We start from the raw sequence: 169,440 nt of genomic DNA on the forward strand, positions 1-169,440 counted from the left end.
CCGCCTGCCTGCGCGTCTGCTGGAGCGACCTGTCCGCCGAGCCGTGGCCTGGCGTGCCCGCCTCCGTCGCGGACGTGCTGGCCTGCTACCGCGCGCTGACCGGGCGCGGGGACGACATGACGCGGAGCTGGGCCGTGGGCGCGCTGCGCCGCCTGGCCGACACCGGATGGATCATCAGGTCGGGTGACGCCGTACGGCTCGGCCCCCGGTGCGCGACCTGGCCGCCGGAGGCGCACTCGGTGCTGCGCGAACTGGTCCGCCGGATGCCCGGACCGGCCGCGGACGGCCCGATGGTGCTTCCCCTGGACGGCTCCGCTCCGGCGGAAACGCCGATCCCGCCGGAGGAGCCGATCGCCGCCCCTTCCTCCGAGCCCACGCCCTCGGGAGCGCCACTCTCAGGAGCGGCGGACTCTGACCCCACGGAGGCTCGGTCAGGACCCGAGAAACCGGGATCTGCGGACTCGCGCCCCACTGAGCCGGGGGCGGCGGACTCGGGCCCCACGGCGGAGGGCCCCACGGACCTGAGATCGGCGGGCTCGGGATCGGAGCCCGCGGTCCCGGAGCGGCGGCCGGGCGGCGCCGGGCGCGACGAGACCGGCTCCGACCTCGACGGGTTGTTGTCCCCCTACGACGAACGCCGCCGGGCCGAGCTGGTCGCGGCCTTCATGGCCGTCGAGCACGCGGCCGAGCCCGTCCACGAGGCGAGGTTCGCCGCCCTGCGCGATCCCGCGCTGCGCCGTACGCTCGCGGAGATGCTGGCGCGGCGCGGCCGGACCCTCATCCAGCGCCGCGACACGTGGACCTCGGGATACGACGACGAGGTCGCGGCCCGCACCGCCCGGGCTCCCGGCGGGAGCGGAGGCGCGCGGACAGGACTGTCGGAGGGCGAGCGGGCGGTTCTCACGCTGGTGCTGGTCCACTCGGTCGCCATCCCCCGGGCCGACGGGCTGCTGTCGGAGGACACGTGGCTCTCGCCGTACCCCGTGGCGGTGGAGGAGCTGCGCCGCCGGACGCTGCTGCCGATCGGCGAGCTGGAGTCGGCCCTGCGGACGCTGCGCCAGGCGGGCCTGCTGACCCAGGTGAAGGCCGTCTCGGAGGAGGCGCCCGGCGGGTACGTGCCCGGCCCCCAGTTCCACCGGCTCACCGCGGCGGCCCGCCGCCGCCTTCAGGAGGAGCTGATCCTGGCCGCCGGGCCGCAGACGCCGCTCGCCACCGCGATCAGGGCGCGGCGGGCATGACCGGAAACGCGGGTGTGATCGGCAACGCGGGTGTGACCGGGAACGCCGTGGGCGTGGCAGGGGAAGACGAGCGAGGAAAGGAAGCAGCGGCTTGACGCAGACCGAGAACGTCGTCGGAGACCGGGTGCTGGTCGCCGTGCAGGCGATCAACATCTCCAGGTTGTCGACCCATCCGGTGCCGACAGTGCCCGGGACGCTGATCGTGGTCGCGGGCGCGGGTCCGAAGGACTCCAACGGCGCGGGCAAGTCGTCGTTCATCGCGGCGGTCACCGCGTTGCTCGGCGACGAGCAGTGGCGGTTCGCGTCCGGGGCGAAGGCCGTCTCCGAGCTGCTGTTCAACGCCGAGCTGGCCGCGCACGGCGACCAGCAGTGGGCCAGCGCCGACCACGGCTACATCGTGGGCGTGTTCGACGTGCCGTCGGCCGGGCTGCCGATCACGGTGTGGCTGCGCGTCAACCGCGAGGCGCCGTACCTGGAGATCAGGTGGACGGACGGGGTGCGCCTGGCGGCGGGCGCGTCGGAGGCCGAGCGCGTCACCCGGTCCGACGAGGTGTGGGCCCAGCTCCCGCGCGGGGCCGGGCGGCGCGACGTCGTCGCCCGCGACCTCACCCGGGTCCTGTACGGCGACCGCGTCCGGTGCGTGTCGTTCCTGTCCACGTCGGTGCGCAGCAAGGTCGCGACGAACCTGCTGTCCCAGCCGCTCAACGAGATCTCCCCTGAGCGGATCTTCGAGGCGATCGCGGCGCTCACCGGGCTGGACGCCGAGCTGGACCAGGAGCGCGAGGCCCGGCGGGACGAGCACGCCAAGCGGGTCAGGGCGGCCGAGGCGGCCGACCGGCTGCGCGAGTTCGAGGCCGAGTCGGAGCGGCTGATCGCCGCCTTCGACCGGCGCGACCGGGCGCGCGTCGAACTCGCGGGCGCGCTGCACTGCTGGCGGGGGCGGCTGGCCCGGCGGCTGGTGGACGCCGCCGCGCGGGACGAGCTGCTGGAGACCGAGCTGGCCACCTGCCAGGAGGCGGGCGAGTCGGCGGCGGACGCGATCGCCGCGCTGCGCGAGGAGATCGCCACGCTGAAGGACGACTCGCTCGACCGCGCGCTCGCCGCCGCCCGCCGCGAGCTGGCCGGGACCCAGGCGCGGGCGGCCAAGCTCGAGGCCGACCGGGCGGTGGCCCAGAGCACCGCCGACAGGCTCAGGGCGCAGATGCCCGCGCTGGAGGATCTGCGGCGGCAGGCCGATGGGCGGGACGTGGCCGCCGCCGAGCGGGAGACCGCCGAGGCGCGCGGCCGGGTGGACGAGGCGCTCAAGGCACTGGGCGTGGCCGACCGGGAGGCCGAGACCGCGCAGGCGGCCCTCGACGACGTGGAGAACGGTCCCGCCGCCGCCCAGCTCGCGGCCCTGGCCGCGCGGGGCGTCGCCGCCACCGGCCTGCTCGACGCGATCGACGTCGCCGAGCAGGCGCGGGACGCGTCCACCGCCGGGAGTTCAGCAGGAGGCGCGGCGGGGGGCGCGGTGAGCCCGGCCGCCGATCCGGCCACGGGGCCGGGGGTGGGGGTGGCCGCGGCGCCCGCGTACGGCCCGGCCGCGGCGCCCGCGTACGTCCCGCTCGCCGCCGGGGGCTGGCCGCACGAGCACGCGGTGATCGTGGACGGCGGCGACCTGGCCGCGGCGGCGGAGGCGCTGGCCGGTCTGCCCGGGTCCGTGCTGGTCGCCTCCACGGGGGTCACGGTCGTCGGCGCGTTCGAGAGCGCGGTGACGGGGCGGGAGGCCCGGGTCAAGGCCGCCGAGCAGCGGCTGAACCGGGCCCGCGACGCGCAGGAGCGGGCCGCGGCGGCGGTGCGGCGGGCGGAGGCCGAGATGGCGGAGGCGGCCCGCCGCGCGGAGGGAGCCCGGGCGGCGGTCCGCCTGGAGGAGGTGCGCACCCGGCTGGAGGCCCAGCGGGAGCTGCTGGCCACGCTGCATGCGGCGGCGTCCGAGCTGGCCCCGGCGCTCGACGCGTCCGAGGAGAGCGTGAGCGCGCTCGACTTCCGGGCGCGCACCCGGGACATGGAGATCGAGCGGCTGGAGGGCCGCCGGGCGCGCTTCGAGGCGGACCGCGACCGGGCCCGGGAGCAGGCCGCCCGGACGGCGGCCGAGCGTCTGGCGCTCGACCTCGACGGGCTGGCCGCCGAGTGGGGCGGCTCGGTCGAGGAGGCCCGCAAGTGGCTCTCCGAGGAGGAGCCGCTGTCCGCCGACGAGTGGTGGCGCGGGGCCGAGCGGCATCTCGACGCCGCCCTGCGCGGCGGTTTCGGCGACGCCGCCGAGACCGGCGACGAGATGCCGGAGGAGCTCGCGTTCCTCGTCAACGAGCGGCGCGGCGGGCGGGCCGCCGACGAGTTGGCGACGTTCCCGGCGGTGTGCGCGGCGCTCGGCGCGTACCTGCGCGGCCAGGAGGAGTACGAACGCCACCGCCGCCAGCAGATCGAGACCCAGCTCTCCTCGCGCCGCCGTGACCTGGAGACGGCGACCCGGGGGGCCGAGGACGCGGCGCAGTCCACGGCCGTGCACCGGGCGGCCCTCACCGAGGCGATCAGGACCCGCCTGGCCCGGGTGGCCGACGAGTTCGAGAAGCTCGACGTGGGTTACGGCGGCTACGGCGCGACGCTGGACTTCCCGGTGCCGGCCGCGCCCGCCGACCCCGAGCAGCGCTGGTCGTGGCGGGTCGTGCCGAAGTGGCGGCGGGGCGACGGCCAGGGGTTCGTGCCGTACAACCGGCGGGCCAACACGGCGCTGATGGACGAGAAGGCGGTCAAGCTCGTCTGCGCCGCCGCGATCGCCTCCTCCGGAGGCGGCCACCTGACGCTGGTGCTGGACGAGCTCGGCCGCAACCTCGGCAAGGAGCACCGCAGGGAGGCGGTCGCGCTGTTCCGCAGGATCGGCGAGACGCACGGCATCACGGTCATCGGCGCCCTGCAGGACGACATGGAGCCCTACGCCATCGACGCCTGCGGGCAGTACGTGAAGCTGCGCCGCTCGTCGGACGCCATGCCGTACAACGAGCCGCCGGTGATCGTGGGGCACGACCGGCACGCCGAGCGGGTGCGGATGCTCGCGGACTGGGTCGCCCGTCCGCGAGCGGCGGCGGCGCCGAACCCCGAGGGCGCCGCCGCGCCGTAGCCCGTGAGGGCCGTCAGGACATCTCCGCGAAGTCGGTCTCGGTGGTGCCGATCGTCTGCGCCACCGAGGGCCGCGCCGCCCTGAGGTAGCCGTACCACGCCAGCGCCGCGGCGAACGTGACGAGGAACGCGCAGATCACGAAGTTCAGCGGCCAGGCCGGCCAGGGCACGACGTTGACGTAGAAGACGTACGCCATGCCGACGACCGAGACGACCACGCAGGGCCAGATCAGCGGCACCCGGACGCCCATGCGGCGCAGGAAGATCGGCGCGGCGAGCGCGACGACGGCGTAGGCCACCATGTAGCCGAACGTGCCGTACGTGTCGACGAACACGACGATCTCCATGCCGTCCACCTTGAGGGCGAAGAGCAGCGCGGTGAGCAGCACCGCGACCGGCGCGATCGCGAGGATGGCGCGGTGCGGGGTCTGCTGGGTCCGGTGCGTACGGCCGAGCGCGGCGGGCAGCACGCCCTCCTTGCCCATCACGAAGGCGATGCGGCCGAGCACGTTGATCGGCGCGACCACGACGGCGAAGAACGACGCCGTGATGCCGAGGCTGAGCACCGGGCGGAACCAGCCGGGCATGCCGACGGCCACCGCCAGCTCGTCCAGCGGGTTGCCGCTCGCGCCGAGGTCGCCGAGCGCGCGGTAGCCGGTGACCTGGGTGTAGGAGGCGAAGATGTAGAGCAGGCCGACGCCGGCGGCGCTCCACATGATGGCCCTCGGGATGGCCTTGAACGGGTTGCGCGCCTCGCGGCCGAGCGCGTCGGAGCTGGAGAAGCCGACGAAGCCGAGGATGGCCAGCACCATGCCGACCGCGATGCCGTGCGGGGTGGCGCCGCTGAGCGAGAACTGGTCGGCGTCGAAGACGGGGCCGCCGCCGGCGACCAGCACGATCACCAGCATGATGGTGATGATCGCGATGGAGAGGACCTCCAGGATCAGCGAGATCCTCGCCGACATGCGGATGCCCCACACGGTGAACAGGATGGCGAGCCCGCCGATCACCACCGCGAGCAGGACGTTCCACGCCGTGTTGTCGATCGTCAGCCCGATCCCGGACAGGAAGGCGTTGAAGTGGTAGACGGCGCCGGCCAGGGAGCCGGACGCGATGCCGAAGCAGCCGATGATCAGCGTGACTCCGGTGACGTACGCGCCGAGGGGGCCGAGCCCCTGGGCCGCGTAGTTGTAGAGGGAGCCGGCCGACGCGCGGCGCTTGGCGAACTGGGAGATGCAGTAGCCGACGGCGAGGATCACGACCGTGGCCAGGGCGAACGACAACCACGTGGCGTTCCCCGAGCTGGCGAAGATCCCGGCCACCGAGAAGGCGATGACGGCGCTGGGGGCGATGTTGGCGATGGCCTGGGCGACGACCTCGCCGCCCGACATCGCCCCTCGCCGCAACCCGTGCTCGGCCGGCGAGGTGGGGACGCTGGTCTGGGTCATTGGGGAGTTCCTTACGGGATCAGGAGGGTGCGCAACGCCTCGCCGCTGGCGAGGGCGTCCAGGGCGGGGCCGGCCTCGTCCAGGGAGGTGCGGCGGCTGACGAGCTGGTCGAGCTGGAGGTGGCCGTCCATGTAGCGGTCGACCAGCGCGGGGATGTCGATGGCGGGGCGCACGCTGCCGTAGTTGGAGCCGAGGATCCGCTGGTCCGCCTCGGCGAGCACGAGGGGGTCGAACCGGGCGAGGGTGCCCTTGGGCGGCAGCCCGACCGCGACGGCCGCGCCGCCCAGGCCGAGCATCCGCACCGCCGACTCGAGCGTGGCCTGGTGGCCGACCGCGTCGAAGGCGTAGTCCACGCCGTCGGGCAGCAGGTCGCGCAGCGCCTCGGACACGTCGATGCCGGCGCCGGAGATCTGGTCGGTCGCGCCGAGCGTGGCGGCGAGCGCGGTCTTCTCCGCGCGGGTGTCGATCGCGATGATCCGCTCGGCTCCGGCGAGCTTGGCGCCCTGGACGACGGAGAGCCCGACGCCGCCGCAGCCGATGACCGCGACCGTGCTGCCGGGCAGGACGGCGGCGGTGTTCGTCACCGCGCCGACTCCGGTGGCGACGGCGCAGCCGACCAGCGCCACGGTGTCGAGCGGCGCGTCCTCGCGGATCTTGACCGCGCCCGACGCCGGGACCACGGCCTCCTCGGCGAACGACGACACGCCGAGGTAGTGGTAGAGCCGCTCGCCGCCCCGGCTGAGCCGGCTGGTGCCGTCCTGGAGCACGCCGCCGGGGGCGACGACGGTGGCGGCGACCTGGCAGCGGGCCTCGTGCCCGCTGCGGCAGTAGCGGCACTGGCCGCAGGGGGCAACCCAGGAGAGGACGACGTGGTCGCCCTCGGCGAGGCTGGTCACGCCGGGGCCGAGCGCGGTCACGACGCCGGAGCCCTCGTGGCCCATGACGAGCGGCAGCGGCACGTCCCACTCCCCGCGGCGTACGTGCAGGTCCGATCCGCAGACCCCGGCCGCGGCGATCTTGACGCGGACCTCGCCGGGGCCGGGCGCGGCCAACTCGACCTGCTCGATCGTGACGGGCCTGTCGGGTGCTTCGAATACCGCGGCGCGCATACCGCCCCTTCCCCTCGTCCGGGAACAGCGCAGCCGTCACCCGGTGTTACTGGAACGGGGTCCAGGGTAGGTTTGTCGGTTTTCTTCCCGCATGTAGCCAAATGTCCATTGAGCTGCGCCAAGGACGCCGATCCGATATGTCCCCCCGCGCCCGGCCTCGTGCCACGGTGACCCGACGTCGATCCGCGTACGGCCCGGTGGCCCGTCCCCGCCGTACGTTCGCGCCGCCGACGGCCCCCGGACGGCCGCTCGGACCGCGGGGAGAGGTGCGTCAGAAGAGAGGGAGTGCGTCCGTGCTGGAGACAGTGGGCGATGTCGCGCAACGGTTCCGGTTGCGCGTGCCGACCGGCTCGACCGGCCTGGACCGCCCCATCCGGTGGACGCACATCTCGGAGCTGGCCGACCCGACCCCGTGGCTGCGCGGCGGTGAGATGCTCCTCACCCTCGGACTCCAGCTCGACCGGCCGGCCCCGCCCGAGGCGCTCACGGCGTACGCCGCGCGGCTGGCCGAGGCGGGGGTCGCCGCCCTCGGCTTCGGCGTCGGCGTCCGGCACACCTCCGTGCCCGAGGCCCTGGTGTCCGCGGCGGTCGCGCACGACCTGGCGGTGCTGGAGATCCCCGGCGGCGTCGCCTTCCAGGACATCACCTACCAGCTCAACGGCGACCTGCTGCGCACCGGCGCCGCCGAGTCGCGGCTGATCGCCGAGGGCGTCTCCAGCATGACCAAGGTCGCGCGCAGCGCCGGGCCGGAGGGCATCGTCGCCACCCTCGCCACCCGGATCGACAGCTGGGCGGTGCTCATGGACCGGCGCGGGAAGACGCACGCCGCGGTCGGCGCGGCCCGGGTGCACCTCGACGACGCCCGCGCCGCCGCGCTCGGCCAGCGGTCCCGCATCCGCCACCCCGGTCTGACCGTGTACGGCGTCGGCGACCCGGTGCGCCCGCGCGCCCACCTGGTCGTCGCCCCGCGCCCCGACCGGATCACCCTCACCAGGGAGCTGGCCCAGCACGCCGCCCTGCTGATCGACCTGGCGCTCAACCCGCTGAGCGGTGGCGACACCTGGGCCCTGGCCCGGGCCGACGCCGTGGACGCCCTGATGTCCGGCGACGCCGCGCTCGTGTCGCGCGTCTCGGCCCGGTGGAACCTCCTCGCCGGGAACGTCGCCGTCGCGCTGCTGCGCTCCCGGTCGAGGGCCGTACCGCTGGAGGACACCGTGCTGGAGTGGTGCGCGGAACTGGATCTCCCGCCGCTGGTCAGCTCCGAGTCGTCCCTGATCGCGGTCATCCTGCCCGAGGACGAGCTGGGCCGGTGGAGCGCCCGGGTGTGCGACGCCGTCGAGCGCGAGGGCGTCCCGGCCCGCTGCGGCGTGGGAACCGCCCAGCCGCCGTCCGCGTCCCTGCTCAGCCGGCGGCAGGCGGAGCAGGCGCTGGAGGTGGCGGTCGCCGACGCCCGGCCGGTCGTCGAGTTCGCCGGGCTGCCCACCCAGCGGCTGGTGCTCCAGCATCTCGACCCGGCGGCCCGCGCCGCGCTCACCTCGCCGCTGCTGCCGCTCCTGGAGAACGACTCCACCCGGATTCTGCTCCGGTCGTTGCGGGTGTTCCTCAGCGAGAACAACAACTGGGAGGCGGCGTCCTCCCAGCTCGGCATCCACCGGCACACCCTCCGCCAGCGGATGGGGCGCGTCGAGGAGCTGACCGGCCTGTCGGTCGGCGTCACCGAGGACCGGGTCATCGCCTGGCTGGCCCTGCAGGCCCTCCAGGCCGACGCCGCCCCCTGACCCCGGCCCGGCCACCACCGCGCACCGGGTCCCCGGGGGCAGGCCGGAGCGCCTGACGAATGCCACCCGCCGCGCGCCCTCCGCCCCTTGGAGATCCGGGAGCGGGGCGGGCGGGGTCAGACCATGGCGAGGGTGGAGCCGCCGCGGCCCTTGCGCACCCGGATCTGGGCGGGGACGCGGGTGCGCAGCTCGGCCACGTGGCTGACGATGCCGACCGCCCGGCCGCCTTCGCGCAGGCCGTCCAGGATGTCCAGGACGTCGTCGAGCGTGTCCTCGTCGAGCGTGCCGAACCCCTCGTCCACGAACAGGGTGCCGATCTCGGGGCCGCCCGCCTCCTGCGTCACGACGTCGGCGAGGCCGAGGGCCAGCGCCAGCGACGTGATGAAGCTCTCGCCGCCGGACAGGGTCGCCGGGTCGCGGTCCACGCCGGTCCAGCCGTCGAGCACCCGCAGCCCCAGGCCGCCGCCGGACCTGCCCCGGTCGCCCGCCGCCTGCTTCAGGTTGTGCTGCAGCAGGTAGCGGCCGCCGGACATCCGGTCGAGCCGGTCGTTCGCCGCCGCCACGACCTGGCGCAGCCGCTCCCCCAGCACGTACGCCGACAGCCGGATGTGCAGGGGGTTGTCGGACGAGGTGCCCCCCGCGAGCTCGGCGAGCTTGCGGGCGAGGCGGTGCCGCTCGGCGGCCGGGCCGTAGCGCCCGTGGGCGTCCTCCAGCTCCGCGGCGAGCCCGGTGAGCTGCTCCAGCCTGCTCCCGGCGTGGTCGCGGGCCGACGTCCGGCCGGCGGCCTCCCGCTCGGCCCGCTCGTGCTCCTCCTCCAGCGCCGCGAGGTCCGGCTCGGGCTCGGCCGCCGCGGCGACCAGTTCGGGGTCGGCGAGCAGCGCCTCCACGGCGGCCTGCTCGTCCGCGAAGCGCCGGAGCCGCTCGGCCATCTCCTCGCGCTCGGCCGGGCCGCGCGCGGCGGCGCGCGCGTCGTCGAGGGTGGCGAACCCGGCCTCGGCGGCCGCGGACGACGCCTCCGCGCGGGCCGCCTCCCGCTCCCGCTCGGCCGTCGCGGACGCGCCCACCGCCTCGGCGGCGTCGTGGAGCAGCGCGGCCTCCGCGGCGAGCCGCTCCAGCCTGGCCTCCAACGACGGGTCGCCGCCGCGCGCCTCGTCGAGCAGCGCGGCCAGCCGGGCCACCTGTTCGGCGAGCTGGCCGCGCCGGGTCCGGGTCTCGGCGGCCTCCAGGTCGAGGGACCGGGAACGCTCCCCGGCCTCGGCGAGCTCGGCCGCCAGCCGCTCGGTCTCCTCCTGGATCGCGGTCCCGCCGGCCGCCGCTTCGCTCGCCTCCAGCAGCGCCCGTTCCGCCTCCGCGAGGACCGCCGCCACCGCCTCCTCGCCCGGCTCCTCGTCACAGGCGTCCGCCCCCGCCGCACGGAGGAATGCCGGATCGGCCGGTCCGCCGGCCACGGGCGCCGCGCCGGAAAGCCGGGTCCGGGTCTCGGCGACCTCGGCCCGGACCTTCTCGTACGCGAGACGGACCTCGGTCGCCCGGGCGACGGCGCCGGCCGCCGCGGCGAGCGCCAGCGCCTCCGCCGCCACGCTGTCGCGCCTGGCCCGGACGCTGCCGTCCGCTCCCCTGGCCTCCGAGACGCGGGCGGCGAGGCGGTCGCGCTCGGCCAGCAGCTCCGCCTCGCCTCTGCGGTGCCCGGCCAGCTCGCGCGCCGCCTCGTCGGCCCGCTCGCGCAGCGCCTCCGACTCCGCGGCGAGCCGTTCGGTCTCGTCGGCGGCGTCCCGCTCCCCCGCCGCGGTGTCCCGGGCGCCGGCCAGTTCGGCGTCGGCGGCGATGACCCGGGCCCGCGCCTCCTCCACGGACAGGCCGTGCGCCTGCCGGGCGACCTCGTCCAGCAGGGACGTCAGCGCGGCGACCCGGCTCTCGGCCGCCTCACGGACCTGCCGCGCGGAGTCGAAGGCGTCCTGCGCCGCCTGCTCGTCGTCGGCGGTCGGGGCGGACGCGGACGGCGCGGCGGGCGCCGGATGCTCGGCGGAGCCGCACACGGCGCACGGCTCTCCGGGAACGAGGGACCGGGCCAGCTCGGCGGCCATGCCCTCGATCCGGGCGGTCCGCACGGTGTGGAGGCGGTCGCGCGCCTCCTGGGACAGGTCCACCGCCGCCCGCCGCTCCCCCTCGGCCGCCTCCAGCTCGGCGGCCAGCGTGTCCCGCTGGGACGCGGCGTCGCACAGGTCGCGGGCCGCGCCCACGGCGGACTCCAGCGCCGGGATCCGCGCGACGGCGGCGCGGGCCAGGGCCAGCCGCCCGTCCGCCTCGGCGAGCGCGGACGGCAGCGACGCGAGGTCCGCGAGCGCGGCGGCCTCCCGTTCCGCGGCCTCCTCGATGTCGGCGCGTACCTTCGACAGCCGGGTCGCGACGCCCGCCAGCCGTTCCTCCTCTCCGGCCAGCAGTTCCAGCCTGGCCAGCTCGTCCCGCCGGGCCCGCTCCAGCGTGGCCAGCTCGTCGCGCAGGGCGCGCTCCGCCTCCGCCGCGTCGCCCGCGCCGTCCCGCGGCGTGAGCCGTACCGGCCGGAGCTCGGGGGTGTCGGGCAACGCCGCGAGGGCGTCGGTCCTGGCCCGCGCGGCGTCGGCCAGCTCGGCCTCGAGGGCGTCACGGCGGCGCACCGCGGCCAGATCGCGCTCGGCCGCGTCCCGCGCGGCCCGCAGGCCGGTGAGGCGGGCGGCGGCCAGGCGCGCCTCCGCCAGCCGCTCCTCGGCGAGGGCAAGCTCCCCGGGCAGTACGGCGAGCCGCTCCCGGAGCCCGTCCCGCAGCCCCGCCAGCTCGGCCAGCCGGGCGTCCGCCCGGACGAGCTGCGCCCGCGACTCCCTCAGCCGGGTCTCCTCGGGGAGGAGCTGCTCCAGGCGGGCCGCCTCGTCGCGGCGCTCGCGCTCCCGCTCGCGCAGCCCGGCCACGTCCGGCCATGTGCCGTCGGACGGGAGGCCCGGGGGAACGTCGGCGGGCGTGGCGGGACCCGCGCCGGCACCGGGGACGGTGAACGGCAGCGCCCTCGCCACGGCGTCCGCGGCGAGCCGCCGCGCCTTGGTCGCGGCCTCCACCCGCTGGCTCGCCTGGCGGATCAGCGGCAGCACCCGGTCCGCCCGGGCCGCCTCGTCGAGCATCGTCTCCAGGTCGGCCCGCTCGTCGGCGGCCAGCGCCAGCTCCTCGCGGCGGGCGAGCGCGGAGGCGTGCCGCCTGCGGCGCTCGGCCAGCGCCCGGCCGTCGTCCAGGCGGCCCCGGGCGGAGGCCAGCGCGGCGGCGGCCAGCGCCTGCCCCTGCCTCTCCCGCTCGACCGCGCCGGTGGCGGCCGCGAGCACGGCGGTCGACCAGCCGAGCGGGTCCTCCTCCGGCTCGGGAGGCGTCTGCGCCGGGAGGAGCGCGGCCACGGCGCTCGGGTCTTCCCCGGGGGCGGGAGGCGTCTCCGTCAGGAGAGGTCCGGCCGCGCCGCGCATCCGGTTGACGACGGAGTCGACCTCCTGCCGGAGCTCCTGCTGCTCGCGCCCGGTGCGGGTGCGGTGCTCGGCGAGCCACTTCTCGACCTCGGTGTACACCTTGACCGAGAACAGCCGTTCCAGGAGCTTGCGCCGGTCGTCCCCGTCCGCGCGCAGGAAACGGGCGAAGTCCCCCTGGGGGAGCATCGCGACCTGCCAGAACTGGTCGGCGTTCATCCCGAGGAGCTCGCCGACCAGGTGACCCGCCTCGTCGCTGCGGGTGCTGCGGGGCGTCCAGGCGCCGGACACCCCGTCCAGCTCCTCGACCAGCGCCTTGGCCTTCTCCTCCACGAAACCGGAGCCGCGGAGCTTGGGCCGCATCCAGGCGGGCGACCGCGTGATCCGGAACCGCCGGTTCCTGATCGTCGCCTCCAGCGTCACGGCGGGGCCGCGCCCGGCCGGGGCGTGGTCGCAGCGCAGGCTGCGGGCGCTGTCGCGCTGCCCGGGGACCCTGCCGTACAGGGCGTAGCAGACGGCGTCGAGCAGCGTGGTCTTCCCGGCACCGGTCGGCCCGTGGACGAGGAACAGACCGGCCTCGCCCAGCGCGTCGAAGTCGACCTCCTCCTCACCGGGGAAGGAGCCGAAGGCGATCAGCCTCAGCCGGTGCAGCCTCACGAGACCTCCCTGATCCGGCAGTCCTCCACGGCCCGCTCCAGCAGCCGTCTCTCCTCGTCGTCGGCGGGCTCTCCGCGTACGTCGCGGACGAAGTCGAGCGCCACCTCGATCTCGGCGCGCCCGGCGATCGGACGCGGAGCGGCCGCCGCCCCGGTCGCGCCGTCCGGCTCGAAGGCCAGGGCGAGCGTGTGAGGGAAGCGCACGCGCAGCCGCTCCATGGCCTCCTTGGGCCGCACCGGGTCGGTCAGGGTGACCTGCAGCCAGTGGTCCTCGCGGTCGGCGTACTTTGCGGAGGTGAGCAGGTCGTCGATGCGGCCGCGCAGGCGGGCGAGCCGCCGCGGCACCGGCGCGGGCACGAACTCGGCGCGGACCCCGCCCGCCTCCAGGTCGACCAGCCAGCACCCCTTGACGTGATCGGCCTCGGAGAACGAGTACGCCAGCGGCGACCCCGAGTAGCGCACCGTCTCGCTCATGGTCTGCCGCCCGTGCAGGTGGCCGAGCGCGACGTAGTCCACGCCCTCGAAGGCGCTCAGCGGCACGTGCGCGACACCGCCCACGGTGATGTCGCGCTCGCTGTCGCTGGCCTCCCCCCCGGTGACGAAGGCGTGGGCCAGCACGAGGGACGGCCCGCCGCGCGTCGCGGCGTCGGCCCTGATCGCGGCCATCGCGTGGCCGATCGCCGCGCCGTGGCTGCGCTCCGGCAGCTCCCACGGCCCCCTGACCAGCTCGGGCTCCAGGTACGGGATGCCGTAGAAGGCGGCGCCGCCGACCTGCACCGGCTCCCAGGCGCGGGCCGGATCGGTGCGCAGGTGCACCCGCTCCATCAGGTCGGCGCCGAACCCGAGGCGCACGGCCGAGTCGTGGTTGCCGCTGATCACCACCGTGTGGGCGCCGAGCGCGGCGAGGCGGCGCAGCGAGTCGTCGAAGAGCGCGACGGCGTCCACCGGCGGCAGGGCCCGGTCGTAGACGTCGCCCGAGACGGCCACCACGTCCACCCGCTCGGCCCGTACGGTCTCCACGAGATGGTCGACGAACGCCTCCTGGGCGGCCAGCAGGCTCTCCCTGTGGAAGGATCGGCCCAGGTGCCAGTCGGAGGTGTGCAGGACCCGCATGTCGCACGAAGCTAACAGATCCCCAAAGGCACCGTTGGTTGAGTTAGATACTGTTGCGCCGCGTTAGGCCCCCGCGCTCATCTCAGTAGATCTCCATCGGCCGTTCAGGGCGGCCGGAGGCCGTACCAGGTCCTGCTGTTTCCGCGGTTCCCCGTACGGCGGCCGGTACGGATCCTCCCCTTCCGCGAAGGTCGCGACGACGGAGCGCCACCGGTGCCCGCGCGCCGCCCCGGGAGAGCGTTCCCCTCAGGGAGATCAGCAGGAGGAATCCTGGACCGAGCCCGGCGGCTCGGCCACGATGAGGGGCATGACGGAGAAGGGATCGGCGCAGCCGCGGCCGGAGGGCGGACGAGCGCGCTTTCGCCGGGACTGGGCGGCGGCGGTGAGCGCTCTGGCGGGTGCGTTGGCCGCCGTGATCGCGCTGGTCGCCTATCTGTCGCCGCCGGAGTCGCGTCGGGAAGAAGGGGCCGGCCCGAAAGTCGCCACGCCGACCGTGCAGTCGCCGTCGCCGGATCCGGACACCTCGACTCCTCCTCCCCCTCCCCCGTCACCGTCTCCGGATCCAGAAACGGAGACGGATGAGGACCCGGCTGGGGATCCGAACCCGAGCCCGTCGCCCGAGCCCATCAGGCACGATTCGCCGTCCCCGAGCCCCGAGCGAGTCTCAGATGCCTTCCCGCCGCAGTCGTCGGTCCCGCCCGGCGGCTGCGTCGAGGCGACGACGGCGCTGAACGCATACATCCAGAACGCCGGGACCACCCGCGGCGGCCAGGCGGCCGCGGCTCAGCAGACCTACCTCGACCTGATGGGCGCGCGCCTCCACGCGGAAGGAGTGGTGGGTATGACGATCAGCCGACTGGCCGCCGAATTCCAGGAACTGGGCTTCCGGCTGAGCGGTATGACGGGCGGCGATCCCAACCAGGTGATCGCGGACATCAGAACGGACGTGGCAACGTTCAACAGACTGTGCCAACCCGGCTGATCTGACGGCACGTCGCGGCCCCGCCCGCCGTACGTGCCCGCCCATCACGGCGGATGGGCGGGCCGCGGTGGTCAGACCTGCTTGAGGAACCCGGCGTCGACGACGAAGTCCGCGCCGGTCGTGGCGGCCGAACGGGGCGAGGCGAGCAGGGCGACCACGTCGGCGACCTCCTGGGGTTCGACCAGGCGCCCGGTCGTCAGGCTCATCATCTCGGGCGCCACCCGCTCGATGACGCTGTCGCGGTCGGTTCCGGCCTGGGCGGCGATGATGTCGGCCGCGCCGCCGCTCTCCGTCCACCACGCCGTGCGCACCGGGCCCGGGGAGACGGTGTTCACCCGGATGCCCTGCGGGCCGAACTCCTCGGAAAGGGCCTTGGTCAGGTTGTTGAGGCCCGCCTTGGCGGCGTTGTAGTCGACGTTCATGGGCGCGGGCAGGCGGGCGCTCCCGGAGGAGACGTTGACGATCGAGCCGCCGCCACGGGCGAGCATCGGCGTGACGGCCGCCCGTACGGCACGCACGACCGAGAACAGGTTGAACTCGAACATCATCCGCCAGTCCTCGTCCGTGGGGGCCAGGAACGAGAAACGCGGCAGGGCGACGCCGGGCGGCGGGCCGCCCGCGTTGTTCACCAGGATGTCGAGCCCTCCGAACTCGGCGACGGCCCTGTCCACGATCCGCGCGGGCGCCTCGGGGTCCATCAGGTCGGCCGGAACGTGGACCAGGTCGCCGCCGAGGGCCTCCAGCTCGGGGCTGACCTTGCGCGAGGCGGCGACGACACGCGCCCCCTCGCTCAGGAGGGTGCGGGTGACGGCCAGGCCGATGCCCTTGGAGGCGCCGGTGACGACGGCGACCCGGCCGGAAAGCTGGAGATCCATATCGTATTCCCCTCATCGTGGGCTCCGTCCGCGGACAGCGGATGGAGCGGACGGGAGAAACGCTACGAATGATCGCGCGACCAGGGATGGCACCATTCGGACCAGCAGTTCCGGCGGAAATCGGACCGGGCGTTCCCGGGGTCCACGACCGGATGACGGGCGGGGTCAGGAGAAGCGCTCGATCGTCACGGGGATCAGCCGTTCACGGCGCATGGCCGTCCTGAGCTCGCGGAGCAGGGGCCCGAGGGCGCCGCTCGGCGGATCCCCGAGGCAGGCGGTCAGGTCGACGCACGAGGCCGCCCCCGGGCCGATCCGGCGCAGCTCCCACGTGAACACGTCGCCGGCCACCTGTGAGCGGGCCGTGCCGAGCACGCGGGCGCGCGGGTCGGCGGCGTCGGCGGTGAGCTCGATCCCCCAGACCCGTGCGAGGGGCGCGAGCCGTTCCGGGCGCGGCTCGCCGGCGAAGAGGATCCGGTAGAGGCGCTTCTCGTGGAACCCCTCGGGGATCTCCGGAGGGGTGAGCAGCAGCGGAGGCGAGCCGGGCAGGGACGCGGTGTCGCGGAAGCGGGTCCGCAGCGTCGTCTCGCCGGGCAGCTCGCCCGCCCCCAGACCTCGGTGCGCCGCGTCCGCGTCCTCCCGCGCGACCGGGACGACACGGGCGCGGAGCCCCGGGTCCGCCCGCATCGCACGGCCGAACTCCGCCGAGCTCCACCACTCGCGGTCGGCCGCGGTCCACACCGCTCCGGCCAGGCCGACCGCCGTGTGATCGTCCGCGAGCAGGAACTCCTCGACGCGGATCCCGTCCGGCCGGGCCGACGGGTCGCCGTCCCACGCCTCCGGATAGATCAGGTAGTAGTCGAGGTCGGCGCGGGCGGCGACCGGCGTCGCCTCCCCTGCCCGGCGCGGTTCAGCGGCCAATGGTCGTGTCTCCCTCATGTCCTCGCACGTCCTCGCGCCCCGGCCCCGCCGGCTGGAGGCGCGTCCCCGCCCCTCCGTCTCGTACGGCCCGGCACAGGGTCGAGGATCCCACGCGCAAAACCCGCCTCTCAGGCAACATCCGTAAATGATGGGATGACTTAGCCTGGCGATCAGCGGGCAAAGGTAAAAAGCAGGGCGCGACTGCGTACGGATTCCGTCAGTCGGGGAGCGGTGTGATGAACATCGGCCGGGGAACGCTTGCCGCGACCGTCACCGTGGTGGCGGTCGCACTCGCGATGGTCGGTTACGTGCTTTCACCTCCGTCGTTCGACCCGGCGCCGCTGCCCGTTTCCGAGGAGTTCCACTCGCTGCCGGCCCAGCCGGCCGCCGAGTTCCGTCCCATGGCCGCCGAGAGCGCGTTCAGCACCGAGCGGGTCACGGTCCAGGCGCGGGGAGAGAAGCTGACCGCCACGATCCGCGCCCCCCTCTCCCCCGGGCGGCATCCGGCGATGGTGTTCGTGCAGGGCTCCGGCTCGGGCACCGGCAGCGAGTTCACCTCGCAGGCGAGGTGGCTGGCCGAGCGGGGCGTCGTGACCGTCGCGTACGACAAGCGCACGGTGGGGTACTCCTTCCGCGACCGCGACTTCGGGCTGCTGGCCGACGACGCGCTCCGGATGATCGACCTGCTGCTGGCCAGGCCCGACGTCGACCCGGAGCGCACCGGGCTGTGGGGGGTCAGCGAGGGCGGCTGGGTGGTGCCCATCGCCGCGGCGCGCAGCACGGGCGTGCGGTACGTCGTCCTGGTGTCCTCGCCGAACGTCTCCCCGCTCCGGCAGGTCGCCTGGGCGCTGAACGAGCAGTTGCTGCGGCTGCACGCGCCGGCGGGCGCGCGTGACCTGCTGACGCGCGCCATGGGCGGCGTCGGCTTCGACTTCCTGCGCCACGACGGCGTCCCGGCGCTGTCGCGGATCACCCAGCCGGTCCTCGCGCTGTACGGCACGATGGACCCCTCGATCCCGTTCGTCGAGAGCACCAGGACGCTGACCTCGGCGCTCGCCGCGGCCGGCAACGGCGACTACACGATCAGGTTCCTCGCCGGGGCCGACCACGCGATGCGGATCAACGGCGGGCGGTTCGTGACCGACTACCTGCCGACCCTGGCGAACTGGATCAAGGGCCTGCCGGGGACGGCCCGGCAGACGCCGCCGATCGCGGGCGCGACGCCGGTCCAGCGGTTCGAGGCCAGCGACGTGCCCGCGGCTCCCTGGTACGGCGGCACGACGTTCCTGTGGCTCACGATCTGCCTGGCCGCCGTCGGCTACGTCACCGCTCCCGTCACCGAGATGGTCGTCCGGCTGCGCGGCCGGGACCTGAGGCTGGCCGCGAACGCGCGCGCGTGGTCCGGGATCCGGCGCAGGATCAGGCGGATGGCCTGGACGGGGCTCGGCCTGCTGGCCGCGGCCCTCGCGTTCATCACGCTGATCGTGCTGTTCTCGGTGAACCAGGCCGGAGCCTGGCCCGCCGTGCAGTCCGGATGGCTGGTCGTACGGCTGCTGGCGGTGCTGATGCTCGCGCAGGAGGTCGCCACGATCGCCGCCGTGATCGGCTCCCTGCGCGACGGGTGGGAGCCCACCCGCTGGCAGTCGTTCACGCTGGCCTGCGTGCTCGGAGGCACCGGGCTGCTGCTGCTCACCGCCGCCTACTTCGGGCTGTTCGCCTTCCCCTGGTGACCGTTCCCCGGGTGAGCACTCTCCCGGAGGCCGTTGCCCGGGCGACCGTGCGCCTCGTGACCGTGCTCGGGAGGGCTCGGGGGCGCTCCCGGGGCGGCGTAGGCGAGCCAGCGGTCGATCTCGGCGAGCACCCGCTCGCGCACCGGCGCGGCCGACAGCAGCAGGTCGTGCATCCCGCCGGGGACCCGCACGCACGTCACGTGCGGACCGATCCTGGTGGACCAGCGGGCGATCTGTCCGGGGTCGAGGACGACGTCGGCCGAGTGCGCCTCCGGGACGAAGTCCCGCACCCGCAGCCCGCGGTCGGAGCACAGCACCAGCACGGGCACGTCGACGCCGAGTCCGGCGTGCAGCCGCCGGTGGGCCCGGCGGATCGCCGCCAGCCACACCGCGTGCACGGGGAAGCCGCCCAGCGGCTTCCACCCCAGGTCGTACTCCCACTCCCCGCTGTGGTCGCGGTGCAGGCTCGTGCCGTACGCGGTGGCGGCGCCGAGGGGCAGCACGGCCGTCGCGGGGAGCCGGGCGAGGAGGCCGCCGAGCGCGTCCGCGGCTCCCCTGGCCAGGGCGGGCACGTTCAGGTCGAGGAACGGGCTGTTGAGGACGAGGGCGTCCGCCAGCCCGCGGCCGCGCACGCGGTCCGCCCACAGCGCGGCGATCAGGCCGCCGGTCGAGTGGGCGCTGATCACCAGCTCGTCGTGGTCGGCCCGGACGATCCGGACCGCCTCGTCGATCTCCGGGAAGTGCTCCGTGACGCTGCCGACCAGGCCCCTCGTCTGGTGCGCCAGTAGGGACCGGCCGTACTTGCGCAGGTCGAGCGCGTAGAAGCTGATCCCCTGCCTGACGTAGTGGTCGGCCACGTGGGTCTGGAAGAAATAGTCGGTGAAGCCGTGGATGTAGAGGACGGCGCGGCGGGCGCCGGCCACGAGGCGCCGTACGAGCGTGGCGACGACCTCGCCCTCGGCGTCGTGGCCCATGGGCAGCACGAGGGCCTCGTAGTCCTCGCCGAGGATGTCGGGGCCGGCGTTCACCGGGCCCCCAGCGGGCGGGGCGACCGCGGCGGAACGGCGGCTCTCTCACACCGCAACCTTCGGTAACGGCCCAGGTCAGCGACGGCGGGATGGGCATTGACCCGGTCAAATGCCCGTATCGACTCGCCACGGCGCGCGGGGGCTCCCGGGTGGCGGTGGGCTCGGGGGGCCACTGTGATCACGGCCGCATTCCTGGCCGCGCGGTTCTCGATCTCCTCGAAAGCCATGAGCCGAACTTTATTCAGTTCTGTGCGGATACGTTCCTTGGGGTGAGCACGTGCCCTTCGCCCGTCCGATATTTGACCGGTTCCGTGACCGTGAGCCGGAGCAGGCGCGAGAGCCCGTCGGCGCGGCGGCGCTGATCGGCTGGACAGCGCTGTCCGTCGTGCTGCCGGGGGCCGCGCACATACGCTCCGGGTGGAAGCGCACCGGCTACGCACTGCTCGGCGCGTACGCCGTGCTCCTGGCCGTCATGGGCGCGGTCGCGGTGAACGCGGACGCGCACCTGGCCGGCCGGGCGCTCAACTGGCTCGGTCTGATCACCGTCGTCACGGCGGCCGCCGGCGTCGCCTGGTTCGCCCTGGTGATCCACTCGTTCGTGGTGCTGCGGCCGCAGGGCCTGCCGAGGACCGCGCAGGTGCTCACCGGGCTCGTCGCGGGGACGCTGTCCGTCGCCGTCGCGCTTCCGTTCGCGCTGGCCGCCCAGTTCGTCGCCGAGTCGGAGCGGACCATCGACAAGGTGTTCGCGGCGCCCGCGGGCCCCCTGGCCCCCGTGGTGCCCGGCGGGCGGCTCGCCGCGAGCGACCCGTGGGGGGGCCGGGACCGCGTCAACGTGCTGCTGCTCGGAGGCGACTGGGGCAACGACAGGACCGGCATGCGCACCGACAGCCTGAACGTCGCGAGCGTGGACGTCCGCACCGGCAACACCGTGCTGCTCGGCCTGCCGAGGAACCTGGAGCACGTGCCGTTCCCGCCGGGCAGCCCCATGGCCCGCCGCTTCCCGACCGGGTTCACGCTCCCCGAGTACCGGCCCGGCTGGCGCGACGACCTGCTGTTCGGCGTCTGGCAGTACGCCGAGGACCATCCCGAGATCTTCGGCGGGCGCCGCCACATGGGCGCCGAGACGCTGAAGGAGACGGTCGGCTACATCCTCGGCATCCGGATCGACTGGTACACCCTCGTCAACATCTGGGGCTTCGCCAAGATCATCGACGCTCTCGGCGGGCTCGTCCTGACCGTGGACAACGACATCGTGTACGGCAAGTACAACGAGGGCCTGATCCCCGCGGGCACCCGCAGACTGAGCGGGGCCGACGCGCTGTGGTTCGCCCGGTCGCGGACCAACAGCGACGACTTCACCCGGATGCGCCGCCAGCGGTGCGTGTTCAGCGCGCTGCTCGACCAGGCCGACCCGGCGACCGTGCTCTCCCGGTTCACCCGGATCGCCACGGAGGCCCGGAAGATGTTCCACACGGACATCCCGCGGTCGATGCTGGAGGACCTCGTGCCGCTGGCGGTGAAGGCCAAGAACGCCCGGGTGACCAGCGTGCAGTTCATGCCTCCGCTGATCAGCACGAGCGCCCCCGACTGGGAGCAGATCCGGTTCCTCACCGCCAAGGCGATCCAGAACTCGTCCGCGCCCAGGCGCCGGGGGCCCAAGCACGCGCCGGTCACACCGGGTGCGCCGAGCCCGATCGGCGAGGGGTGCAGCGCCGTCTGACCGCCCTGCCCCGGTCCCGTCCCTGGAGCGGGGAACGCGAGCGACCTGGCACGCCTCAGACGGAGGCGGCTTTGAGGAGGGTTTCGGCGGCGGTGCGGGCGTGAAGGACGGAGCGGCCGGCGCGGTGGGCGCTGACCAGGCCCGCGTCGCGTAGGGGCCGCTCCCTTCCCCACCAGACCGTGCGGAGGGAACGCACGAGCCCGTCAGGCCCGGAAGGCGTCCTTGGCCAGGCGGCGGACCTTCTCCTCGTCGATCTTGTGTCCGAGGCCCGGCTGGGTGAGGGGAACGGCGACGACCCCGCCGGACGCGCCGACCGGCGGGGTGACGATCTGGGCGCTGCGCGGCGGCTCCGCGACATCGCTCGGCAGCGTGCAGCCGGGCAGGCTCGCCACCGCCACCGTGGCCGCCCGGGCCAGCCCCACTCCGAGCCCGCCCGCGCAGGTGACGTCCCAGCCGGCCGCCACGGCGGTGTCGTGCGCGAGCCGTACGGAGGACAGGGAGCCGAACCGCGCCGGGCGCAGCAGCAGGCCGCGTCCCGCCCGCGCGGCCACCGCCTCGTCCAGTTCCTCGACGGAACGCGCCTCGACGACGACGGCCGCCGCGACCCGCTCCTGCAGGTCGGCGCTCGCCGCCAGGTCGGTGAACGGCCGCTCGATCGCCACCAGCCCGTACGCGTCGAGCGCCTGGAGCTGGGAGATCTCGGTGTACGCGCCGCGCCCGTCCACGGCGATCGCAAGGCCGGGGTAGGCGGCGCGGACCGCGCGCAGCGGCTCGACGTCCCACCCGGGGTGCACGTCCATGGTCACGTGGGCGTATCCGGCGCAGACGTGCCGGTTCACCCGGGCCACCATGCCCTCCAGCGAGCGCTCCGCGCCCAGCCGCACGGTCGCCATCAGGGAGGTGCGGCTGCCGCCGAGGGCGTGGGCCAGCGGGACGCCCTTCATGCGGGCCCACAGGTCCCAGCAGGCCATATCGGCGGCCGAGCCTCCGGGGATGCGCCCCAGTTCTGAGGGGTGCTCCCAGTCGACGCCGATCAGGGCGGCGGGGAGGGACTCCTCCAGGGAGGCCCACAGTTTCTCCTGCCCGTCCTCCCGCTCGTCTCGCCGCTCACCGGGCCGCGCGGCGGGGGGCCGGACGGCCTCACCCCAGCCGACCATCCCGCCGTAGTCGGTGATCCTCACCAGGATGCTCTCTGGCCGCCTCCCGTAGGGCAGGGTCAGCCTGAAGAGTTCGAGCTCCCGGACACGCGGCAAGTGACATCCCCCTCCGTTAGGTTTCCATGGTGCCCGGTGCGCGGGAGTGCTCAAAACGTCCGGAGGAGAGCGCGGCGGCGCCGGCCATGAAAGCGAGCAGGCCGAAGCAGACCAGATAGCTGGCCGCCGACCGGTGCGCGGCGGTGGAGATCGCGCCGGTGACCGCGACGGCGACCACGGAGTAGATCGATTCGCCGATGGAGAGCGACGCGCTGTTGGCACCCTTCTCCGCGGGCGGCGACAGCTCCAGGATCAGCACGGACAGGGTCGGATACACCAGCCCGATGCCGAACCCGCCCACACACCAGGCGAGGAACCCGACGATCACCGGCACGTCCGGGAACACCGTCAGCGCCGTCAGCAGGATCGCCGCCGCGATCAGGGAGGTTCCCGTACGCAGGATCACGCGCCGGTCGTGCCGCCCGCGCCCCTGGATCCACGATCCGGTCGACCAGAAGACCGCGCCGCCGGTGAGCGCGAGACCGGCCTGCGTGGGGCTCAGGCCGCGATCGGTGGTGAGCAGGAGCGGCACGAACACCTCGGCCGCGAAGAACGCGCCCGCCGCCAGGCCCCGCAGCGCCACGACGGCCGGGACGCCGCGGGCCGCGCGCAGGGTCCCCTTAGGCAGCAGCCGGGGCAGGGCGACCGCGAGGACGGCCAGCCCGGCGACCAGGAGCGGCACGATCCCGGCCCCGCTGCCGTACTGCATGAGCGCCGCTCCGGTCGCCACGACCACACCCCAGACCAGCTTCTTCGCGAACCCCGGGGACGCGCTCCCGTCGGCCGCTCCGGGGTCCCCCGGCCCGGCGTCGGCCGCTTCCGCTCCCGGCCGGGGGCGGTCCGCGAGCCCCCGCCACAGGAAGACGGCCGCGGGGGCGGCGAGCAGCGGCACCCCGAGGAACACCCAGCGCCAGCCCACGTGCTCGACGACCAGGCCGGTGATGGCCGGGCCGACCAGCGAGGGCACCACCCAGGCCGCCGAGAGCAGGGAGAACACCTTGGGATGCAGCTCCGGCGGATAGACCCGGTCGATCAGCACGTACAACGCGACCGAGAACATGCCGCCGCCGAGCCCCTGCAGGAACCGCCCGGCGATGAAGACGTCCATGCTCTGGGCGGTGCCGGCGACCAGCAGGCCGCCGCCGAAGCCGGCCAGACCGGTCCACAGCGGCGCCAGCGGGCCGCGCGTGTCGCTCCACCTGCCGCCCACCAGGGTCGCGATCACACTGGCGACCAGGCTCGCGTTGAAGGCCAGGCCGTACAGCGACATGCCGTCGAGCCGCTCGGCGACGACGGGCATCGCGGTGGCGACCGCGAGGTACTCGAACGCGATCAGCATGATGATGGCCACCATGCCGATGCCCAGAGCACGATGACGCTGCGAGAACACCGGCGGTGCCGTGATTACCGAATCCACGGCTGGGACGTTACAGACGGCCGTCTTCTGTCCGAAATCGGTCATTGGTCCTAGGCCATATTCCGCTCGATATTGCGTTCCACCCATTGGGAGATGTCGCGGCGCTCGATGGCGGCCGCCATCATGCCGGGGAACGCGTCCGGCGTGCAGGCGAACGCGGGCACCCCCAGCGCCGCGAGCGCCGCCGCGTTGTCGCGGTCGTAGGACGGCGCGCCCTCGTCCGACAGGGCCAGCAGGACGATCACCTGCACGCCGGCGGCCGTCATCGCGGCCACCCGGCGCAGCATCTCCTGGCGGACGCCTCCCTCGTAGAGGTCGCTGATCAGAATGAAGATCGAGTCCGTGGGCCGGGTGATCAGCCCCTGTCCGTAGGCGATCGCCCGGTTGATGTCGGTGCCGCCGCCGAGCTGGGTGCCGAACAGCAGCTCCACCGGGTCGTGCAGCCGGTCCGTCAGGTCGACCACCGCGGTGTCGAACACGACGAGGCTGGTCCGCAGCGACCGCATCGACGCGAGGACCGCGCCGAAGACGCTGGAGTAGACGACCGACGCCGCCATCGACCCGCTCTGGTCGATGCACAGGACCACCTCGCGCTGGACCGCCCGCTGCCTGCGCGCGTACCCCACGAGCCGGGACGGCACGACCGTGTTCCGCTCGGGCAGGTAGTTCTTCAGGTTCGCCCGGATGGTGCGGTCCCAGTCGATGTCGGCCACCCGCCGGGGCCGGTGCGTGCGCGCCGACCGGTCCAGCGCGCCGGTGACCGCCGCCCTGGTCCGCTGCGCGAGCTTGGCCTCCAGCTCGGCGACGACCTTGCGGACCACCGCGCGGGCCGACTCGCGCGCCTTCTCCGGCATGACCCGGCTCAGCGAGAGCAGCGTGCCGACCAGGTGGACGTCGGGCTCGACCGCCTCCAGCATCTCCGGTTCGAGCAGGAGGCGGCTGAGGTCGAGCCGCTCGATCGCGTCCTTCTGCATCACCTGCACGACGGTGGACGGGAAGTAGGCGCGGATGTCCCCCAGCCAGCGGGCCACCCTGGGCGCGGACCCGCCGAGGCCCGCGCCCCGCTCGCCGCGCCCCGCTCCCCCGTCGTACAGCGCGGCCAGTGCCACGTCCATGCCGGCGTCGGCCCCGCCGAGCGCGCAGCCCGTGCCGTCGGCGTCACCTCCGCCGAGGACCAGCCGCCAGCGGCGCGACCGCTCCTCCATCACGCCCTCCCCGGAGCTCCAGGCACGGTCACCGCGCCCTCCCGACGCCTCCACCCCGATCACCACGCCCTCCCGAGGATTTCCAGCACGGTCCGGACCGCGGACGCGGCCTGCTCGTCGTCGGGGGCCGCGCCGTCGCCCGCTCCCCCATGGCCCGCACCCGCGACGCCGTCCGCGGCCGGCGTGCCGGACCTGACCCGCTCGCCGATCGCGCGGCGCTCGGGAGCGGCGAAGGCGCCGAACGTGCGCCGCAGGAGCGGGAGCACGTCCACGAACGCCTCCGGTGACAGCCCGGTCAGCCATCCGTCCACGGCCGCCAGCAGCCGGGGATCGTGGACGAGCAGCAGCCCCCCTCCTGAGAGGAAGCCCTCGATCCACGCGGCGGCGCGCGCCGGCGGATGGCCGGGGGACATCGCCCGGGCCATGCGGACCTGGACGTCGTCCGCCATCCGCCCGTCGAACAGGATCCGCACCAGGCGGCCTTCGATCAGGCCGGGCAGGTCGCTCCGGTTCGCGAGGCCGCGCAGGGTCGAGAGCCAGCGGTCGCCCGGCGCCTCCTGCCCCGCATCCCCCGGCCCGGCGTGGTCGTTCTCGTACGATCCGGGGTGCAGCAGGGCGACCGCGGAATGGACCGCGTCGATCTGGGCGACGAGGTGCCGCGCGGGTTCGTCGTCCAGCCCGGTGACGGCGATCGGCAGCCCGGCGCAGACGCGGGTCAGCAGCGAGTCCACGATCGCGGCCAGTCCCGTGGAGGGCGTGCCGCGGACGTCGCCGTACCGCTGCGCGCGCACCAGCGCGGGAAGCGCCGCCATCAGATGCCCGACGTCACTGTCCAGGGCCGCCCGGTCGCCGATCGCCCGCAGCACGTACGGCAGGGCCTCCGGCAGGTCGGCGAGCAGGCATCGCTCGACCAGGGCGGTCAGGTCGGCGAGCGGCGCCTCCGGGTCGGCGGCCAGCTCGCACACCCGCGTGGTGGCCGCCGCCTCGACGGTGATCCCCCAGACCGCCGCCTCGATCAGGCCGACGTCGAACTCCGGCCGCCACTCCAGGGTCCAGGACTCCTTGAACGTGCCCTTGCCCCTGCTCTCCCGGGGAGTGCCCCACGGGACGCCGATGAGCCCGAGCCGGTGCAGCAGCCTGCTCCGGTCGAGGTCGAGCGTCTTGCGGAGGTCGAGGTCGTGGTCCCTGCCGAGCGCCTCGGGCTTGAGCCTGACCCGCCGCTGCTCCTCCCGCAGGTTCCGCTGCAACGGGACCATCGGGGTCGAGTCGGGCACCCGGCCGAGCCGCTCTCCGAGGACCATCCGGCGCCGCACCAGCTCGGCGGGCAGCTCGTCCCCCTCGCACAGGACGGCCCTGACCGCCTCGCTCACCTCGTTCAGGCCGGCGAGCGGCCGGTCCCGCAGCGTCGCCAGGCCGTGCGCGAGCCTCACGGCCTCGATGACGTGCGCGGACGAGACGTGCAGGTCCTCCTGGCGGAGCACCTCGGCCGCCCGCGCGAGCCACCGCTCCACCGGGCGGTCGGTTGCGGTGAACAGGTGGTGGTACCAGCCCGGGGAGGTGACGCCCGCGCCGTAGCCGCTCCAGGCGGCCAGCCGGCCGTGCGTCCACGGAACCCAGGTCGTCTCGACCCGGACCTTGGGCAGGCCCCTGAGCAGCCGGTCGTCGTCGGCCACCCGGGACGACGCCGTGAGCGCGGGGACGTGCCAGGCGCCGCACACGACCGCGATCTCACGGAAGCCGTCCTTGACCGCCTGCCGGAGCGACCGGCGCATGTACGCCTCGCGGCGCGCCTCGTGCGGGTCGGGCGTGTGCCCCTCGCGGACGGCCGCCATGGCCTCCGCGATCGCTTCGAACACCGCCCCGGGCCCGGCCTCGCCATCCGTGCCGCCCTCGCCCGAACGGTCCGGCCCGTGCACCCCGGGCCCGGCCTCGCCATCCGTGCCGCCCTCGCCCGAACGGTCCGGCCCGTGCGCCCCGGCCCCGGCCGTGCCGCCCTCGCCCGGATGTCCCGTCTCCCGCCCGGGGCCGGCCGGGTCCCCGCTCCGGCGGGCGCCGCGCCGCTCGTCCGGGTGGCCTGACGGGTGATCCGCCGGGTGGTCGAGCCGGTGCTCGACGGCGTCCTCCCACCATCGCTCCGGATCGTCGTACCCGGCCGCCTCGGCCAGCGCGGCGATCGGGTCGACGCGGACGGCCTCCTCGCCCTGGGACGCCTCGCCCTCGGGCGCCGCGCCCGCGCCGATCGCGAGCGAGTGCGCGGCGGGCAGGTCGCAGAACCGCACCTCGGCGCCGGCCTCCACCGCGTAGCGGATCGCCTGCCACTCAGGCGAGAACACCGCGAACGGCCAGAACGCGGCCTTCGCCGGGTCACCCGGCACGTACGCGAGCAGCGCGACGGGCGGCTCCATGCCGGGGTCGGCGGCGAGCGGCAGCAGCGCGTCCGCCTCCGGCGGCCCCTCGATGAGCACGATGTCCGGCTTCAACCGCTCCAGGGCGGAACGCACGGCGCGGGCGGACCCCGGACCGTGGTGCCGGACGCCCAGAATCGTGGTCGTCACCGCGTCACCCGCTCAGCCCGCATCGCGGCAGGCACGGTAGAAGTCACGCCAGTCCTCGCGCTCGCGTACGACGGCCTCCAGGTACTCCCGCCAGACGACCCGGTCGGACACGGGGTCCTGCACGACGGCCCCGACGATCCCCGCCGCCACGTCGGAGGGCCGCAGCACGCCGTCGCCGAAGTGGGCCGCGAGGGCGAGGCCGCTGGTCACGACGGAGATGGCCTCCGCGGTGCTGAGCGTGCCGCTCGGCGACTTGACCTTGGTCCGGCCGTCGGCGGTCACTCCCGAGCGCAGCTCGCGGAACACCGTGACGACCCGGCGGATCTCCTCCAGCCCGGCCGGCGTCTCGGGCAGCTCCAGGGAGCGGCCCAGTTGGGCGACGCGGCGGGAGACGATGTCCACCTCCTCCTCGGCACTCGCGGGCACGGGCAGCACGACGGTGTTGAACCGCCTGCGCAGGGCGCTGGACAGCTCGTTCACCCCGCGGTCCCGGTCGTTGGCGGTCGCGATCAGGTTGAACCCCCTGGCCGCCTGGACCTCCTCGTTCAGCTCGGGGATCGGGAGCGTCTTCTCCGACAGGACGGTGATCAGCGCGTCCTGGACGTCGGACGGCATGCGGGTCAGCTCCTCCACGCGGGCCAGCCGTCCCTCGGCCATCGCCCGCATGACCGGGCTCGGGGTCAGCGCCTGTCTGGACGGGCCCTCCGACAGCAGCCGCGCGTAGTTCCACCCGTAGCGGACGGCCTCCTCGGCGGTGCCCGCCGTGCCCTGCACGAGCAGGGTCGAGTCGCCGCAGATCGCGGCGGCCAGGTGCTCGGAGAGCCAGGTCTTGGCCGTCCCAGGGACGCCGAGCAGCAGCAGCGCCCGGTCGGTGGCCAGGGTGGCGACGGCGACCTCGACGATCCTTCTCGGGCCGATGTACTTGGGCGTGATCACGCCTCCGGGATGGTCGGGGTCGCCGAGCAGGTACGTCGTCACCGCCCACGGCGAGAGCCGCCAGCCGGGCGGCCGCGGCCGGTCGTCCTCCTTGGCCAGGATCGCCAGTTCGTCGGCGTACTGGTCTTCCGCGTGCGGGCGCAGAACCGTCACTTGTCCTCCTCGCCTAGCGGGCCGCCGGTCCCGTCGGGGGCGGCGCCGTGTCCGTCGTCTGTCCGTCTCTTCTCGGGTGTCTCGCCGGACGTCTCGCCTCGCCCGCCGGCGGGCCCGTCCCCGCGCCCGGCGGGGCCGTCCGGGGAAAGCACTCCGGGGCCGCCCGGGGAAAGCCCCGCGAAGCCGCTCGGGGAAGGCCCGGCGGAGCCGTCCGGGGAAGGCGCGGCGGTCCCGTCCGCCGACAGCTCCCTCGCCATGTCGTGGCGGAAGCGGAGCGTGGCGGACACCTCGTGGACCTCGGGGAGGCCGAGGCGCGCCACCTGGTCGTACGCCGAGGCGTCGAACCGCTCCCCGGCGAGCCGCGCCAGTTCACCGGCGTTCCACGGTTGTGCCGTCGCGACGCTCGCGATCTTCTCCAGCACGGCCTTGGCCAGCGGCACGCCCCAGGGCCGGGGTATGCCGCCCAACATCATGATCATCTGGCCGTCCACCGGATGCCTGCGGACGAAGTCCGCCGCCTTCTGCGACTGCTCCGCCGGAGGCAGGATCGCGAGCAGGTCGGTCAGCGGCTCCACCTCGACCAGCGCCCGCGCCCAGATCCCGTCGCGCTGGAGGATCGCCGCGCGGGTCCAGCCCATGCGGACCTCCCGCGCCCAGTCGCCGACCTCCATGGTCGTGATCTCCTCCGGGGTGAGCCCGAGGTGCCCGGTCCAGAAGGACAGCGGCGTGTGCGCGACGACCTGCTGCAGCCACCAGCCGCGTTGCCCGGTCCCGGCGGGCGGCCGGGCCCGGACCCCGTCGCGTTCCATACGGCTGTCGCACGCCTTCGGCGGCTCGGCGCGCAGCCGGTCGCCGTCCCGCGTGAGCAGCCGTGCCGCGCGCTCGGCCATCCGCGTCCCGAGTCGCGACTCCGGAAGGCGGGTGAGCAGGTCGGCGGCGGCCTGCCGCACCTCGCGGCGGCGGTCGTCGAGCGCGGCCTCCAGGAACGGCTCGTCGGCCATGGTCAGCCCCTCGGCGAGGATCCGCGTGAACGCCGCGCGGTCTTCGGGGGTCTCCCTGTCCCACCCTGCCGCGAGCAGCTCCCTGGCCGCCTCCGGGTCGGAGGCGCGCAGCGCGGCGAGGTGGTCCCGGCGGTCACCGCTGGTGCCGAACTCCCACACGCCGTCGGATCCGGCGGCCCCGCCGGTCGGCTCGTCCCGGAGGTAGGACCAGGCGGGGTTGAGCCGGGCGAGCCACCGCCCGCGCGCCCCGGTGAGCACGCCCAGGTGAGCCCGGATCGACTGGTCCCTGGCCCCCAGGTCGAGGAGCCTTGGGACGAGGCGCGCCGGAACCCGCGCGCCCCCGGCGGCCGCGATCTCCAGCCACTCCGGCAGCAGGCGTCCCTGTTCCCCGGCGAGGATCCGGTCCAGCCGGTCGGCCGCGGCGCGGCCCACCAGGGGCCGGGGCTCCGGCGAGGCGGGGGGCAGCGACCGGCCCCTATGCGGTCGCTGTCCCGCCCGCGCCCGGATCACCTGTACGGCCGCCTGCTCCAGGAGATCGACCGGAGGCGCGACCGGTGCCTCTCCCGGCCCGTCAGGCAGCGATCCGCCCGGTACGGGCCTCCTGTCCGTGCCGACCAGCGCCGCGGACACGAGGTCCTCCCACGCCGCCGTCTCGGGGATCGGGCGCCCGGAACCCCGGCCGGGAGCCTCGCGGGCCTGATCCACCGGCCCACGCGTCAGGTCGCCCGGGGCGGCGGAGCCGCCGTCGTGACGTGTCGCGGTCACAGCAGCACCACCTGGCCTTCCTCATCCCATGTCGTCAACGGCCGCAGCCCCCGGGGCGTCCACTCGCAGGCGACGGTGACCGGGTGGCCGCCCGACACCGCGAGCAGCCGCCACGGTGTGCCGGCCGACGGATCGAGCCGCATCCCGCTCACCTCGGCGCCCCCATGCCGACCGGCCGCCGGGCCGGAAGGCTCCGCGCCGAGGGCGGCCGCCGCCGCGCCCTGAGCCGAGACCGCCGCGTCCCCGGCCGAGACCACCCCGTCCCGAGCCGCCGCGGGGTCGGCGAGGAGCCAGCCGCCGCCGTCCGCCGGCACCACTCCGGTCAGGACGACCGGCCACGACTCCGTCCAGGGGTCCTCGGCCAGCACGCCGGCCAGGAGGCCGGACGCCTCGGCCGCGCTCACCCCGAGCGGCGGCCCCGAGGGGGCCGATCCGTGCCGCCGGACCACCAGCGCCCGCAGCGGCGCAGCCCCCGGATAGAACGCGAGGTCGGCGTCGACCGCGGTCCCGCTGACCAGGGAGGCGTCGAGCGCCTGCCCCACCGGCGCGAACGACAGCACGAGCGCCGCCCTGCCGGTCTCCCGGCCGCGCAGCCAGACGCGGCGGGCGATCAGCCGGTCCTGCTCCTCGTCCCGGCTGCCGATCACGTCCCACCGGTCCCGTACGGCGGGCGACGCGAGCACGTCCTCCCTCGCCGCGGGGAACCCGATCCGGGCGCGGACCGCCTCGCGGAGAGCGGGCGGCAGCCCGGCCGCGCGGCGGTGCGCGACGGCGAGCAGGTGGACCAGCGCGTACTCCCCGAGGAGACGGCCCGGCCAGTCGTCGTCGCGCAGCACGTCGGGCAGCCGGGTGAACGTCCCCGCCACCCCGGGCGCCTGCGCGTCGACCATGCGCTTGGCGAGGGAGTCCCACTCGCCGGGGCCGGTGCGCCGGGCGTCGGCGACGCCCTGCGCGATCTGGTCGGCCAGCCATCTCTCCAGCTCGGACAGCCCCGCCGTGACCCGCTGCTCCCGCTGCAGGGCGCGCCGGTCGGGCGTGCCCCCGGTGCGCGGCCCCGGGGTCGGGGAAGCCCCGGCCTCTCCCGTATCCCCCTGGGCGGCCTCGGCGGCCGCCCTCTCCTGTGCGGCGGCGAGCCGGGACGCCTGCTTCCCCACGCGTTCCCTGCGCTGGTCCATCCACTCGGCGGCCCAGTCGGCGGGCTCGTCCGCGGCCGGCACCCCGTCGGCCGACCAGAGCAGGAGCAGGCCCAGGGAGTGCTTGCAGGGGAACTTCCTGCTCGGGCAACTGCACCGGTACGCCGGCTCGGACAGGTCGACGCAGGCGCGGTACGGCTTGGACCCGCTTCCTTTGCACTCACCCCACAACACCTCGGGCGTCACCCCGAGGACGGACCACTTCGCGGGCGAGCTCACGCCCGCGGCGGCCTTCTGCGACGCCGCGTCGGGTGCCAGTGCCAACACCTGATCGCGACTCCAGCGTTCGATCACGCGCCGCACAGTAGCCAGCCCCGCCGACAAAACCGGGAGGCCGCGTCCCGCCGCCCCGAAACCGCAGGTCAGACCGGCTGTCTGTACGGCGGGGCCGCCCGCGCGACAGGCCCCGGCCGGCACGGAGCGTCGCCGGCCCGGGGGCCGATTCCGCCCGGCGTGGCATACTCACGCCGTGACTCCGCGAACCGCGCGAACCGCGCTCATCGGGCGCTCGGGCGAGCTCGGCCGACTGCTGGGCGTGCTCGACGCGTCCGAGGGCGGGCTGGCCGGGGTCGCGCTGGTGGGCGGCGACGCGGGGATCGGCAAGACGCGTCTCGTCAACGAGGTCAGGGACCTGGCCGAGGAGCGCGGGTTCACCGTGCTCACCGGGCAGTGCGCGGAGCTCGGCGACACCCTGCCGTACCTGCCGCTCGTGGACGCGCTGCGCGGGCTGGCGGACCCGGACGTGTCCGGCGGCGACGCGCTCGCCGCCTGGCCCGCGCTGCGGCGGCTGCTTCCCGGCGCCGACCCCGACGCGGCGGGGGCGATGACGGGCGCGCTCGCCCAGCAGCAGCTCTTCGGCTCGGTGCTCGGCCTCCTGGCGTGCCTCGCCGAGCGCCGCCCGGTGCTGGTGGTGGTCGAGGACCTGCACTGGGCCGACCGCTCGACCCGCGACCTGCTGGTCTTCCTCACCCGGATGCTGCAGCGCGAGCGGGTCGCCCTGATCGGCACCTACCGGACCGACGACCTGCACCGCAGGCACCCCCTGCGCCCGGTCCTCGCCGAGCTGCAGCGCCTGCCGCTGGTCGGCACGGTCGAGCTGCCCCCGCTCGGGGACGACGACCTGGCCCGCCATCTCGCCGGCGTCGACGCGGCCTCCCCCCAGCCGGGAGGCGTGACGGACGACGTGATCGGCCGGGTCGTCGAGAGGGCCGGCGGCAACCCCTTCTTCGCCGAGGAGCTGCTCACCGCCGCCGCGACCCGCGGCGGCGTGCCGGGCGGCCTGTCCGACCTGCTGCTCTCGCGGGTGGAGGCGCTGTCCGACCAGGCGCGCCACGTCCTGCGGGTGGCGGCGGTGGCGGGCCACAGCGTCGACCACGACATGCTCGCGGACGCCGCCGGGCTCGGGGAGGTCGCGCTCGACGACGCGCTGCGCGAGATCGTCTCGCGCGGGCTGCTGACCGCGGGCCGGTACGGCTACGCGTTCAGGCACGCGCTGCTCCAGGAGGCCGTGTACGACGACCTGCTCCCCGGCGAGCGGACCCGGCTGCACGGCGCCTTCGCCCGGATGCTCGCCGCGCGCGGCGCGCCGGCCGCCGAGCTGGCCCACCACTATCAGGCGGGGCACGACCTGCCCGGCGCGCTGCGCGCCTCGGTCGAGGCGGGCCGGATCGCGGCGGGTCTCGGTGCGCCCGCCGAGGCGCACCGGCACTTCGACCGGGTGCTGGAGCTCTGGGAGCACGTGCCCGACGCCGAGCGGGTCACCGGCACGACCGCCGTCCGCGTCACCTTCTCCAGCGCCGCTGCGGCCGCGGACGCCGGGGAGTACCGCCGGGCCATCGCCCGGATCCGGCGGCTGCTCCCGACGCTCGACGACCCGCTGCTGGTCTCCGAGGCCAACGAGCGGCTCGCCTACTATCTGAGCGACTCCGATCTCGGGGCCGGCATGGTGGAGGCGGCCCGCGCGGCCGTGGACGCGCTGCCTCCGGACGAGCCGACCCCCTTGCTCGCCCGCGCGCTCGCGACGTACGCCCGGACCATGTTCGCCGCGTCCGGCGCCACCGTGCGCGAGCTGGCGACGCGGGCGCTCGACGTCTCCCGGACGGTCGGGGCGCGCGACGCCGAGGTCAGCGCGCTGATCTCGCTGGCGATCGTGGAGGAGGCGACGGGCACGATCGAGCGGGTGGTGGAACTGCTCGACCTGGCCGCCGCGACGGGGTCGGACGACCTGTCGATCCACCTGCGCGCCACCTTCCACACGGCCCGGGTGCACTACGAGCACGGCGAGCTCGAGGCCGCCGCGCGGCTGGCGGGCGCGGGCATCGAGCTGGCCGCCCGCAGCGGCCTAACCTGGAGCACGTACGGCACGGACCTGCGTTTCCTCAGCTTCCTCATCCAGTACGCGGCGGGCGACTGGGACGCGGCCGAGCGGATCGCGGCGGGGTTCGGCGTGCGCGTCGGCACGCTCGCCGCGGCGCACCTGTCCTCGTTCGCGCTCTTCGTCGAGGTCGGGCGGGGCGACGACGCGGCCGACGAGCGGCTGTCGTGGCTGCGGCCGTTCTGGCGGCCGGACGAGCGCGGCGGCGCGGGCGATCCGCTGGTGGTCTACATGGCGGGCGGGCTCGCCGCCGAGCAGGCGCTCTGGCGCGGCGATCCGGAGACGGCGCTGCGCCACGTGACGGCGGTGACGGACACGCTCGACGCCTTCGACCCGGGGCTGCTCCGGATCTGCGCGACCGGCCTGTGGGCGCTGGCGGAGGGCGCTGCGCCGGGCGACGCGCGCGAGCGCGCCGACGACATGATCGAGCGGGCGCGGTGGGCCGCCGCGAACGGCCCGTACGGCCCGCGCGCGGAGCTGGGTCCGGAGGGCGTCGCCTGGCTGATGCGGGCCGAGGCCGAGTGGCACCGGGTCCGGGGGACGGCGGAGCCGGAGGCGTGGCGGAGGGCCGCGGACGCCTTCGGGTTCGGCTTCGTGTACGAGGAGGCGCGGTCCCGTTGGCGGCTCGCCGAGTCCCTGCTCGCGGTGGGCGAGCGCGAGGCCGCGCGGGCCGAGTGGACCCGGGCCGTCGAGACGGCCGACCGGCTCGGCGCCGCTCCGCTGCGGGCGGCGCTGGAGGCGCTGGGCGCGCGCGCCCGGTTCACCGAGCCGTCGCGGCCGGCCGCCGCCCCCGAGAACGGCGGTCTCGACGCGTTGACGGTCCGCGAGCGCGAGGTGCTCGGGCACGTGGCGGCGGGCCTGCCCAACCGCGAGATCGGCAGGCTGCTGTACATCTCGCAGAAGACCGTGAGCGTGCACGTCTCCAACATCCTGGCCAAGCTCGGCGTGGCCAGCCGTACGCAGGCGGCGGCGATCGCGCACCGGCACGGCGTGTCCGCCGACGGCTGATCCGCCGCGCCGCCGTCCGCGACTTCACCGCGTCGCGCCCGCTTGTAAGAATGCGACGGTAGCCCGAAAGAGGAGGTCAACGGTGACCCACCAGATCACTTCCGTCATCGGTGGAGAGAACGAGCCCACAGGCTCCCCCTACACGTCCACGAACCCGGCGCGGCCCTCCGAGGTCGTCGCCACCGTCCCGCTCTCCGACGCGGCGACGTTCGCCCGGGCCTGCCGTACGGCGGCCGCCGCACAGAAGGAATGGGCCCGCGTGCCGGCCCCGGTGCGCGGGCGGGTGATCGCCTCGGTCGGCCGACTGGTCGAGGCGAACACCGAGGCCCTGGCCCGGCTGGTGACCGAGGAGATCGGCAAGCCGTACGCCGAGGCGCTGGGCGAGGTCCGCGAGATCGTGGACACCTGCGACTTCTTCCTCGGCGAGGGGCGCCGCCTGTACGGCCAGACGGTGCCGTCGGAGATGCCGGACAAGAACCTGTTCACCTTCCGGGTCCCGGTGGGCGTGGCGGCGGTGATCACCGCCGGCAACTTCCCGGTGGCCGTCCCCTCGTGGTACCTCGTGCCCGCCCTGCTGTGCGGGAACGCCGTGGTGTGGAAGCCCGCCGAGTACGCCGCGGCGTCCGCGCACGCGCTGTACCGGCTGTTCGCCGCCGCCGGCCTGCCGGACGGCGTGCTGAACGTGGTGTTCGCGGACGGGGAGCAGACCTACGAGGGGCTGGACCTCGCGCTGTCCGAGGGCACGGTGCAGAAGGTCGGCTTCACCGGGTCGAGCGCGGTCGGGCGCAGCGTCGGCGAGCTGTGCGGGCGGCACCTGCAGTCGCCCTGCCTGGAGCTCGGCGGCAAGAACCCGATGGTCGTCATGCCGGACGCCGATCTCGACCTCGCGGTGGAGGGCGCGCTGTTCTCCGGCTTCGGCACGGCCGGGCAGCGCTGCACGTCCCTCGGCACGGTCATCGTGCACCGCGACGTCCACGACGCGTTCGTCCGCGCGTACGTCCAGGCCGTGCAGGCGGCGAAGATCGGCGACCCGAACGGCGACGTGCTCTACGGCCCGCTGCTCGACGGGAAGTTCGCCGAGCGGTACGAGGAGTACCTGACCTGGATCGAGCCGCACCACACGGTGCTGCCCGGGCCGACGGGGCGCATGGAGGGCGAGGGCCTCTACTACCACCCGGTGATCGTGGACGGCCTCCGCCCGGACGATCGGCTCTTCCTGGAGGAGACCTTCGGCCCGATCGTCGGAGTGACCGCGTTCGACACGCTCGACGAGGCGATCGAGCTGGCCAACCGGCCCGGCTACGGGTTGTCGTCGTCGATCTACACCACCGACCCGAAGGCCGCGTTCCGGTTCCGCGCGGGCGTCTCGGCCGGGATGGTCAGCGTCAACAACTCGACCTCCGGCGCGGAGGCGCACCTGCCGTTCGGGGGGAACGGCAAGTCGGGCAACGGCAGCCGGCAGAGCGGCGTCTGGGTCCTCGACCAGTTCACCCGTTGGCAGGCGATGAACTGGGACTACTCCGGCCGCCTGCAGAAGGCGCAGATGGACGTCGCCGACATCACGCCCGACCTGGGCTTCCGCCTCTGACAGTGCGCGGCCCCGGGCTCCGATCCGGAGTCCCGGGGCCGGAGAAGGGCGGCGGGGTCAGGGCGTGCCGTCGGGGCCGCGGCGGCCGTCGTACCCGAGCAGCCGCATCGCGACCTCGGGATCCATGGCCGCGGCGAGGAGCTGGGCGCGCTCGGCCGCCCGGTCCCTGGCCTCCTCCGCGCGCCTGCGGCCCGCCTGCTGGGCGCGCACCACCGCGGCGGCGGCCACGATCAGGCCGACCACGCCGAGGAGCGCGAGGAGCAGGATCAGGGCGGTTCCCGGCGGGACGCCGTCGGCGGCCTCCTCCGTCGCCCCGGGGACGCCGCCCTGGAGGAAGGCCACGCCGAGCAGGGAGATCACGACGAGCGCGATGACGCCGCCGATGAGGGCCCAGAGCAGGCCGGGCGTCCCGCCGCGCCGGGGTGCGCGCCCCTGCGCGGCGCCCGCGCCCGGCTGGAGGAGGGCGGGGCCGTTGCGGTACGCCGCCACGTCGCCGTACCCGTAACCGTCGCCGTACGGGTGACCGTTGCCGTTGCCCTTGATGTTGCCGTTCGCCGCCGGCAGCGAGACCGGGACCACGGCCGGCACGTCCGGCGCCGCCCCCGGAGGCTCGTACGGATGTCCCGCCCACGGGGGTGCGAAGCTCGGCGACCCGGACGGCCCGGGCACGCCCGAGGTGCCGGAGGGGTCCGGCTCCATCGGGCGGGGAGCCGCGACGACGGCCGACGGCTCCAGTTCGAGCACCCGCCCCGGCGACGGCAGGTCGATGTGGACGGCGCTGTGGCCCCGGTGGGCCTCCGCGGCGGCCACGTGGTAGGCCTCGATCTCCTCGAGGAACGCGTCGGACGCGTAGACGGTGCCGTCCACGAGGGGCCCGCGGGTCCGCTCGATGACCGCGACCACGTCGTCGCCGTTCAGCGTCTTGTGGTGCTCCAGGGCGTGCGCGACGCTCAGCACCTCACGCCGGTTCTCCTCCAGCAGCGCGGCGGTCCGCTCCAGGAGCCGGCTGAGGTTGAACTCGATCCGCTCCGGCAGCATGTCGGGCGCGAGGTCGTTCCCTCCCGGCCCCGGGGTGCCGGTGAAGCCGATGCCGCCGCCCCGGCCCCGCGGCCCCTGCGCGCGGCCCTCGCGGATGCCGAGGTCCTGCAGCGCGGGCAGCGACGCCACGCCGACGCCCATGCCCCAGTGCGCCTCCATCATCCCGGTCAGCAGCGTGGCCGACTGGAGGTCGCCGGAGACGCCGGAGGAGTTGTCCTCGCCGAAGAACATCCGCTCGCCCGCGAGCGACGCGAGGGACACCATGATGTCCGCCTCGTACTCGGACTTCCAGCGGGTGAACTGATCCTCCGGCTTGATGCTGGAGACCATGCCGAGGTAGTCGGCGCCCTTCTCGATCGTCGCGAGGTCGATCTCCAGGTGGTGCCGGGTCCGGTAGGCGACGACGGCGTGGCACGCCTCGTGCACGGCCACCGCGTGCCGTTCCCGTTCGATGTACTCGACGTCCTCCGGCGGGCCGAGCTGCTTGAGCCGCTTGGCCCGCATCACGTCGGCCCAGGTGATGACGTCCCTGCCGTCCCTGATCGCGGTGATCAGCGACTCGTTGACCAGGTCCTTGATCGTAGCCCCGGTCGCGTACGGCGTGATCGTGGCCAGCTTGTCGATCTGCTCGTCGGTCAGCTCGTGCCGGACCTTGCCGAAGTAGCCCTGGTAGGTGCGGATCCGGCCGTCCTTGGACGGGTAGCCGACCTTGTAGATGCGGTCGATGCGTCCGGGGCGCAGCAGCGCCTCGTCCAGCGCCTCCGGCAGGTTGGTCGCCATCATGATCAGGATGCGGTACTTCGGCGGCGGCTTGGGCCGCATCCCGAGGAGCCGCCGCACGTACCGGTTGACGAACCCGCGCGGCTTCTTCAGGCCGGAGATCTCGGTGAGCAGGGCCTGCAACGTGCCCATGCCGCCACCGCCGCCGCCCATGCCCGCGCCGTACACGAGGCGGCTGACGAACGCGCCGGTCCTGGAGACGGGCGCCGTGCCGTCCTCGCGTCCCCGCCCGAGCGCGCCGCGGCCGAGCAGCCACCGGGTCTCCTGGTCGAGGTAGGCGAAGCCGTTGCATCCGGCGTGCTCGAACGGCGCGGGGGCGGCCCGGCCCCACCCGCCGCCGGGGCCGCCCTGCGCGAGCGCGCCGCGGTTGCCGAGGGAGTCGGCCTCGTCGAAGAAGACGATGACGCCGCCGTAGCGGAGCGCGAGCTTGCGCAGCTTGCGGAACAGCGACTTGACCTTCAGCACGCCGACGCCGAAGAACATGTTGATGAACGCGCCGGGGTCCACGAAGACGTACGGCTTGCCGGTCGAGCCGGCGACGGCCTCGGCCATGAGGGTCTTGCCGGTGCCGGGAGGGCCCCACAGCAGGATGCCGCTCGGCACGTAGCCGCCCCTGGCCTCGATCTCGTCGGGCCGTTCGAGGAAGACGATGTTCTCCTTGACCCGCTCGACCACGTGGTCCTGGCCCCACACGTCGGAGAACCGCGTCTTGATGTCGTCGGGGAAGTAGACGTCGACGCCGCCGCGCGACAGGAACCAGAAGATCGCGGCGAACTGGCCGACGGCGAGCAGCATGTAGAGCAGGACCTGCAGGACCGTCGGGAGATATCCGATCGCCTGGGCGGGGGCCTGGATCAGCGCCTCGACGGGCGAGACGTCCCCCAGTTTGCCCAGCACGACGGCGACGACCGCGATCCAGATCGCCCATTTCAGGGCGCGGGCCAGCCGGTAGCGGGTCCAGTCGCCGAAGCGGCGCCTGGTCCACCGGTTCCACCCGCCGAACACCTTCGCCGTCCAGAACCGGTGGTACGCCGCGGACCGCTCGCTGATCAGGAAGTGGAGCTGCCTGACCAGTTCGAGCCCGGCCAGCCACAGGATCCAGGCGGACTCGCGGGCGGTGACGGCGATCGCCTCCGGGATCGTGATGATCCCGCGGAAGGCGCCCACGGTGTTCAGTACGAGGAACCCGAACAGGAACGCCAGCAGCAGCAGGAACTTCACCCGGTCCCACAGCGGGAGCCGTTTCCTGGTCAGCGGGTCGCGGTCGACGGGGCCGGATCCGGGTTCGCGCAGCCCCTCGGGCCGGTGTGCCGTGTTCATCTGAGGGGCTCCTTCACGAGGTGGCGCGCTTGACTTTGAACGACCGCGCGACCAGGTCGATCTCCGCGGCCCGCTGCCGGTAGCAGGCGGCCGTGCAGCGGATCAGCAGCGTGGACACGTGGGCGCCGTCGGCGGACAGGTAGGCCGTCTCGTCGAACGTCTGGACCGGACCGCCGAGCAGCCGGTAGTTGAAGACCGTCCGTATCCCGCGCACGCCGTCCTGTACCGGAAGCACCTGGTCGCTGAGCACCTCGAAGCCCTTGAACGGCGAGGCCGCCGACGATTCGAGCTGCCGCCGCGTCTCCTCGTTCACCGCGACGGGGAGCCCGGACGAGTTGCGCAGCGTGTTGAGGGACACCTCGTCGCGCTGGGCCGGGGTGAGGGTCTGGACCTTCGCCATCACGAACGGCCGGTCCTCGGCGACGGAGCCGGGGACCAGGAGGTGGTCGGCGGACGGGGTGGCGTGGGCGTCGAACCCGACCGTCCAGGTGAGCTGTTTCTGCGTGCGCGCGCTCGCCGACTCCGGGTCGCCGAAGACCTTGCCGTCGAGCGAGCCCTGGTCGACCTTGTGCCACGCCGCCGGCACCTTGAAGTAGGTCGCCCCGGCCTCGTCTCGCACGTACGTGAATCCGCCGCCCCCGCAGCCCGACAGTCCCGCGACGAGTGCGGAGGCTGTCGTCAACGCCACCGTTCCGGACCAAGCCCGCGATCTCTCCACCAGGGCCCCAACCTCCGCTTTGCGGGTGTACGAGGTAGTAGTGCCCGTTTTCCGATAGTCCATCTCGCGATCGGGCGCACCCGTCCGCGAAAAATTGCCCAAATCTTTCCCTTAATGTGGCTTCGCCTGTTATCGGCAGCCATGACGGAAAGGCGTGACTCGATCATGTAATGCCCGATGACTGATCGCGTGAGATAGTGCTGTCCATCGGAGAGCCCGGCGAAAGACGACCTATCGCCAGCGCCCGAAGTGGCCAAGGATAGGAGGGTCGGGGGTGCCGCCCGCCGGACTCGCCGCAGACGCACAGCCGACGGACTTGGAGCACTTCGATGAGCGACAGCGTGGACGACCTTGACCGTTGGGCTCGCGGACTGGAGATCATGAAGCGCGTGAACGGGTGGGACCAGCCCGGCGACGGGACGGGCGACTTCTTCGGCCTGACGGTGGAGCACCTGTTCGCCGAGATCTGGGCCCGTGACGTGCTGTCGGTCAGGGACCGGCGGCTGCTGCTGATCGGGCTGCTCGTCGGCGAGGGCCTCGACGACGCCCTGCGTGTCCAGCTCGACACCGCGCTGCGCACCGGGGAGCTGACCCCGGAGGAGCTGCGCGAGGTCGTCGTCTTCCTGACCCACTACGCCGGGTGGCCGCGCGGCACCCGGCTCAACAAGCAGGTCGAGGAGCTGATCGCCCGGGTGACCGGCGACTGACCTCCCGGCCGGCCCGGACGCCCGAGCCGCCCGGGCCGCTCAACCGGCCCGGACGGCTTGTGCGGCGCTCCGGGACGGTTCGCCCGCGTCTCCGTTTCCATTTCGAAAACCACCGGATACGACGGTTTCCGCATTTATGCGGCCCGCCGAATGCTTTTCTCCCGGCGACACACCCCGGCGGCACCTCCTTGACTGAAAAGCAGAGGAGCGATCCAATGCGGGCAGGCGTGCGCGAACAGGCACGATCACCGATCCGAGGAGGGCCCGAAATGGATATCAGCTATCACGAAACCCAGGATCGCCTGACAAGTCGCATACGCGCGCACAAGCTGTTCGGAAACTTCGACATCACCGACTGGATCGACGATTTCCTCGGCCGCCGCCCGCGCGTGAACATCCTCGACCTCGGGTGCGGCGACGGGAACCACATCGACCTCTACCTGCGGCACGCGGGCAAGACCGGCACCGTCACCGGTGCCGACCGCGACGCCGCGCTGATCGCCCGCGCCCGGGACCGCTATTCGGACGCGGAGAACCTGAGCCTGCACGTCGGCTCGATGGACGAGGAGCTGCCCTTCGAGGACGGCTCGTTCGACCTGTGCATGGTGACTTTCGCCGTCTACAACGCGAAGAACGCCGAATTCACGCTCCGCGAGATGCACCGCGTGCTCGGCGAGAACGGCGAACTCGTCATGATCGGACCCACCGCGAACAATGTCGCGGAACTCTACGAATTCAACGAGAAGGTGACTGGCCGGAAGGCGGACGACAAGACGCTGCGCCGTTCGGAGAGGATCGTCAACGAATTCCTGCCGCTCGCGCTGGGAATCTTCGGCGGCGTCCAGGCGGAAGTGATCAACTCCGTGCTGACCTTCCCGAACCGGGACGAGTTCCTCCGCTACTTCTGCTCGACCCTCCTCTACGAGGAGATCGCCGAGCGCGAGGGCCTCTCGCTCGACGACCTGAAGGCGTACTGCCCGCCGAGCGGAACGATGCCGGTGTCCAAGGAGATGGTCGCGGTGGTGGCCACGAAGTCGGCCTGAGCGGCCCGGTACGGATCACGAAGGGGGAACCAGCATGATGGACTGGACCGGCCAGCGGCTCCTGGTGGTCGCTCCGCATCCCGACGACGAACTCCTGGGCTGCGGCGGCCTCATCAACATGGTGAAGCGGTCCGGAGGGCAGGTGTACGTGCTCTTCGTCACCGTCGGCGACACGAGGGACTTCTCGCAGGCGGGACACTCCACCGGCTCGGAGCGCGAGCGCGAGATCGAGGAGGTCGTCAAGCACTTCGGCCTGGACGGCCACCACATCGCGCTGCGCGGCAGCGAGTACCACCTGCGGCTGGACCACCTGCCGCGGCAGCGTCTGATCGACGTCATCGAACGCGACGGCCCGCTCTCGCTCGCCGAGGTCCGCCCGTCCGTGGTGCTGCTGCCGGAGATCACCAGCTACAACCAGGACCACAAGGCCGTCGCGCACGCGGGGATCACCGCGCTGCGGCCGGGCCCGCTGAACGAGCGCCACCAGCCGCGCGTGGTCCTCATGTACGAGGAGGTGGCCGACGGCTGGAGCGGCGAGAGCGTCTCGCCGCGGAACTTCTTCGTCGGCATCGAGCCGGACGACCTCGACCAGAAGATGGAGGGGCTCCGCCTCTACGCGAGCCAGTGGCGGACGCACCCCCACACACGTTCGGAGGAGGCGCTCCGCGGCCTGGCCGCGGTGCGCGGCGTCCAGTCCGGGCAGCCGCTCGCCGAGGCCTTCAACTGCCTCAGGTTCACCGCCTGAGGACGATCACGCGTACGCGGCGGCCCCGGCCGGCCCGCGCTCTCATCGGGAGCGACGGGTGGCCGGGGCCGCCGCCGTGTCTCCCTGGGGCTAGTCTGCCGTCATGCCCACCGCTCTCATCACCGGCGCGACCGCCGGCATCGGCGCGGCGTTCGCCCGCCGCCTCGCCGCAGACGGCTTCTCCCTCGTGCTCGTCGCCCGCGACGGGGCCCGCCTGTCCGCCACCGCCGCCGAGTTGCGCAAGCGGTACGGCGTGGCCGCCGAGGTGCTGCCCGCCGACCTCTCCCTCGACGAGGGCGTGCGCCGGGTCGAGGAGCGGCTGGAGCGCGGCGTCGACCTGCTGGTGAACAACGCCGGCTTCGGGCACCCGGGCGCGTTCCTCGAGGTCCCGGTGGAGGACGAGGTGACCATGCTGCGCGTCCACTGCGAGGCGGTGCTGCGCCTCACCCTCGCCGCGCTGCCGGGGATGCGCTCACGCGGCCGGGGCGCGGTGATCAACGTGGCGTCGGTGGCGGCCTTCTTCACCCGGGGCACCTACAGCGCGTCCAAGGCGTGGGTGGTCAACTTCAGCGAGTCCGTCGCCGCCGAGATCGGCGACCCGAACGTACGCGTCATGGCGCTCTGCCCCGGGTTCGTCCGTACCGAGTTCCACCGGCGGGCGTCGATGGACACCTCCGGCATCCCGGGCTTCCTGTGGTTGTCGGCCGACCGCGTGGCCGCCGAGGCGATGCGCGACCTCGCCCGGGGGCGGCGGGTCAGCGTCCCCTCGGCGCGCTACAAGGCGATCGTGTCGGTGGGCAGGTTCGTCCCGCGCAACCTGGTCGGGCAGGTGTCGGCCCGCCTCGGGCGCCGCTGACCGGTCCGGTCAGCGCAGCCGGGCCGGGATCCGGTAGACGGCGTAGTCGCCGGCGCGGAACCGCAGGTTCGCGGCGTCCCCGACGGGCGGCGTGCGGCGCTCCTCGACGACGAGCCACCGCACGCCGAAGCGGTCGCGCAGATACTGGAAGGCCGCCGCGGACGGCCGCCGGAAGGCCGCGTCGTTCAGCCGGAGCCGCTCGGCGTCCCAGAACGGGAGCGGCGGCACCGGCTCGCCCGGCCGCCGGAGGTCGATGTTCGCCGTCGTGTACGCCCACCCCTCGACCAGCGCGCGCCGTTCGGACAGCGCGGTCACCCAGAAGTGGCGGCTGTCGCACGGGTCCTCCCGGCCCCAGACACAGTGCGCGTTCGTGGCGACCAGGTCGTCCGGACGCGAATGGGCGCGCAGCCACCGCCCGGCGGCGAGCGCGCCGCGCGGCACCTTCTCCCGGTCGGGGTGGACCGCGCGTCCCGCCGCCGGGTCGGTCCCTCCGGTCCCTCCGCCCGCGCCGAGCGCGAGCACGCGGATCGGGTACGCCGCGAGCAACCCGAGGATGATCACGGCCGCCGCCCGGCGCCACGGCCGTTCCCTCCTCCTCATCACGACGAGGAACCCGTACACCGAGAGGATCGCCAGGTACGGACAGACCGTCTGCAGGAAGTGGCCCTCGTTCAGGTAGGTGCCGCCGAGCGGGGACACCGGGCCGGCGCCCGCCTGGCGGACGCCGCCGTACAGGACGAGCTGCGCGAAGGCCGTGCACGCGGCGGTCATGCCGAGCGCGGCGAGCGCGGCCCAGGGCGGGCGGCGGTCGCGGACCGCGCGCACCGCCGCGGTGAGGGCGAGCCCGGCCAGCAGCAGCGGCAGGTGGGTCGCCTCGGTCCCCATGACGGCGGCCAGCAGGACCGCCGGCAGGATCCACGCGCCCAGGCCGCCGCGTCCCTTCAGGAGGTCGGCGAGCACGAGTACGGCGGCCGCCGCCGACAACGCCCCGAACATCTGCGAGGGGTCGCCCCACCCGCTCGGCCCCGGGCCGTCCCACGGCAGCGGCCCGTCCGCGCCGCCGTACAGGCCGGGCATGGACACGAGCAGCGTCCCGGCGACGGCGAGCGCCGCCGCGACCCGCGAGCCGGTGACGCGGTGGCCGATCGCCCCGACGAGCACGGCGAACCCGGCCGACATCGGCAGCACGGCCAGGCGGTAGACCAGCACCATCGGCTCGACGCCGGTGACCCAGCTCGCCGACGCGAGGTGGGCGTACACGAACCAGGGGTGGAGCAGCGGCTCTCCGGCGACCATCGGCGCCTGCGGCGGCATGTGGTGCCGCAGCTCGCCGACCAGGGCCAGGTGGTACGGCATGTCGGAGAGGGACGCCCCGGCCCGGGGCCAGGTCAGCGCGTTGGCGGCGAAGAGGCTCGCCGCGCTCCACACCGCGAGGCACACGACGACGAGCGCCAGGAACCACGACCACCAGCGCGGCGCGGCGGCTCCCCCGGACGGCGGCCGCCTCCAGTGGCGGCGCAGCCGGGGGACGGCCAGGAAGGCGACGTAGACGGCGGCCGGCCACGCGAGGACGAGCAGCGGCTCTCCGAGCGCGCGGGCGGCGACGTAGACGGGCACCTCGACCGCGTATCCCAGCGCGACGCCGAGGGCGAGCTCCTCCCCCGGCGTGCGGCCGGACGCGCCGCCGCCTTTCCCCGCGCCCTTCCGCGCCCCGCGCACGGCCCCGCGCAGGCCCCGGAGCAGCAGGACGCCGGGCAGGGCGAGGCCGAGCGCGAGATAGAGCCCGAAGGCGGCGAGGTCGCGCGGCGACACGCCGTTGAGCAGCAGCACCGCGGCCGTGAACACGAGAGCGAGCGCGCCGGGCGCGCAGCGAGCCAGGCGGGATCTCCGATGCCGTCCGGCGTGCCTTCCCCCGCCTAAGGACACCCGCGCCGCGATGGTCCTGACCATGCGGAGAGTCTGGCGGCGGGGCCGCGGCCCCGCCGCCGTCTTTGCCAGCACTTCACCCTGGCGCCCGGCCCCGGCCGGGCACCGGGGTCACAACCGCTCGACGTTGAAGCCCCGGCAGCGATTGCGGGTGTCGAAGATGAACGGGGCGGCCCGCTGGACCAGCTCGTAGTCGAAGCAGTCGTGGTCGGTGAGCACGACGACCGCATCCGCCCGGGCCAGCTCGTGGTAGGACGCCTCGGCGATCTCGATGCCCTCGGGCAGCAGCGCGAGGTCGACGTGCGGGTCGGCGGCCCGGACCTCCGCGCCGAGCTTGACCAGCGCCCGGGCCACCTCGATCGCCGGGGACTCGCGGCAGTCGCCCGCGTTCTTCTTGTACGCGAGGCCGAGCAGCAGCACGCGGCTGCCCCTCACCGGCTTGAACCGCTGGTTGAGCGCGAGCGTCAACCGGTGGACGACGTGCTCAGGCATGTGGTCGTTGACGTCGTTGGCCAGCTCGACGAACCGGAAGTTGTGCCCCAGGCTGCGCTTGACCTTCCAGGACAGGTACGACGGGTCGATCGGGAGGCAGTGCCCGCCGACGCCGGGACCCGGAGTGAAGCGCATGTAGCCGAACGGCTTCGTCGAAGCCGCGTCGATGGCCTCCCACACGTCGATGCCGAGTTGCCGGGCGAAGATCGACAGCTCGTTCACCAGCGCGATGTTGACGTGCCGGAACGTGTTCTCCAGGAGCTTGCACAGCTCGGCCACCTGGAGCGACGACACCGGGACGACCTGCTCGACGAGCGCGCCGTAGAACGCCGCGATCCGGGCGAGCGACGCGTCGTCGACTCCCGAGACGACCTTCGGCGTGTTCTCCAGCCGCCAGCGGGCGTTGCCCGGGTCGATGCGCTCCGGGCTGTAGCCGAGGAAGAAGTCCTCCGGCGCGCGCAGCCCGGACCCCTCCTCCAGGATCGGACGCAGGTACTCCTCCGTCGTCCCCGGATAGGTGGTGGACTCCAGCACCACGGTGGAGCCGCGCCGTACGAGCGGGGCGACGCACCGCCCGGCCGAGGCGATGTGGCGCAGGTCGGGCGCGCCCTCGCTCAGCGGCGTCGGCACCGTGATCACGCAGATGTCGAATCCCTCGGCCTGCGTGTAGTCGGCGGCGGCGCGGTACCGGCCGGAGCGGTGGGCCGCGGCCAGCACCTCGTCACCGATGTCCTCGACGTAGCTCTGCGCCGCGTTGAGCCGTTTGACCCGCCATTCGTCCAGGTCGACGCCCACGACGTCGAACCCGGCCTCGACCGCCCGCATCGCGAGCGGCAGGCCGACGTATCCCTGGCCGACCACGACCAGCTTCTCTCCCACTTCTCAGGACCCCCGTCATTTCCAGACCAGATGGCCTGACTCTAGAAGTCGGGAGATCCCGGACCGCCGAAGGCGGATTCGGCGTGTCGCATTCCAAGTCCGGCATCCCGGCGACCCGTCGTCGTAATGTCACGCCACTGACGGACCGCGATCGGATTTCGAACAACGGGACCGCTTCGCGAAAGAAGAAAAATCTTCGCCTCCACCGTCTCGGCCCTTCTCGTCAGCACCGGATCGTCGCCGCATTTCGCCGACGCCCGCCCCGGAGTCGAGATGCCACGGCGCGACGTAAATTCCCGGCAACGCGCCCGACGCTCTTCGGCAAAAGCCACGGTGTACGCGGGACCGTTGATCGGTTTCGCCGTAAATTCAAACGGTTACCTGGTCGCTGCACCCATAGGTTCCTGTCGCCCCCTTCAGGCGAGGCAGCCGATGTGTCCCACAGGTGACGCCCGACGGCCGATGTCGCCGGTCGGCGCCCGCCCGCAGCGAGGGGGGCCACGGAATCGCCGTGCTCTCGCCGAACACAAATCACGCCGAACAATACGAAAGCGCGAAACGAATGAAGCGAGTTGCGATAGTGCAATCGAATTATATCCCCTGGAAGGGATATTTCGATCTCATCGCCCATGTCGACGAGTTCATCCTGCTCGACGACGTGCAATACACCAACAGAGATTGGCGTAATCGCAACCGCATAAAGACGGTCACGGGCCCCATGTGGCTGTCGATTCCCATCAGGCACGGAAGCCGGAGCCAGCTGATCAACGAGGCGACCGCCACCGACCAGTCCTGGCGCGTCAAGCACTGGCGAGCGCTTACACACGCCTACCGGAGGGCCCCCTACTTCGACGAGTACGCCATGGTCCTGGAAAAGATGTACCGTGAGTGCCCGGGAAACAGGCTGTCCGAAATCAACAGACACTTCCTCGAAGGGCTCTGTTCAATTCTCGGCGTCCAGGCCAACCTGCGTCAATCCACCAACTACGGCGCGACCGGCTCCAAAAGCGAGCGTCTCATCGACCTGTGCCGGAAGTCGGGAGCGACCGGATACGTCACCGGCCCGGCCGCCCGGGCCTACCTCGACGAAGCCCTCTTCCAGAATGCGGGAATCGAGGTTCAATGGTTCGATTACTCGGGCTATCGCGAGTATCCGCAACTCCACCCGCCCTTCGACCATCACGTGAGCGTCCTCGATCTCATCTTCAGCACGGGGCCGGACGCCAAGGGATACCTGAAGATCGCCACCGCCCCGGGGCCTCATGAGGCGCCGTCACTCCAGCCCGCGCTACCGCAGGCGCCCACCTGACCCGGATCTTCCGTTATCTCGATACCGGCAGCCGTAGATCGAGGTCAGTACTCCGGCCGTAGTTCTTGATCGCCTCTCGTGAACGGCCTGGCGGCGGTGATGGCCGATCCGGGCGGGCGCCGGGTGGTGGGACACGCCCCACCACCCGGCGCCCGCAGGTCGACCTCGTTCCGGTGAGCCACCGTGAAGAGGGTGGCGACTGATCAGCGATCGCCCGATCCGTCACCCGCGTACACACCGACGCCGGCAGCGGAGGCCGCGACGGCGACCGAACCGGCCTGCTCGGCGCGCTCCCGCACGACGTAGGTCGGCCGTCCCATCCCGCTGCTGTGGATGCGGCCGACGTACTCCCCCAGAACGCCGACGGCGATGAGCTGGGCGGCGGAGAAGAGCGCCACCATCGAGGCGATGGTGGTGAATCCCGCCACCGTGGTCTCCCCTGTGGCGAAACGCCATAGAACGGACGCGCCCAGCAGAAGCCCGAAGGTCCCGACGAGGAACCCCAGATAGCTCGCCACTCTTAGCGGTGCGGTGCTGTAGCCGAGCAACAAGCTGACCGCGTGCCGGATCAGCAGGCTCGGGGTGTAGTTGGACCGCCCGTGACGACGCCGATCCATGTGCACGTGGACGAAGCCGACGCGAGTCGTCGTCCACGACAAGGCCACGTCCACGGAGAAGTGCGGCCCGGACAGTTCCTCGAACCCCTCACGCAAGCGGGTCCGGAAGACGCGGAACGCGCTGATCACCCGGGCGCTGCGCACGCCCAGCATTCCGGAGATGCAGGTCTTCAGCGCCCGCGAACCGAGGTTGCGGATCACCCCGTGCTCCTCCTCGTGCGCGACGCCGTACACCAGGTCGAGGCGGTCCCCTTCGAGCGTGGCCAGCATCAGCGGAATCTGCTCCGGCGGGTGTTGCAGGTCGTCATCCATGGTGACGATCACGTCGAAGCGCGCCTCCCTGATGCCGGCCATCAGCGCATTGTGCTGCCCGTAATTGCGGGACAGATGGATCGCACGGACGGCGGCGATCTCGCGGGCCAGGCCGGAGGCCACGTCCCACGTGTCATCGGGGCTTCCATCGACGACGAGGACGACCTCGTACGGTACGGAGAGATCCCGCAGAACCGGAACGAGCCTCGCCAGCAGCGATGGCAGGGTTCCCGCCGATCGGTAACACGGGATGACCACCGACACGGACATAAATCCCCCGGTTGTTTCGCATTGGCCGACTACGATCCACTCGCACGCGAAGCCGCGGACGCCTCACCTCCGCCTGACTTCGGCGAGCCCCCATCACACGCGCCCGGCGGTCACTCCGGGATCAGCTCCAGAAAGAGGCGGATCACGGTGCCGTCGAGCGTGCGGAGCCGCACGCAGTTGTCCCGGTTGAAGCACCGGCCCCGGACGATGTCCACCATGCGTCCGACCGTCATGATCTGGTCCGGGTCAAGGTACGCGAGTTCCTCGAACTCTTCGGTCGTGTGTGCGGTGGCCTTGTCGTGATCCTGTTCTTCCGGTGTGAGCGCGTTCGCGCACAGCAAGGGCCACGAGCGCCGGAACAGTTCGACGGCGGCGTCCTCTACTTTTCGATAGAGCGAACCGCCTGTGTCGTGCGGCTGGACGGGGACCTCCTCCTGCGCGAGCACCGGACCCGTGTCGACTCCCTGGTCGACCATGTGCAACGTCGCACCGGCCGGCGTGCCGTCGATGATCGACCAGATCGCCGTCCGCCGCCCCCGGTTGTACGGCAGCAGGGAGGGATGGAGGTTGACGATCCCGCGCGGAAACGCGTTGATGAGCTCTGATCTGAATATGTGCCCGAAATACAGGGATATCCCCAGCTCCGCGCCGAGCCCTGCGATGCGGCGCACCGTCTCCCCGTTCTTGAGCATGTCCCCGGTGAGGATCAGGCCCGCCCGCTCCAGGTCGGGGAACAGGCTCCTGATCTCGTCTGCCCGGCGCTGCTGCCCGGGGGCGTTGAGGACGACCGCGGCGACCTCCGCGTCAGGCCTGCCCTGCAGCCACGTCGCGATGTCGAGACCGGTGCGGTCATTACAGAATAGGACGATCCGCATTCTTTGCTCCCTGGGAATCGGGTTCGTGATCGTGCGGGCGCTCAACGCTCCGCGTCGTCGGCGCACGACGCCCGGCGGCCCGCCGTGACAGGGCCCCCGGGCGTGCGCGTGAATTTCGAGCGGTTCCACCTCTGGGCGTCCGCATGACGGACGACCACAACCGCCCTGATGATCAGGAGGTCGTCGCCCTGAGCCCGCGCCACCAGTCCTCGTGGTCGCGGTACCACCGCACGACCTCGTCGAGTCCCTTGTCGAAGTCGACCAGCGGCGTGTACCCGATCGAGCGGATCTTGGAGGAGTCGACGGAGTAGCGCAGATCGTGACCGAGCCGGTCCGGGACGCGCTCGACCATCTCCCAGCCGGCACCGAGGGCGTCGAGCAGCCGTTCCGTCAACTCCAGGTTCGTCAGCTCGACCCCGCCGCCGATGTTGTAGATCTCGCCGCCGGAGCCCTTGTCGAGCACGAGCTGGATGCCCCGGCAGTGGTCGTCGACATGCAGCCATTCACGCACGTTGCGGCCGTCGCCGTACAGCGGGACAGGTCTGCCGTCGATCAGGTTGGTGACGAACAGCGGGATGACCTTCTCCGGGTACTGGTAGGGGCCGTAGTTGTTCGAGCACCTGGTGACGCGCACGTCCAGCCCGTGCGTCCGGTGGTACGCGCGGCAGAGCAGGTCGGCGCCCGCCTTGGCGGCGGAGTAGGGCGAGTTGGGCAGCAGCGGCTCGGCCTCCGTCCACGACCCGTCGTCGATCGACCCGTACACCTCGTCGGTCGAGACCTGGACGACCGTGCGCACGTCGTGCTCGAGCGCCGCCTGCAGCAGCCGCTGCGTGCCCTGCACGTTGGTGACCACGAAGTCGCCCGCGCCGGCGATGGAGCGGTCCACGTGCGTCTCGGCGGCGAAGTTGACCATGACGTCGTGGCCGGGCACGAGCTCGTCGAGCAGGGCGGCGTCGGTGATGTCGCCGCGGACGAAGGTGAGCCGGGTGTTCCCGTCAACCGGCCGCAGGTTGGCCAGGTTGCCCGCGTACGTGAGCTTGTCGAGCACCGTCACGTGCGCGTCCTCGTAGCCGGCGTACGCGCCGGACAGCAGGCACCGCACGTAGTGGGAGCCGATGAAACCGGCCCCGCCGGAAACCAGGATCCTCATGCGCGCACCTGAACCTTGCTGTGGTCTCCCACCATGAGCTGGTAGGAGTTCGGCACTCCGGCCGCCTTCGTGACCTCGACGTTACGGCCGATGAGGGAGTAGCTCAGCCCGCTGACGCCCCTGATGGCCGATTCGCCCAGGACGATGCTGTACTCCACCTCGGCCTCCTCCAGCGCGCAGCCCTCCCCGATGGACGTGTACGGGCCGATGTACGAGCGATCGATCTTGGTGTTGGCGCCGATGACCGCGGGCCCCCTGATGACGGAGTTCTCCACGACCGCTCCCGGGCCGATGACGACCCGGCCGGTGATCTCCGAGAGCGCGTCCACCGTCCCCCGGCAGTCGCGCTCGATCGCCTCGAGCACGATGCGGTTGCACTCCAGCATGTCCTGGAGCCTTCCGGTGTCCTTCCAGTAGCCGGTGACCAGGTGCGACTGGACCCGGCGGCCGCTGTCGATGAGCCACGTGATCGCGTCGGTGATCTCCAGCTCGCCCCGCGCGGACGGCCTGATCGCGCGCACGGCCTCGTGGATGGCGGGCGAGAACGTGTAGACCCCGACGATCGCGAGATCGCTGCGCGGGTTCTCCGGCTTCTCCTCGAGCGCGACGATCTCCCCGTCCGGCCCGAGCTCCGCGACGCCGTAGAACTGCGGCTCGGCGACCGGGGTGAGCAGGATGCGCGCGTCGCAGTCGGCCGCCCGGAAGGCGTCGACCAGGCCGGAGATGCCGTCGACCAGGAAGTTGTCCCCGAGGTACATCACGAAGGGGTCGTCACCGAGGAAGTCCCGGGCGATCAGGACGCAGTGCGCCAGGCCGAGCGGGGCCTCCTGCTCGATGTAGGTGACGTCGAGCCCGAACGACGACCCGTCGCCGACGGCATCGCGGATCTCGTGGGCCGTGTCACCGACGATGATGCCGACGCTGGTGATCCCCGCCTCGCGGATCGCCTCGAGCCCGTAGAAGAGCACCGGCTTGTTCGCGACGGGAACCAGTTGTTTCGCCGACGTGTGGGTCAGCGGGCGCAATCTGGTCCCCTTGCCGCCCGCCAGAACGAGTGCCTTCACCGCTCTTCGAGTCCTTCCATGCTTTGGATCCCTCTTTGAAGAACGCATGGCCGCAGCGACCATCTGACCGGTCGAAATTACTGGGGACTCGAATCGAGAACGTCGCGCCGAAGGCCGCATTTGCCGAACGGTGTTGCACATGTTGCCAGGGCTAGACGTTGCGGGCGCCGTCCCGCTCCCGGAAGGTCCAGGCCCGGTGTATCGCATAACTCAGCGGCGGGCTGAGCAGGATTATCAGGCCCTGCGCCACCATGATGGGAATCCCGGCGAACTCCACCAGAATGGGCAGACCGATGACGGACAGGCCGAGGAAGCTCAGCCCGACGGCATAGAAGCGCAGGTAACCGGGCAGCCATCCCACACCGGAGGACTTGAAGACCACCAGCCTGTACGCCGGATAGACGATCAGCGTGGTGATGAGGTGGCCGACCACGACGAGGAAAAGATAGGGCACCGAATTCTTGGCGACCAGCAATCCTAGGCCAAGGAGAACGTAATACACCCCGGCCGTCATGGCACCGGCCAGCAGATATGTGATGCGCTGGCCGAGGAGAGCCGGCATCGCGATCCGCCGCGCATCTGGGTTTTCCCGGGCACTCCGGCTTTTGAGTTCGAGCATATTTAGGTCACTCCGGATCTGCCGTGGACGCCGATCAGAGGGAGTGTAATCGGCGGCGCGAGAGAATCGGAGGATCGATGTCGGTGTCGGTGGTAATTCCGTGTTACGGATCAGCGCGGACCCTTCCGCGGCTGCTGGCCAGGCTCATGCCCGTGCTGCGCGGCGTCTCCCCCTGTCACGAGGTGATCCTCGTCGTCGATGGGAGCCCGGACGACACCTGGGCCGTCGCCTCCGATCTGGCCCGCCGGGTCGAGGGGGTGCGCGCCCTCCACCTCTCCCGCAACTACGGCCAGCACAACGCCCTGGTCGCGGGCATCAGGGAGGCCAGGTTCGACGTCGTCGTGACGATGGACGACGACCTCCAGCACCCGCCCGAGCAGATCCCCCTCCTGCTGGCCGCGCTGGAGGGCGAGCGTCTCGACCTGGTCTACGGCGTCCCGCACGAGGAGGAGCACGGTTTCCTGCGCAGTCTCGCCTCCCGTTCGGTGAAGGCGGGGATGGCGGCCGCGCTCGGCGTCCGCGCCGCACGGTCGATCAGCGCGTTCCGCGCCTTCCGCACCCGGATGCGCGAAGGCTTCGACGGCCTGACGGGGCCGCACGCCTGTGTCGACGTGGCGCTCTCGTGGGCCACGACCCGCGTCGGCACCGTCCCGGTGCACATGAGCGAGCGCAGCGACGGCCGGTCCAACTACACCCCCCGCCTGCTCGTACGGCACGCCGTCACCATGCTGATCGGCTACAGCGCGGCTCCCCTGAGGGCGGCCAGCTATCTGGGATTCCTCGCGGGCATCGTCGGCCTGCTGCTCGGCGCGGCCGTGCTGTGGAGGTTCGTCATGGGTGACACCACGGTGGCGGGGTTCACGACGATCGCCTCGATGGTCGCGCTCTTCTCGGCGGCGCAGCTCGTATCCATCGGAGTGCTCGGCGAGTATGTCGGCCGCATCCACGGCGGGGGGATGGGCCGCCCGAGCTACGTCGTTCGCGAACGGGCCGAGACGACGGACGACGGCACCGCCGGGCGGGTGTCGGATGGCATCGACTCCCCAATCGGAGCCGGCTCCGGATCGGGTGGCCGGTGAGAAAGGCGCGGCGCGGTCGTACTTAGACGGGAAGGCGGTCGGGCGCCGGCGCGGCTTCGGCCCGCCGGGCCCCGCCCTGGAGGACGCGCCGGCTCAGCACGAACGTGAGCGGGACGGTGACGCACATCGTCATCGGCATCGCCACCCGGCTGTCGACCCCCCAGTGGACCAGCACCGTCAGGAGCGCCAGACCGGTGAGGTACTGGACCAGGTAGACCCCCGGGAAGCGCACCGCGGAACGGAGCGACGCCCTCGTCTGGAACACGAAGGCCGCGTTGAGGACGTAGGAGAGGGCGATGCCGCACACGAAGACCACCGAATAGGCGACCGGCGGCGGCGCCCACCGGCAGAGGACCACGAACAGCCCGTACGTCACGCCGGTGTTCGCGGCCCCGGCCACGAGGAACCGGGCGAACGGCGCCCCCCTCACGCGGGCGCCGGCTGCCCGGACACGATCCGCCGGAACTCGTCGTACGAACGGATGTAGTCGTCCGGGTCGTAGTAGTCGGAGGCGAACACGAGGAGCACGGCGTCGGGCGAGTAGCGGTACTGCGTGCCCCAGATCATGGCCGGCATGTAGACGCCGCGGCTGGGGCGGTCCAGGGTGACCTCGCGGCGGTTGCGGCCGTCGTCGAGCAGGACGCCGCAGGAGCCGCGCACGCAGATGAGGAACTGCTCGCAGCGCCGGTGGGCGTGCTCGCCCCGCACCTCCATGCTCGGAACGTTGAAGACCAGGAAGTACCGCTTGGGCACGAAGGGCAGCTCGCGTTCGAACTCCCCGACGGAGAGCTCGCCGCGCAGGTCCTTCGTGACACGTAGCTCGTGCAGGCCGGCCGCCCCGACTCCGAGCCCGACCGTCCCGGCGGCCCGGGCGTCGCCGCCCGGGCGGGAGCCGCCCAGCCGCTCCCCGCCCGTGACGTAGCCCTTGATGCGCGCCGGGTTGCCGACCACGATCGCGTTGGGCGGCACCGAACGCGTCACGACCGCGCCGGCCCCCACCATGGCGCCGGTGCCGATCTCCACCCCCGGCAGGATCGTGCTGTTCGCGCCGATGGAGGCGCCGGAGCGGACCACCGTCCGGGCGAACCGTTCCGGGTAGACCCTGCTGCGCGGGAAGGGGTCGTTCGTGAACGTCGCGTTCGGCCCGATGAAGACGTCGTCCTCGATCGTGATCCCGTCCCAGATCTGGACTCCGCACTTGACGGTCACGCGGTCGCCCAGCACGACGTCGTTCTCGACGAAGACGCCGTCGCAGATGTTGCAGTCGGCCCCGATCCGCGCTCCCGGCAGCACGTGCGCGAACGCCCACACGCGGCTGCCCGCTCCGACGTGCGCGCTCTCACAGAGGGCCTGCGGGTGGACGAAGGTCTCTTTCATGCGCGCCTGCCGCTGGAGAGAAGGTCGGACCTGGATTTCGGAGCGCCGTCGAAGGTGCGGACGGTGCGCACCAGGGCCAGCGGCCGCTTCTTGGTGTTCTCGTAGCTCCGCCACGCGTACGAACCGATGAAACCGAGCCCCAGGGTGTTCAGCGCCCCGAAGAAGGTGATGACCAGGATCGTGGTCGTGTAGCCCGCCGCCGCGATCTGACCGGTCAGCCGCATGACGAAGACGAAGACGGCCAGGCAGCCGGCCACGGCGACGCCCAGCGCCCCCAGGATCGTGAGGATGCGGATCGGCAGGTCCGTGAAGGCGAAGACGCTGTCCAGCAGATAGTCGACCTTCTTGCGGATCGTCCAGGCGCTTCGGCCGTACTCTCGCGCGCGCCGCTGGTACGGCACCTCGCAGCGCCGGAAGCCGAGCCAGTAGACGAGGCCGACGAGGGAGCTGTTCGCCTCCTCCAGCCGCAGGAGCTCGTCCCTGATCCGCCGGTTGCACCCGAAGACGTCCACCCCGCCGGACGGGATGTCGCGCACGACGAAACGCCGGTAGAAGCGCCAGAAGAGGTTGGCCGACAACCGCGAGATCCCCGGATCGTCCCGGCTCTCCCGCACGCCGACCGCGATGTCGGCGTCGCCGAACACGAGCCGGTCGAGGAACCTCAGCAGCAGGTCGGGCGGCTCCTGGAGGTCCGCGGCGATCGTGGCGAAGTAGTCGCCCTGAGCCGCGCGAAGGCCGGTGCGGACGGCCGCGAACGAGCCGAAGTTGCGCGCGTGCAGCAGCAGTTGCGACCGGAACGGCGCCCGCGGCAACGCCGCCTCGAGCAGCTCGTAGCTGTCGTCGGGACTCGCGTCGACGACGAAGACGAACTCCGTCGGCATGCCGTGGCGTTCCGCGACGATCGCGCTGACGGCGCTGAACTCCGCGATGAGCTGCGGCACGAACTCCGCGTTCCGGTAGACGGGGACGATCACCGACAACACGGCGTCACCAGGCGTTGACGTGGGAGATCACTCTCGTGACCTCCTCATCCGACAGTTCGGGATAGCACGGCAGGGTCGTGATCGAGGCCGCCAGCTCGTCGGTCACCGGGAGCGCGGCGACCGGGCCTCCGGCACCGGTCAGCACGGGCTGGCGGTGGTCCGGGACCGGATAGTGCACGTCCGTCGTGATCCCCGCCTCGGCGAGCCGGGCGCGGAGCGCCTCCCTGCCGTCGCACGTGACGACGTAGAGATGGGCGACGTACTCCTCGCCGTGGACGGCCGGGCGATCCACGCGGGGATGGCGGATCTCCCGCGTGTACCGCGTCGCGATGTCGCGGCGACGCCGGTTCCAGCCGTCGAGGAAGGGCAGCTTGGCCCGCAGGACCGCGGCCTGCATCTCGTCGAGGCGGCTGTTGCGCCCTCCCCCCTCGCCGGTGCGGTATCTCGACTCCCATCCGTACTGCCGCAGGCGCCTGACCCGGAGGGCGACGTCCGCGCTGCCGGTCACCACGGCGCCGCCGTCGCCGAGCGCGCCCAGGTTCTTGGTCGGATAGAAGCTGAAGCTCGCCGCGGCCCCGAAGGAGCCGGCGGCCCGGCCGCCCCGGCGGGCGCCGTGCGCCTGCGCGCAGTCCTCGAACACGGGAACGCCGGCCTGGTCGGCGATCGCCAGCACCGCGTCCATGTCGTGCAGGAGCCCGAAGAGGTGGGTGACCACGACCGCGTCGGGCGCGGCCTGCTCGACGACCTGCTTGAGGTGGGCGAGATCCATCAGCTTCGTGTCGCGGTCCACGTCGACGAAGACCGGCTCGGCGCCGAGCGCCGCCAGGGCGGTCGTCGTGTAGAAGCCGGCGTTCGCGACCGTGGCCACGCGGCTTCCCCGGCCGACGCCGAGGGCGCGCAGCCCGAGCTCGATGGCGTCCGTGCCGTTGGCGACGCCGACGCAGTGGCCCACGCCGCAGTAATCGGCGAACTCCCGCTCGAAGGCCTCAACCTCCTGGCCCAGGACGTACCAGCCACTGCTCAGGACGCGCTCGACCGAAGTGCGCACGGCCGTTTCCGTCGAGATCGCATGCCGGCGGAGGTCGTTGACCGCGATCCGATCAGCCACGTCGGCTCTCCCTTTCTTCACGGCCGGCCCGCGCCAGGTGAACGCCGGTCGACACGCTGCTCTCCCACGTTCGATGGGCGGCCCGCCCGACCTCGCCGAGCTTCTCCGATGCCGCAGTGAAGCACGGCGTTCGAGGTGGCAACGGGTGCGCCGTCGCCTCTTATCGAGTCATTACGAAACCCTTGCGCCGGGATCGGCACCGGGCCACCGGGCGGCTCCGGTCGTCCGTCCCCCTCATCAGGCCCGCTCCGGCACCTGGTAAACGGCGTAGTCCCCCGAGTGGAACCGGGGAACGGCGAATTCACCGATCTTCGACGCCGCCTTCGTCAACCTTTCGTTCACGAAGAGCCAGCGCACTCCGTAGCGTTCGCGCAGGAGCCGCATCGACGCCGCCGAGGGTGCGGAGAAGACCGTGTCGTTCGCCTTCAGCATCGAGCGGTCCCAGAACGGGAGGTTCACCGCCTGCTCCCCGGGTCGCCAGCGGTCCTGACTGGAGGACGCGAACGCCCACCCCTCCACCAGCACCCGCCGTTCCGACAGCGCGGACACCTCGAAGTGGCGGCTGTCGCACGGGCCCTCCTGGCCGACGCAATGCTCGTTCGTGGCGACCAGATCGTCGGGATCCGAGTGCGCGCGCAGCCAGCGTCCGGCGTCCATGGCTCCCCGCGGGACGGTCCACGGCCGGGTGGCCGGCTCCGATCCGGTGGAGCCGATCGCGCCGAGCAGGTGCGGGGAGGCGAGGACGTACGCGTGGCCGTCGGCGAGCAGGCCGACGGTCGAGAGCACGACGATCGCGACGGCCGCCGCGCGCAGACGCCCCCACACCGCGATCAGTGCGGCGGTCGCCGCCACCGCGACGACCAGCAGCGCGACGTAGGGGCGGATCAGCAGGTCGGCCGGACGCCCCGGGGCGAGTGGCACCCGCACTCCGCAGACGACGGGGATCACATAGGCGACGGCCAGCCCGGCACAGAACGCGACGAGCACCGTACGGCGGGACAGACCCGCACGCCGCACCACAGCGATGATTCCGTAGACCGCCATGATGGCCAGATAGGGATAGGCGCCGTAAAGGAAGAAGAACTGGCTGCGGCCGGGATGCCCGAGTAGGAGCGCCGTGCCGATGCCCACCGCGCCGATGCTCATCATGAGGGTCACCGGGGCCCGCAGGAGCGACCGCGGGCGGGTCAGCAGTCCGAGCACCCCGAACCAGGAGAGAAGCAAGGCCGGCACCCACACCATGGTCAGGGCGAGCAGCAGAGCCGGCGACGGCGCCGCGGAACCGTCCGATCCGGTGAGCTCCGCCCAGGTTGCCCGAACGAAATAGAACGGAGCGACGACCACGGCCTGCCGGGCATGGCCGAACAGGACAAATTGCGCATAGAGGAAGCAGCCTGCGGAGATCGCCAGCGCCGTGAACGTGGTCCGGAACAGCCGGCGCCGTCTCACGATCTCCACCAGGGCGATCCCCAGCAGGCCGACGATGAGCATCGGCAGATAGGTCGCCTTGGCACCCATCACTCCGAGAAGCAGGACACCCAGCAGGAGCACCTCGCGGACGGCGGCGTTCCCTCGATGACGGTAGACGTCGATCAGCACGAGAACGGCGGCGGCGAACAGGAGGGCGCCGAAGGTCTGGGTCGGACTCGTCCAGCCGAGATCGGGGAAGCCTCCTCGGCTGAACGACGAGTTGTTGCCGAGGTACAGGGTGGGGATCGCGGTGAGAATCGCCCCGGCGACGGCGAGCGAAGCGCCGGCCCACAGGCCGATCACGCGCCTGGCCGTCATCCCGATCAGCACGACGAGGGCCGCGAGCATGGGCAGCATCGCCAGGCGAGTCAGCAACACCAGCGGTTCCAGCCCGGTGACCCAGCTCGTCGCGGCGAGGTCCGCGTAAACGAACCAGTGATAGAGCAGTGGCTCGCCGGCGACCATCGGGACGGTGGGCGGCATGTGGTGCTTCAGCTCGCCGGTCAGGGCCAGATGGTAGAAGACGTCGGGCTCGGCGTTCCCGAGCGCCGGCCAGGTCAGCGCGGTCTCCCTGAGGTAGGAGACGGCTCCCCAGATCACCAGATAGACGAAGGCGAGCGCGAGCGCCCAGGAGTACCAGACAGGCGCCTTGTCGCGGCTCCGCCCGCTCCTCCAATGGCGGCGCAGCCGGGGGGCCGCGAGGAAGAGTACGTAGGTGAGGATCGGCCAGATCACCACGAGCCGTGGCATCCCCACGGCCCGTGCGCCTATGTAGGCGAACGTCTCGATCGCGTAGCCCAGGGATACGCCGAGGGCGACCTCCTCCCCGAGTGTGCGGGCGCCGCTGTACACGGCTCGGAGCACCAGCACACCCGGCAACGCGATCAAGAAGCCGACATACGCCGCGAAGACGGCGACATCCTTGACACCGACTCCGAAGCGGAACACGACCCCCAGGACCAGAGCGGTCGTGAAGACCGCCGGCAACCACCTCGCCGCCTGCCGCACGTGGGCGGGCAGCCGGCTCGCGTGGCCCTCTCCCCCGGCCGCCTTCGGTGCGGGACTCAGGAGGGACGAAGCATTACCCATGTGCGGGAGCCTGGCGACACCATGCGCCGGCGGCTTCTTCGAACACTCGTGGAAGGCAGGGTCCTTGCCGGTCCTTTGATGACGGCTGACGACCGGCCCGTGGTCGGGGAGTCAGGATGCCCGAAAGCCGGCCGGTGGCAACTCCTCACACAAGGAGCCGGTCCCGGATCAGGTGAACCGTCAGCACTGTCTGCACCGGCTCGAAGCCGTACCTCGCCCACGCCCGCTGCACCCGTGTGTTGTGTCCCTGCGTGGAGATGACCACCTCGGCCGCCCCGCGTGACGCCGCGCGGTCCTCGACCACCCGCAGCAGGTGCGCGTAGATACTCCGGCCCCGGGCCTGGGGCACCACGCCGGCGAGCAGGATCTCGGTGCGCGCGGCGTCCTCCTCCAGCGTGGCGAGCGCCAGCACACCGGCCTGGTCCGACACCGTGACGCACGCCCCCTGCGCCGCGGACCTCAGCGCCCACTCCTCGTAGCCGTCGAGCGCGGCGCCCGCCTCGAACAGCGGGTTCGCGAGGTAGTGGTTGCCGTACGCGGCGAAGATGTCGCGCACCAGCCGCCGCACTTCGGCGGCGGCGGGCGTTCCCCCAGGCCACATCCCGGGCGCGGGATCGGGCGCCCTCCCCTTCCCCACACGCAACCGCCAGTACGCGAGCGAGTCGGCGGGGATGGCGGTGCGGCCCAGCGTGGTGAGCCCGGCGAACCAGCCGACGTACTCGGCCGGGTAGCGCAGGACGATGATGTCGGCGTCCGAGGCCAGGATCGCCGCGCGCACGTCGGAGAGCTCGGCGGCCGACTCGGCGGAGACGGTGAGGCGCTCGACGGAGCGGCCGAACCTGGCGGAGTCGAGCGGCGACGCCGCGGCGCGCACGGCCTCCGCCTCCATCACCTCGTGCCAGCCCATCAGGTCACCGTGAAGGAGCGTATGGTGCCGATCACGCGGGTCACGTCGTCCTCGTCCAGGTCGGCGTACAGCGGCAGCCGTACCAGGCGATCGGCCACCTCCTCGGTGACCGGGCATCCGCCGGCCGCCGCGCGCCCGCACCGGACGCCCGCCGGGGCGGAGTGCAGCGCCTGGTAATGGAAGGTCGCCTGCACGCCGTGCTCGGCGAGGTGGGCGATGAGCGCCTGCCGGTTATCGAGGTCCGGGAGGAGCAGGTAGTAGAGGTGCGCCGGGTGCTCGCAGCCGTCGGGGACGATCGGGCGGCGGACCCCGTTCTCCTCCGCCCAGCCGGCCAGTTCCTCGTCGTACCTGGCCCAGACGGCGTGCCGCAACGACTGGATCCTGTCGAAGGACTCGAACTGCGCGGTGAGCATCGCGGCGAGGATGTCGGAGGGCAGGTAGCTGGAGCCGATGTCGATCCAGCGGTACTTGTCCACCTGTCCGCGGAAGAACCTGCTCCTGTCGGTGCCCTTCTCCCTGATGATCTCCGCCCGTGCGGTGAGTTCCGGGTCGTTCAGCAGCAGGGCCCCGCCTTCGCCGCACTGCACGTTCTTCGTCGAGTGGAAGCTCTGCGCCGCCAACGCGCCGAAGGAGCCGAGTGGCCGGCCGCGGTAGAAGCCGCCCAGGCCGTGGGCGTTGTCCTCGATCAAGGCGAGGCCGTACCGCTCACACAGTTTGCCGATCGTCTCCATCTCGCAGGCGACCCCCGCGTAGTGGACCACGACCACCGCCCGCGTGCGATCCGTGATCGCGGCCTCGATGAGCTGTTCGTCGATGTTCAGGGTGTCCGGCCGGCAGTCGACGAACACCGGCACCGTGCCCCGGAGGGCGAACGCGTTGGCGGTCGACACGAAGGTGAAGGACGGCATGATCACCTCGTCGCCCGGCCGCAGGTCCAGCAGAAGCGCCGACATCTCCAACGCGTGTGTGCAGGACGTGGTCAGCAACGCGCCGCGGGACTTCGTGATCTCTGTCAACAGCCGGGTGGCCCGCGCTGTGAATGGTCCGTCACCGGACGTGGATCCGCGACGTACCGCCTCGGCGAGGTACTCCAGCTCGTTCCGAGAGACGTGCGGTCGGTTGAAGGGAACTGTGTCGGCTGTTGTCACGAGTGCAGTGAACAACGAGCGGCCACGCCGCCTCCTGCCGCGCCGCAGCCGCTTGGCGAGCCATTGCGAAAGCCTTACGCAGCGCGCGGCATTTCGTAAATCGCGCAGCCGGGAGATCGGAATCGCAGCGTCGCGAACGCGCCGATCCGTGGGCTCGCGTCTCGCTCGTCCACGAACAACCAGCGCACGCCGTACCGGTCGCGCAGCCGTTCCACCGCCTTCCGGGACGGCGAGGTGAAGGCCAGATCGTTCGCGCGCAGCCGCTCCCGGTCCCAGAACGGCAGATACTCCGGAGAGTCGCCCGGCCGCCACTGGCTCATGTTCCTGCCGGTGAAGGCCCATCCTTCGACCAGTACGCGCCGTTCGCTCAAAGCGGCGACCCAGAAATGGCGTTCATCGCACGCGACCTGCCCATCGGGCCTGCAGTGAGCGTTCGTGGCGACGAGGTCGCCCGGGTCCGAGTGGGAACGCAGCCATCGGCCGGCCGCCATGAGGCCGGGGGCCGTCAGGGTGCTCTGGATGGCCTGGGACTCCTGGAACTCGGTGGTCGCGACCGCCTCGTGCATCCCGGACCCGGCCACGCGGGGCAGCACCGACAGGACGTGACCCTGCACGTCCGCCTGCAGGGCGAGCGCCGTGGAAGCGACGGACACGAGCGCCCACGCGCGGTACCCGCCCCACGTACGGAGGAGGAATGTCCCCGCCAACACGGAAACGGCCACGAGCACCAGGTAGGGCCGGTACAGGACACTGTCGGGCTGCCCCTGGCCCAGCGGAATCCTGACGCCGCAGATGAAGGGGAGCAGGTACGCGACGGCGATTCCTGCCGCTGCCGCACAGATCGCCGCCCTGCGTGGAACACGCGCCCGCCGCACCAGTACGAGAAGCCCGTACACCGACAGGATCACCAGGTAAGGGTAGGCGCCGTACATGAAGAAGAGCTGGCTGCGACCGGGGTGGCCGAGCATGAGTGCCGTGCCGAGCCCGATCACGCCGATGCCGAGCATGAGGAGCACGCTGTGGCGCGTGAGTGACCGCGTCCGGCTCAGCAGGCCGAGGGTTCCGGACCACATGACCACCAAGCTCAGCAGGAACACCGACGTGACACCGACCAGAGCGCCCGTGGAAGGCTCGACCGCCGCGCCCAGGTCCCTCCATGCCTGCCAGCAGGTACGCATGAAGAACAGCGGCACGACCATGATGGCGGACCGGGCCCCGCCGAACAGCACGAACTGCGCGTACAGGAGGCAGGCGACGGTCATCCCCAGGGCGCCGAGCACGGGCCGGCTCAATCTCCGATGTCTGACGGCCTCGACCAGGGTGATCGCCACGAGCCCCGCGCCGAGCATGGGCAGGTACGTGGCCTTGGCGCCCATCACCGCCAGCAGGAAGATCGCCAGCAGGACCCAGACGGTGCCGGTGTGCCTGCGTTCCAGAAGATCGATCAGAATGAGCACGACCGGGGCGAACAGGAGCGCCCCGAAAGTCTGCGTGGGGCTCGTCCACGCGAGATCCGGCACTCCTCCCCAGCTGAACGGCCCGTTCTGGCCGACGAAGAAGCCCGGAATCGCGACCGTGATCGTCCCTGCCGTGGCGAGCAGCGCCGCGGTCCAGGAGCGCGTGACACGTCGCGCGGTCATTCCGATCAGCACGACGAACGCGAGCAGCATGGGCAGCACACCGATACGGTTCACCAGAACCAGCGGCTCCACGCCGGTGATCCAGCTCGACGCCGCGAAATGCGCGTAGACGAACCAGTGGTACGAGAGGGGCTCGCCCGCGACCATCGGCGTCATCGGCGGCATCTGATGCTTCAGCTCGCCGGTCAGAGCCAGATGGAACGGCACGTCCGGCGGGGCGGCGGCGAGCGCCGGCCAGTCGAGCGGGGTCACCGCGAAATAGGAAGCGGCCCCCCATCCGAGCAGATACGCGACGAGCGGCACGAGTGACCACGAGTACCAGAGAGGGGTCGTTCCTGTGTGCCGTCCGCCCCTCCAGTGCCGTCGCAGGCGGGGAACGGCGATGAAGACCGCGTAGGTGGCGGCCGGCCAGGCCAGCACCAGCAGGGGCAGGCCGATCGCGCGGGCGGCGATGTAGGTGAAGATCTCGATGGCGTAGCCCAGGGCCAGCCCAAGAGCGATCTCTTCGACGCGCGTACGGCGGCCCTTGTACAGGGCCCGGACCAGTAGCACACCGGGAACGGCGACGCAGAGGAGCACGTATGCGCTGAAGACGACCAGGTCGCGAGGGGACACACCGTAGTAGAGGAGCACCGCGACGCTGAGCCCGGACGTCGCGATCGCGGGCAGCCACCGGGATGTCAGGAAGGCGGCCGCCCTCCGGCGCCGGCCGGCGGGCCGTCCGCCGTCCGCGGACCCGCCCGCGTCCGCGATCCGTTCGGACGTGTGCGAGTCCGACGTGGAACCGTGAACCGGTGAGATCGTGTCCATGACCGCAAGACTGGCGACACCCGTGCCGGGAAGCGGCTCCGACCCAGCGTGACCACCGTTTCATTGCCAGGCCTTTGTTGTCGTCAAAGCCGTTTTCGCGGGCGAGGAACCGTTCACGGGTCCCCGGCGCCGCGCTCTTGTCGCCCGGATGCGCTTTCGATTCTTTGCGGGGACTTGAAATACGCGGCGGGCATGCGTGCGCCGCCGTTCGGACTCCCCCCGATTAAAGTGGCCGGACGTCCCGGAACGTCCCCGCCACAACATCATTCGGGTGATTCTTTGTGGAGTACATAGTTGTCGCGGCGTCCGCGGCGATACTCATCTTCCTCGTTCAGTCCTGCCTGGACGGACCTGTGGCACGACGGGCGTTGTGGGTGCTGCTCCTGGCCTTCGCCGCGCGACTGGTCATCCATGTCATGGTCATACGGAGCGTGCTCCCCTACGGGGGCGACAACTACACGTACGGGCAAAGGGCACTGGAGATCGTCGCGTACTGGAAACGCGAGGGATTCCAGTTCGTCACCTCCGACCAGATCCCCGACCTCTATTCCGTGGCCGTGCCGTGCAACGTCTTCGCACTCGTCATGTACATCTGCGGCGGTCCGGCGCTCCTGGCGTGCACGTCGGTGATCGCGCTCATGGCGTGCGCCCTGTGTATCTTCATGTACCGGTTCGCCCGGCTGATCGGCGCCGACGAGCGTTCCTCCTTCCGCCTTCTCGTCCTGGTCGCGTTCCTGCCCGCGTTCCTGCTGCACACGTCGGACACGTTCAAGGACGGTTTCAACGTGTTCCTGGTCGTGTCGTGCCTGGGGCTGGCCGTGTCGAACGTACAGAGATTCGACATCCGGAAAGTGCTGTTGCTCGCACCGTTGTTGTGGGCCCTGTGGAACGTACGCCCCTACATGGTGTTCATGTGCGCGCTGCCGCTCGTTCTCGGTTTCGTGGGGGCCAGGCGCGCCCTCCCCTTCTGCACCCTCGCCCTTCTCGCGGGGATGCTGGCATCCTTCGCGTTCTTCTCGGGAGCGGCCCCGAACGCGGCGGTCGAGACGATGCAGCAGCAGCTGGAACTCGGCCAGTCGGAGACGGTCCGCCTCGCGAACGCGGACACGGGATCGGGCGTCGTGTTCGACGACGGCGGAAACCCGTGGAGCGCTTTTCTGCCGAAACTTCTCTACACCGTGTTCTCCCCCTTTCCCTGGATGGGGGGGAGCGTGGTGCTGCAGCTCGCGAAAATCGAAACCCTGATCTGGTACTACCTGATTTTCTGCGCGGTGCGAGGAGCACGACAGTTGTGGAACCAGGACCGAAGAGTCCTGATGGTCCTGCTTCTTTTCATCGTGCCCTGCACGATCGTGTACGCGACGAGCATGTCCAACATCGGTCTCATCTTCCGGCAGCGGATGCCGATCGTCATGACGGTGAGCCTGCTGGCGGCGATCGCCTGGACATGGCGCCGGCAGCGCCCCGGGCGGATGGCCTCCGACCAGCTCCCGCCGCCCGCCACCCGACCGGCACGGCGTCGCGTCACCGCCGGATAGGGCTCCGCTTGACGGCGCGGCAGGGCGTGAGACCTCGTCACCGCGCCGCAGCGGGCCCGGCACCGACCCGGGCGATTCCCTTAGAGCCTGTCAAAGGACTGGCAAGAAAACGATCGAGTGGCTGCGCCTGAGGCCGTTCGGAGCGATCGGATCACCAGGCTTGCGCTCATGGAACCGACCTCGCCCGTTCGCCGTCCCGCGTTCGCGGCGCCTCTCTGATCCGGCCTCCGCACAGCGCCCGCCGCACTCGGCCCGGGACCGCTCTCGAACCGGCCCCGGGTCACGCCGTCGAGGTCCCGCCTCCGCCGGCCCCGCCGGATCCACCTCCCCGCCGGTCGCGGGGACAACCCGCGCGGCCATACGCGGCCGCGCCGGCCCCGTGGATCCGACTTCGCCAGGCCGGTGTTCCGGCCCGGCGACCGGTCGGTCCGCGGCCGCGGGACCCTCGCGGTCCTGATCGTCCCTGACACGCATCACAGGAAGTCGCCATGAGAATTCTGCACATCGGATATCGACTGCCGCCGGAGCCCGGAGGCATGGAGCTCCATGTTGAACGACTCATCCGGGCGCAGGCGCTCCGCGGGCACGAGGTGATCGTGGCGCACCGGCGCGGCGAGCTTCCGCGGGGCGTGGAACCGATGCCGGTGGCGCGCACCAGAGCCGGCCGGGCGGTGTCCTTGAAGTCCGACGAGATCGCCTTCGCGATGGAGTGCGCCGCGGCGCTCCCCCGCGTTCCCGCGCCCGACGTCATCCACCTGCACGGCGATCACCGGGAGGCGCTCGCGCTCGGTTCCGCCGCCCGGCGCCTCGGCATCCCGCTGATGCTCCACATTCACGGCGCGCTCACCATGCGCCACCGCCCGATCATGCCGTGGGCGTTCCGCCATGTCGGCGGCTTCATCGTGGCGGGAACCCGCCCCAAAGCGGATCTGCAGGCCGTCGGCGTCCCGGACCACCTCATCCGCATGACGTCGGCCGGTCTGGACGTCGGCCGGCTCACCGGATTCCGTGACAGCGGCCGGGTCGAGCGAGGATTGATCGTCAGCGTGGGCTCGCTGGTGAAGGTGAAGAACCACGAGCTGACCATCGAGGCGTTCCACCGGGTGCGAGCCGTACGTCCGGACGTCCGCCTCGTCATCGCGGGAGAGGGGCCGGAACGCGACCACCTGCGGCGACTCGCCGCCACCGGCCCGGGGATCGAGTTCACCGGTCACATCTCCCCCGACCGCGTCTATTCGCTGGTGAACCGAGCCGAGGTCCTCGTGCACGCGTCCCAGCGGCTGCGCGGCATCGGCGAGGGGATCCCGAACGCCGCGCTGGAGGCGCTGGCTCTCGGCACCGCCGTCCTCGTCTCGTCGGAGGCCACGCTCGACCCAGTGGTCCCCCGGGACGCCTATCGGACGTTCCGGTCGGGGGACGTGGCCGACCTGGTCGTCCGGCTCCACGCTCTCCTGGACGACGACGAGGAGCGCCGGCGGCTGGGCGAGCGCGGCGTCCGCGCCGCCGAGGATCTCGACTGGCCGCTGGTCGCCGCACGGATCGAGCGCTGGTACGAGATGGTCACCACGCGCCGGGTGCCTGTCCTGGCGGCGCGATGACCGGCCCCGTGACAGGCCGCAGCCGTCTGATCTTGTCCGTCCGGGCGTGAAGGGATTTCGGGCATGTCCGTCACCACTCGCAGTCGATCCGCGCGCCGCGTCCGGCTCCCGGGTGGGCGGCAACTGCTGACCTTCACGTCGCTGAGCTCGGCCGGGCTCGGCGAGGCCGTGCTCCCCACGCTCAGCCTGATCGCGCTGGTCCGGATGACCGGCGCGCAGATCTCCGGTCAGGTCATCTTCGCCCAGTCCGTGGCCGGGCTCTGGTTCCTCGTGTCCAACCCGGGTCTCGAGGACGCGACGCAGCGGTTCGTCCCGCTGGAGCAGCAGCGCAGCGGCAGGGGGTCGGCGCTCTTCCTCCTGTTGCTGCGCTGGAGCACCGGAATCGGCCTCGCCGCGACGGCGGTCGCCCTCGTGGCGGTCCTGGCCGCCCGGCTGCTCGGCCTCGTCTCCGGCGGTCTCGCGCTCATGCTCGCTCTCGCCGTCGTCGGACGGGGCGCCATCGTCCCGTACGCGACGGCGGGCGCGGGGTTCGCGCTCGCGAACCGGCTGCGGACGTTCGGCATGCTGCGGGTGCTGGCCGCGTTCCTGTCCTTCGGCCTGTCGCTCGTGGGGCTGTGGGCCGGCGGTCCCCTGCTCTACCTCGCCGGGCAGGCGGTGGGCGGGCTGGCCATGGCCGCCGTCATCTGCCTGACCGCGTCGCGGGCGACGGTGTCCGCGCTCGGGCCGGCGACGGGGCACGCACGGCTGCCGGCCGGGCTGATCCCGTTCACCTTCAAGACATCGGTGGGGACCACCGTCGCCGGGATCTCCGACACGGGCATCCTCACCATCGCGGGCCTCCTCGGCGGGCCGTCGCTCGTGACCGTCCTGAAGATCGCGCTGGCCCCCGGCCGCTTCTACGCCAACCTGACCATCCCGGTCACGACGATGCTGTACCCCCGAATAACCCAGGCCGTCGCGCAGGGGGCCGGGCCGGCGTTCATCAAGCGAATGGTCCGGCGTACCTCTCTGCTGCTCTCGGTGAGCGGGGCGGTGACGGCCCTGGTCGCGTTCCCACTGATCGGCACCGTCATCGCCATGGCGTACGGAGCGGAGTACGCGGACACGGGCGCGGTGGCGATGCTGCTGCTCGGCGCCGCGTGCGTCAAAAGCGTCGCCTGCTGGTCCAACACTCTCGCCCTCGGGGTGGGGAAGCCGGGCTGGCGGCTCTCCTATCTCACCGCCGAGGCGGCCCTTCTCGTCGCCGCCCTCCTCGTGGCGCACTGGTCGGCGTCCGGCACCGCGGCGACCGCGCTCCATTTCGCGTCGGGGACGCTGGTTCTCGCCGCCCTCGGCAGCGGCTTCTGGCTCGCCATGCTGGGCCCCGTCACCGCCCCCCGCCCGGAGGCGCCCGCCCCGGTGGACCGGCCGGCTCGCCCCCTCGAGAGAGTGTGACGGAGTGTCCTCCTGCCGGAATGGATCTCGCCCTGAGCGAGGTCTCCATCGAGCGCCATCGCGGCATATACGTCGTGCGCGGCGTGAAGTAGCCGTTCGGCCGGGGCGGCACAATCTTTCGCAAGGAAGAAACCAACAGAACGTGTCCGCTCCCGCCGATTCGGCATAAGAAACTACCGTACCCCCCATGGAAACGCGCCCACTCGCGAACGCTCCAAAAACATCGTCCGAAGAATTCATGGGAACCGCAGGGTCGAATACGAATTCGGCCTGCCGCCCACATACCACCCGATTTCCGCGACGCGTTCTGATGTCGCGGTGGCTGCCTCCGGCTTTTCTCGGCTCGTTGACCGCGGCCGCGCTGTCTTTTTACGGCGTTTCCATCTCGGATATCGCCGTCTTCGTCACCTACATCGCCCTGGGCCTGACACTTCCCGGCGTACTCGTGATCCGGTCCTTCTACGGCGGCGCCCGTTCCCTGGCCGAAGAGATCGCTTTGGGATCGGCACTCGGTTACACACTCGAGGTGCTGACGTACATCCCCGCACGCGCCGCCGGGATGCCGCTGCTCGTCCTGGCGTGGCCGGCCGGCACGTACGCGCTCTTCCTCGCCGTCCCCCGGCTGCGCCGGCACTGGAGAGGACCGGCCCGCGAGGGCGCCCCCCTGTGGTGGTCGTGGTCGATCGCCCTGACGATCGCCTATCTGGTCGCCTGGAGCGCGGCGGCCTTCTACAGGACGAACGCCCTGACCTGGCCGGCGCTCGGGCTGGCCAATGTCGACGCGTCGTTTCATCTCTCGTTGATCGGCGAGCTGAAACACCACATGCCTCCGATGAGTCCGGGGGTCGCCGGAGAACCGCTTCTCTATCACTGGTTCGTCCACGCGGAAATGGCCGCGACGAGCTGGGTCACCGGGATCGAGCCGGTCGTCCTGCTGCTCCGCCTCTCCATGCTGCCCATGCTGGCCGTGCTCGTCGTCCTCGTGGGCATGATCGCCATGCGCGTCATGAATACACGGGTCGGTGCGCTCCTGGCGGTCGTGGCCGCGATATTCATGGCGGCTCCCAACCTCTATCTCGGCAGTAACGGAATATTCACGTGGGGCGGCATTCAGGACGCGGCGTGGAACAGCCCGAGTCAGACGTTCGGCGCCGCCTTGTTCGCACCGGTCGTCCTTCTGCTGATCGATAGGCTGGAAGGCAGGTCACGCCGCCGCGAATGGCTGCTGCTCGCCGTGTTCCTCGCCGCGCTGACGGGCGCCAAGGCGACCTACCTTCCGCTGCTGGCCGCCGGGCTGGCCGCGGTCGCCGCGGTGGAGGCGGTCAAGAGCCGCAGGTGGCCGCGCCCCTCGCTCCTCGCACTGGGGATGACGGCGGCGTGCCTTCTCTACGCGCAGATCGTGCTGTTCCACGCCGCCCGCCAGGGGGTGAGTATCTCCCCTTTCGCCATCACCGCGCAGGTGTGGAGGGATCTCACCGGACGCGCTGAGGCTCCCGCTCTGACCGCGACGGTCGGCCTCGCTCTCCTGTACGTGATGAGCTGGATCATCACCTGGTCCGGGGTTCTGGGGCTGCTCAGCCGGCCACGCCTTCTGGTCCGCCCCGCCGTCGTCCTCATGATCGGCATCGGGGCCGCCGGGCTCGGCGCGGCACTCCTGCTCCGAAGCCTCCACCTCAACCAGCTCTATTTCCTGCGGTCCGCCTACCCGTACATGGGGATCGCCGCGGTATACGGACTCGTCGTTCTCGTACGCGCTTCGCGCGTGTCGCTCGTCAAGGTGGCCGCCGCGACCGCCGCCGGCCTCGCCGCCGCCTACCTGATCCCCGTCGTCTGCGGGGTCGAGATCCCGCAGCGTCCCGGCCAATCGCCCACGCTCCTGTATCTGCCGTACATCGTGCTGCTGCTCCTCGTGACCGGGACGGCGATCGCCCTGATCGCGCGGCGAGGCGGCCGTGGCTTCGCGCTCACGCTGTCGATGATCGCGGCGATAGGACTGCCCGCGGAGGCGCACGCGCGCGCCCTCTCGATGGCCCGCGCCGCCACCGGAGCCGGGCCGGTGGAAGCCGTCGCGGCACCGACGGAGGCCGCCGTACCGCAGGGCCTTCTCGCCGCCGCGCGGTGGCTGCGCGACCATTCACAACCCGACGACCTCGTCGCGACGAACGGGCACTGCCGTTGGGGGTTCGCGGACCGCTGCGACGGCCGTCACTCCTGGGTGAGCGCCCTCACCGAACGACGCGTGCTGGTCGAAGGGTGGACCTACACCGAGAAGAACTGGGACCGGCTGCGCCCGGGACAACAACCGGAGAGCACCGACTTCTGGGACACCGCGCGGATCGGATCGAACGACCGGGCCTTTCTCAGCCCGTCGCAGGCGTCCATCCGGCGTCTGCGGGCGCGTTACGGCGTCCGCTGGCTCGTCGCGGACGAACGGAACGCCGATCGGGAACATGGGATCGCGAACTACGCGACCTTGCGGTTCCGCTCCGGCGATTTCGCGGTCTACGAGGTCCCGGACGACCCGCGCGACTCCGTACGACGCATGTGAGACACGTATGACACGAATGAGGGGCACCGCCGTCGCGGTGCCCCTCACGCGTTCGCTGTCAGCCCCTCACGAGCCGATCGTGTCTCCCGCACCGGCCGCGGCGAGGCGGTTGCCCTGGGCGGCGCGCGCCCGGTGCCAGAGCTCGAACTGCACCAGCGACCACAGGATGGCACTGTGATCGGCTCCGGCCATGTGCCGCTGCAGCAGATCGTGTACGGCATGCGGCCGGAACAGCCCCCGGCCGCGCGCGGTGCCGTCGGTCAGCACCTCCCAGGCGAGTTCCCGCAACTCGCCGCGCAGCCAGGCCGCGAGCGGGACACCGAACCCCTGCTTGGGGTAACGCAGCAGCTCCGGCGGCAACCACGGCTCGACCGCGCGCCTCAGCAGCACCTTCGTCTGGCGGTTGCGGACCTTGAGTGAGGCGGGCAGACCCGCGGCCCATTCCATCAGGTGGTGGTCCAGGAACGGGGACCTGCCCTCCAGCGAGTGGGCCATCGTGGTGGTGTCGACCTTGACCAGCAGATCTCCCGGGAGATACGTCAGGACGTCGACGTCGAGAGCGCGGCCGAGATCCGTCCCGGCCCGCGAGGCCAGGAAGAGATCCTCGACCAGGGCGCCGCTGTCGACCTCGGACAGCAGGACGCGCAGCTCGTCGCTGTAGATGCCCCACTTCTGGTCCTCGGTGCAGCAGCACATCAGCCCCGCGTACCGGCGTGACGGCGGCTCGGCGGCGAACTTCAGGAGACGACCGAGGCGGCGTCTGAACGTGCCGTAATCGCTCCGCTCCACAATCGCTGCGCCGACCCTCGAGCCCACCGCCGCAAATGAGCGTGGCAGGGCGGGGATCCGGCGGGCCATGTTCATCAGGGCGTAGCGCTGGTAACCGCCGAAGGACTCGTCTCCGCCGTCGCCGTTGAGCGCGACCGTCACGTGCCTGCGGCTCATCTGCGCGACGTAGAAACTCGGGATCGCCGAGGAGTCGGCGAACGGCTCGTCGAACTGCGCGGCCAGGATCGGCAGCACGTCGAGCTTGCCCTGCGTGACGACCAGCTCGTGGTGATCGGTGCCGTACCGGTCCGCCACCATCCGCGCCTTGTGGCGCTCGTCGTACCTGTCCTCCTCGAAGCCGATGCAGAACGTCTTGATCGGCTCGCGGCTCTGCATCGCCATGGCGGCGACGACCGCGGACGAGTCGATGCCTCCCGACAGGAAGGCGCCGACCGGGCGCTCGCTCACCATGCGGATCCTGGTGGCCTCCAGCAGCAGCTCGCGCAGCCGCTCCTCCGCCTCGCGCTCGTCGGCCACCTCGCGGGTGGCCGGGTCGAGCGTCCAGTAGCGGCTCAGCGTGACGCGGCCCCGCTCCCAGACGAGCACGTGGCCGGGCGGGAGCTTGTGCGCTCCCTGGTAGATCGACCACGGCGCCGGAACGTACTGATAGGAGAGGTAATGGTGAAGGGCGACCGGGTCGGTCTCGCGGCACATGCCGGGGTCCTGCTCCAGCGACTTGAGCTCGGAGCCGAACCAGATCGTGTCGCCGTCCGACCGCCAGTACAGCGGCTTCTTGCCGACGCGGTCCCGCGCGAGCACGAGCCGTCCCCGGGCCCGGTCCCAGATCGCGAAGGCGAACATCCCCCGCAGGCGGTGGACCATGTCGGCGCCGTGCTCCTCGTAGAGGTGCACGAGGCATTCGGAGTCGCCGGTCGAGCGGAGTGTGTGCCCGCGGCGGGCCAGATCCTGCCGCAGCTCGGCGAAGTTGTACAGCTCGCCGTTGAACACGGCGACGACCTGCCCGTCCTCACTGTGGACGGGCTGGTCACCGGTCATCACGTCGATGATCGCCAGGCGGCGCATCCCCAGCGCCACCCGGTCGTCGTTGTAGAAGCCCGCGCCGTCGGGGCCCCGGTGCGCGATCACATCGCACATCCGGCGGACCAGCTCCGGGTCGGGCGCCGTCGTCGACGCGATCCCCGCGATTCCGCACATCAGGCTTTCACGCTCCTGGCCAGGTCCTGGTAAAGCTCTTCGAACCACTCCGCGGTGCCGGCCATGTCGACGCTGTCCGCGCTGGCCAGGGCTCCGGCCCGCAGCTCACGGTGCGTCCGCGGCTCCATCGCCCGGAGCAGGGCTCTCGCGAGCGCTCCAGGCGAGCCGGGCTCGGTCAGGATCCCGTTCCGGCCCGACGTGATCAGGTCGGGCAGCCCGCCGACCTCCGTGGAGACGACGGGCACCCCCGCCGCAAGCGCCTCCATCACCACGACGGGCAGGCCCTCGTAGTGCGAGCTGAGAACCAGCAGGTCGGCCGCCGCGACCAGCCTTCTGGCGTCGGGAACCGGGCCGAGGACGCGCACGTGCCCGCCGAGGCCCCGCTCCCCCACTTCGCGGCTGACGTCATCCAGCAGCGGTCCGTCGCCGGCGAGCAGGAAGACGGCGTCCGGACGGGTCCGCGTCACCTCTTCGGCCGCCTGGAGCAGCATGGGGTGGTTCTTCTGCGGGCGGAAGTTGGCCACGCAGACGCACAGGAAGGCGTTCTCGTCCACGCCGAACTCGCGCCGCACGGCGCTCGCCCGCGCGGCCCACCGCGACTGCTCCCGTATGTCGACGCCGTGCATGCGGGTCAGCACATGACGGGCCCCCACGACGGCGCGCGACCGCGCCACCTGCGGTGACACGGCCACGGTGCGGTCGTCAAGCCCTCGGGTGAGCCGGTCGAGGTACATCGTTTTGGGCCACCACTCACAGTGGACGGTCGAGACGAGCGCGGGCCGCCCCTTGGCGAACCTGAGGAACGGGCGGAGCACGATGGCGGGCGCCGGAGAATGCACGTTCAGCACATGCGGCGCGATCCGGCGGACCGTGGTGACAAGCCTGGCGTAGACCAGCGAACGCGGGCAGCCGCTCAAATCGACAACTGTTATTCCGGCCGCGCGCAAACGCTCGATGAGCTCGTCGGTCGACGCCCGCAGGCAGACCACGGTGTAGCTCACGCCGCGGCTCGGACGCCGTTTCAGGGCCGCGAGGAGCCGCTCGACGAGGAGCACCTCCGCGCCCCCGACGTTCAGCGTTTTCACGACTTCGCACACCCGCAGATCGCTCATCGCGCGCCCGCCCGGCGCGTCACATCGTCGTGACCGCAGCGGGAATTTGAATGACAGCCCATGTGACTTCACCTACCGATTCTTTGTCCGCGCCGTCCGGAATCGCGGTCCGCGGTGCGGGAGACCTGTCGCGTCGACGTGTCGTGCGCGTCGGAGGACGTGGAAAGCAAAATCGCCGCGAGGGCCAGGGACAAGCGAAACACGCCCCCTTGACCTCTCCTTTCCGCCGAACTCGGGCGGCCCATCCATACGCCGGCCGTCGCGGTTCGTACGCGTACGACGTGCGGCGTTGCCCGGGTCGGCCCGCCGGTCGGGGACGCTCATCATGTTCGGGTAGCGAATTCGGAAACTCTTCGCCGCCACAGTGAGCGCACCGTTGGGAAGCCTCGCGGCCAAGTTAGCTTCTCCGGCGTGAAGCAGGCTTGTCAGCAAGGAGTCCGATGAAGACGGGCAGCCGGATTCGTGTCATGGAAATCATCGCCCGGATGAATGTCGGCGGCCCTGCCACGCAGGTTTTGGGGCTGTCGGAGGGCTTGAACCCGGAGGAATTCGACCACCGTCTTTACACCGGCTACGTCGAGGGCGACGAGGGCGACCACCTACGCCTGCGCGACACGTCCGTTCGGGTGCACCGGGTGCGCGGCCTGGGCCGGTCGATCAATCCCGGCGACGACATCCGCGCCCTCTTCCGGCTGGTCAGCGCCATGCGACGGTTCCGTCCGCATATCGTGCACACGCGTACGGCCAAGGCCGGCGCCCTGGGCCGTACGGCGGCGCGCCTGTCGGGCGTGGGGGCGGCGCGGGTGCACGTCTTCCACGGCCACCTGCTGCACGGGTACTTCTCCCCCCTCAAGCTGGGCCTCTACGTGCGGACGGAGAAGGCGCTCGCCGCGATGACGGACCGGCTGGTGACCGTCGGCACGCAGGTGCGCGACGAACTGCTCGCGGCCGGGATCGGCCGCCCGGAGCAGTACGCCGTCATCCCGCCCGGCGTACGGCTGGGGCCGGTGCCGAGCCGGGAGAAGGCCCGCGCGGAGCTGGGGCTCCCTCAGGACGCGCCGGTCGTCGCCTACGTCGGCCGGCTCACCCGGATCAAGCGGCCCGACCGGTTCCTCGACGTGGCGGGCGCGGTGCTCGCCCGCGTTCCCGGCTGCCGGTTCGTCATGTGCGGCGACGGCGACCTGCGCGAGGAGGTGGAGCACGGCATCGCCCCCGTTCATGACTCCTTCCGCCTGCTGGGCTGGTGGAAGGACGTCGAGACCGTCTACGCGGCGGCCGACGTCGTGCTGCTGACCTCCGACAACGAGGGCACGCCGCTCACGCTCGTGGAGGCGGGCATGGCCGGGACCCCGGTCGTCGCCACCCGCGTCGGCAGCGTCGCGGAGGTCGTGCGTGACGGCCACACCGGGCTGCTGGCCGCCCCCGACGCCGCCGAGCTCGCCGGACATGTCGTGCGGCTGCTGTCCGATCCGGACGCCGCCGCCCGGATGGGCGCGACGGCCCGCGACTGGACGACGGGCGCCTTCGGCGTCGAACGCCTCGTCGCCGACACGGAGGCCCTGTACCGATCACTTCGCGGCGCCTCCCGGCACCGCCTTACACCGGAGGGAACCACCACATGAGGATCCTTGTGACGGGCGGCGCCGGATTCATCGGCGCCAACCTGTGCCGCGCGCTCATCAACCGGCCCGAGGTCGAGAGCGTCACGGTGCTCGACGATCTCAGCACCGGAGACCGGCGGAACGTCGAGGACATCGGGGTGGAGCTGGTGACCGGCAGCATCCTGGACCGGGGGCTGCTGGCGGAACTCGTCCCGTCCGTGACCACGGTCGTGCACCTCGCCGCGCTGCCGTCGGTGCCGAGGTCGCTGCTGGATCCGCTGGCCTCGCACACGGTCAACGCGACGGGCACGCTCCACGTCCTGGAGGCGTGCCGGGCCACCCGGCCGCACGTGATCCTCGCGTCCTCGTCGTCCGTCTACGGGAACAGCTCCGAGCCGTACAAGCACGAGAACCTGGCCACCCGGCCGATCAGCCCGTACGGCGCCAGCAAGCTCGCCACGGAGGCCTACGCCCTGGCGTTCGCGGAGAGCTTCGGCCTGCGGGTGCTGCCCTTCCGCTTCTTCAACGTGTACGGCCCCATGCAGCCGGCCGGGCACGCCTACGCGGCGGTCATCCCCGCGTTCGTGTCCGCCGCGCTCGCCGGCGAGCCGCTGCCCGTCCACGGCGACGGCACGCAGGCGCGCGACTTCACCTACGCCGGCACGGTGGCGCAGGTGCTCACCGACGCGATCGTCCGCCGGGTGGGCAGCGACACCCCGGTCAACCTCGCGTACGGGACCCGGATCTCGCTGCTGTCCCTGAAGGACGCCATCGCCGCGGTGCTCGGCCACCCGGTCGAGGCGACGTTCCTGCCGCCGCGCGTCGGCGACATCCACGAGTCGCAGGCGTCGCCCCGGCTGCTCCTCGACCTGTTCCCCGACGTACGGCCGGTGCCGCTGGAGGAGGGGCTGCGCCTGACCGTGGAGTGGTTCGAGAAGACCGCCGGCGGGCGCGCCTGATTCCGGCGCGTCTCCGATCCGTTCACCCTCTCATCGCATATGTCCCAGGAGAATTCAGTGACCACATCACCAAGTAGCACGTACCTGATTACTGGAGGGAGCGGTTTCGTCGGCTCTCATCTGAGCGACGCGCTTCTCGCACGCGGTGACTCGGTCGTGGTTCTCGACAACCTGTCGACGGGCCGGCTCGAAAACCTCACCCCGCACCCGAACCTGCGTTTCGTCCAGGGATCGGTGCTCGACGACCTGGTGGTCGACGAACTCGTCCACCAGTGCGACGTGGTCGTCCATCTCGCGGCCGCCGTCGGGGTCAAACTGATCGTCGAGCAGCCGCTGCGCTCGCTCACCACGAACATCCGCGGCTCGGAGATCGTGATCGAGGCGGCCCACCGCTATCGCCGCAAGATCCTCGTGACCAGCACGAGCGAGATCTACGGCAAGAACTCCGGCGGAGCGCTCACCGAGTCCTCCGACCGGATCCTCGGCAGCCCGACGGTGGCCCGCTGGGCGTACAGCACGGCGAAGGCCGTGGACGAGATCCTGGCCAACGCCTACCACAAGGAGCGCGGCCTGCCGGCGATCATCGTCCGCCTGTTCAACACGGTGGGGCCCCGGCAGAGCCCCGCGTACGGGATGGTCATCCCGCGCCTCGTCAGGCAGGCCGTCAGCGGCGCTCCCCTCACCGTGCACGGCGACGGCACGCAGACCCGGTGCTTCGCGCACGTCGAGGACGTCGTCCGCGCGCTCCTGCTGCTCCTGGACGACGACGCCGCCGTGGGCCAGACCTTCAACATCGGTGCCAGCGAAGAGATCAGCATCCTGGAACTGGCCAAACTGATCAACGAGATCGCGGGCAGCACGTCCCAGGTGGACCTCATCCCCTATGCCGAGGCGTACGAGCAGGGGTTCGAGGACATGACGCGGCGGGTGCCGGACACGACGAAACTCCGGGAGCTCACCGGCTGGGCTCCCATGCGGACGCTCGACGACATCCTGCGGGAGACGATCGACGAGGCCCGCGCCGAGGCATCCCAGCGGTGAACGGCGTCACCGTCGCGGGCACGGGGACGGTCGCGTTCCTGCTGGCCACCGGTGGCACCCACGTGCTGGGGCGCCTGGCGCTGCGCTGGGGCATCACCGACCGGCCGGGAGGTTACAAGACGCATGTCCGGCCCGTGCCCTACCTCGGCGGCATCGCGATCATGCTGGGCACGGTCGTGCCGGCGCTCGGGCTGCTCGGTTTCTCCGATCCGCGCACGACCGCCATCGCGATCGGCGGGATCGCCATCGCCCTGCTCGGCCTCGTCGACGACATCTCGCCGCTGCCCAAGAGGACGCGGCTGGCGGTCGAATCCCTGACGGCGACCGGGGTCGTGCTCAGCGGGGTCGAAGCGTCGATCACCAGGACCTGGCTCGACGTGCCGATCACCGTCGTGTGGATCGTCGTCATCACCAACTCCTTCAACCTGCTCGACAACATGGACGGCGCTCTCGGCGCCATCACGCTGGCGGGCGCCACGCCCCTCGCTGTGACGGCGTTCGCTCGCGGCGAGTACGGGGCGGGGCTGCTCCTGGTCACCCTGGCGGCCTCCGGCTTCGGCTTCCTCCCGCACAACTGGGCGCCGGCGAAGGTGTTCATGGGGGACGCGGGGTCGCTGTTCATCGGATTCACCACCGCCTGCCTGGCGGCCCTGCTGGTCACCGGCGAGGGAACGGGCACGGTGATGGCCGGAGTGCTGCTTCCGACCTTCGTCGCCACGGTCGACACCGGCGTGGTGACGCTGTCACGCAGGAGGGCGGGCCGGCCGGTGTTCCAGGGAGGGGCGGACCACGTGTCCCACCGGCTGCGCCGGCTCGGCTTCGGCGCCAGGCTGACGGCGCTGCTGCTCGCCGCGGTCGCCGGGGCGAGCGGGACGCTGGGCCTGGCCAGCGCGTTGCACTGGATCTCGCCGGTCGTCGCGGTGATCGCCGCCATCGTCTCGGCGCTCGTCCTCATCACCCTGCCACAGCGGGTGCCCATCTATTCGCGGCCCCAGCCACCTCCCAAAGTCACATATGAAAGGCGACCTTAGACCGTGGAACTCCTCCATTACCTACGCCTCATCCGCAAGGGCTGGCCGCTCGTCGTGCTGTCCTTGGTCCTCGGGAGCGTCAGCGCGGCGGTGGTCACGGCGAAAACGCCGCCCACGTACATGGCATCCATCACCATGATGGCGTCCGGCACCGTGAAGGAGTCGGACATGTCCAACGCGTTCCAGTCAGGGGCGCTGTCCGCCCAGCGCATCACGTCCTATGCGAGCCTGTTGACGAGCCGGCGCATGATCAGCAAGATCACCACGCCGGCCGACGTCGACCGCCTCCAGTCGGCGATCTCGACAGAGGTCATCCCGGGGACCGTGTTCCTTCGCGCCACCGTGACCGACAGCGACCCCGCGCGCGCCGCGCACGTCGCCAACGCCCTCGGCGACGGCTTCCCCCGGCTGGTCGACCAGATCGAACGGCCCACCCCGCGAAGCCGGCCCGCCGTCAAGGTCACGGTGGTCGACCGGGCGACCGTCCCTTCGGCCCCGGTCAGCCCCAACCCGCTGGTCAACCAGGCGGTCGCCTTGCTGCTCGCGCTGCTCCTGGCACTGGGTGTGCTCGTCCTGCGGGACCGGCTGGACACGACGATCAAGACCATCGAGGCGCTGCAGGAGACGTCGCAGACCTCGATCCTCGGGATCATCGGCTACGAGCGGGACGCCGGGCGGCATCCCCTCATCCTCCGGGAGACGGGCCAGTCCTCCAGGGCGGAGGCGTTCCGCTCCCTGCGGACGAACCTGCAGTTCATCGGGGTCGATCGGCCGCCGAAATCCCTCCTCGTCACCAGCTCCCTGCCGGGCGAGGGCAAGTCCTCGACGTCCGTCAACCTCGCGATCGCGCTGGCACAGGCCGGTTGGCGGGTGGTCCTGGTGGACGCCGACCTCCGGCGGCCGCGGGTCCCGAGCTATCTCGGCATCGAGGGCGGTGTCGGGCTCACCGACGTGCTGATCGACAAGAGAGGGCTGGACGACGTCATCCAGACCTGGGGCGACCCGGGCATCTCCGTCCTGCCCTGCGGCAGGATCCCGCCCAACCCCAGCGAGCTGCTCGGCTCGCAGGGCATGCTCACGGTGCTCACCCAGCTCACCCAGCAGTACAACATGGTGGTCATCGACGCGCCGCCGCTGCTGCCCGTGACCGACGCCGCGGCGCTCGCGGCCGTCTGCGACGCCACGCTGCTCGTCGCGCGGTACGGCAGGACCCGGCGCGAGAACGTGGTCCGCGCCGGAGAGCTGCTGGCGTCGGTCAACGCCCGGCTGGTCGGCGCGGTGCTGAACTTCGCCCCGGCGAAGAGCGGGCAGTTCTACGGATACGGATACGGCGGATACTCCTCGGACGTCGTCAAGACACCGGTGAACGCGTGAGGAGCGTGAGCGGGACGGACAACGCGTCGGCGATCGTCCGTCCCGCCACACGGTAGGCGCGCCGGGAGCGACCGAAGGGGTCGGCGATATCGGGCTGGTCCACGCGGACCAGCCCGCGGCGCGCTCCGGCCTCGGCCACGAGCCGGCGGGCCCGCTGTACGGGATCCTCGTGACCGATGATCGCCTCGGCCGGCACGCCGCGGGACAGCACGCCGAACTCGGCGATGGTGAAGGACCGGGTGACGGCGGGAGGATGCAGGGCCGCCACCTCGGACCGATGCCCGGCGGTGGCCGCGAGCACGAGATCGGAGCCGGCGACCAGTTCCTCCGTCAGCGGGCGGGCGGCGAACCCGCCGGGATCGCCGCCGAGCCGGACCAGCGCCCGCCGCGCGCGCTCGGGCATCTCCATACCCGGCGTGGCGCGGGTGCCCGCGCTGGTCACCCGGATCGGCGAGTCCGCTCCGAGGACCGCCCGGGCCAGCCGCTCCGCCATCGCCGAGCGGCAGATGTTGCCCGTGCACACGAAAAGGACGTGGAAGCCCTCGTCGGCTTCCACGTCAAGCTGTGACGACATCGATGGCACCGCCTCCCCCATCTGGAACCGCGGCGCCCGGCCGCGCGGCTCGTCGAGCGCTCCCGGCCGTCATCGTGCCCTGTCCCGGCACGGGATCCTGCGCAGGAACGAAGGGCACTCCTGGGGCGGAGCCGCCGGACGCCACCAGCTCTCCCCGTCGTCGCGGCCGCCCGTGACCGGCTCGTCGTGCTTCTTCGCGGCCTTCCGCCGCGGTGCCTCTCCGGCGATCCCGGCGGCTCGCGGGCCGGTGTCCTCCCCCGCCGTCCCGGCGGCTATCCGGCCGTAGCGCCCGCTCTCCGCGGGAAACCGGGTGAACGCGTCAGGAGCGCCCTTGACGCTCCGCTCGTACGAACCGAGCAGCGCGTGGCCGCCCGCGAGCGTGCCCGCGGACAGGACCAGGCAGGTGACGCCGCAGCCGATGATCGCCCGGCACATGCTGCGCCTCCTGAGCAGCGCCCTCCCCGCGGGATCGGTGATTTCGCCGGACTCGCGCGTACCCTCCATGAACGCGACGGTAGATCGTCGCCGCCGGGCGGCTCTCCGTGGCACGCCGGGTTTTACCCTTTCCGGCATCGCCGCCCGTCACGGCGACGGCGCCGGGCACCCCTGGTCGTTCTCCGTGATCCGGGTGCGCTGGGGCTGGACGAGCGGCTGCGCGGGAGCCTCCGGAGGCGCGGCGGAGACGGGTTCCACCAGCCTGAACTCCAGCGTCCGCGCCTGCCGGGGGGCGAACTCCAGCAAGGTGGAGTACACCGGATGGGATCGTTCCGCCTCGACGATGACGCCGCTCTTCCGGCCGTCCAACCGCACCCCGTTCAGCCTCGCGCCCGGGCTCGCGTACAGCGACACCCAGAGCAGGTTGGAGCCCGGGGCGTGACGCTGCTGCGGCGAGTCGAGCCGGGCGGTGACGTAATCAGGCAACGCCCCGCGCGGCACGTCGTTGTCCAGCCGGACGCGCACCGTCGTGGCGCGGGTCCCGTCGGCCCGGCACGCGCCCAGGTCGTACGTGACGGAGCGCCGGAGGTAGTAGTCGAGCTTGCTTCCGGCCGAGTTGTTGACCACCAGCCCGGCGAAGGGACCCGACCGGCCGGGAAGCACGCCGCCCAGCGGCGTGGCGGCCAGCCGCCGCTCCACGGCGGCGTCGCGGCTCCAGACCTGGATCCTCCGCTCGTCCACGAGCCGGGACAGGACCGGCAGGAGCCGCATGGGGTCGGCGAGCGCCTTGCCGATCTGCTCGCTGACGGCGCCGGCGACCGTGATGAGGAACTTCTTGCGGTCCCCCCGGTCCGGGTAGCGCTCGTAGGCCGTCCGCTCGGTGAGATCGACGACGTTGCCGGCCGTCACCGTCTCGCCGTCCGGCAGGGTGACGGGCCCGATCAGCTCCAGGAGGTAGGAGAGGCCGACCGGGTCGGTGGCGACGGCGCCGTCCAGCCGGTGGCCGAACCGCCGTTCCCAGAGCCGGGTCCAGGTGGCGGCGGCGTACGGGAAGTGCGGTGAGAGGTTGGAGACGGACAACATCGAGGTCGCGTTCGGTCCGTACCGCGCGCGGTACGCGGCCCCGTGCCCGATGACCGGCTTGGGGCTCTCCAGACCGTTCTCCGCGGACAGCCGCGTGACGCCGACCTTGCCTTTGTCAGCGCTCAGGATGCCGTACGCGCCGATCAGGCCGCCCGTCGCGCGCGACTCGGCGTTGGTCTGGAAGGCGAGGAAATAGCGGCGGGGGCCGTCGCGGCCCAGCATCGGCGGCAGCAGCGCGGCGGCGTCCGCCGCCGGGCGGAGCCGGTCGCGCAGCCGGTCGGCCTCCTCCAGCACCGTCTCCCTGGCCTGGTCCAGCAGGCCCACTCCGGTGTCGGCGGGCGTGGCGGCGAGGCGGTCCCGCGCCCACGCGACCCGGGCGACGCCGTCGTCCAGCATCGGGGACGCGGCGGCGAGCCGGTCGAGAACCTGCCGCGTGTCGTGCACCGACAGGGATTTCGCCGCCATGAACGGCGCGGCCTCCTGATAGACCCCGCCGACCACGTCGCTGATCTCGGCGACGGCCTCGGCCAGCCCGCCGAAGGTGGTCGCCGCGTCGCCGACGAAAGGGGCGTGTGCGATGAGCCACCAGTCGAGGCCGCTGGTCAGCTTCCGGGCCTCGGCCGCGTGCCGCCGCGCGTCCGCCAGCGGTCCGGCCATCTGCCGGGGGTCGTCGGCACCGCGCACCAGCAGCAACGCGTTCTTCGCGGCCTCCAGGTGATCCCGTGCGCTCAGCCCCAGATACGCCGACCAGCCGCCGGCCAACACGAGGCCGGCGGCTGGAAGGGTCAGGCCGAAGACGGCGATCCGGCGACGGTTAACGACCCGCATGGGTGGATCGACGGCGCCTCGCGGTGAGGACGAGCCCCGCCGCGGCGGCAGCCAGCAGTCCCCCGCCCACGGTGGCCAGCGCCGCCATGGGGGCACCGGTCATCGGCAGTTCGCCCTTGGCCTGGCAACCGCCGCAGCCCCCGCAGCTGGGGCTGCAGTTGCCACTGCTCGACCAGCTGCCGTTCCGGTTGTGCTGCCGGTTGCGCTGGTGCTGCCGACCCTGCTGCCGGTGGCTTTGCGCCTGCTCCTGACGGATGGTCTGGTGCACGTTCGCGTGCAGGTTGGGCAGCGGCGGGTACGGCTGCCCGAGCACGACACCGTTCGGCACCGGAAGGGCGGCTTCGGCACTCGCCACCCCCATGGGTCCGAGCGACAGCGCCCCGGCCGCCATCATCGACAATAGGATAGGTATTGCATTTTTTCGCGCCATTCAGGACTCCCTGACGATAAGAGGTCACGCGATGGGCGATTTCCCCCGGAATACCGGGACAGGTTCGCCACGTAAGCTTTATATGCGCCCGCCGGAGAAGCACTCCGGCGGGCGCGTGGTTCTTACCCAGCGATCACCGAGCGTTCTCGAATTGTTGACGATCATCTCCTCGCGGTGGCACGGATCCGGCCGGCGCGTGGAGAACCCGCCCTGCGCCCTTTACCGGCGGATCTCCTCGTCCACTTTCGTCGGTATTTATAGCGAGAGATCGGTTATCGCATGGCCCGCCGCGCTGTGCGGCGGTTTCGCCGGGATCCATGCGGCGAAATGTCGGGGAAGCGACCTGCCGCCGACGAGGCGGCGTCGCTAAAGAATCAGCCAACGCCCTCGCCGGAGCCGCGTCCCGGCGCTCCCGCCCGGCGATACTCGACGCGTGCGTGATCAGTGGAAGCCGACAGCGCCGTGAGGGCCGCCATCCGACTCGTCTGCGAGCTCGGCGTCACCGCCGGGGTCGTCCTGCTGATGTTCTGCGCGTACCTGCTCTGGGGCACCGGCTCCTACACAGAGGAGCACCAGCGCGTCCTGCAGTGGCAGTTCGAGCAGGAGATTCATCCGAACAAGGGAACAAGGAGCCTCGCCCGGACCGACATCGGTCCGATCAAACTCGGCGGCGCCGTCGCGCTGCTGCGCATTCCCCGCCTCGGCTCCGATTACAAGTTCGCCGTCGTCGAGGGTGTGGACGCCGAGGCGCTTCGTGAAGGCCCCGGCCACTATCCCGGCACGGCAATGCCCGGCGAAATCGGAAATTTCGTGGTTTCTGGTCACCGGACGACATATTTGGCGCCGTTCAACGGCATCGGGGAGTTGCGCCAGGGCGACACCATCGTGGTGGACACCCGCGAGGCCCGGTACACCTACCGGGTCATCGGCAAGGAGGTGGTGCTCCCCACCCGGCTGGACGTCATCGAGCCGGTGCCGGGGCATCCCGCCGAACGGCCCACACGGGCGCTGATCACTCTCACGACGTGCAATCCGAAATATTCCGCAGCCGAGCGGCTGATCGTCCACGGCGTGCTCGCCGACCGCGAGGACCGCCGAGCGTGACGTCCGCCGGCCGCCGGCCCCATGGCGCCTGTGCCCCTGTCCGCCCGCCGCGCCGGGCCTGATCACCCGCCCCTCAGCGAACGAAGGAGCCAGACATGTACGGATTCCTCTGGCGGCGGCTGCCCGGCGGCATCGTGGTCCGGCTGGTCGTCACCCTGCTGCTCGCCGGCCTCGCCGCCGGCCTGCTCTGGTACGTCGTGTTCCCCTGGCTGGCTCCCCGGGTGCCGATCGACCAGCCCTGGTGAGCCGGCCGGCTCCACCGGGCCGGCCCCTTCGAGTCGACAGCTTCCAGTCGACAGCTTTGAGTCGACAGCTTTGAGTCGACAGCGTCCCGGAACGCCGAGGGGCCCTCGCCGCGGGAGGGGGAAGGCGGCGAGGGCCCCGGGGAAGGCGAGCCGTACGGCTCAGCGGCCGACGTTGGCCTCGTGTCCGATGGACAGGCCGGAGTCGACGTCGAAGAAGTGCAGGTTGTGGGTGTCGACGACCAGCTCGACGTTCTGGCCGGGACGGACGTGGCTGCGGGCGTTGACGCGGGCGGTCCACAGCGACTTGTCGCCGGACAGCGGCAGGGTCGTCTCCTCCTCGTCCCCGTCGTTCTGCGCGGCCACGGTGTCCTTGTGCTCGACCGGCGGGGCGTCGATCGTGAACAGGACGTTGATCTCCGAGCCCAGCTCCTCGGTCACGTTGGCGCGGACCGGGATGCGGACCCAGCCGGCCGCGTTGCCGTTCGCGGCGACCGCGTCCTCGAAGTCGGACGGGCGGATGCCCAGGATGATCTTCTTGCCGATGTAGCGGTCGAGGCCGGGCTTCTCGGCGAAGGTGGAGTCCGGCACCGGCAGCCGGTAGCCGGCGAACGCGACGGCCGCGCCGCTGCCGTCCCTGACCAGCTCGGCGTAGGTGAAGTTCATCGACGGGGAGCCCATGAAGCCGGCGACGAACAGGTTGACCGGGTTGTCGAACAGGTTCTGCGGGGTGTCGACCTGCTGGAGCAGGCCGTCGCGCAGGACGCAGACCCGGTCGCCGAGGGTCATGGCCTCGACCTGGTCGTGGGTGACGTAGACGGTGGTGACGCCGAGGCGCTCGTGGAGCTGGTTCAGCGAGGCGCGCATCGAGACGCGGAGCTTGGCGTCCAGGTTGGACAGCGGCTCGTCCATGAGGAACGCCTGCGGCTCTCGGACGATGGCGCGGCCCATGGCGACACGCTGGCGCTGACCGCCGGAGAGCGCGGCCGGCTTGCGCTTGAGGTACTGCTCCAGGCCCAGCATCTTGGCGGCCTCGTTGACCCGCTTGGCGATCTCGGCCTTGGGCATCTTGCGGAGCTTGAGGCCGAAGGCGAGGTTCTCCTCGACCGTCATGTGGGGGTAGAGCGCGTAGTTCTGGAAGACCATGGCGATGTCGCGGTCCTTGGGCGGCAGGTGGTTGACCACCCGGTCGCCGATGACGATCTCGCCGCCGCTGATGTCCTCCAGGCCCGCGATCATGCGCAGGGCGGTGGACTTGCCGCAGCCGGACGGGCCGACCAGCACCATGAACTCGCCGTCCCTGATCTCCAGGTTGAGGCCGTTCACTGCCTTGACGCCGCCCGCGTAGATCTTGTCGACGCCGTTCAGAACGATAGAAGCCATCTCAGTCCTTCGTCGCTTCCTGACGGTTCCGCCCCGTCCTGCAGTCTGGGTCCCCCCGATGCGGGCTGGGCTTCCTCTCCCGAAGATGACCACGGGAGGTGGATACGTTTTCAAGAATCACAGCGGACAGATCGGGACCTGTCAACCTAATCCGCTCGTCATACGGGGCTCGTTACCGTTCCGAGACTGGCGATGATGATGGAAATATGGTGGAATCGTTTCCATGAACGGTTCGGGGCAGCGCCGTACGACGATCAAGGACGTGGCGGAGTCGGCCGGCGTGGGCGTCGCGACGGTGTCGCGGGTGTTGTCGGGCGGGTCGGCGAGCGCCGAGACGCGGGAGCGGGTGCTGGCGGCGGCGGCGCGGCTCGACTACCACCCGAGCGCGCTCGGCCGGAACCTGCGCCGGCGGCGCACCGGCGGCGTCGGCCTGCTCGTCCCCGACATCACCGACAACTTCTACGCCCGGCTCGCCGACGGCGTGCTGGCCTGCGCCCGCTCGTACGGGGAGCCGGTCACGGTCGGCGTGACCGGCGACGACCCCGAGCGGGAGAGCGAGCTGATCGGCACGCTCATCGAGCAGAGCATGGACCGCGTCATCGCGGTGCCGTCCGGGGACGGCGACGCGTGGGACCCCGTGTTGCGGGCCGGCGTGAACGTCGTCTTCGCGACCCGGCGGGCCGAGCCCGACGTGCCGGACGTGCCGGCGGTGCTCGCCGACGACCGCGAAGGCGCCCGCACCGCCGTGGAGTACCTGACCGGCCTCGGCCACCGGAAGATCGCGTTCCTGGCGCGGCGCGGCCAGTCGCGGCGGGTGGCGGCCTTCACCGCCGCCCTCGCGGCGCTCGGCGTGCCCGTGGAGGACGAGCTGGTCGTCCACGCGCGGGCGAGCCGCGACTCGGCCTACGCCGCCGCCGCGGGCCTGCTGCAGCGCCGCCCCGACGTCACCGCCGTGCTGACCGGCGGCAACATCCTGGGCGAGGCGGCGGTGCTGGCGGCCAGGGAGCTGGACGTGCGGGTGCCCCGCGACGTCTCGCTGATCATGTTCGACGACGTGCCCTGGGCCGAGCTGTGCTCTCCCCCGCTCACGGTGATCGCACAGCCGGCCCAGGACATCGGGTACCGCGCGGCCGAGCTGGTCCTGCGGCAGGGGCGCAGGCCGCGCGAGGTCGTGTTGCCGTCCGAGCTGGTCGTCCGGGCGAGCTGCGGGCCCAGGAGGCCGCGCCGCTGAGGCCGCCGGCTCCCGTCAGGCGGTGGCGACCTTCTCGATCGCCTCGACGACCTCGGGCGCCTCGGGCTCGGTACGCGGCCGGAACCGCGCGACCACCTCGCCCGCGCCGTCCACCAGGAACTTCTCGAAGTTCCACTGGATGTCGCCCGCGGCGCCCTCCGCGTCCGCGGTCTCGGTCAGCGACGCGTACAGCGGGTGCCTGCCGTCGCCGTTGACGTCGGTCTTCTCCAGGAGGGGGAAGTCCACGCCGTACGTGGTGGAGCAGAACTCCTGGATCTCCTCCGCCGAGCCGGGCTCCTGGCCCATGAACTGGTTGCACGGCACGCCCACCACCGTGAAGCCGCGGCCGCCGTAGGTCTCCTGGAGGCGGACGAGGCCGGCGTACTGCGGGGTCAGCCCGCATTTCGACGCGACGTTGACGACGAGGGCCGCCCGTCCGCCGAGGAGGCCACCAAGGGTGGTCGGCGCCCCGTCCAGGGTCCGCACCGGGATCTCGAGAATGCTCATGACGCCGACTTTACCCAGAACACCGTTCGGGGAGGCGCGACGGGAGCGGGTAAAAGTTCCGCCGCCGCGCGGTCTCGCCACGGTCGAGAGGGCGGCGGACGCGCTGGTCAGAGCGGGTGCGCGCGGCAAACCCCAAGCCACGGTCAATATCCGGGAACCGCCGTCCCCTCCCCCGGCGCCGGTCGGCCAGCGGGTCCTCTCGGGAGCTCCAGAAGTTCACGGGCGGGCGGCAAACAACTTCCTGCAGCGTGTCGCAGTTCACCGGATCGGGGCGGGGTGGCGTACTTCAATCCGGCTACAGAACCCGTCGCGGCGCCTGCCCGGGAGTGCACGTTGGATCCGGTGAGGCCGAGCGGACGGCCATGCCCACGCCATGGGTGATGGACCGCCTGGCGGGCGCATCCGTGCGCCCCGTTCCGCACGCGACCCGACGACAAGGACCGAATTGGACAGCAACAGAGTCAGCAACAGAGTTCTGATACGCAACACGGCGGCCGCGATGATCGCGGTCTCGGTGGTCGGAGGCGTGGGAAGCGGCACCGCCGCCAACGCGGAGCAGACCGGGCAGACCGCCGCCGCCACGACTCAGGCCCTCGCGGAGACGTCCGCGGAGGCGACGACCGCGGGGAAAACCGCGGCGGGGAGCGCGGCGGCGCCCGCGGTGGCGGGATCCGCCGAAAAGGCCGCGCTCCAGGGTGACGCCGCCTCCGAGAGCGGCATAACGAGAGTTCACACCGCCGTCTGGACGACCAGCGCCAAGGCCGCCAAGCCCAAGGCGAGCACCGCGGCGCCGGCGATCCTCAACAAGGCGTACGCCTTCCGGCTCGTGGCCCGCCGATCATGGCCGGGCACCCAGTTCCAGTGCCTGGACAGCCTGTGGACGAGGGAGAGCGGCTGGAACCATCGGGCGGAGAACCCGTATTCCGGCGCCTACGGGATCCCACAGGCGTTGCCCGGCAACAAGATGAGCGGGACCGGCGTCGACTGGCGCTTCAACCCGTTGACCCAGATCAGATGGGGGCTGAAATACATCAGGTCCCGATACGGCTCGCCGTGCGGGGCATGGGGCCATTTCCGGTCCCACAACTGGTACTGAGGGCTTCCACCCGCGATGTCGTCCTGTGACGCGTCATGAAGCGTCGCAAGGGCATGGTGGAACCTCCGCGACCGGATTTCATATATCAGGAGTGACCAGGGGAAGGGACCACTCCTCGGGAGGCGCCCGGGACCGCGGCTCGGGCGCCTCCCCTTGCCTTTCGGCCTTCCGCGCGACGTCTTGTCACAACGTTTTCCGTCGCCCTCATCCCGCGCGGCGGATACTCCCCTGGCGTTGCGGACGGCGCATCACGGAGGGCGTCCTCCCTCGGCCTCCTCCCTCGGCGCCCTCCCACGGCGTCCCCCTCGGCCTCCTCCCTCGGCCTCCTCTCTCGGCCTCCTCTCTCGGCGTCCTCCCGTGACGTTCTCCCACGGTGTCCTCTCTCGGCGTCCTCCGGCGACATCCTCCGGTGATGTTCTCCGGCGGCGCCTGTGGTGCGGCCTTCGATCCTCCGCCCGGCAGTCACGGACTTCCGCCGTCTCCGCCCGCCCGTTCTCCTTCCCTCTCTCGTTAATGAAGCCGAACGGAATTCACCCCGCCCCGCGCCGGGCCGTTCCTTTCCGATCACACTCTTGCCGTGATCGCGCCATTCTCATGGTCACGAAAGGCGACCAGACGCCGACCTGGCATCCCAAATGCGGAAATGTCGGGAGATTTCATATTCCCCATGACATTGATTGCTCTGGTCGCACCCCTGGCGATCAGGGGTTCCGCGGAGGTAATGTCGAGGTCAACCGCAACCCGCCACAATTCTCCCGAAGTCCGCGGGCGGCGCATAGAAAGATCTTATCTGCCGATCAGCGGCGGCCGACAACGGCGAATGCCGCCTTTTCATATCTCTGCAGCCATCGGCATCCGGTCACGCGACCGGAACGGCAAGAATGAAGAGTTGAGTCGTATGTCCGCATCAAATCGCGACGCCCCTCTCCCAGCGGCCGACGCGGCGGAGCCCGCGAACCGCACACCCCGGAGGACACGCGTCCGGAACGCCGTCCCGCGCCTCCTGCCTCGCGCCGTCCGCGACGCCCTCCACGCCCGCCGGCGCCCCCTGATCGCGGGCGCGATCGCCGTGGTCCTCGCGCTGGGGGTCATCGTCGTCATGCCCGGCACCGCCACCGCCGTCCAGGCGCCGGTGACCCTCGGCTCCGCGTCGTCCTACGCCGTCCTCGGCACCACCCTCGTCCGGAACGTCAACCAGACCAGCCTCATGGGAGACCTCGGGGTCAGCCCCGGTGGATCGATCTCCGGATTCCCCCCGGGCACCGTCACCGGCACCATCCACACCAACGACACGAGCTCCGCGAACGCGAGGTCGGACGCCACGACCGCCTACAACGACATCGCCGGGCGGAGCGGGGCCACGAACGTGAACGCGGAGCTGGGCGGCACGACCCAGACCCCGGGGCTCTACACCACGTCGAGCGGCAACTTCACGATCACGGGCACCCTGACGCTCGACGCGCAGAGCGACCCGGACGCGGTCTTCATCTTCCGGGGAAGCACACTGGCCGCCGCGAACACCAGCAACATCAACCTGGTCGGCGGAGCCCAGGCGAACAACGTGTTCTGGGAGTTCACCGGCAACACGAACTTCGGGCAATACTGCACGTTCCGCGGCAACGTCCTCACGCAGGGCACCGCCGCGCTCGCCTTCGGCGCGGCGATCTCCGGCCGGATCCTCGCCCTGAGCGCGGACGTCCAGATCCAGGGCACGAACAACGACCTGCCGCCCACTCTCGTCGCCGTCCCGAACGACCCGCCGACCACCACGACGCTCAGCGTCTCGCAGAACCCCTCGGCGCAGGGGCAGCCGGTGACGTTCACCGCGACCGTCAGCGCGGTCAGCGGCTCCGTCGTTCCCGCCGGCCAGGTGGCCTTCAAGGACGGCACGACCGTGCTCGCGATCGTCTTCGACCAGAGCGTCGGGTCGGTCACCTACACGACGTCGTCACTCTCCGCGGGACAACACTCGATCACGGCCGTCTATCTGGGCGGGAACACACCCGACAACGAGGCGATCATCCACTTCGCCCCCAGCAAGTCGGCGCCGATCACGCAGGTGGTGACCGCGTCCCTCTGGGACAGCGTGGCGACCCCTGCCGTGGCGTCGTCCAGCGATCCGCAGGCAGTGGTGCTCGGGGTGAAGTTCAAGGCGACCACAGCCGGAACGGTCACCGGCATGCGCTTCTACAAGGGAGCGAGCAACACCGGCACCCACACCGCGAGCCTGTGGACCGGCAACGGCCAGCAACTCGCCACCGCCACCTTCACCGGCGAGACCGCGACCGGCTGGCAGCAGGTGAACTTCCCCGCCCCCGTCCCCATCACCCCGGGCACCGTCTACGTCGCCTCGTACCACACGACATCCGGAGGCTACGCGGTGACCCGCTCCTACTTCACGTCCGCGCGCAACAATGATCCGCTGGTCGCGCTGGCCGACGGCGACCAGGGCGGGAACGGCGTCTACACCTACAGCGCCACCAACACGTTCCCCACGAACACCTTCCAGTCCACCAACTACTGGGTGGACGTGGTCTTCGTCTCGTCGGCCGGCTTGTGGAGCAACTCCACACCGCCGGCGGTCACAACGCAGAACGATCCGCAGGCTGTGGTGCTGGGCGTGAAGTTCAAGGCCGTCGCCGCCGGCGCCATCAGGGGCATCCGGTTCTACAAAGGGCCGCTCGACACCGGCACCCACACCGCGACTCTGTGGACCATCAACGGCCAGCAACTCGCCACCGCGACCTTCACCAACGAGACCGCGACCGGCTGGCAACAGGTGAACTTCCCCGCCCCCGTCCCCATCACCGCGAACACCCCTTATGTCGCCTCGTACCTCACGACATCGGGAAACTACTCGGTAACGCGCCGCTACTTCACCTCCCAATACAGCAACAGGTCGCTGATCGCCTTCCGGGACGGCGACCAGGACGGGAACGGCGTCTACACCTACAGCGCCACCAACACGTTCCCCACGAACACCTTCCAGTCCAGCAATTACTGGGTCGACGTGGTGTTCGACATCACCTAGCGCTCCGGTTCCACGCGGGGAGCCGTGAGATCCGCTACGACGACGTGACCGGCTCCCACGGCTCCCCGGCCCACGTCACCCCGACCGGTCCTCCGCGATCCGATCAACCGGAAGAACGGCTTTCCGGAGAAGACCCATCCCCCAATGCGGGAAACCCTCCGAGCTTCTCGCGTAAACCATACGTCCGCCGCCGGCCCGGTTCGTTTCCATTCGCCTCTCAGCCGCGGCGGGCAGTGCGAATGGGAATGCGAATGCCAGAATCTGCGAAAAAGACGTCATCCGACCGGCGACTGCTCCGGGCGTTCCTGATCGCCTTCGGTCTCGGCCTGATCGTGGCCATCACCCTGCTGGACTCGTCCTCCTCCTCCGCGGAGCGGGCGGCGCGGGGCGGGCCTGTTCCCCCTACGAGTACGGCGGCCGGCGCCGGCACCGAGCTGCCCGCGGCATGGAGTCGCGACGAGGCGCGCAAGACCGGCTTCGCGACGGCCCTGCGCCGGGAGGCGGCCCGAGGCCCGGCATCCAAGAGCGGCGGCGCCCGCACCCGCGCGCTCCAGGCGGCCTGCCCGCCGACCTCGGTCATCTGCATCGAGAACAGTCTGCCCGGCACCCCGCCGAGCCAGTGGGACATCCCCGGTGCGGGCAGCAGCAACATCCAGGGGTTCGCGACGCAGATGAGCGTCGACCACGGGCAGACGATCCAGTTCAAGGTCAACACGAACGCGACCGCCTATCGCGTCGACATCTACCGTGTCGGCTACTACGGGGGCGACGGTGCGCGGCAGATCACGACCATCAGCCCCTCGGCGGCCCTGCCCCAGACCCAGCCGGCCTGCGTCAGCGACACGTCGACCGGGTTGTACGACTGCGGGAACTGGGCCGTTTCGGCATCGTGGGCGGTGCCCTCCACCGCGGTCTCAGGCGTCTATCTCGCCAACCTGGTCAGGACCGACGGCACGACCGGCGCGAGCCAGATCATCTTCGTGGTGCGGGACGACGAGCGCGGATCGGACATCCTGCTGCAGACCTCCGACGCCACCTGGCAGGCGTACAACACCTGGGGCGGCGGGAGCCTCTACATGGCGCCCACCTCCGCCGGGCGCGCCTTCAAAGTCAGCTACAACCGGCCGGTCACCACGCGGGGCAGCAGTTGCTGCAACGGTTCGGTGGAGAGCTACTTCTTCGACTCCGAGTACCCCATGATCCGATGGATCGAGGCCAACGGCTACGACGTCAGCTACACCACCGACGTGGACACCGCCAGCCGTCCCGCCCTGCTGCTCAACCACAAGATGTACATGTCCAGCGGCCATGACGAGTACTGGTCCAACGAGATGCGCAACAACGTCGTGGCCGCCCAGAACCAGCGGGTCAACCTCGCCTTCTTCTCCGGGAACGAGATGTTCTGGAAGACCAGGTGGGAGAGCAGCATCGACGGGTCGGCCACGCCGTTCCGCACGCTCGTCTGCTACAAGGAGACGCTGGCCAACGCCAAGATCGACCCGAGCCCCCAGTGGACCGGCACCTGGCGCGACCCCCGTTTCTCGCCGCCCTCGGACGGCGGACGGCCGGAGAACGCGGTGACCGGCACGTGGTTCCGGGTGAACGGCGTGTCGAACGACTCGATGACCGTCCCGGCGGAGTTCGGCAACATGCGGCTGTGGCGCAACACGTCCATCGCGACGTTGCAGCCGGGCCAGACCGCTGTCTTCCCCGCCGGCACGCTCGGCTACGAGTGGGACGTGACGCCCGACAACGGCGTGGAACCGCCGGGACCGGTCAGATATTCACGGTCGTCCGTCTCCGTGCCGGGCAGGTACCTGATCAACTTCGGCAGCGCGTACGGCCCCGGCACCGCGACCCACTCTCTGACCCTGTACAAAGCCTCGAACGGCGCGCTGACCTTCGGTGCGGGCACCACCCAGTGGGCGTGGGGTCTCGACGCCGTGCACGACAGGGCCGGGTCGCCCACCAACATCAACATGCAACAGGCCACGGTCAACCTGCTCGCCGACATGGGAGCCCAGCCGGCCAGCCTCCAGCCCGGACTCGTCCCTGCCACCGCGTCGACGGACACGAGCCCCCCGACGTCCACCATCACCAGCCCGGCGAGCGGCATCACGGTGGACACCCTGACGACCACCGTCATCCAGGGAACCGCCTCCGACACCGGTGGCGGTGTGGTGGCGGGCGTCGAGGTGTCGGTCGACGGCGGCTCCACGTGGCATCCGGCGACGGGCCGCACGAACTGGCAGTACCGCTGGGAGCCCACGGCCGCCAGCCCCGTGACGATCAGCGTCCGAGCCGTCGACGACATCGGCAACCTCCAGCCCACTCCGACGACGGTGAACGTCACGGTGGTCCCGTCGTGCAACGCCTGCACGATCTTCTCGCCCACCGACGTGCCGGCGGAAACGGTCAACGATCCCATCTCGCTGGAACTCGGGGTGAGGTTCCAGGCGAGCCAGGCGGGCGTCATCAGGGGCATCAGGTTCTACAAGGACGCGCTCAACACGGGAACGCACACCGGCAATCTCTGGAGTTCGAGCGGCCAGCTCCTGGCGAGCGCGACGTTCACCAGCGAGACGTCGAGCGGGTGGCAGCAGGTGACCTTCTCCACGCCTGTCCCCATCACCGCCGGCATGACATATGTCGCCTCGTATTTCGCTCCGTCGGGACACTATTCGGTGACACGTCCGTACTTCACCACTCCGCACACGAACGGGCCGCTCACGGCCCTGGCGAACGGCGCGGGGGGCGGCAACGGCGTCTACAGCTATGGCGCGACAAGCTCGTTCCCCACCAACACCTATAATTCGAGTAATTACTGGGTGGACGTGCTGTTCGTCCCGATGAGCAGCCTGTGGGACGACTCGTATATCCCCGCGGTCCCATCGAGCTCGGACCCCCAGGCCGTCACACTCGGTGTCAAGTTCCAGGCGGTGACGACCGGCATGGTCACCGGTGTCCGCTTCTACAAGGGCGCCCAGAACACGGGAACCCACATCGGAAGCCTGTGGACCAGCAGCGGGCAGTTGCTCGCCAGTGCGACGTTCACCAACGAAACATCGTCGGGGTGGCAGCAGGTGACGTTCTCGAGCCCGGTCTCGATCGTCGCCAACACCACTTATGTCGTGACGTACTTCACGCCGTCGGGACACTACTCGACGACCAACTCCTATTTCACCGACGACTACGCCAACGGACCGCTTGTCAGTCCACAAGACGGCACCCAGGGGAGCAACGGCGTCTACATATACGGTTCGTCGAACACGTTCCCCACCAACACCTACCAGGCCACCAATTACTGGGTCGACGTGGTGTTCTCCCCCTCGGCCAGCCTCTGGGACGACGCGGCGGTCCCGGCGGTCGTGACCCAACCCGACCCGGCGCCCGTGGCACTCGGCGTCAAATTCTCGTCGCTCGCCGGCGGCAGCATCCGGGGCATCCGGTTCTACAAGGGACCGCAGAACACAGGGACCCACACCGTGAGCCTCTGGACGAGCGGCGGCCAGTTGCTCGCCAGCACGACATCGATCGGGGAGACCGCCTCCGGCTGGCAGAAGGTGTTCTTCGACTCACCGGTCCCCATCACCGCCAACACCACGTATGTCGCCTCCTACCACACGACATCCGGCAACTACTCCGTGACGCGCCCGTACTTCGGCACGCAATACACCAACGAACCCCTGATCGGGCTCGCGAGCGGCGTGCAAAGCGGCAACGGCGTGTACAGCTACAGCGCCACGAACACCTTCCCGGTCAACACCTATCAATCCAGCAACTACTGGGTCGACGTCATCTTCGACGTCTACTGAGGTCTGCCGAGGTCTCGACACGGACGGCGCCGCCCCTGCCACGTCGACCGGCGCACCGGCGACGGCTCCGCCCGACGGGCGGAACCGTCGCCGACCGGCGGGCCGGTGAGCGCCGTCGAGTTCGCCGAGAGGCGGCGCTCGCCGGCGTTCCGGGTGATGTCACGCCTGCTCGCGGCCGGTCAGGCCGCGCTCGCCGAGCCGTACGGCCATGGCCTGTACGAGCAGCTCCAGCCCGAACTCGAACTCCGCCTCGTGGTCGCAGGCGGTGAGCTCCGGAGCGCCCGCGCACAGTTCCGGGAACAGGGCGGGGTCGGCCTCGGCCACGGGAACGTCCGGCCGTACGGGCGCGAACGTGGGCGTCACCCCGACCTCGCGGAGCAGTGAGCCGACGATGTAGGCGATGAACATCCGGAGCATCCGCACCGCCTCCCCGCCTTGGAAACCGGCCGCGCGCAGGGTGGCCAGCGCCCTCTCGGCGGGGATCATCCCGGCCGGGGAGCGGAGCTGGCGGCTGACCACGACCATCGTGCAGCGCGGGTAGTGGTGGGCGATCTGGCGGAACGCCCTGGCCTGGATCCGGACCCGCTCGGTCCAGTGGGCGGACGGGTCGTCGGTGAACTCGATCTCCGAGAGCACGGCCTCGGCCACGCCGTCGAGCAGGGCGGACTTGTTCGGCACGTGGTTGTAGAGCGACATGACCCCGACGCCGAGCTCGGCCGCGATCCGGCGCATCGAGATCGCGTCGGCTCCCTCGCGCTCGATGAGATCCACGGCGGCGGCGACGATTCTCGCCCGGCTCAGAGCCCGGTTCAGGGTCGACATGTAGCGATTCTCCCCCCACCCCATTGACGACGTACAGCGTACGTGACACGGTGGCGGTACGTACGGTGTACGTAGACGGGAGGTCAACGTGTCGACCCACGAGCTTTACACCATCCCCACCGAACTCTCCACATGGGATGTGGAGATGGCCGGTTCGGCCCGCTTCACCTGGGAGTACGACGACGGCCGGGATCGGATGCTCGCCCTTTACCAGAAGGGCAAGGACAAGCAGTGGGACTCGGTCAAGCGTATCGACTGGGACCTCGAGGTCGACCCGTACAACGTGCTCGGCATGCCCGACAACACGATCGCGATCTATGGGACTCCCCTGTGGGAGCGGATGGACGAGAAGCAGCGCCAGGACGTGCGGCTGCACGGCGCGGCCTGGCAGTTCTCCCAGTTCCTGCACGGCGAGCAGGGCGCGATGATCTGCTCGGCCCGCATCGTCGAGTCGGTGCCCGATCTGGACTCGAAGTTCTACGCCGCGACGCAGACGATGGACGAGGCCCGGCACGCCGAGACCTACGCCCGGTTCCTGAAGGAGAAGGTCGGGCTGGCCTACCCGATCAACCAGCACCTCAAGGCCCTGCTGGACAGCACGCTGAGCGACTCCCGGTGGGACATGCCGTACCTCGGCATGCAGGTGCTGATCGAGGGCCTGGCGCTGGCGGCGTTCGGCGTCATGCGCGACCTCACCACCAAGCCGCTGCCCAAGCAGATCCTCGCGTACGTGATGCAGGACGAGGCCCGGCACGTCGCGTTCGGCCGGATGGCGCTGCGCGACTACTACAAGAACCTGTCGGAGGCCGAGCGGCGTGAGCGCGAGGACTTCGTGATCGAGGGCTGCTACCTGATGCGCGACCGGCTGCGCGGGCGCGAGACGTGGGAGGCCCTCGACCTGTCCAAGCAGGACGTCGAAGAGGCGATGCGCTGCGTCGACGAGTCCGAGTACCTGCGGCTGTTCCGCTCGCTGCTGTTCAGCCGGATCGTGCCGTGCGTGAAGGACATCGGCCTGTGGAGCCCGCGCCTCCAGCAGGCGTACGCCGACATGGGCGTCCTCGACATGGCGGGGCAGAACCTCGAAGCGTTGATGAAGCAGGACGAGGAGATCGCCGACAAGCTCGACGCGGAGCGGTTCGCCAAGGAGGAGGCCGAGCGCCACGAGGAGGTCGCCGCGACCATCGCCATGGCCGCGGACTGACCTCCGCGCCGCCTCCCGTCCCTGTTCGCTCCCGGTCCCCGTCTCCCGTTCGCTCCCCGGCCCGCGGCTCGCGGGCCGGCTCAGACGGAGGCCACGAAGACCACGGCGCCCGCCACGACCGCCAGGACTCCGCACCAGGCGATCAGCGCGTCGGTCATGAAGTTCAGCGGCAGATCGAGATGGAGCGCGCGCTGGAGGCGCTGGAAGCGGACGCCGATGCGGGCGAGGAGCGCCGCGCCGCAGAGCGCGCCGAAGCCGAAGGCCGCCAGCGGGACGCCGCCCATGCCGTGCCGTGCGGTGACGCCCGTGGCGACGAGGGCGAGCGTACACAGGGACGCGCCGGTGCGGACCCAGGCCAGCCGGGTGCGCTCGTTCTGGAGTCCCGAGTCCCAGATGGCGTCGCTCGGGTTCGGCTCGGCCTCGGGAGTCCCCTTCTCGCGAGGTGTCATGCCAAAAGGATCAGGACGAGGGCGATGACCGCCACCCCGGCCACGCCGTACCCGAAGAGGGGCGCGAGGGCGGGCGGTGGGAGGGGGTCCTGACGGCGCAGGGCGCGCTGGACGTGCCGCCATCGGGGATAGGCCATGACAGCGGTGACGGCGGACAAGACCACGAGCACGACGGCGAGGAGCGTTTTGATCCAGTCGACGAAGATGTTCGCGGGGACCGCCGCCATCGCGATGCCTCCCGCGCTCATCGCGAGCGAGGTGCTGAGCCAGGTGAGGAACGTCCGTTCGTTGGCCAGCGTGAAACGGGGGTCCGGTTCGTGCCCATCCATGAGACATATATTAGTTTGCCCTATTTCCCATTAGTTATGATGGAATGCCGGAAACAGGAAAGCCTGACCCAGGGAACACCGGCATCCGTCCCGGGGACCAGGCACACCTTTTCCAGGTACTCGGATCAGGATTAATGGGAAATCTCCCGGAGAGTGGAGATTCTTCGGCAGGCCCGAAGAGGCCGGGGTGGCGGCCGCGCCGCACTCGCTGTGCGGAGGGTTCCGGACGGTTCATGCCGGTGAGTCCGGGAAGCCATGAGGTCGGTCGCGGAGCCCGGCCGCGAGACCGGAGCGCCGCCGGGCGCGCCCCGGGCTCCGGGGCCCGGCAGGCCGTCGGGCGGTCCGGAGAGAGCTCGGGGAGAGTTCCGGGAGAGCTCCGGGAGAGCTCCGGAGAGAGCGAGGAACATATGTCGACATGTGAGCATCTGCGAAGCGCGGGCAGCCCGGCGCCGGTGACGCCTGACGGCTGCGCCGAGTGCCTCGCCACCGGGGCGCACTGGGTCCATCTGCGCAAGTGCCTGGACTGCGGGCACGTGGGATGTTGCGACTCCTCCCCCGGACGGCACGCCACGGCGCATTACCGGGACACCGGGCACCCGGTGATCGTCTCGTTCCAGCCCGGCGAGAACTGGCGCTGGTGCTACCTCGACAATCTGATGGACACGTCGGCGAGCTGACGGACGTACCGGGGAATGACCGGCACGATCCGGTGCCGGTCATCGCGTCCGGCGGGCCCGGGAGGTCGTGATCAGTCGCGGACGAGGGTGGCCTCTTCGAAGTCGAGCTCCTGCATCATCCTCCGCAGCACCTCGTCGTCGATCCGGCGCTCGTCGCGGAGGCGGATGATCACCTCCCGCTCCGTGTCGATCATCTCCCGTCGGAGGCGGCGGTAGAGCGACGCGGGCGTCTCCTCCCCCTCCGGCCCGGTGCCGCCGCCCAGCCGCTCCCAGGCGTGCATCGCCCTGCGCTCGGTCCGGGCCCGCAGGACTTCGACGACCTCCTCGTGGACGTCGAGCACCCCCTCGGCGATCATCTCGTCCAGCCTGGCCAGCGCCGCGTCGGCGGCCGCCTGTTGCGCGGCGGCCTCGTGCAGGTCGTCCTGGTAGCGCTCACGCTCGTTGGACACGCCCAGCTTCCTGATCAGCCAGGGGAACGAAAGCCCCTGCACGACCAGCGTGCCGATCACGATGACGAAGGTCACGAACAGCAGCAGGTTGCGTTCCGGGAAGTCCTGCGGCAGCGCGAACGCGGCGGCGAGCGAGACCACGCCGCGCATCCCCGCCCAGCTCAGGATCGCCACGTGCCGCCACGTCGGCGGCACGGGCTCGCGCCTTCTGACCCGCTTGGACAGGATGCGCGGCAGGTACGTCGTGGGGATCATCCAGACCACCCGCGCCACCACCGCCACCAGCAGCAGGATCAGCGCGTACGTCAGGATCCGGGCGGTGCTCTCACCGGCCAGCCCGCGCACGATCGGCCGGAGCTGGAGGCCGATGAGGATGAAGACGATCGACTCCAGGATGAAGTCGGCCACCTGCCAGACCGCGTTGGACAGGAGCCGGGTGCCGTACGACGAGTGGCTCATCCGGTAGCCGAGATAGAGCCCCACGATCACCACCGCGATCACCCCGGAGGCGTGCACGGACTCCCCCGCCACGTAGGCGCCGTACGGCAGCAGCAGGGACATGGCGTTGGTGACGAGCGCGTCGGTGATCCTGCGCAGGACCATCCCGGCGGCGTACGCGATGGCGAGGCCGATGGCCACGCCCACTCCGGCGGAGTAGAGGAACTCCCCGCCCGCTTCGAGGAGCCCGACGCCGGTCCCGACCACCGCGCCGACCGCGACCCGGAAGGCGGTCAGAGCGGTCGCGTCGTTGAACAGGCTCTCGCCGATGAGGATGGTGAGCGGTCTGCGCGGAAGGCCGAGCCTGCGGGCGATGGCGACCGCCGCGACGGCGTCCGGCGGCGCCACGATGGCCCCGAGCGCGAGCGCGGCCGCGAGCGGAAGCTGCGGGATCATCAGGTGCGCTACCACGCCGATCACGACCGTCGTGAACAGCACCAGGCCCACGGAAAGCAGGCTGACCGCCCGTGCCGTGTCGCGCAGCCGTAGATAGGAGCTGTCGAGCGCCGCCGAGTACAGCAGGGGCGGCAGGAAGATCAGCAGGACGATCTCGGGGTCGAGCCGGTATTCGGGCACGCCCGGCACATACGACAGGACCAGTCCGACGATCACCAGCAGCAAGGGCGCCGACAGGTCCCGCCTTCGGGCGATGGCGGCGACCACGAGCGCGCCGGCGGCCAGCAGGACCAGTCCGGCCACCGTCGAGATGTCCATCAACCGTCGAGCGTACCCTCGCGGCCGTCACGGGAGCCGGACGGTCCCCTCACTCACCAGTCGCGCTCGTCCCGCTGCTCGGGGCGCACCCGCTCACCGGTGCTGTAGATCGAGTCCTGGATGTACGGGCGGGTCAGCGACGGGTCGGTCTGGCGCGGGTCGTTCTGCCGCCCGCCCGGGGCGCCGAGGCCCAGCGGGTCGTTCGGGTCCACTCCCCCGTGCGGAGCCTGCTGGCCCGGCTGGGCCTGGTGCGGCTGCTGCTCTCCCCGTCCCTGCTGCCCCTGGGGCGGGTAGGGCTCGGGATCGAACCGGTAGGCCGGACGGCCCGGCACCGGCGAGGGGAACTGGTACACCGGCTCCCCCGGGTCGTACGAGCCTTGGGAGGGGTCCCCGGGGCGGGACGGCGCGTCGTAGTCCCGCGCCCCCTGCTCGTACTGGTCCCTGCCGTACTTGCCGGTCTCGTACTGGTCCCGGTCGTACTGGCCCGTCTCGTACTGGCCGTACGCGGGCGGGGTCGGGTCGTAGGGCAGGGAGTCGCCGACGATCAGGTTCTCTCGAGGAACGCTGTCGGCGGGGGCGGCGGCACGCCGATCCCTGCCGGGGTTGCCCCTCGCGACGAGGACGTCGTTCGGGCCGAGCGCCGCGGGAGCGGGCTCCTGCTGGTACGGCGCCCGCTGACCGTAATCGGGGTCCTGCTGACCGTAGTCCGGCCCCGGGCGGCCGTAGTCCTGGTCGTGCTGGCCGTAGTCCGGACCCGGACGCCCGTAGTCCTGATCCTGCTGCCCGTAGTCGGCACCCGGACCGGGGCGGCCGTACTCGGGATCGTGCTGGCCGTAGTCGGCGGCGGGGCGGCCGTACTCCGGCTCCGGCCGGCCGTAGTCGCTCCCCTGGCGTCCGTAGTCGGGGCCGCCCTGGGAGTACCCGCCGTCCTGCTGACCGTAGCCGCTCTCGGGGTAGCCGGCGTCGGGCTGGTCGTAGCCCGCGTCCGGGCGGCCGTAACCGCCGCCATCGGGTCCGTAACCGCCGTCGGGTCCGTAGCGCCCGTCAGGCTGCCCGTAAGCCCCGTCAGGCTGCCCGTAAGCCCCGTCGGGCTGGCCGTAGCCGGCGTCCGGCCCCGGCTGCCCGTACGCGGCGGCCTGGGACTCCTGCTGGTACGGCCCGGCGCCCTGGCCGGGCGCGCCGTACCCTCCCTGCCCCGGCTGGGGTGGGTATCCCTGGCCGGGCGTCTCGCCGAGCTGCGGGCGGGTGTACTGGCCCGTTCCCGGGTATTCGCCCGTGTCGATCTGGCTCAACGGGCCGGTTCCCGGCTCCTCGGCGTACTGGCCGCCCGCTTCCGTGAAACCGTCATCGAGGGTGTCGATGAGGCGCCCGACATCGTCCATGGGCATGCGGAAACTGGCGGTGCACATCTCGCCCCGCCAGAGGCTCAGGACCAGCGTTCCCTCATGCCAGGTGACCCGGAGCACGCGGTCCTGACCACGTGCGTCGAAGAACACCTCACCGAACGATGGCAGTGGGACAACTTCCGACATGGCAGACATAGTGCCTTTACCTGCCCTTATCCGTCCACTCGACCACGGGAATCCCTACAGTAACGCCTGTTCCGGTGCCGCCTCGGAGCCGCCGCCCCCCGACGGGTAGATCACTTTTGACCATGAAGAGTTCGCCCGTCAGTGTGCCACGCGCCCCGCCCGGCCGGACCGGGAACGCCGGGATGTGGTGGCGCCGTCACGGAGCATGGCGGGATCGCCGCGCATGTCACGAACCTCCGAGAGACCACCGCGGGACGACCGCGAGACCACCGAGAGACCGCCCCGAACCGGCCGGCGAACCGGCCCACGCTCCCGCAGGAGACGGACCTGGGAACGGCGCCGGAGGCAGCACGGGAGGAAGCGCGGGAGGAAGCGCGGGAAGCCGTGCCGACGTCCCGCCTGGAGCCCCGGCTGTGGGGCCGCCGGGCAGGACGTCGGGCCGCGGATGTCGGCGGCAGCGGGTAGCGTTCTCCCGTGCCATCCAGTGATTCCAAGATCGCGCTGCCCCCTGTCGACAAGCTGCTCACCGTGGCGGTGACCGGCCTCGGAGGCGCCGAGCGGCCTGGTCAGGTCACGATGGCGCGTGCCGTACAGGAGTCGGTGGAGAGCGAGCGGCACCTGGCCGTCCAGGCGGGCACCGGCACCGGAAAGTCGCTCGCCTACCTCGTCCCCGCCATAAGGCACGCGATGGAGACCGGCGAGGCGATCGTCGTGTCGACCGCCACGATCGCGTTGCAGCGCCAGCTCGTCGACCGCGACCTGCCCCGGCTGGCGGAGGCGCTGGAACCGCACCTGCCGCACAAGCCCGAGTTCGCGATCCTCAAGGGGCGGCGCAACTACCTCTGCCGCCACAAGACCGCCGCGGGCATGCCCGACGACGAGGACGACCAGCTCTTCGACCCGCGCGAGGTGAGCGCCACCGGACGGATGGTCCAGCGGATCCAGGAGTGGGCGAACGAGACCGAGACCGGTGACCGGGACGAGCTGGTCCCCGGCGTCAGCGACCTCGCCTGGCGGCAGTTCTCCGTCAACGCCAAGGAGTGCCTGGGCGCGCAGCGGTGCCCGAGCGGCGCCGAGTGCTTCGCCGAGCTGGCCAGGCAGCGAGCCGGCGAGGCGGACGTCGTGGTCACCAACCACGCGCTGCTGGCGATCGACGCCATGGAGGACTTCCCCGTCCTGCCCGAGCACGACGTGGTGGTGGTCGACGAGGCGCACGAGCTGGTCGACCGGGTGACCTCCGTGGTCACCGACGAGCTGTCCGACGCCACCGTCGCGCTCGCGGTCCGCCGGGCGAGCAGGCTGCTCGACCAGGGCCTGGCCGACCGCCTCAAGGAGGCCGGCGAGGATCTCGGCGCCCTGCTCGCGGCGGCGCCGCCCGGGCGGGTCGACGAGCTCCCCCAGTCCCTCGGGCTCACCCTCGCGCTCGTCAGAGACGCCGCGTTCGCGTGCATCACCGCCCTCGGCCCGCGCAACAAGGACAAGGACGACCCCGAGAACGCGGGCGCGCGCAAGGCGGCGTTCACCGCGCTCGACGAGGTCCACGACACGGCCCAGCGCATGCTCGACGCCTTCGGCGCCGAGTCCGAGGCCGACCGCGCCGAGGTGGTCTGGCTGGACGCCGGGCACGGCCGGGTGCCGCCGACGCTCAGGGTGGCCCCGCTGTCGGTCGGCGGGATGCTCCGCGACAAGCTCTTCGGCGACCGTACGGTGATCCTCACCAGCGCGACACTCGCCCTCGGCGGCTCCTTCGACGGCATGGCCCGGCAGTGGGGCATCGGCGACGACTGGACCGGCCTCGACGTCGGCTCTCCGTTCGACCACCCGCGCAGCGGCATCCTGTACGTCGCCAAGCACCTCCCCCAGCCGGGCCGCGACGGCCTCCCGGAGGCGTACCTCGACGAGATCGCCGAGCTGATCGAGGCGGCGGGCGGGCGCACGCTGGGGTTGTTCTCCTCGATGCGGGCCGCCAAGGCCGCGACCGAGGCGCTGCGCGAGCGGCTGGACGTGCCGCTGCTCTGCCAGGGCGACGACTCCACGTCGCTGCTGGTGAAGCAGTTCGCCGCCGATCCGGCGACCTGCCTCTTCGGCACCCTGTCGCTGTGGCAGGGCGTGGACGTCCCCGGCCCCTCGCTCACCCTCGTGATCATCGACCGGATCCCGTTCCCCCGCCCTGACGACCCGCTCGCGTCGGCCCGGCAGCGCCACATCGCCGCCAAGGGCGGAAACGGCTTCATGTCCGTCGCCGCCACGCACGCCGCGCTGCTCCTCGCCCAGGGCGCGGGCCGGCTGCTGCGGTCGATGAACGACCGGGGCGTGGTCGCGGTCCTCGATCCGCGCCTGGCCACCGCTCGCTACGCCGGCTTCCTGCTGGGCTCGCTGCCCCCGTTCTGGCGCACCACCGACCCGGCGAAGGTGCGGGACGCGCTGCGCCGCCTCACCGGCTCCTGACCGGGTGCCGCTCCGGGTTCTCCCCTCGGGACGCGGACGCGCCGGGACGGCGCCGTACGGGAGGCTCCGCGGGGGTCAGGAGGTCCGGGACAGAACGGTGACCGGGTCTCCGACGCCGATCTCGCCCGGCGCGCGGGGGACCAGCCGGATGCCGAACCAGGTCTTGCCGTCCCACCTGCGGTGCCTGGCCAGGGTGCGGATCGGCTCCTTCCCCTTCACCCAGGTGTCCGGGTCGATGGTGGTGACCGCGCAGCGGTCGCAGATCTCCGACACCCGGAAGGCGACGTCGCCGATGCGCACTTCGGCCCAGCCGTCCTCCTCGTACGGCTCGGCGCCCTCGACGACCACGCTGGGCCGGAAGCGTGCCATGTCCAGGGCGCCGGGGGTCTCCTCACCGCGTTCCTCCGCCCCGGCGGCGATCCACTCGTCGAGCCGCCGGAGTGACGCCGCCGACGTCAGCAGCAGGGGCGCGTCCCAGGCGAAGCTGACCACCTCTCCCGGCAGTCCTCCGTGCGCCGGGTCGATGGAGCGGCGCCGGGGGTCGTCCAGCCAGACGAGGCGGGCGGGCAGTCCGAGCAGCTCGGTGAACCAGGCGTGCGCCGTCTCGTGGGCCGCGACCGCGCGATCCAGGCCTGTGAAACCCACAGGGACGCCGGGCCCGGACGCGGGCGGCACCACGAGGTCCGGCAGCCCCGGGGCGGCCAGGGAGAGCCCGCCGTCCGGCAGGTTCCGAGCCGTCACGGAGAGCATGCGCGGGAACTCGCCCAGCCAGAGGTTCTCGCCGTCGTCTCCGATGACAGCCCAGCGACGGTCCCCGGCAAGCCCCCAGGGCTCGATGGTGGCGCGCTCCACCGGCATACCTGAAGCCGACTTAAGGGGATAAATGTGGATATCGCGGAGGCGCATGAGCAAACGATAGAGCGCTCTCTCGGCGATCTCCACCGCCTAGATCTCCACCACGTAGATCTCCACCGCGCATCCGCTGTCTCGGTCCGCCACGCGATGCCACCCGGCGTCGCGGCGCGACCGAACCCGGCGGAGCGGCGCGAAGCCCCTGGTCCGGTCCCGGACACGTGCCCCGTGCCCCCGCGCGCCGGCCCGCTGGTCCTGCCCACGAACAGCTCAGCCACGAACCGTTCAGCCGGCGGGGGTCTCAGGTCTCGGAAAGCTCGAAGGGGGCGAGCAGAGAAGCCATCAGCTCGTCGGCCGTCTCGGTCGCGGCCGTCGTCGCCCGTCCGACCGCCTCCATGATGGCCTCGGCGAGCGCGGCGGAGCCGAGGCGCATGGCCCTCGGATCGATGTACAGGTCGGCCAGGGCCCCGGTCGCGCCGACCTCCACCCGCACGTGGCCGTCCGCCGCCTCGCCCCGTCCCCGCAACTCGGCCAGCCGCTGTCCGACCTCCTCCGCCCGGCTCATGTGCTCCTGAAGACCGGCGAGGACACGGTCGGCGTCCGGATCACCGGTCGGCGAGAACGGCATCATGCGCTGTCTCCTGTCTTCTCGTTCTCCTGCCCCGATGCCGTTGTCCTTGAGCGCCCGTCACCGGGCGCCCCGCTCCGCACTGCCCCTCCCGATCACGGGCCCGCGCTCTTGGGGGGCTGAACCGGCTTCGCCGTCCGCGCGCCGTGAGCGATGATCTTGGCGATCCACTGCTCCAGGGTCGGAGCGGCCGGCTCGCCCTGCAGGGCGTTGTCGATCACCGTGTACATGGCGGATCCGGTGAGCCGGGACAGCAGGTTGGCGGTGGGACCGACGGGCACACCGGCGACCTTGGTCAGGTCGTAGACGCCGTTGAAGGCCATGTTCGCCCCGAAACCCCGCCCGAACTGCACCGCGTTCTCGCCCAGGGAGGTGACCTCGTTGCCGTTGAAGTCCTTCTTCACACCGGCGATCTCGAAGATGCTCCACTGGATGATCTGCTGGCCGCCCGCGTACCCGAGGCTGTCGCCCAGGTAATAGAACGAGTTGTAGATGATCTTCTCGACGCTCAGCTTGAAGAGCTTCTTCTGCAGGATCGCCCGTCCCCTGAACGCCTTCTCGATGATCTGCTTCTGCACGAGGGAGCCGACTCCCGCGGTGCCCCACCCCCAGGCCACGGTGAAGAGGATGTTCACCAGCATCTGGACCGCGAGAACGATGAGCACATAGCGGGTGATCTCCACCGCCTTCGCGTACTCCCGGCACGCCTTGGCCACCGCCCGGCAGTAGGTGGCGATGTCACCGGGATAGGCGGCGAACCTGCCGGTCCACATGTTCCTGAACGCGTCCACCGCCGGGCCCGAGTTGTTCGCGAGCACCCCCGCCACCGCGTCGTTCGCGTCGCCGCGGGTCCGCTCGATCGCGGCGGCGAGCCCCTCCCAGATCTCGGCGGCCTCACGCAGCCTGCCGGGATCCCCCTCCGGCCACTCGACGGCGAGCGTCGACGTGACGAACGCGGCGCTGCCCACCGAGCCGATGCCCATCGCGGTCCCGAACGGATGGGCCTTGACGAAGCCCAGGGCGCGGCTCATCTCAGCTCCGCCTCCGTGACGGGGACCGCGACCTCCGGCCCCTTGATCTCGGTGACGAGGGCGGCGACGGACGCCCAGTCCGCCCCGCCGATGTTCAGCGCCATCGCGTCGAGATTGGCGCCGATGGCACGGTAGCCGTCCCTGACATGCGCGACGTGCTCTGCCGCCTCCTTGACGGCCGCCCGGTAGCCCTTGCCCTCCTCGGTCCCCGCGAACGTACGGCCGGCGTCGTCGCCGCCCCAGAAGTTCCCCAGGTCCCGAAGGCCGGCCATGGCGCGGGTGAGCGCCGTCTCCAGCGCGTCTCCCTGGTCGCGGAACTCTCCCGCCTGCCTGTTCAGGCTTGTGTGGCTGATGCTCGTCTCATCGGAACCCGGGTGGGGCAAGCCGACCTCCTTGCCGATGCACCGGGAAGGCCGACGCATCACGAAACGACGCAAGAGACGCTATTCGCCCCTTGTTACGCCGGAATTCCCCCAGCCGTCATTTCCCGGTTAACTGACTCCCGACACCCACAAATATTTACAAATCGCCGGAATCGACCGGCATCAAATCGGGGCGCTTGGCGGCGAGACCGTCACCTGACGACTTTCCGGTGAGCCGGCGACCGATCCACGGGACGAGGTGCTCCCGCACCCACAGCGCGTCCTCACGGCGCTTCGCCCGAGCGTCGACCTCCTCGCGCGGCGGCCACTCCGCGCGCCACGTGTCCTCGCCCGGCACGCCGAGCACGTCGAGGACCTTCGCCGCGACCATGCGGTGGCCGTGCTCGTTCATGTGCAACCGGTCCTCGCTCCACGCCCGCCAGTCGCGCAGCCCCTGCATCGACCACTGGTCGACGAGGCGGCAGCCGTACAGGTCGGCGATCGAGCGGATGTGCAGGTAGAACGTGGCGAACTTGCCCCGCGCCCGCCGCATGATCGGCGTGTCGCGCGGATCGACCCCGGTGAACAGCAGCACCTCCGCGCCGCTGCCGCGCAGATCGCGTACGGCCGCCGCCAGCTTCTTGGCCATCCGGTCCGGGTCGCTGCCCGGACGGAGCAGGTCGTTGCCTCCGGCGCAGAAACTGATGAGATCGGGCCTCATCCCGATGGCGAGGGGCACCTGATGCTCGACGATCTGGTCGAGGAGCTTCCCGCGGACCGCCAGGTTGGCGTATCGGAAGCCGGGCTGCAGCCGTCCGAGACGTTCGGCCACGCGGTCGGCCCAGCCGCGGTACCTCTCGGCCTCCCCGGGGCTCGCGCCCGCCGCGGCGACCGGGGGGTCGTTGAGCCCCTCGGTGAAGCTGTCCCCGACGGCCACGAACGACGTGTAGGCCACGCCAACCCCCTCTTGTCAGCCCTTCCTCGACCGGCGCCGGCGATTCGCGCCGCGGAACGGCACGAATCAACCGAGCTTTCGTCTAGTTTTCCCCATGCCGGTCGCTCGGGCGAAACGCGGGGTGCCCGTCAGTCCTGGAGCTCGGCGATCGCCCGCAGCGCGAGGACGTACGAGCTCATGCCGAACCCGGCGATCGTGCCCGTGGCGACGGCCGCCACGACCGAGGTGTGCCGGAACTCCTCGCGCGCGTTCGGGTTGGAGATGTGCACCTCCACGAGCGGCGCGGTCCGCTGGGCGATGGCGTCGCGCAGCGCGTACGAGTAGTGCGTGAACGCGGCGGGGTTGAGCACGACGGGGATCTTGCCGTCCGCCGCCTCGTGAATCCACCCGATGAGCTCCGCCTCGTCGTCGGTCTGCCGGACCTCGACGGACAGCCCCAGCTCGCGGCCGGTCTCGCGGCAGAGCGCGGCCAGGTCCTCCAGGGTCTGCGCGCCGTACACGTCCGGCTCGCGGCTTCCCAGGCGTCCCAGGTTGGGACCGTTCAGGACCAGCACGGGCCTCATCGGAGCACCGCCTTCACATGTGAGCCGGAGTCGGAGGAGCCGGGGCCGCATACCCCGGGAAAACGCACGACGTTCACCGGGCGACCTCGTGGTAGGCGGCCTCCAGCAGTTCCTCGGCCGGGTCCTCCAGCCGGGACGGCCGGGCGAGCCCGTCCAGCACCACGAACCGCAGCCGCGCTCCCCGGCTCTTCTTGTCGACCCGCATGTGGTCGCGCAGCGCGGGCCACGCCTCCCGCCGGTACGCGGTGGGAAGACCGACGGAGGTGAGGATGGACCGCGTCCGCTCGACGATGTCGCTGCCGATCCGGCCGTCCAGCCGGGACAGCTCCGCGGCGTAGACCAGGCCGATGGCGACGGCCTCGCCGTGCCGGATGTGGTAGTCCTCGACCCGCTCGATCGCGTGGGCGAGCGTGTGGCCGTAGTTGAGGATCTCTCTGAGCCCGCTCTCACGCAGGTCGGCCCCGACGACGTCGGCCTTGACCTGGACCTTCCGTTCGATCAGCTCACGCGTGTGGCCGCCCTCGGGGGTGCAGGCGCCGGCCGGGTCGTCCTCGATCAGCCGGAGGATCTCCGGGTCCGCGATGAAACCCCCCTTGATGATCTCGGCGAGACCCGCGACGTAGTCCTCCCGCGGCACGGTGACCAGCGTGGCGAGGTCGCACAGGACGCCCTTCGGCGGGTGGAAGGAGCCGACCAGGTTCTTGCCCTCGGGGGTGTTGATGCCGGTCTTGCCGCCGACGGCCGCGTCGACCATCGCGAGCAGCGTGGTGGGGACCTGCACGACCTGGATGCCGCGCAGCCAGGTGGCCGCCACGAAACCGGCGAGGTCGGTGGTCGCTCCCCCGCCGACGCCGACGACCGCGTCGGACCTCGTCACACCGTACCGGCCGAGCGACGACCACAGCTCGGCGGCGACATGGACCGACTTGGCCTGCTCGCCGTCGGGCACGGGCAGCGCGACGACCTCGTATCCGGCCGACTCCAGCACGCCGCAGACCGGGCGGGAGATCTCGGGCAGGCTCGCCGGGTGGATCACCGCGACGGTGCGCACCGCGGCGCTGAGCAGCCCGGGCAGCTCCCCGAGGATGCCGGTGCCGACGACCACGTCGTACGGGCTGTCCCCCCGGACGGTGATGCGCGTGGCGGTCACGACGCCACCTCACCGGAACGCGACGGCACGCGAGGGACGGCGAGCGGCGCCGTGTACGCCCGGGTGCGGCCCGCGCGATCGGCAGGGCGGACCCCGTGCGCGCGGTGGCCGCGGTGGGCCCGGTGGCCGCTCATCCCAGCTCCTTCGCGATCTCGGCGACGATGTCGGCGGGCTCGCGCTCGTCGGTGACCACGATCACCCTGGCCAGCCGCTCGTAGATCGGCCGGCGTTCCTCCATCAGCTTCCTGAGCCGGCTGCGCGGGTTCAGCACGAGCAGCGGGCGGGCGGAGGCGAGCCCGACCCGCTTGACCGCCTGGTCGAGCTTCACCTGCAGGTAGACGACCCGGTGCCCGGCGAGCGCCTCCTGGGTCGAAGCGTCGAGGATCGCACCGCCGCCCAGCGACAGGACACCCTCGTGCTCCTCAAGGGCGGTCCGTACGGCGACCGCCTCCAGCTCGCGGAACCGCTCCTCGCCGTCCTCGACGAACACGTCGCTCACCGACTTGCCCGCGACCGCCTCGACGTCGGCGTCCGTGTCGCGGAACCCGACGCCGAGGTGCTCGGCCAGCAAGGTGCCGATCGTGGTCTTGCCTGATCCCGGCGGTCCGATGAGGACCGCGGCGGGCCGCCGCTGTTCTGCCGATTGCATGGTCACGAACCTTATCGAGCCTTTCCGGCCCCCACCGGGCCGGGCGTACGCGGATGTCGTGGAGCTGTCCCGCCGTCCTTGGCGGCTACTTGATGATCAGGGAGGAGAGGTAGCCGGACAGGTTCCTGGCGACCTCCTCCACCGAGTCGCCGCCGAACTTCTCCAGGGCCGTGTCGGCGAGCACCAGGGCGACCATCGCCTCGGCCACGATGGCGGCCGCGGGCACCGCGCACACGTCCGACCGCTCGTGGTGCGCCTTGGCGGCCTCACCGGTCAGCACGTCGACCGTGGCGAGCGCCCGCGGCACGGTGGAGATCGGCTTCATCGCGGCGCTGACCCGCAACGGCTCGCCGTTGGTCATGCCGCCCTCGATGCCGCCGGCGCGGTTGGTGACCCTGCGCACGCCGTCCGGCGTGTTGACGATCTCGTCGTGAGCGCGGGACCCGGGACGGCGGGCCGTCTCGAACCCGTCTCCGACGGCGACGCCCTTGATCGCCTGGATGCCCATGAGCGCGCCCGCGAGGCGGGCGTCCACGCGCCGGTCCCACTGCCCGTAGCCGCCGATGCCCGGCGGAAGCCCGTACGCGACGACCTCGACGACGCCGCCCAGCGTGTCGCCGTCCTTGTGGGCCTTGTCGATCTCGGCGACCATGGCGGCGCTCGCGGCCGGGTCGAAGCAGCGCACCGGATCCTCGTCGACGGCGGCGAGGTCCTTGGGCTCGGGGATCACACCCTCGGGGGCGGCCGCGCCGCCGATGGAGACCACGTGGCTGACGATCTCGACGCCGAGCGCCTGCTTGAGGAAGTTGCGGGCGACCTGGCCGAGAGCGACCCGGGCCGCGGTCTCCCGCGCGCTCGCCCGGTCGAGCACGGGACGGGCGTCGTCGAAGCCGTACTTCTGCATCCCGGCGAGGTCGGCGTGGCCCGGCCGGGGTCGCGACCTGGGCGCGTTGCGCGCCTGGCCCTCGAGCACCGCCGGGTCCACCGGGTCGGCGGCCATCACGGTCTCCCACTTGGGCCACTCCGTGTTGCCGATCCTCACGGCGACGGGCGAGCCGAGCGTGCGGCCGTGCCGGACGCCGCCGACCACGGTCACGACGTCCTGCTCGAACTTCATCCGCGCCCCACGGCCGTAACCGAGGCGGCGACGGCGCAGCGCATCGTCCAGGTCGGCCGTGGTCACCTCCACCCCGGCGGGCAGTCCTTCGAGGATCGCGACGAGTTCGGGGCCATGGGACTCCCCGGCGGTCAACCAGCGCAGCATGATGACAAGTCTTCCATGTGTCCCACACTGCGACGTCCCTCCCGCTCACCAGGCGAGACGGCGATCTCGTCCGAACCCTCTGTTCAGGGGAGCCGAGCCACCCGCTGAGGGCATTCCGAGCTCCTGTCCAAGGGGTCCGGCCCCCGGGTTCAGGGACACCGAGCCACCCGCCCAGGCGATTCCGAGCTCCTGTTCAACGGATCCGAGTCCCCGGGTTCAGGCGACGGGCAGCACCACCGCGAGCAGCGCGGCGCCGAGCATGAACGGGCCGAACGGGAACTCGCTCGTCCGGGTCGCCCTCCCCGTGACCAGCAGCCCGACGGCGTACAGGGCGCCGAGGACGTGTGCCCCGACGGCCGCGAGGATCACGGCGTCCACCCCGACGGCTCCGGTCACCATGCCGACCGGCACGGCCAGCTTCACGTCGCCCAGCCCCAGCGCCGCCGGGCGCACGAACCACAGCAGCGCGTACGCCGCCGCGAGGGCGAGCCCGCAGAGCAGCGCCGCGCCGAGGCGGCCGGTGGGCGCGAGCAGGACGGCCAGCACCGGAACGGACGGCAGGGTGATCGCGTCCGGTAGCCTCCGGGTCCGCCAGTCGATCACGCTGAGCGTCACCCCGGCGGCCGCCGCGTACAGCAGGGCCGCCGTCATCGCCACCAGGAAGACAGTCGTGCCGGCGCCCGTTCCCGCGCCCGCTCCGGCGGCCGGCGCCGTTCCGGGCTCCAGCACCGCTTCCAGCCCCGAGTCCGGCCACCGGTCCGGGGTCAGGCCGGCGGCCCGCCAGGTCACCAGCCCGAAGACGACCGCCGTCACGCCCTCGACGACGTACGGCCGACGCGGAAGGGGCGGGATCCGCGCCGCCCGGGCGAAGGCGTCCCGCGCCTCGCGCACCGGGGCCTCGGGACGCTCGCCGAACCCGTCGGCGAAGGCACGCGCGTACGCTCCGACGGCCGATCCGACCAACCCGGCCGCCCCGGCCAGGCAGGCGGCGGCGACAGCGGTGACGGGCACGCCGAGACCCTAACCCGCGTCGGCCGATCGCGCCGGACCACCGGAAGAACCCGTGTCGGCCGGATCGCGCCGGACCACCGGAAGAAGTGACACTCACATGCCGAGGAAGGCACCCCTCGCCTACTGCATCGGCGCGTGCGTCGAGGTGGCATTCACCATCCTGGGCAAGGCGCACGAACCGACCAGCGGAGCGGCACCCGGCCGGACGGGCGAAGCGCGGTCAGGTCCGCTTGCGCCGGAACCAGCGGCGCCGGGGCGCGGCTTCGCCGATCTTGGTGATCGTGATCCCGGGCACCGCGTCGGCGAGGCCGTCCAGGGCGGAGGGGTCGCGCTTGACGTCCTCGATCGCGGCGAGGGTCTGCAGCATCCCGCCTTCGATCACGAACGGGATCGGCCCTGCGACATCGATCACCACGGCCGCCGCGTTCTCCTGGCGCGCGGCCTGGCACACCTGCGGGCCGGTCGCCTGGATGGGCCGCGCGTCCGGGCGCCACGTCTTCAGCGCCTCGGTGCCCGTGAAGGCGAGAACGGCCTCACGCCCGTCCTTGCCGACGAGCTTGGGCAGCGCCATCTCGCTTTCCTTCTCCTGCTTCAGCCCGTGGTCGCCGATCTCGGACTCGGTGAGCAACGCCACGACGGGCACGAGCAGCCGGGCCCGGCTGATCGCGGGCAACACGTCGGCGGCGGAAGCCGTACCGGCCTGGAACGCGGAGAGGGCGGAGGCGACGGCGGCGTCGGCGCTGCCGTCGTCATCGGGCGCGAGCGGCTGCGGAATGGTCAGCACGAATGGCGAGCCTACCCGCCTCCGTGCCCCCTCCTCACACCGGTCGGAGGGGGCACGGACCGCACGTCGTCGGGCGGTCCGTGCCCCCGGCACATGTCAGGCCGTCCTGGGCGGACACCGCACGGCAGGGCCGGAACGGACGCGTGAGGACAGGGCCGGGTGTCGGCTCAGGAGAGGTCGGCGATCGCGATGACGGGACCGCCACCGGAAGGCCCCTGGTGCACGGCGGCGACCGACACGAAGATCGCCGGGTCTCCGGTCACCGACGCCGCGACACCGCCGACGGTGGCCTTGATCTGGCGGTGCCAGTGCACGTCGGAGTCGTCCAGCATGATGTTGCGGCGTCCGCGCACCCGCCCGGAGGGGTCGGCCTCGCACTTCATGAAGACGTTGACCAGCCGTCCGCCGAGGTCGCTCGGGTGCGGCCGGTCCGGCAGCTCGATGCCCGCGTCGCGGATCGCCTCCCAGATGCCGTCGGCGTCCAGCGCGTCCTTCATCACGGAGTGCCCGGCACGATAGCGGCCGCCGATGCCGCGCACGTTCCCGATGACGACGATCTGGGCCTGGTCGAGCTCGACACCCGACGAGCACGAGGCCACGGACGAGTAGAGCGACAGGTCCTTGTGGATCTGCTCGGCCGTCGGCATCTCGATCTCCCCGAGTGCGACGGCGATGCCGAGCGCGGTCGTGGAGTTCGAGATGTCCATCGACTTGAGCGTGTCCTCGGTGACGACCGTGTGGCCGCGCTCCTTGGCGTCCGTGATGGTCGCGAGCGTCAGCAGCGGCGTCTTGGTCTGCACGTAGTGCACGTCCGCCGGGTCGTCGATGCCCGCGATCTTCATCGCCTCGCGGACTCCCCTGGCGACCTTCTCCACCATGGCCGGGCGGCCGATGTCCTCGGGCAGGATCACCTCGCTCATCGCGACACCCACGCTGAGCCGCGGCTCGTCGGTCCGCACCGCGGTCGCGGGGTCGACGGTCGCGAAGATCGTGGCGTGCGGGCTGAGCACGCCGTCGGTGCCGCCGGACCAGACGAGGGGCACCTGCTTGACCTCATCCTCCGTCCTCGTCCCCTTGCTGACCAGGACCTCGCGGAAGGCGCGGTCGGCCAGGATGCGGGTGTAGTCGTTCACACCGCCGTTGCCCTCGGTCTTGCCGATCACGGCGAGCACGCGGTCGGCCTCGATCACTCCGTCGTCGATCAGTTTCGCGAGCCCGGAGGCGTCGGTCACGCTCTCGATGGTGACCTTGCGTACCTCGATCGGATCCGGCATCTCCTGCACCTTTCGTTGTCTGGCTCGGGTGTCACGCTCTTTGTTGTACGTGCTTGCGGTCGGCTCTTCTCGCGGGTCGGTCCCGCCTGTGGACAAGCTCCGGCTTGTGGACGGACTCGGCCGGCGACTCCGACTCCCCCGGCTCCGGCTCCGGCTTCGCCTCTGCGGGCGACCGGCTCTGTGCCGTAGCGGGCGGCGTGTCGTGACCGGCGGCCGGCGCGTCGGGCGGGCCTGCGCCGTGCCCGGCCCGCCATGGCGGCGTGAGCGGCTCACTTCTCGAGGATCGTTCCGATCACCCCCGCCGAGGCGGTCGGGCCCGTCGCCCCGGTCATCCCCCTCCCACCGGTCGGACCGGTCGCCCCGGCCCCGCCCGTCGCCTCACGGAGCGCCGTACCGATGTGTTCAAGCGAGGTGATCACGGCTCGGCGCCCGCCGTCCGCGACGAAGCGCAGCGCGGCCTCCACTTTGGGTCCCATGCTGCCGCTCGCGAAGTGCCCGGCGGCCTGAAGCAGCCGCAACTCGCCGAGACCGACTCTGCCGATGGGGCGCGCGGCGGGCGTGCCGAACCCGGCGACCGCCCCCGGAACGTCCGTCGCGATGACCAGCACGGTCGCCCGTACGGCTTTCGCCAGCGCCGCGGCGGCGAGGTCCTTGTCGATGACGGCCTCGACGCCCTCCAGCGTCCCGTCGGCGGTGCGGACGACCGGCACACCGCCTCCTCCGGCCGCGACGACGGTGTGGCCCGCCTCCATCAGCGTGATGGCCGGATCGGCGTCGAGGATCTCGATCGGCTCGGGCGAGGCGACGACCCTGCGCCAGCCGCGTTCGAAGCGTTTCCAGGTCTGCCCGAGCTTCTCGAGGCGGCGGGCGTCCTCCTCCGGGAAGTACTGCCCGATCGGCTTGACCGGATCGGCGAAGGCCCGGTCCGCGCGGTCGACCAGGGTCCGGGTGACCACGGTGGCCACCCGGGCGGGCCGGGGCGCGAGCGCGCGTTCCAGCGCGTTCATCATCAGAACGCCGATCGTGCCCTGCGTCTGGGCCACGCACCAGTCGAGCGGCACCGGCGGCACGACGTGCGCGGCGAGCTGGTTCTTCAGCAGGATGTTGCCGACCTGCGGCCCGTTCCCGTGGGTCAGCATCACGTCGTGTCCGGCCAGGATCAGCGCGGCGACGTGCGTCATGGCCTGTTCGACCGCCTGCCGCTGGTCCTCGGGAGACGCGCTCCCCTCGGGAGACGTCATGGCGTTTCCGCCCAGTGCGATCAGTACGCGTTCGCCCACATCGCGAAACTATCCAGCCGGCGACCGGGCTTCATTGGCGAGTTTCGCCCACCGCTGCCTCATCCTTCGGCAAGCCTTGCGCAGTCGGGCGAGCGTACGGCGCCGCCGTCGACCGCGGCGGCGGAAAGACGGTCCGGGGCCACCGTGTCCGGGCCGGGAAACCGGGCCGCCGCGGTCGGGTCGCCGAGATCGGGTCGCCCCACACGAGGCGGCGGGATGTCCTTCCGGCCGGGGAACGGGCCGCCAGAGGTCCGGCTGAGCCACGACGGCCCGCTCTCTCGGTCCACTCCGTCGATTCACGACATATCCGGCTAAATGCGGCGAAAGCCATCTCAGCCATAACTCCGGTATTAGGGAAACCGGGATTAGCCCTCATCAAAATGCGCTGATTACTCTCCTTCGACACATCGTGCCCCATAAGGAGACACACAGTGCGAACCCGAGTGCTCCCCGCCCTCATGTTGTCGGTGCTCGCGGCCGGATCGATCACCATGAGCGGCATCGCGCCCGCCGCGGCGGAGCCGGATCCCACGGCCTCCACGGCGGCGGCCGAGGACGAGCTCCTCACCAGGCTCAAGGCCATCCCCGGGCTGACCGTGGTCTCGGAGACCCGGCCGACCGGCTATCGGTTCTTCGTCCTGAGCTTCACCCAGCCGGTCGACCATCGCGACCCGGGCAAGGGAACCTTCCAGCAGCGGTTCACCCTGCTGCACCGCTCGGCCGACGCGCCGGTCGTGCTCGCCACGGGCGGGTACGGCCTCCCGGTCAACCCCGGCGCCTCTCAGACCGAGCCGACCCGGCTCCTGAGCGGCAACCAGGTCTCCGTGGAGCACCGGTTCTTCCGCACCTCCCGCCCGGATCCCGCGGACTGGAGCAAGCTCGACATCTGGCAGGAGGCCACCGACGAGCACCGGATCGTCGAGGCGCTGAAGACGATCTACTCCGGGAAGTGGATCCAGACCGGCGCGAGCAAGGGCGGCATGACCTCGGTCTACCACCGGCGCTTCTACCCCGACGACCTCGCGGGCGTGGTGGCCTATGTCGCGCCCAACGACAGGGTCAACCCCTCCGACAAGGCCTACGACGACTTCTTCGCGAACGTGGCCGACGCGGCCTGCCGTACCGCCCTGGACGACGTGCAGAGGGAGGCGCTGAAGCGGCGTGACCGGCTGGTGCCGAAGCTGGAGGAGTCCGCCGCGCGGAACGGGCTCACCTTCGCCCGGTCGCTCGGCACCGCCGACCGGTCGTTCGAGATGACGGTGCTCGACACGGTGTGGGCGTTCTGGCAGTACTCCAGGGCGTCCGACTGCGCCAAGGTGCCGGCCACCACCGCCACCGACGACGAGATCTACAAGTGGATCGACGACATCGCCGGCTTCTCGTTCTACACGGACCAGGGCATCGAGTACTACGTGCCGTACTACTACCAGGCGGCCAACCAGCTCGGCTGGCCCTCGCTGAAGTTCAAGCACCTGAAGGGCGTGGCCCGTTACCCCGACCTGTACCAGGCGTCGTCGGTGCTCCCCCCTGAGCTGCGCCCCGGGCACGACCCGAAGTGGATGCTCGACGTGGACCACTGGGTGCGCAAGGAGGCGAGCCGGATGATGTTCGTCTACGGCGAGAACGATCCGTGGAGCGCGGAGAAGTTCACGCCCAGCCGGAACGACTCCTACTCGTACGTCGCGCCCGGCGCCAACCACGGCGCGAACATCGCCCAGTTGAGCCCGGCCGAGCGCGAGGCGGCGACCGCGACGCTCAGGCGCTGGGCGGGAGTGTCCGAGACGGCCGCCGTCGGCCCGCGCGCTCTGGCGTCCATCCCCGATGACGACATGCTCCCCACCCGCACGGAGCGCTAGCTGCTCGGCCGCCGCGCTCTCCGGCGCATCGCGCGTCGGCGAGCCCCCAGTGCGGAAAGGCGAAGCGGCCGGGTGCTCTCACCGAGCTCCCGGCCGCTCCGTCCTCCGCCGCGTCAGCGGCTCGGCCGTCTCATCCCCCGACGGAGACGGCCTCGGCCTCGATCGTGGTCGCGACCGCGTTGACCACGGCCGCGATCCTCACGGCCTCCTGGACCTGCTCACGTGACAGGCCGGCGTTGCGTACGACCTTCTCGTGCGACTCCAGGCAGGTGCCGCAGCCGCCGATGGCGCTGACGGCGAGGCTCCACAGCTCGAAGTCGAGCTTGTCGACGCCCGGGTTGCCGATGACCGTCATCCGCAGCTTCGCGGGCATCGTGGCGTACGTCTCGTCACCGATCAGGTGCGTCGTCCGGTAGTAGACGTTGTTCATCGCCATGATGCTCGCGGCGGCCTTCGCCGCCGTGTACGCCTCAGCGGACAGGTAGTCCGCCGCCTCGGCCGCGACCTCGGCGATCACCTTCGGCGACTTGGTCGCCACGGCGGTGGCGAGCAGCGTCCCCCAGAGCTGCTGCTCGCTCAGAGACGACGTGGTGACCAGCGAGCCGAGGTTGAGCTTGAGGTCCTTGGCGTACGCGGGCAGCGCTTCCTTGAGGTTGTCGATGGACATCAGGCGCCGGCCAGCAGCTTCTTGGCGTCGAGGGTGTCCTCACCCTTGTTCCAGTTGCACGGGCACAGCTCGTCCGACTGGAGGGCGTCGAGGACCCGCAGGACCTCCTTGACGTTCCGGCCGACGGAACCGGCGGTGACCATCGTGAACTGGATCTCGTTGTTCGGGTCCACGATGAAGGTGGCCCGCTGGGCGACGCCGTCCTCGCCGAGCACGCCGAGGGCGCTGGACAGCTCGCGCTTGATGTCCGACAGCATCGGGAAGGGGAGGTCGCGCAGGTCGGGGTGGTCCTTCCGCCACGCGTGGTGGACGAACTCCGAGTCGACCGACACACCGAGGACCTGGGCGTCGCGGTCGGCGAACTCGCCGTTCAGACGGCCGAACTCGGCGATCTCGGTCGGACAGACGAAGGTGAAGTCCTTGGGCCAGAAGAAGACGACCCGCCACTTGCCTTCGTAGGACTTGTGGTGGATGGTCTCGAACGCGCTGTCGGCGTCCAGCGAGACGCAGGCGGTGAGCTCGTATTCGGGGAACTGGTCACCAACGGTGAGCATGTCAGGCACCTTCCTGAGGACGACGTTGTCGTGCCCAGACTGCCGCACGTACCATTGATTCGAGAAATCCGGCAATCGGACCAATCTGAGAGGTGATTCTTATCAGTGAGGCGGTGCCCACCATCGCTCAGCTGCGGGCCTTCCTCGCGGTGGCCAACCATCTGCACTTCCGGGAGGCGGCCGCGACCCTCAGGATGAGCCAGCCGGCGCTGTCGAGCGCGGTTTCCGCCCTGGAGGAGACCCTGGAGACCCGCCTGCTGGAGCGTACGACCCGTAGAGTCCTGCTGACACCGGCGGGCGAGCGGGTGAGCGTGCACGCCGCGCGGATCCTCGCCGGTCTCGACGAGCTGGTCAGCGACGTCGCCGAGACGCGGGAGCCGTACAGCGGCCCCGTCCATCTGGGGGTCATCCCGACCGTCGCACCCTACCTGCTGCCGCTGCTGCTCCCCATGTTCGCCAAGGACTTCCCGCGCCTGAAGCCGACCGTGCACGAGGCCAAGACGGACACGATCCTGGAGGAGGTCCGCGAGGGCCGCCTCGACATGGTGCTGCTCGCCCTGCCGACCGAGACGAACGGCCTGGTCGAGGAACCGCTGTACGACGAGGACTTCCTGCTCGCCCTGCCGTACGACCATCCGCTCGCCGCCGACACCGGACCGCTGGGCCGTGATGTGCTCAAGGGGCTCGACATCGTGCTGCTCAACCAGGGCCACTGCCTGCGTGAGCAGGCCATCGACGTCTGCCGCGAGGTCGGCACGAAGGCCACGATGACGACCTATGCGACGGGCCTGCCGACGCTGGTCCAGCTCGTGGCGGGCGGCCTCGGCGTGACACTGCTCCCCGAGCTCGCCGTGCCGGTCGAGACCGGCAAACGGGTCCGCATCGCGCTGCGCCGGTTCGCCCGCCCTCCGGGCCGCCGCATCGGCCTTGCCTATCGGGCCACGTCTCCGCGCGCCGGCGAGTACGCCCGGCTCTCCGACGCGGTGCGGTCCGCGATCCGGGCCAAGCGCCTCCCCGTCCGCCTCGTCTGACATCCGGACACCGAGGATCAAGCAGAGACGACCGACGCTATGACTGCGTCTGGCGGACAACGGACATGTCAGGTCATCGCCACCCGCCGAGAGCAGACGAAGGCAGACCGGTGGAGCGGTGGAGGTTGTCGACGGTCAGAGGCGCTTGAGGCGGTCCACGGCCTCGTCGATGACCTCGTCGCGCTTGCAGAAGGCGAACCGCACATACCGCGCGCCGTACTCCGCGTGGTCGTAGAAGACCTGCGTGGGGATGGCGACCACGCCGGCGCGCTCCGGGAGCCGCCGCGCGAAGGCGAGGCCGTCGTCGAACCCCAGCGGCCGGATGTCGGCCTGGATGAAGTACGTCCCGGCGGGCCGGAGCACGTCGAAGCCGGCCGCGGCCAGTCCGTCCGCCAGCCGGTCGCGCTTGGCCGAGAGGGACGCCCGCTGGGCGGCCACCCATTCCATCTCGTGCCGCAGGCCGTACGCGACGGCGAGCTGCCAGGGGGCGCCGGCCGTGAACGTCATGAACTGCTTGACCGCCTGAACGGCGGCGACCACGGCGTGCGGCGCGCAGACCCAGCCGACCTTCCAGCCGGTCACGGAGAAGGTCTTGCCCGCCGACGAGATGGTGACGGTGCGGTCGCGCATCCCGGGGAAGGTCGCGAGCGGGACGTGCTCGACCCCGTCGAAGGTGAGGTGCTCGTACACCTCGTCGGTGACGGCGATCAGGTCGTGCTCCTCGCACAGGGCCGCGATCGACGCGAGCTCCTCGCGGGTGAACACGGTGCCGGTGGGGTTGTGCGGCGAGTTGACGAGGATCGCCCGGGTGCGGGGCCCGACGGCGGCGGCCAGCTCGGCGGGGTCGAACGTGAACCTCCCGGCCGCCACGCGCAGCGGCACGGGGACGCGGACGGCTCCGGCCAGGGCGATCGCCGCCGCGTAGGAGTCGTAGTAGGGCTCGAAGACGATCACCTCGTCACCCGGCTCGCACAGCGCGAGCACCGCCGCCGCGATGGCCTCGGTGGCGCCCACCGTGACGAGCACCTCGCCGTCCGGATCGTAGTCGAGGCCGTAGCAGGACTTCTGGTGCTCCGACACCGCGTGCCTGAGCTCGGGGACGCCCGGGCCCGGCGGGTACTGGTTGAGACCGCCGCGGATCGCCTCGACGGCGCGCTCCAGCATCGCCTCGGGGCCGTCGGTGTCCGGGAAGCCCTGCCCCAGATTGATCGAACCGGTCTCGACGGCCAGTCTCGTCATGGTCGCGAAGACGGTCGTGCCGAACTCGCGCATCCGTGCCACCAGAGGCTCTCTCACGCTCGCAATTTACCCGTTGGACGCTCCTTCCGGATCAGGGCTGTGGATGACGACCCGGCGCCCCGGCATGGTGGGGACCACCGCCCGGCGGGCAGACTGGGACGCGTGACTCGCGTAGCCCTGTGCCAGATCCCGATCTCCCCTGACCCGAAGGCGAACCTCGAAGCCGCCCGCGAGGCGCTGGCGGAGGCCCGGGACGCCGAGCTGGCCGTGTTTCCCGAATCGACGCTGACCCGTTTCGGCCGGGGGGTGGCCGAGGCGGCCGAGCCGCTGGACGGCCCGTTCGTGACCGGGCTGGCCGAGGCGGCGCGCGAGTTCGGGACCGCCGTCATCGCCGGGACCTTCGAGCCCGGGGACGGCCGCGTGCGCAACACCGCCGTCGCGATCTCCGAGGACGGCGAGCTGAGGGCCGCCTACCGGAAGATCCACCTCTTCGACTCGTTCGGCGCCCGCGAGTCCGACCTCGTCCTGGCGGGTGACGTCCCCGTGGTCGTCGAGCTGGCCGGGCTCCGCGTCGGTCTGATCACCTGTTACGACGTGCGTTTCCCCGAGCTGGCCAGGGCGCTGGTCGACGCGGGGGCGGACACGTTCGCGGTCATCGCCGCGTGGGGGGCCGGGCCCATGAAGGAGGAGCACTGGGCGACCCTCGTCCGGGCCCGCGCGATCGAGAACACCACATGGACGGTCGCGGTCGGCCAGGCGCCCAACCCCGCAGCCTCGGACGGCTTCGGCGTCGGCCGGAGCATGCTGGTCGACCCCCTCGGGGTCGTACGGCACGACCTCGGCCCCGGGCGTGCCGTGCTGACGGGGGAGATCGACCTGGCGCTCGCCGCGCAGGTGCGCGGGGCGGTTCCCGCGCTGTCGCACCGGAGGCCGGACATTTTCTCCCGCCCCGCCGGGGAGACGGCGGCCGGATCGTAAACTGTCGGTCTTGACATCCTCCCCCTAAAGGAGGGGGATTCCCACGGTCGCCCGTAGGCCTTCCTGCTTCACCGCCGGTTGCCCGCTCGGAGGTCTCCGTTGAGGTCTTACACCAGCTCCACAGGCGTTTTACCTCTCCGCCAGCCCGGCGGCGAGGATGTTCTTCGCGGCGTTCACATCGCGGTCATGGGACGCGCCGCAGGCACACTCCCAGGTGCGGACGTTCAGTGGCATCGTGTCCTGCAAGGCGCCACACGCCGAGCACAGCTTGGACGAGGGAAACCAACGGTCCACGACCACGAGTTCCCGCCCGTACCAGGCCGCCTTGTACTCCAACGCCGACCGCAGTTCCCGCCACGACGCGTCAGAGATAGCGCGTGCCAGCGTGTGGTTTCTCACCATGGTGCGGACGGTCAGGTCCTCGATCACGACCGTTTGGTTCTCACGGACGAGACGAGTCGACAGCTTGTGCAGGAAGTCACGGCGGCGGTCGGCGATTCGGGCGTACACGCGGGCGACCTTCAGACGGGCCTTGGCCCGGTTCGCGCTGCCCTTTGCCTTGCGTGCGAGTGCCCGCTGCGCCTTGGCCAGCTTCCGCCGGTCGGCCCGCTCATGCCGGGGGTTGGTCACCTTCTCCCCAGTGGAGAGCGTGACGAGCGCGGTAATCCCAGCGTCCACGCCCATCCGGTTGTCTGTCGGGTCGAGCGGGCGGATCATCTCCTCCACGAGGATGGATACGAACCACCGGCCTGCGCTGTCGCGGGAGACGGTCACCGTGGACGGCTCCGCTCCCTCGGGGAGGGGGCGCGACCACACGATGCGCAAGGGCTCGCTCATCTTCGCCAGGGTCAGGGTGCCGTCGCGCCAGCGGAACGCCGAGCGGGTGTACTCCGCCGACGCCCGCGACTTCTTCCGGGACTTGAAGGTGGGGTAATCGGCCTGCCCGGGGGTCGGATAGAAGCGGTACATGTATGCCCGCTTCACGATCTGCGCCATGCCTCACATATTAGTAATCGATCAGTTGAGATTCGTACGTATGTTCGCACGTTCGGCGTGTGTTCGTGCGGCGGTTCGCCTTGCGGCGAATCGCCTACCCCTGCCCTGCTCCGCATGGAGTCCGATTCCTCCCCCGCCTGAAGACGGGGGTTTCCTCGGAGGTTTCTGATGACCGAGCCGGGACCCAGGACGCCGATGCAGAAGGTGATCCCGCCGCGACTGCTCGTGCCGTACCTGTCGGGTAAGCGGACGATCGTCTCCGGGTACGTGTACCGGGTGCGGGACTGCGACCGGCTGACCACGCCGACGGCCCTGATCGGCGCCCTGGACCTGCGGTTCGAGGGGTCCGACCTGGTGCCCGGGGTGCCCGAGCTGTACATCATGCGCTGGCTGGCGCGCGACACCGACCGCTACGTGGTCCCGTACGGCCCGCACATGGGCGGCGACTGGAACGATGCACCGCCGTTCGCGGGGAACGGGTTCACCACGTCCGGGGACGGCGCCGTGCCGCAGTTCCACACGATGCCCATGCCGATCCCCGCCGGGGCCGAGATCATCCACCTGACGGGGAGCGGGGAACGTGTCTTCGCCCGCTACGACGGCCTGTCCTGGCGTCCGGCCGCGTGATCGCGCCGGTGATCCCCCTTGCCGGCCCGGCCGGGCGAGCCACCGCGCCGTCGCGCGGCGCCCCGGACCTCACCGGGAGACTCCCACAGGCATCCACCACGACTACGGAGCGGGGCGTGGCATGAGTGACATCGAGCCGGTCGGGCTGGGCTTCGTCGCCGGCCACCGCGGCCGGACGTACGCGGCGGCCGTCGGCCCGGACAGCGACGACGTGGTCCTGTTCAGCGAGTCGCCGGAGGACGGCTTCACGCAGGCCGCGGGGTACTGGCGGCGGCAGGTCCCGCGCGCCGAGCTGGAGTGGCTGACCCTGCTCCGCACGGTGGGCGTGTACGGTGGCGAGCCCTGCCTGGTCCTGGACGAGGACGACACCGGCGACATGGCCGGGCTGCACATCGCGTACACCGGGCACAGCGGCGTGAAGGCCGAGGCGCTGGGCTACTGGCTGGTGGACCACGGCGCCTACGAGGTCGTCGTGCCGCGCGACGAGGTCCGGTCCGTCCGGGTGGAGCGGATCCCCGTGCCGACGCGGCCCGGCGAGGATCGGGCGTCCGGCGAGCGATAGCCGGGCCGCCGGGCCGTGCCCGCCGTAGGCCGCCGGGGCGGGGTGCGGATCAGCGTTCCTCGGCGCGGTGGCAGGGGAGATCCGCGCCGGTCAGGTGCCCAGCGCCCGGTAGCGGGCGAGCCGCGCGGCGGTCCGGTCGGCGGGAGGCCGGGCGAGCAGGTCCGCGATCTCGTATTCGAGGGTCGCGGCCACCCGGCGGCAGAACGCCTCGGGCTCGTAGGCCGCGTCCGGCCGTTCGGCCACGATGCGGTCGACGACGCCGTCCCGCTTCAGGTCGGCCGCGCGTACGCCCTGGGCGGCGGCGATCTCGGGGGCGAAGTCCACCGTCCGGTAGAGGATCGCCGCCGCGCCCTCGGGGGGCAGCGGCGACAACCAGCCGTGCTGGGCGCAGATCACCCGGTCGGCGGGCAGCAGGGCCAGCGCGGCGCCGCCGGCGCCCTCGCCGAGCAGCAGGCAGACGGTCGGCGCGTCGAGCATGACGAGGTCGGCCAGGCAGCGGGCGATCTCGGCGGCGAGCCCGCCTTCCTCGGCGGCCTTGGACAGCGCCGCGCCCGCCGTGTCGATCACCGTGACCAGCGGGAGGCCCAGCTCGGAGGCGAGGCGCATGCCTCGGCGGGCGACCCGAAGCCCGGCGGGTCCGAGCGGCCCTCCGGCTCTCAGCCGCCGTCGGTCCTGCCCGAGCACGACGGCGGGGACCGCGCCGAACCGGGCGAGCGCCAGCAACATTCCGGGGTCGTTCTCGCCGACGCCGGTGCCGTTCAGCGGCGTGACGTCGGAGGCGGCCAGCTTGAGCAGGCTGCGCACGCCGGGGCGGTCGTCGCGGCGGGAACGGGTGATCGCCTCCCACGCCTCGGCCTCCTCGGCTCCCTCCTCGGGCTCGGGCGGACGGGCCAGGCCGGTCCTGGGCGCGCAGAGGACGGAGAGGGCCCGGATGGCGATCTCCCTCGCGTCCTCGGCGGACACGACCGCGTCCACCAGCCCGTGGGCGTACAGGTTCTCCGACACCTGCACGCCTTCGGGGAACGGATAGCCGTACAGGGACTCGAAGACGCGCGGGCCAAGGAAGCCGATCAGCGCGCCGGGCTCCGCCGCCGTCACGTGGCCGAGCGACCCCCACGACGCGAGCACGCCGCCCGTGGTGGGGTGGCGCAGGTAGACGACGTACGGCAGGCCGGCGGCGCGGTGGGCCGCGACCGCCGCGGTGATCTTGGCCATCTGGGCGAAGGCGAGGGCGCCCTCCTGCATCCGGGTGCCGCCGCTGGCGGGGGCGGCGAGCAGGGGCAGCTTCTCGGCGGTGGCGCGCTCGACCGCGCGGGTCAGCCGCTCGGCCGCGACCACCCCGATCGATCCCGCCAGGAACGAGAACTCGCAGACGGCGACGGCGACGCGCCTGCCGTCGAGTGTGCCCTCCCCCGTGATCACGGACTCGTCGTAGCCGGTCCGTTCCCTGGCCGCCCGCAGTTCCTCCGCGTACGGGGAACCGGGCTCGGCGGGGTCGGCGAGCGGCTCGTCCCACGATTTCCACGAGTCGGCGTCGAGCACCCGGCGGATCAGGGCCCGGGCGTCGGGCCTCGTCATCGCTCGCTCTCGGGGGCGCTCTCGCGCGCGCGGAGCCAGCCGAGCACGGCGTCGCCGTCCTGCCCGAGCAGGGGCGGCGCGATGTGGCGGCGGGCGTGCTCCTCCCCGGTTCCCGCGTCCTCGAAGCGCAGCGGCGGGCCGGGCAGCTCGATCGGGCCGAGTACGGGGTGGTCCACCTCGACGAGCAGGCCCTGCGACCTGACCTGGTCCCAGGCGTACACCTCGTCGATCGTGCGGATCGCGCCCGCCGGAACGCCCAGCTCGCCCAGCGCGGCGAGCCAGTGCGCCCGATCGTGCGCGGCGAGGGCCTTCTCCATGTCGGCGATCAGCTCGTCGCGGTGGGCGAACCGCTCCGGGTTGGCGGCGTACTTCGGGGTGTCCGGGTCGATGCCGAGCAGGACGGCGACCTTCCGCCACTGGCCCTCGTTCGCGACCGCGATCTGGATCATGCCGTCGGCGCAGTGGAAGGCGCCATAGGGCGCGATGGACGCGTGGTGGTTGCCGGCGGCCTTCGGCACCCGGCCGCCGACCGTCCAGGCCGTGCCGTGGTAGGCGTGCACGCCGACGACGGAGGCGAGCAGTGACGTCCGGACGACCTTGCCCCGTCCTGTCCGCTCGCGCTCATAGAGTGCCGCGACGACGCCGTACGCCCCGTGGATGCCGCCGAGCAGGTCCGCGATCGAGGCTCCGACCCGGTACGGCTCGTCCGGGGACGGCCCGGTGAGGGACATCAGCCCGGCCTCGCCCTGGGCGATCTGGTCGTATCCGGGGCGGCCGCCCTCGGGGCCGTCGTGCCCGAACCCGGTGATGGACAGGACGACCAGGCGGGGGTTGAGCTCGTGCAGCCGGCTGACCGGGAAGCCGAGCCGGTCGAGGACGCCGGTGCGGAAGTTCTCGATCAGGACGTCGCTCTGCCGTACGAGGCGTTCGATGAGGTCCTTGCCGCCGGGGGTCTTCATGTCGACGGCGATGGACTGCTTGTTGCGGTTGGCTGCCAGGAAATAGGTGGAAATATCGTGATCCGGACCGACGAAGGGCGGGCCCCAGCCGCGCGACTCGTCTCCGGAGGAGGGGTGCTCCACCTTGATCACATGGGCGCCCAGGTCGCCGAGCATCTGGCCGGCGTGCGGGCCGGCCAGCGCCCGGGAGAGGTCCAGAACGACGATGCCGTCCAGCGGTCCCGCCAAGATCATCCTCCATGCGGCTCGAGTGTCACCGCTAGCCTGCCAGGTCGCCCTGGCGGGGCAACTGTCAGGTCTTGCCGACCCGCCCCGGGAAACCCTGCCACTTCCGCACGGCACTCCGGCGCCGGGCGTTTCGACGGCGGGGGTCGTCGGCGCGCCGCCGCCGGCGATGCCCGCCGCTACACGCCACCCGGCGCCCGTTTTCGGCTATTCGCAGAGGGCCAAGACGTAGGAGAGCGCCTCCTCCGGGTTCATGTCCAGCGCCTCGCGGTAGATCCCGTCGAACGCCTGCTCACCGATCAGTGCACGGGAACGGACCTCGCAATGTTCACGGGTCGCGCGCAGTTGATGGGAGCCGAACCGGGGATAGCCGGAATGCCGCCACATACGGTCGCTGAAGGCGAGGAGGTGCGCCACCCGGGCGCCGTCGCCCGCCATGCTGAGCGCCTGGGCGAGCACATCGATGCATCCCGCCATTCCCACGGTGTCGTTGATCCGGTGGCTGAACTCCAGCGAGTCGGTGGCCTGCCTCATCGCCGCCGCCGCCTTCCCCGTGGCGAGACTCACCTGACTGCCGATGTAGTCGGCCCACGCGCGGGTCCACCGCTCTCCGCGTCCGTCGGAGATCTCCCGATGCTCCTCCACGACGCGCATCGCCGCCTCCGGCTCCCCGGCGTGCAACAGGGCGAACGCGTGAGGAAGGAGGAAGACGAGCAGCCGCGTCACCGCTCCCCCGTTCCTCTCGTTGCGGGCGATCGCCTGACCGGTCAGATCCGCGCCCGCGTGGGGACGGCCGTCCAGCGCGGCGGCCAGGCCCTCGAGGTGAAGGGCGTAGATGTGCGCGACCTGATCGGCCTGTCCGAGTTCGCGGCATTCCGCCGCCAGCCGCCTGGTGCCGTCCAGATCGCCCTGCCCCGAAGCGATGTGCCCGCAGGCCCACAGCGCCCTGATCCGGTCGGGAGACGCCTCGCCGTTGAGCCTGAGCGCGCGCTCCAAGTAGTGCCGACCCTCGCGGAGCAACCCGCAGGCCGCCCACCACGGCCACAGGTCAGCGACCAGTTCCAGTGCCGATCGACGCTCCTCATGCCTGGCCAGGCCGAAGTCCAGCGCCGCCCGCACGTTCGCGTGCTCCAGGAGCATGCGCTCGTACCAGCCGATCTGATCGGCCCCGAACCACTCGTTCTCGAACCCTCTGGTCAACTCCAGGAAGTGGTCATGGTGCCGTTTGAGCCCGCGCTCCTCCTCACCCAGTTCGCGCAGGCAGCCGCGGCCGTACTCGCGGATGGTGTCGAGGAGCCGGAATCTCGGCGCGTCGAGTCTCCGGTCGCGGGTCACGACCGACTTGCTCACCAGTCCGGTCAGGGCCTTCCAGACGACAGGTCGCGGGAGGTGCTCGTCGGCGCACACCGACTCGGCGGAGGCCAGATCGAAGGTCGCCGGGAAAACGGAAAGACGCGCCCACAGCAGGCGTTCCTCCGCCGAACACAACTGGTGGCTCCAGCCGATCGCCGCGCTGAGCGCCCGATGCCGGGTCAGCGCGGTCCTGCTGCCGCCGAGAATCGCGAACCTCTCGTCGATCCGGTCGAGCAGTTGTTCGACCGACAGCACGGGCATCCTGACGGCGGCGAGTTCCAGGGCCAGTGGAATGCCGTCGAGCAGCCGGCAGAGTCGGGTCACCGCCTCCCGGTTGCCGTCAGTGAGGGCGAAACCGTGATCGGCCTCCCTGGCCCGTTCGGCGAAGAGCGTCACGGCGTCGTCCGACATGGGGTTCACCGTGAAGATCTGCTCGCCGGGCAGGCCCAGCGGCTCACGGCTCGTCGCCAGAACCCGCAGTTGGGGGACCTCGCGCAGGAGGGACTCCGCGAGAGCCGCGCAACTGCCGATCAGGTGCTCACAGGTGTCCAGGATCAGCAGAGCCCGCCCGTTCGACAGGTAAGCCCCGAGCTCGGCGACGGGCGAGGAGGTCGTCCGGCCCGCCATTCCCAACGTCCTGGCGACGGTCTCGGCGACCAGGTCGGGGTCACGCACCGCCGAGAGGTCGATCAGCCAGACGCCTTCGGGAAACGAGCCGGCCAGCTCATGTCCCAGCCTGATCGCCAACCTCGTCTTGCCGACTCCTCCCACACCGGTGAGCGTGACCAGCCGCGAGTCGCGCAGGAGCCGGATTCCCGTCGCCATCTCCTCGTGCCGTCCGACGAAACTGGTCGCCTCGGCCGGAAGATTGCCCGGAGCGCTCCACGCCCGGATCGGCGCAGGCTCCCGCATCTCGTGATCCAGCGACGGATCCGCTTCGAGGATCCGCTGGTGCAGCTCGCGGAGCTCGGCACCGGGCTCCAGTCCCAGTTCCGCCACGAGGTTTCCCCTGATTCTGCGGAAGGACTCCAGCGCCTCCGCCCTGCGGCCGGACCGGTGGAGGGCGAGCATCAACAGGGCGCCGACCCGTTCGTTCAACGGATGCCGGCTCGCCAGCTCGGACAGTTCAGGGATCAGCGAGGCGGCTCGGCCCAGCTGCAGCTCGGCCTCCGCGCATCTCTCGTGCACCATGAGGCGCAGTTGGGTGAGGCGGTCCGCCTCGACGACGAGATTCCGGCATTCCGGGAAGTCCGCGTACGGCTCGCCACGCCACAGCGCGAGCGCCGTCTTGAAGCACTCGACCGCCTGGCCGGGGCTGCCGCCGGCGAGCGCGGCATCTCCCGCACCGGCCAGCCGCTCGAACCGCAGCGCGTCGAGCTCGTCGTCCGAGGCGTCCACGGAGTACGCGTCCCGATGCCCGATGATGCGTTCCTGCCCGAGGACGCGCCGCAGCCGGTACACGTACAGCTGAGTGTTGCGCCGGGCCGAAGGCGGGGGCGCGTCACCCCATAGGGCGTCGGTCAGCCAGTCGATGGAGACCGGATGCCGCGCCCGTGACAACAGGAGGGCGAGCAGGAGCCGTGGCTTACCCGCGCTCCCGATGTCGACGTTCGCCCCCGAGCGCCCATTCGACACGGTCAACGGGCCGAAAATACGGAATTCCACTCACGCCCCACGTCCGCAAAGTCCGATATTTCTCCATCTTTCGGTGTAAATAGGGGTTGTCAAGATCACCGCATCGCGTCGGTATCGACCCGTGACCGTATCGCCGCTGCGCGCGACCGCCGGATCCTCGCCCGGAGGGCTCGACGCCCGGGCGCCGCACCAGGCGATATACGCGCCGTATACCGACATGCCGGATCCTTGCCCCGCACGTATTCCACCATCACTGGGGGCACAGTGAAACGACCTCTGCGCGCCGCGCTCGTGGCGGGGCTCACACTCGCGGCGCTCGCCGCCCCGTCGGCCGCGTCGGCGACGGCATCGGCTCAGCGGGGAATCGATGTCAAGACGTACAGGATCTCCTACCTGCAGTATCCCGAGACCGGGAAGGCCAGGGCGCAGCTGCGGAACATCACGGTGACCTGGCGCAGGGACCGCACCGAGAAGCGAACATGGGTCACCGTCTCCGCGCAGCTCCGCGACTCCGGACCCGGCGACGGGCACTGCGCCCGGATGATGCTGGCGACGGAGATCAGCATGTTCGAGCCCATCAAAAGCACCGAGACCAAGGAATGCAACGGAGTCTGGCGGACGAAGATCCTCGCCATGGAGCCCGGCTCCGACGGGGTGGTCATGCTTACCGTCTACACGGCTCCCAACGTGAACAGCAGGACCTACAAGCAACTGACGAATCCCTGGCGGGGGTGGTAGGTCACCGGGGGTGCCGGTCCCGCTCGCGCGGGTGCGGCACCCCCGGCGCCGGATCAGACGGTGTCGACCTCGGCGTACGGGAGGCCGCCGGCGAGAGTGGGGTACCCGGGGCCGCGGTCGAAGAAGGGGGACCCCTCCGGCACGGCGGCCCGGAGGGACTCCCGCAGCTCCGCCGTCCGCTCGTGGTCGGCGCGCAGGCCGTCGCGGGGGCCGTCCAGGACGACGCCGTAGTCCTCCCGCGCGGCCTCCGGCGAGACCTTGCCGTCGCGGACGTCGGCGGCGACCGCCTCGGGGTCGCGATCGTACGGCGAGCCCCACCCGCCGCCGCCCGTGGTGCGCACCCGGACGATCTCGCCGGCGCGCACCGGGAAGTCGTCGACCAGGCCCTCCATCTCCCGGTCGTTCACGGTGACGACGAACGGCCGGCCCGCCCGGCCCCCGTTGACGCCCCAGCAGGACAGGATCGACCGGTCGGCGATCGACATGAAGGACGCGTCGCGCAGCATCCGGATGTGCTTGTCGTAGCCGAGGCCGCCGCGGTACTCGCCCGGGCCGCCGCTGTCGACCGCCAGCCCGAGCCGCTCCACCCGGAACGGCCAGCGGGCCTCGGCGAACTCCACGGGGATGTTGCGCGAGTCGGGGACGACGTGGATGGTGTCCTCGCCGTCGGCGTACCAGCGGCCGCCGGAGCCGCCGCCGAGGACCTCCCGCATGAGGTACGGACCGTCGTCGGAGTCGCCGTACACGCCGGTGTACCTGATGGTCTCCTGGTCGGCGGGCATCCGGCCGCCGGTCGCCTTGGCCAGCACGCCCGCGAGCACCCCGAGCAGGCGCAGGATCACGAACGTCCGGGCGTTCGTCGGCGCGGGGAAGATCGGGGTGAGCAGGGTGCCCTTCTCCGGGAAGACCATCCTGATCAACGGGACGACGCCCTCGTTGACGTCGAGCTCCGCCATCCGTTCGGGGGTGTCGGCGAGGTTGCGCAGGATCGGCGCGAGCCACTTCTTGAGGAAGACGCCGTCCGCGTAGTCGCCCGCATGGTTGATCGGCCCCTTGGCCTGCGGCGACGTGCCGGTGAAGTCGATCGTCAGCGGGACCTCGGCGGCGTGGTCGACGGTCAGGGTGATGCGCTGCGTGTGCAGCCGGGGCTCGTCCACGCCGTCGTGCTCGGCGTAGTCCTCCCAGACGTGGACGCCTTCGGGGATCTTCGTCAGCAGCTCGCGCCGGAACGTCTCGGTCGTCTTGGTGATGATCGCGTCGAAGCACGCTTCGACGGCGGTCCGGCCGTACCGGTCGAACAGCTCCCCGAGCCTGCGCGCGCCCATGAGGCAGGCGGAGCACTCGGCGTCGAGGTCGCCGGCGAGGGAGTCGGGCATGCGCGAGTTGCGCGTCATGATCGTCAACGCCGCGCGGTTGGGCACGCCCCGGTCCCACAGCTTGATCGGCGGGACCATCAGGCCCTCCTCGAAGGCGCTGCGCGCGTGCGAGGGCATCGAGCCGGGGACGGCGCCGCCGATGTCGTCGTGGTGGCCGAACGCCTGCACGAAGGCCACCACCTCGCCCCCGTGGAACACCGGGACGGTCACGCACAGGTCCGGGAGGTGCCCGATCCCGCCTTCGGAGAGGTAGACGTCGTTGTGGAAGAACACGTCGCCGGGCTTCATCGTCTCCAGAGGGAAGTCCCGGACGATGGGCTGGACCAGCGCCGAGTACGACCGGCCGGTCAGCTTGCGGAGCCGTACGTCGTGGATGCCGGCGCGGAAGTCGTGCGCGTCGCGGATCATCGGCGAGCGGGCGGTCCGCGCGATGGCGGTCTCGACCTCCTTCTCGACCGAGGCGAGGGTCCCCTCCACGATCTCCACGAGGACCGGGTCCGCCAGGGGTGCCGAGGGGGTCATCGGTTCGCTCCTCTGCTCGTTCATCGGTCGCTCACCACGACCAGGTTTCCGTGGTCGTCCACGGTGGCGGTGAAGCCCGGGTGGACGGGCAGGGTGGAGCCGTACTCCTCGACGACGGCCGGGCCCCTGACCACCGCCCCCGCGCCGAGGTCCGCCCGGCGGTAGATCACGGTGCGCCCCCACCGCTCGTAGAAGACCTCGCGGGTCGCGACCGGGCTCGCCTCGCCCACCTGCTCCGGTACGCGGGCGACGGACGGGCGGGTGATCGGGCCGATGCCGGATACGCGCAGGTTGACCCATTCGACGGCGTGCCGGGGGTCGTCGCGGTAGCCGTACCCGTAGAGCTTCTCGTGCTCGGAGTGGAAGCGCTCGACCACGCCGGCGCACCAGGCGTCGTCGATCGCGCCCCCGGGAGCGGGCACCCGGACCTCGTACGCCTGGCCGTAGTAGCGGAGGTCGGCGCTGCGGGCGTACACGTGCTCGGCGAACCCCTCGCGGTCGAGCGCGTCCGCCGCCTGGGCCTCCAGCTCGGCGTAGATCCCGGCCAGCGCGTCCGGCGCGGGCGAGCGGGAGACGTGGGTGCGGACGTAGTCGTTCTTGACGTCCACGGTGAGCAGCCCGAACGCGGAGACGTTGCCCGGGTTGGGCGGCACGATCGCGGCGGGCAGGCCGAGGATGTCGATCAGGCGGCAGGCCAGCAGCGGGCCGGATCCGCCGAACGCCACCATCGGGAAGTCGCGCACGTCGAGCCCGCGCTTGACGGTGATCTGCCTGATCGCGTTGGACTGGTTGAAGGCGCTGATCTCCAGGATGCCGGTGGCGCAGCGTTCCGGGGTCAGCCCGAGCTTGCCGGCCAGGGCCTCGATGCCCGCCTTCGCGGCCGCCAGGTCGAGGGGGATCTCACCGCCGAGCAGGTGCGGCGGCACCCGGCCGAGGAAGACGTGGGCGTCGGTGACGGTCACCTCGGTGCCGCCCCTGCCGTAGCAGAGCGGCCCGGGGTCGGCTCCCGCGGATCTCGGGCCGACTTTCAGCGTCCCCTCCGGGGAGATCCAGGCGATCGACCCGCCGCCCGCGCCCACGGTGACGATGTCGATCATCGGGATCTTGCAGGGGTAGCGGCCGATGCTGCCTTCGGTCGTCAGCGACGGCTCGCCCTCGACCACCACGGCGACGTCGGTGGAGGTGCCGCCGCCGTCCAGGGTGATCACGCTCGGGCGGCCCGCCGTACCGGCGATCAGGGCGGCGCCGAGCGCGCCCGCCGCGGGTCCGGACAGGACCGTGGTGATGGGCTGGTGCACGACCTCGGCGGCCGACAACACGCCGCCGTTGCTCTTCATGATCGAGAACTGCCGGCCGAGCCGGTCGGACAGGTTCTGGATGTAGCGGCGCATGACCGGTTTGACCGCGGCGTCGACCAGCGTGGTCACCGATCGCTCGTACTCCCGGTACTCGCGGAGGACCTCGCTCGACAGGGACACGACCGCCTCGGGGTGCTCCCGCTCCAGCACCTCCCGCATCCGCAGCTCGTGGTCGGGGTTGGCGTACGAGTGGAGGAAGCAGACGCCGATCGCGGTGACGCCCCGGTCCCGGAACCAGCGGGCGGCCGCGGCCGCCTCGTCCTCGTCGAACGGCCGGACCTCCCGGCCCAGGTGGTCGAGCCGCCCGCCCACCGTCCTGACCCGGTGTACGGGGACGATCCGGGGCGGCTTCACCCAGAAGTAGGAGTTGCCGTACCCGTCGGGCACGCTCTGCCGCGCGATCTCCAGCAAGAACTCGAAGCCCTCGGTGGTCACGAAGCCCAGGTGGGCCGTGCCGTCGGCACGGTCCTCCAGGAGCTGGTTGGTCGCCACCGTCGTGCCGTGGACGATGCCGGACACGCCGTCCAGCGCCGGGGCGGGTCCTCCCTCCGGCTCCTCTCCGGGCGCGGCGGCGTGCAGTTCCAGCACCTTGTGCACGCCTGCCATGAAGCCGTCGGCCGGGTTGGCGGGAGTCGATGGAGTCTTGGTCGTAACGATCTTGCCGGTGTGCTCGTCGACCAGGACCACGTCGGTGAACGTGCCTCCGGTGTCGACCCCGATGCGGACGCTAGGCATGTTCCAGTGTCTACAGACCCGCGCGGGCGGCGGGAACCGGCGCACTCTGCCGAAGAATCGGCGAATCCTCGTCACAGGCTGCCGCACCCGCCCGGCCCACCCGGGACGGCCTGGGGCGTCTTGAGGAACGGCCCCGAGGCGATCCGGCGGTCAGGAGCCGGATCGGGCCAGGGCCGACCTGTCCCGGAATGGCCCCGGATCGGCCCCGGGGCGGGGGCCGGGGAACAGGTTCCGGGCGGGTGTCAGGAGCGCGTCTGGGGCGGGCGCGGCCAGCGGGTCACGGCCTTGCCTCCGGGAGCCCGTCCCATGATCTCCTCGATGTGCTGCGGCCCGACGTACGACGCCATCCGCATGGCGCGGTCGTTGACCCGGCGCAGCTCGGCCTCGACCTTCGCCTTCCCCGACTGGCCGCTCTGGACCCCGAAGTACGCGCCGGTGAGCGTTCCCACGACTCCGGCGAGCCCGGCGAAGAGGGTGCTCGCCTGGCCCGTGCTCACCACGGCGACGCTGAAGCCGACCAGGGTGACGACGAGGCCGGTGAGGACCACGTAGAAGCCGTAACGCCAGCGGGCGGCGTCCGCCTCGGCCGCGGCCGTGTCGTCGGCGATCATCATCGCCTCCAGCGGGCTCGGCGTCGTCTCCGGTTGCTCCTCCGGCGTGGTCATCCGCACCTCCTGCGATTCCAATGAAGAGGAATGTCCCATGTTGTAGGCGATCACGCCAACAGCACTGCCCCTCCACATGGCGGTTATCTCGTCCGGGTCGTCCCCGTTGATCATCACCTCTAGGATCACGCGTACGGACCGGAGACGGGACCTCTCGGGGCATCAGGGGACGTCCCGCGACATCGTGGAGCATCGCACGGCGGCGCCCCCGGGCGGCTTCCGGACGGCTTTCAGAGGTGGACGCGCTCGCGCACGGGCGCGCGGGCCAGGAGGAAGGCGGACGGATGGACCGCGATCGGGCGAGGCGTCCCTTGGGCCTTCCGCGGAGCGGCCTCCCCGGCGCGACGCCGCTCCCGGCGGCGCTGCTCGCCGCGGCGCTCGTCCTCGCCGGATGCGCGGGCACGACGGATCCAGCGGGAACGGGCGCCGCCGGACGCGCGGCGAGCGCCGGCGTGCCGCGTCCATCGGACACGGGCGGCACTGGTGGCACGGACGGCACGGGTGGCACGGGCGGTCGCACGCCGGGGGGCCCGGCCCCGAGCGGTACGGCGGACGCCGCGGCCACCCCGGCCCGGCCCGTTCCCACCGCCGAGCCGACCGGCGGCTCGCTCAAACTGTCCCCGTCCCGGGGAGGAGGGGCCGACTACGACCCGATGCCCTCTCCCGAGGCCCTCGCCGACAGGTCGTCCATCGTGGCCGGAGGCGTCGTGGACGGGTGGCAAGAGGGGCCGACGCTCGGCGTCCTTCCGGGCGACCCGCCAGTCCCCTTCGTCCTGATGAGGGTGCGCATCACCCACCCGCTGAAAGGTGTGCGGACGACTCCGTCACTCCGGGGCGGCATGATGTTCATCGAGTTCGACCGGGCATACGAGGAGCCGGTCAGCCGCTTCGCGAAGCGCATCCCGGCGGGAACCCGGGTGCTCGTGTTCGGCGGGGAGAGGCCGCCGTACAACATGGGGATCCGCTCGCCCGGCGACCCCCTGCCCGAGGGCGCGAAGATCATGGGGGCCCACCCGCAGGGCCTCGTCCTGGAGGATCCCGGGCTCGTGCGGCGGGGAGCCGAACGGACCCTCGTCGGCGGCCGTGAGCCGCTGACGGCGGGCGGGAGCAGGTCGGCCTGGCTCGAACCCCGGACGATGGACGAGATGATCGACCGGCTCAGGCGGCATGGCTTCTCCGAGTGACCGGGCCGCGGAAAGCACGTTCGCGAAAGCCCCCTCGCCGAAGCGCCGCCCGGAACGCGGTGGCACGGGCGCGACGGCGGCGCCCCCGACCGGCGGATCGTTACCAGTAAGCTGACGCCCCGTGACTGATCTGTCTGCCTTGTCTTCTTCACCCGGCCAAGGGCTCCGGGACGCCGTGCTCAAGTTCTTCTACGGTCCCATGGACTGCGGGAAGTCCACGCTGGCCCTGCAGATGAACTACAACCACCGGCGGCAGGGCAGGCGCGGGATCGTGCTGACCAAGCACGACCGTTCGGGCGGGCCCCGGGTCACCAGCAGGATCGGCATCGGCAACGAGGCCGTCGAGGTCGTGGATGGACTCGACCTGGTCGAGCTGGTCTCCGCGTACGACCGCATCGACTATCTGATCTGCGACGAGGCCTGCTTCTACAGCGTGGAGCAGATCGAGCAGCTCGCCGACCTCGTGGACGACCACGGCGTCGACGTCTACGCCTTCGGCCTGGCCTCCGACTTCAGGTCCCAGATGTTCCCGGCCGCGCAGCGGCTGTTCGAGCTGGCCGACGAGGTCGCCCGGTTGCAGGTGGAGGTCCTGTGCTGGTGCGGGCGTCCCGGGCGGTTGAACGCCCGGGTCGTCGGCGGCGTCATGGCCAGGACGGGCGAGCAGGTCGTCATCGCCGACACCGGGTCGGCCGCTCCGCCGGACTCGGTGGAGCCGGACGAGGCGGCGGAGGCCGGCGTGCACTACCGGGTGCTGTGCCGCCGTCACCACAGGAGCGGCGACCTCGGCGCCCCGGCCCCGCACGCCGCCCTCAGCGGCCAGGACGCCCTCGCCTGACGCGGCCCGCTCCGGCGGGCCCCCACCCCGGCGTCCGGGAGGCGGTCCGGCTCGGGGACGGCCGGAACGCCCTCTCCCGAAGCCGGACGCGACCGGCCACCGCACCGCCCCCGTGACGCGTCCGGGCCCGCCGAGGAGACTCGCCGTCAGGAGGCGGCCGTCAGAGGAGGCGGCCGACGCCGCCGAGCACGTAGCCGCCCGAGCTGTGCTCGATGTGATCGTTGTCGTTGCGCCAGTCGGCCACGTCCACCAGACCGGGCGGCACCAGCTCGAAGCCGTCGAAGAACTCGGCGATGCGCTCGGGCGCGCGGTCGTCGAGCGCGGCGCTGGACTTCTCGTAGACGCGCCGCGTCTCCGAGAGGGTCTGCTCGCTCAGCCGCCCCTGCGTGCCGTGGGCGATGACCAGGTAGCTGCCCGGGGCCATCCGCTCGCGGAAGTACGCGACGACCCGGTCGGCGTCGTCGTCGTCCACGAAGTGCAGCACGCTGACGAACAGCACCGCGAGCGGCCGGTCGAAGTCGATGAGCCCGCGCGTGATCGGGCTGTCGACGATCGTCTCCGGGGCCCGCATGTCCGCTTCGACGACGCCGGTGCGGCCGCCGCCCTTGAGGAGCGCCCGGCCGTGCGTCGCGACGATCGGGTCGTTGTCGACGTAGACGACACGGGCCTCGGGATCGACCGCGTGGCCGACCTCGTGCACGTTGCCCCTGGTCGGGATGCCCGCGCCGATGTCGAGGAACCGGACGGACAAGATCTTGATCATGCGGGCGCCGGGGCCGCCCGGGACGGCCGTCAGACCGCGCAGTAGCCGTCGTCGCAGGCGTCGCCGTTCGCGTCGTTCCCCTGGGCGGTGGCGACCGCCGTACGGGCCCGGACCTCCTGGAGCGCGGCGACCAGCGTCTCGACGGGCTGCGCGCCGGAGACGGCGAACTGGCCCTCGAACAGGAACAGCGGGACACCGCTGATGCCGAGGTCGCGGGCCCTGGCCAGCTCGGCGCGGACCTCGTCGGCCCCCTCGCCGGTGTCGGTGACGCCCAGCTCGGCCGCGAGCTTCGCGAGCGTCGCGGCGTCGCCGACGTCGAGGCCCTCCTCGAAGTAGGCGCGGAAGAGGCGCTCGACCGCCTCCGCGCCGCGTCCCTCGCGCCGCGCCAGCCAGATCAGCCGGTGGGCCTCGAACGTGTTGGCCTGGATCGCCCGCTCGAAGTCGAACTCCAGCCCGTCCTCCGCGGCCGCCTGCGACACGCGGCGCGTTATCTGCGCCACCTGGGCGGGCCCGCCGAACTTGCGCGCCAGCGCGGCCGGCAGCGGCTGCCCGTCCGAGACCGCGTCCGGGGCGAGCTGGAACGGCCGGTGGACGACCTCCACATCGCCGTCGAAGAGCTCGACGGCCTTGGCGAGCCGGACGTGCCCGATGTAGCACCACGGGCAGGCGACGTCGGAGAAAATCTCAATCTTCACGATCAGCTCTAACCGGCCGCGAAACCCCGCCATTCCCACCGACGCCGGCCTCTGGCGTACAGACCGGTCCGGCGAAGGTGGTCAGCGCCGCTGGCGGCCGAGCACCCAGCCGATGACGGCGCTGCCGAGCGCGACTCCCGCGCCCATGCCGAACGCGGCGAGCATCGTCCACGGAGGCACGCTCGTCCGTTGCGGCCGGGCCGCGGCCGCCGTCTCGCGGGTGAACACCTGCCCCGCCACCGGCCGGTACGGCACGGCCTGGAAGGCGCCGCCCGCCTCCCCGGCTCCCGCCCCCGCCCGGTCTCCGGTCCCGGCCGCGACGCCCGCCTCATGCGGAACGGCGGTCGGCGTTCCGGCCGAGGCCGCGGTTTCCGGGGAGGCCGGCGCACCGAGGGCCGCCCGGCCGTCGAGGACGGCCGTCGTCTCGACGGCGGCGGCCACCGCGGACCGGAGGTGCTCCTCGACGGCGGTGAAGAACTCCCCCGCGGTCTTCTTCGCGACGGAGCCGAGCATCCGCTGACCGACCCCGCCGATCATGCCGCCGACGACGGCCTCGGCGTCGTAATCGACGCGGGTGCCTCCCTCGACCTCGCTGAGCCGGATCCGGACGGTGGCGTCGACGGTGCCGGGCGCGCCCTGCCCCCGGGCCCGCAGCACGAAACGCTCCGGCTCGTGCGGGTCGGAGAGCGCGACCTCGCCCTGGTAGATCCCCTTGATGGAGGCCACCCCGGCGTTCACGGTCATCTTGTAGACGTCGTCGCCGACGGCCTCGAGCCGTTCGCAGCCGGGGATCGTGCACACCAGGACGCCCGGGTCCCGCAGCGCCGTCCAGACACGGCCCCGCTCCACACCGAGCACGGCGCTTCCCGTGATCTTCACACCATCACCTCTTCTGGCACCCCTTATGGCTCCGGAGACTAGGGAGTCCCCGGCAGTGCGGATAAGGGCAACATCTGCCCACACCCATGATCGGCCCTCGGCAGGTCTCTCCGCGCGACACGCTCCACGCCCGTTCCCACGGCGGTCCCGGCCGCCCCTCCGTACGGCGGGAGCCGCGGCACGGGTTGTGACACCGCCCCCGGCTGTCCACACGGCATGGCCCGCCTCTCCGCATGGCACATGCCGCCGAGGACCGCGCCGGGTCCTCGTCAAGCAGCCCGTCCGTCCGTACAGTGCCGGCTCTTGCGCGGAACGTCCGCCCTACGCGTTTCCGCTGCTCAGCACGCACACGGCATCCCGATCGGCCCCATACAAGGGGTTTCTGCCATACGCGCCTGATGTCCGATTGGACCAAGATTGTTGGTCATGAAGGGCAACCGACGTCTGACAGGCGTGCTCATGGGACTGACTTTGGCGGCGGGATGCGCGGGGGGCGGAAGCACCGGCACCACCCAGGCGGAGCCGACGGCCCCCTCCACGTCGCGCTCGTCCGCGCCCGGCGCCGAGCGGACCACGCCCTCCGCGTCCCCGGCTTCCCGCGCCGCGCTCCCTCGGCCGGGCGAGGTCCGGCGGATCCCCAAGAGCGCGAACGGGCTGCCGGTGATCAGCATGATCCCGACCGAGCGGAAGGTCGTCTTCCTCACCATCGACGACGGCTGGGAGCAGGATCCCGGCTTCCTCAAGCAGGTGCGGGACGAGGGCATCCCGATCACCGTGTTCGCCATGCGGGACGCGGTCGAGGCGACGGGATCCCCCGACGCCGCCTCGGGCGGCGGCCGGTACGTGGGCGCGGGCCGCTGGGACTACTTCCGGGACCTGCGGGACGCCGGAGCGCCGATCGAGAACCACACCTTCAGCCACCCCAACCTCTGGACGCTGGGGTACGACAGGCAGAAGGCGGAGATCTGCGGGATGTCCACCCTCATCCACAAGGAGACCGGGCGGCGGCCCGTGCTCTTCCGGCCGCCGTTCGGCAACCACAACGCGGCGACCGCGCGGGCGGCCCGCGAGTGCGGCATCAAGGCGATCATGATGTGGAGCGCGACCGTCCAGCCCGGCGGAAAGATCGCCTATCAGGTGCCGGACAAGAAGCTGCGCCCCGGCGACATCCTGCTGCTGCACTTCCGGCCCAACCTGGCCAGGGACTTCCGGATCCTGGTCAACAAGATCAAGCGCCGGGGGTACGAGATCGGCGATCTGCGGGCGTACCTGAAGGCCGGAGGCGTGCCCGTCTCCTGACCGCGCCCGCGATCCCGGCCGGCGGCGCGCGCTTCCCCCGCCGCCGCTCCCCCGCCCCCGCCCCCGCCCCGGGCCCGGACCCGCACCCGGTGGGTCCGGCGGCACGACGCGGGCGGAGCGAACGGTACGCCCCGCCCCATCGAGACATCGCGCCGGAGGACCGCCGTGTCCCTCGCGCGGCGTACCGCGCAATCAGCCCAGCGGTGGACGCCGATTTCGGGCGACCTGTCCATGATTGAGATCGGGCGCCACGGGAGGCGTTCCCGGAGAGTCAGGTCGGCGGTCCCTTCGACGAGGGACCGCCCGGCCCGCATTCTCTTGTCAGAACGGGGCGAGCGCCGCGAACGAGGATCATGGGGGCATCGATCCTCGTATGTGACAAAGATCTCGCGGTGCAGTCGTCCCACCAATTGCTCTACAGGTTGTAGTACTACTGTTAGTAGAACTACGACGTGTAGAGCTCCGGCACCCGCGAGGGGGACATGGACGCGCTTGACCTGGCACGGTGGCAGTTCGGGGTGACCACCGTGTACCACTTTCTGTTCGTACCGCTGACGATCGGCCTCGGCGTCTTCGTGGCCGGGCTGCAGACCGCCTGGCACCGCACCGGCAAGGACCACTACCTCACGCTGACGAAGTTCTTCGGCAAGCTGTTCCTGATCAACTTCGCGATGGGCGTGGTCACCGGCATCGTGCAGGAGTTCCAGTTCGGCATGAACTGGAGCGAGTACTCCACCTTCGTCGGCGACGTGTTCGGAGCGCCCCTCGCGCTGGAGGCGCTGCTCGCCTTCTTCCTGGAGTCCACGTTCCTCGGCCTGTGGATCTTCGGCTGGGACCGGCTCCCCAAGCGGATCCACCTGGCCGCCATCTGGGCCGCGGTCATCGGGTCCAATTTGTCGGCGTATTTCATTCTCGCCGCGAACGCCTGGATGAAGCACCCGGTCGGCTACGAGGTGGTGGGCGGCCGGGCCAGGATGAACGACCTGTGGGCCGTCCTGACCAACTCGACCGCGCTCGCCCAGATCCCGCACGTCGTCGCCGCCTCGTTCGTCGTGGCAGGCGGCTTCGTGCTCGCGGTCAGCGGCTACCGCATCCTGCGGGAGCGCGGCGTCGGCCTCACCGGCCGGCGCGTCCCCGCCACCGCCGAGACCGGCGGCGAGGCCACGGTGCCGCTGCGCCGCCGTACCGACATGTGGCGGACGAGCCTGCGCGGCGCGCTGGTCATGACGGCGCTGGCCGGGGTCGTGGTCGCCGGGACCGGTGACCTGTCCGGCCAGTTGCTGCGCGAGCAGCAGCCGATGAAGCTCGCCGCGGCCGAGGGGCTGACCCGCGACACCGAGGGCGCGGGCTTCTCCATCGTGCCCGGCGTCGAGGTGCCGGGCCTGCTCAGCCTGCTCGCGGCGCACGATCCCGGCGCCACGGTCCAGGGCGTGGACGACATCCAGCGGCGGTACGCGGAGCAGTTCGGCCCGGCCGACTACACGCCGAACCTGCCCGTGGTCTTCTGGTCGTTCCGCGTGATGATCGGCTTCGGCATGGCGACCGTCGGGCTGTCGGTCCTCGGCCTCTGGCTGACCAGGAAGCGGCGCGGCCGCGCCGGACGGCGCAGTGGCTCCGCGGTGACGCCGGTGCCGTCCTGGTTCGCCCGGGCCTGCGTGCTGGCGCTCCCGCTGCCGACGGCGGCGATCATCGCGGGCTGGCTGCTCAGCGAGATCGGCCGCCAGCCGTGGACCGTCCAGGGCGAGCTGCTGACCGCCGCGAGCGTCTCGCCCGGCGTCGGCCTGACCGAGGTGGCGATCTCGCTGACCGTCTTCACCGTCCTGTACGGCCTGCTCGCCCTGGCGGAGGCGGTCCTGCTGGTCCGGCACGTGAAGGCCGGGCCGGAACTGCCGCCCGCGCCCCGTGACCCCGCGCTGGCCGCCGCCGACCCCGACGCGGCCCGGCTCACGCCGACCCTCATGTACTGAGGAGACCTTCGATGACGACGTTCTGGTTCATTGTTATCGCGTTCCTCTGGACGGGTTACTTCGTCCTGGAGGGGTTCGACTTCGGCGTCGGGGCGCTGATGCCGCTGCTCTCCCGGAGCGACGCCGAGCGCCGCCAGGTCATCGGCACGATCGGTCCCGTCTGGGACGGCAACGAGGTCTGGGTGATCACGGCCGTGGGGGCGATGTTCGCCGCCTTCCCCGCGTGGTACTCGGGCCTGCTCAGCGGCTTCTACCTCCCGATGTTCCTCATCGTGGTCGGGCTGATCGTGCGCGGCGTCGGCCTGGAGTGGCGCGGCAAGGTCCGCTCCGGGCGGGAGCGGGCGTTGTGCGACGCCGGGATCGTGACCGGCAGCGTCCTCACCGCCTTCCTGTGGGGCGCGGTGTTCGGCAACCTCCTGTACGGCTCCGCGTTCGCGACCGTCCTCGGCGGCGTGTTGTCCCTGTCGGTCGCGATCCTGCACGGCGCCGTGTTCGTGGCGCTGAAGACGACCGGGCCGGTGCGCGCCCGGGCCCGGCGTGCGGCGCTCTTCACCTCGGCCGCCGCCGTCCCCGCCGGCATCGTCGCGCTGCCCGCCGTGCCGGGGTCGGCGATGGACGTCCCGAGCTGGTCCGCGTCCCCCTGGCTGTGGGCGTGCGCCCTGCTCGCCATGGCCGCGCTCGCCGCGGGCGTGACCCTGGTGTGGCGCCGCCGCGAGGGCTGGGCCTTCACCGCCACGGCGCTGTCGATCGCGCTGACCACGGCCGCGCTGTTCGGCGCGCTGTGGCCCGCTCCCCTGCCGGGTCTCACCCTGGCCGAGGCCGCGTCGGCGCCGTACACGATGACGATGCTCACCTGGATCGGGCTGATCGCGCTCCCCGGCGTGCTCGCGTACCAGGGATGGACCTACTGGGTGTTCCGCAAGCGCCTCACGGTGGACTCCGCCGCGCACTAGACGGCGCGATCGAGCCGGTCATCGGGGGCACGGCCCCCGTGGCCGGCTCACCTTTCCGCGAGCACAGCCAAAATGCATGACAAATGACCACACAACGGATACGGATTGCACCGAACCGCTCACCGTCTGTCCCAAAAGCCTGCGAAAAGACTGTGCCGTACGCTGAAGATATGAGCGTGGTCACCTTCCAGGCCGATTCGCGCACCGAAACCGCGCTGGCCGAACTCACAGCCGACGGTCAAGCCCCCGACGAGGTCATCCGCGAGGCGATCGTGATGGCGTGGCGCCTGCGGCGCGCGGAGACGGCGCGCCGCGAGGCGGTCGCGGCCGGCGACGACCCCGACGACCGCGAGGAAGCCCGGGCCATCATGCGTGACATGGAGTCCCTTCGTGCGTGGTGATGTCCACCGTCTTCGCGCCCCTCGGGAGAACATGAGGCACGAGCAGAGCGGCGAGCGGTTCGCCGTCGTGCTCCAGTCCGACTTCATCCCGGCTCTGTCGACGCTTCTCGTCGCGCCGACGTCCACCAGCGCACGGCCCACGTCCTTCCGCCCGGAGATCGAACTGATGGGCAAGACGACGCGGGTCATGCTGGAGCAGAGCGCCGCGGTCGCCCCGGAGCGGCTCGGCCCGTTCGCCGGACGGCTCTCCCCTGCTGAGTTGCTCGAGATCGACGAAGCGCTCCACCTCGTGTTCGGGCTGGTTCGCTGAAGGCGACGCCGGAACTCCTCCTTACTGCGCGAGCCGCAGGCGCAGGGTGTGCAGGTCGGACGGTGAGATGGGCATCCGGTCGACGGTGATGCCCTCGGCGTCCTCGACCGCCGAGGCGATCACGGCGGACACCGGGATCACCCCGGCCTCGCCCGCGCCCTTGATGCCCAGGGGGTTCAGCGGCGAGGGCGTCTCCAGGTGGGCGGTCTCGATCCGCGGCACCTCGGTCGCGTAGGGCATCAGGAAGTCCATGAACGAGGCGTTCAGCAACTGGCCGTGCTCGTCGTAGACCATCTTCTCGTAGAGCGCCCCGCCCACTCCCTGGGCGACGCCGCCGTGGATCTGCCCCTCGACGATCATCGGGTTGATCAGCTTGCCGCAGTCGTGGACGACGGCGTACCTCAGGATCCTGATCTCCGCCGTCTCCGGGTCCGTCTCCACGATCGCGGCGTGCATCCCGGAGGCGAACGTCGACCTGATCGGCGAGTAGTAGTCCCGCCCCTCGAGGCCGGGCTCCTCGCCCTCGTCCACCGGGGGCCGGTCCATCGACGCGGCGCCGGAGAACTGGGTGGCGCGCTTGGCCTCCTCGTCGAACGCGTACCTGAGCGGGTTGGACAGCACCGCGACGGTGGCGAGGGGGATCGACGCGGACGGCGTTCCGGCGACGTGGACGATCCCGTCGGTGATCTCCAGGTCGCGCGGGTCGGCCTCCAGGGCGTCCGCGGCGATGCGCAGCGCCTTCTCGCGCACCTTGCGGCAGGCGAGCGCGATCGCGTTGCCGCTCATCACCGCCGCGCGCGAGGCGAAGGTCCCGACCGCGTACCCGAAGCGGCGGGTGTCGCCGGTGACGACGGACACCCGTTCGATCGGCACGCCCAGCTCGGTGGCCGCGATCTGCGCGAACACGGTCTCGTGGCCCTGCCCCTGGGAGGTCAGGCCGGTCGAGACGTGCACCCGCCCGTCGGAGGTGATCTGCACGTGGCCGCCCTCGTACGGCCCGACCCCGGTGCCCTCGACGTAGCAGCCGACGCCGATGCCGATCCTGCGTCCCTCTGCCGCGGCCCGCGCCTTCATGTCGGGGAAGGAGTCCCAGCCGATCAGCTCCTTGAGCATCCGCAGCGACTCGGGGTAGTTCCCGCTGTCGTAGATGAGCGGCCGCCCGTCCTGGAAGATCAGGCCCTGGTCGTAGGGGAACTCGTCCGGCCGGATGAAGTTCGCCGCCCTGACCTCGGTGCGGTCCTTCCCCAGGTACGCGGCGACGCGGTCGAGCGTCCGCTCCATGCAGAAGACAGCCTGCGGGCGGCCCGCCCCCCGGTACGGCGTGACCTGCACCGTGTTGGTGTAGATCGAGGAGAACTCCACCCGGTAGGCCCCGATCTTGTACGGCCCGAGCAACTGGGTGGAGGTGATGATCGGCACGATGATCCCGTACGGCGTGTACGCGCCGTGGTCGTGCAGGATGGTCACGTCCAGGCCGAGGACGCGGCCGTCGTCGTCGAAGCCGACCCTGACGTGCTGCACCTGGGCCCGCTCGTGCGCGGAGGAGACGAAGTGCTCGCGCCGGTCCTCGGTCCACTTGACCTCGCGACCGAGGGTCCTGGCCGCCCAGGGCACGAGGATCTCCTCCGGCCACGGGTGCACGATCTTCACGCCGAAGCCGCCGCCGACGTCCGGGGCGATCACCTCGACCTTGGGCAGCGGCAGGCCGAGCTTGGCCGCGACCGCCATCCGCACGCTGGTGGACGTCTGGGTGGAGGAGTAGACGCGCAGCGACCCGTCGTCGGCGTCCCAGCGGGCGTACACGCCCTTGCCTTCGAGGGGCATGCAGGCGCTGCGCTCGATGTCGAGCCGGAACTCCAGGAGGTGGGGCGCGGCGTCGATCGCCTCGGCCGCCGACCTGCCGTCCCGTGACGGCACCTCCTGGACCATGTGCGCGCCGACGTTGCCGGGCACGTCCTCGTGGACGAGGTGGACGCCCTGAGCCGCCTCCTCGACGCCGACGACCGGCTTGAGGAACTCGTACTCGACCTCGATGAGCGCGCAGGCGTCCTCGGCGAGGTAGCGGTCCTCGGCGACCACCATCACGACGGGCTCGCCGACGTGCCGCACGATGTCCTTGGCCAGCGGGTACGCGGTGCGGCCGTGGGTGAGCGCGGGGTGCGGGATCAGCAGCGGCAGCGGCTCGGCCAGCGCGCCGGGCAGGTCCTCCCACGTGTAGACGGCGACCAGGCCCTCCACGTCCAGCGCGGCCGACACGTCGATGTCCCTGATGCGCGCGTGCGCGTGCGGCGACCGGACGAAGGCGGCGGCCAGCGCGCCGGGTCCGAGGTCGTCCAGGTAGCGGCCCTGTCCGGTGACCAGCCGGGCGTCCTCGCGCCGCTGGACCGGCTCGCCGAAGAGCTTCGTCGTCACGCCCTGCCCCCTCGATCGGCCAGCCCGCCGAGCGTGCCGTACCCGTGCGGCTCCGGCCGGCCCCGGGTCTCCGCCTGGATCTCCGCGGCCCGGTGTACGGCCTTCAGGATGTTCTGGTAGCCGGTGCACCGGCACAGGTTGCCGGCGACGGCCTCCAGCACCTCCTCGTCGGTGGGCGCCGGGTTGTCCCGCAGGAAGGCCGTCGCCGTGCAGAGGAAGCCCGGGGTGCAGAAGCCGCACTGCAGGCCGTGGCACTCGGTGAAGCCGCGCTGCACGGGCGACGGCTCGCCGTCCTCGGCCAGGCCCTCGACGGTGGTGACCTCGTGGCCGTCCACGGTGACGGCGAAGGTGAGGCACGACCGCACGGGCTCGCCGTCGAGCAGCACCGTGCACGCGCCGCAGACGCCGTGCTCGCACCCGACGTGCGTGCCGGTCAGCCCCAGGTCGTGGCGGAGGAAGTCGGACAGCAGCCGCCGGGCGGGCACGGCCGCCTCCCTGACCACGCCGTTGACCACGAGGGTCACGACGTGCCGGGCGGTTCCCTCAGACATGGGCCGCCTCCCTCCCGCACCGGCGGATTCCCTCACTCATGGGCGGCCTCCGTTCCCGCGTTCCCCGCCGCTTCCTTGAGCGCGCGCACGGCCAGCACGCCGGTCAGGTGCCTGCGGTACACGGCCGTCGCGTGGATGTCCCCCTCGGGGTCGATCCGGTCCCGTACGGCGGCCGCCACCGCGTCCCAGGCGACCGACGCCGCGGGGCGGCGGCCGCACGCGTCGGAGAGGTCGATCACGACGGGACCGGGGCCGACGCTCACGCACGCGACCCGGGCGGCGGCGATCCGCAGGTCCTCGTCGAGGGTGACCAGGGCGGCCATACCCGCGACCGCGTAGTCGCCGTGCCGCCTGGCCACCTCGTGGAACGCGGTGCCGGAGCGCGGCGGCGGCGCCGGGAAGAACGCGGACACCGCCAGTTCCCCCGGCTCCGCCGCCGACTCCATCGGGCCGGTGAAGAAGTCGGCCGCCGCGACCTCCCGCTCGCCGCCGAGCCGCGCGAGCCGTACGGACCCGCCGAGGAGGGCGAGGACGGCGGGCATCTCGGCGGACGGGTCGGCGTGGACGAGGCTGCCGACCACGGTCCCGCGGTTCCTGATCACCGGGTGCGCGACCAGGGCGAGCGCCTGGCGCAGGAGCGGCAGGGCCGCCGCCGCCTCGGCCGAGCGCTCGACGGCCGCGTGCCGGGCCAGCGCGCCGACGCGTACGCCGTCCGGGCCGGCGGCGATCGTGTCCAGCTCGCCGACGCGGTTGATGTCGACGAGGTGGGACGGCGCGGCCAGCCGCATGTTGAGCAGCGGGATCAGGCTCTGGCCTCCGGCCAGGACCTTGCCGTGCGTCCCGGTCTCGGCGAGGGCGGCGAGGGCCTCGTCCACCGAGACCGGGGCGTGGTACTCGAACGGGGGCGGCTTCACGACGCGGTCGCGCCCCCGTACGGCGTGGCCGGAAGGGCGGCCCGCCGGTCAGCCCGTGGCATCCCGCTCGAATCCGATCTCCCCACCGGAGACCTCCTTCCTCGGGCCGTGCGCGATCGCACGGAGCAGGTGGTAGCCGCCGAGCACCACGATGGTGCCCAGGGCGATGCCGGCCAGCGCGAAGTCGCCGGTGATCTGGTGGGTGACCGGGCCGATCGCGAGGATGATCCCGGCGCCGATCGGCACCATGTTGACCGGGTCGGAGAAGTCGACCCGGTTCTCGATCCAGATCTTGGCGCCCAGCAGGCCGATCATGCCGTACAGGATGACGGTGATGCCGCCGAGCACGCCGCCGGGCGTGGCGGCGATGAGCGCGCCGAACTTCGGGCACAGGCCGAACAGGATCGCGATGACGGCCGCGACGTAGTAGGCGGCGGTCGAGTAGACCCGGGTCGCCGCCATGACGCCGATGTTCTCCGCGTACGTGGTGGTGGGCGAGCCGCCGACGGCGCTGGCGATCACGGTGGCGGCGCCGTCCGCGGCCACCGCCCGGCCCATGTACGGGTCGACGTCGGCGCCGGTCATCTCGCCCACGGCCTTGACGTGGCCGACGTTCTCGGCGATGAGCGCGATGACGGCGGGCAGCACGAGGACGATGGCCGAGACCTTGAACTCGGGGCCGTGGAAGTTCGGCAGCCCGATCCAGTCGGCGTTCGCGACCGCGTCGAAGCTCACCCGGGGGTGCGTGTCGATCTGCCCGGTGCCCGCGTTGTACGCGGTGATGTTCCCGAAGACCTTGTCCGCGCCCCAGGAGAGGAGGAACCCGAAGACCAGGCCGAGCAGGATGCCGATCCGGCCGATGAACCCGCGGAACAGCACGATGATCAGGAAGGTCGCCACCATGGTGATCAGCGCGATCCAGTGGTCCTGCGGCCAGTAGACGTCGGCGACGACGTAGGCCAGCCCGAACCCGATCAACATGACGACCGCGCCGGTGACCACCGGCGGGAAGACCTTGTGGATGATCTGCACCCCGAGGAAATGGATCGCCACGCCGCACAGGGCGAGCACGATGCCCGCGATCAGGATGGCGCCGGTGACGGTGGCGCTGTCACCCTGCGCGGCCCGGATCGCGACCACGCCTCCGACGAACGACGCGCTCGTCCCGAGATAGCTTGGGATCTTCCCCTGCACGATGAGCAGGAAGAGGATCGTCGAGACGCCGGACATCATCACGGCGACGTTCGGGTCCAGCCCCATGACCAGGGGGAAGACGAACGTCGCGCCGAACATCGCGATCACGTGCTGGGCGCCGAAGCCGACCATGCGCGGCCAGCTCAGCCTTTCGTCGGGTTTTACGACCTCGCCCGGCGGCAGGGTCTTCCCGTCGCCGTGCAACTTCCAGCCGAAAGCCATGAAAGCCCCTCTAGTTACCTGGGCCGACGTCCGGTGGCCACCCCGCGGGTCCCAGCGCGGCACTGCTGTTGCGGGCACATTAGGCCCGTGATTCCCATTACACACGGGCATCTTGTGCCAAACCAGAGCCGATCGGCAGGAGTCGTGTTGCGCACCGGGCGTGCCCCGGGACGGTGAGCGTCAGACGGCCGGTGCGCATCCGCCGCCGCGGGTGCGCACCCGCGCGCTGGACCCTCCCCTCGGGGGAGAGTCCAGCATGGTGCGCCGCGGCCTCGCCCAGGACGCGGGCCCGGACGGAAGGGAAAGACGCGTGACCACGCCCAAGGCCGACTTCAAGAAGACGTACCGCGAGCTGTACTCGGCCGGCCCGGAGCCGGCCCTGGTGCGGGCCCCGGAGCTGCCCTATCTGATGATCGACGGCATGGGAGACCCCGACTCCGCGCCCGGCTACGCCTCGGCCGTCGAGGCGCTGTACGCCGTGGCGTACACGATCCGCTTCGCCCTGAAGGGCGCCGGCGTCGTGGAATATCCGGTGATGCCGTTGCAGGGCCAGTGGTGGACGGACGAGGACCACCGGTCCGACTACGCGGCACACCGGGACCAGTGGCGGTGGACGATGATGATCATGCAGCCGCCGCAGGCCGACGGGGCGATGTTCGACGCCGCGGTCGCGACCGCGCGCAAGAAGAAGCCGTCGGCGCCGATCGACCGGGTGCGGCTGGAGACGCTGCACGAGGGGTGGTGCGGCCAGATCCTGCACGTCGGGCCGTACAGCACCGAGGCCGCCACCGTCGGACGGCTGCACGCCTTCCTCGAGGAGGGCGGCCACGCGATCAACGGCCGCCACCACGAGATCTACCTGTCGATGCCGGGCCGCACCGCGCCGGAGAAGATGAAGACGATCATCCGTTACCCCGTCACGCCGGCCGGCTGAGCGGTCCCGCCGGACAGGCCGCGGGAGGGGTTCCCGCCGGACGCTCAGGCGCGGGGCGCGACGACGCGGATCTCGAAGCCCTCGCCGGTGACGACCTGCCCGGCCCGGATCTTGCACGCCTTGCGCAGCTCGACCGCGCCGTCCACCCGGACGTTCCCCTCGGCGATCAGGTGCTTGGCCGCGCCGCCCGTCTCGGTGACGAAGCAGTACTTCAGCAGGTCGCAGAGCGGGATGTAGTCGCCGCGCAGCTCGAATGTCTCTTTCACGGGCGCCAGCTTAGGGAGTGCCCGGCGCGGCGTGATCCGCGGGACACCGGCCGGGAGCGCTCAGATGCCGCGCATGCGCAGGACGTGCAGCGCCAGGGTCAGGTTGAGCCGCAGGTGCGCGTCCTCCGTGAAGTTGCCGAGCATCCGCTCCAGCTTGCCGATGCGGTAGCGCAGCGTGTTGTAGTGGAAGTGCAGCCGCCGGGCGGTCTCCGCGACGTTGAGGTTGGTCTCCAGCAGCACCTGGAGCGTCCGGCGCAGGTCCGCGTTCTCGACGTCGTCGTCCCCGGCGAGCGACCCGAGCGTCTCCCGGACGAAGGCGTGCAGTTCCTCGGTGTCGTTCACCAGCGACAGCAGGCGGTAGACGCCGAGCTCGTCGAAGTGGGCGACCGCTCCCGCCCCGTGCAACTGGCGGCCGACCCGCGCCGCCTTGAGCGCCTGGCCGTACGCGGCGGGGAGCAGGTCCGCTCCCCCGGCGACCCGGCTCATCCCGGTGGAGAACGTGCAGTCGGAGACGGAGGCGAGCGCGTCCCTGGCCAGGCGCACGGTGTCCACCCCCGCCCCCACGACGGCGACGACCTCGTGGGAGAACCCGGCCACCGCGCCGCGCGGGTCGTACCTGCGCACGGCGGACTGCCAGGCGGCGAGCATCCGGTCCTGGGCGGGGCGTTCGTCGGCGTCGGGGTCGATCTCGGCGACGAGCACGCTGACCTGGCGTTCCAGGTCCCAGCCGAAGGAGCGGGCGCGCTCGGCGACGCGGGTGCCGCCCCTGCCGGTGAGGACGTCGCGGAGGAAGTCGGCGCGGTACTTGCTCTCGACGGCGGTGACCGCCTCCTGCTTCGTCACGACGAGGGCGGCGACGGTCGCGGCGCGCTCCAGGATGCTCACGTCGCTGGAGGTCAGCGGCCCGGAGTCGCTGTACGCCACGATCCTGCCGTGGTGGTGGCCGCCCGCCACGACGGGCACCACGGCGTAGTGGCCGTCCGGGGAGTTCGCCCGCAGCGCCGCCACCCGCTCGGCGTCGCCCGCGGTCGCGAGGATCCCGTCCCCGGAGTCCAGCGCGGCCACGGCCACGTCGAGGAGCCCGGCCACCTCGGCCGTGACCTCGCGCATCCCGCCTCCGGCGAGCACGATCTGGACCAGCGCCCGGTGCGCCTCCTCCGCCCTGGCCAGCCGGCCGGCCTGGCGGTTGAGGATGTCGGTGAGCACCTGGTTGAGGATGTCGTCGAACCCCACGTCGTTGGGCAGCAGGATCAGGGGGAAGCCCAGCCTGTCGGCCTGCTCGACCATCTCCTCCGGCAGTTCGTCGAGGTAGCGGCCCAGCTTGATCGCCAGCGCGGCCAGCCCGCGTTCGTCGAGGTCGGCCACCAGCCGGTCGAGCGACTGCGGGGTGTTGCGCAGCGGATAGCCCGTGGTGAGCAGCAGCTCGTGCGGCTTCACCCAGGCGAGGATGTCGGGCACCTCCATGACGTTGAGGCGCTGCACGATGCGGTCGAGGCCGGACCTGCCGGCGATGAGGCGGGCGTCGGCCAGGGTCGACACACCGAGCACCTCCCCGACGGAGACGCCGTGGAGGATGGTTCCTGTGCTGGCCAGCCTCATCGCCGGCGCGGCGGGATCGCTCGTCATCGTGCGCTCCGAGGTAGAGCTTCGGGGGGTGGGGTTTTCCGGGGCCCGGGGCTTCCGAGCGGGGAGGGAGTTCCGGGAGATCTGTACGACTCACGCCGATTGTGCCGAACAATCCCACTGTCAGGAAGAGCCAAGCATTTGGCCCACTGTTGGCAGCTTTCTCCGTACGGCCCCCGGGGGCCGCGTTCTAGCGTCGGCTCTGACGCGCTATCGGGGAGGTTCGTTGACCGTCGACACACGTCCGAGAGCGCGGCGCTCCCCCGCACGTCCTCCGGGAGGCGTGGGAGGCCGCACCCAGATCGGCGGGGCCGCCAGCGTGGCACTGCGCCGGACGCTGGAATCGCCCCGCCGCCCCGCCCGTGTGCTGGCGGCGTTCCCGCTCGCGGTCTATCTGGAGGTCAGGAGCGAGTGCGAGCCGCACGTCATCGCCCTCGTCAGCAGTGAGGCGGCGCGCCTGCCGAACGCGGTGGTGCTCGCCGGGCCGCTCGACCGGCTTCCGCTGGGAGACGAGTGCTGGGTCGGCGAGGGCTCGATCGGCCTGGGCCGCGTCGGCGTGCGGGTGCACCGCTGGTGGGACCCGGCGCCACCGCTCGGGGCCGTGGAGCCGTCCCGGCTGGCCCGCGCGCTGCCGCTGTTCGGCGACATCTGCGACCGGTCCCGGCGCCGGCCCGGCCTGGACGTGACGGGCGCGCCCGGCCTGCTGGCCTCCGGCTGCCTGGCGGGCTCCCTGGTGGACGGCGTCGTCGCGGCCGAGCGGCTGCTGGGGCTCGGGCCGGGGCTGACGCCGAGCGGCGACGACATGCTGTGCGGTCTGCTGGTCGCGCTGCGCCAGCTCGGCCTGGCGGCGGGAGCCCCGCGCGCGGTGTGGCTGGCCGACTGGCTGGCCGCCGCGGTGACCTACGACGCCCGGGCGCGGACGACCCCGATCTCGGCCACGCTGCTGCACTGTGCGGCACGTGGCGAGGCCGGTTCCGAGGTGCTCGGCGTGCTGCGCGGCCTCGCCGGGCAGCAGCAGCTCGAGGCGGCGGCCCACCGCCTGCTCGGTCTCGGCCACACGTCCGGCGCCGACCTCGCCTGGGGCGTACGGGCCGGCCTGGCGGCGGTCCTCGCGCTGCGCTCGTGGCCCGCGATCCCATGACCCGGCGCCATCGATCAATGCAGCGGCCGGCCTGCAGGCGCCCCGAGCCCGCCGAGCGAAGCGAGGCAATCAAGCAGAGCGAGGCCAATAAGCAGGAGGAAGCGTCCTTGAACGATCTGGTCGAAGTGCGCGCGGGGATCTACCACGACTCGGTGAGCCTGATGCGGGTCAGCCAGGCGCTCGCCGCGCTGCCCGGGGTCGCCGTCGCGATCGTCGCGATGGCGACGGAGCTCAACGTGGGCCTGGCCCGGGACGCGGGGTTCGCCGTCCCCCCGGCCACGCCGGGGGATCTGCTCGTGGCGATCAGGGCTGCGTCGGACGAGGCCGTACGGGAGGCCGCGGCCGAGCTGGAGCGGCGGCTCGCGGCCAGGGAGGCGGCCGGGACGGGGCCGCGTGAGGACCGGCCGCCGCGCACCACCCGGTCGGCCGTGCGGGCCGCGGCCCGGAGCGCGGCCGGCGAGGCGACGGTCGCCCTGGTCAGCGTTCCCGGGGAGTACGCCTTCCTGGAGGCGGCCGACGCCGTCGAGGCGGGCGTCTCCGTCATGATCTTCAGCGACAACGTCCCCGTCGAGCAGGAGATCCTGCTCAAGGACCGCGCGCGGGAGAAGGGCGTGCTGGTGATGGGGCCCGACTGCGGCACCGCAGTGATCGGCGGCGCGGGTCTGGGCTTCGCCAACGTCCTGCGGCCCGGCCCGGTGGGCGTCGTGGCGGCGAGCGGCACGGGGGCGCAGCAGGTGACGAGCCTGCTCGATCTGGCCGGCGTGGGAGTGAGCCACCTGCTCGGCGTGGGCGGGCGCGACCTGTCCGCCGAGGTGGGCGGACGCTCGGCGATCCAGGCGCTGCGGGCGCTCGACGCCGATCCGGCCACCGAGTTGATCGTCCTCGTCTCCAAGCCGCCCGCGCCGGAGGTGGCGCGGGCCGTACGGGATCTGGGGCTCGGCACGAAGGTGGTCACCGCGCTGCTCGGGCCGGGGCAGGACGATCTCACCGCGGCCGTGGAGAAGGTCCTCGGCGCGCTCGGGCGCGAGGCGCCCGAGTGGCCCTCCTGGCCCGCCCCCGCGGGGGCGGCGGGCGAGGAAGCACGAGGCGGGGAAGGCGGGCCGCTGCGCGGGCTCTACTCGGGCGGCACGCTGTGCGCCGAGGCCGCCATCATCGCGGGGACCGGCGAGTTCACCGACTTCGGCGACGACGCGTACACGCGGGGCCGGGCCCACCCCATGATCGACCCGGCGCTCCGCCTGGAGGCGCTGGACGCGGCCGAGTCCGGTGTGGTCCTCCTCGACGTGGTGCTGGGCCACGGAGCCGATCCCGACCCGTCCGCACGGCTCGCGCCCGCCGTGGCGCGGGCGTGCGGGCGCGGCGTCGCCGTGGTGGTCGCACTCATCGGCACGGACGGCGACCCGCAGGGGCTGGGCGGCCAGGCGGCCCGGCTGAACGAGGCGGGCGCCGCCGTCTTCACGTCCAACGCGGCGGCGGCGCGCCACGCCCGCGACCTCGCCACGGCCACCCGGCCTTCACCCGGACCACAGATGGGAGCCCTGTGAACTCGTTGACGCTGTCCATGCTGGGTCGCGAGCCTCATGTGATCACGACCGGGACCGCGCTGCTCGGCGAGGCGCTGGACCAGCAGGCCGTGCCCAGGACCGGCGTTGACTGGCGCCCGCCCGTCCCCGGCACCGCCGCCGCGCTGGCCGCGGCGCTCGCCGATCCGCGCAGGGAACGGGCGAACGCGACCGCCGTCGGCCGGATGGTGTCCGCCCGGCCCCGGTTGGTCGGCGTACGGCCGGCCCGTGACGTGCTGGGCCTGGAGCCGGGCACGTTCCTGCACGCCGGGCCGCCGATCACCTGGGAGCGCGCCTCCGGGCCGATGCGCGGGGCGCTGATCGGCGCGATGCTCTTCGAGGGGCTCGCCTCCACTCCCGAGGACGCGGAGGAACGGCTCGCCGCCGGATCCGGCGTCACGCTGGACTCCTGCCACCACCACCGCACGGTCGGCCCGATGGCGGGTGTGGTGAGCCCGTCCATGTGGATGCTGGAGGTCGCCGACGCCGAGCACGGCGGCACTGCCTACTGCTCGCTCAACGAGGGCCTGGGCAAGGTCCTGCGGTACGGCGCGTACGGCCCGGAGGTGATCGACCGCCTGCGCTGGATGGGCGGCGTGCTGGGACCGGCGCTCCAGGCGGCACTGGACCGGAGCGGGCCGCTCGACCTGCGCACTCTCGTCGCGCAGGCCCTGCAGATGGGCGACGAGCTGCACAACCGCAACCGCGCGGCGACGTCGCTGATGGTGCGGGAGCTCGCGCCCGCCGTCGTCGAGGCCGCCCCCGAGCACGCCGCCGAGGTGTTGCGTTTTATCAATGGGAACGATCATTTCTTCCTGAACGCGGGAATGGCCGCGGCGAAAGTCAGCGCCGACGCCGCCAGAGATGTGCCCGGCTCCAGCCTCGTCGTGGCGATGGCGCGCAATGGGACCGATTTCGGAATCCAGGTTTCGGGGCTCGGTGACCGCTGGTTCACCGGTCCCGCGGGGGTTCCCGACGGCCTCTACCTCGGCGCGTACGGCCCGGGGGACGCCAATCCGGACATCGGCGACTCCACGATCACGGAGACGACGGGGCTGGGCGGCTTCGCCATGGCCGCCGCGCCGGCGATCGTGCGGTTCGTCGGCGGGGACGTGGCGGACGCGGTGGCGGCGACGACCTCGATGTACGAGATCACCTTGGCGGAGCATCCGGCGTACCAGATCCCGGGGCTCGGGTTCCGGGGCACGCCGGTGGGCGTCGACGTCACCCTCGTGGCCCGCACCGGCACGCTCCCGGTCGTGAACACGGGGATCGCGGGCCGCGTGGCGGGAACAGGCCAGGTCGGAGCGGGTCTGGTCAGCCCTCCCATGGAGGCGTTCACGGCGGCGCTGGCGGCCCTGACGGAAGCGTGAATTCCCCTTGACCCAACTTTGACCCTAATATCGGTTGCCAGCCTCACATATCTTGTGAATTCGCGCGGATCGGGTCTTGGGGGGATTTGTGCGGACTGAGCCGGAATTGGGGACCGGAGCATGACAACCGATCATCTGCTCGGTATGGTCCCCTCCATGCCGGAGGGTCAGGGTCGCATCGGAGGGGGGACGGCCGGGCCGGTGCCGGAAGGGCAGGGGCGGCTCGTCGGCAGGCGTTACCGCCTCCTCTCGCCGGTCGGCCGCGGCGGCATGGGCATGGTCTGGCATGCCCACGACGTGCTGCTCGACCGCGACGTCGCGGTCAAGGAGCTCATCCTGCCGTTCGGCCTCGACCAGGCGGGCCTGCACGGCGCGCACCAGCGGATGCTGCGCGAGGCGCGCTCCGCAGCGAGACTCAGCCACCCGGGCATCGTCACCGTCCACGACGTGGTCGAGGAGGACGGACGGCCCTGGATCGTCATGGAGCTGGTCCGCGCCTGGTCGTTGGAGCAGGCCGTACGGCAGAGCGGGCCGCTTCCCGTCGTGCAGGCCGCCGAGATCGGCGTGCGCGTGCTGGACGCGCTGCGCCACGCGCACGCGGCCGGGATCCTGCACCGCGACGTCAAGCCGGGGAACGTGCTGCTCACCGCCGACCGGGTGGTGCTGACCGACTTCGGCATCGCCGCCGTCGAGGGCGACGTCACGATCACCCAGACCGGCCTGCTGATGGGCTCGCCCGCGTACATCCCGCCGGAGCGGCTGCAGGGCCGCCCGATCACGCACGCGGCGGATCTGTGGTCGTTCGGCGCGACGCTCTACGCGGCCGTCGAGGGGCACCCGCCGTACGAGGGGGCGGACGCGGTCGCCGTGCTCGGCGCGGTGCTGACGAGGGAGCCCGCCCGGCCGCAGCGGGCCGGCGCCCTGCTGCCCGTCATCCAGGGCCTGCTGCGCAAGAACCCCGCCGACCGCATCGGGGCCGCGCAGGTGGCCGACATGCTCGAACGGGTGCTGCGGGTCCACGGCGCCGGCGCGACCGCGCCGGGCCGGCCGAGCACCGCGATGCCGACTCCGCAGGACTCCACGCCCGCGCAGCTCCTGCCGCCGCTCGACATGCCCTCGGGGCCGCTGCCGTCACGCATCATCGAGACCCCGTCCGGCCCGATCCGGGTGCCCTTCGACCCGATGGCGAGCCCGTCCGGCGGCCACACAGCCGGGCACACGTCCGGCGCGCACCGCCTGGACGGCACGGGGTACGACGAGGGCGGCACGACCGGGCCGCACGCGCCGCTTTCCGCGCCCGTCACCCCCCTTCCCGTACGGCACGGCATGGACGGCGCCTCCGTCCCGTTCGGCTCCGCGCCGCCCTTCGGGTCCGCGCCGCCGTTCGACCCGTCGGCGATGCCCCCGGGATCGACGCACGCCCCGGAACGCCGGGCCGAGGGGATGTGGCCGACTCCCACGCCCTCCGACCTGCCCGGCCAGTTGGGCGTGGGAGATTTCGGAACGGGCGGTTTCGGGACGGGCGGCCTAGGTGTCGGCGGCCAGGGTGCGGGCGGCTCGGGCACGGACACGCCGGGTGATCCGGACGACCCCTTCGCGTCCGCGCCGGGCCGGGTCAGGAGACGCACCGAGGGGGCGCACAGCAAACCCGAACCGGATCCCGGGTCCGGCACCCGAGGCTCCCGGCTCTCCAGGAGCACACGGGGGTCCAGGCGCTCGCGCGGCTCGGACGCGGGTTCCTCACCCGCCACGGAGACATCCGCCGCGCCCGCGACGTTCGCCGGGGCGACGGCGTCCGGTGGGCCGGAGGCGACAGCCGGATCGGCGGCGTCCGCCGCGACCGGTGGCGGCGAGACCACCGGGGCCGGTGGGCGGCCCGCGGGCGGCCGCCGCCGCGCGGAGGGCCGGCGGCGGGGGGCCGAACGGAGCAGGTCCACGCTTCTGATCGCCGTGGCGGTGCTCGCGGTCGTCGGCGTGATCGTCGCCGTGGTCCTCCTGATCCTCCCCGGAGGGTCGGCCGACAAGAGCGTCAGGTCCGCCGGGCAGCCGACCGCCGCGCCGTCCTCGGCCGCGTCAGGCGGCGCGACCGGCGGCGACGCGAAGGGGACGGACGGCGGCACGGGGGGCACAAGCGCCGGGAAGCCGGCCGGGTTCGAGGTCCCCAAGGGCTACACCACCCTGTCCGGCGGCGGCGTGTCCGTCGCCGCACCCAAGGGCTGGACGGTGTCGGCCGGCTCGGACGCCACCACGTTCTCCGGCCCGAAGGACAGCGCGCAGAGCGTCGTCGTACGGAAGATCCCCGATGGGAGCCTCGGCGCGCTCAAGGCCGCCGAGCAGCGGGCGAAGTACGACGACTACACGCAGGTGCGCCTCGGCGAGGCCGAGTACCGCTGGCCGGCGGCGGAGTGGGAGTACACCTACACCAACGCCGGCCGGGTGACGATGCACCGGCTGATCCGCTACGTCCGGGCCGGGAGCCAGGCGTACTCGATCACCGTCACGTCCCCCGACTACGACTGGAACGATTCCGCCGTCGGCGTACGGCAGGCGCTTTGGGGCAGTTTCGCACTTGCGTGATGAAGCGTCCGTCATGAGTCATGACAAACTTCACGCATGACGACGACCCCCACCAAGATCCCCCTCGATGTGTCCCGTGTACAACGCCGGGTGCTCGGCGTGTTGTCCGCGGCGCAGATCGTCAGCGGAGTGGGGATCGCCGTCGGACTCGCCCTCAGCTCCCTGGTCGTGAGCCGGCTGTCCGGTTCCACCGTCGTCGCCGGGTTCGCCGGCACCGCGACCGTGCTCGGCGCGGCGCTGCTCGCGCTGCCCACCGCCCGGGCGTCCGGGCGAGGCGGGCGGCGGGCCGGGCTGACCCTCGCCTACGTCAGCGCCCTGATCGGATCGGTCATCGCGGTCGCGGCGATCCTGCTCGGGTCGTGGCAGCTTCTGCTCGTGGGCCTCGTCCTGGTGGGCGGCGGCAGCGCGGGCAACCTGGCCGCGCGCTACTCGGCGACCGACCTGGCCCCTCCCGGGCACGCCGCCCGGCACCTCTCCTGGGTGGTCTGGGCCTCCACCGTGGGCACCGTCGCCGGCCCCAACCTGGTCGAGCCCGCCGAGGCGCTGACCGAGCCCCTGGGGCTGAGCGGAGCCGCCGGGCCGTTCGCCCTCTCCGCGCTCACGTTCGCGGTGACCGCGCTGATCGTCAACATCGGCCTGCGGCCCGACCCGTTCATCCTCGCCCGGCGGATCGCCGAACCCGACGCCGGCCTTTCCGGTGAACCCCACGCGGGCCCGCACGCCGTGCCGCTGCCAGGACCGCGTTCCGACCGGGACGGCGACTCTCCCACCGGCCCGGAGGCCGGTCCGGATGCCGGCCCCCGCGCCGGGACCGGTCCCGCCCGATCTCACGGCGCCGCCCGCGACACCGGCGGCCGGATGCTCCGCACCGCCTGGGACGCGCTCCGCCGGTCCCCCAGCGCCCGGCGCGCGCTCGCCGGCATCGCGATCAGCCACACCGCGATGGTGTCGGTCATGTCCATGACGCCGGTCCACCTCGACCACCAGGGGACCTCCATCTCGGTCATCGGCATCGTGATCAGCGTCCACATCGCCGGGATGTACGTGCTCTCACCGGTGGTCGGCTGGCTCGCGGACCGGATCGGCAGGCGGAACGTCATGCTCATCGGCATGGGCGTGCTGATCTGCGCCGCCGTGCTCGCCGGAACCGCCGGCCACCACAACGTCACCCAGGTCGGCGCGGGGCTCCTCCTGCTCGGCGTCGGCTGGTCGTGCGGGCTCGTCTCCGGCTCGGCGATGCTGACCGACGCCGTGCCGATCGAGCGCCGCCCGGCCGTCCAGGGCCTGTCCGACCTGCTGATGAACGTCTGCGGCGCCACCGGCACGATCCTCGCCGGCGCGATCGTCGGCTTCGCCGGGTACGGCCTCCTGGGCGGGGCCGTCGCCGTGCTCGTCGGCCTGTTCGCCGTGTGGGTCGCCGTCGCCTCCCGACGCCCCGCCCCCGCCCTCTGACCGTCCCCCAGGAAAGCCACGCCGTGGGCCCGGCGGCGCGACGGGCTACTTGGCGTCGGCGTAACGGGTGACGGCGACGGCCTCCATCGGGAAGCGGACCGGCGTCGCGCCGAACAGCAGGCGTGTCGCCTCCTCGGCCGCCGCCGTCACCGCCGCCCGGACCTCGCCCGCCAGGTCCAGCGGGCAGTGCACCATGACCTCGTCGTGCTGGAAGAACACCAGCCGGGCCGGGTCGGGCAGCCGCCCGCGCAGCACGGCCATGAGCGTCGCCGCCCATTCGGCGGCGGTGGCCTGGACGACAAAGTTGCGGGTGAACCGGCCGCGGTCGCGGGCCGCCCGCGCGCCGTCCGGCCCGGACACCAGATCCCGCCACCGGGCGGACGGCTGCGGGCAGGTCCGGCCGAGCCACGACCTGACCAGCCGCCCCTCCTCGCCCGCGCGGGCGGCCTCCTCCACGAACGCGTACGCCCGCGGGAAACGCTGCCGCATCACGGCGAGCAGCTTCGGCGCGTCGCCGCTGGTGCCGCCGTACATCGCGGACAGCATGGCGATCTTGGCGGAGTCGCGCTCGCCGCCGAACGCCTGGGCGAGCGCGGCGTACAGGTCGATCTCCCCGGCCGCGCGGGCCAACCCGCCGTCACCGGCCATGGCCGCGAGCACCCGCGGTTCGAGCTGGGCGGCGTCGGCGACCACGAGGGTCCACCCGTCGTCGGCGACCACGACGCGGCGCATCACCTTGGGGATCTGCAGCGCGCCGCCGCCGCTCGTCGCCCACCGGCCCGAAACGACACCGGCCACCACATACTCCGCGCGGAAGCGGTTCCCGCGCACCCACTGGTCGGCCCAGGCCCAGCCGTGGAAGCTGTACAGCCGGGCCAGCTCCTTGTACGCCAGCAGCGGGGCCACTCCGGGGTGGTCGACGGCCGCGAGCACGCGCGACCTGGTCGAGAGGATCTGGATGCCCGCGCCCTTGAACGCCTTGACGATCTGCTGCGGGGAGTCGGGGTTGACGGGATGCCCGAAGGCCGCGGAGACCTCGTCGGCGAGCGCCTGGAGCCTGGACGGGCGCATCCCGTGGACCGGACGCGGGCCGAGCAGCTCGGTGAGCAGCTCGTCGTGCACGTCCTCGCGCCAGGGCATGCCGTCGTGGCCCATCTCGGCCGCGATCAGCGCACCGGCCGACTCCGCCGCCACCAGCAGCCGGAACCGCCCCGGATGGCCGGTGCGCCCGATCCGCGCGAGCTGGTCCTCGTACACCTCGGAGAGCAGGTCGATCTCGGCGACGTCCGGCACGGCCCGCCCGGGGACCTCCGGCTCGAACAGGCTCGCCTGCGCCCCCTCCGCCCCTTCACCCGTCTCGGCCCGGTCCTCCGGCACCGGGAGGCCGCGCAGCCGCGCGTACGCCGCCTCGGCCGATCTGGGCTCGCCGTACCGCCCGTCCGCGCCGAGCAGGAGCGCCTCGGTGAGCGTGACGTCGTGGCAGCGTGAGAGCCGCAGGCCCCGGGCGAGCAGGCCGGGGTAGATCCGCCGGGCGTCCGCCCAGACCCATCGGGGGCGCGCGGCGGCCTCCAGCTCGCGCATCGCCTCCACCAGGTCGCCGACCCGCGACGGGGAACCGCCGAGCGGCCGGATCGTCCCCCCGCCGTCCGGATCCGCCGCGACCACCACCTGCACCCGCCCAGCCTGCCAGGCGCCACCGACATTTCCGCCGCAACCCCCCGCCCGCTACCGGGGAACCGGGGCGAGGGGGATCTCGACCTCGTCCTCCAGCGGGGGCTCGAGCTCCTGGGCGAGGCAGCCGGTCGCCGCGAGGCAGCGGATCCGCAGGACGTCCCCGGTGACCGAGACGTGCAGGAAGCTCTTGAAGAACGGCGGCGTGTCCCAGTCGGACAGCTCGGAGATCCACCGGTGGAAGAACCGGCCCACCGGCAGGTGGAAGGGCATCGGCCAGCCGCCGAGGAGCCGCGCCGCCCACTTCATCCGCGTCGTGATCCGCACCGGCGCCGCCGTGCTGCCGGAACCGCTGACCGAGCCGCTGTCCGAAGCGCTGTCCGAAGCGCCACCGGACACGGCGGGAGCGGGCGGCGTGCCGTCGGGACCGGCGGCGATCGAGCGCGGCGGCACGTTGCCGACCTGCCGCGACATGAGGGCGAGCCCCTCGTCCGGGGTGAGGTACAACCAGCGCATGCGCAGCCGCCTGCTGTACAGCAGGCTGTAGAACGACAACGAGTCGCCGCGCAGCGGATAGCACCTGAAGTCGTCCTCGTGGACGCCGCCCACGTCCACGCGGGGGATGGTGTGGGTGTCGTGCATGAACGCGCCCCCGCCGCCCGAGACGATGTACTGGATCACGCGGTCGCCGACCCGCACCGGGAAGCGCTGGTAGTTGTGGACGTCGCCGCCGATCGCCGCCACGTAGTTGTGCGCCGGGTCGCGGACGATCTCGTCCACGGTCCCCCCGCCCTCGATCCGGCAGGGGTGGTAGTCGTTGCGGACGTAGATCGGCTTGCCGGTGATCAGGATCTTCGGCCGGGGGTCGGCGGAGACGCGGCGCAGCCACTCCCCCTGCTCGCGGTCGATGTCGCCGCGGATCCCGGTGTCGATGCCGACGAGGAGGAGCCGCCCGAGGTCCAGCACCCAGTACGGCGCGGGCATGGTGGCCCGCTGCTCCGGCGCGGAGCGCATCTCGCGGGCGGCGGCCAGCCCGGCCTCGTCGATCTTCGCGGGCTTCTTCCACAGCAGCCCGCGCAGCCCGGACGGGGAGAGCCGGAACCCCTCGCCGCGAGCCGCGAGCGGTGGGGCGTCGCAGAAGACGCGCATGAAGCCGCCGAGCCCGTCGTACCAGTCGTGGTTCCCGGGCACGGCGTAGATCGGCGCCCGATAGTCCTTGTACGGCCGGAAGAACTTGTCGCCGTACTCGTTGCCGGAGCCGGTCGGGTAGATGACGTCGCTGGCGATGACCGCGAACGAGGTGCCCGCGCCGGCCTTCAGCAGGCCGGGTACGACGGCGTACTGAGAGGCGTCGCCCTCCCCCGTGTCGCCGAGCACCAGGAACGCGAAGTCCTCCCCCACATCCTGAAATATCCGGAAATCGGGGGCTGCGCCGCGCTCCCGCTGGGTCTCCACCCAACGGCGGCGCACCTCATTGGAAGGGTCGCCGAACAGCTGGGCGAGGATCTCGTTGCGCGAGCGCCACAGCGTCCCCGGGCGCAGCCAGGTGAAGGTCGCCCGGTTCGGCCTCAGGCTCTGGAAGGCGCCGATCTCCTGGCAGTTCCAGCCGGCCCCCGCCTCCGAGACGCGTGACGACTGCCGTCCGCTCCGGGACGTGCGCGACTCCAGCTCGACATCCGCATCGGCCATGACCCAATCTTTGCCTGATCATGGCCGCCGCCGCCATGAGATCACGATTCCGAGATCAAGATTCCGGGATGAGGACTCCCGGGTTGAGGATCCCGTCCGGGTCGAGCCGCTCCTTGACCCCGCGCAGGACGGCGACGCCCAGCTCCCCGATCTCCGGCGCGTACGCCCCGAGGTGGTCCCGGCCCACGCCGTGGTGGTGCGAGATGGTCCCTCCGGCCGAGCCGATCGCGTCGTTGGCCGCCCGCTTGGCCGCCTCCCACTGGCCGACCGGGTCGTCCGACTGCGCCGTCACCACGGTGAAGTACAGCGAGGCCCCTGTGGCGTACACGTGCGAGACGTGGCACATGACGAGCGGCGAGCCCAGGGAGGCCGTCAGCGCCCGCCGTACGGCCTCGTAGAGGCGCGGGAGGCCGGACCAGAAGCAGGCGGTCTCCAGCGTCTCGACGGTGGCTCCTGCGGCGAGCAGCGAGTCGCGCAGGTAGGGCGCGGAGTACCGGCCGTGCGCCCACTTCTCCCCCGGCTCCGGGCCGAGGGGAACGCCGCCCATCTCCGACAGCGTCGCCCCGGTGCACTCCCGCCGGTACGCCACGTCGCCCGCCGTGCCCTCGTATCCGGCGATCACCAGGCAGCCGGGCTCGGAGGCGAGCGTGCCGAGCTCCTCCGGGCGGGCGAGGCCCACCATGGTCTCGGTCTCGTCGGACAGCCGCAGCACGGTCGGCGCGGGCCCCTCCTGCGCCACCCGGCGCAGCGTGGCCACCCCCGCCGGGAACGTCGCGAACCGCCACCCCTCGTACACCCGCACCTCGGGCAGGGGCCGTACGCGGAGGCGGAGCGAGGTGATCACGCCGAACGCCCCCTCGGAGCCGAGGATCACCTGGCGCAGGTCGGGGCCGGCGGCGGACTTGGGCGCGCGGCCGAGGTCGAGCGTGCCGCGCGGCGTCGCGACCGTGAGGCCGACCACCATGTCGTCGAAGCGGCCGTACCCGGCCGACGCCTGGCCGCTGGAGCGGGCCGCCGCGAAGCCGCCCAGCGTCGCGTACTCGAAGGACTGCGGGAAGTGGCCGAGGGTGAAGCCGTGCTCGGCGAGGAGCCGCTCGGCCCGCGGGGCGCGCAGCCCGGGCTCCAGCTCCGCGACCATGGACTCGGCGTCGAGGGAGACGAGGCGGTCCAGCCGCGCCAGGTCGAGCGCGACGACCCCGGCGAAACCCTCCCGCGCGGCGGCGAGGCCGCCCACGACGGAGGTGCCGCCGCCGAACGGCACCACGGCCACGCGGTGCTCCGCGCACACCCGCAGCACCTCGGCGACCTCGGCGTGCGAGCCGGGCAGCACGACCGCGTCCGGCGCGTCCGAAACATCGCCCGCGCGCATCCGCAGCAGGTCGGGCGTCGACTTGCCGCGCGTGTGCCGGATCCGCGCCTCGTCGTCGAGGCGCACGTGCCCACCGCCGACCGCCGAGGACAACGCGTCCAGCACGGACGCGGGCAGCGCGGGGGCGGGCGGCCGCACCTCGTCGAGCGTCACCGCGGGCGACTCCGGCGCACGGACGCCCAGCAGGTCGGCGAGCAGCCGGCGCACGGGCGCGGGCAGTTCGGAGGCCCTGACGGGGTCTCCCCATCCGGACCAGAGCATGGGCTGCGCGGGGGGCTGCGGTGCTTCCACGACGTCACCTCTGAGGCTAGGTTACTAAAGCGTAATAGATGGGGATTTAGGGGCTGCATGGACTCCTCACTGAACGCCGCACGCCGTGCTCGGGAACTCGCGGAGATCCGCGACGAGGTGGTGGACGTGCTCGTCGTGGGCCTCGGGGCGACGGGCGCGGGAGCTGCCCTCGACGCGGCCTCACGAGGGCTGTCGGTCGCGGCGATCGACGCCCACGACCTGGCCTTCGGCACCTCGCGCTGGAGCTCCAAACTGATCCACGGCGGGCTGCGCTACCTGGCCAAGGGGCAGGTCGGGGTGGCCAGGGAGAGCGCCGTCGAACGCGACGTCCTGCTCCGGCGCACCGCGCCCCACCTGGTGCGCGCCCACCCGTACCTGCTGCCGCTCACCCCGTCGGTCCGGCCGTCGCGGGCCCGCCTCATGATGACCGGGTACCGCCTCGGCGACGGGCTCCGGGCCGCGGCCGGGACCCCGCGCGACCTGCTTCCGGGGCCGTCACGGCTCCCCGCCGACCGGGCGCTCACGCTGGCCCCCGCCCTCAGCCCCGACGGCCTGCGCGGCGCCCTGCTGTCGTGGGACGGCCGGGTGGTGGACGACGCCCGGCTGGTCGTCGCGATCGCCCGCACCGCCGCCGCCCACGGTGCCCGCGTCCTCACCCGGTGCCGCGCGCTGTCGTTGTCCGGCGACGGCGCCCAGGTGCGGGACGAGCTGACCGGCGCCGAGTTCGGCGTCAGGGCCAGGGCGGTGATCAACGCGACCGGGGTGTGGGCCGGCGGCCTGTCCCCCTCGGTACGGCTCCGCCCGTCGCGCGGGACCCATCTCGTGCTGCGCCCCGGCGCCCTCGGCGGTTTCCGGACCGGTCTGCACGTGCCGATCCCGGGCGAGGGCAACCGGTTCGCGCTCGTCCTCCCCCAGACCGACGGACGGATCTACGTGGGCCTCACGGACGAACCGGTGGACGGACCCCTGCCCGACGTCCCGGAGGCGCCGGAGAGCGACGTGGCGTTCCTCCTGGACGTCCTGGGCTCCGCCCTGCGCGAGCCGGTGCGGCGGGAGGAGGTCGCCGGAGCCTTCGCCGGGCTGCGCCCCCTCATCGACGCCGCGCCGGAGGGCCGGGACGGCGCGGGCACGGCCGACCTGTCCCGGCGGCACTCGGTGATCACCTCACGCGACGGGGTCGTGACCGTGGTCGGCGGCAAGCTCACCACGTACCGGCGGATGGCCGAGGACGCGGTGGACGCGGCCTGCCCCACCGCGCCGCGCAGCCGCACCGCCCGGCTGCCGCTCGTCGGGGCGGCGCCGGCACCCGCGGACGGCGCCGGCGCCTCCCCGAACCGCCGGAGCCCGTCCCTCCCC

General features: G+C 71.9%; 130 protein-coding genes and 1 pseudogene. 52 read left to right on the forward strand and 79 right to left on the reverse strand.

What is annotated here, in order from left to right; all coding sequences use genetic code 11:
• The coding region (locus AWQ70_RS41190) for a hypothetical protein (protein ID WP_245646954.1) at positions 1-1,238 on the forward strand (1,238 nt) is incomplete at its 5' end.
• A 91-nt stretch (positions 1,239-1,329) separates the two neighbouring features.
• Positions 1,330-4,392, forward strand: a complete 3,063-nt coding sequence (locus tag AWQ70_RS14310) for a coiled-coil domain-containing protein (protein WP_067175595.1) — start codon at positions 1,330-1,332, stop codon at positions 4,390-4,392.
• Between the two features lie 13 nt (positions 4,393-4,405).
• On the opposite strand, the gene AWQ70_RS14315 is transcribed toward AWQ70_RS14310, so the two are convergent.
• Positions 4,406-5,839, reverse strand: coding sequence for an APC family permease (locus AWQ70_RS14315; protein ID WP_067175598.1), 1,434 nt, complete (start codon positions 5,837-5,839; stop codon positions 4,406-4,408).
• 11 nt (positions 5,840-5,850) lie between these two features.
• Positions 5,851-6,948, reverse strand: a complete 1,098-nt coding sequence (locus tag AWQ70_RS14320; protein WP_067175601.1) for an alcohol dehydrogenase catalytic domain-containing protein — start codon at positions 6,946-6,948, stop codon at positions 5,851-5,853.
• A gap of 293 nt (positions 6,949-7,241) precedes the next feature.
• Here AWQ70_RS14320 and AWQ70_RS14325 point away from each other — a divergent pair, with 293 nt between their 5' ends.
• Complete coding sequence (locus AWQ70_RS14325; protein ID WP_169808665.1) at positions 7,242-8,726, forward strand: PucR family transcriptional regulator; 1,485 nt, start codon at positions 7,242-7,244, stop codon at positions 8,724-8,726.
• Between the two features lie 116 nt (positions 8,727-8,842).
• Here the strand turns inward: AWQ70_RS14325 and AWQ70_RS14330 are convergent, their stop codons facing one another.
• Together AWQ70_RS14330 and AWQ70_RS14335 are read right to left on the reverse strand one after the other, a co-directional pair.
• A complete protein-coding gene (locus tag AWQ70_RS14330; RefSeq protein ID WP_067175606.1) occupies positions 8,843-12,859 on the reverse strand; it encodes an AAA family ATPase in 4,017 nt (1,338 codons plus the stop codon).
• A complete protein-coding gene (locus AWQ70_RS14335; protein WP_067175609.1) occupies positions 12,856-13,971 on the reverse strand; it encodes an exonuclease SbcCD subunit D in 1,116 nt (371 codons plus the stop codon). Before AWQ70_RS14335 ends, AWQ70_RS14330 begins: the two co-directional genes overlap by 4 nt.
• Positions 13,972-14,278: 307 nt before the next feature.
• Between AWQ70_RS14335 and AWQ70_RS14340 the strand changes: the two genes are divergently transcribed.
• Positions 14,279-14,953 (forward strand): hypothetical protein, encoded by a 675-nt coding sequence (locus AWQ70_RS14340; RefSeq protein ID WP_157530066.1) that lies wholly within the window; start codon positions 14,279-14,281, stop codon positions 14,951-14,953.
• A gap of 71 nt (positions 14,954-15,024) precedes the next feature.
• Here the strand turns inward: AWQ70_RS14340 and AWQ70_RS14345 are convergent, their stop codons facing one another.
• Together AWQ70_RS14345 and AWQ70_RS14350 are read right to left on the reverse strand one after the other, a co-directional pair.
• Positions 15,025-15,828, reverse strand: coding sequence for an SDR family NAD(P)-dependent oxidoreductase (locus AWQ70_RS14345; RefSeq protein WP_067175615.1), 804 nt, complete (start codon positions 15,826-15,828; stop codon positions 15,025-15,027).
• Between the two features lie 165 nt (positions 15,829-15,993).
• A complete protein-coding gene (locus tag AWQ70_RS14350; protein WP_084517033.1) occupies positions 15,994-16,746 on the reverse strand; it encodes a hypothetical protein in 753 nt (250 codons plus the stop codon).
• Positions 16,747-16,982: 236 nt separating this feature from the next.
• Here AWQ70_RS14350 and AWQ70_RS14355 point away from each other — a divergent pair, with 236 nt between their 5' ends.
• A complete protein-coding gene (locus tag AWQ70_RS14355) occupies positions 16,983-18,476 on the forward strand; it encodes an alpha/beta hydrolase family protein (RefSeq protein WP_067175620.1) in 1,494 nt (497 codons plus the stop codon).
• On the opposite strand, the gene AWQ70_RS14360 is transcribed toward AWQ70_RS14355, so the two are convergent.
• Positions 18,446-19,504 carry an alpha/beta hydrolase gene (locus tag AWQ70_RS14360; protein WP_245646955.1) on the reverse strand — a complete coding sequence of 353 codons (1,059 nt, stop codon included), beginning with the start codon at positions 19,502-19,504 and terminating at the stop codon, positions 18,446-18,448. The genes AWQ70_RS14355 and AWQ70_RS14360 overlap by 31 nt on opposite strands.
• Positions 19,505-19,781: 277 nt before the next feature.
• On the opposite strand from AWQ70_RS14360, the gene AWQ70_RS14365 reads away from it, so the two are divergent.
• Complete coding sequence (locus tag AWQ70_RS14365; protein ID WP_067175623.1) at positions 19,782-21,224, forward strand: LCP family protein; 1,443 nt, start codon at positions 19,782-19,784, stop codon at positions 21,222-21,224.
• Between the two features lie 203 nt (positions 21,225-21,427).
• Here the strand turns inward: AWQ70_RS14365 and AWQ70_RS14370 are convergent, their stop codons facing one another.
• Genes AWQ70_RS14370 through AWQ70_RS14400 form a run of 7 tightly spaced genes read right to left on the reverse strand, consistent with a single transcriptional unit; the run spans position 21,428 to position 31,996 of the window.
• The gene (locus tag AWQ70_RS14370; RefSeq protein ID WP_067175626.1) at positions 21,428-22,477 is read right to left on the reverse strand and encodes an enolase C-terminal domain-like protein; all 1,050 of its coding nucleotides are present in this window, start codon (positions 22,475-22,477) and stop codon (positions 21,428-21,430) included.
• Between the two features lie 16 nt (positions 22,478-22,493).
• Positions 22,494-23,894 carry an MFS transporter gene (locus AWQ70_RS14375; RefSeq protein WP_245646956.1) on the reverse strand — a complete coding sequence of 467 codons (1,401 nt, stop codon included), beginning with the start codon at positions 23,892-23,894 and terminating at the stop codon, positions 22,494-22,496.
• A gap of 50 nt (positions 23,895-23,944) precedes the next feature.
• Positions 23,945-25,099, reverse strand: a complete 1,155-nt coding sequence (locus AWQ70_RS14380) for a VWA domain-containing protein (protein WP_067175927.1) — start codon at positions 25,097-25,099, stop codon at positions 23,945-23,947.
• Positions 25,100-25,158: 59 nt separating this feature from the next.
• On the reverse strand, positions 25,159-27,654 hold the full coding sequence (locus AWQ70_RS14385) for a DUF5682 family protein (protein ID WP_067175632.1): 2,496 nt from the start codon (positions 27,652-27,654) through the stop codon (positions 25,159-25,161).
• Positions 27,655-27,666: 12 nt separating this feature from the next.
• The gene (locus AWQ70_RS14390) at positions 27,667-28,743 is read right to left on the reverse strand and encodes an ATP-binding protein (RefSeq protein WP_067175635.1); all 1,077 of its coding nucleotides are present in this window, start codon (positions 28,741-28,743) and stop codon (positions 27,667-27,669) included.
• Positions 28,740-30,509 (reverse strand): DUF5691 domain-containing protein, encoded by a 1,770-nt coding sequence (locus AWQ70_RS14395; RefSeq protein ID WP_067175638.1) that lies wholly within the window; start codon positions 30,507-30,509, stop codon positions 28,740-28,742. Before AWQ70_RS14395 ends, AWQ70_RS14390 begins: the two co-directional genes overlap by 4 nt.
• Positions 30,506-31,996, reverse strand: coding sequence for an SWIM zinc finger family protein (locus AWQ70_RS14400; RefSeq protein WP_084517080.1), 1,491 nt, complete (start codon positions 31,994-31,996; stop codon positions 30,506-30,508). The genes AWQ70_RS14395 and AWQ70_RS14400 overlap by 4 nt, the downstream gene beginning before the upstream one ends.
• Before the next feature lie 175 nt (positions 31,997-32,171).
• On the opposite strand from AWQ70_RS14400, the gene AWQ70_RS14405 reads away from it, so the two are divergent.
• Positions 32,172-35,084, forward strand: a complete 2,913-nt coding sequence (locus AWQ70_RS14405) for a helix-turn-helix transcriptional regulator (RefSeq protein ID WP_067175644.1) — start codon at positions 32,172-32,174, stop codon at positions 35,082-35,084.
• A gap of 82 nt (positions 35,085-35,166) precedes the next feature.
• Positions 35,167-36,672, forward strand: a complete 1,506-nt coding sequence (locus AWQ70_RS14410; protein WP_067175647.1) for an aldehyde dehydrogenase family protein — start codon at positions 35,167-35,169, stop codon at positions 36,670-36,672.
• 57 nt (positions 36,673-36,729) lie between these two features.
• On the opposite strand, the gene AWQ70_RS14415 is transcribed toward AWQ70_RS14410, so the two are convergent.
• Entirely contained in the window at positions 36,730-39,810 is a 3,081-nt protein-coding gene (locus tag AWQ70_RS14415; RefSeq protein ID WP_067175650.1) for an AAA family ATPase, read from the reverse strand.
• Between the two features lie 13 nt (positions 39,811-39,823).
• Positions 39,824-40,492, reverse strand: a complete 669-nt coding sequence (locus AWQ70_RS14420) for a hypothetical protein (RefSeq protein ID WP_157530067.1) — start codon at positions 40,490-40,492, stop codon at positions 39,824-39,826.
• 365 nt (positions 40,493-40,857) lie between these two features.
• On the opposite strand from AWQ70_RS14420, the gene AWQ70_RS14425 reads away from it, so the two are divergent.
• The 4 genes from AWQ70_RS14425 (at position 40,858) to AWQ70_RS14440 (ending at position 43,879) form a co-directional block, all read left to right on the forward strand.
• Entirely contained in the window at positions 40,858-41,235 is a 378-nt protein-coding gene (locus AWQ70_RS14425; RefSeq protein WP_067175656.1) for a carboxymuconolactone decarboxylase family protein, read from the forward strand.
• A gap of 215 nt (positions 41,236-41,450) precedes the next feature.
• Positions 41,451-42,278, forward strand: a complete 828-nt coding sequence (locus AWQ70_RS14430) for a class I SAM-dependent methyltransferase (protein ID WP_084517037.1) — start codon at positions 41,451-41,453, stop codon at positions 42,276-42,278.
• 34 nt (positions 42,279-42,312) lie between these two features.
• On the forward strand, positions 42,313-43,023 hold the full coding sequence (locus tag AWQ70_RS14435; protein WP_067175661.1) for a PIG-L deacetylase family protein: 711 nt from the start codon (positions 42,313-42,315) through the stop codon (positions 43,021-43,023).
• A gap of 103 nt (positions 43,024-43,126) precedes the next feature.
• Positions 43,127-43,879 carry an SDR family NAD(P)-dependent oxidoreductase gene (locus AWQ70_RS14440; RefSeq protein WP_067175664.1) on the forward strand — a complete coding sequence of 251 codons (753 nt, stop codon included), beginning with the start codon at positions 43,127-43,129 and terminating at the stop codon, positions 43,877-43,879.
• A gap of 9 nt (positions 43,880-43,888) precedes the next feature.
• Here the strand turns inward: AWQ70_RS14440 and AWQ70_RS14445 are convergent, their stop codons facing one another.
• Complete coding sequence (locus AWQ70_RS14445) at positions 43,889-45,829, reverse strand: hypothetical protein (RefSeq protein ID WP_157530068.1); 1,941 nt, start codon at positions 45,827-45,829, stop codon at positions 43,889-43,891.
• A gap of 87 nt (positions 45,830-45,916) precedes the next feature.
• On the reverse strand, positions 45,917-47,176 hold the full coding sequence (locus AWQ70_RS14450) for a nucleotide sugar dehydrogenase (protein WP_084517039.1): 1,260 nt from the start codon (positions 47,174-47,176) through the stop codon (positions 45,917-45,919).
• 511 nt (positions 47,177-47,687) lie between these two features.
• Between AWQ70_RS14450 and AWQ70_RS14455 the strand changes: the two genes are divergently transcribed.
• Positions 47,688-48,485 (forward strand): WbqC family protein, encoded by a 798-nt coding sequence (locus AWQ70_RS14455; RefSeq protein WP_218004527.1) that lies wholly within the window; start codon positions 47,688-47,690, stop codon positions 48,483-48,485.
• 203 nt (positions 48,486-48,688) lie between these two features.
• On the opposite strand, the gene AWQ70_RS14460 is transcribed toward AWQ70_RS14455, so the two are convergent.
• The 5 genes from AWQ70_RS14460 to AWQ70_RS14480 all read right to left on the reverse strand — a co-directional run bounded on the left by AWQ70_RS14460 (position 48,689) and on the right by AWQ70_RS14480 (position 53,392).
• A complete protein-coding gene (locus AWQ70_RS14460) occupies positions 48,689-49,684 on the reverse strand; it encodes a glycosyltransferase family 2 protein (RefSeq protein ID WP_067175674.1) in 996 nt (331 codons plus the stop codon).
• 110 nt (positions 49,685-49,794) lie between these two features.
• The gene (locus tag AWQ70_RS14465; RefSeq protein ID WP_067175677.1) at positions 49,795-50,559 is read right to left on the reverse strand and encodes a methionyl-tRNA formyltransferase; all 765 of its coding nucleotides are present in this window, start codon (positions 50,557-50,559) and stop codon (positions 49,795-49,797) included.
• A 172-nt stretch (positions 50,560-50,731) separates the two neighbouring features.
• The gene (gene rfbB / locus AWQ70_RS14470; RefSeq protein WP_067175680.1) at positions 50,732-51,709 is read right to left on the reverse strand and encodes a dTDP-glucose 4,6-dehydratase; all 978 of its coding nucleotides are present in this window, start codon (positions 51,707-51,709) and stop codon (positions 50,732-50,734) included.
• Positions 51,706-52,773: a glucose-1-phosphate thymidylyltransferase gene (locus AWQ70_RS14475; RefSeq protein ID WP_067175683.1), complete on the reverse strand. Its 1,068-nt coding sequence runs from the start codon at positions 52,771-52,773 to the stop codon at positions 51,706-51,708. Before AWQ70_RS14475 ends, rfbB begins: the two co-directional genes overlap by 4 nt.
• 151 nt (positions 52,774-52,924) lie before the next feature.
• Complete coding sequence (locus AWQ70_RS14480) at positions 52,925-53,392, reverse strand: GtrA family protein (RefSeq protein WP_084517041.1); 468 nt, start codon at positions 53,390-53,392, stop codon at positions 52,925-52,927.
• Between the two features lie 77 nt (positions 53,393-53,469).
• Here AWQ70_RS14480 and AWQ70_RS14485 point away from each other — a divergent pair, with 77 nt between their 5' ends.
• A complete protein-coding gene (locus tag AWQ70_RS14485) occupies positions 53,470-54,471 on the forward strand; it encodes a glycosyltransferase family 2 protein (protein ID WP_084517043.1) in 1,002 nt (333 codons plus the stop codon).
• Between the two features lie 22 nt (positions 54,472-54,493).
• Here AWQ70_RS14485 and AWQ70_RS14490 read toward each other — a convergent pair whose 3' ends face one another.
• The 8 genes from AWQ70_RS14490 to AWQ70_RS41205 form a co-directional block, all read right to left on the reverse strand.
• Entirely contained in the window at positions 54,494-54,901 is a 408-nt protein-coding gene (locus AWQ70_RS14490; protein ID WP_067175688.1) for a GtrA family protein, read from the reverse strand.
• Positions 54,898-55,848 (reverse strand): WxcM-like domain-containing protein, encoded by a 951-nt coding sequence (locus AWQ70_RS42000; RefSeq protein ID WP_067175691.1) that lies wholly within the window; start codon positions 55,846-55,848, stop codon positions 54,898-54,900. The genes AWQ70_RS14490 and AWQ70_RS42000 overlap by 4 nt, the downstream gene beginning before the upstream one ends.
• Positions 55,845-56,831: a glycosyltransferase gene (locus AWQ70_RS14500; protein WP_067175694.1), complete on the reverse strand. Its 987-nt coding sequence runs from the start codon at positions 56,829-56,831 to the stop codon at positions 55,845-55,847. Before AWQ70_RS14500 ends, AWQ70_RS42000 begins: the two co-directional genes overlap by 4 nt.
• Before the next feature lie 4 nt (positions 56,832-56,835).
• Positions 56,836-57,939 (reverse strand): DegT/DnrJ/EryC1/StrS family aminotransferase, encoded by a 1,104-nt coding sequence (locus AWQ70_RS14505; RefSeq protein ID WP_218004528.1) that lies wholly within the window; start codon positions 57,937-57,939, stop codon positions 56,836-56,838.
• A gap of 237 nt (positions 57,940-58,176) precedes the next feature.
• A complete protein-coding gene (locus tag AWQ70_RS14510; RefSeq protein ID WP_157530069.1) occupies positions 58,177-60,498 on the reverse strand; it encodes a hypothetical protein in 2,322 nt (773 codons plus the stop codon).
• A gap of 145 nt (positions 60,499-60,643) precedes the next feature.
• Entirely contained in the window at positions 60,644-61,405 is a 762-nt protein-coding gene (locus tag AWQ70_RS14515; RefSeq protein ID WP_067175700.1) for a GNAT family N-acetyltransferase, read from the reverse strand.
• Complete coding sequence (rffA, locus tag AWQ70_RS14520) at positions 61,405-62,553, reverse strand: dTDP-4-amino-4,6-dideoxygalactose transaminase (protein ID WP_245646957.1); 1,149 nt, start codon at positions 62,551-62,553, stop codon at positions 61,405-61,407. Before rffA ends, AWQ70_RS14515 begins: the two co-directional genes overlap by 1 nt.
• 74 nt (positions 62,554-62,627) lie before the next feature.
• Complete coding sequence (locus AWQ70_RS41205) at positions 62,628-65,003, reverse strand: hypothetical protein (RefSeq protein WP_067175705.1); 2,376 nt, start codon at positions 65,001-65,003, stop codon at positions 62,628-62,630.
• A gap of 281 nt (positions 65,004-65,284) precedes the next feature.
• Between AWQ70_RS41205 and AWQ70_RS14530 the strand changes: the two genes are divergently transcribed.
• The 4 genes from AWQ70_RS14530 (at position 65,285) to AWQ70_RS14545 (ending at position 72,121) form a co-directional block, all read left to right on the forward strand.
• Entirely contained in the window at positions 65,285-66,541 is a 1,257-nt protein-coding gene (locus AWQ70_RS14530) for a hypothetical protein (RefSeq protein ID WP_157530070.1), read from the forward strand.
• Between the two features lie 488 nt (positions 66,542-67,029).
• Positions 67,030-68,139: a glycosyltransferase family 4 protein gene (locus tag AWQ70_RS14535; protein ID WP_084517047.1), complete on the forward strand. Its 1,110-nt coding sequence runs from the start codon at positions 67,030-67,032 to the stop codon at positions 68,137-68,139.
• A 63-nt stretch (positions 68,140-68,202) separates the two neighbouring features.
• The gene (locus AWQ70_RS14540; protein WP_067175714.1) at positions 68,203-69,573 is read left to right on the forward strand and encodes a lipopolysaccharide biosynthesis protein; all 1,371 of its coding nucleotides are present in this window, start codon (positions 68,203-68,205) and stop codon (positions 69,571-69,573) included.
• A gap of 346 nt (positions 69,574-69,919) precedes the next feature.
• A complete protein-coding gene (locus AWQ70_RS14545) occupies positions 69,920-72,121 on the forward strand; it encodes a hypothetical protein (RefSeq protein ID WP_067175717.1) in 2,202 nt (733 codons plus the stop codon).
• Positions 72,122-72,187: 66 nt separating this feature from the next.
• Here the strand turns inward: AWQ70_RS14545 and asnB are convergent, their stop codons facing one another.
• Positions 72,188-74,104, reverse strand: a complete 1,917-nt coding sequence (gene asnB / locus AWQ70_RS14550) for an asparagine synthase (glutamine-hydrolyzing) (RefSeq protein WP_067175719.1) — start codon at positions 74,102-74,104, stop codon at positions 72,188-72,190.
• Complete coding sequence (locus tag AWQ70_RS14555) at positions 74,104-75,189, reverse strand: glycosyltransferase (protein ID WP_169808666.1); 1,086 nt, start codon at positions 75,187-75,189, stop codon at positions 74,104-74,106. Before AWQ70_RS14555 ends, asnB begins: the two co-directional genes overlap by 1 nt.
• A gap of 560 nt (positions 75,190-75,749) precedes the next feature.
• On the opposite strand from AWQ70_RS14555, the gene AWQ70_RS14560 reads away from it, so the two are divergent.
• From AWQ70_RS14560 to AWQ70_RS14580, 5 genes are read left to right on the forward strand one after another with little or no spacing between them, the layout of a single operon-like run.
• Complete coding sequence (locus tag AWQ70_RS14560) at positions 75,750-76,838, forward strand: glycosyltransferase (RefSeq protein WP_245646958.1); 1,089 nt, start codon at positions 75,750-75,752, stop codon at positions 76,836-76,838.
• Positions 76,835-77,776, forward strand: coding sequence for an NAD-dependent epimerase/dehydratase family protein (locus AWQ70_RS14565; RefSeq protein ID WP_067175728.1), 942 nt, complete (start codon positions 76,835-76,837; stop codon positions 77,774-77,776). Before AWQ70_RS14560 ends, AWQ70_RS14565 begins: the two co-directional genes overlap by 4 nt.
• 57 nt (positions 77,777-77,833) lie before the next feature.
• On the forward strand, positions 77,834-78,817 hold the full coding sequence (locus tag AWQ70_RS14570; protein WP_245646959.1) for an NAD-dependent epimerase/dehydratase family protein: 984 nt from the start codon (positions 77,834-77,836) through the stop codon (positions 78,815-78,817).
• Complete coding sequence (locus AWQ70_RS14575) at positions 78,814-79,848, forward strand: MraY family glycosyltransferase (protein WP_067175734.1); 1,035 nt, start codon at positions 78,814-78,816, stop codon at positions 79,846-79,848. The genes AWQ70_RS14570 and AWQ70_RS14575 overlap by 4 nt, the downstream gene beginning before the upstream one ends.
• Positions 79,849-79,851: 3 nt before the next feature.
• Positions 79,852-81,222 (forward strand): tyrosine-protein kinase domain-containing protein, encoded by a 1,371-nt coding sequence (locus AWQ70_RS14580; RefSeq protein WP_084517049.1) that lies wholly within the window; start codon positions 79,852-79,854, stop codon positions 81,220-81,222.
• Here AWQ70_RS14580 and AWQ70_RS14585 read toward each other — a convergent pair.
• From AWQ70_RS14585 to AWQ70_RS14600, 4 genes are all read right to left on the reverse strand, one after another.
• Positions 81,200-81,796, reverse strand: coding sequence for an arsenate reductase/protein-tyrosine-phosphatase family protein (locus AWQ70_RS14585; RefSeq protein ID WP_067175740.1), 597 nt, complete (start codon positions 81,794-81,796; stop codon positions 81,200-81,202). The two genes, AWQ70_RS14580 and AWQ70_RS14585, sit on opposite strands and share 23 nt — an antisense overlap.
• A 69-nt stretch (positions 81,797-81,865) precedes the next feature.
• Positions 81,866-82,300 (reverse strand): hypothetical protein, encoded by a 435-nt coding sequence (locus AWQ70_RS14590; protein WP_067175742.1) that lies wholly within the window; start codon positions 82,298-82,300, stop codon positions 81,866-81,868.
• A gap of 78 nt (positions 82,301-82,378) precedes the next feature.
• Positions 82,379-84,142: a DUF4012 domain-containing protein gene (locus tag AWQ70_RS14595; protein ID WP_067175745.1), complete on the reverse strand. Its 1,764-nt coding sequence runs from the start codon at positions 84,140-84,142 to the stop codon at positions 82,379-82,381.
• Entirely contained in the window at positions 84,129-84,536 is a 408-nt protein-coding gene (locus AWQ70_RS14600; RefSeq protein ID WP_067175748.1) for an LPXTG cell wall anchor domain-containing protein, read from the reverse strand. Before AWQ70_RS14600 ends, AWQ70_RS14595 begins: the two co-directional genes overlap by 14 nt.
• Before the next feature lie 498 nt (positions 84,537-85,034).
• Here AWQ70_RS14600 and AWQ70_RS14605 point away from each other — a divergent pair, with 498 nt between their 5' ends.
• Both AWQ70_RS14605 and AWQ70_RS39860 read left to right on the forward strand, forming a co-directional pair.
• Entirely contained in the window at positions 85,035-85,676 is a 642-nt protein-coding gene (locus AWQ70_RS14605; RefSeq protein WP_157530071.1) for a class E sortase, read from the forward strand.
• A 95-nt stretch (positions 85,677-85,771) separates the two neighbouring features.
• The gene (locus AWQ70_RS39860; protein ID WP_169808667.1) at positions 85,772-85,921 is read left to right on the forward strand and encodes a hypothetical protein; all 150 of its coding nucleotides are present in this window, start codon (positions 85,772-85,774) and stop codon (positions 85,919-85,921) included.
• A gap of 159 nt (positions 85,922-86,080) precedes the next feature.
• On the opposite strand, the gene AWQ70_RS14610 is transcribed toward AWQ70_RS39860, so the two are convergent.
• Positions 86,081-87,301, reverse strand: coding sequence for an ABC transporter ATP-binding protein (locus AWQ70_RS14610; protein ID WP_067175750.1), 1,221 nt, complete (start codon positions 87,299-87,301; stop codon positions 86,081-86,083).
• A 223-nt stretch (positions 87,302-87,524) separates the two neighbouring features.
• On the opposite strand from AWQ70_RS14610, the gene AWQ70_RS14615 reads away from it, so the two are divergent.
• Positions 87,525-88,532, forward strand: coding sequence for a LacI family DNA-binding transcriptional regulator (locus AWQ70_RS14615; RefSeq protein WP_067175753.1), 1,008 nt, complete (start codon positions 87,525-87,527; stop codon positions 88,530-88,532).
• 15 nt (positions 88,533-88,547) lie between these two features.
• Here AWQ70_RS14615 and AWQ70_RS14620 read toward each other — a convergent pair whose 3' ends face one another.
• Positions 88,548-89,039, reverse strand: coding sequence for a glutathione peroxidase (locus AWQ70_RS14620; protein ID WP_067175756.1), 492 nt, complete (start codon positions 89,037-89,039; stop codon positions 88,548-88,550).
• Positions 89,040-89,484: 445 nt separating this feature from the next.
• Here AWQ70_RS14620 and AWQ70_RS37600 point away from each other — a divergent pair, with 445 nt between their 5' ends.
• The 3 genes from AWQ70_RS37600 to AWQ70_RS14635 all read left to right on the forward strand — a co-directional run bounded on the left by AWQ70_RS37600 (position 89,485) and on the right by AWQ70_RS14635 (position 96,981).
• The gene (locus tag AWQ70_RS37600) at positions 89,485-90,135 is read left to right on the forward strand and encodes an aggregation-promoting factor C-terminal-like domain-containing protein (protein WP_245646960.1); all 651 of its coding nucleotides are present in this window, start codon (positions 89,485-89,487) and stop codon (positions 90,133-90,135) included.
• A gap of 898 nt (positions 90,136-91,033) precedes the next feature.
• A complete protein-coding gene (locus tag AWQ70_RS14630) occupies positions 91,034-93,166 on the forward strand; it encodes a DUF4082 domain-containing protein (protein ID WP_067175762.1) in 2,133 nt (710 codons plus the stop codon).
• Between the two features lie 251 nt (positions 93,167-93,417).
• Positions 93,418-96,981, forward strand: a complete 3,564-nt coding sequence (locus tag AWQ70_RS14635; RefSeq protein WP_067175764.1) for a DUF4082 domain-containing protein — start codon at positions 93,418-93,420, stop codon at positions 96,979-96,981.
• A 159-nt stretch (positions 96,982-97,140) separates the two neighbouring features.
• On the opposite strand, the gene AWQ70_RS14640 is transcribed toward AWQ70_RS14635, so the two are convergent.
• Positions 97,141-97,803: a TetR/AcrR family transcriptional regulator gene (locus tag AWQ70_RS14640; protein WP_084517059.1), complete on the reverse strand. Its 663-nt coding sequence runs from the start codon at positions 97,801-97,803 to the stop codon at positions 97,141-97,143.
• An 88-nt stretch (positions 97,804-97,891) separates the two neighbouring features.
• Here AWQ70_RS14640 and AWQ70_RS14645 point away from each other — a divergent pair, with 88 nt between their 5' ends.
• A complete protein-coding gene (locus tag AWQ70_RS14645; protein ID WP_067175767.1) occupies positions 97,892-99,004 on the forward strand; it encodes a ferritin-like domain-containing protein in 1,113 nt (370 codons plus the stop codon).
• Positions 99,005-99,084: 80 nt separating this feature from the next.
• Here the strand turns inward: AWQ70_RS14645 and AWQ70_RS14650 are convergent, their stop codons facing one another.
• Together AWQ70_RS14650 and AWQ70_RS14655 are read right to left on the reverse strand one after the other, a co-directional pair.
• A complete protein-coding gene (locus AWQ70_RS14650) occupies positions 99,085-99,453 on the reverse strand; it encodes a DUF202 domain-containing protein (protein ID WP_067175770.1) in 369 nt (122 codons plus the stop codon).
• Positions 99,450-99,782 (reverse strand): YidH family protein, encoded by a 333-nt coding sequence (locus AWQ70_RS14655; RefSeq protein ID WP_067175772.1) that lies wholly within the window; start codon positions 99,780-99,782, stop codon positions 99,450-99,452. The genes AWQ70_RS14650 and AWQ70_RS14655 overlap by 4 nt, the downstream gene beginning before the upstream one ends.
• Positions 99,783-100,189: 407 nt before the next feature.
• Here AWQ70_RS14655 and AWQ70_RS14660 point away from each other — a divergent pair, with 407 nt between their 5' ends.
• Complete coding sequence (locus AWQ70_RS14660; RefSeq protein WP_067175775.1) at positions 100,190-100,459, forward strand: UBP-type zinc finger domain-containing protein; 270 nt, start codon at positions 100,190-100,192, stop codon at positions 100,457-100,459.
• A gap of 71 nt (positions 100,460-100,530) precedes the next feature.
• Here the strand turns inward: AWQ70_RS14660 and AWQ70_RS14665 are convergent, their stop codons facing one another.
• On the reverse strand, positions 100,531-102,120 hold the full coding sequence (locus AWQ70_RS14665) for a Na+/H+ antiporter (RefSeq protein WP_067175778.1): 1,590 nt from the start codon (positions 102,118-102,120) through the stop codon (positions 100,531-100,533).
• A 53-nt stretch (positions 102,121-102,173) separates the two neighbouring features.
• Complete coding sequence (locus tag AWQ70_RS14670; protein ID WP_157530072.1) at positions 102,174-103,652, reverse strand: hypothetical protein; 1,479 nt, start codon at positions 103,650-103,652, stop codon at positions 102,174-102,176.
• 474 nt (positions 103,653-104,126) lie between these two features.
• On the opposite strand from AWQ70_RS14670, the gene AWQ70_RS14675 reads away from it, so the two are divergent.
• Positions 104,127-106,100, forward strand: a complete 1,974-nt coding sequence (locus AWQ70_RS14675; RefSeq protein WP_067175783.1) for an ATP-dependent DNA helicase — start codon at positions 104,127-104,129, stop codon at positions 106,098-106,100.
• A gap of 75 nt (positions 106,101-106,175) precedes the next feature.
• On the opposite strand, the gene AWQ70_RS14680 is transcribed toward AWQ70_RS14675, so the two are convergent.
• The 13 genes from AWQ70_RS14680 to AWQ70_RS14740 all read right to left on the reverse strand — a co-directional run bounded on the left by AWQ70_RS14680 (position 106,176) and on the right by AWQ70_RS14740 (position 117,903).
• A complete protein-coding gene (locus tag AWQ70_RS14680; RefSeq protein ID WP_067175939.1) occupies positions 106,176-107,006 on the reverse strand; it encodes an MOSC domain-containing protein in 831 nt (276 codons plus the stop codon).
• A gap of 247 nt (positions 107,007-107,253) precedes the next feature.
• Entirely contained in the window at positions 107,254-107,583 is a 330-nt protein-coding gene (locus AWQ70_RS14685) for a YbaB/EbfC family nucleoid-associated protein (protein ID WP_067175786.1), read from the reverse strand.
• A 92-nt stretch (positions 107,584-107,675) separates the two neighbouring features.
• Positions 107,676-108,611 (reverse strand): WXG100-like domain-containing protein, encoded by a 936-nt coding sequence (locus AWQ70_RS14690; protein ID WP_067175789.1) that lies wholly within the window; start codon positions 108,609-108,611, stop codon positions 107,676-107,678.
• Positions 108,608-108,994: a hypothetical protein gene (locus AWQ70_RS14695; protein WP_067175792.1), complete on the reverse strand. Its 387-nt coding sequence runs from the start codon at positions 108,992-108,994 to the stop codon at positions 108,608-108,610. The genes AWQ70_RS14690 and AWQ70_RS14695 overlap by 4 nt, the downstream gene beginning before the upstream one ends.
• A 136-nt stretch (positions 108,995-109,130) precedes the next feature.
• Positions 109,131-109,928, reverse strand: coding sequence for an SGNH/GDSL hydrolase family protein (locus AWQ70_RS14700; protein WP_067175795.1), 798 nt, complete (start codon positions 109,926-109,928; stop codon positions 109,131-109,133).
• A gap of 128 nt (positions 109,929-110,056) precedes the next feature.
• The gene (gene aroQ / locus AWQ70_RS14705; RefSeq protein ID WP_067175798.1) at positions 110,057-110,491 is read right to left on the reverse strand and encodes a type II 3-dehydroquinate dehydratase; all 435 of its coding nucleotides are present in this window, start codon (positions 110,489-110,491) and stop codon (positions 110,057-110,059) included.
• A gap of 73 nt (positions 110,492-110,564) precedes the next feature.
• Positions 110,565-111,641: a 3-dehydroquinate synthase gene (gene aroB, locus AWQ70_RS14710; RefSeq protein ID WP_067175802.1), complete on the reverse strand. Its 1,077-nt coding sequence runs from the start codon at positions 111,639-111,641 to the stop codon at positions 110,565-110,567.
• Positions 111,642-111,771: 130 nt separating this feature from the next.
• Positions 111,772-112,290 carry a shikimate kinase gene (locus tag AWQ70_RS14715; RefSeq protein ID WP_067175943.1) on the reverse strand — a complete coding sequence of 173 codons (519 nt, stop codon included), beginning with the start codon at positions 112,288-112,290 and terminating at the stop codon, positions 111,772-111,774.
• Between the two features lie 85 nt (positions 112,291-112,375).
• Positions 112,376-113,554, reverse strand: a complete 1,179-nt coding sequence (gene aroC, locus AWQ70_RS14720) for a chorismate synthase (RefSeq protein ID WP_067175805.1) — start codon at positions 113,552-113,554, stop codon at positions 112,376-112,378.
• Positions 113,555-113,770: 216 nt separating this feature from the next.
• On the reverse strand, positions 113,771-114,565 hold the full coding sequence (locus AWQ70_RS14725) for a prepilin peptidase (protein WP_067175808.1): 795 nt from the start codon (positions 114,563-114,565) through the stop codon (positions 113,771-113,773).
• A 220-nt stretch (positions 114,566-114,785) separates the two neighbouring features.
• On the reverse strand, positions 114,786-115,349 hold the full coding sequence (locus AWQ70_RS14730) for an SseB family protein (RefSeq protein WP_067175812.1): 564 nt from the start codon (positions 115,347-115,349) through the stop codon (positions 114,786-114,788).
• A gap of 167 nt (positions 115,350-115,516) precedes the next feature.
• Positions 115,517-116,623, reverse strand: a complete 1,107-nt coding sequence (gene bar / locus AWQ70_RS14735; protein WP_067175946.1) for a barbiturase — start codon at positions 116,621-116,623, stop codon at positions 115,517-115,519.
• Positions 116,624-116,892: 269 nt separating this feature from the next.
• The gene (locus tag AWQ70_RS14740) at positions 116,893-117,903 is read right to left on the reverse strand and encodes a carbamate kinase (RefSeq protein WP_281196935.1); all 1,011 of its coding nucleotides are present in this window, start codon (positions 117,901-117,903) and stop codon (positions 116,893-116,895) included.
• A gap of 431 nt (positions 117,904-118,334) precedes the next feature.
• Between AWQ70_RS14740 and AWQ70_RS14745 the strand changes: the two genes are divergently transcribed.
• Positions 118,335-119,759, forward strand: coding sequence for a S28 family serine protease (locus AWQ70_RS14745; RefSeq protein ID WP_084517062.1), 1,425 nt, complete (start codon positions 118,335-118,337; stop codon positions 119,757-119,759).
• A gap of 130 nt (positions 119,760-119,889) precedes the next feature.
• Here the strand turns inward: AWQ70_RS14745 and ahpD are convergent, their stop codons facing one another.
• Positions 119,890-120,426 carry an alkylhydroperoxidase, AhpD family gene (ahpD, locus tag AWQ70_RS14750; RefSeq protein WP_067175815.1) on the reverse strand — a complete coding sequence of 179 codons (537 nt, stop codon included), beginning with the start codon at positions 120,424-120,426 and terminating at the stop codon, positions 119,890-119,892.
• Positions 120,426-120,980, reverse strand: coding sequence for a peroxiredoxin (locus AWQ70_RS14755; RefSeq protein ID WP_067175818.1), 555 nt, complete (start codon positions 120,978-120,980; stop codon positions 120,426-120,428). The genes ahpD and AWQ70_RS14755 overlap by 1 nt, the downstream gene beginning before the upstream one ends.
• Before the next feature lie 113 nt (positions 120,981-121,093).
• Between AWQ70_RS14755 and AWQ70_RS14760 the strand changes: the two genes are divergently transcribed.
• Positions 121,094-122,011 carry a LysR substrate-binding domain-containing protein gene (locus AWQ70_RS14760; protein WP_245646962.1) on the forward strand — a complete coding sequence of 306 codons (918 nt, stop codon included), beginning with the start codon at positions 121,094-121,096 and terminating at the stop codon, positions 122,009-122,011.
• Between the two features lie 135 nt (positions 122,012-122,146).
• On the opposite strand, the gene AWQ70_RS14765 is transcribed toward AWQ70_RS14760, so the two are convergent.
• The gene (locus tag AWQ70_RS14765; protein WP_084517066.1) at positions 122,147-123,307 is read right to left on the reverse strand and encodes a pyridoxal phosphate-dependent aminotransferase; all 1,161 of its coding nucleotides are present in this window, start codon (positions 123,305-123,307) and stop codon (positions 122,147-122,149) included.
• Between the two features lie 105 nt (positions 123,308-123,412).
• On the opposite strand from AWQ70_RS14765, the gene AWQ70_RS14770 reads away from it, so the two are divergent.
• Positions 123,413-124,228 (forward strand): carbon-nitrogen hydrolase family protein, encoded by an 816-nt coding sequence (locus AWQ70_RS14770; RefSeq protein ID WP_067175823.1) that lies wholly within the window; start codon positions 123,413-123,415, stop codon positions 124,226-124,228.
• Between the two features lie 24 nt (positions 124,229-124,252).
• On the opposite strand, the pseudogene AWQ70_RS14775 reads toward AWQ70_RS14770, so the two are convergent.
• Positions 124,253-125,170: pseudogene (locus tag AWQ70_RS14775) on the reverse strand (RNA-guided endonuclease InsQ/TnpB family protein); the annotation flags it as partial.
• Positions 125,171-125,392: 222 nt separating this feature from the next.
• On the opposite strand from AWQ70_RS14775, the gene AWQ70_RS14780 reads away from it, so the two are divergent.
• A complete protein-coding gene (locus tag AWQ70_RS14780; RefSeq protein WP_245646963.1) occupies positions 125,393-125,851 on the forward strand; it encodes a hypothetical protein in 459 nt (152 codons plus the stop codon).
• Between the two features lie 121 nt (positions 125,852-125,972).
• Positions 125,973-126,413 (forward strand): hypothetical protein, encoded by a 441-nt coding sequence (locus AWQ70_RS14785; protein WP_067175828.1) that lies wholly within the window; start codon positions 125,973-125,975, stop codon positions 126,411-126,413.
• A 90-nt stretch (positions 126,414-126,503) separates the two neighbouring features.
• On the opposite strand, the gene AWQ70_RS14790 is transcribed toward AWQ70_RS14785, so the two are convergent.
• From AWQ70_RS14790 to AWQ70_RS14800, 3 genes are all read right to left on the reverse strand, one after another.
• Positions 126,504-127,991, reverse strand: a complete 1,488-nt coding sequence (locus AWQ70_RS14790; protein WP_067175831.1) for a carboxyl transferase domain-containing protein — start codon at positions 127,989-127,991, stop codon at positions 126,504-126,506.
• A complete protein-coding gene (locus tag AWQ70_RS14795) occupies positions 127,988-129,184 on the reverse strand; it encodes a CaiB/BaiF CoA transferase family protein (RefSeq protein ID WP_067175833.1) in 1,197 nt (398 codons plus the stop codon). Before AWQ70_RS14795 ends, AWQ70_RS14790 begins: the two co-directional genes overlap by 4 nt.
• A gap of 198 nt (positions 129,185-129,382) precedes the next feature.
• Complete coding sequence (locus tag AWQ70_RS14800) at positions 129,383-132,163, reverse strand: ATP-binding protein (RefSeq protein WP_245646968.1); 2,781 nt, start codon at positions 132,161-132,163, stop codon at positions 129,383-129,385.
• Between the two features lie 264 nt (positions 132,164-132,427).
• Here AWQ70_RS14800 and AWQ70_RS14805 point away from each other — a divergent pair, with 264 nt between their 5' ends.
• Entirely contained in the window at positions 132,428-132,901 is a 474-nt protein-coding gene (locus tag AWQ70_RS14805; protein ID WP_157530073.1) for a hypothetical protein, read from the forward strand.
• A gap of 53 nt (positions 132,902-132,954) precedes the next feature.
• On the opposite strand, the gene AWQ70_RS14810 is transcribed toward AWQ70_RS14805, so the two are convergent.
• The 3 genes from AWQ70_RS14810 to AWQ70_RS14820 all read right to left on the reverse strand — a co-directional run bounded on the left by AWQ70_RS14810 (position 132,955) and on the right by AWQ70_RS14820 (position 137,557).
• On the reverse strand, positions 132,955-134,799 hold the full coding sequence (locus tag AWQ70_RS14810; protein WP_067175960.1) for a hydantoinase B/oxoprolinase family protein: 1,845 nt from the start codon (positions 134,797-134,799) through the stop codon (positions 132,955-132,957).
• A gap of 20 nt (positions 134,800-134,819) precedes the next feature.
• On the reverse strand, positions 134,820-136,892 hold the full coding sequence (locus AWQ70_RS14815) for a hydantoinase/oxoprolinase family protein (RefSeq protein ID WP_067175838.1): 2,073 nt from the start codon (positions 136,890-136,892) through the stop codon (positions 134,820-134,822).
• Positions 136,893-137,134: 242 nt separating this feature from the next.
• On the reverse strand, positions 137,135-137,557 hold the full coding sequence (locus AWQ70_RS14820) for a hypothetical protein (protein WP_067175841.1): 423 nt from the start codon (positions 137,555-137,557) through the stop codon (positions 137,135-137,137).
• 311 nt (positions 137,558-137,868) lie between these two features.
• Here AWQ70_RS14820 and AWQ70_RS14825 point away from each other — a divergent pair, with 311 nt between their 5' ends.
• Complete coding sequence (locus tag AWQ70_RS14825; protein WP_157530074.1) at positions 137,869-138,741, forward strand: hypothetical protein; 873 nt, start codon at positions 137,869-137,871, stop codon at positions 138,739-138,741.
• Positions 138,742-138,862: 121 nt separating this feature from the next.
• A complete protein-coding gene (locus AWQ70_RS14830) occupies positions 138,863-139,576 on the forward strand; it encodes a thymidine kinase (protein WP_084517070.1) in 714 nt (237 codons plus the stop codon).
• A 160-nt stretch (positions 139,577-139,736) separates the two neighbouring features.
• Here the strand turns inward: AWQ70_RS14830 and AWQ70_RS14835 are convergent, their stop codons facing one another.
• From AWQ70_RS14835 to AWQ70_RS14845, 3 genes are all read right to left on the reverse strand, one after another.
• A complete protein-coding gene (locus tag AWQ70_RS14835; protein ID WP_067175845.1) occupies positions 139,737-140,339 on the reverse strand; it encodes an SAM-dependent methyltransferase in 603 nt (200 codons plus the stop codon).
• A 29-nt stretch (positions 140,340-140,368) separates the two neighbouring features.
• Complete coding sequence (locus AWQ70_RS14840) at positions 140,369-141,034, reverse strand: DsbA family oxidoreductase (protein ID WP_067175848.1); 666 nt, start codon at positions 141,032-141,034, stop codon at positions 140,369-140,371.
• 81 nt (positions 141,035-141,115) lie between these two features.
• Positions 141,116-141,913: an SRPBCC family protein gene (locus AWQ70_RS14845; RefSeq protein ID WP_067175851.1), complete on the reverse strand. Its 798-nt coding sequence runs from the start codon at positions 141,911-141,913 to the stop codon at positions 141,116-141,118.
• Positions 141,914-142,372: 459 nt separating this feature from the next.
• Here AWQ70_RS14845 and AWQ70_RS14850 point away from each other — a divergent pair, with 459 nt between their 5' ends.
• From AWQ70_RS14850 to AWQ70_RS14870, 5 genes are all read left to right on the forward strand, one after another.
• A complete protein-coding gene (locus tag AWQ70_RS14850) occupies positions 142,373-143,212 on the forward strand; it encodes a polysaccharide deacetylase family protein (RefSeq protein WP_067175854.1) in 840 nt (279 codons plus the stop codon).
• Positions 143,213-143,694: 482 nt separating this feature from the next.
• The gene (locus tag AWQ70_RS14855) at positions 143,695-145,179 is read left to right on the forward strand and encodes a cytochrome ubiquinol oxidase subunit I (RefSeq protein WP_067175858.1); all 1,485 of its coding nucleotides are present in this window, start codon (positions 143,695-143,697) and stop codon (positions 145,177-145,179) included.
• Positions 145,180-145,190: 11 nt separating this feature from the next.
• A complete protein-coding gene (gene cydB, locus AWQ70_RS14860; protein ID WP_067175861.1) occupies positions 145,191-146,132 on the forward strand; it encodes a cytochrome d ubiquinol oxidase subunit II in 942 nt (313 codons plus the stop codon).
• A gap of 170 nt (positions 146,133-146,302) precedes the next feature.
• Positions 146,303-146,533, forward strand: a complete 231-nt coding sequence (locus AWQ70_RS14865) for a hypothetical protein (RefSeq protein WP_067175864.1) — start codon at positions 146,303-146,305, stop codon at positions 146,531-146,533.
• Positions 146,534-146,564: 31 nt separating this feature from the next.
• Complete coding sequence (locus AWQ70_RS14870; protein WP_245646964.1) at positions 146,565-146,843, forward strand: type II toxin-antitoxin system PemK/MazF family toxin; 279 nt, start codon at positions 146,565-146,567, stop codon at positions 146,841-146,843.
• A gap of 21 nt (positions 146,844-146,864) precedes the next feature.
• Here the strand turns inward: AWQ70_RS14870 and cutA are convergent, their stop codons facing one another.
• The 4 genes from cutA to AWQ70_RS14890 are packed head-to-tail and all read right to left on the reverse strand — an operon-like array spanning position 146,865 to position 152,136.
• Positions 146,865-149,255, reverse strand: a complete 2,391-nt coding sequence (gene cutA, locus AWQ70_RS14875) for an aerobic carbon-monoxide dehydrogenase large subunit (RefSeq protein WP_067175870.1) — start codon at positions 149,253-149,255, stop codon at positions 146,865-146,867.
• On the reverse strand, positions 149,252-149,806 hold the full coding sequence (locus tag AWQ70_RS14880; protein ID WP_067175873.1) for a (2Fe-2S)-binding protein: 555 nt from the start codon (positions 149,804-149,806) through the stop codon (positions 149,252-149,254). Before AWQ70_RS14880 ends, cutA begins: the two co-directional genes overlap by 4 nt.
• Before the next feature lie 32 nt (positions 149,807-149,838).
• Positions 149,839-150,720 carry an FAD binding domain-containing protein gene (locus tag AWQ70_RS14885; protein WP_067175875.1) on the reverse strand — a complete coding sequence of 294 codons (882 nt, stop codon included), beginning with the start codon at positions 150,718-150,720 and terminating at the stop codon, positions 149,839-149,841.
• 48 nt (positions 150,721-150,768) lie between these two features.
• Positions 150,769-152,136, reverse strand: coding sequence for a uracil-xanthine permease family protein (locus AWQ70_RS14890; protein WP_067175878.1), 1,368 nt, complete (start codon positions 152,134-152,136; stop codon positions 150,769-150,771).
• A gap of 310 nt (positions 152,137-152,446) precedes the next feature.
• On the opposite strand from AWQ70_RS14890, the gene AWQ70_RS14895 reads away from it, so the two are divergent.
• Entirely contained in the window at positions 152,447-153,070 is a 624-nt protein-coding gene (locus AWQ70_RS14895; RefSeq protein ID WP_067175966.1) for a GyrI-like domain-containing protein, read from the forward strand.
• 44 nt (positions 153,071-153,114) lie between these two features.
• Here the strand turns inward: AWQ70_RS14895 and AWQ70_RS14900 are convergent, their stop codons facing one another.
• Positions 153,115-153,336: an RNA-binding S4 domain-containing protein gene (locus AWQ70_RS14900; protein WP_067175881.1), complete on the reverse strand. Its 222-nt coding sequence runs from the start codon at positions 153,334-153,336 to the stop codon at positions 153,115-153,117.
• 60 nt (positions 153,337-153,396) lie between these two features.
• Positions 153,397-154,962, reverse strand: coding sequence for a PucR family transcriptional regulator (locus AWQ70_RS14905; RefSeq protein WP_067175884.1), 1,566 nt, complete (start codon positions 154,960-154,962; stop codon positions 153,397-153,399).
• A 280-nt stretch (positions 154,963-155,242) separates the two neighbouring features.
• On the opposite strand from AWQ70_RS14905, the gene AWQ70_RS14910 reads away from it, so the two are divergent.
• The 5 genes from AWQ70_RS14910 (at position 155,243) to AWQ70_RS14930 (ending at position 163,064) form a co-directional block, all read left to right on the forward strand.
• Entirely contained in the window at positions 155,243-156,100 is an 858-nt protein-coding gene (locus AWQ70_RS14910; RefSeq protein WP_067175887.1) for an oxamate carbamoyltransferase subunit AllH family protein, read from the forward strand.
• Between the two features lie 107 nt (positions 156,101-156,207).
• A complete protein-coding gene (locus AWQ70_RS14915; RefSeq protein WP_067175890.1) occupies positions 156,208-157,644 on the forward strand; it encodes an AllF/FdrA family protein in 1,437 nt (478 codons plus the stop codon).
• The gene (locus AWQ70_RS14920) at positions 157,641-159,035 is read left to right on the forward strand and encodes a YlbE family protein (RefSeq protein ID WP_245646965.1); all 1,395 of its coding nucleotides are present in this window, start codon (positions 157,641-157,643) and stop codon (positions 159,033-159,035) included. The genes AWQ70_RS14915 and AWQ70_RS14920 overlap by 4 nt, the downstream gene beginning before the upstream one ends.
• Before the next feature lie 156 nt (positions 159,036-159,191).
• The gene (locus tag AWQ70_RS40525) at positions 159,192-161,612 is read left to right on the forward strand and encodes a serine/threonine-protein kinase (RefSeq protein WP_218004529.1); all 2,421 of its coding nucleotides are present in this window, start codon (positions 159,192-159,194) and stop codon (positions 161,610-161,612) included.
• 36 nt (positions 161,613-161,648) lie between these two features.
• Positions 161,649-163,064, forward strand: coding sequence for an MFS transporter (locus AWQ70_RS14930; protein WP_067175896.1), 1,416 nt, complete (start codon positions 161,649-161,651; stop codon positions 163,062-163,064).
• A gap of 45 nt (positions 163,065-163,109) precedes the next feature.
• On the opposite strand, the gene AWQ70_RS14935 is transcribed toward AWQ70_RS14930, so the two are convergent.
• Genes AWQ70_RS14935 through AWQ70_RS14945 form a run of 3 tightly spaced genes read right to left on the reverse strand, consistent with a single transcriptional unit; the run spans position 163,110 to position 168,054 of the window.
• Complete coding sequence (locus AWQ70_RS14935; protein ID WP_067175899.1) at positions 163,110-164,738, reverse strand: bifunctional 3'-5' exonuclease/DNA polymerase; 1,629 nt, start codon at positions 164,736-164,738, stop codon at positions 163,110-163,112.
• Between the two features lie 51 nt (positions 164,739-164,789).
• Positions 164,790-166,424, reverse strand: coding sequence for a metallophosphoesterase family protein (locus AWQ70_RS14940; protein ID WP_067175902.1), 1,635 nt, complete (start codon positions 166,422-166,424; stop codon positions 164,790-164,792).
• Positions 166,425-166,479: 55 nt separating this feature from the next.
• Positions 166,480-168,054: an FAD-binding oxidoreductase gene (locus tag AWQ70_RS14945; protein ID WP_067175905.1), complete on the reverse strand. Its 1,575-nt coding sequence runs from the start codon at positions 168,052-168,054 to the stop codon at positions 166,480-166,482.
• A gap of 87 nt (positions 168,055-168,141) precedes the next feature.
• Here AWQ70_RS14945 and AWQ70_RS14950 point away from each other — a divergent pair.
• A partial coding sequence (locus tag AWQ70_RS14950) for a glycerol-3-phosphate dehydrogenase/oxidase (RefSeq protein WP_067175908.1) occupies positions 168,142-169,440 on the forward strand: 1,299 nt, incomplete at its 3' end.

The sequence above is a fragment of the Microtetraspora niveoalba genome (genome assembly GCF_001570405.1).
Taxonomy (GTDB): Bacteria; Actinomycetota; Actinomycetes; order Streptosporangiales; family Streptosporangiaceae; genus Microtetraspora; species Microtetraspora niveoalba.

Bases quoted from the DNA above. Each gene is read 5' to 3' on its own strand.
- AWQ70_RS14315 (WP_067175598.1), bottom strand. From the start codon at position 5,839: ATGACCCAGACCAGCGTCCCCACCTCGCCGGCCGAGCACGGGTTGCGG.
- AWQ70_RS14320 (WP_067175601.1), bottom strand. From the start codon at position 6,948: ATGCGCGCCGCGGTATTCGAAGCACCCGACAGGCCCGTCACGATCGAG.
- AWQ70_RS14335 (WP_067175609.1), bottom strand. From the start codon at position 13,971: ATGCGGGTCCTGCACACCTCCGACTGGCACCTGGGCCGATCCTTCCAC.
- AWQ70_RS14340 (WP_157530066.1), top strand. From the start codon at position 14,279: ATGACGGAGAAGGGATCGGCGCAGCCGCGGCCGGAGGGCGGACGAGCG.
- AWQ70_RS14345 (WP_067175615.1), bottom strand. From the start codon at position 15,828: ATGGATCTCCAGCTTTCCGGCCGGGTCGCCGTCGTCACCGGCGCCTCC.
- AWQ70_RS14355 (WP_067175620.1), top strand. From the start codon at position 16,983: ATGAACATCGGCCGGGGAACGCTTGCCGCGACCGTCACCGTGGTGGCG.
- AWQ70_RS14380 (WP_067175927.1), bottom strand. From the start codon at position 25,099: ATGGAGGAGCGGTCGCGCCGCTGGCGGCTGGTCCTCGGCGGAGGTGAC.
- AWQ70_RS14415 (WP_067175650.1), bottom strand. From the start codon at position 39,810: ATGAACACGGCACACCGGCCCGAGGGGCTGCGCGAACCCGGATCCGGC.
- AWQ70_RS14425 (WP_067175656.1), top strand. From the start codon at position 40,858: ATGAGCGACAGCGTGGACGACCTTGACCGTTGGGCTCGCGGACTGGAG.
- AWQ70_RS14430 (WP_084517037.1), top strand. From the start codon at position 41,451: ATGCGGGCAGGCGTGCGCGAACAGGCACGATCACCGATCCGAGGAGGG.
- AWQ70_RS14435 (WP_067175661.1), top strand. From the start codon at position 42,313: ATGATGGACTGGACCGGCCAGCGGCTCCTGGTGGTCGCTCCGCATCCC.
- AWQ70_RS14440 (WP_067175664.1), top strand. From the start codon at position 43,127: ATGCCCACCGCTCTCATCACCGGCGCGACCGCCGGCATCGGCGCGGCG.
- AWQ70_RS14445 (WP_157530068.1), bottom strand. From the start codon at position 45,829: ATGGTCAGGACCATCGCGGCGCGGGTGTCCTTAGGCGGGGGAAGGCAC.
- AWQ70_RS14460 (WP_067175674.1), bottom strand. From the start codon at position 49,684: ATGTCCGTGTCGGTGGTCATCCCGTGTTACCGATCGGCGGGAACCCTG.
- AWQ70_RS14465 (WP_067175677.1), bottom strand. From the start codon at position 50,559: ATGCGGATCGTCCTATTCTGTAATGACCGCACCGGTCTCGACATCGCG.
- rfbB (WP_067175680.1), bottom strand. From the start codon at position 51,709: ATGAGGATCCTGGTTTCCGGCGGGGCCGGTTTCATCGGCTCCCACTAC.
- AWQ70_RS14480 (WP_084517041.1), bottom strand. From the start codon at position 53,392: ATGCTCGAACTCAAAAGCCGGAGTGCCCGGGAAAACCCAGATGCGCGG.
- AWQ70_RS14485 (WP_084517043.1), top strand. From the start codon at position 53,470: ATGTCGGTGTCGGTGGTAATTCCGTGTTACGGATCAGCGCGGACCCTT.
- AWQ70_RS42000 (WP_067175691.1), bottom strand. From the start codon at position 55,848: ATGAAAGAGACCTTCGTCCACCCGCAGGCCCTCTGTGAGAGCGCGCAC.
- AWQ70_RS14510 (WP_157530069.1), bottom strand. From the start codon at position 60,498: ATGGGTAATGCTTCGTCCCTCCTGAGTCCCGCACCGAAGGCGGCCGGG.
- AWQ70_RS14515 (WP_067175700.1), bottom strand. From the start codon at position 61,405: ATGGGCTGGCACGAGGTGATGGAGGCGGAGGCCGTGCGCGCCGCGGCG.
- AWQ70_RS41205 (WP_067175705.1), bottom strand. From the start codon at position 65,003: ATGGACACGATCTCACCGGTTCACGGTTCCACGTCGGACTCGCACACG.
- AWQ70_RS14535 (WP_084517047.1), top strand. From the start codon at position 67,030: ATGAGAATTCTGCACATCGGATATCGACTGCCGCCGGAGCCCGGAGGC.
- AWQ70_RS14540 (WP_067175714.1), top strand. From the start codon at position 68,203: ATGTCCGTCACCACTCGCAGTCGATCCGCGCGCCGCGTCCGGCTCCCG.
- asnB (WP_067175719.1), bottom strand. From the start codon at position 74,104: ATGTGCGGAATCGCGGGGATCGCGTCGACGACGGCGCCCGACCCGGAG.
- AWQ70_RS14565 (WP_067175728.1), top strand. From the start codon at position 76,835: ATGAGGATCCTTGTGACGGGCGGCGCCGGATTCATCGGCGCCAACCTG.
- AWQ70_RS14585 (WP_067175740.1), bottom strand. From the start codon at position 81,796: ATGTCGTCACAGCTTGACGTGGAAGCCGACGAGGGCTTCCACGTCCTT.
- AWQ70_RS14590 (WP_067175742.1), bottom strand. From the start codon at position 82,300: ATGGAGGGTACGCGCGAGTCCGGCGAAATCACCGATCCCGCGGGGAGG.
- AWQ70_RS14595 (WP_067175745.1), bottom strand. From the start codon at position 84,142: ATGCGGGTCGTTAACCGTCGCCGGATCGCCGTCTTCGGCCTGACCCTT.
- AWQ70_RS14600 (WP_067175748.1), bottom strand. From the start codon at position 84,536: ATGATGGCGGCCGGGGCGCTGTCGCTCGGACCCATGGGGGTGGCGAGT.
- AWQ70_RS39860 (WP_169808667.1), top strand. From the start codon at position 85,772: ATGTACGGATTCCTCTGGCGGCGGCTGCCCGGCGGCATCGTGGTCCGG.
- AWQ70_RS14610 (WP_067175750.1), bottom strand. From the start codon at position 87,301: ATGGCTTCTATCGTTCTGAACGGCGTCGACAAGATCTACGCGGGCGGC.
- AWQ70_RS14615 (WP_067175753.1), top strand. From the start codon at position 87,525: ATGAACGGTTCGGGGCAGCGCCGTACGACGATCAAGGACGTGGCGGAG.
- AWQ70_RS14620 (WP_067175756.1), bottom strand. From the start codon at position 89,039: ATGAGCATTCTCGAGATCCCGGTGCGGACCCTGGACGGGGCGCCGACC.
- AWQ70_RS14630 (WP_067175762.1), top strand. From the start codon at position 91,034: ATGTCCGCATCAAATCGCGACGCCCCTCTCCCAGCGGCCGACGCGGCG.
- AWQ70_RS14635 (WP_067175764.1), top strand. From the start codon at position 93,418: ATGCCAGAATCTGCGAAAAAGACGTCATCCGACCGGCGACTGCTCCGG.
- AWQ70_RS14640 (WP_084517059.1), bottom strand. From the start codon at position 97,803: ATGTCGACCCTGAACCGGGCTCTGAGCCGGGCGAGAATCGTCGCCGCC.
- AWQ70_RS14650 (WP_067175770.1), bottom strand. From the start codon at position 99,453: ATGACACCTCGCGAGAAGGGGACTCCCGAGGCCGAGCCGAACCCGAGC.
- AWQ70_RS14655 (WP_067175772.1), bottom strand. From the start codon at position 99,782: ATGGATGGGCACGAACCGGACCCCCGTTTCACGCTGGCCAACGAACGG.
- AWQ70_RS14660 (WP_067175775.1), top strand. From the start codon at position 100,190: ATGTCGACATGTGAGCATCTGCGAAGCGCGGGCAGCCCGGCGCCGGTG.
- AWQ70_RS14665 (WP_067175778.1), bottom strand. From the start codon at position 102,120: ATGGACATCTCGACGGTGGCCGGACTGGTCCTGCTGGCCGCCGGCGCG.
- AWQ70_RS14670 (WP_157530072.1), bottom strand. From the start codon at position 103,652: ATGTCGGAAGTTGTCCCACTGCCATCGTTCGGTGAGGTGTTCTTCGAC.
- AWQ70_RS14680 (WP_067175939.1), bottom strand. From the start codon at position 107,006: ATGCGCCTCCGCGATATCCACATTTATCCCCTTAAGTCGGCTTCAGGT.
- AWQ70_RS14685 (WP_067175786.1), bottom strand. From the start codon at position 107,583: ATGATGCCGTTCTCGCCGACCGGTGATCCGGACGCCGACCGTGTCCTC.
- AWQ70_RS14690 (WP_067175789.1), bottom strand. From the start codon at position 108,611: ATGAGCCGCGCCCTGGGCTTCGTCAAGGCCCATCCGTTCGGGACCGCG.
- aroQ (WP_067175798.1), bottom strand. From the start codon at position 110,491: ATGAGGCCCGTGCTGGTCCTGAACGGTCCCAACCTGGGACGCCTGGGA.
- AWQ70_RS14715 (WP_067175943.1), bottom strand. From the start codon at position 112,290: ATGCAATCGGCAGAACAGCGGCGGCCCGCCGCGGTCCTCATCGGACCG.
- aroC (WP_067175805.1), bottom strand. From the start codon at position 113,554: ATGCTGCGCTGGTTGACCGCCGGGGAGTCCCATGGCCCCGAACTCGTC.
- bar (WP_067175946.1), bottom strand. From the start codon at position 116,623: ATGCCGGATCCGATCGAGGTACGCAAGGTCACCATCGAGAGCGTGACC.
- ahpD (WP_067175815.1), bottom strand. From the start codon at position 120,426: ATGTCCATCGACAACCTCAAGGAAGCGCTGCCCGCGTACGCCAAGGAC.
- AWQ70_RS14755 (WP_067175818.1), bottom strand. From the start codon at position 120,980: ATGCTCACCGTTGGTGACCAGTTCCCCGAATACGAGCTCACCGCCTGC.
- AWQ70_RS14780 (WP_245646963.1), top strand. From the start codon at position 125,393: ATGACCGAGCCGGGACCCAGGACGCCGATGCAGAAGGTGATCCCGCCG.
- AWQ70_RS14785 (WP_067175828.1), top strand. From the start codon at position 125,973: ATGAGTGACATCGAGCCGGTCGGGCTGGGCTTCGTCGCCGGCCACCGC.
- AWQ70_RS14790 (WP_067175831.1), bottom strand. From the start codon at position 127,991: ATGACGAGGCCCGACGCCCGGGCCCTGATCCGCCGGGTGCTCGACGCC.
- AWQ70_RS14795 (WP_067175833.1), bottom strand. From the start codon at position 129,184: ATGATCTTGGCGGGACCGCTGGACGGCATCGTCGTTCTGGACCTCTCC.
- AWQ70_RS14810 (WP_067175960.1), bottom strand. From the start codon at position 134,799: ATGACCCCCTCGGCACCCCTGGCGGACCCGGTCCTCGTGGAGATCGTG.
- AWQ70_RS14815 (WP_067175838.1), bottom strand. From the start codon at position 136,892: ATGCCTAGCGTCCGCATCGGGGTCGACACCGGAGGCACGTTCACCGAC.
- AWQ70_RS14820 (WP_067175841.1), bottom strand. From the start codon at position 137,557: ATGACCACGCCGGAGGAGCAACCGGAGACGACGCCGAGCCCGCTGGAG.
- AWQ70_RS14835 (WP_067175845.1), bottom strand. From the start codon at position 140,339: ATGATCAAGATCTTGTCCGTCCGGTTCCTCGACATCGGCGCGGGCATC.
- AWQ70_RS14850 (WP_067175854.1), top strand. From the start codon at position 142,373: ATGGGACTGACTTTGGCGGCGGGATGCGCGGGGGGCGGAAGCACCGGC.
- AWQ70_RS14855 (WP_067175858.1), top strand. From the start codon at position 143,695: ATGGACGCGCTTGACCTGGCACGGTGGCAGTTCGGGGTGACCACCGTG.
- cydB (WP_067175861.1), top strand. From the start codon at position 145,191: ATGACGACGTTCTGGTTCATTGTTATCGCGTTCCTCTGGACGGGTTAC.
- AWQ70_RS14865 (WP_067175864.1), top strand. From the start codon at position 146,303: ATGAGCGTGGTCACCTTCCAGGCCGATTCGCGCACCGAAACCGCGCTG.
- AWQ70_RS14870 (WP_245646964.1), top strand. From the start codon at position 146,565: ATGAGGCACGAGCAGAGCGGCGAGCGGTTCGCCGTCGTGCTCCAGTCC.
- AWQ70_RS14880 (WP_067175873.1), bottom strand. From the start codon at position 149,806: ATGTCTGAGGGAACCGCCCGGCACGTCGTGACCCTCGTGGTCAACGGC.
- AWQ70_RS14890 (WP_067175878.1), bottom strand. From the start codon at position 152,136: ATGGCTTTCGGCTGGAAGTTGCACGGCGACGGGAAGACCCTGCCGCCG.
- AWQ70_RS14905 (WP_067175884.1), bottom strand. From the start codon at position 154,962: ATGACGAGCGATCCCGCCGCGCCGGCGATGAGGCTGGCCAGCACAGGA.
- AWQ70_RS40525 (WP_218004529.1), top strand. From the start codon at position 159,192: ATGCCGGAGGGTCAGGGTCGCATCGGAGGGGGGACGGCCGGGCCGGTG.
- AWQ70_RS14930 (WP_067175896.1), top strand. From the start codon at position 161,649: ATGACGACGACCCCCACCAAGATCCCCCTCGATGTGTCCCGTGTACAA.
- AWQ70_RS14940 (WP_067175902.1), bottom strand. From the start codon at position 166,424: ATGGCCGATGCGGATGTCGAGCTGGAGTCGCGCACGTCCCGGAGCGGA.
- AWQ70_RS14945 (WP_067175905.1), bottom strand. From the start codon at position 168,054: ATGCTCTGGTCCGGATGGGGAGACCCCGTCAGGGCCTCCGAACTGCCC.